We start from the raw sequence: 221,869 nt of genomic DNA on the forward strand, positions 1-221,869 counted from the left end.
TGAGCAGCCCGTCGAGACCGTCAGGGGCTGCGCCAGCGTCCACGCACCCTCCCCTGAAAAGACTGTTGCCCCGGGAGTCCGAGCCGTGAGGCTCGAATGGTCACCGGGGCGTTACGCGTTCAAGACTATCGGATAGTCAGTGGCGGATCAAGCTCCGTCGGAGCCGGACTCCCGCTTCATGCGCAGGGCCCGGTACTCCTCGACAGTCTCGGGCGGCCTACCGTGCCTGGGGGTATTCTCCTCGACGAAGTCGATGTCCGACCACGCGCGGCGCTGCCGCAGCCGCGAACGGGCGAGGACGACGAGGACCGCACCGCCGATGGCTATGCTGCTCGTGCTCCACAGGAACATGGTCGCTCCCACGATCCACAACGGGCCGGACGGCTGACCGAGCTGGACGATCAGCGCGACGAGCATCGACAGGTACGCCGCTCCCAGCAGTACCGCCATCATCCAACCCTCGACCCGACCGACGAGCCGAGCCACCTCCTGCGGATCATCCCGGTGGCGCACGATGCGCCGCGCCCGCCCCATGTACGCGGCGGTGAACATCGCGACCATGCAGCTGGCCATGACGTCGCGGAATCCCGCGAACCACCAGGCTGAAGACCGCCACCACCCCCGCGGAAAGTCGCGGCGCAGGATCGACGAGATCCTCATGACTCGATTCCTTCGCTCTCATGCGAAGGGCGGGACGCCCCGGCATGGACGATCGTCGTGACCGTCCTGCCGGCGCGCCCCGCCCTCATTGACGAACCCTGATCAGCTCTGAGGCTTCCGGGGCTTCCCGCCGCCGGTCGCCCGACGCCGACCCCGGCCCGTGTCGGGCTTCTTCGGCGAAGACGCCTGCCGCGGGGCCTCCGCGCCCTCCGGCGCGGGGGCCGGAGCCTGGGCCTGCGGAGCGGGCCGCGGAGCCTTCGGCGCAGGAGCCGGCTTCGGAGTCCGCGCCGCCGGAGGAGCAGACGCCGGGGCCGCAGGAGCCTGCGGAGCCGGAGCGCTCCTCTGGACCGGGGCCTTCGGAGCCGGTCCCTGCATCGGAGCGGGGACCGATCCCGACCGCTGCGCGGAAGCCTGCGGCGCGGGGCCGCCGGTCCGCTGGGCCGGGGCCTGCGGAGTCCGACCGGCCTGAGGAGCCGGAGCAGGTGCCACGGGGCGGGCCGGGGCCTGCGCCGCCGGGCGCTGACTCTGAACCGGAGCGGCCTGCGTCGGAGCCTGAGCCCGACCGGCGAAGCGCTGACCCTGCGCCGGGGCCGGGGTCGAGCTCGGAACCGACCTCGACGCCGATGCCGGCGGGAGCGGGATCGCAGTCTTCGCGCCCGCGCCGGGGGAGACCGACGGGGTAGACGGAGCCTGCTGACCCGAGCCGAACTGCGTCTGCGCCGGAGCCGGTCCGCGTCCCGCGCCGGAGGTCCGCTGACCCTGGGTCGGGGCCTGGCCGCCCTGCGCGCCGCTCGCCGGGGCCTGGGCACCGGTGCCGAACTGCGTCTTGGTCGCCTGCTGACCGCCGGGGGCCGGGCGCTGACCGGAGCGCTGTCCCGGCTGCCCCTGCTGGCCGGCCTGACCGTTGGCACCATGTCCCGGCTGACCGGCACCGAAGCGCGTCGGCGCGGGGGCCTGACCGACTCCCGGCTGGCCGTCCTTGCCGGCCGTCTGACCGAACGCCGTGGCCTGCGAGCCCGCCTGGTTCGCCGAGCCGCCGGAGCGGTTCTGCTGACCCTGCGGAACCTGCTCGCCGCTCTTGCCCTGAGACGCGGTCGCGCCCTTCTGCCCAGGCTTGGCCTCGCCGGAGGTGTAGCCCAGGTCGGACAGACCGCCATTGGCGTTGACGGCCTGCGCGGTGTCCTTGGCCGGGCGCGAGCCGCTGCCGCTCGACGAGGGCGCAGCGCCGTCGTCGGGATCGGACCCGCCTCCGGACCCGATCGCGAGGGGACCGCTGCCGCCGCCCGGACCGCCGTTGCCGCCGGTGGGAGGCGTCGTCGGTCCGTCAGGTCCGCCGTCGTCGCCGCCAGGACCGAGGGCACCGGCCACCTGCTTGCCGCCCTCGAGCATCTTCTCGGCGTTCATTCCGCCGGCGTTGGTCGCAGCGGCCTTGGACTGCGACGAGTTCGGGCTCGGCGAGCCGCCGAGCTTCCCGCCGCCCATCTTGTTACCGGCCATCCCGGCGAGCTTGTTGCCCGCGGCCATACCCGCGCCCGCGCCGAGTCCTCCGGCCATGGCCGGCAGCATGCCGCCCTTGTCCGGCTTCGGCGGCGAGTTGGTCTCGAGGAACTTGTCCACGAGCTTGGTGACCGCCTCGTCGAGAGCCTGAAGGACCGTCTTGCGCACGCGCAGCATGGCGAAGGTGACGCCGATGATGACGAAGGTCGACACGATCGTCATCGCCACGATCATCACGCCCGCCAGCGACGTCGCGCTGAACAGGTCGTTGTTGGCCATGAGGTCCGACATCGGCCCGGAGAGGATCTCCGGGACCGAGATCAGCAGCTCGGATACGAACTGGTAGACGAACAGGGTGACGATGACCTCGAGGATCAGCGCGGCGGTGTACGTGATCACCTTCGCGATCGACGGCAGCGCACCGAGCGTGGCGAACGGGATCGCCGCGATGAGGCCGACGGTGCGCTTGACCGCGCCGAAGATCATGCCGATCGCGTACCAGAAGCCGAGCAGCGAGATGCAGCTGAGCAGCGTCCCGGTGTTCGCCCAGTTCATGAACTTCGCCGGGCCGGTGCCGACCTGGCTCACCGCCAGGTGGTCGCTGCGCACGAGGTCGGAGCCCAGCTTGTTCGAGCTGAACATGTCGAGGGAGTTCTCGTTGAACCGCGTGTTGAGATAGTTGTAGGCGGCCAGCGGGGACATGTTGCAGTTGGCCGGGTCGGACCCGCCGTCGTCGCCCGTCTTGTAGCGGCACTGGGCGTCGGCCCCGTTGGACTGGAAACTCACGACCCCGGTGGGGTCGCCGTCGCCGTTCTCCGGGTAGCTCGCCGCCAGGCCCTCCTGGCCCTTCGTAGAGATCACCGGGTGGTCCTTCGGTTCGGGGCCGTCCTCGACTCCGAACTTCTCGACGTCGCCGTAGCTGCTCTTGTTGACGAACCAGTCCTTCTTGTCCTCGGCCGACGCGTCGAGGTTCGAGATGTCCGTCTTCACTCCGGACTCGAAGTCGCTGGCCGCGACGATGTCGCCGGACATGTACCGGCCGATGAGACCGAAGGTGTGGAAGACCGTGTTCGCGTCCGACTGCTCACCCGCGTTGAAGTTCCCCGTGCCGTCCTCCCACGCGTCCTCGGCACTGCCGCCGGCGGTCCCCGGCGCGAGGCCGGAGAAGGCAGGATTGGACGCCGCGTTGATCGCGCGGGCGGTCGTGCGCACCGAGGCCTGGGACGTCGACGACGGAGCGTTGCCGTCCCATTCGATGGTCGCTCCGTCCGGGATCGCCAGACGGCCGTTCATCATCCACGACTCGAAGTCGGTGTAGTTCGACAGCACGACGCGCGTCGGTCCGGCCTGCTGGCCCATGAGGCTGTCGTCGAAGTTGTTGAGCACCGCCGAGTACATCGAGCCCACCAGCGGCAGGCCCACGCCGATGAAGATCAGGCGGACGAAGAACTTCTTGACCGCAGAGCCCTTGTCCATCTTCTTGAACAGAAGCATCCCCATGATCATGACGCCGAGGAACAGCGGCACCATCACCTGCCAGGCGATGTTCTGCAGCAGGCCGTACCAGTCGCCGATGAAGGTCTGGACGCTCGACAGGAAGCCGCTGCTGCCCGTCTCCGCGGTCATGCCCTCGGCAAGCATCTGCTGGTACTGGCTGTCGGTGTTCCCGTTCGCGTCCTCCAGGCCGGCGACCGCGGAGTAGAACCACTGGAAGGGGTTGATGAGCTGCAGGAAGTTGATCGCCAGCCCGAAGACCGTGTTGACGATGATCGCCGTCAGGTAGCTCAGCCAGATGATCGCGCCGCCGATGACGCCGACGATCTGGCCGGGGATGCCGGCGGTCATCGTGTCGAGTCCGAGGTCGCGGTTGGCCGAGCCGAACTGGGCGTACTCGAGCATGCCCTTGTACTTGGCGTCGTCGTCCAGGGTGTCGTAGGCGATCGTCTGCTTCGAGCCCGTCGCCTCGGCGAACATCCAGCCCACGACGTTGAACAGCGAGAACTCCGGGTCGGCGTAGCCAAGCATGGAGCCGCCGGTGGCCGCCGACTCGACGATCGGCTCCCATTCGCCCGGCAGGCCGTCGCCGGACGGCGAGGTCTGCTCGCCGAAGTAGGTCGAGGCGTTCGACGACAGCTGGTAGAGGCTGTAGTTCTCCTTCTCCTCCTCGTCGTCGCCATCGGCCATCGCCGGGGAGGCGAACGCGGACATGAGGAGCGGCACGATGAGCGCTGCCAGGAGGATCCCGCACACCCATCGCGCCACCAGCCCGCGACCGGACACGCCCGCAGCCGCCTCTGCGTCGTCGGGGGACCGGCCGCGCAGGCGGTCCATCATCGTCGTCATCCTGCTCCTTCGTCCCGTCCCGCTCATCGCCGCTCCAACCGTCGGGCCGGACGCGCGGCGTCCTTCTTCTTCTTCGCGCCCGCCTGCTTGGCCAGCACCTTCTTCTTCGTCGCCTTGGTCTTCGGGGCCGGGGCCTCGTCGGGGTTCTCCGCCCCCGAGTCATGGCCGGTCAGGCTGGTGAGCTTCGCGCCGGCGGAGATGTCGCCGGTCATGAGCTTCTCCATCTGCGCGGCCTCCTCGGCCTTCTTCGCCTCGAACTCGACCTTGCGGCGCTGGGCCTCTCGGTACGGGTTGATCCCCATCGCCAGGTCGAGGTGGAAGATGACGTTGGAGACTCCCCGGCGCAGGTACGTGAGGTTCTCGCCCTTACGCGTGACCCAATAGGCGAGGTCCGGCGGGATCTGCTGGTGCAGCTGCTTCTGGTACTCCTCGACCGTCTTGTCGCGCATCGGCCCGAAGACCGTGTAGTCCGCGGCGTCGAACTTGTTGAACGTCGAGTCCTCGAGCATCTTGTCGACGTCGTTGTAGCTGTAGACCACCCGGCCGCCGCGCTCGTGCATGTGCTCGAACTGGCTCGTGAGGTAGGCCTTGACCCCGTCGTCGATCTGATCGGTGCCGTGGATGATCACTGTGTCGCCCAGGCCGAGCTTGCCGACGGCGAAGCCGACGATGTTGACCAGCTGTGCCATGGCCACGCCCTTGCCGCGACGCATCAGCCGCGAGAAGTCGTAGACGACCCGCCGCGAGTCGCGCACGCCGTCGACGGCCTCGACGGTGTGGTTGTTGAACAGGTCGCCGTTGGTCGACAGCATCGTGTTCGCGATGCCGCGCAGCACGTCGTAGGCCTTGATCTGCTCCTGGTAGTTCGAGGACGAGGCCTCGACCGTCTTGAACGCGGTGTCGAGATAGGCCACGAACATCTGCAGGCGCGGGACCTGGTCGTGGGGGATGTTGACCACGCGCAGGCGGTGGCGCTGCTCCTTGGCGTTGTGACGCCACATGCCCTGCTCGATGTAGAAGTCGGTCGCCGTCTTCTCCAGCGCGCTGCGGATGATCGACGAGATCGCCCCGTCGCTGCTCTCGAAGAGCTGCTCGAACATCAGCTTGAGCTTCTCCATGTGAGCGGAGAACACCGAGATCTCGTCATCCTCGTCGCCGAACATCTCGAACATGTTCACGTCGCCGCTGTTGAGGTCCACGCGAGAGGTCAGTCGCTCGAACTTCGGGCCCAGCTTGTCGAGATCGGCCCCGTCGAGGACGAGGTGGACGACCTGCCCGTTGGACAGCAGCGCCGACTGCGCGATCTTCGAGCACCACATGTTCGACACGCGCTGGCGGTCGAGCACCTCGCTGAAGTGCTCCTTGTCGGCGATCGTCGCGTCGGCCACGACGACGTGGTGGGTGTAGCCGTTGACGTCGAAGAGGGTCGCCGAGTTGTTGACGTCGCCGACCATGTGGCCGACGTACTCGCCGCCGGGGTCGTTGAGGCCGTTCGTCACGAGCGAGTACGAGCCTGCGAGCTCGGTGGAGGTGAAGTGGAAGCCCTTGCCGCGCTTCTTGTCGTTGCCCTTGAACAGCCCCGAGAGCTCCTGGCGCTGCTCGCCGGCGTACGGCGCGGCCTTGAGCGTGCCGAAGCGGTCGATGTAGAGGCGGGTGACCCGCTCGATCGAGTCCTCCAGCACGGCGAGGCTCGGTGCCTTGAGGAACAGCCGGTTGTGCACCGACAGGTAGCTCGCCCCGTCCTGGATCTCACCGATGGTCGACTCGAGGTCGGCCGAGATCTTCGCCGCCTTGCGCCGCGTGGACGTCGTGCCCGACTCGTCCTGCTCGCTCGCATCGAGGTTGTCGAGCTTCTCCGACTGCTTGGTGTAGCTGTCGACCCACTTGTCGTCCATGCGCTTGATCTGCTCGAGCACGACGGCCGTGACCTTCTCGTCGAGGCCGTCGGGGATCCGGTCGATTCCCCAGAAGAAGTTGAAGTTGTCGTGCGCAGCGTCGTCGTGGAAGTACGCGAGCACGCAGCCGACCGAGTCGTCGACCTCGAAGTAGTCGGAGCGGAAGAGGTAGCGCTCCTTCGGCTTGAGCGCGAGCAGGTGCGGGTAGGACTCGAACGAGCCCTGCAGCTCCTTGACCTCCCTGCGCCGCTGGAGCCAGCTCTTCTTCGGCTCCTGCGCATCCTCCTCGGTCTGCTCCGCGGCGGCCTCGGCCGCCTGGTCGTCGGCGACCGCCTCGGCTGTCTCGGGCTCGCTCTCCGGGACGCCCAGCGTGCCCCGGTTCCTCATCATCAGTGCCATGGTGTCTGTCTCCCTGTCCTCGTTCCCTCGTTCGTCCCCGTCAGCTCAGCGCCGACTTCAGCGTGATCAGCTCGTCGTCGACGCCCTGGTAGAAGACCTGGAGCATCGTGATCGCCTCGTCGCGGTCGAGCATCGTGGCCTCCTTGACCATGAGCCCGGACCCCTCGACCTCGGCCTGCAGCACCATGTGCCCGCGCTTGAGCGCGTCCTCGCTCTTGCCCTTGAGCAGCAGGTACTGGTGGATCGACTGGAACTTGCCGCCCACGTGCTGCGTGAGGATGTCGTACTGCTCGTTCTGCAGCTCGATGAGGTCGGGGTCACGGAGGTCCAGATTCTGATTGCGCTCCTCGAGGTGCGCCACCTGGTGGAAGATCCGCTGCGGCTCCTTCGTCGTGATGAAGGACCACTCGCACGTCGTATCGATCTTGCGCCAGAACCCGTCGATCCGATTGAGAATGTTCGTGCGGTCCTCGTCGAAGAGCATCGCGCTGGCAGACCCGACAACCAGGTAGACCTGGCCCTCCCCGCCGTCGGAGAAGTGAATCCGCCCGTCCTCGTCGACCCCGTCGACGCCGACGATGCCGGCGAAGTCGGTCGGGTTCGAGCTGCGCCGAGCGTAGACCTTCCGCGCCGAAGGCGGGGCGTAGGACAGCAGCGCCGGGACGTTCATCGCTCGCAGCTCCTTCGTCTTCGTCCGTCCCCCGAAGTACGCGACCGTGGCCAGGCCCCAGATCACGAACAGCGTGATGAAGAGCGGGCCCGAAGTCTTGATGAACGTCGACGAGGCCGCCCACAGCACGACGAAGCCGCCGCCACCGTAGAACAGCAGCTGCTTGATCGGCGTCGGCCCCGGCCAACCGCTTTTGGTCAGGCTGATTTCGTGATCGAGGAACGACCTATTCAGGCTCGCTGGAACCTTGTATGAGCTCTTCGCCATATCGTCTCTCCTACATCTCCCCGTCGTGGTGTCGACTCGTCTATCGAATTGGACTCGTACACGAGCCTGACAGGAACAACCTTACCGCAGACAGGCGACTCGAATCGAGTACGACAGAGGCGTGAGTGGCGACTCGGATTCGACTGTTGCTGCAGAAGTTGACCGCGCCGGCACGGCGCGGTCAGACGAGTCCGCAGTGCTCGACCCCAGCGAACGACGACGAAGGGGCCCCGTCCATCGACGAGACCCCTTCCATCGGCGGCTCAGACGGCCCGGAAAGCTGTCCCAGGCCAGCGCTACGCGCCCCTCAGCCGAAGGACGGCACGATCTTCTTCTTGCCGCCCTCCTCCTTCCAGGTGACCTGGGCGTCGAACGTCTTGCCCTTCTTCGAGGTGAATCCCTTGCCCTGGATCGTGTTGCCTGCGGCCAGGGCCGCCAGCTCGTCGTCGGTAAAGGTCACGCCGCACCACTTCTTCGGGGGCGAGTCGGTCCCGGCGTCGAAGTCGGGGACGATCTTCTTGCCCTCACCGGCCTTGTCCTCCTTGAAGTGGACCTTGCAGCCGAAGGTGTTGCCCTTCTTCGAGACGAAGTCGTCGGCCTCCACGGCCTCGCCCGACATCAGGGTCTTGATCTCCGCGTCGGTGAAGACGTGCTGGCACCACTCCTTCGGCGGCAGGGCGTTGCCGCTGGCGTCGCGGCGGCCGAAGCCGAGCTTCTGGAAGCCGACGAACTTCCGGCCCTTGAAGGTGCCCTCGCCCAGCTCGCCGTAGACGTCGTAGTGCTTGCCGCCACGCGAGGTCGCCGAGAACTCGATCGTCTCGCCGGCCAGCAGCTTCGCCACCTCGTCGTCGGAGAACCGGTGGCCGCCCCACTCGCGGGAGAACTTCACCGCAGCGCCGGTCTTCGACCACACGCCCTCGGCGCGCTCCTTCTGCTGGACCTGCTCCTCCTTGAGGCCCAGGTCCCCGCGCATCGTGACCGCGTTTCTCTTCATGGTCTCGATGTCCTCGCGGACCCAGTCGGCGACGACGGCGAGGCACTCCTCGGCCGTCTTCGTCCCGGCCGCGATGTCCTTCATGTCGGCGTAGACCTTCTCGGTCAGCGCCAGGTCGCCGATGTGCGTGCCCGGCAGCAGACGCCAGTTGAGCTCGCCCGCCTCGGCGAGAGTGACCTTGCGGCCCTTCTCGACGAGCAGCGGGTACTTCGCCGTGGTGGAGGTGACTTCGGAGTACGTGCTCGTGCGCGTCGCGCCGGTGCCCACGTCGCGCTTCTCGAGCTGCTTCATCAGCCACTTCATCGACGGGTGCTCGGGGCGCTTGTTCGCGCCCTCGAAAACGAACGGCTCCGCGTTCGACCCCAGGCCCTTGGCCGACTCGTTCTCGTCGCCCTCGGCGTCGTCGTCGCCGGCGTTGGGGTCGAAGACGGACTTCCAGCCGGCCGCCTTCGGCACATTCGCGATGCCGACGAAGTCGGGGTGCTTCTCGACGTGGCCCTTCTGCTGCTCGTAGAGGTAGTCCTCGGCGAGCATCGCCAGGTAGTTCTTCGCCAGCGTCTCGTAGATCAGCCGGCCGGCCTTGCCGTAGCGCGACTCGACGTCGTCGAGCGAGGACGGCACCTTCGGGCCCGGACGGTTCGCGCCGTGCGCGCCCTGCGGCTTCACGTGCGTCTTGCGGGCCTGGCGGTGCGTGAGGTGCTTGGTGTCGACGCCGACCACCCCGGCGATCTTGTCCACGTGCGGCAGCAGCTCGTCGAACTGCTCCGGCGTGATCGTCTTGTCCTCGGTGCGCGGGTACGAGACCACCTGGTCCTCGTACATCTTCTGGTACGTCGACAGCGTCAGCTTCGCCTTCACGCCCTTGCCGACGAGCATCGACGACAGCGCAGCGAGGTCGAGCAGCCTCGGCGGAGCGGTCTTCTTGGCCTCCTTGCCGTCGAGGACGACAGGGGAGGGGCCGTACTGGTTCGGCACCTGGTCCTTCTGGTCGAACCGCGGCTCGTCGGGATTCGTGTACACGACGTCGTTCTCGTCACGGAAGCGGTTCTGGAAGAACGGCTTCTTCACGTAGTCGTTGTAGGCCTTGAGCTGGTCGCCGACGAGCCCGACCATCGCGGACTTCAGGCGGCCGTTGCGCAGCACCGAGTCCTTGCCCGACTGCCGGGCCATGTTCGTGGCCACGCGCGTGAACTGGATCGAGGCGAAGTCGAACATCGTGCGGTACATCGCCTTGCGGTAGTCGCCCTCGTCCTCCATGGACGTGATCGAGCGGCGCTGCTCGAAGGCCTTCGTGATCGAAGCCGGCGACTCGTCGGTGAACTCCATGCGGGAGAAGCCCTTGCCGGTCACGCCGAGCTCGTCGATCGCCTCCCAGAAGAGCAGGTCGCCCTCGCCGGTGGGGTCGAGGTCGGTGGCGCAGACGATCTCGTCGCCGCGGCCCAGCGCCGCCCGCAGGCTCTTGACGACGTCGCCGACCTTGGCCTGCTGCTCTCGCTTCCAGGAGAAGTCCTCGAGGTTCCACGGCAGGTTGTCGAGGCTCCACGACCGGTACCTGTCGCTGAGGGCGGGTTCCACCATCTCGTGCGGCTGCGCGAACTCGTACAGATGGCCTCGCAGGTTCGTGATCTCGTAGGCCTGTCCCTTGTAGCTGCCCGACGTGCCGCCCAGCGCCTTGGCCATGTTCCGCGCCGCGCTCGGCTTCTCGGCAACGATGATCGCCGTCATCACGTGCCCCTCTCGATAGATGACTCAGATACCAGTCAAGTCTATCAGTCTCGACCTTTCGAGTCGCGACTCAAAAAGATCTTGGTTGAGGCGAAGTGCCGGTCGGCGCAGCCGCCCGCGGAGAAGTTCATGAAGGTCGAACGATCAGGCCTTCAAAGGAGATGACAGACATGTCACGCATGTCTGAGGAGACCTATGCCCTCATCGGCCGCTACGCCCTGACGAGCATCGCCGTTGCCGTCGTACTCACGCTGCGCTTCGATGACGTGCCGTTCTGGTGTGCCTTCCCGCTCACGACGATCGGGATGATTCTGCGCGGTGACTTCCGCGCGCCCAATGAGCGCGACAATCACCGATGAAACCACTCGGACCCGTGGACACATGTCCACGGGTCCTGCGTTTTGCGCTTTCAAGCTAGGACGAGGCGCGGCTGCAAGACGAACCACGCCCCGATCACGAAGGCGACGACGTCCTCGCCGGGAATCGCGAACCCATCATCGGGTTCTCTGCTTGATCGCGACGCCGAGCTCGAGGCCGAGGACCGGCGCGACCTTGAACAGCGTCACGAGGTTCTCCTCGTGCCCGGTGCCCTCCTCGAGTTCCTTGAGCCGGATCGGTCGGATGCCCGCGACTCTGGCCACGTCGGACCGGGTCGCCTTGCCGCGGCGCTTGACGAGGACGTCGCGGAGGTCGCTGCCGAGCTTCAGGCCGCGGTAGGACTCCGCGGTGCCCATGCGACTATGGCCGAGGTGCCAGTGCCCGCAGTGCTCCTCGCAGACGTACCAACTCGTCGATGGGTCCTCGCGCAGCTTCGCCGGGATCTCCTGCACGCTGCGGTAGCGCTTCTTCCACGCCCACCGGCCCTCGCGCTGGGTGCGGCATCCGCGCGGGGCGTCGTCCGGGAGGACGGCGGGCTCGGCCATACCCGCGCACTTCGCCGAGCAGTACAGTCCCAGCAGCACCGGGTCGTTCACGGTCCTGCCGAGCGAGCCTCGGCACGCCTTGCAGCGCTGCCGCTGCGGGAACAGGGTCTCAGCCAAGACGCACCGCCCTCTCCTGCTCCTCGCGCATGACGTAGTGCATCACCGCTGTCTGCATGGCCCTGCTCATCGAATCGGCCTCCCGTCTCGGTCCTTCTCCACCTGCTGCTGCTTCTTGGTCAGCTCCCGCATGCGGTCACGGACCCCCATCGCCGACTTGTGCGTCAGCGGCACGGTCGCGGCGTTGTGCTCACCGCGGGTGAGGTTCTCCTCGCGGTCGGCGATCGAGTAGGCCAGCGCCTGCTCGACGACTCCGGACGTCTCACGCACCTCGCGCAGCTCCGTCCGCATCTTCCGCATCAGCTCGTCCTGCGCCTGTGCTCCGGCCTCCAGCGCCTCCAGGCGCGCCACTGCCGCTCCCAGCAGCGGGTCGGCGGAGCGGAACAGCTCGGCCGAGCACTGGGTCGCGGGGTCGACGTCGAGACGGACGTCGAGCTGGGCGAGCAGGAACGCGGTGACGAGCGTCCCCTGGCTCACCCGCTCGCTGAAGTCACGCGCCGCGGCGTCGGCGACCCCGAGCTCGCGGACCGCCGCCGCCCGCAGCTTCTCGCGCAGCACGTCGACGACGCCGTCGGGCAGGGAGCGGATGTGCGGCTGCCGCCCGACCCCGCCGATGCGAAAGCCCGACGAGGGGAGCACGGCGGCGGCCTTGTCGGTGCCGCCCGAGCCGCCCTTCGTCGCCGCGGCCTGCACGGCATCCTGGTGGTCGGTCATCTGAAGCGCGACGGGAGGGTCCTCGTGCTCGACGGCGTCGTCGACAGTCGGCTCGTCCGGCTTCGCCACCGGCGACTCGTCCAGCTGCTCGTCGACCTCGACGGGATCGCTCATCTGCTCGGCCGCGTCAGCCGGTGCCTCCACGGCCTCGACGCCGGCCGGCTGGTCGCCGCCGGAGCCGCCGCGCTGGCCCTCGGGCCCCTCGCGGTCGTCGTCGTGCGCGTCGTCGTCTGCATCGGGCTCGACGTCGCTCTGCTCCTGCTCCAGGCGCTCGACGGCCTCGGTGCCGCCCTTCTTGTAGGCGTCGAGGAACGGCATCTCGGGGTCGAAGCCCCCGGCCGACTGCGCCTCCGCCTGCCCGAGCAGATCTGCGAAGTCCTGGCTCACGTCAGCTCACCGTCCTCGTCGTCGAGCAGGTAGTTCGAGCCGCGGGTCATGTTCAGCAGGCTGTCCAACCCGCTGGTGAGGACCCGCTCGAGGTTCGCGACGTTGCTCGAGAGCGCCTTCTGCTCGTCGACCAGCTGGTTGAGCCTGGCGATCTCGAGCGTCGGCAGCTCGTAGTCCTGGTTCTCCCGTCGGATCTTCTCGATCACGGCCTCCGCCACGTACTCGTTGACCGAGGGGAAGCCCCGTCGATCCGCCCAGTACTGCGCGTGCATCTTGTCGTCACCCGAGAGGCGCACGAACATCCCGGTGCGCTTGTCCGCGTTCGTCGACGCGGCCCGCTGCGGCGGATCCGCTACGACCTGCGATTCCTGCGCCATCGTCGTCATGGGTTCACCCGCTTTCGTCCCTTGTCATGATTCGACTCGTGTTCCAGGTCATTCTATCGTCTCTCGACTCTGCTTTGCGAGAGCCTGCGCGAATGGACCTTCGAGTCGGCATTGATGCGCTTGTCAAATGGCGCGTAGAGTCGTATCCACCCCGGGCTGGTGTCTGACTGGGGTGGCCCGTGGGGCCCCGGTGTCCCGATCTCCCCGGCCGGGGTCTCCACACGGTTCGCACGGTGATGCAGTGCAGAGGAACGGAGAAGGCCCCGGTGATCCCACCGGGGCCTTCTCTCGTGCGAGGATCACTCCTCCTCGTCGTCCTCCTCGTGGCCCGACTCGTCGACCGAGGTCGTGCAGTCGTTCATCTGACCGACGAACGACGGGGACTCCCAGATCTCGCGGTCGGCCTCGGGCAGGTGCTCGGCGATCGAGCCGGTGCCGATCTTCGGCCCTGAGGCAAGGAACTCCCGCGCCTCCTCGCTCATGTCCGCGTCGATGATCACGCCCGCCATGCAGCCGGCCGCCTCGGTGTAGACCTTCTCCTGCTTCTCGTCGATGGCGAAAGAAGTCAGGACCACCTTGAGTCCGGGTTCAAGCTGGCTGGCCAGGTCGACGCTCTGGTACTTCAGATCGATCGTCGGTTTGAGGCTCGGCTTGCCTTCCTCGTGCGCCGGCGGCTTCGCCGGGGCCTCATAGCTGGTCTTCTCGGCCTCGGCGTCCGCCCCCTTCGGCAGTACGGCGGCGTCGACGCAAGCGTCGAACTCGGTGCGAAGGCCAGGGGAGAGCAAGATCGCCGCGTCGTCGTCGAAGTCCTCTCGCAGCGAGTCGATAACCGCGCCCTGGTCGTCGCCGGACAGGTCGACGATCTCGGCCAGCGACTCCTCCGACATGCCCGCCTCGCGGACCGCGTCGACGAGGCACCCGCCTCCGTCGACGGCGTCGCCTTGCGCGCCCGGGAAGACCAGCGCGTCAAGTGCCTCGCCGAGCTCTGCGTCGGATACCTGGACCGACGTCGGGGTTGCATCGGCCTCGGGCTCGTCTCCGCCGGAACACGCGCTCAGTGCGAAGCCCAGGCCTACTGCCAGGAGCGCGGCCGGCAGGGCCGCCCTCCTTGTCGTCCGTGTCCTCATCGCCGCCATCTCTCCTCGTCGTGGCCTGACTCGTCCGACTCGTCTCGTCGAACGACTCGACTCGTCTTTCAGGATATCCTATCGAAGAAGATGCCGACTCGTCACTACATGGACGGGAGTGGTGGGTCCGGGAAGAGGTGCGGCGTGCTCGGGTGGTCGGTTGGCAGGGGATCGGCGGGGCCGACCCCGGGGGACTCCGTGGCACGAAGCCCCGTGTTGCCGTGCGCTGGGTGCGTGGGCGACGGGGGGGTCTGCCCTGCGGGGCTGGGTGACGCACAGGCGTCACCGGGATCCTCCGACAGATCAGAAGCTTCATCACTGAAAGGCCGACTCCCATGGCTACCACCTCCGCGCGCGCCGTCGCCGGCCTCGCCGCCTCGCTCATCGCCCTCGCCGGACTCACCGGCTGCTCGCAGCTGCAGAAGCTCGTCGACGAGAGCATTCCAGCAGGCAATCCGACGATCCAGGCTCCCGGTCCCGAGGACCCGGTCCCGGCCGATCAGCCCGAGGACGACTACTACACCATCGTCGGCACCGCCGAGCGCGAGCACGAGCCGGCTTCCGATGGCTCGGTGACCTACTGCGAGCTCGACGTGCTCGACCGGGCCACCTGCGCCTACGCCGAGCTGACCGGGCGCACCGCCGGCGACAGCGAGGGCATCGACTTCGACACCCCCGGCTGGACCGACAACACCGAGGTGACGATCCCGGCGCTGAAAGGAGTGGAGGGCTCGACGGACTACAACGGCTGGTTCTACAACCGCAGCCACCTCGTCGCCGACTCGCTCGGGGGCGCGGAGACGCCGGAGAACATGGTGACCGGCACTCGGACGCAGAACGTCGGATCCACCCAGGTCGACGGCCAGTACGCCGGCGGCATGGCCCACACCGAGCTGATCGCCCGCGACTACATCGACACGGGCGCTGCCGCGACGTGCCCGCTCTACTACGCAGCGACGCCGAACTACAGCGGCGACGACCTCGTGCCCCGCACGGTCACCGTCGACATCCAGAGCTGCGACAAGGCCGTCGACGAGCGCGTCGAGGTCTCCAACACCGCCAACGGCTTCGTCATCGACTACGCCACCGGCGCGTGGTCGACGATGAACTGACCCATCCCGAGGAGGGCCCGCCATGACCATCACCAGCGAGCCCGCCCCGACCAAGACGGGTGCCGTGGTGTTCACCAACCAGGACATGCTCGACGCCCTGCGCCGGCACGCCCGGGCTGACGGTGCTCTGCCGCGCAATCGCTACAGGGACCGACGCGCATCCGAGGAGCCGAGCGCGCACCTGTTCGAGCTGCGCTTCGGCACGTGGAACGCGGCCCTGGCCGCCGCCGGGCTGCGCTGCACCCCTCGCTCGCCCAGACGCGACGCCTGCGACCCGGCGTTCAGCCACGCCTCGATGCTCGACGCCATCCGCTCCGCGGCCGCCGACACGGGCTCGACGACCATCCGCGCCTACGAGGGCTGGCGAGAGGAGCTCGCCGATGCGCTGCTCGTCCCGAGCGCGCAGACCATCCGTGCCCGCTTCGGCGGATGGGCCTCCGCGGCCCATGCCGCATTCACCGACAGGGAGCCGCATTCTTGATCACAGGACAGGGACCTGAGCGGCCTCGAACCGAGTCTTCGGCCACGAGGTAGGCCTCACGACTGCTGGCACCGCGACTCGCGCAGTACTGCCGATCCGTTCGAAAGTCGATGCCCATTCCCGAAACGGGGTGTGCTTCGGCGCGATCCGTGAGCCCTTAACGGCATACAGGGACCGACGAAGCAACCTATCGGCGCGAGAGAGTCCGAGAGTGTCCCGCTCAGGGTGGCCCCAGGCCAAATCGCCTTTGCCATGCCTCTCCCATGACAACCAGGACTGCCCGCGCCTTGGATCGAACAGCAGCTTGTACTGCAGATGCTTGCCGTCTTCGTCCATCGGATGAAGGTGATTGCCGGCGCGGGGGTTCTGACCATGGGTCTCGGGCCCATCCACCGACCAAGTCGCCAACGCGGCGAAGACCCGCAGGCGATCCGACCCGTCGCGGTCGATTGGATCAAGCAGCGGCCGAGTGTGCATCACTGCGATGTTCTTCGTCGTCAACACCTCTTCGGCAACCGTGAACAGCGGACGAAGAACCTGCCTGTGCTCGATGATCCGCACCGCCGCCGCCATCCACACCTGGTCGAAGTGCCGGGCGAGCATCTCCTCCATCCAGGACACCACAGGCTCTTCGAACCTGTGCGAAATAGCGTCCCCGCATGGGCTGGCGAATTCGCTGCCCACCCAGGTGAACGCGCCGGGGCTCGCCTCGAGCAGCTCGGCAAAGGCATTCGCCGCCTGATGCAGCGGGGTCAATGTCTGGGGTCGGCCATCTTCATCCATCACTTAATTGTCCAGCACAACCGTCGTCGCTACCAGCAACCCCAAGGAGCTCGGCATGGCCGCCAGCCAGAACCTCACCGCCAACGGCAGGCCCGTGCCCAGCGGCTTCACCGGGACCCTGCGCGGGTTCCTCGACTTCCTCACCGAGCACGTCAGCGGCTACGGCGGCATGGCGGTCGGCGAGCCACAGCCCTGCGAGTGGAACCCGAACCGAGGCGACGTTGTGCGCATCGAGCTCGTCACCGGCGGCTACTCCGACGACGAGGCCCTGATGTCCCGCGTCAGGTCCTCGCTGTTCGGCTTCCGCTTCTGGGAGTCGACCCACCGGGGCGGCCTCTACGTCTACGAGGTGCCGCTCCGTGACCTGGAGTCGGATGTGGCCTTCGAATGGCTCGAGCCCGACAGCGACGCCTTCGAGACCCTCTACCGGGTCCGCTCGATCCGCCTCGACACGGGGCACGGCCGCACCGTGTTCTCGTCCCTCCACGGCGTCGAGCTCTCATTCTCCGAGCAGGACCGCGACATCCGCGATCCAGCAGCCGTCCTGTCGATCCGCCAGCTGCGCGACGACGAGGTCCCGGACATCCTGCGCCCGCGGGCCGCCGAGGCCCCGCCGCTGTGCGAGGGCGACATCGACGCCGAGCTCGACCGCCTCGGAATCGTGCTGCTCGGTCCCGAGGACCTCGCCCCGACCACCGCCACCGACGAGGAGACGCCATGACCATCGCCACCGCGCCCATCATCACCCCTGACGAGGCCCTCAACTGGACGTACGACGAGACCCTTGCCGGCGTCGTCGCCCTCCTCGCCGAGGAGACCGGCTGCCTGCCCGACGCCAACGCGACGCGCGGCGGGGACAGGGCCATCGGCTCCGACGGAGTCGGCAGCAACTGCGCCGAGGCCTTCGCCAACGACACCTTCGCCCTGCGCGACTACTGCTGGTGCGAAGGCGGCCTCCACCCGGAGGTCGTCGAGTGGGACACCGAGGACGACACGTACCTCGAGATGCCGCCCTCGGGCGGCACCAGCTCCGGCTGCCCGCTCAACTTCGAGCACTTCGCCTCCGGCGTCTCCGGCGAGTGGTACAAGACCCTCGGCCGCGACATGCGCTTCAACCGCATCGCCCGCCAGCACGAAGCCCTGGCGATCCTCAACGACTGCCTGCGGTCGCTGACCGTGCACCCAGGCAAGGAGCACTTCGCCCTGTTCCCGGCGGTCCGCCCCACCTTCCGCCTAGCCATGGGTTGGAGCGGAGAGAGCTCATGATCATCGAGACCAGCGTCGTCGCCTTCGTCGTCATCGACGCCTGGCGACGGCTCCGCCCGTCCCACGACACGAAGGATCGGTGATCGACGTGGTCGCACCAGACCTGTACTCCGGCTTCCTGCGCGCGTACCCGGGGTTCAAGCCCACCTGGAGCCGGACCTCGATAGAACGGGCCACGGACGACCTGCGCGCATGCGCCGAGGTCCTCGGTCCCAACGAACTGGGTCGGATCCTCGCCGATGTCGACCCCTCGGCCGACGTCGAGGACTTCTGGGAGGGCTGCGCCCGGATGGCTGCCTCGCAGCGGGCCGCGGCGAAGCGCGGAGGCCGGCTCAGGCTCGCCGAACGCGGCAGCTGGGACACCGAGAGCCTCGGCCGCCGGCTGGGACCCGTTCTCCGTCAGGAGACCGGTTTCCATGCCCGGGACGAGTTCATCGACCACCCTCTGCTGCAGCGCTTCGGCGGACGATCGATCGTCGCCGCAACCTCCTACGACCAGGACGTCGACGGCGACCTGGGACCCGAACTGATGGGCGAGCTCGTCGCGCTCCGCGACGCCGGGCACGCCGAGGCCGTCATCAAGCTCGCGGCGTCGAAGACCGGCATCGTGCGCGTCCGGCTTGCCGGGCGCTCCTCCGAGGAGATCCTCCACGACCTCCAGGACGACGAGTCCGGCCTCGGCTGGTCGCTCATCCATCTGGACGGCGTCCGCGACGCCTTTCGCATCCAGCCCGTCATCGACATGGCTCACGAGTACCGGTTCTTCGTCGTCGACGGCCTCGTCGTCGCCGGGGCCGGCTGCATCGAGGAGCACACGCCGTACGACCGGGACGAGGAGTTCACCATCACTCCCGACTCGTTCGTCACCGAGGCCCTCGTCTGCTGCCCGCGCAGCCTCTTCCCGCCCCGGCTCGACACCCGCACCCGCGAGGTGCGGGGGACCCTCGGGCGGGAGGGCACCCCGAGCGTGGTCCATCGCCCCGACGTCGTCGGTCGGCTGATGGCCGCCGCGACCGAGATGGTCGCCTCGTGCCCGGGCACGTACGCCCTGGACCTGGCGATCGACCGCGACCGCGACCAGGTCGTCGTCGTCGAGCTCAACGGCATCACCAACGCCGGGCTCTACGCCGCCGATGCGGACCGAGTCCAGCTGGCCCTGGCCATGGCCTCGGACAAGGGCTACGGGCACCTCGACCGACCGGCCGACTGAGCCCGACCCACCAACCATCGCGCCGCCGATCTCCTCGTCCCCGTGACGACGGGATCGGCGGCGTCCTGCTGCCCTCACCGAAGGAGATGACCACCATGGTCACCAACGGACAGCTGTCGGCCATGACGCCTGAGAGGCGCACGGCCACCATCGCAGACCTCCCATCGTCCACTCGCCGCCGGCTGGCGCACCTCGCGTCCCTGGGTAGCGCCCACCGGGCGGAGAAAGCAGTCCGGCATCTCAATGCCGGCCGCCCGGCCTTCGCCCGCCGCGTGCTCGAAGAAGACGTCGCCCGCCTCGCCGGGCTGAGCGCCGAACTCACCGGCGACGACCAGAGCACCACCGACCACCCGACCCCCGCCGAGACCGCGTCGACCATCGACGCCTTGCTGGCCACCGTCGCCGAGACCGGCTACGTGGTGCAGCTGCTCGAAGGCCTGAGCGCCTACTCGGCCCGCCTCAAGAAGGACTTCCCCTCATGACCATCCTTGACCTGCCCATGACCACCCCCGTCGACGACTCCCCGGAGAACGGCGACCTCAGTCCCGAAGCGCTTCACAACCAAGAGTGGTGCGACCAGTGCTCCCACGAAGAGGTCCCGGACGACGACGTCGAGGCGGGCATGCCCCGCGACGTCGTGGACGTCTCGCTCGAGATCGATCCCGGCTGGGACGAGGCCTGGGGCCAGGGTCCGCAGTACGAGGTCACGCACCTCGCCTGCGGGCACACGCTCGCTCGGCTCTGCTGAGAGCCGGTGGCGACCGTGGCCGCGCCCCTGGGCCTCGGCCGCCTGTGCCCGCGCTGCGAGCACCCGGCCCTGGCCCGCACCGACGACACCGAATGGTTCTGCTTCTCCTGCGGCTTCCGCGAGGAGAGGGGAGAGGGGCACTCACGCGGCGCAGCCGCGTCGGGAGACCCCTGACATCCACTCACGAAGGGACTCTTCCCCATGTTCCCCATGACACCCGTCCAGAGCTGGACGCTGATTGCACTCCTGTTCATCGCCGTGATGCTCGTCATCTACGTCGCCATCCGGCTCGACGCCGACGACCGACGCCCCGAGCGCACCGCGGACAGCGTCGAGCGCGACCCGCTGGCCGACATCCCGGTGTGGATCCTCGACTTCGACGCCGAGGACGACACCCCGGCCACCTTCAACGCACGAGGGGACGCTCTATGATCCTCGCCTTCCTCGTGTGCTTCGGCATCGCCTGCGCGGTGTCCTACCTCGTCGCCGTCTCGAAGGACCGGCGGCGCTGACGACGCAAGGGTCGTTCCTTCGACGAAGCACAGCTCCGTCCGGGGGATCCCCTGCAAGGGAAGGGCGCATCCGCGCCTGACCCACGATCCCGAGCTCTGAGGCAGAGCATCCGGCGTTCACCCTGCGGCCGTTCGAATCGGCGACACCTCCCGCCACCCACGGGGCGGAGATCGGAGTGCGCAGGCTCTGGCGAGACGAAGGCCTGGGAGGCCTGGCGCACGGACGGCGAGGGTTCGACTCCCTCCGGGACCACTGACGCGAACGGTTCGACTCCGTAACGCAGGAGGCATGCGCCTGCGTACCTCTCCCTCGCGAGATCGAGGTCCCACGGGTGGGCGCGTCGCACTTCATCCAGCAATACCGAACGAAGGGCTCAGCCATGTGCATCACCGTTCACGACACCATCGACGAGACCATCCGTGAGCGCTTCGAGACCGTGCTGCCCGACGGCAGCGTCTCGGCGGCGTTCATCGACGGCGGCGGCCGCTCGGCGTTCATGCCCGGCCACGTCGATCCCCAGGACTTCGCCCAGGAGGTGGACGCGCTCATAGCACTGTCGACCGCGGCGGGGCTCGTCGACGAGGACACCCGCGTCCACGGACGGACCGTCCAGCCGCGCGGCGTGGTTACCCGGCACGCCCTGCCCACGATCGGGGCCGACGGCACCTTCGGACTCGACTGGAACACCGGGGCGGACTGGCACCCGGTCCGTGCGGACGACGCCGGTGCCGTGCCGGTCACCGTCTACGAGTTCTGACCGAGGAGGGCCCGTGCTCACCCTGATCATCACCTCCGCGGCGCTCATCGTCATCGCTGTGGCTGCCACCAGCAGGACCGGCCCGCCCACCGACTCCGACCGACTGGCCGAGCGGCGCGCGATGCGACGCGCCCGTCGGAGCTGATCCTGCACCCCAGACCGCCTCCGGTCCTCCGCGCATGCTGCGCGGCCCGCACCCCACGTCACACCGTGCGCAGAGCCGCAAGAAGCCACGGGGGATCGGAGGCCACCAACCGCCGATCCGGCCATGTGCCGTGACGGCATCCGGGGCCGTCGCGGCATCGCCCGCGGCGGCCCCAGCACGAACCCGACCACCGACGCACGAGAGGCACGATCGTCATGCTCATCACCTCCGCCGAGAAGCCCGACGTCACCATCGACTTCGGCTTCGTCACGATCTTCGGCACGCTCATCCACGACGACGTGGAGCGGGCTCTCTTCCTCCTCACCGAGGAGGGCTACGAGCACATCTCGACGAACCTGTCCGCCTACGACCTCGAGCCGAGCCCCGGCAACGTCTTCATCAAGGGCTGGTCCGAGCACACTGGGCTGACCACGAACCTGGTCGAACAGGGCCTGGTCCGCATCGTCAGCTCACTCAGCGTCGGTCCGTTCTCGGCCACCGCCTACGAGGTCGAGGTGACCCTGTGACCGACGACGAGGCCGAGACCGCCCGCCTGCAGCGGCGGAGCGTCGACGAGCTCGAATCCATCGAGGAACGCCTGCGCCGGCTCGCCGTCCTCGCCGAGGAGGGTCTGGACCTGCAGCGGAAACAAGCGGAGGAACTGAAGACGCAGAACCTCATCGCCTGCCTGTCCCTGGAGTCGCTGGGAGCCGAAGGGCGCAGCGCTCTGGAGCACGACATCCGCCGCCGTCTCGGCCTCTGAGCCGGGCACGGCCACCCATCGACCCCGGGAGGGCGAGCATCATGACCGTCATCCTCACCATCGTCCTCATCGCCTGGGCCGGCTGGCTCATCGCGCGGCACGCTCTGGCCCCGAAGCAGGCACAGACCGACGCCGAGGAGGCCTTCGTCCAGCGGCTCGAAGTCCGCTATCAGCATGCGCGCCGGATCGGCGACGTCGCCGGTGCCGATCAGCTCGAAGCCCAGCTGCGCGACATCAGGGCCTCAGGCCACGACAGCCCGCGGGCGTAGGTGCGCTCGGACGGTCAGGTGCGTGGGTGCAGGTCACGTCGGCGCAGCCGACGCGGACACAGCAGTGCAAGAGCACTGGAGGTCGACGGAGCCGACCCCTGGAGAAGAGCAGGAGCACTCGAACAGCGCAGCTGACGAGGAGCTCGACGACCACGGTCGTCCTATCGGCGAAGCCGATTCGGGGCAGGCCATGACAGACAACCGAATATCTCAACCCATCATCGCGCGCGGAGCAGACGGGCCCGTGCGCATCGTGCACAACGAGGAGAATCTCTCATGTCGAACCCCAACAACAACGGCAACGTCATCGGTCGACTCGCCGCCGATCCCAAGGTCTTCCCGAACCAGGACGGTTCGAGCAAGGTGCTGATCAGCGTCTACGCCGACAACAACTTCAAGTCGCGCGACGGCAAGTGGAACTCGCAGGCGATCCCGCTGGAGACCTTCGTCAACGCCGGCACCGACGTGGCGCGCACCCCGTACGGCTCCGCGCACGAGGGCGACATCGTGGCCGTGACCACGCACCTGGAGAACCAGAAGTTCCAGCGCGGCGGCCAGACCGTCTACGAGCTCAAGGCCATCGCCGACGACATCTGGTTCGTCGAGCCCAAGCACGTGCGCGACGCCCGCCGGGCCGCCAAGCTCGAGGCCGAGAACCAGAAGCTGCAGGCCCAGGCTCCCGCCCAGGGTCAGCCGGCTCCCGCTGCGGCTCCTGCTCCGCAGACCCAGCCCGCCCAGCAGCCGGTCGCCGCCGGCGCTGTCGGCGACGACGAGCCCCCGTTCTGATCCGTCAGGACGGCTGACCACGGTCGAACCGATGCCCGCCTGGGGTGGACCGCCCGACGCGACGCAGGTCGCAGGGATGGAAGCGCCCCCGTGGGCACGACACGGCCGCGACAACTGAATACGCACCGCCTGGATCCCCGGTCCGAGACGCCGACGTCGGCTCTCGGCCGGGGATCCGTCTTATCAGCGACCGACCCAGAGAAAGACCGCATGAGCACCGACACTGCCCCCGCCGAGACTCCCGACCACGACGCGGCGCTGCGCGCCGAGATCGCCGCGATCGTCACGGAAGTCGACGACCGCTGCGACGCCGAGACCATCGCCTCGGCCCTCGCGCAGAAGCTGCACCTGCACGCCTCCGAGGAGTTCGCGGTTCCCGCCAGCGGGACGCTGCCGACGACTCGGTTCCGCTCGATCACCGGGCGGCTCGACGTCGAGTGAGGCGCACCAACAGGTGAGCCTCGGACCCTCCGACGGCCTCGCCTAACACACGCGAGCGTTCGTGCTTGCTCGCGCAGCGGCACCACCCCAGCAGAATCCAGACGACCCACCGGGCAGACACCCGGTGGGTCGCGAGGCCCCGATGCGTTGCACCGCAGCAGGGCCAAAAGCACGAGTCTCAAGTCAAGAAGGAACTCGTACCATGCCCAAGTCTACCGACAGCAACTCGATCAGCGACACCTTTCTCGGCCGCCCACCGCGACTAGACAACAACGGATTCCCCAGTCTTACCGACGACGAGATGATGTTCCTCGTCGACAACGGCCTGATCATCGGCTTGCCGCTCACCCTGTTGCATATGTCGCAGGTCGACGTCGCTCGCGACGTGTACCAGCGTGAGCTCCGAGAGGATCACGCCAAGAAGATCACGGACAACTTCGACCCCTGCCTGTACCGATACCCCATCATCTCTCGTCGGCCCGACGGGAAGATGTACATCATCGACGGACAGCACACCATCACGGCCGCTGCTCGAAAGGGGTACACGTACTTCCGTGCTGTCGTCATCGACGTCGCCGACGTCGAGCGCGAGGCGAAGCTCTTCGAGGCCTACAACACGATGGGCAAGCGCCTCGGACCGCAGGACCTCTACAAGGCCCGCATCGGCTGGAACGACCCGATCTCCACGCGCATCGAATCCGTCTACGCAGAGTTCGGGTTCACCGGGCTCGGCAATCGGTTGCACTCGATCCGCGCCATCACGGAGACGTACAAGATCTACCCGAAGAGCAACAAGCCCTATACCAAGCAGAACCTGGACGACAGCGACGACGTGCTTCGGTGGGTGCTCACCTCAGGGCTGTCTCTGAACCTCAAGACCACGCGAGCTAGCGAGGTCTATAACCGGGCGAAGCTCAGGGCCTTCAAGTGGATCCGGCAGCACGCCCTCGTGGTGCCGGACGCAGCAGTCGTCGGGGCCATCATGGGCGAGACCAGCACCGACTTCATCGATCGCGTGATCGCGAACAAGGGCGGTGAACAGGAGATCGTCCCGGCCATGCTGTTGATCGACTGGATCAACGGACAAGCGGGAGGTCGCTCGAAACTCATCGATGTCGATCCCCTGTACTGGGAAGAACTCGCCAAGTATCGGAACAAGGCACTCTATCTGCCCGGTGGGACCAGCAAGCTCATCCAAGCCGTCTGAACTACGAGTGACACCGACTCGCGACTGAAAGACGAGCGAAAGGCGCGCGAGTCGTGTAGAGTGGTTCGAGACAGAGCACTCCACAGGATGTCGGAAGGAGCACGGACATGAGCATCCGCATCGCATGCACGACCTCATCGCAGGTCCTCGATGCCGCCATGCCCGGGTTCCAGACGAGGAATCACGGCTGGTCCAAGCCGTACCCCGTCGATCCGATGCCCACGCTCCCCACGTAGAGAACACTTCCCCGTTCTCGCGCACAGAGGAGGAGCCGTCGCCATCGGATCGCACGATCCAAGGCGGCGGCTCCTTCGTCGTCTATGGGTGAGGCCGACTGGTCGAGGCAGCGGTCTCCAAAACCGCCGACAGGGAGTTCGATTCTCCCCACCCATGCGCAACGCCCCGGCGAGAGCCGAGTGGCGCAGATCCTTGACAACTCAACAGCGGATGTCATTCGCACCGGACTCCCACCAGCGGGACCCGGTGCCACTGGGCGGTCGCATAGCGGCTATTGCACCTGACTGTAAATCAGGCGTCTCCGGACTTCGCGGGTTCGAGTCCCGCCCGCCCAACCACGAGAGCCCTCGGCTCTCACGACCGGATGTAGCTCAGTAGGGAGAGCGCCCGCTTTGGGAGCGGGAAGTCGCAGGTTCGAGCCCTGCTATCCGGACGAGACCGCGCGAAGCGCAGCATCGGGTTACTTCTTCTGGTGAATCGACACCCGAAGCAATCTGATCTCGCGCGGTCCGCATGCGCCTCTAGCTCAGCCGGCAGAGCACTCGGCTCTTAACCGAGGGGTCCTGGGTTCGATCCCCAGGGGGCGCACTCGCTCGTCGAAGCGCAGCATCGAGTTACTTCACTTCCACTGAAACGATCACTCGACGCGACTCAATCTCGACGAGCCCTCCGCTTCTCGCCGTGGCGACCTACCCGCCGTGAGCGTCGGACAGGGCTTTGCCTGTGACGATCCTGCCCAGCTGACGCGACGCCTCCTCTGAGTCCCTGCAGCTGTTCGGGCACACCAGCGTCGCGAACAGCCTCAGGGCCATGACGACCTTGGCGAGGTCAGGTACGGCCAGACCGTCCGTCAACTTCGTGCTGAACTCGGCAATGGAGGTCACGATGATCGTCCTGCACGGCGAGGACGCCAGGAGGCCCCCAGCATTGTCCAGGGCCGACCCCACGATCGCCTTGACCGCCTGCTGAGCGAGGCTGTCCGGCGCATTCTGCTCCAGGAACTGTGCAGCACTGTTGAAGAGCTCGCACAGGAGGTGGGACGACCGCCGCTTGCCGTCGACAGCATCGATCACATCCCAAGCGGCTGTGTTGAGGATGTCGATGAGCTCATCGCTCCTGTCATCGCTCAAGCCCAGTCGGACCAGAATCTCGACCTGCTTGTCGCCATCGATCTGACGCGCCGCCTGCGACGGCGGCACCACCGCAGGAGTGGGCGATGGCGGGTGCGACCTGCTGACCGCCCCGACCGACGAGCCGGCGGAATACATTCCGATGCCGCCGTGATTCACTGGGCATTTGGCAGCTGCCGTCGGACTCCGATGTCCACGGATCGGTGCTGTACAACCTGCCATTCTGATCCCCCTTGATCGACTGCTTTCCGCGCATTCTACCGAAAGCGCGCCACAACAGACCTTCTCCCCATTCCTATCGACGCACCTATAACTCCTCGCTGAAGCGAAGCATCGGGCTACTTCTGGAACAAGCCTCCCGATGCACCTGGATCTCAGCGAGCACACTTCATCAGAGCCGACCAGGCGGCACTCACCCCCAACCATGACAAGGAGAACCGCCATGGCTCGATACAACCGCAACACCACCACGAACGCCCCACGCACCGCAGTGAGCACGGTCTCCCGCGACACGGCAGCGCCGGACGCTCTGACCTTCGAGGGCGGTGCAGGCTGGCTGCGTGAGGCCCAGGCCGAGCTGTTCCTCGCCGCAGTCACCGACCTCAACGAGGACCTCTTCTACGAGAGCGCCGGCGACCGCGCCGAGCGCATCGAGCGCCTCGTCGCCGGGGTGGCCGTGAGCGATCCGACCTGGGTGCTCGGCCTCGTCGGCTGGCTGCGCCGCACGGCGGGTCTGCGGTCTTCGGCGGTCAACGTCGCCGTCGCCGCGGCCCACGCACGCTTCGTCGCTCAGGCCGCCGGTCACACCCGAAAGATCGTCGACGCGGCGATCGCCCGGGCCGACGAGCCCGCCGAACTGCTGGCCTGCTGGATCGCCCGGTACGGCCGCTCGATCCCGATCGCCGTCAAGCGCGGCGTCGGCGACGGCGCGGTGCGCACCTGGAACGAGGCCAGCGTGCTGAAGTGGCGCGGCAAGGGTTCCCGCGGCGACGTGGGCATGCGCGACGTGCTCAACCTCGTCCACCCGAGCCCGAAGGACGCCCGGCAGGGCGCGCTGTTCGAGGCGATCCTCACCGAGGCCTACGGTCGAGAGGCGGTCCTCGACGACCTGCTCATCATGCGCGCCCGCAGGGACTTCCTGGCGCTCGGCCGCGGCGAGCAGCTCTCGACGCTGCTCGAGGACGGCTCGACGATCCGCCGCGACGCCGCTCTCACCCACGAGGTGATCGCCGGAGCGCTCGGCACCATCCCGGGCGAGGTCTGGGAGGAGCTGGTCGACTCGATGGGCTACACGGCCCTGATGATGAACCTGCGGCGCATCGTCGAGTCGGGCGTCAGCGCCGAGGTCGTCCGAGAGGTCTCCGACCGCCTGGCCGACCCGGACGAGGTCCGCCGCTCCGGCGTCATGCCGGTGCGACTGCTCTCGGCCTACCGGAACGCGCCGCTGGAGTTCGCTCCGGCGCTGCAGAAGGCCATGGAGGTCTCGACCGAGAACGTCCCGGCCCTGAAGGGCCGCACGCTCGTGCTGGTCGACTGCTCGGGATCGATGAGCTACCCGCTCTCCGAGCGAGGCACGCTCACCCGCATGGACGCGGCCTCCGTCTTCGGTGCGGCCCTGGCCCTGCGGGGTGAGGACGTCACGCTGGTGCGCTTCGGCTCGGATTCCGAGGAAGTCGCGCACCGCCGCGGCGACGGCGTGCTCCGCCTCGCCGACCGGATGCCGTCCGACATGGGCGGCACGAACACCCGCGGGGCCGTCGACCGGCACTACGCCGGCCACGACCGGGTCATCGTCCTCACCGACGAGCAGGCGGGCTTTTCGGGCTACTACGGCCGCGGCGACGTCTTCGCGTCCGTACCGGAGAAGGTGCACGCCTTCACCTGGAACCTCGCGGGCTACCGCGCCGGCCACGCCCCCTCGGGAGCGCACCGGCACGCGTTCGGCGGCCTGTCCGACGCCAGCTTCGACCTGGTCGAGCGCGTCGAGCACGGCTTCGCCGGGGCGTGGCCCTGGGAGTGATCATCTCCCGATCCGCCCGTCGGCGCTGCAGCGATCCTGCGGCGTCGACGGGCGCGAGCCGGACTAGCTCAGCGGTGAGAGCGCCGACCTGATACGTCGGAGGCCCCTGGTTCGATCCCAGGGTTCGGCACGACGGCGACGAGCCGTTTCGCGAGCATCGTACAGAGGCCCAGTACCTCTGCCTTCCAAGCAGATGACGCCGGTTCGAATCCGGCTGCTCGCTCGACGCCCGCCGGGAGCGCGATCCCGGCACCTGGTCCTGTGGAGGAGCGGAGTCCTCGTCTGCCCGTCACGCAGAAGATCGCCGGTTCGAACCCGGTCAGGACCGCGAGGACGCCCTGACGTCCTGCATGGAGAGTGACTCCCCAGCGGTGGGGAGCCGGCCTCGAAAACCGGGCGAGGGAGCGATCCCCAGCAGTTCGACTCTGTCTCTCTCCGCTCATTCCCCCGAAGCACACCAGGCGAGTGCGCCGCCCTGTTAAGGCGGAGACAGGTTGGTTCGAGTCCAGCCGGGGGAGCGAGACGGCGCGCGGCGCGATCGTCTTCGATCGGAGGTTGCACCTCTGATCGGTTCAAAGCTCGGACCCATGGGACGCCTTGGGCCCCGCAGCCACGCCGCATTCCGCTCCGATAGCTCAGTCGGCCAGAGCGCTCGTTTCGTAATCGAGAAGTCGCGGGTTCGAATCCCGCTCGGAGCTCGACGGCCCGCAGCGCGCCGCAAGCGCTGCATGGAGAGTTGGCAGAGCGGCAATGCAGCGCCTTGCTAAGGCGTCGTCCCTGACGGGGCGCGCGGGTTCGATCCCCGCACTCTCCGCTCGCGCTGGATAGCTCAGTCGGAAGAGCAGCGGCCTCATGAGCCGAGGGTCGGTGGTTCGAGCCCACCTCCAGCGACGGGTGCGGCACGGGGCTGAAAACCTCGGGTGCGCACCAAGAAGAGACCGAGCCGGATGGCCCCGGCGACGTCTCGACCTGCGGAGCGGCCATGCTCCGTTGATCCCCCGTCGTCCAACGGCAGGACGCCTGGCTCTGGACCAGGAGACCGAGGTTCGAATCCTTGCGGGGGAGCGGGATGCAGCGACTGCTGCATCACATGGTGGCTGTAGCTCAGCTGGCAGAGCGCCTGAATGTGGCTCAGGAGGTCGCCGGTTCAACCCCGGTCAGTCACCCGGGACGCCGCACGTCGTCACCCACGTGCACCCGCCCGCATGGCGCAACGGACAGCGCACCGGCTTGCGAAGCCGGAGGCTGCAGGTTCGAGTCCTGCTGCGGGCACGATTCGCGAGAAGCGAAGAGGACGGCTACTTCCACTGCTAATGGGGAGGCTGCGGGTTCGAGTCCCGTCTGGCCAGCGGCCAGTAGCTCAATCGGCAGAGCGCCTATGTTCCGTCCTCGACCAGATCTCTCGCGAGTCCTCGTCCTTGAAGCTCAGGTGGCAGAGCGCCCGGCTGAAGACCGGGAGGTGCAGGTTCGACGCCTGCCGAGGACACGGCTCCATCGTCTAGCCCGGTCCAGGACAGGAGATTCTCAATCTCCCGACACCGGTTCGAATCCGGTTGGAGTCACCAGGCCCGCATAGCTCAGTGGATCAGAGCGCCCGCCTCCGGAGCGGGAGGCCGCAGGTTCGAGTCCTGCTGCGGGCGCTCGTCCACCCGACCACCCATGACCGGCCCTCGAAGCTCAACGGACCGAGCAGCGGTCTCCTACACCGACGGATGCGGGTTCGAATCCCGCCGAGGGCGCACATCCACACCTGGCGAGCTGGCCGAGCGGCAGAGGCTGCGGGCCGCAACCCCGTGCAGACCGGTTCGACTCCGGTGCTCGCCTCCACCCATGACATCCGCTGCTGAGTCGTCGTCCACGACAGCCCTGCAGGCCACCCATCGAAGAGAAAGAGCGAGACCATGCGAATACGCAGCCGTGGCGCGTCCGTCGCCGTGCTCAACGCGTCCTTCGAGCCGCTGGGCATCGTGACCCTGCACCGGGCGATGGTCTTCCTCGCCCGTGAGCGCGCCACGGTCATCGAGGCGGTGCCGGACGCCTACGTCCAGACCGCCGGCGACCGAGTCTTCAACATGCCGCGGGTCATCGCCTTCCGCGACATGGTCAGGTCCGTCTCCGCGTACTCGCCTATGCCGTGGTCCCGCCGCGGTCTGCTGGTCCGCGACGAGCACCGCTGCGCCTACTGCGGCGCTGCGGGCGCTGCCACGGTCGACCACGTCCTGCCCCGTTCCCGCGGCGGCCGGAACGCCTGGCTGAACACCGTGGCCGCCTGCGGTCCGTGCAACGGACGAAAGGCCGACCGCACGCCTGAAGAGGCAGGCATGGAGCTGCTCTGGCAGCCCCGCGAGGTCACTCGCCGAGACACGCTCGTCGTCGGCATCGCCCAGCTCGGAGCCGACCTCGAGGCCATCGGCCTGGCAGTCTGACTCGGCTTCTCAGCGCCCCGTCGACTGCATCCGCAGATGCGACGGGGCGCTGTCGTCGTTCGGAGCCCTACGTCCTCCAGCGCAGGAGGCGGGTGCTGGGGGGGCGGGGAGGGCCCGGCGGAGCCGGTCCGGAAGCAGTGGTGACGAAGAACATCACCGCTCACACGGAGGTCGCCATGTCCTGCCCCAACTGCACCTGCACCCACGACGCCGACGTCGAGATGGAGTCCAGTGCCCGCAGCGTCCGTCAGCGGGGGAGCATCACCTACACCTGCTCGGTGTGCGGCTACGCCGAGACCCGGGCCTGAGCGACGGGAACGCCATGATCACCATCGCTCCCGTTCAGTCCGGTCGCCACCTGGAGATCACTCTCAACCGGGACGTGCTCGAGGACGAGCAGGCACTGGACGCCGTGCTGAAGAGCCTCGGCAAGAGCCGGTACGAGTCGCACCGCGCGATCGCGGCGCAGATCGAGGCTCAGCTCGCCTCTCCGTTGCCGCTGATCCGCTTCAGTCTCAACCCCTCCGCGGCCGCCCGCATCGAGAACTCGCTGCGGTTCCGCCTCGAGGCCCGCGGGAAGTACCGCGACTGGGGTCAGGTCGACCTCCACCAGAAGCTGTGCCGAGTCCTCGGCATGCACCGTCCGTCGGTCTTCGCCTGAGGCGCAGGACCGGCACCACAGACCGACTCCGACCGCCGTCACGACGACAGCCGCGCCAGTGCTGCGAGGCGTCCGAGCCGCGTTCGATCCGCGAGAAGCAGCTGCACGCGCAGCCACGCCGCAATGGACGAGCGCGCCGGCCTCCCGCCAGCGAGAGCACCGCGGCGGCGGTCGGGGTCACCCCCTTTTTTCACCAGCACCGAGGAGGCACCCATGACCATCGAGACGTACTTGCGCACCAACGACGAGACCGTCCTCTTCCTGGCCGAGTACGGCTCACGGGCGTACGGCACCGCAACCGATGCCAGCGACCACGACCTCATGGGTATCTACCTCGAGTCCGACGACCAGATCTACGGACTCGCCGAGGCAAAGACGAAGCAGACCGACCTCGGCCGACGCTCCACCTCCGCCGACACGGATGTCACGCTGCACCCGCTGCGCAAGTACGTCTCGCTGGCGGCGAAGGGCAACCCCACGGTGCTCTCGCTGCTGTGGAGCCCGGAGCACCTCGTCGAGACGACTTCAGCGGCCGCTCGGCTGCTCATCGAGAACCGCTCGCTGTTCGTCACCAAGCAGGCGATCGCCTCGCACATGGGCTATGCGCTCAGCCAGCGCAAGGCGCTGACCGGGGAGCGGTCCAAGCGCACGAACCGGCCCGAGCTGGTCGAGAAGCACGGCTACGACACGAAGTTCGCCGGGCACCTGCTCCGGCTGCTCATCCAAGGCGTCGCCCTCGTCGAGACCGGCGGCTACGAGCTGCCGATGCCGCGGGGCCAGCGCGCGCTGGTCACGGCCACGCGGGCCGGCGAACTGAGCCTGGAGGACGTCCTGGATCGGGCAGACGCCCTCACCGAGAAGCTGCGCAGCCTCGACGAGGAGTGCGGCCTGCCGAAGCGGCCCGACACGGACCGCGTCGACGCGCTGCTGAAGGACCTCCGGCAGACGGCGCTCGACGAGGGCCGACCCACCGACGACCGACCCCACCGAGAAGGACTGAGCCCTTGACCCAGACCCCCGTCCCCATCGACCTCGAGACCACCGGGCTGCACCCGGCCGACGACGCCATCCTCGAGTTCGCCATGCTGCTGGTCGACCGCGACCTCGACGTCGTGGCCGACTTCGGCAACCGCGTGGTCTTCCAGCCCGAGGACGTTCTCGAGGCCCGGATGAACGACTACGTGCGCCGGATGCACACCGACAACGGCCTGCTCGAGGCCGTGCGGGAGTCCGATCTTCGTCTCGACGCCGTCGATGAAGAGGCCGCCGACTGGCTTCACGAGCACGGCGTCGCCGGAGACGGCGCGGGCATCGTGCTCGGCTCCAGCTGTCGCCTCGACCTCTACATGATCGAGCTGCAGATGCCGCGCCTCGCCCGCCTGCTCACCCACCGGATGATCGACGTCTCCGGCGTCCGCGAGAGCCTGAACCTCTACCTCCCGGGCCTGGAACTCGCCGACGACGCGCGCATCCACGAGCACGTGCCCGCGGGCGAGGGAGCGACCAGCCACCGTGCGCACGACGACATCCGCTGGACGCTCGGCGAGGCACGATGCCAGCGCGAGACGCTCCGAGGCCTCATCCGGCCCTGATCCGCCGCGTCTCGGTGAACCCGGTCGACGCAGCAGACGCTGCTCGGCCGGGCGCTCCGCCGCGCGCACTTCCTTCCCCAATCAGCCCAGGAGGGCACTATGACCGACATCATCACCAACGCCCTGATCGACCTGGCCCTTGACGGCAAGGTCTCCGACCTTACTTTCGCAGAGAGCCATGGCCGTCATCTCGCGGTCGCCGGCAAGAGCGCGCGCCTGCTGCGCCCCGGCGATGTCGTCGCCGTCCGGGACCTCGCAGAGGACGGCATCGGCACTGCACGAGTGAAGACCGTCATGGACTCCCGCGCCCCGGAGCACGCCGGCGACGTCTGGGTGCTCACCGAAGACACCGCCCACCGGATCCCCGGATCGCGATTGCTCGTCGTCCAACCGCCGCGTGGGTAGAAACCCGCGCCGACACCGATCGAAGGAGATCGCCATGAACCGATGGGAGCTCGCCTGGTTCCGCATGTGCCGCAGGCATGGGGCCGACTCACGAGACACCAGCACCCCTCGTCCCAGAACGCCGATGAGCGAGATCGCGTTCTGGGCCGTCAAGGCACCGCTGCGGGTGCTGTGCGCAGTCAGCTCGCGACGCACCACGAAGACCTGACCCGCCGCACCGACGCCGCCGATTGCAGAAGGACCGCACATGACCAGCACCGCTTCAGCCGCACCACTGACCGACGTCGCCGTCGGGGACATCGTCTCCGTGGCCCGCGTGCTCGACCACCCAGCCTGGAAGAACCAGCGCGGCGTCGCCGAAGACCTCGGCGACTGCGCCGTCATCGACGTCAGGCACGTCCCGGCGATCCCGGGACCATGGGGCGCGCGCGAGGCCAAGACCCTCATCCGGGCCCACGGCGGGTTCTGGTACGACGCCGCGACGGGCCTGCAGGAGAACTCCGGGGCGACCAGGATCGAACCTGCCGACAGGAAGGTCGGCTGACCTCGCCTTCGCCCCAGGGCGATCGGCGCAGCCGATCCGGGGTGGTGGGGGACACCAGACCATCACCAGCAGAAGGAGGGCTCGTCATGGACGCTCTTCGCGAACGGATCCTCCGCGCGCTCCGGGGACTGCTCGTCCTCGCCGTCATCGGCGCGTTCACCATCAACGTCCTCGTCGTTGTGGCCATGATCGGATCGAGCGTGTGGACCGGCTACGCTCTGCCATCGATCGTCATCATCGGCTTCAGCGCCGCCGTCTGGGTGCCGGTCGCTCTCTACGTCCGCAAGCGTCGCAGTACCTCGCGCACGGCCCAGGAGGACGAAGAGCACGAGTCGGAAAAGGACCTCGGTCCCATCCGCATCTCGCGTTGAACCGGACTCGGTGGAGCGCCACCGTTCCCTCGTCTCCCCGCGGCTCAGCCCATGCTGACCGCGGGGATTCCTCATGCCTGCGTTCGCACACCCCGACGGTAGACTGAGGCCATGACAAAACCGCACGCCACGGCCGGCGTCTGACGTCTGTTCGTCATCGAGCTCGAGGCCGAGCGCCCTCCCCGCGCCGTGATGGGCAAGGCCTTCAGCGTGCTCGGCGCGCCGAGCACCGACCCGTTCGCCGAGCGACCGCGCTGCGATGCCCCGACCACGACCACCACGCACCGAGGAGCGCACACCATGCACGACGACGCGCTCTACTACGCCGACCAGTCCGACTGGTCGCCCCTGGACTACCAGGGTCTGTGGCGCTACCTCAACCGTCTGTTCCAGACACTGGGACCCGCGCCGAGCAAGACCAACGCCATCGACCCGGCCAGCCTGTCGGCACAGATCCAGGCCCGCCGCACCGGCAGGCGCGACGACGAGCTGGCAGCGATGGACCTGAACCGCATGAGCCACGAGACGACGTACCTGATGAAGCACATGCTCATCCGCACCGGACGCCTCGAGATGGCGACCCGGCGCTTCCCGAACCTCGCGGGCCTCCACGAGGTCGGCGAACTGGAGCGCCCGCTCTACCTCGACGACCAGCCGACGTTCGTCCACGACTACTACACGCGGGTCGGCATCTACCTGTAGACCGCTCGAGGGCGACGCTCTCGCACCGCGGCGCGTCGGGCTCCTCCTCCATCGATCACATGTTCGACAATGGAAGAAGTTCCTCGCACAACATCACGAAAAGGAGAGCCATGCCCGACGCCGCAGCACCGAAGTCCTCCGCAGGGGAGAGGCCGCTGATCTGGATCAGCTGGATCGGAGGCGCGCTCTGCCTCATCCTCGCTCTGCTCATCACCCACCTCGTCCTCAGGATCGTGCTCCTGGCCGTCGGCGTCGCCGTGCTCGTCGTGGCGATCGCCGTCACGACCAGGCGCGTCAGGAGGCGACGGGCCGACGAGCCCGGCGGCGCGACCGCGCCATGACCTGAGCACCAGACACCACCCCAGAGAGCAAAGCCCTCGGCCATTCGGCCGGGGGCTTTCTTCATGCCGTCGTCATTTACTCGCTCTCTCGACTGGGCGAGGATAGGGCGTGAGTGACCCACTCGCATATGAGTCGAAAGAGTATTAATCATGACCCACAGCGCTGACCGCAGACCCGTCGGGGACTTTGACCATGCCCTGTCCCTGCTCGACCACGAGCTGGAGGGACTGGAGCTCGACGAGCCCATCCAGATCCGAGCCATCGGCGGCTATGCCCTCCTCAAGCACGGCATCCGCGAGGACGAACGGGCACTGACCGTCGACATCGACACGATGACCCGGGACTACTCCGCCGCCGTGCAGGACGCCATCGCGACGGTCGCCGAGCGGACAGGACTGGCGAAGGACTGGCTGAACAACGACAACCTCGGAGGCAACGACCCCGACGAGGTCGCCGCGATCTACGACGCCGAGTGGGAGCCGCAGGACGACGGACTGAAGAACATCGACATGGCGATCGCCTCGGTGCCGACGCTCACGCGAGCGAAGATCATCGCCGCCGACACCGCTCAGTTCTCCGACCGTGACCAGGACGGACCGGACCTCGTGAGGCTCATTGAGCACCAGGGGATCGAGTCCCTGGCGGCCTATCGAGCGAAGTACCCGGACCCGTTCGAGGAGTACCCCGAAGCGGGCGAGCTCATGCAGGGGTACTACGCGCGCAAGAAAGGCGCAGCGGGCCCGAGCACCGCCGAGCGGATGCAGCGCCTGAGCGACGAGGTCGCCGGCCTTGACTGGGGCGACGAGTTCGAGACCGCCGGCTACGACGACTACTACTGAGGAGAACCGTCGAGACCGAGCCCGCAACGAGACCCCGTCGCCGCCGTGGCGTCGGGGTCTCGTCTTTTCCGCTCGTGCCAGGCGGAGCAGGAGGAGAGGGCTCGGCGCAGCCTCGCCGGGATCCGCAGCGACAGCAACGCCGGGCCGACGCCTGCGCCGCGTCCATCTACACAGGAGTCACCGATGAGCATCATCAGCGCACTGCGCTCGGCCCTCGCCGGCCGGCCCGACCAGCATCCAAGCCCGACCAATGAGCAGATCGCCGACTGGCTGCGCACCACGCCGGAGGCGCTGGTAGCGTTCGAGGCCGCCTACAGCGACTTCGAGGACCGGTCCCCGGTGTCCGAGAACTTCTTCGACGTGAACTCGCGGCAGGCCGCGGCCATGTCCCGCGCAGGGAACGGGGCTCGCGCCGAGGCCGACCAGGAGGCCGTGCAGAACATCGTCGACGGCATCGTCGACGCTCTGCGCCACGACCCCGCGGCGCTGGAAGCGGGCCCCGATGCCGAGCGCTCGGACGGGGTCTCCCTCGACGAGGTCATGGCCCTGCCCGAGCGCCTGCGCCCGCAGTTGACCGGCACGCGCGTAGTCCGCGACGCGGCAGAACCGGCCTATCCGGTCCTGGTCGCCGCCCTGGAGCGGGCCCGCCAGGAGCAGGATGATGACCAGCGCGAGCAGCTCCTGCTCGGCATCAACGCCATGCTCGACACCTTCGACCTCGACCCCGTCCTCTACGCGGCGCTGTCGCGCAATCCGACGTCGATGGGCCACTGGCTCGGAGCACTGGAGCGGGCGGTCGCCACGACCGGATTCCTCCGCGTCCCCGAGACGACAGTGCGGCGCGTGCCGCTGCCGATCCTGCAGATGACGAGGCTCGGCTACGGGGAGCTCACGCCCACGACGATGGAGATCATCGACGCCTGGACGCGCGAGGCCTTCGAGCTCGACGAATCGAAGTCCTACTTCATCAGGACCGGGACCTACTCGTCGAAGTTCGACTTCCGCAACGCCCACGTCCACGACCCAGCCGAGGTCCGCGAGATCGGCCGGTACCTGGCCTACATCCAGTTCCAGGCGAACCAGATGGCCTCGCCGCTCAATCAGCCCGGGCCCATCGTCGGCGTCTCGACGACGAATGAGTGGGTCGTGCGCGAGTGGATCGAGGACGAGTCGGGGTCGCCGACCATCTACCACGGCATGCCGCTGCGCACCGAGTTCCGCTGCTTCGTCGACTGCGACGCCGACGAGTTGCTCGCGGTGGCCCCGTACTGGGACCCCGAGGTCATGCTCGAGCGGTTCGAGCAGCGCGCCGATGCCGACGACCCCGACATGCGCCACGACGCGATCGTGTTCCGGGCGCACCTGCCGGTGCTCATGGAGCGCTTCGAGCGGCTCAGGAGCACAGTCGAGCAGGAGGTCGCCGCGATCCTGCCGGCCCTCGAGCTCGAGGGGCAGTGGTCGCTGGACATCATGCTCAACGACGACGCCGGCGAGCAGCTCTACGCCATCGACATGGCACCGGCGGCGTCGTCGGCGCTGTCGCACCACGTGCCCGCCGGGCGGCTGAAGAAGACCTCGGTCGACTGGATGCCGCGACTAACCGCGTAGGAGCGGAGAAGGAGAGACCCTCATGCCCACCATCACCATCGCCTGCGACGTCGACGGGGTGCTCGCCCCGGTCACGCTCGCCGATCCGGCCCCCGGCTGCATCGAGCTGCCGCGCGTCAACCACGGCACCCAGGTCCTCACCCGGGTCGTCGCCGCGCTCAAGGGCTGGCACGCCGCCGGCGCGGAGGTCCTCTGGCACACCACCTGGCGGTCGCCGTACACCGACGACCTGGAGAGGACGCTGTCGCTGCCGCGCTTCGGCCACCTCGCCAGCGAGGACGAGTTCCTCCGGCCCGACCCTCCCCGGTCGTGGTGGAAGCTCGCCGCCGTCGAGCGGTGGCTGCGCGACGCGCCCGACGACGCGCGTCTGGTCTGGATCGACGACGACATCGACGACGCGATCGTCGCCGGGGAAGTCGCCGGGCAGACCCTGCGGGACCCTCGCCTGCGGATCATCAGCCCCGACTCAGGCGCGGGCCTGACCGCCGTCGAGATCGACCTCGTCTCGTCGCTGGTGCGAGCTCGGACCGACGGCCTGGTCGTCGGTTGACTCGACGAGATGGCACCAGCCCCGCTCCGGAAGTCCCGGAGCGGGGCTGCGCTTTCTCATTCTGGGACGACGATCAGTGCGCGGAGTGGGCTCGGCGCAGCCTCGCCGGGGGATGCGCTGACAGAAGTGGATTCCCGAAGCGCAGTGCCAGTTGCAGAAGTGCACTGCATCGGAGACCCACGTCGATCACACGGCTCCCCTGGACAGGGCGATGCAGAACCCCGGGTCGGATCACCACCCGGGGACGTGCGGCAACAGCCGCACGAGCGGTTCGAATCCGCCTGGGGCCACCACGACAGGACCATCTCGCAAGGTCAGGAGAACGCCATGCTCTCGCTCATCATCCGCCGCATCACCCAGGACGCGCTCGAGACCCGGCAGGAACGGGTCATCATCGGCTTCTTCCTCGGTCTCATGGAGATCTTCGCCGTGCTCGCCGTCTTCTCGATCGCCGCCATGATCGGCGGCATCGTCGGCACACAGGAGCTCGCCGTGGCCATGGGCCAGATCGCCGGCTCGACCTACCTAACAGCCGTCGTCATCGGCTGGAGCGTCGTCGGCCTGCGCGGCCGGACCGCCTGAGCTCGGACGCTGTGCGCACTCATCATCACCATTCTCGATGACAACAGCCCCCGGGGGAGCGGACGCTCCTGCCGGGGGCTGTTTTTTGTCACCACGAGTCAGTCAGCTCGTCAATCGCTCGAGCCCGCCTCCGGCGAGGACCGCTTTGATCATGTCAGGCGGAACCGTGATCACCATCGCCCCGTCATGGCGGACGGCGACCTCCACGCCGTCCGAACCAGCAGGTGGCGACACCGACTCGACGCCGGAGGGGAGGGTCGTGCGCGCAGCGGAACGCACTGCGGCCAACCACTCGTCGTAGTCGGCGTGCGACCGCTCGGGAGGCGTGGCCACCTTCCGCGTGCCCCGGGCCTCACCTCGCTGCAACGGACCGCCGGGCTGGGGTTGGCCGATCAGCCAAGTCATTTCGAGCGCCGGCTCGACGTCGAAGCGTACCTTCGGCACAAGCGCGGTCGGATCCTTCGCCGATGGGCTCGAAGGCGGCACCATGACGCGGGTGTGAGTCAATGGGCGATACGTCGCGACGACGATGCCATCGTAAGTGCTCAGCAGGTAGTCGCCATGCTCGCGCAGATAGCGGTCGCTGAGATCCGGCCAGTCGCCGCCGGTGCACCTGCTCAGATCTTGCAGCGCTTTCGAAACGTCGGTTCCGGCGCGGAGGCTCGCAGCGATGCCTGGGTAGGTGTCCTTCATGTTCATCAAGATCATACGACCATCATAGATGATGATGCAGAATGATGCTACGACGGTCGCGTGCAGAGCCCGGCGCAGCCGGGACGGGAGCGTTCGTGGCGACGCACACGCTCGCCAGGAATGGAGGAGGAGACATGCCCGCATCCCACGAACGAGGAGCATTCGCGCTCCGACGCACCGACATCGGCGCGCACTTGACGATGGCAGGGCTCGTCACGCTGAGTCTGACCGAGGCTGATCTCGACGACCTGCGCGCTTTGCTGGACGAGGCCGCTCCGGCCATGGAGGCCGCCGGCGGTGCTGCGACTGCAAGCGCAGCTGCAGGGAAGAGCTCGGTTCAGACTGTTCGGTCCGTGCCCACCCCTGCGGAGCTCGCTCCGAAGTGCGGCTCGGCGCAGGTCCCGGTGTTCTCGACCGTCACCGGCGACGAGCCGCCGGAATCCGCCCCGCTGCTCAGCGCCGAAAGCATCAAGGTGCTGCCAGGCGTGCAGCCGTTCGTCGCCGAATTCGGCCTGGATCCCGCCGATCTCGCCGAGATCATCAACGACCCCGAGGACGAGTGGCTCGACGACGACGGCACCAAGAGCGTCCACCTGCGCGGTGACCACGCCGTGGTCCTCGGCCTGGCGGACGAGACCGTCGTCTCGGTCATCCCGCGATCGCGTGCGCTGCGGAACAAGCCGGTGTCACCGGGGATGCCCCGCGGCCGCGGCGGCCAAGGCACCCGCTACCCGACGTCGATGAACGAGCTGGAGGAGCTACTGCGTGCCCGCGGCGCAGAGATCACCTTTGTGAGCTCAGGCCACCGGCGCGTGGACTTCGACGGCCGGTCGTCGACGCTGGTGACCACGCCATCGGACCATCGGTCATTGCGCAATACGATCACCCAGCTCGAGAAGGGGCTCGGCCTCGACCTGCGCAGGGATTCCGTTCGCTAAGACCCGCCGACGATCTGTCATCGAGGACCCCGTCACCGATCCGGTGGCGGGGTTCGTCGTTTCTGCCGCAGGCCCCGTGGAGAGGGGCTGGCTCGGCGCAGCCTCGCCGGGGTCGGCTCTGACAGAGCACATCGCTCGTGCGCAGGCGCGGGCCGGATCGAGGAGCCCGCCATGTCCGCACTGCCCACCCTGTTCCCGCGCGTCCCGCTCAAGCGGATGGACGCGGCCATGCTCGTCGTCGAGCTCGACCGCGAGACCTCGCGCCTCATGCCCGGGGCGAGCGAGCTCATCACCTCGGCGCTGACCATGGCCAGCTTCCTGCACCGCAACCAGACGCGCTTCGTGCGCGGAGACATGGACCGCGTGCCCTACATCGAGCACCCGTTGCGGGTCGCCCTGCGGATGATCCGCTGGGGCAGCCGCGACGGCGAACTGATCGCCGCGGCGCTGCTGCACGACATCCTCGAGGACTGCGGCGCTGAACTGGTCGAGGTCTTCGGCGATCCCGAGCGGGACGACGAGGCCCCAGCGATGCTGCTGAAGCGCCTGTACGGCCACCGCGTGGCTCACCTCGTCACGACGGTGACGAACCCGAAGGCGCGCATGAGCCACGCCGAGTACCGCGAGCACATCGCGGCCCTGGCGAGCTCCGGGTCCGAGGCGCTGCTCATCAAGGCCAGCGACCTCAAGGACAACGCGGGCTCGATCCGGCACCAGCTCGGCCACGGCATGGACGAGAAGCTGCTGCGGATGCTGAAGAAGTACCTGCCGGCCGTCTCGGTCGTCGCCGACGAGATCGATCGGTCCGCGCACCGCGGCACCGCCGGGGACGACGTGCGACGGCTCGATGAAGAACTGCGCGAGCTGGCCCGCGAGCACGGCGTCGCCTGAAGCCGGAGCGGGCAGAGGCTCGGCGCAGCCTCGCCGGAAGAAGAGAAGAGAGCACCACGAGCAACGGGCGGCGAGCACCGCCCGGACGATCAAGGAGAGAACCATGACCGCATTCACCATCACCCGTGCCGACGCCTCGTCGAAGACCAGCACCGGCAAGACCGTCACACGCCCCCGGTTCGCGCTGACCTTCGACCTCACCGACGACGAGACCCGTCGTCTGCGCGACCGCATCGCCACTGTGCTGTCGGGCAGCGAGTACGAGTCCCACCGGACCATCGCCGCGTCGATGGTCGACGGCTCCGCCGCTGACTTCAACCCCTCGGCCCTGCGACTGGTCGTCGCGGCCATGGATCGAGCGGGCGTGGCCAGTGACGCCGCGGTCGCCGCCTACGAGGGCATGAAGTCGGCCCTGACCGGGCTCGACGCCGAGCGCGCCGTGAAGCGCGAGGCCAAGGAGAGCCACGAGCCCGCCGCGGCCTGACCGCACGCAGAGAGACCCCCGTGGGAGCAGATGCTCCTGCGGGGGTCTCTCTTTTTTCTGCGACGCTGCTCGATCACGGACCGGGAGCCAGCGTCATCGCGCTGATCTCGCCCGTCATCAGCCCGCCGACGAGCAGCAGGATCGCCGAGATCCCGATCACCCCGACGGCGAAGGGGACCGGGCGGTCCTCGTAGAGCTTCTTCAGCCGGGCCACTGGCCCGGCTCGCTTGGTCGTCTTCTCGTCGTTCTCGTTGTGGTCGTCGGTGCCGATCATGATCGATTCCTTCCGAGGTCGTGGTCGTGATGGACAGTGGGTGGGAGTCCTACAGGCCGGTGCGCAGCGGCACGACGAGGTCGCCGATCATGAGCACGAGGCCCATCGACACCAGCGCGAGGCCGATGCAGTACGCCAGCGGCAGCTGGGCGGCGACGTTGACGTAGCCGGGGTCGGCCTTCCTGCGCACCTTGGCGATGCCCTTGCGCAGCCCCTCCCAGGCCGCGCCGAGGATGTGGCCGCCGTCGAGCGGCAGCAGCGGGACGAGGTTGAACACGCCGATGAAGAGGTTGAACGAGCCGATGAACATCACCAGCAGCGCGGTCTTCCCGCCGATGTCGAGGCCCTCGGCATCGGACGAGGTGACTTCGCCGGCGAGCCGGGAGCCGCCGACGATCGACATCGGGCCGTCCTGGTCGCGCTCGTCGACTCCGACCACGGCCTGCGCGACGTTCCACACCTTCACCGGCAGCTGGGCGATCGAGGTGACCGCGTGCGCGGTCGTCTCACCCATCTGGATCATCGTGTAGATCGGGCCGTGGCGGGTGACGACCTCCTCGGAGACGGGGGAGACGCCGAGGTAGCCGACCGTGGTCGTCTCGCCGGTGCCGTCGAGGTCACGGGCCATCGTCACGGTCGACGTCTGCGAAAGCGAGACCTGCTCTCCGTCGCGGACGACGTCGAGCTGCAGGGGCCCGTCCTGGTTGGCGTGGACGAGCGCCGAGACCTCGTCCCAGGTCTCGACCGGCTCCCCGTTGAAGGCGACGATTTCGTCGCCGACCTCGAGGCCGGCCATGCGTGCCGGCGAGTACGGATCGTCGGCCGCACACGTGGTGCGGCCCTCCGACTCGTCGATGAGGCAGTCGGCGACCGTGGCGACCACCGGCTCGCCTGTCGGCTCCACGGTGTGGACCCCGTGGATCCCGTAGACGCCGAGGAAGCAGACGAAGGCGATGCAGATGTTCACACCCGGGCCGGCCAGCATGACGAGCATCTTCCGATGCCACGGCAGCTTGTAGAACAGCCGGTCCTCGTCGCCGGGCTCGACCAGCTCGAACTCCGCCGAGCGCGACCGCGAGACCATCTGCGCGAACAGTCCAGTGTTGGACTTGCGCAGCACGACCTCCGGCTCGCGCTCCGGCGACGGTGCGGCGTCCGCGCCGCCTCCGGGCTTCTCGGCCGCCGCCTCGCGCTGACGCTTGAGCTCCTTCGAGCGCTCAACCGCCTGCTCGATGGTCTCGCCCTTCTCGGGCGGGAACATGCCGATGATCTTCACGTATCCGCCGAGCGGCACGAGCTTGATGCCGTACTCGGTCTCGCCCAACTTCCGTGACCAGACCGTCGGGCCGAAGCCGACCATGTACTCGCTGACCCGGCACCCGAACTTCTTCGCGTAGTGGAGGTGGCCGAGTTCATGGAGAGCGATCGAGACGAAGATCGCGATCAGGAAGATCACGACCCCGAGCGCGTAGAGGAAGGCGGTCATCCGAGGATCGCCTCCTCGATCGACATGCGTTCGTCAGCCATCCTCGCCCCTCGTCTCGTTGCATTCGACTCGTCTCGTATACGTCTATTCTCTCATGCCTGCAACGCCTATCGACAGATCACCGATAGGGCAACCGTGCCGCTATCGGTGATCGAATGGGAATGGCGGCTCTGTTCAGCCGAGCTGGTCCTCCCGCACTGACTCGTTGGACGCGTCCTCGTACCCGGAGCTGAGACGGTCGACGGCCCGCGCCGACGACTCCGCGCTCATCGACTGCTTCTGCGCCTGGGCGACCGGATCGGCGATCCCGAACGACTCCAGGTCGTCGGCGATCTTCAGGCTCACCTCGGCGATGCGCTCACGGGTGTAGAGAGCGTCATAGGCGTCGAGCCCCGAGCGGCGCACCCGCGCAGCCAGCGCGGGAGTGTCGGGATGGTGTGGGTTGCGCTGGTCGATGTAGTCCTCGGCGGTCGCCTGACGGGCGGCGAGGCCGAAAATCTGCGCGCGGCGCGCATCGTCGCCGTCTCGGCTGGCAGCGTTGACCTCGAGGACGACGAGCTCATCGAAGCTCGGGTCCTCGCCAGGCGGATCCATCGCCGCGTCGCGGGCGGCGTCGAACGGGTCGTAAGGCACCTCAGCGGCGACGGCGTTCTCGCGGCGGGAGACCTGCCCCTCGAACTCGACCTGGGCCTGGATGGCGGCGTCGTCGGAGGCGATCCTCGCCGCCTCCACCGGACCTGCGGTCCTGTCGTCCATCCAATCGCGCACGGTGCCCGCGTGTAGATGACGCACGTCGCCGTCGACGTACCCGGTGCGGTCCAGGTCGATGCCGCCGGCGGCGTCGAACCAGACGTCGGCCGGGAGCCGGGTGCCCTCCTCCCGCGACAGCTGAGTGGTGGGGGAGGGATCGTTCAGGCGCACCGAGCCGCTCGCGTCGTCCCGCTCGAGGACGTCGCTCGGGATCCGTGGGCCGACGGCACCGTGCGAGATCGTCGGGCGCGAGCCCGGCCTCAGGGCGGCGACCGGCGCATCCAGCGTCGACAGCGCCGCGCCGAAGCGCCCAGGCGGGACCTCGAGGCGGTCGTTGCCGTCCGGGCCACCGGCGTCGAGCAGGAGCCCTCGCTGGGACATGCCCCGCAGATCGAGGTTCTCGTCGAGGAGGTACGTCCGATGCGTGAACTCCCGCGGATGCCCCCTGACCTCCGGGGCCACTTCGCCGAAGAGGGCGCGGCCGGCATCGTCGTGCCCGGTCCCGAGCGTGATGTCGACCTCCTCGGTGCTCCCATCCGAACGGGTGCGCTGCGCGGAAGTGGGAAATGTGTCGATGACGTGCTGGGCCATGGCTGACCTTCTTCCTGTATCCGAAGTCGTAGGGTCCGCCCTCTCGACTCCTCATCGAGTGACGTGTCCACAGATTATATAACAGGCATGTGAGAAACCCCCGGAACACGTCTCGACAGACGTGCCCGGGGGCATCATTCACGCACTCATGCCGCAACCGGATTCGCGGTGGGCGCGGGCTCCTTCTTCCCGCCCTTCTTCTGCGTGCGTTGCAGCTTCGCCCGCTCATCGCGAGTCAGCCCGCCCCAGATGCCGAATCGCTCGTCGTTCTTCAGCGCCAGCTCCAGGCACATCTCGCGCACCGGACAGTCGATGCAGACCTTCTTCGCCTTGTGGCTGGCACCGCCGCCGGAGAAGAAGAGATCGGGGTTCATCTGACGGCAGCTCGAGAGCTCGCGCCAGGACTGGTCAGTGTCGGTCTCGTCCGTGCCGGACGAGACGCCGGTGATGGTGGTCATGGTTCAGGCTCCCTCTCCCGTGGTGTTCTCCAAGCTCTGCAACTTCTGATCGAGCACACGTGTGATGTCGGTGCAGCGGCCCGCGAAGCACAGCGCGACGACCTCGGTCACCTGCGCTGCCGGCGTGCCTGCGAGCATCTCGTGGCCGTGGTCGCGGCCAGGGACCTTCCAGCTGACCGTGCCGTCGGAGGCGGTGATCGACAGCCGCGCGATCTCCGTGCCCTCGTGCTCGACGTGGATCAGCGCCGTGCTCGACGAACCGGCAGGATCGCCGGTGTATGCGCCGATCTCTGCGCGGATGCCGACGGCGTTGAACTCGTCGACGAGTGCCTGCGCCGTGGCCCGGTGGTCGTCGACGCCCTGCGTGAAAGCGCTCATGCCGCGCCTCCTTCCGTTCCGCCGGGAAGCGCGAGGGCCTCCCGCTCCTTGTAGACCTCGTAGAGGGTCTGCCCGGCGTCGCCGACGACGAGGAAGGCCATCAGGGCCTGGTCGACGTCGACCATCTCGGCGGCGACTAGCGCCAGCTGCGCCTCGAGCCAGGTCTTCATCACGCGCCAGGCGACGCGCTCGGCCTGGGCGCGGGACGTGCGCTCGGCCCTGCTGCCCGACTTCAGGCGGCCCGCCTTCTCCTCGGCGGCAAGCAACCGCTCCATCCGGTCGACGTTCGCCGGGAGACTGAACCCGCGCTGGCCGTGCGGGGTGTCGAGCATGAAGTCCAGCGAGCTGGGCACGCCGGAGCCGTCGTAGTCGACGGCGATCCGGCGTGCGCCGTGCTTGGCGAGCAGCGCCTGCATCTCGGCGACGGTCTGCGCCGCGTCGATGCGGGTCGTGTAGTTGACGGGGGCGGCCATGATCAGGGCTCCTCCAGAACGGGCACGAAGTACTTCGCACGCGGGAACGGGCCGCCGAGCCAAGCAGCGAACTCGGAGTCCGTCATCGTGCCTCGCGGGTGGATGTTTCCGCCCTCCTGGAAGGCGTCATTCACATCCGAAGTGCATGTCGGCTTGAGCGGATGCCCGCACTCGAGGCAGTAGAAGAGGTCGTCGCGGAGTCGGTACTCAGCACGCATCGCGCCCCAGGCCTCGATCGTCGAAGAAGGGCAGGCACAGCCCGAGCGATACCGGGTCTCAGGCAGATCCTCGTCGGCGGGCATCTGAGCGAGATCATGCCAACCCTTCACGAGCTGGCACTCCATCGAGCTCAGAACCCTCTTCATCTCGTGGATGCCTCGAAGCGTGCGCGCGATATGGTCTTCATCGGTGTGATCGATCAGGTCCTGCACTTCATCAGACCCGCACTGCTCAATCTTCGCGCTCGACCATTCCTCCGCGGCCGACAAGAGCTGCTTCGGGCCGAAGCCAGTAAACACATAGCCGTCGATCCAAGCCCGGCGCTCATGTCCGTCGACGTAAACAACCTCAGGGGCATACGGAAGATGGAACACATCATTCTGATCAGTCATCACACACCCCCTTCCTCGTCGGCCCGGTCGTCGACCGGGACCAGTTCGCCGATGCCACGGACCTGCCAGTCGCCGGTGGCGACGTCGACGAGCGTGCAGTTCATCTCCGCCGGGGCCTCCGAGTCGAACTGCTCGAAGAGGTAGACCCGCGCGGGAGAGTGCGCCGGCGGCGCGCTGTAGATGTCCTCGTCGAGGTGGACCCGTTCTCCGAGTTCGATGCCGCGGTGAGCGCCTTCGTCGTGCTCAGACTCAGCCTCGCCGCCCGCGGCGGCAGAGCCGGAGCCCTGCTCGCCGGGGAGGAGACCGGCGAGGGCGAGGAGCAGCTCGCCGGTCTCGTGGTGCTTGCGGTGCAGCTCGTCGATGATCTTCTGAGCCTCGCTCATTACGCGGCTCCCTTCTTCTCGCTCGCGCCCACGGCGGCCTCCTCGACGGACTTCACGGCCAGGTAGAGGCCCTCGCGGTTGAGATGGCGCGAGTACGCCGCGTCGAGGTAGAGGACCGGGATGTCGCCGGCGACCTTCTGGAGGATCGGGCGCAGGATCTGCTTGATCGGGCCCGAGCCGCCGCCGTAGACGTAGACGACCTCCGTGGTCCCGCCGACTTCGGCGAGCACGTCCTGGAAGCGGGACCCGATCTCCTCGCAGAGGTAGGTCGCCTCCTCCTCGACGAAGCCGCTGGCCTGGTCGAAGCGCGAGCGCGTGAACGGGCTCGGCGTCTGCTGGAGGAAGTCCGCCAGCTGCTTGCGGTTGGCGAACCCGAGGTTCGCGCTGCCGCTGGTCGACATCTGCTCCAGCGCGTTCGTCAGCGCCGTGCCGTAGCCCTGGTTGAGGGTGGCGGCCGCCTCGGAGTTGAAGCCTCCGTCCGAGAAGACCGGGAAGTTCACCGTGCCCTCGCCGACGTCGACGCCGATGGTGTTGCGCACGCCGACGAGGACCTCGGGCGTCACGCCCTGCAGCTTGGCGGCCTCGGCGGGATCGTCGGCGGCCAGGTCGTCGAGGAGAGCCTTGGCCAGGGGCGCACCCTTGTCGGTGATCGCGAACTGCGCGGACGCGCCCTCGGGCAGAACCTGCACGTCGGCGAAGTCAAGTCGCACGGTGACCGGGGTGTTGAAGTTCTTGATCGTCACCAGGTGCACTGCCGGGTCCTCCGCGCCCAGAGTTCCGATGAACTGCGCAGCGAACGCGCTGCGGCGCTGGACGTACTCGGCGATCGGCAGGGCCAGGCCCGCGCGAACCGTGGCGCGCAGCTCGGAGTCCGGCAGCGAGCCGTGGGCCCGCACGTGGTCCTTGAGGGCCTTGGCCGCGAAGACGCCGAGCACCAGCACGGCGCTGAGCTCCTGGTCGGCCTTCGATCGGTTGCCGATGACCTCGAACTGGGTGAACTTCGACCCGGGCATCGTCAGGGCCGCCCGGCCCATCGTTCGCAGATCGGAGTGCGAGACGAGGGGAGTGGTGAACGATGCCGAGACCCGGTTGAAGAAGTCCTCCTCGACGACGATGCTCGTCGCCTGCGAGTCAGCCTCGGGGACCTTCGGCGTCGCACGCGAGGTGCTCACGACGGCCGAAGGGAGGTCGACGCTGTCGAAGACGTCCTTTCCTCCGACGCGGCCGCGGACGACGCCCTTGACGTAGCCGTTGCCGACGTCGATGCCGCCGGTGATCTGCATGGGTGCTGCTGCGCTGCTGTTGCTCATGGGGTGCCTTTCGGTTCTGGTGGATGCGTGTGTCGGAACGGGTCGGTCACGAGCCGGTGAGGAAGTCGCTCATCCCGGACGGGATGCCCTTCGCGCTCGTCGGCTGCTCGGGTGCCGTGGGCTCGGCGGCCTCGGGCTCCTCGGCCGGTGCTGGCGTCTGCTCTTCGACGCCGGGATCTCCCTCCGGCGCTTCTGCCCAGTCGGCGGGAGCGGGCAGCTTCGGTGCCTTCGGCCCGGGACGACGCCCAGCATCGCGATCGTCCTCATCGTCCTGGCCCGCGTCCTTGGGCGGGCGACCGCGCCGCGGCAGCTGCTCGACCGGCTTGTACGCCATGTCCGCGTAGCCGCTTCGCTGGATCTCCTCGCGGATAAGGAGCCTCAGCGACTCCGAGACGCTGTGCTGGGAGTCGAGCCACTCGGCCACCGAGGTGTCGGCCGCGGGCAGGGTCCATCGGACCTTCCGCGGCTCCGCCGATGCCTTCTGCACCATCAGCGCTCACCTCCCGGGTTAGTGGCGATCACGAATCCTCTCGTCGATGCCATATGAATCACCGTCCTGTCTGTGATCGATTCGAGACCAGTCTATGCCCTATCGAGTGACGATGCAATACGCGACTCGGACACGATTCGATACCGAGTCGGACACCAGTGGAGCACCGCAATGCTCGCCAGGCTCGACGCAGAGAACCGCCACCGGCACTCGGCCCGAAGGTGACGCCTATCGACCACAGTCGTGTCCAGATCGGGCACCAATCGGACACTTTCGCGCCCACGCCTGTCAGGCGGTGCCTGGTTCGGGCCCCACTCGTGCTCGGACCGAGTCACATCCGTGCTCCCACAGGGCATAGATTCCCGGTGACACGACAATGACTCGTTTCGCGTCCGTCTCGTGCCCTCATAGAGACACCATGGAGACGCTTTGCGAGTCACCCGAGCGACTCGACAAGGCCCCGATCCGGTCACTGCGGCACCGGCGGATCACTTGAGTGCTCTCTCGGATCATCTTCGTGTCCCACTCGGTCACCATCGATACACGAATGCGACGGGTGAATCGGGGCCGCCGAAGAAGTCGGGACGGGTGCTGGCGCACCCCGCGGCGGCGTCGTATCGACACGGCGGCGACAGGTCGGAGCAGGGGTCGCAGCGAGGTCCGGCATCGGGCCGCCGAGTGCGCGCAGGAAGTGTGGATGGATGGGAATGAGGAAGGGTACATAGCCCCACGCATGGAGCGAGGGTCCGAAGAACTTCGATGCAGCTGGCGCTGCATCGAGCCCTAGTGGAACGCCCTCGACGCCCCGATGCCTCGCGGTCGGCGAAGCACGGGCAGCAGAGCTCGAAGCAGGAGGCGCGCCGACGATCGGGTCGTTCTTCTTCCCATGCGCCCACGTACGGCGGCGGACGTCGCGCCGGCGCGACAGAAGTAATGCATCGCCGGTGGATCGGGTGCCCTGCGAGAGGTCGTGGAGGCACCCGCCCTCGGGCGGATCCGAGGAGCGTGGGCAAGGTGGCGGAGCACTGCGCGACGACTGCCGATGAGAAGGTCGGAACTCGTCATCGCGTCCCACGCGACGAGAGGGGATCAGGAACCGGCACGGCTGGCCGGAACAGGGACGAAGCGGAGAGTTGTCCACAGCCTGACGCGGCAGTCGCCGCGGATGAGGATCGCCTGCGGCGACGACGGCCGTGACGCCTGCGGCAGCCGGTGCGACGCCTGCGGCTCGAGGGTGTCATGACGAGGGTTACAGCCCGGGACTCCGCCCCGCCGCCGACGGCGCGCACGCGCTATGAGCATGGACCCGTACCCCCTCCTCGCTCGTGCCTCACGAGGACAGATCAAGGTGGGGGTACGGCCGTATCACGGACGGCAATCGGAGTGAACCCCATAAGAGTGTGATGACCAGGCAAAACGACGTGACCCGTACCCCCGCTTCGCGGGAAAGGGGGAGGGGTACGGGTCAAGGAGGTACGGCCCGTTTCGCCTGATGTTCCAGGCTTCCGCTAACGCTCCAGCCGTGGAACGGTGTGGATGACGGCAATGAAGGAAAAAGGGCATAAGGAAAGCTGCAACACGTGTCCTCCGGACCCTCGCTCCGCTCGGCCTCTCCGCTGCGCTCCGAGGACGTGTTGGTCGGCATAGCCGACCGCTTTCTTCTGTCCGGTCGCTGCGCTCCCTACCCCCTTCGCCGAGCCCCACTGGGGCTCGTCTGCGGGCATGCCCCCAGCATCCTGCTGGACCCGGCCCGTCGCTGCGCGCTCGTCGTCCCTCCTCCCGCGCCGCTCGGGTTGACCACCCCTGCTTCGCCGCGCGTTATCCACAGGTGGACCACGGCGGCATTAGAGATATCGCAGGGGTGGATCGCCCGGCGCTGCGCGCCCGGCTCAGGTGTGGAGGCGGCGACCGATCGCGTCAGCGCGCAGGCGCGCCAGAGGCGATGGACCGGATGGTTCGGCACCGGTCGCCGGGCCAGCGGAGCTGGCACGGGTGCGCGCTCGATCACCGCGGTGAAGCGGACCCCGTCGGGTCCGCCCGCGATGCCCGAGGACGACACCCATCACGACGAGGAGAAGACGATGGCCCAGCAGACGCTGACCCCCTACGACACCGGCGAGCGGTGCGAGCCGAAGCCCTGGCTGCCCTACGGCACCGAGGTGACCGAGGCGACGCCGGCGGAGAACTTCGGCAAGGTCGACTTCGATGACGACTCCGGCGAGACCGACTGCACCATCTACGTCGAGCGCGACGAGGACGGCACGAAAACCGTGCACGTGGTCTCCCACATCGAGGACGAGTCGATCAGGGTCCGGCTCCACGGCGAGCGGCACTCCGTCGTCGCCCGCCTCGAGCCGACCCTGTTCTGACCGAGGCGCACAGGCCAGAGGTGCCGGAAAACATTCGCAGAATAGTTTCGAGAAAGGATCACGGATCATGCCCATCGATCAGGTCTCTCACGTCTCTCACGCCCTGCTGATCACCGGTTCGCGCACCTGGGACGACGAGCCGACCATGCGTCGGGCGTTCAACGACATCTGGTCGGCCTGGCGGAGGACACCCATCACGAATCCCGTGCTCATCTCAGGCCATGCCCGCGACGGGGCGGACGCCATGGCCGAGCGGCTGTGGCGCGCCGCGGGGTTCGACGTGATCGAGGTCCCGGCCGACTGGTCAGCCCGCGGCAGAAAGGCCGGTCTCGAGCGCAACCTCGCGATGGTCGACCTGGCTTCGCGGATGCGCGACCGAGGAACTGCGGTCGCCTGCGCCGCCTTCCTCGATCCGTGCGCGAAGCCCGGCTGCTCCCGGCGACGCCACGAGCAGCTCGCTCCCGCCGTTGCCGGTCACTTCTCGCACGGAACCGTCCACTGCAGGGATAGTGCTCTGTCCGCGGGCCTCTCGGTGGTCGACGTTCTCCGCTGAACCCCGGACTGCACCAGGAAACAACTGAGCCCCGGCATCGCGTCTCGATGCCGGGGCTCGGATCTGGTCAGTGAAGTGGCGACAGGTGCGCACCTCCTTCGGTCTACTTCTTCGAGTGCGCCTCCTGGTAGGCCTTGTAGATCTTGTTCGGGATCTTGCCGTAATCGGCCAGTTCGTAGCCGTTCTCCTTCGCCCAGGCGCGAATCTCCTCGCGCTCTTCGGGCGTCGTGTCGGGGACGAACCGGTTCGACGGCTTCGCCTGCGCCTTGCGCCCCGCCTTGAGGTAGTCAGTGAACCGCTTCTGCAGCTCCTTCTGCTCCTCGTCGGTGAGGTCGATCTCGTACCAAGTGCCGCCCAGTCCAAAGGTGACTGTCGCTGCATCCATCTCGCCACTGATGTCCGATTTAATGATCTTCTCGATAGCCATACTCCTGAGAGTAGCCCACCTCTCCGGCGTTAATCCAGTGATTCACCCGGATCGTCACGCAACTCATGCGCACAGACGCCGACAAGGCCGAAAACACTGCTATACGAGCACTTCCGAACATTCATGACTGCTAAAATAGCACCATGAACACGTGTGTTCCGGGCAGCCCCGGAACACCGATGATCCCGACCCTGATCGAGAGGCCCCCGATGACCATCACCCAGACCTCCGAGGACAACCTCCTCGCCGACGAGACCGACCTCTTCGACCTGCTCTGCCAGCGCCGTGGATGGACCGACGAGTACCTCGCCGCCATCGAGTCGGCCGAGCACGACGAGCTGCTCTCGTTGCAGGACATGGTCGAGGCGCTCGAGGACGCCCGCGCGGCCGGCCGCAAGGTCGTCATCGCGCCCGACTTCGACATGGACGGCATCTCCTCGGGTGTCCTCGGTTATGCCGGGCTGGCCGAGCTCGGCTTCGACGTCGAGCTGCACGTCCCCGACTACCGACGCGGCCACGACCTCACCCCCGAGGACATCGCCGAGGTCGCTCAGAAGTGGCCGGACACCAAGGTCCTGCTCACCTGCGACGGGGGAGTGAACTCCCACCGGGGCGTCGCCGCCGCCCGCGCTCGGGGCTGGACCACGCTCGTGACCGACCACCACGAAGAGCTTGACCCCGGATCCACGGCCGACGTCACCGTAGACCCCTGCCGCATCGACGAGACCTACGCCCACCCGGGCATCTGCGGAGCGCACGTGCTCTACCAGGTGCTCGAGGCGTTCGCGGCGACCCACCGACCGGACAAGGAGTGGGAGATCCGCCTACTCCGGCTGTTCGCCGGTCTCGGCACCGTCTCCGACGTGATGCCGCTGCTGTTCGAGAACAGGCAGCTCGTCCGGGACTCCGTGTCCATCGCCCGACTGCTGCGCATGCCCGCGCCGAGAACGGTGCCGAACCCCTGGGGCGGCCTCGACCCGGACCCCGACGCCATCGACGTCGATCAGGCCGTGCTACTGCAGCTGCTGCGCACGGGTGACCACCACCCGGCGTTCCTGCGCGCCTTCACCGGCTTCGCCCTCGTGCTCAAGGCCTTCGCGCAGGCGGGCAAGCTCCGCGACGTCGGTGACCTCGACGAGGGGTTCTACGGCTTCTACCTCGCCCCTGCGATGAACCATCCCCGCCGCATCGGCGGACCCCTCGACGACTGCTTCGAGGTGTTCACTGCCGCCGACCCGGACGACGCGCTGGCCGCGATGCACCGGGTGATCCAGGGCAACGAGAGGCGAAAGGAGCTCACGGAGGTCCATCTCGAGGAGCTCGTGGCCGGCCACCAGCCGCTGGCCCCCTGGGTGTACTTCTCCGACGCCTATCCGGGCATGTACGGCCTCCTGGCCAGTCAGATGATGCAGCGCGAGGGGCACCCGGTCGTCGTCATGAACCGCCCGAGCCGTCCCGACGAGTTCGTCTCGGGCTCGGGACGGGCACCGGGCTGGTTCGACATCATCTCCAGCCTCGACCCGCACGACGGCCTGTCCGCCATCGGTCACCAGCAGGCCTGCGGCGTCAAGGTCGAGCGCGCCGAGATGCTCGACGACCTCGTCGCCGTGCTGCGCGACGCGACGTCCGCAGCCCTCCTCGCCGTCGACACGGACGAGCGCAGGGGCGACCTCGTCCTGGGGCCGGACGACGACTGCGACGCCGGCCTCGAGGATCTGCAGCCGCTGTTCGACGTCGTCCGTCGGGTCGAGTCGATGAAGCCCTTCGGGCACGACTTCACCGAGCCGGTGTTCGAGATCGCGCTGGAGCCCCTGGGGCTGCGCGTCGACCGCATCGGTTCGGACGCCGACTGCGATCACGAGCGCGTCGAGGAGAACCTCGTCCTCAACGCGCGCGGCTTCAAAGTCTGCCGCCTGTGCAAGCGCCACCTGCGGCTGATCACCCGGTCGGGTCTGTCCTGCCTGTGGTGGAACGCCGCCGAGAAGCACTTCGACGAGGTCGCCGAGGCCGTTCGTCGGGCGAGCAGGACCCAGGTGGGGACGCTGCGCTTCGTCGCGAAGCTCCAGCTCAACGCATTCCGCGGCGACACCCGTGTCCAGGCCGTCATCGACCAGCGGATCGAGGAGGTCGCATGAGCCGGTCGCAGACCGCTCCGCCCAGCACGAGCGGGTGGAGCGGTCTGCTCTCCGTCCTGATCCCGGTGGGCTGGGCAGTGCTCGTCCCGATCGGTGCTGTCGCGGCCTATGTCGGCATCGCCCTCGCCGTGGGGCCGTTCACGGAGAACCCGTTGCTCGGCACGCTCGTCGCCGCCGCGGCGACCACGGCCGCCGTCGTCGTGCTGCGCCGCTGGCGGCCGTCGTGGTTCGCCTTCGCGCCGTCCCGACCCCGGCCGTCGACGACGCCGCATCTGTGGCTCGCGCTGGCGGGCCTTGCGGTGCTGGCCTTCCTCGCCGGGCAGGCTGCGTCCAAGTGGGCCTACCTCGCGCAGGGCTCTCCGGGCTTCGAGGACTCAGCGGAGGTGCGCCAGGCCGCCGGCGTCGCGGTCACCGCGCTGCTCACGCTCGTGCTCGCCCCCGTGGGGGAGGAGGCGCTGTTCCGCGGCCTCGTCTACCCCCTGCTGCGGCGCAGGATCGGCATCGTCGTCTCGACGACGATCACCGCCGCCGTGTTCGGCCTGGTGCACGCCAACGTCGTCCAGTTCGTCGCAATCCTGCCCCTGGCCGTCCTCGTGGCCCTGGCCTACGAACGGACGAGGACGCTGCTGCCGTGCGTGCTCATGCACGTCGGCTTCAACCTCGCCGCTGTCCTCGTTCCTGCGGGCTTCCTCGCCCTGCTGGCCGAACCTCTGGCAGCGGGCTCCCTGCTGGTCGCCTTCGCCGCGTCCGTCGCGCTGTTCACGATCAGGGTCGTCGTGCCGGCGGCGGAGGAGCGGACGGGAGCGTGAGGCCCGCTCCCACACTCCGTGGTGGTCGGTGGCGGTCCGCGAGGGCCTGACCCTGCGGGTCACCCTCGCTCGGACCGGGTGTGGCTGGGTGACCGGGCACCGGTCACCGGGTGGCTGGCTGACAGAGGTCAGTCCCGCAGACCGTAAGAGAGGAGGGAGGCCGACATGTCCAAGATCGCACCGTGCGTCTACGACGCCCGAGGACGCATCGTCGCACCGGACCCCTTCGAGGTCCGCGGCGCGAAGATCGGCCTCGCCTTCGACACCGGTCGCACCCCGACCTTCGATCAGGGCCACACTCACGTGTTCACCCTGTCCGAGACCGGAATGAGCCGGGACCAGGCCCGCAGCAGGATGAAGAGGCTCATGGCCCGCTTCTACGCTGATGCCGACATGGTCCCGGGGTTCCGCAAGCTCGCGATGAGCCGGACCGAGGGCATCATCCCCTGCAACCGGAACATCCAGATCACCTGCGAGATCGTCTACGCCGTGGAAGACACGGCCCGGTCTCGCAGCACTAGGCCCGGACCCCCCGATGCGGGGTCCTCGCGAGGACTCGGCCACGAAGCATTCGCCACGAGGTGAGCGCTGCGGCCGAGCACCATCCTCGCCACGCGTGTACGCATGAGAAAGGCCGGAGAGGCTCCCTTCCCACGGGGATCCCTCTCCGGCCTTTCTTTTTCACGTTCCGGTGTGACAACACATCTTGGATCGGACGACAGCCCGCCTGTGCACCTGCAGCCCAGTCTACCAGGGTCGACTGATGACGCACAATGATCACCGACTCGCAGATCCGCGTCATTCCGGGGATGCAACCGATGGGGGAGGCGCTGCCTGTCGACACTGGATCCGAAAGATCTTCGCATCGTACGCGAGTGGTCGTCGACAGGATCTCAGTGGCCCTCGAGCCCACAGCCTACCGCGCCCTGTACCACGTGTACCGGAGGGCGTACCACGTGAAATGCGCCTCGTGGTACCCCGTTCTCCCTGGTCACGCCCCATTTTCTGACGATGTACCACGTGTACCAGCAGAATCTGAGCTTTTCATATGCGTGAGCGTGCGCGCGTAATACCTCATCGTGACCCTCGGCGCAAGAGAGATTCTGAAGGGTCGTCCGGGGGTTCTGCCCGGCTGCCCGCAACCTCTATAGATACATCCCCCACGCGTATATAAAGGTTCCTATTTCCTGGTACAAGTGGTACATGGGGTATATAAAGCCCGTCTGACCAGGCCGAATGCATGTACCACGTCTGAATTCTTCGTGGTACATCTCCCGCTGCCCGTCCCTCGTTTACCTGGCCTGACCAGGGCAAACGTGTGTACCACGTTCGTGGTACGTCTCGCCTATACCTCGACGGGGTACGCATCCGCCGACTCCTCTTTCTGCGCGACCTCCTTCCGGCCTGTCCTGGGGCTCTTCTCCTGGACTCCGGCCCATCTTTCGGCGTTCGCATCCTGAGGGGTCGGGCGGCTGACGCCGCCCGCGGGAGCGCGGGGGAGCGCGAGAGCGCCGTGGTCCCGCGGGGCATGCGCCCCGGCCGGACCACGTGCGTCTCATGCGTATCGGATCTGCTCCCGTGGCAGCGGGAGGGTCCTCCTGGAGCATCGGCGCGACCCGACCGAGTCATTGACAAGACACGTGTCGGCCTCCGGCGATACCATCACTCGACTCACGGGCGAGACGTTGCGAAAGGCGACTCGAATGACATAGAGTCAAGACCACGTTCCTATTCGATTACGAGCCCAATCGACTTCCCACTCACATGTCGGTCGGTGTCTCGACAGGTCGAGAAAGACAGCATCATGACGACACCTGACGCACCCACGTCCGACGCCGGCACAGGCCAGACGAGAGCCTCCAACCCCGTCGCCGACGCGGCGACCGCGACCAAGAACCGCTTCGCCTCCTTCGACGGCGTCCCACCGCAGAACGAGATCGTCACCGTCGCCACGGCCGCGTACCTCGACGCCGTCGACCCCGACGACCCGCCCGAGCCCCGTCTGCTCGAGAAGCAGCTGCTCAGCGTCGTCAACGGCGTGTTGAAGATGGTCAACCCGAAGGCCTCCACGTCCCAGGAGAAGCTGCCGCTGCAGCGCACGCTGACCTACTGGCAGGTCGCGCAGGTGCTCCTGCGCCTGCACCACGTGATCCGCATCGCTCCCAACGCGAAGGACACCGACCGCGAATACGACCTGCTGGCCATGTACCAGGCCACCGGCCCCGCCCGCGGGACGTACACCACCAGCGAGGACGACGTCCGAACCACGGCGCGCCAGTACAACACGCAGCTGAGCCTCAACGAGTTCAAGGAGGTCCTGGCGGTTCTGCGCGAAGACAGCCCGCGCCGGCACCAGAGCACGCACCCTGACTTCATCGCCGCCCGCAACGGCATCGTCTTCTACGGCAACGATCCGCTGGACACGACGATCCACGGGGTCGACTTCCACTTCGAGCCGAAGCAGGTCCACCCCTTCGACCCGGCGATCATCCTGCTGACCAAGAACGACATCGAGTACGTCGACGACCCGGACCTGCCCGTCATCGCGCACGCGGTCGACGGCGACTGGGACGTCGTGTCCTGGATCGAGGAGTTCTTCGATCAGCCGGGCCAGGAGGGCATGGCCGAGCTGATCTGGGAGATCATCGGCGCGATCATCCGCCCGCACGTGCGCTGGGGCAAGAGCGCCTGGTTCTACTCCGAGCAGGGCAACAATGGCAAGGGCACCCTGTGCGCGCTCATGCGCAACCTTCTCGGAGCCCGGGCCCACACGTCGATCCCACTCAGCGACTTCGGCAAGGACTTCGCCCTCGAGCCCCTGGTGCGCGCGAACGCGATCATCGTCGACGAGAACGACGTCGGCACCTTCATCGACAAGGCCGCCAACCTCAAGGCGATCGTCACCAACGACGTCATCCAGATCAACCGCAAGTACCGGATGCCGGTGGCCTACCAGTTCTGGGGCTTCATGATCCAGTGCCTCAACGAGTTCCCTCGGGTCAAGGACAAGAGCGAGTCGTTCTACCGCAGGCAGCTGTTCGTGCCGTTCACGAAGTCCTTCACCGGGCGCGAGAAGAAGTACATCAAGGACGACTACCTGCAGCGCAGGGAAGTCCTCGAGTACGTCTTCTGGTACGCGATCAACCGCGCCGGCGCTGCCGACCCCGGGAACTACTACCAGCTCTCCGAGCCGGTGGCCACCAAGGAGGTCCTCGCCGAATACAAGGACTTCAACGACCCGGTGCGCGCCTTCTGGGAGGAGTTCCGTCTCCGGCTGGTGTGGGACCTCGCGCCCTTCACGTTCCTGTACGACCTGTACAAGGCGTGGTTCTCCGACGTCTCGCCCTCGGGCTCGCCGGTGTCGAACAAGCAGTTCATCACCGACCTCGTCGCGATCGTCCGGGCCGACCCGCTGTGGCACTGCGCGGACAAGAACAAGAAGCACCGCCCCGGCCAGATGATGAGCGCCCCTGAGCCCCTCATTGCCGAGTACGAGCTGAAGAAGTGGGCGAACCCGTCCTACAAGGGCTCGGACCCGCAGAAGATCGGCCAGCCCGTTCTCCAGGCCAACTACCGCGGCCTGCTGCGGCACCTCGGCCCTGCCGCCGCCTCCTCATCCGACGAAGAACAGGACTGACGCATGCCCAAGAAGATCGAGATCGCCGACAACGAGCAGCTGCGCGGCCTCGTCGACGCGATGCACTCCGTCGCCGAGCAGCAGGCCCGCGTGGCCACCGCGCTCACCGACGTCGCGCGCGAGCAGCGGATCACCAGCCTCATCGTCCGCTCGCAGATCTCGACCGACGCCGAAGAGAAGAAGCGACTGATGGACGAGGCCGTCGAGCGCATGGAGATGCCTCGGCGACGCTCGCCCCACGACCCCATCGGACGCCACGAGCGCCGCTAGAGACCGCGGCCCACCCCTCGTCCCGATGAACACGCACCGGCCGAGGGGCCGACGCCCAAGGAGACCCACCATGACGACATCCCGTTCCCCCGTCACCGCCGAGACGTCGCTGTTCACGTTCTACGACATCGAGTCGCTGTCGAACGTGTTCTCGCTCTGCGCCTACACGCCCCGGCCCGTCGGCACCCTGGACGAGCTCGAGGTGTTCTTCCTCGCCGATGATGACGCGATCGACGTCTCCGTCGATCCGCAGGCGCTCTACGAGGCGATCCTCGCGTCGAACCCGGGGCTGCCCGCCGTGCGCGTGAAACTGTTTAACCTGCGCAGCGAGAAGGGAAACCTCCGTCTCGCCGAGCTCATCGGCCTCTCGGACGCCGACCAGGTCTGCCACCGCGGCGAGGAGTCGAAGTACCCTGACGCGCTGCGGCCCGTGTGCGACACCGACCCCGAGTACGACCCGGCCGAGCACCCTTTCCTCGCCGGCTACAACTCGATGAACTACGACACGACCATGATCGCGCTCTACCTCAGCGAGGCCTTCCCGGCTCCGCACGGGCAGTCGCTGTTCCAGCAGGTCACGGCGGACAAGATGCGCGAGCACAACGACAAGCTGTTCAGCGCCGACTACATCGACTACATGCCGAAGGCGCTCGGCTGGGACGACCCCGCCGCGAAGATCCGCATGTCGATGCTCCGCTCGGGCCGCCACCTCGACGTCGCCCGGCTCAACGAGCTGCAGCAGAAGGTCGGCCTCAAGCGCCTGCTCGGCATGCTCGGCCACCAGATCAAGGAGTCCGAGAAGCTCAGCCACGACACCTCGATCGCCACGGTCGAGGAGCTCTACGAGCTGCTGGCCTACAACGTCTCGGACTGCCTCGGGCTGTCCCAGCTCTTCGAGCACCCGACGTACTCCAGCGCCTTCGACCTCAAGGCCGGCCTGCTCTACCAGTACGACGAGACCCGCTACTCCAAGAGCGGCTCCGTGCGCCGGGACCGCCTGGCCATCGACTCGTCGTCGGCGAAGTTCGTGGGCCGGATCCTCGCGCCGTATGCGAGCCTGTGCGACATCGAATCGGTGTCGTTCATGTACCCGCACCCCGAGGTCGCCGCGGAGCGCGGCGTCGAACCGGTCAACGTCCTCGACGAGTGCATCCGCTTCTTCGAGGACGAGGTCGTGCCCGACCGCGCGAGCGATCCAGCCCAGGCCAAGGCTCACGCGCAGTTCATGAAAGTAGCCGGCTACTACCGGGTCATCGAGGGTCAGAACTTCAACGACTCCGAGGAGTACCGGGAGGCCTTCCCCGCCGGCCCCGCGGCGTGGTCGCTGCGCGACGTGCCCAAGACTGCGAACAACCTCCCGTACTTCCTGCCCGGGGCCCAGCCTTCGGCGTGCTTCGCGACCTTCTCCACCGGAGGGATCCACGGGGCCGAGGCCGACATGACCACGTACCGCATCGACGCCTTCGAGCGGGAAGCGCAGGAAATGATGATCGACAGGGCCAGGCGCGTCTTCCCCGACGCGAAGGACTTCGTCGCCGCCGCCAAGGACCAGCACAGCATGCTGCCGCTGCCCGACGGCTCGGTCGTCGACAAGCGCCTGGTGCTGCTGGGCTCCGACCCGGAGAAGGTGAAGTACCGCAAGCCGAAGAAGGACGAGCCGATCCAGGCCGAGCAGCTCGCTCGCGCCCAGGAGCTCGTGCCCGACCCGGCCGACCTCCTGGCCGCCCAGCGTCCGGAGGAGCACAAGCTCGACGTCGCCCTGACCGACGGCACCGTGCTCGTCGGCAAGACCGTCCTGGCCACCACCACGGCCACGGGCGCGACCTATCGGGAGGAGCCGGCGAAGAAGGCCCCGGAGCTGTTCGTCGCCAAGCAGGACGGATCGACGAAGCTGCACCCGAAGTACGCGCGCACCTCCGCCGGGCACGTGATCCACGAGGACTTCACGAGCTACTACCCGAACCTGCTGCGCAACATGCGGGCGTTCTACAACCCCGAGCTGGGCGAGGACCGCTACGCGAAGATCTTCTTCGACAAGGAGCGCTATGGAGAAATGCTGAAGAATCCCGAGATCACCGAGGAGGAGCAATCGCGGCTGACCACGCTGCGCAACGGGACGAAGCTGATCCTCAACTCGGCCTCGGGCGCGGGCGACGCGGCGCACAGGACGCCCATCAGGATGAACAACCAGATCATCTCGATGCGCATCCTCGGTCAGCTCTTCAGCTGGCGGATCGGCCAGGCCCAGACCCTCGCCGGTGCGCGGATCATCTCGACCAACACCGACGGCCTCTACTCGGTCCTGGACTGGGAAACCAACAACCGGGTGCTCGACGAGCAATCGGCGCAGATCGGCGTCGACATCGAGCCCGAGCCGATGTTCCTCATCTCCAAGGACTCGAACAACCGGCTGGAGCTCATGCGCCCCAAACGGCACAAGGTTCCGCAGCTCAGCGATGCCGAGTACGAGGCGCTGACCGTGCCCGAGTGGAAGATCACCGCTGCCGGCGGTGGCACCCTCGCGTGCCACGGCGGGCCCCGGCCCGACAAGGCGCTGGCGCACCCGGCGGTGATCGACTTCGCCCTGGCTCGGTACCTGCAGACGGTCTCGAGCCGCGGCGAGGAGTCGCTGGCCGAGCCCTTCGATCCTGAGCTCGGTCGCAAGCTCATCCACGAGGCCGTCAAGCCCGACGACCCGGTGAAGACGCTGCGCCTGTTCCAGAACGTCATCGCCGCCTCGCGCGGCTCGATCACCTACCCGTTCGCCGTCGCCCCCATCGACCCCGCAGTGGGCGTGGAGACCGACGACAACGGGAACGTGGCCGGGCTCGGCGAGCACCGGGCCCTGCAGATGATCAACCGCGTGTTCATCGTGCGACCCGGCACCGCTCGGGCCACGAGCCTGCTCAACGCCGGCGCGTGGAAGGTCAATCCCGCCAGCCAGGCCAAGCGCCGGGAGACGGGCAACCAGGGCGTTCGGCGCGACCCCGTCGCCGTGGACGTGCTCAGGCACCACGGTTGGGCGATCTCACGGGCCGAGGCGAGCTCCGGCGACGGACTCGTCAGGGTCCCCGACGATCAGGACGTCGTGGTGCGCAGGATCAACAGCATCGACCCGGCGTGGCCGATGCTCATCGTCAACGACGACCTGCACACGCTCGGCGAGGAGCGGGTCCGAGGGCTCATCGAGTCGCTCGACCTGGACGTCTACACGGGGATGCTCCGCGAGACGTTCGAGAAGAACTGGCGCAACGCCGCCTGAGCGCCCGCCCGCCGCAGCGCATCCGAGAACGGGGTGCCGCGCACGTCACCAGGATCCCTGGAGCGACGGCGCGGCACCCCGTTGGCCTTTCCGATACAGCAGTGACAGCGACTCCACAAATGAGTCGAGTAACGGCATAATTGAACTGAGAGACGAGTCGAAACGATCTCTCGATAACAAGACAGGAGACCACCATGGCCACCGACAACCTTCCTTCGAGGGGCAGCGACCCGGACACCTCCGTCGCCGCCGCGCAGACCGCCTCGCACCACGCTCCGATCGTCCGCGACGTCGTCCTGCGCATCATGCAGGAGGACGGCCCGCTCACCCATGACGAGCTCATCGGCAAGTACCACCGGCTCGTCGTCATCGAGCCGGAGACTCCCCGGGCTTCGGACTCCGGCATCCGCACGCGCCTGAGCGAGCTGCGCCGGGCCGGACTGATCGCCAAGGACACCGAAGAGGGCGTGTCTACCTTCGGCAACCGCGCCAAGCGCTGGATCGCGGTGGACCCGGACGCCCCGGCCCCGCAGCCTGCAGCCGCCCCCGACGACGACCCGGTCTCGGCCGCCCTCGGCGAGGACGACATCGTCCGCTCCGACCCGCAGGGGAACGGAGACGCCGGCGGCGACGACGAGGCGTGATCTCTCATGGCACCGCAGTCACGCTCCCTCGAGCGCGCGGTCGAGCGCTACCTGCTCCTGCAGTGCCGGGCGCACGGCTTCCTCTGCATGAAGTTCGTGTCCCCGGCCCGCGGGGGAGTGCCCGACAGGATCGTCGTGTCCCCTGCCGGGACCGTCTTCGTCGAGGTGAAGCGTCCTGGCGGCTCGTTGCGCAAGCTCCAGCTGACCATGCACGCGAAGCTGCGTCGGCACGGAGGGCAGGTCCACGTCGTCGACGACCAGGAGAGCGTCGACGCCCTGATCGCGCATCTCGTCGATGCCGCCGGACACAGCGGCGCTGCCGCGTCGTGAAGGACTGCGGCGCACCTGCACAGATTTCACCACCATCACCAGGAGGCCCACCATGTCCGACACCCTCGCGGCACCGGCCCCGATCACCCTGAAGCCCCACCAGCAGCAAGTGCACGACTTCCTCGTCGGTCGCCCGTTCGCGGGGGCCTGGCTCGGGATCGGCTCCGGCAAGACTCTGACCTCGCTCTCCGTCCTGCAGACCGTGCGGCCGATGGGCCACATCCTCGTGATCGCCCCCGTGCCGATCGCTCGGTCCACCTGGCTCGACGAGATCGACAAGTGGGGCTTCCCGATCACCACGAAGTCGCTCATCGTCGACGAGCGGGACCGCAAGCTGAGCAAGGACAAGCGCCTCGCCCGGTTCCAGGAGGTCTTCACCGACCCACCGACGATGTACTTCATCAACCAGGAGCTGCTCACGCAGCCGCCCCACTCCACGAACCTCATCGTGCCGCTGCCGGGCGTCCCGGCTCCGGCGGACCTGCCGAAGCGCGCTCGGCTCGTGCTCGACTACCTGATCACCCACGGCGAGATGACCAAGGACGAGCTCGTCGACGGCTTCCGCCAGCACGACCTCGCCCGCTCCGGCGACGCCAGGCCCGTTGCCAAGGCCAAGGTCGCCGCCTCGATCAGGCAGCTGATCGACGCCGGCCTCGCGGCCCGCGAGGTCCGGGCCTGCCGCTCCTGCGGCGGCGTCGGGTGCCCCGCCTGCCGCTCAGGGCTCATTGACCAGATGCCGATCCAGCGGATCGCCGGTCCCGACGGGCGCAAGCACGACACGATCATCTGGCCGTTCTCGACGGTCATCATCGACGAGTCGCAGGGCTTCAAGTCCCACTCCTCGGAGCGCTTCAAGGCCCTGAAGGTGGTCCGCCCGGCGATCACCCGGCTCATCGAGCTCACAGGCACGCCGACCCCTAACGGCCTGCACGACCTGTGGAGCCAGATCTACCTGCTCGACCAGGGTGAAGCACTCGGGCGGACGATCACCGAGTTCCGCGACAAGTGGTTCACGCCGAAGATGATCCCCGGACAGACGATCCCCGTCGACTGGATCCCCACGGCCGGTGCCGAGAAGGAGATCTACGACGCGATCCGACACCTGGTGATGAGCGCGCAGAACACCGACCTGAAGCTGCCCCCGCTGACCATCGAGGACGTCAACGTCACCCTCCCGGCGGACCTGCTGCAGTCCTACAAGGAGTTCCGCAACGAGCTCGTCATCGACGTGGTCAAGCCCTACGTCGACGAGCACGGCGCTCTGAAGCAGTCCATCGCCTCGATCGTCGCCGAGAACCAGGCGGTGCTCACGAGCAAGCTCATGCAGTTCGCCTCCGGCACGCTCTACACCGGAGATCCCGACGACCCCCCGACCAAGGGCCAGTACGAGGTCATCCACACCGAGAAGCTGGAGATGGCCGAGTACATCGTGCGCAACAACGGCGGCGAACCAGTGCTCATCCCGTACCACTTCCGATCCGACCTCGAGCAGCTGCTCGAGCGCTTCGCCACGGCGGGCATCGGCGCGCAGGCCTTCGACGGCTCTCGCGACATGGTCCGACGATGGAACGCCGGTCAGATCCCGGTGATGCTGCTGCACCCGGCGTCAGCCGGCCACGGCCTCAACCTGCAGCACGGCGGCGCGACGATGATCTGGTACACCCTGCCGTTCTCGCTCGAGCACTACCTGCAGACCAACGGTCGGCTCTTCCGCACCGGCCAGACGAAGCCGGTGACCATCCATCGGCTGATCACCAAGGGTACGCAGGACGAGCGCATGCCGAACCTGCTCGCCGGCAAGGCGCAGGTCCAGGACGACCTCATCGAGGCCGTCTCCGGCGACGCCGCGTTCGAGGCCGCGAAGCTCGCCGCCCTGGAGGAGGAGATCCGCGAGGACCTCAACGACTTCTGGGTGGCCGAGCGCGTCTGAGCCGGTCATAGGTCGGCGATGCCGACCCGGGGGTGCTGACGGGGTACTGCACCCGCTGCACCCCCGCCGCACCGCATTCCAACCGCGCCCATCGCGTGACGACGAGGAGAGGAACACCCATGTCCACCAAAGTCCACGACGCCTTCCGGCTACCCGCCGACGTCGATGTCCTCGCGCTGCCCGCGCAGTTGAGCGCCGCGATCCTGCCCGCCAGGCTCCGCGCCGACGCGCAGGAGATCTACGACGCCGCGATCCACAACGCCGATCGATTCAGCGCTCATCGCGACATCACCCGGATGCCGCGGAGCCGCAAGCGCCCGACCTCCGATCTCACGCCGCTCTACAGTCCCGAGTGGCCCTGGATCAGCGCGATCCAGATCCTCGCCCAGCACGAGCGGGACGAGTCGCCGAGCTCGACGTTCCACGACCGTCACCGATTCGGCGTGCGCCTGGTGCGCGACCCCGAGGACCATCGCGTCCTCGCGCTCGTAGACGCTCCCCATTCGTCGATTCGCGAGGCCTTCGAGGCCTTCGCGGTCGAGCACGGCTGGGCCGATTGGCACTACCAGAACCAGACCGACCAGCCCGAGGACGTCCCCGACGACGAGTGGGACGAGCGCCGGAGGTCCTGGGACCGCGCGCTCTTCGACGCCGAGGGCACCGAGGACGCGGAGATCCGCATCCGGGTCGCACCGATGCTCAGCCACACCACCTCGCCGACCGTCATGGGCGGGGTCTTCGGAGACGAGCAGGCGGCCATCGACCGGATCGAGGTGCGCACCCCGGCCCAGCGCCTGTCCCGGCTGCTCCTCGACGCCGCGGTGAACGACGCCGGGCCCGAGAACGGCCAGGACGCGATCAGACTCGCCATCGACGCCCGCGACGCCCTGCGCCGAGCGATCAGCGACGACCATCGTGCTTGGCTCGAGGCACTCGCGCAGATGCCCGATGTCGGCGTCGATCAGCTGCGTCTACCCAGAGAGGGCGACGAGCCCGTCATCACCCACCCCTTCGACGAAGAGGCGCTGCATAGCACCGCGTCGCGGATCATCGCCTCCGCCGCCTCCGAGGCGGGAGGTCCGTCATGACGTTCCCGCGCCCGCTGCCGCACACGATGAAACCGAAGAGCGTGCTGGCCGAGATGACCGTCGAGGACACCGAGAACACCTCCATGTGGGAAGTCCTGGTGCCGACCGTCTCCAACTCGGGCAGACCGTTCACGGTCCGCCACCACCGCCAGTGGGACGCCCACGTCAAGGCTATCGCCGGCGGCATGACCCTCGTCCAGCCGGTCCGCGGCTCCTGGGTCGAGCCGGACACCGGCGAGGAGTTCACCGAGCGCGTGATCCCCGTCCGGATCATGTGCACCCGCGAGCAGATCGTCGAGATCTGCAAGGAGACCGCTCGCTTCTACGACCAACTCGCCGTGCTCGCCACCCTCGTGGCGACCGAGACGGTGCTCGTCACCAACCCCACGGCCACCCGTCCCGAGGAGGACTGACGCATGAACAGGACCGAATACCAGCGATTCCCCGACGGCGCGCGCGTCCGGTTCACCGACGAGGCCCGCGAGGCCATGCGGAAGCGCCCCGGCACCACGAGGCCCCTTCGGACGCCCGCAGACGGGCCCGTCGCCGTCTACACGGTCGACAACACCGACGACAACCTCCACGACGTCGTCCTGCGCGAGACGGGGGAGCGCTACGGCACCTACTGGCTCGAGCCGGCGGCGACCCCGGGGCGCGAGGCCGCCGACCATTACCTGGCCACCGGTCACCTCGATCCAATCCTCGACTTCGACGCGACCGCCTACGCCGCTCCCACGGCGGCGTCCGTCACCGAGACGGCGGAGACACTCCCCGAAGGCACATTCGATCCGTTCCGCGCCATCGTCGAGTCCGACCCGGACATCGCGCTGCTCGATGAGTTCTTCGACCGCGAGCTGCCGATCAGCCTCGACCCCAATCGAACCGGAAGGACCGAGCTCGACGAGAGACGAGATCTTCGCCGGAACAAGCCGATCCTGCAGTCGTTCGATCAGCTGAGCGACGCGTTCCCCGGCCTCGACGATCTACGCAGCAGCACTGAGAAGTTCGTCTTCCGCCTGCGCGGGGTCGAGCGCCTGCTGGCGATGCGCCGCCTCGGCTGGGCCGACGCCCACCCGCCGATCGTGACGATCTGCGGCTCGACACGCTTCCGGGCGGAAATGGCCGAGACGAACCGCGAGCTCACGCTCGCCGGCTGCATGGTGCTCGCCCCGGGCGTCTTCGCCCACGACGGCGACGAGATCACCGAGGAGCAGAAGGCGGCGCTCGACGAGCTGCACCTGCGCAAGATCGACCTCGCTGACCAGGTGTTCGTCGTCGACTCCGACGGCTACATCGGCGAGTCGACGAGGCGCGAGATCGCCTATGCAGAGAAGACCGGCACGCCCGTCGCGTATCTCAGCGAAGGCGGGCAGCTCGACGAAGAGGAGCCGCATTGACCACCCTCATCACGCTCATCACCGTCTTCCTCATCGCCTTACTGGGCCTGATCGTCGTCCTCGCGGCGTTGGCGATGCCCGTCGGCATGCTCGTCGGCTCAATCAGTGGCGTCGACGCCGTCATGAAGCGGGGAGAGCGACGCAGCAGCCGTCCGGAGATGCGACGACAACTGGTGAAGAGCCTGATGTGCGCCGTCGGACCGCCGGCCGTGCTGATCACCTGCGTCGCGCTCATGAAGGGCCTCGCCCACCTCGCACTGTGGCTGACCGCCTGAGAAACACAGAGAAGGAGAAGACCACCATGACAGACGACAGCTCGATCGCACAGACCGCGACCAGCGCCCCTCATCCGGAATTCGAGCGCGGGGCACGAGCCGCCGCCGAGGCGATGAGGTTCTACTTCCTCGACGAGAACGAGGGCCCCATCCACGCAGATCTCAGCACCGAGATCCTCGAGCAGCACGAGTCCGGGGCCGTCGCCGATGCGCTGAGCGACGAGCGCCGGCGCATCGAGTGCCGCAAGGAGCATCCCGCGTCCGCGTCCTGATCGAAGGGAGCGGTGGTCGGCGGAGCCGACCCGGGGAGAAGGCGGATGTCGGAACGGGCCGGGGGAGACACCCTCGGCCCGTTCCCATCCGCATCGTCTCTACCCCTACAGGAGGAGCTCCCATGCTCATCGAGAAGAGCGACGTCGTCGCTGAAGGAACGATCTCGGGCTTCACCGCCAGCCGTATCGGCACCGCCGACATGGGCCTGGCCATGGAGTTCTTCGCCTCGATCTACTCACGCCCGCGCGACGCGGTGCTGCGCGAGCTCGCGGCCAATGGCGTCGACGCCCAGCGCGACGCCGGCTACGACGGCCCGGTCGAGATCACGCTGCCGGACCTCGACCACCCGCAGATCAGCATCGCCGACCACGGGGTCGGCATGGACGAGCGGACGCTGACCGAGGTCTTCGGCAACTACGTCGCCTCGACCAAGCGCGACTCGGCCACGCAGATCGGCGGCTTCGGCGTGGGGTCCAAGACCCCGTTCGCCGTCGCCGACCAGTTCACCGTCTTCTCGACCACGGACGGCGTCACGCGCCTCATGCTCTTCGCCAAGCTGCCTGACGGCGGCACCGGCCACAAGATCCTGTCGGCCAAGGAGACGGGCCGGCCCTCCGGCACGACCGTCTCCGTGCCCGTCGGCCTCGAGGACCTCGACGAGTGGGCCGTCGCCGCCCAGCGCGTCTTCCGCTGGTGGGACGAGGGAGCTGTCCTCGTCGACGGCGAGGCTCCCCAGACCTTCCACGGCGCTGTCTCGGAGCTCGGCAGCACCGAGGCCTGGCACCACGTCCCGGAGGAGGGGAGCGACACCGCCTTCGTGCGGATCAACGGCGTCGGCTACGAGGTCCCCTCGGTCATGGCCCACGAGTGCGGCGTCCGCGCCGCCGTCATCGACGTGCCGCTCGACTCCCAGCTGACGATCTCCCGCTCGCGCGAGACGATCGACGACACCGACGCCGGCCGCGCATGGCTGAAGGAGGCCAAGAAGGACTGGCGAGCAGTCATCGAAGACCGCGCCGCGCGCCTGTTCGACGGCGTGAGCACCTCGGTCGAGGCGCAGCGGATCTTCGACGACGCGCCGTCGGTGTTCCATGCCCTCATGCCCGGCGACCAGGGGCACTACACCAACGTCCTCACGGTGGTCCAGACGCTGGGCCTGCCGGACCACGTCCGGTCCACGGTGATCACCTACTACACCGCCGCGGAGTCGACGCGGGACGCCGGCGACACGCTCTCCGTCCACCGGGCGTCCCAGCGGCTCCACGGGATGTTCATGGCCCCGGACGAGTTCACCCCGAGGATCCAGAGGTCGGTCTCGCGCTGGGCGAAGAGCCGTGATCAGGAGCATCCGATCGCCCTCACGGTGATCTCTCCGGACGCCCCGGGCTTCGACCGGTTCTTCCCCGTCGACGAGGTCCGCTGGATCACCGGCGAGGAGCTGCTCGCGCAGACCCCGAAGCGGCAGAAGCCCCAGGCGAAGCCCCTGCAGCTCGAGCGCGTCACGAGCGTCTACTCGGGCAGCGTCTACTGCTCCGAGGCGCTCGACGTCGATCAGCTGCGCGAGATCTCCGATGACGGGACGCCCCTCGTCCTCGCCTCCAAGGCCGAGATCGAGGACTCCGAGCACGGAATCGGACGGCTCCGCTTCTCGCGGATCGCCCTGCTGCTCAGGGGCAACCGCTCCATCGAACGGGTGAGGGAGGCCCTCGACCGCCCCGTGCTCACCCTCGAGCAGGCGATCGCCGGCCAGGTCGATGAGTGCCTGCGCCGGATGACGCCGAAGCAGCGTCGTGAGGCCGCCGCCAGTCTGGCGGCCGGTCTGCGCAGCCACGACCAGCGCTCGATCGGGAGGCTCCTCGACAAGGGGGGCCTGTCCGCCCGGGCGACGAAGCTGCTGAGGCGACTGGCCACCCCCATCGATCCCGTCCTGCAGGCCAATGCGTCCCTCGCGCTCGGCCACGACCTCGTCCCCGAGCCGAGGATCCGGCAGGACTTCTCGATGACCCTCCGGCTCATCGAAGCGCTCAGCAGCACCCACTCCGCACCCATCGACGCGTCGCTCATCAGCGCCGTCGTCGACGCCGACGTCGAGGCGTCGCGGCGGACCGAGAAGAAGGAAGCAGCATGACCTCCATCCCGTACACCTCCATCAGCACGAACGGTCGCGGCTCCCTCACCGTCGTCCTCGGCGACGAGCTGACCACGATAACCGACGACAACCCCGTCTTCGACGACGTGCTCGCCGAGCTGCAGGGACCGAGCCCCAATCCCGACACCGTCCGCGATCTGCTCGCGCAGTCCACGACCGGAGCTGTCGCCTCGCGGCTCGAGGAGCTCACCGACCGGGTCTCCTACGACGGCACCGACGTGCTCTTCGACGGCGAGCCGGTCCACGGCACGGTTGTCGAGCACATCCGGGCCAGCCTCGTGGCGAGGACCCGCGACTGGGCCCCGCTCGCGGCGTTCCTCGAGCGTCAGGCCGAGAACCCGTCGATGGCCTCGCGCCGCGAGATGTACGACTGGATCAGTGCCGAGGGCCTCACCATCGCGCCCGACGGCCGCATCGTCGGCTACAAGGGACTCGACCACGACGGCAGGTCCGTGCGCTCCGGCGGGGCCTACGTCGACGGCGCATGGGTCGACGGCCAGGTGCCCAACCCGCTGGGCGCTGTGGTCTCGATGGACCGTCCCCAGGTTGACGACGACCGCAGCCGCACGTGCTCCTTCGGCCTGCACGTCGGCAGCTACGCCTACGCCCAGAGCTGGAGCCGGGGGATCGTCGCCACCGTGCTCGTCGACCCGGCCGACGTCGTCTCCATCCCCTCGGACTCCGGTGGGCAGAAGATGCGGACCTGTCGCTACGAGGTCGTGCGGGTCGAGAAGGACTCCGCGACCTACCTCGGCCGCGTCGGCACCGTCGCGCCCGACGAGTTCGTCGATCTCGACGACGACGAGGGGTTCGAAGACGACGACTTCGACGAGGACGACGAGCCACGCATCCACGACTTCACCGTGTGATGCCCCATGGATGCCCGAGCGGGGCAATGGCAAGACACGCCGCTGCCCCGCTCGGGCATCGATCACGCCGATGACCCCGACGAGGCATCGACGTGGCCCAGAACGATCACTTCGAGGGACCGGCAGCGCTCCGAGCGTGTCGGCCCCTCCTTCATGAAGGAACCCCACGATGACCCCCACGCCCCGAGCCCTCGACGACTTCGACCAGATCGTGCGCAGTGCACTGCGCGACGACGCCGTCTGGGAGCTGCTCACCAGCACGCCCCAGGGCATCGCCGACGTCGACAAATGGCTGAAGACCACCGCCGGCAGCATCGACCAGCAGCTGTCCTTCCGCAAGGACGAGATCGAGTCCGCACGGCTCGAGCGTCGCGCGCTGAGCCCGACCGACCTCAGCGAGTACCACGCCTGGCGCAAGAAGGCCGTGTTCCTCAAGGCCCTGTGCGAGAAGCGCCTCGTCGACATCCGCCCGCTGCGGATCGAGGCCTTCGGCGAGGACCGCGCCCGGCGGATGAAGGCACTGCTCGTCCGCCTCGCCGAGGTAGTCCTCGACCACGAGGCCGAGCAGATCGACGACGACCTCTACGACGCGCTCGACGAGATCGTCCTCCCCGGCGACGACGCACCGACCCTCCGCGAGTACCTCGAGCGGCGCGCCGAGCGGGCCGCCGCCTGACCACCACGACCCGCCCCGCCGGCGGGACGCTCAGAAAGACACGCATGACCACTGATACCCGTCCACCCCTCACCGCCGAGGACCTCGTCGACGAGATCCGCGAGACCCTGCTCGACCACCGACGCGTGCGAACGGCCGAGGAGTGCGCGACCGACCACGCGCCGACGCGCGAGGAGGTCGTCTCCCACGAGCGCTCCGCGGTGCTCGACGTCACCCTCGCCCTCGTCATCCGGCACCGGCTGCCCATCGACGCCGACGCCGCCACGCGCGCCGTCCGTCGCTCCGAGAGCGCCGACCCGGACGCCTGGGCCCGCGGATGCGCCGACTACGTCGCGGGGCTCGTCCCGCTGAAGGAGTGATCCGACATGGCCACCTTCGCCCGCATCGTCCGCCTCTTCTTCTGGATCGGCGTGCTCGCGTTCATCCTCTGGGTCGCGCAGCCGCTCATCGCTGCCGTCCCGGACACGACCCCCACCTGGTCCGATCTGACGACGGCCGTCGTCGTGGTCCTGATCGCGATCGCCCTCGGCCGCCTCACCATCGCCGTCGTCCGGCTCGTGTTCCCGCCTCGGGAGAAGGGCCTGACCGCCACAGCCCTCGACGCGGCCGTCGCCATCGGGCCGGGCGGCCTGGGCTCGGCCACGCAGCTGGTGCTGGAGAGGCTGAGGACCACGGCCCGGCATGAGGCCGCCCACGCCGTCGTCGTCCGAGCTCTCGGCCATCGGCTCATGCGGGTGACGACGGTCCCGACGGACGCGAACGCCGGGCACACCGCCTGGCAGCACCGCGAGGACGCCCCTGCCTCCATCGACCACGTCGTCGTCGCCCTGGCCGGACCCATCAGCGAGTCCTCCGCGACGGCCACGATTCCAGGGTCCCTTCAGGACCACCACGACGACCACGCCTTCGCCCTGCGCCAGGCGCTGTCGGTGAGCCTCGCCGACGGCGAGGCCCGGACCTCGGCGCAGGTGCTAGACGAGGCCACGGCCTCGGCGCGGCGGATCCTCTCCGAGCACGCCGAGGACGTCGACCGCCTCGCCGAGGCCCTGCGGGGCCGCCCCGGCGGCACGACCCTCTCCGGCTGTGAGGTGGAGCAGCTGCTGACCGGCGAGCCCTGCCGCACACGAAGCACCGACGAGAACGAGAAAGAAGGCACAGCATGAGCCCGACCACCATGGCCGACGTCCCCAAGACCGCCCACGAGATGCCCGAGATCACGATCTACGGGCCCGAGTTCTGCCCGAACTGCACGCAGGCGACCAACCTGTTCGACCGCCAGAGTCCGCCGGTGCCCTACACCAAGGTCGACATCGAGCCCGGTGATGTCAACCACCGGTTCATCACCGAAAAGCTCGGTTACTCGCAGGCTCCGGTGATCGTCGTCGCCTTCGACGGCGCGCACCGCGACGTGCACTGGGGAGGCCACCGCATGGACATGCTCATGGCCCTCACCCGCCTGTGCACGAAGGGGATCGTCGCGGAGGTCGATCAGCAGAGCTGATCCGGGAGGAGTGAAGCAGCAGGCGGCGCGGCGTGGTTCGCGCCGCCTGTCGCGTCCTGCCCGGAAATCACCGCGGGCACGACTGCGTCCGCGCCCTATCGATCATCACGACCCAGGAGAACCCCATGTGGCCCTTCACCCGCAAGCACCGCCGTCCCACCGCCAGCAACGACTCCCCGCACACCATCCTCGGCAGGGTGAAGACCCTGCTCAAGGCGAACATCCACGCGATGCTCGACGAGGCCGAGGACCCTGAGAAGATGCTCGACCAACTGGTGCGCAACTACACCGCCGGCATCGCCGACGCCCGCAACGCCGTCCAGGAGACCATCTCCGGCGTCCGCCTTATCGAGGCCCAGCAGGACAAGGACGAGAAGGCCGTCGAGGAGTGGTCGGCCAAGGCCGAGCTCGCCGCGAAGCGCGCGAAGCAGGCCCAGAAGCACGGCGACGAGGCGGGATCCGCGAAGGCCGAGAAACTCGCCATGACCGCGCTGAAGAAGCAGATGGCTGCGCAGCAGCGCGTCGAGTCACGCGTGGAGAGCCTCGTCGCCCAGAACGACATGATCGAGGGCCTCAAGGACGGCCTCGTCGCCATGGACGACCGCCTCGACGAGCTGAAGAACAACCGCGCCGAGCTCCTGGCCCGCGTCCGCCTGGCCGAGACCCAGGAGACCGTCGCCGACGCCGTCGGGCAGATCAACGCCGGTGACCCCACCAGTGCCATGGCGCAGCTGGAGGACAAGGTCATGCGCACCGAGGCCCGCGCCCAGGGCAAGCTCGAGGTCGCCGGCTCCTCGATGGAGTCCCGCTTCGACGCTCTCGAGTCCGACATCGCCCACGCCGAGGCCACCGAGCGGCTCGACGCCCTCATGGGGCGTGACGCTCCGAAGGAGGTGGAGGGTTGATGTTCAGAACTCTCACAGAATCCTCGCCGGATGATGCTTGGGACCTCGAGACCTTCGTCGGCAGCGCCAGCGGCTCGATCGGCAGCTGGATGAGCTACCTCATGATGTTCATGGGCGTGATCGGCATCGTATGGGCCACCGTGCTGCTGATGAAGAAGCTGACGGCACCACCGGGCTACGACCAGGGCAGCTGGGGATCGATCGTGCTCATGATCATTATCGGCGGCGCGATGACCGTCGGCGGCACAAGTATGCCTGGTCTCTTCGCGCCCTCATCGAAAGAAGGGGAAGGAAACGAGCCCTCTCCGACCCCGTCGTCATCGACGTCGGAAAGCCCGACCCCTGCACCGGAGCCTACGCAGCAGCCGGCTCCACCGTCTGCCGAGCCCGCGGACCTCACCTGGTTGTGGATCACGCTCGGAATCGTCGCCGCCGTGGCGATCCTCGTCGTCGGTGTTCTGCTCACAGTGATGCTCGTCAAACGACTGCGAAAGGCCTCGCGTGCCGAGGCCGAGCGCAAGCGCCTCGAGGAGGCTCGACAAGAGCGAATTCGCGAGATCTGGCAGAGCTGGATCGACCGGCACAAGGCGGTCAAAGAGAAGGTCCTGTCGGCCGAGACCGACTGGGACATGATCTTCTCCTACCCCTGCCTCTCGGATGCGACGGTCCCACAGACGCGTGACCTCCATCGAGCGATAAGTGCCGCAGATCATGCGAGCGACTCGATGCCGCCGGGCCTCGACGAGACCACGGACATCAGTTCGCTGCCGTACCCGAAGATGGTGCTCACCGCCGAGGAGACCTGGCAGACGGCGTTCTCCTTCGCCAAGCGCACAGGGCAGAAGCTCCTGCCCAAGGAGGAGCGCAAGACGATCGAGCAGATCATCAAGCTCCTGCGCATGGCACAGGACGCAGGCGGGTCGCCCAGTGAGCGCGACGTCGCCTACTCCCGCGCGCAGAAGCTCATCGCCGACCTCCGGGTCGTCAAGGTGCCCGAACGCGCCATGGTGATGATCGAGCAGGAGCAGCGGCTCATGCTCGAGGCTCCGGCATCGTCCCCGTCACCTCAGACAGGGTCGGTGCCCACCGAGGGCGAGAAGAAGTCGCCGATCATCCTGTAACCGCGACTACGCACCGACCGGCTCCACCATGGGGCCGGTCGGTGCTACCACTTCCGCGACCTGCACGAACAGGACCAACTACGTCGTGGCAACGTCCTCGTCCTCGACCCGCTCGTACTCCATCACGACCAGGCATGAACCCACCACACTCGTCACTGACAAGGAGCCGCCATCGCGACGAACCCCGCCCTCGCCTCCAGCCAGATCATCAGCACGGACGGAATAGCCCCGTACTTCTGGATCATCGCCCTCGTCATCGGAGCCATCATGGCCGCTGGATGCCTGCAGATCCATGGATGGACCACCGGCATCGGTTGGCGATGTGCCGCGATGGCGATGACCGTGTTCGGGGTTGGAGCGATCATCTTGAGCCCTACCGCGGGCTTTCCTACCAAAGACGTCAGCGTCACGGCACTCACCGACGAAATAGCCTCCGACTACGATCTCGTCGATCTCCGGCCCGAGGTGAAACCACGCGGACTCTTTCGTATGTCACGAGAAATCCCCGCGAACGACCTCTGCGGGCCGATCGACGACGATTCACCCATCCTCTACGCGCGAGTCCCAAACGATCACCCGAGCCATGCCGGAGTCGCCGTCATGGTCAGTGCCGCGATCCCGGACTGCGAAGCCGAAGAGCCGACTGTGAACCTGCACGTCATCGATGCGCACGGCACTGGGATCACAGCCGACGATCTGAAGAAGGATATGAACCCATCATGATCAATCTCACTGTTAATATCGACATCGACGACCCCGTCACTCCCGAGCGCGAAGCCGAGATGGCCCAGCTCGTCGCCGAATACCTCACCAATCCGGAAGGCTCATTCGTCAGCGATTACGGTCCCGAGGCGTGGGGTGGCTACGAAGGCCCGAAGGTGAGCCGTGTCCGCGTCTCGAGCGACCACCTGGAGCAGAGCACGGACTACGCCGCCCCGACTCCGAAAAGCGACGAAGATGACGACCTCGTCTGCGTTGTGCACGTCACCGACGAGGACTACGAGTCCGCCGTCGACGCGGCGAACGAGCGGGGCGGCTCGACCAAGACTGTCGTCGCCCACCTCGCCCGGTGGGACTACGGGGACGAGACCGACGGCGCTTCCGAGGTCAACGGCCGCGACGCCCTCGCCGAGCTCGAGGCCCTGCCGCACCAGCTGCACGAGGTCGATCACGGCGGCCTGCACTACTGGCTGCAGATCGACCACGGCCTGCGCTTCTATGCGCTCTACCGCCGTCCGCTGGGGCAGACCGCATGATCTCCCGCGAAGACAGGGCCATGCGCCGCCTCGTCGAGAAGATCCTCGACGTCCTGCCGCTCGGCGTACCCGTCGAACTCGTCTCGGCCGACTCGATTTCTATCGGACCGTCGCGCAGGGACGGACTGGCACCGCTGGCGGTCTTCGACCTCGGCTTCGAGGGATTCGAGGTCCTCTGGCCCGACCCCGACGAGTCGCGACCCCACCGCAACACCACCGACGCCGCCGTGCGCACCCGCCGCATCCGCCAGGTACCCGGCATCGTCTGCAGCGCCTGGCGGCGCATCCAAGAGGAGAGGAAACCATGACCTCCGACGCACCGGTCATCGACCGGCCCGACGCCGACACCAGCGTCGACGACGCCTTCCGCGAACTCACCGGCTTCGAGGAGCAGCTCGACGACGGCTCCGACAAGGAGCGCTTCAGCCACTACGCGAGCAAGGACGACATCGTCCGCGCTGCGGTCGAGGGTGTCGCCATCGTGGCCCTATGCGGCAAAAAGTGGCGTCCCCAGCGCGACCCGAGCCGGTTCCCCGTCTGCCCGACGTGCCGTGAGGTCTTCGAGCAGATGAAGCCCGGCGACGAGGGATGACCCGACCCTGACGGAACGGGGTCCCGCGGCGCAGCCGCGGCGGGGGAGCGGATGACAGCGTAGCCCGGTGCTGCTCCTCGGTGACCGAGCACCGGGCTACACCCTTCGTATTCGAACCCAGCACCGAGAGGAGGCTCGCCATGGGCAAGCGACAGAAGAAGCTGCGCGACTCCCAACCGGGCTTCCGCGGCGTCCCGAACCCCGACCTGGCCCGAGCCATGGTCGAGCTGCGCAAATCATCAGCCGCGCAGCGGCACACCCCGAAGCCCAGGAAGGGCACCCGCCGGCAGCGTGAGCAGCAGGCGATCCGCGATCAGCGGAGAAACGGGTCTTCCAGCAATTAAGATCTGCAGTACGTATGTCGATAACAACAACATCTGGGGAGAGACCTGAGCATGACGCCGCGTAAGCATGGCCAAGATGATGAAATGGGCCGGTTGCTCGACGCCGCCTGGGACGAGGCCGATTCTGAATCGCAGCTCTTCGAGAAGCTGTCTCCGTGCCCGTTCGACGACCCGAACAAGCGGGCGGAGATTCCCGATTCCGTCGCGTCACTCGCGCACCAGGCCCACCGCATTGGCGGTGTCGTCGACGCCAAGAAGGTCATCGTCGTCTACCGGAACCGCAGCAACGAACTGAGGCTTCAGGCCGGGCACCAGCGCATCACACTCGACGAGATCGTTGCGCAATCGGCAGGCTCGTTCTCCGTCGTCCCCACCAACGTGGCGCACGAGATCCGTTCCGCCCTCATCGACGAAGACGTCCAGGGCTGAGCCGCCAAAACCACACCGCCTGACAGCGGCCGTCGCGATCATCGCGGCGGCCGTTCTTAGTACCCGCAGGCCATTGATCCCCAGTCACGGTGGGCGCATGCGCAGACCACGAGGAGGAACCATGCCGGACGGCATCCACAACTGGTCGATGACCATCGGCGAGATGCGGGCGGCGATCACCGATCTGCCCGACGACTACGAGATCGTCCTCGACGGTGCCGACGTCTCCGACTGCGACATCGCCGAGATGCACATCGACTCGGTCTACGACCCGGCCCTCGACGCACCAGGGCTCCTGGTCCTCACCGCGGGCCAGACCATCAGCGAGGACTACCACTACCACCCGCGCCTCGACGTCGAACTCGAGATAGGCACAGCGCCGCGCTGGGACGAGACGGACCGAACCTGGAGCAGATCATGACCTCAGAGCACGACCCCGGCGTGAAGATCGCCGCGACGACCCTCGAGGTCCTCATCGGGGCCGCCGACAAGTGGTCGACCGAGCTCGACGACTACGTCATCCCATCCGCTGCGGAAGCCAGCGACGAGGACGCCCAGGGGTACCGCGACGAGATGGCCCGCATCGACGACGCCGTCGCCGCTGCCCGCAGCGGGCTCCGGCAAGAGGCCGCAGACGACCACGGGATCGCGCCCGAGACGGCCGATCCCCGACCCGACTACGCCGTCGGCCGGGGCCAGCTGCGCATCAAGCGCTGGACCACGCCCGACGGCACCGTCGTCGCCGATCTGTCTTCGGGCGCTGGACGCGGCGTCCACCTCTACCGGCGGTGCAGCGACGACCAGCCCGATCACGCCAGAGTCGAAGACTCGCTGGCGCTTTCGAAGGCCCTGCAGGCCGCGCAGGAGGCGCTGCGTCGCGACGACGCCGAGGAGACGTCCACGGCCGTTGACATCGACAGTGCCGAAGGCGACGGCTTCGTCGTCGTCCGCGGGGGCCTCGTGACCAACGACCCCGCGCTGCCGGTCTTCGACCTCGACGCGCTCGAGTCGACCGACCACGACAAGCAGAGCGTCGTCGAGCTCTGCGAGCTGTACGACCGCATCTGCCGCCACTCCCGTGCCCGCGACAGCCTGCGCGCCGACCTCGTCGAGATCGAGGCCGTCGTCCGCGCTCACGGGACCAAGAAGGACATCGAGGACCTCGAGCGCATCAAGGTCGAGATCGGCACGAGCCAGGAGGACCGAGCATGAGCGTCTTGCCGTCGAAGAGCCCCGAGAAGGATCTGCCCGTCACCCGCGACGGACGATTCCGCGTCACCGAGTCCCGGTGGGACTGCAACGGGTCGTTCCACGTCGTCGTCCAGGACACCCGCGCGGCCAGCCCCGGCGAGACCGTCCCGCCCGACGTGATCGAGCGCGAGCGGCGCGCGGTCCGAGACCTCGCCCGCCGCGTCGACCGCATGGGCAGGGTCCAGTGGGTCCGCACCGACGATGTCTCCGTCGTCAGGACCGACGACGGGCCCCGCCTGGAGTACCGGCTCACCGCTTCGCGACTCGACCCCTCCTACCGCTGACCACGACGAGAAGGAACGGACCATGACCGAATCAGACACCCGATCCCATTCCACGCCGGAGATCCCGGAAGGCTTCTGGGGCCAGATCGACCACCAGCTCGACCGGATCGAGCACGAGCGCCCGACGACCTTCGACGAGGTCCGAACCCTCCTCCTCGACCTCGAGTACGAGCAGATCGTCCTCGACGTGCACCGGAACTTCCCACGAGCCTTCGACCTGGACTCGGCGTTCTTCGCCGGATCGGGCGGCGACCGCCAGCTCCGGCAGGCGCTGCACGCCGCCGGCTGGCGCACGACCGAGTCGAGGGCTTCGTACTACTACACGATGCGACACCGCGACACCGGCGAGGAGCTCACCTACATCGAGGGCGACGTCGTCCGCGGCGACCAGTTCTCACCCGGCACGTGAAGCCAGCGGGCGAGGGCGGCGTGGCCGCCCCGGGTGCATCGCAGGACGCGGGATCTCGCGCAGCCGAGCTGCCTGGACCCCGTGGCCGGATTCCGACATGAGAGAAGGAGCCCCGGAGGACATCGCGTTCTTCGGGGCTCCTCCGTTCGTGGCCGGTGCGTCCCGATGCACTGAAGCGGAATCAGTGGACCAATCCACGCCCTGAGGCTGTCCGGCCCCGCTCGCGGCGACGAACGACTGTTCGACGCTGGACACCCGCAGCCGACGCTGCCTCGTCGTCCGACAGGTTCAATTCCTCGTCTGCGCGGTCGAGCTCGCGATCGCGAATGCTGCGCAGGTCTCGGATCAGGTCGGTGAGCTCCGACAGGGCCTCGATCTCCTGCTCCCGGCTGAGCCACGGCTGGTCCGGCAGGCCGTCCACGCGGTCCTGAAGACCTTCGATCATGAGCTGCATGTGCTTCTTCATCAGGTTCATGAGTCCACTGTGCCGCCGACGAACAGAATCGCATCGCCTCGGAAAGGGGCTCATCACCATGTCCGCAGACCAGCCCCTCGCCGCCCGGATGCGGCCCGCCTCGCTCGACGAGGTCGTCGGCCAGGACCACCTGATCTTCCCCGGCTCGCCCCTTCAGCTGCTCGTCGACGGCAAGACCCGCACGTCGGTGCTCCTGTGGGCACCGCCCGGCACCGGCAAGACGAGCATCGCCGACGTCATCGCCCGCACCACCAGCCAGCACTTCGTCGAGCTCTCGGCCACCAGCGCGGGCGTCAAGGAGGTCCGAGCCGAGATCGCCGCGGCCGAGAAGCGTCGCGAGGCCGACGGCACGGGCACTGTGCTGTTCCTCGACGAGATCCACCGCTTCACCAAGGCCCAGCAGGACATCCTGCTGCCGGTGGTCGAGTCCGGCACGCTCTCGCTCATCGGCGCGACGACGGAGAACCCGAGCTTCTCGGTCAACTCCGCGCTCGTGTCCCGCTCGGTCCTCATGGTCCTGCGGCCCCTCGACGTCGACGACATCGCCGGGCTCCTCGCCCGGGCGATCGAAGACCCCAGGGGCCTCGACGGATCCGTCGAGGCCGAGGACGACGTCCTGGCCACGATCGCCGAGCTCGCCTCCGGCGACGCCCGCCAGGCGCTCAACCGCTTGGAGATATGTGCCGAGACCGTGATCGCCCGCGACGAGAACGAGATCACCGCCGAGATCGTCGGGCTCGTCACCGGTGCCGCGCTGCAGCGCTTCGACCGCGACGGCGACCAGCACTACGACATCATCTCCGCCTTCATCAAGTCGATGCGCGGTTCAGACCCCGACGCAACGATCTACTGGCTGGCCCGGATGATCGAAGCGGGGGAGGACCCCAGGTACATCGCGCGGCGCATCGTCGTGCACGCCTCCGAGGACGTCGGCATGGCCGACCCCAATGTGCTGCCGATCGCAGTCGCCGCGGCCCAGGCCGTCCAGCTGATCGGTATGCCCGAGGCTCGGCTCAACCTCGCCCAGGCCGCGATCGCCGTGGCGACTGCGCCGAAGTCGAACCAGTCCCACGACGCGATCAACGCCGCCCTCGAGGCCGTTCGCAGAGGCGCGACCGACTCCGTGCCGATGCACCTGCGCGATTCCCACTACCCGGGTGCGAAGACGTACGGGCATGGCGATGGATACCTCTATCCCCACTCCTACCCGGGCCACGTGGTGTCTCAGGAATACATGCCTCCGCGCCTGGCCGGCACCCGATTCTACGAGCCGACCGTCAACGGCTTCGAGCAGACCGTTGGTCAGCGCATGGCCGCAATCGACCAGTTCCTCAAGGAGAACTCCTCATGACCCACGAACACGACATCGATCAGCGCATCGTCGCATTCCTCGGGGCCATCGGGCACCAGGTCACGGTCGACGACGCAGTCCGGCGCATGTACGGGCCCGTCGTCCGGGCCGCAGGCATCCCCGGCCTGATCCGCTGGCGCGCCGCAGTCGGGCTCGTCGCCAACACCCCCGGCAAGACCCCGCCGAAGAATCCTCGGAAGGCCGTGGCGGCCCGCGTCGCGCAGATGAAGCGCCGCACTGCGGAGAAGAGCGCGGCTCCCGCGCTCAGCCGCAGGCAGAAGGTCCTCATCGAGGCGGCCGCCGACCGTCACGCCGAAGCCGCCCGCGCGATCATCTGCCGCGCACGGGAGGACACGGGCTCCGGTCCCACCTGGGCTGAACTCGTCGACGCTCTCGGTCTGCCCGACGACCCCGTCTTCCGCCGTCACTTCGTCGCGGCTCTCGTCGAGGCCGGCCAGGTCGTGTGCACGAACGCGCCAAGGTCCCTCGACGTCGGCCCTCAGTCCTGACCTTCACGACCACTGCAAGGAGTCCTCAGCATGACCACCTGGTTCGATCAACTACTCGATGAGTTCAAGGCCCGCGGCGAGGCGATGTTCGCCTTCTCCCGCTCCCAGGTCGAGGACCAAGGCGTGTCCTGGGCCGAGCTGCAGTCCGAGTGGTCGTCCGTCGGCGGCTCCGGGTTGCTCGTCAAGAAGTCGGCGCGGGGCGAGTTCCTGCGTCGCATGAACGCCGACCACGACGCCTGGCGCGCCGAGCTGCCCGAGCTGCGCGTGAAGTACGTCGGCGAATCGACGCTCGACTACCCGGCCTACCGGGCGCTCCACGCCGTCGAATCGCTCGGCGTGAAAGAGCACCAACTGCTCGTCGACATCGAGTACGCCGCGCCTGGAGAGGTCGAGTACCTGCACACAGCAGCCTCGGAGGACTTCCCCGAGCCCGGCCACCAGCTCGAGGCCCGGATCGTCTGTGCCGAGATCGAGGCCCACGACGACTGATTCATTCCGCACGACGAAGAAGGATTTGAGATGACCGATTCTCTGATCGAGGCAGTCGTCGTCGACGTCGACGGCACACTGTGCGACGTCTCCGGCATCCGCCACTACGTCGTCGACCCCGACCGCCGGAACTTCGACAAGTTCCACCGCGCCTCTGCGCTGTGCCCGCCGATCTCGGAGACCATCGAGTGGGTCGAGGACCACCGCAGGCGCGGCCGAGCGATCATCGTCGTGACCGCCCGTCAGCGGACGTACGAGTCCATCACTCGCACCTGGCTGCGCAAGTGGGAGGTCCCGTTCGACGCGCTCCTCATGCGGGCGACCCGCGACCAGCGCCCCGACAGGGACGTCAAGCGGGACATCCTCGCGAGCATCCGAGCGGAGGGCTTCGACGTCGTCGCCGCCATCGACGACAACCCCGGCGTGATCGCGCTGTGGGAGTCGGAGTCGATCCCCGTCACCGTCGTCCCCGGCTGGGACGACCCCATCGCCATCCCGTGAAGGAACAACCTCATGACCTCACGCATCATCCTCGGCATGACCGGCGTCGCCGGCTCAGGCAAGGACACCGCTGCCGCCGGCCTCGTCGCCGACCACGGGTTCGTCCGCCTCGCGATCGGCGACGAGCTGAAGCAGGCGCTCTGCCTCGTCGACCCGCCGGTGCCGTTCCGAGAGCCCGACGGTTCCATCAGCTACATCATGCTCGCCGAGCTCGTCGACAAGGCGGGCTGGGACCAGGCCAAGCAGCACCCCCTCGTCCGTTCGATGCTCCAGAAGATGGGCTCGGACGCCGGCTGGCAGCTGCACGGCGAGGCCCTGTGGACCTCGCGCCTCGATGCCCGGATCGCCGAGCTCGACCCCGACCAGGACGTCGTCGTCACCGACATCCGCATGCCGCACGAGGCCCGCTGGCTGCGCGGCATCGACGGCTCGGTCATCCGCGTCACCCGTCAGGCGGCGCTGGAGGGGCTCATGCCTGAGCAGCGAGAGCACATCAGCGAGCAGGGCATCGCGGACCCCGACTACGAGATCGCCAACGACGGGTCCGTCGATGACCTGCACGAGGCCGTCCTCCAGGTCGTCATGGAGATCGCCGACCACTGGAACCGCTCCGCGTGACCGCACCCCAACCGAATCCTGAAGGAGGAGACCCATGAAGAACCGTGCTCGCACAATCGCTGCTGCTGTCCTTGGTATGACCCTCGTGCTCACGGGCTGCGGGAGCACTCTGTCGCCCGAGGACGTCGCATGGGACAAGATCGGCGAAGGCCCCATCGTCGCGATGGACAGCTCCGCCGGCGTCTATGTCTCCGGATACATGAGCTCCGGCATGTTCGGCGGGCACGGCGAGATCGAGTCCGAGGGCGTCATCGACTACAAGTACGCCCGCGAGCTCGACGACGGCGGGGTCCGAGAAGACCTCGTAAGCACGACCTATCAGCGCTTCTCGCCCTCGCTCGGGCCGAACGACGGCAAGTACCCCGGGAGCCGCGTCGTGACGATCTACCAGGACGCAGAGCCGGACGGCTCCGACGCCCGGATCGAGATCTTCGAGTGCGCCCTGCCCGAGAACGTCAAGGCCGAGAACGAGAAGCGCGCCCCTGTCGACAGCACCTATCTACCCGACACCTGCCGCACGCCCAGCGGAACCGCACTCGACCGATATGAGCTGCGTGTGGACGTCCACGTGCCGCCGGGATCCGTCGTCGAGAAGTACGACGACCAGGACGAGGAAGACGGTTCGTGACCGTCGACACCATCTGCTCAGCCCGCCATCAGGAAGTGAGGCACCGCGTGCCCGAGAATGACCACCGATCCGCCGACGGGCCGCGCCTCTTCGGCGTCATCCGCGCGCTCGATCGTCTCGCCGTCGCCGCCCGCGCCGGAGACGCCCAGGGGTACCGCGCCGCACTGGCCGAGGCTCGTGTTCAGGAGGCCACCGAGGAGCAGATCCTCGACTCCTACCGCTGGGGCCGTCGCGGCATGGGCGCGCATCCCGACTTCGACCACCACGGCGAGCCGCACCGCCGTCCCTGAAGGAGCACACTGATGACCACCGGAATCTTCACCCAACCCGCAGCGTCCGTCCTCGAGGACGTCGACGAGTTCTACTTCGGCGGGGTCTTCCCATGGTTCCACGGGACCCGCCTCAGCGACGACGGGCGCTTCGTCGTCGTGACCCTCACCGATCCCGACGAGGACGACGGCGCGAACGAGACCACGAAGGAGTACACGCTCAGCGCCGGTCGCGTCAAAGACGCATTCCTCGAAGCCAAGCGCCTGGGCTACCACCTCTGCTGCGAGAACGAGATCGCCGACGAGCAGCTCGGGTACGGCTGTGCCCAGGACCTCGGCATCGTCCTGCAGACCGCCTGCTACGGCCGACTCGTCTTCGCCTGACCCGATATGGAGCAACGCCATGCCCAACTCCGACCCGTACCCCGAGCACGCCAAGCTCTCCGCGATCAGCGACGAGTCGCAGGCCATCGGCCAGTTCCTCGAGGACGGCCCGTACCTCCTCGCCGAGTACTGCGAGATCGAGGGCTTCCGCGACCCCCAGCTCGTCCCCGCCCAGAAGCCGATCCAGCAGGTCCTGGCCGAATACTTCGACATCGACCTGGCGAAGATCGAGGCCGAGAAGCGGCGGATGCTCGAGCAGATCCGAGAGGAGACCTCACGATGACCGACCTCACCGCCCATATGCGCGCAATCACCGACGAGCTCGAGCGCACGACCGAGGTCGACACCCTCGATCGCGCCCAGATGCGCGTGCGCCTCGTCTTCGACATGTTCTACGACGCACGGGATCCAGAGCCGGGCGAGCCCGACCAGGCGATCCGCGACTGCCTCACCGATCTCATGCGCCTGGCCGCGGAGCGCGGAGTCGACTTCGAGGACGCCGTCCGTCGGGCCACAGGCATGTGGTCCGAGGAGCGCGAGGACTGGGGGCTCGACGATGTCTGACGCACCGATCGACCCCGCAGAGCGCGACCGCGCCGTCGAGGAGAGGCTCAACGCCGACCTCGGCATGGACGTCGCCCACGTCGAGCAGCAGCTGCGCTTCCGACTCGACCTCGTGCGCATGAAGCGCGGGGAGTCCGGTCAGCTCGGCTACGTCTTCATCGACCGCGACCACCACCCGGACGCCGCCGTCGTCTTCGACGATCCCGCTGCCGCGGGGTCCGCGCTCGAGGACCACCCGCTCATCGACGCCCTGTGCGAGGAGGACTGCCTCGACGCCCGGGTCGGTGGCGACGTCCGCCTTGCCGACCTCGTCGGCAAAGAGATCATCCTGCCCTGAGGCGCTGAACGCGCCGTGGCCGAACCGAAAGGCACACCATGCCGGAAGAAGTCCTCGTGCGACTGCGCACCCATCCGAAGATCCTGGTCGGCCCCGTGGTCGTCCAGATCGTACTGATCGCCTGCCACGTCGGCCTCGTCGCCGTCTGGCCCACGGGCAGGTTCGGCGTCACGTGGATCGACGACTGGGGGCCGCTCGCGCTGCACGCTGTCGTCGTCGTGTTGGAGATCGCGTACGCCATCATCCCCGTGCTGCGCTGGTGGATGTCCATCTGCACCGTCACCACCCGGCGCGTGGTGCGACAGTGGGGGATCGCCGTGCGCCGGACTTACGAGATCCCCATCGACCGCATCGTCTCGGTCACCACCGAACGCGGGATCCTCGATCGGATCTTCGGGTGCGGCACCCTGGTCCTCCACGACGCCGGCTACGCGCCGAACAGCACTGCAGGCGTGCGCTTCCACGACGTGCCCCGCGTCAAAAACGTGCAGGACATCATCGACGATCTGAGGCGTGAGACGAGCTGAAAGGCACGCCTGACCAGACGACGACTCGAATTCGTACTACAGTGGAATATGTTCCACTGGCCTGCTTCCCGTTCGATCCATGAAGGACCTCACTCCATGACCCATAACGACGCCCGTCGCGGCTCGCGCATCTACAGCAAGCCCGTCCTCGCGACCTACGACACTCTCGTCGTTCGGCTGTCCAACTCCCTCGCCTGGCGCTGCCCGAGCCGCCTCATGCTTGCTCAGTACAACCGTCTGGTCGGCGACCGCCATCTGGACGTGGGGCCAGGGACCGGCTGGTACCTTGCGCACGCCGACATCCCTCGAGGCACGGACCTGCGGCTGATGGACCTCAACGCCAACAGCATGGAGATGACCGCCGCAAGGCTGTCGGCGCGCGGCTCAATCGCCGCTTACGAATTGAACGTGCTCGATCCGCTGCCCCCGGCCGTGGGCAAGTTCGACTCCATCGGCGTGAATTACCTCTTCCATTGCGTGCCCGGCACCTGGGCCGAGAAGGGCATCGCGTTTACGAACCTGGCCGAGCACCTCGCCGACGGCGGCGTGCTCTTCGGCGCGACGATCCTGGGCCACGGCGTGCGGCACAACCTCGGCGGCAGGGGCCTGATGGCGCTGTACAACCGCCTAGGCATCTTCCACAACTGGCGCGACGACGCTGAGGGCCTTCGCACAGCGCTCGAGCTCAACTTCGACGACGTCGACATCGAAGTGGTCGGCACGGTCGCCGTCTTCAGCGCCCGTCGACGCAGCCGTTGAATCACAGATCCAGCCGCACCACCGCGTCGTGACCCTGGACGCCCGACCTGACCCCAACGACGGTCATCGCCACCTCGCGAACCGAACCGTCGACCCGGCGCAGCGCGACCGGCATCGTCGTGCTGTTCTCGGTGTTCTCAGCCGCAGAGCGGATGAACTTGTGAACCCGGCAGTCATCCTCGACGATGAACTCTCCGAGTCCACCGACCTGGCCGAAGTCCTCGTTGCGCCACGAGGTCGAGGTCATCAGGACGTCGAGAGTCTCGACGTCGACAACCGCCATCGGATTCTTGACCAGCGACATCACACCTCGGAGCACGTCGTCGACGCGGCCCGCGTTGACGTCTTGGACGAAGGCCATGTCGTGGAAGGTCTCCGGCACCTCGTAGCTGAATCCGAAGATCCTGATCGTCGTCGCCGTTCGTTCGATCGGCACGATCTGTCCGACGAGTCGCAGGTGCTTCCGGCCCCTGTGCTCGGCCCCGTAGCCGGTGACCACGTTGTACGTCAGGCAGCGAAGAACGCCTGTCATCTTCATCGCACCCTCGCCGGCAAGCCCTTCCTGGATGCCGTCACGGACGAGGCTCGCCACCCTCATCTGGTCGGAGCGGTCGATGAGCTCGTTCGACCACTCACCCGTCTCCCAGAATCCCTGCGTCTGCTGATCGACCGCAGGGTCGACCTCGTAGATCTCGTAGAGGTTGCGGTCCCAATAGGTGCGGCGCTGCATGGTCGGCTGCTGCTGGTCGTCCAGCTCGATCTCCCACTCCCAGCTGCCGACCAGAGGGCGCGGCGGCAGAGCTTCTTCGACAGGGGCGACCGCTGCCAGCACCCCCATGGGGCTGTTAGAGCGCGGAGAGGCCGTCGGCTCGACGACCACCCGCCATCGCCTGTCCACATGCTCGACGACTTCGTCGATGGCCTCGCCCGTCTCGTAGGCCTTGGCGATTCTGTTGCTGTCGAGCAGCAGCTCGCGGGGGATGCGCTTGGTGAACTTGCGGGCCGAGCTCGGACCGCACGGCTCATCGTCGACCAGTACGATCTGGCGTGCGCCGGGGCCGCCGAAGAGGCCCCAAGAGCCGGAGTCGAGTTGCACTGTCATTGACTAGATACCTCCTGCCACCGGGATCGTCGCTCCCGACATGTACGTGTTCTCAGCGGTGTGGACCACCGCCGACGCGACCTCCTCGGGCGTGCCGAGCCGCCCCAGCGGGATGCCCTCCAGCATCGCCGTCCGCGCCTGCTCTGAGACGTCGGCCATCATGTCAGTATCGGTCGCGCCCGGGGCGACGACGTTGACCCTGACGCCGCGACCCGCGTACTCCCGCGCCATCGAGCGGGCGAAAGCCTCCACAGCCCCTTTCGAAGCGGTGTAGTTGCACTGCCCGGCGACTCCATACTTGGCCGACATCGACGACACCAACACGATCGATCCGCCGCGCTGCCTCATCATCGGCCCGAGCGCCGCCTTGGAGGCAAGCATCGGACCGATCGCATTGACCTGCATGACCTCGGAGATGTCCTCTTCGCTCATCCGCAGCAGGAGCTTGTCCCGCGTGATGCCCGCGGCCACGACCATCACGTCGAGGCGTCCGAGGGCCTCCGTGGCGGCCTCGACTCCTATGGCGATCGATTCGCCGTCACGGACATCCATCTCAACAGGGACGACGCCCTCGGGCACCGACCCTCCCGCACGATGCGTCCCGGCCGTAACATAACCGGCGTCGCGCAGCTGGCGGACGGTCGCAGCCCCGATGCCTCGAGTAGCGCCGATCACGAGCGCGGTAGGCGCAGGATCCCTTGTTTCGTTCTTCACTTCCATTCAGCCTCTCTGTGCGGTATCGTCCGTTACAAACACGTTACGGGACTTGTACCCCTTCGTTGGCAAACGGCAGGCGGTGTCTCCGATCTTCTCAACACAGAGGACCGCCGATGCCTGCTTTCAGCACCAACCTTCTCCTGCTCCTTCGCCGTCCTGCGCTCCTTCGGGGGCGAGGGAAGCGAGACATCTATACGCGCGTTCACAGCTCTCCCGACATGCTCGATGCCTTCGAGTGGCCCGAGGACGCCTCGTACGAGGCCCTGGGAGAAGCCATCGCATCCGCTCGCGGCTTGAAACTCCGCCTCAGGCCCATCCCCGAAGGTATGGGTCACAGTGAGCTGAGCGGACTCACCACAGTCGTCGGCAACACCGCTCACGTCTTCTTCGACCCGGCGCTGTCTCCCGTCAATCGGGAGCAGACGATCCTGCACGAATATGCTCATATCCTGCACGGAGACGTCCGAGCCGATTCCGAGTGTACGCACGCGCGCACCATGTTCGACGATCCGATGGAGACGCGCGCTGAAGCTACCGGCATGCGGTTGTTCGAAGCGCTTCGCCGCCGACATTCAACCTCCGATACCAGCTATTGCGGCGATCTCGTCAGCTTCTTCGCAGGTGCGGAGGACGTGGTCGTTCACTGATGACCGAACTCGTCATCGTCAGCATCACCCTCATGGTGACCCTGATCGTCTCGACCGCCTACCACGGACGTCGCCGCACGAACCTGCTGCGATACGGCTGCTTCGCTCTGTTCACTGCGACGCTGTGCCACAGTCTGGAGCCGTTCATCGATGGCCCCTGGCTCAGCATCGGGCTGCGACTGTCGATCCTCGCTGCCCAGGTCTCCGCAGTCCTTCTCATTCTCACGTTCAGACGGAAGCGGCTCTCTCCTCGCGTCAACACCGCGATCATCGCCACAGGTGTCGCCATAGCCATCGCCGAGATCATCTCCCTCCCATATCTCCCTCGCTATTCCGATGGAACCATCTATCCGCAATCCGAGTTCGAAGCCGCCGTCGAAGTCGGCGGAGCGACTCCCATGCTGGTCTACCACGGCCTCTACCTCGCGGCGTTCGCTGCTACGACCTGCGTCGTGCTCGTGGGATCCTGCGCGGCGGTGACCAGAAGCGGTCTGCCATGGAGCGTGAGAGCGTCGCTGGCGTTCACCATCGCTGCTGCCTGCGCCACCGTTCTGTTCATCCTCTCCTCATTCATGGATCTCCTGGAAAGGCCGATCCTCGGCGGTGCTGCTCACCGGAAGGACATACTGGTGATCGTCGTCACATTCCTCTTCCTGGCTCTGGCGACAGGAGTCGTCCATAAGATCATCAGGAGAAGCGCCTCCCGTCTCGAGGTCCTCGTCGCCAGCGACCTTGTGGAGCCACTCTGGAGGGCCACCACGTCGTTACATCCCGAAGTTCGCTTGCCTGCCGGCGAGCTGCGTCAGATGGACCCTCAGACGAATCTGTCCCGCTTGACCATTGAGACGCACGATGCCCTCAAACTCATTCGCGAAAGCGACGACCCGGCTCTGGAGCCCGTGCGTCGTGCCCACCCTCATGACCCGCATCTGACAGCAGGACTCGTGCGCCACCTGATCGGCGAGACCACAGTGCCACCCGTCAGCGGCCCCACCCGCGCGATGAGCAGAATCGGTGACCTCTCGAAGTCCGGAGACGAGTCCTTGGCTGCTTCGGTCGGAGCGCTCCGAGACATCCGCTTCGCCATCGACGAGCAGAATAGCTGAGAGCCGATGCCGCGCTCGAAAGCCACGGCGCAAGTCCTCAGCAGCGTCTTCGCTCCTGCTGCCTCTGTGGCAGCGATCTGCATGCTCACTGCCCTCGTGGGTGCAAGGACCGTGTTGGAAGGAGTCACCTGGGGGCTCATTGGCGCACTGTTCTGTTCCGCCATACCCATGACAATCATCCATGTCGCTGTCCGCAGAGATCGTCTGACAGACCACCACGTCACTCGTCGCGGTCAGCGATGGTGGGTTTTTCTCTGCTGCGTGGTCTCTGTGCTGGGCAGCCTCGGCCTTGCTCTCCTGTTCAGTGCGCCGGCAACGCTGGTTTGGGCGTTGATCACCATGATCGTCGGCCTCGCCGTCGTCGGCATCGTCACTGTGGTTTGGACCAAGGCCTCGATGCACATGTTCTGCCTGGTCGTCCTGATCCTCTTGGCCGCTGCGATGATCTCGCCGTGGTGGATCGCCGCGCTGGTTGTCGGGGTCCCGATGATCGGCTATGCGCGACTCGCGCTCGACCACCACTCTCTTGCTGAACTCGCAACAGGGGCAGCGCTGGCCGTCGGCGTAACGGCTGCGGCGCTGCCTACGATGCCCACGTCATTTGTTCAATGATCAACTTTTCTTCGTGTCGAGTGGCCCCGATTGGAAAACGTTCCACTAGGATGGTGGTCAACACCCGGATGTTGCAGAACTGCGACAATCGGCTTCAATCCTCGGATCGCGATGAAAGGCAGCGCCGTGACCATTGCCCAACGGCTCGAACAGCTGTTCTCAGAGACTGCTGGCCCCCACGGCCGCCCCGTCACCATGAAGGAGATCATCCAAAGGATGGATCAGCGCGGCATCTCGTCCATGTCGCTGAGCTATCTCCAGCAGCTGCGCAAGGGGGAGGCCGAGAACCCTCGACTGCAGCACCTCAGAGCCCTGGCAGACGCCTTCGGCGTCCCTCTGACCTACTTCCTCGAGGATGATCCGGACGACGCTGACAACCGGGAACTGACGCAGCAGGAGCGCACCCTCGCGCTGCGCGTCCATGGGCTCAGCGACGGTGCACTCTCCAGCATTCGCGCTGTCGTGGAGCTGGCCCGCAAGAGCGAGCAACTCGACGAGCAGGGAGACCCCGAAGGAGACTGAACGAGGAGCTCAATGGCAACGCCGGTGCCGACGACGAGTATTTGAGTGGAAACTTTTCCACTGATGTGGCATACTCGGTAACACGTCCGGCAGTGATGCCGCTTTCCGCACACCGCGGGAGCCGGCGACCCGCCCATGAAGGAGCATCCGATGGTCAACCTGCACCCCACGTCCGACGAGTTCCGCGGCTTCGACGAGGCCCGTTCGATCATGTGGTGCCATGAGGCGCGCGCCAGAGTCCATCGCCAGCTGAACTTCACGCCCTTTGTCTCGAACCCCGCCGTGCGCTCCGTCCACGTCGACAACGTCACCCGCGCCGACCGCGCCTTCCTCACGGCCTTTGACGACCAGGGCAAGCGGGTCGACGCCGACACGGTCTTCACCGACGACGCCTCCCAGCGCATCGACGTCACGCCCGAGTTCGACCACGACTTCACGAGCATGCCGGTCGCCCCCGGTTCGCAGCTCGCCGACCTCCTCGCCGAGGAGAAGGGGTGGGCTATCGACATGCGCGCCCTGCGCAGCTACGACCTCGATGCCGATCGCCGAGCCACGCAGCGCGCGGTCTTCCTTGCGCACCTCGGCGACATGATGGCAACCGGGCAGATCCAGGGGTTCCTCCTCGACGGGATGTCCGGCCCCGACGAGCCGGACGCGGCGTGACGCCGCGCCGCCGGACTCGACACGACAGGCCCCGTCCATTCGGACGGGGCCTTCTCGTATCCGGAGTCGACGGTGGAGATCCCAGCGGGTGGACCGACTGACGTCGGTCCCGGGAGAGAGGTGGCGGTGGACGCCGATGGCGTCACCGTCACCGCACATCATTCGCGACCACAGGAGCGACATGTCCCGATTCGCCTACATCGTCGAGGTCGACGCCCCCACAAAGGAGCAGGCCGACCAGGTCATGGCCGAACGCGTCCTGCCCGAAGAGGAGTACGACTTCGTCGGCGACTACAGCATCGCTTACCGCGATGTGGAGGAGGAGGGCTGATGTCCACGGAGTTCGATCCCTCGCTCGTCGAGCACACCGTCGTACTCAAGGGCCGCCTCGTCCACGTCTACAAGGTCGGGGGAGGCACGCCCGGACGGCGCTACGACGGCCTCTGGGGATACCGCGTCCGCTGCCAGGGGAGACTCGTCGCCTCCGGCGAGGACCTGAGGACCGGCATGCCTAAGACCCATGACGAGGCTGCTCTGATCGCTCTGGAGCTGGTCACCTGAAGAGGGACCGGCAGACGAGACGAAACGAGGCCCGGACGCCGCGTCAGCAGCATCCGGGCCTCGTTCATCATCCCGCGGGAGCGGGACCGTCACACCGGCGGGATCAGCAACGACGCGCCAGCGTAGATGAGGTTCGGGTTCTGGATCCTGTTCTCCTCGACCAGCACCCCGACCGGGACGCCGGTCTCGCCGGAGATCTCGGTGAGCGTGTCGCCCGGCTGGATGACGTACGTCTGAGTCTTCGACTCCGACCCGGGCTCCGCCTCGTCGGCTCCGCGCGAGCCGTCCGGGTCATCTTCGTCGCCGCGCCCGGTCTCCCGGTCGTCTGACGAGGAACCCGCGTCGTCCCCCTCGGCCCCTCCCTTTTCGAAGGCGTCGGGGATGCCGTTGCGGTCTCGGTCCGGCAGCGTCACCGTCACGGTGCCGTCCTCGTCCCCGCCGGCGGGCGACTCGCTCGCCGGCGCGGGTGCGTGGACAGTCGGCTTGTCGTCGCCTGCGAGTGCAGCTGCGATCCCGCCGTCTTCTGAGGCCATGTGCACGAAGCCCCAGCCGGCGAACAGCAGCGCGCCGCCAACGACGATCCCCGAAGCGAGAATCGGCCCGTTGCCGAAGCCCGTGGGCCCCAGTCGGGACCGCGGGGTCGCCCTCTGGGCCGGAGGCTCGGAGGGCTCACCCCCGGGTGGCGTCCGGTTCTCATCCGTCATCTCTCTTGCCCCTCTCTGCGGCCGCACTCGAATGATGTTGTGAGTCTACGAGTCCATTCTACTCATAAGCGAGTCGAACTTGATAGAATCAAGGAGGCGAATGGCTCCCGACTGACCACTCGGCGTCCACCGACAGATCATCCACAACGACCACCACGTCACAACACGAAGGAAGTACCCACCATGGCCAACTACTCCGTCCAGGCCGAACAGCTCACCGAGGGCACCACCGTCTCCATCCGCGGCAAGCTCGCGTTCGCGCGGCTGACCCGCCGGATCGAGGGCGACGAGCTCGCCAAGGTCAACCAGCGCAAGATCCAGAACGGCATGAGCCCGGTGAACCAGCCGCACACCACGGCCACGATCACCGAGGCCGACGTCGTGTACGTCGATCCGGCGAATCCGACCGCCGAGGAGCGCTTCGTCGCCGAGCGCCGATACGCCTCGAAGAAGAACCCGGACACCGGTGCCAACTACTCGATCGACTCGAAGGGCAACAACCTGCCGATCATCGGGATCCCCTCGCCGAAGGGCGACGGCACCTTCGACCAGGACACCAGCGGGCGCGAGCTCGACCGCGGCCTGGATGTGGAGCTCGTGCTCCGCGTGTACAAGCCGAAGAACTACGCCAAGCGCGGCCTCGCCCTCGAGCAGGTCATCGTCCACGAGACGCCGCGCTACTACGGCGGGTCGGGAGTCGACACCGCGGATCTCAAGGCCCGCGGCATCGTGTTCAACTCCCAGCCGCAGGCGGTCGCCGCCTCGGAGGCCAACCCCGTCGGGTCGGCTCCTGAGCCCGAGGACGACGGCGGCGAGGCCGCCAGCCTGCCCGCGCCCGCTCCGCAGGCCGCACCGCAGGTCCAGGCGCAGCCCGCTGCGGCTGCGCAGGAAGCTCCCGCCGCCGCTGCGACGGCGACCGCCGAGGAGTCCCCGGCGGAGAAGCTCGCCCGCCTCGAGGCGGAAAACGCGGCGCTGAAGAACGCCGGATCCGCCGTCGGCGAGCCGGCCTCGGCCACCCCGTGGAACGCCCAGGGCGCTCCGCAGGGCGGGATCACCTACCAGAGCTGACCCGCACCCATGGATACGAGACCCCCGTCGTCGACCGTCACTCACGGCCGCGGCGGGGGTCTCGTCTTCGTCTCCCGTCCACCCACGACCCGAAGGCACTGATGTGAGCGTCGTCGACCCCCGCACGATCTTCCCGAACTTCTACGACAACCCGTCCATCCGCGCGATCGCGGACGCTCAGAGGTGGACGGTCTCCGGCCGCCTGGGGGACGCCGACGACGGCAACAAGGCCCCGATCGACATCCGTCACCTCATCGACGGCTGCGGCCCTTCATGCCGCCACGAGGGCCCGCTCCGCGGCGCGTTCGACATATCGCCAGTCTGCCTGGTCGATCTCGACGAGCTCGTCCGTGAGCTGCCCGACGCAGCCAACAACGCGTTCCACCTGCAGTCGAGCACCGACGGCTTCATGGTCGTCGACATCGAGCCCGACTGCCCCGAGGAGATCGCGCGGGACCTGCTCCGCATGCCGGGCATCCTCTACTCCGAGGTCTCGATGTCCGGCCGGGGGTACCACCTGCTCGTCCCGGTGCCGAGCAACCTCCACGACTTTCCGCTCGCGGTCGGCAAGCGCAAGATCCGCGAGTCGCACGGCTGGTACGAGCTGCTGCTCGATCACTGGGCCACCTTCACGCGCCGCCCCATCCCATCCGAGGCCCTCGCACGCGCACGAGCCGCCGCGAACCCTCCGGCCTTCGCCACCGTCGAAGACCTCTACGCCGACCTGGCGGCGGGCGTGCGCGAGTCGGCCGCGGCATCCGGCTCGGTCATCGCGACCGCCGAGGACGCGCCCGACATCCCCTACGGCATCGACATCGTCTCCCAGACCCGGCAGGCCGCCGAGGGCCACCTCAAGACGCCCGACGACTTCGACCGGGACATGTCCCGCTATGAGTTCAGCGTCCTGGGGTCGCTCTACGGGTGGCTGCGCACGCAGGTCTCCGAGTACAGCGCATACGGCGTCGAGTACTCCGCCAGCGATGTGACCTGGCTGCTCTACCTCGCCGCGGTCGAGGTCCTCGAGCCGCGGCCGAAGCACCACCAGACGCGCAACGGCAGGCCCTACCTGCTCGACCGAGCGGCGTCCCTCGTCGCCGACCGGCGGGCACGGGAGGAGCGGGTCCCGGCCTGAGCGGGGCTGTTCCGGCTGAGCGAGCTCACCCGGTGATCGCGCGGAGCGCGATCCGGGATGGCGGTGGGCAGCGGGAGCGCCACCGCCATCGACACGGCTCCTGTCGCATCACGGGTCGCCCTGCGCGGGCGGCCGAGGCCACCTCCCTCTCACTCATCACAGAAGGATTCATCAACCATGCGTTTCACCGACACCCTGACCACTCTGATCCGCCAGTCCCTCGAGGTCGGCGCGACGCCGGCGCTCATGGGCGAGCCCGGCATCGGCAAGTCCTCGTTCGTCGAGGGCCTCGCCTACGAGATGAACACCAAGGCCTTCGTGCTGCCGGTGAACCAGCTCGCGGCCAAGGAGGACCTCACCGGCGCGCGCCTCGTTCCGTACACCAAGGACGACGGCACCGACAGCCACAAGCAGGTCTTCTACCCGCACCACGTCATCCAGGAGGCCATCGACTACGCCGAGGCCAATCCGCGGGAGTGGCCGATCCTGTTCCTCGACGAGATCAACCGCTCGACCGCCGACGTCACCTCCGGCGTCCTGACGCTGGTCACCCTGCGCAAGATGGGCCACGTCGTGCTGCCGAAGAACCTGCGCATCATGGTCGCCGGCAACGACAAGGGCAACATCACCGCGCTCGACGAGGCGAGCCTGTCGCGCTTCGCCGTCTTCCACGTCGAGCCCGACGCCTCCACGCTGATGTCGATCCTCGGCGACGGCATGAACTCCTGGGTCAAGACGGTGCTCACGCAGAACCCGACCCTGGTCTTCCAGAAGTCGACGCCCGGCGCGATCGTCGCCGACGGGAGCGATGAGGACGAGGACGGCAACGTCACCATGGCCGACCTGTTCGACGGCGGCGAGGAGATGAACCAGCTCACCACGCCGCGCACCATCGACAACCTGTCGAAGTGGCTCAACGTCGCCGAGCGCGACGAGCTGGCCGCCTACCTCGCCGCGCCCGCCGCGGTCGAGGGCCGCGAGACGACCCAGCTCAACGAGGTCGTCGAGGCCTACGTCGGCGACACTATGTTCGCCACGCAGCTGGTGGCTACGATCGCCGCGGACCTCGCCTCGGGCTCCGGTGCGCAGACGAACCGCGTCTCCGTGCCGCGCCCGAACTGCTACGCCGATCTGAAGTCCGCGACCTCGGTCACGGAGCTCAGCGACCGCATCGACCAGCTGACCGCCAATGAGCTGTCCGGGTCGCTGGTGTACGCGCTCAAGGAGAACGAGGACAACTCGCGCCTCATCGCCCAGCTCGCTCAGACCATGAACCAGATCGAGCCGGACCACACGCGCACTCTCATGGAGATGATCAGCGCCAACCAGGTCGACCGGCAGAACCTCGAGGCCTTTCTCGACGTCAACGCCCCGATCGTCGACCAGGCCCGGCCGATCATCTCGGCGTACCTCTGATCGCTTCGTCGCCGGTGGCCGGGGCGGGGGAGACTCCTCCGTCCCGGCCCCGCATCGCAAGGAGACACCGATGACGATCACCGTCACCAACCAGAAGCCGGCCGCGCTCGACCCGGTGCACACCATCTCGTGCGCCGGCGACTACGACCCGCTGCCCGCACTGCAGCGCACGATGGTCGACCCGCTGCTCGAGCCGCTCAATCCGGCTACGCCTGCAGTCGTCACGGACGACAAGGGCACCGACATCACCGCGGACATCCCGCAGCTCATGCTCGACGCCTTCGGGGCCGACACCGCCCAGCCGGGCCTCGATCAATCTGTGAAGGACCTGCTCGGCCAGACCCTGGTCCACTTCGACCAGTCCACGGCGCTGCCGGTGGGAGAGGCGTTCGCGGTCCAGGCCGGACGGCGGAACAAGCTGCCCGACCCCGGTCCTCGCGTCATCTACACCGCGCAGGACGACGTGATCCCCGCCGCGAAGGGTCTGCTCGCCGGCTCGACCGACGAGAGCCTCTTCTTCGCGTCGCTCGCCTATGCCTACCACCCGAACACCCTCGGGTTCTGGTTCCAGTCCGATGCGGAGTTCTCCGGTTTCACCTCGTGGCTCGCCGGTCAGGTGCAGGCCATGTCCACCACGCTGCCGCCGGACACGGCGAAGCTCATGAACGACGCCGTCCAGCTGAGCCTGTCCGGGCTCACCGAGTCGCTGGTCATCCGCAAGGACGACGGCGATGGCAACGACGAGATGTCGTTCGCCCGGCTCATGGTCAACATGCTGATGAGCTACATCGGACAGCAGTCAGCCCAGGCACAGGCGACCGCACAGGGCCAGGTGCCCGCCACGCTCAGCGTCGGCGTCCTCCCGTTCACGGTCGGCGAGCTGTTCTGCCCGCGCTCCCTGGTCTTCGTCAACGTCGAGGCGCATGCGCGCGCGACGGCGAAGAAGGTCACCCGCGAGTGGAACCTCATCAACCAGTCCCTGTCCTCGCCGGTCAAGGTCGTGTCGAACAAGGCCCTGTCCAAGCTCACCAGCCTGCCGCGCGCCGCCGCGCGCGCCCAGGCGATGGGGGCGCAGAAGATGGCCGGCCAGCCGGGCAGCCGCTCGGCGCAGGTGAAGTTCCGCAAGGCTCCGCCATCGCGGATCGACCTGTTCAAGGACATCTCCCGCGTGCTGAACCGCATGGGCAAGGTGAACAAGTCGCAGAACGTGTTCCGCACCACGCGGTCCACCTTCCTCAAGGCCAATCGCCGCGACCCGAACGACATCAACAAGGCCGGTCGGATCACCTCGGTGCAGTACATGCCCGACATCCACGTCTACATCGACACCTCCGGGTCGATCTCCGAGGAGAACTACCAGGAGGCGGTGATGATGCTCATCCGGATCGCCAAGAAGCTCGGCGTGAACATGTACTTCAACTCCTTCAGCCACATCCTCTCCCAGGAGGTGATGCTGCGGGTTGAGAACAAGTCCGTCGCGCAGATCTGGAAGGAGTTCCGCCGGATCCCCAAGGTCACCGGCGGCACCGAGTTCAAGCAGGTGTGGGACTACGTCAACGCCTCGCCGAGGCGCAGGCGCAGGCTCAGCCTGATGATCACCGACTTCGAGTGGCCCGTGCCGCCCACTCGCGAGAACCATCCGAAGAACCTCTACTACGCGCCGTGCTCGGCCATGGACTGGGACTACATGGTCGCCAACGCCGAGCACTACGCCGACGCGATGAAGCACATCGATCCCACCCTGCGGCAGAAGCTGCTCGGCATGGTCGTCTGACATCTCGCGCCATCGAGAGCGGTGCCGGTCCACCCGTGAATCGGCACCGCTCTCGACGTCACACCTCTCACCTCTCCACCCGCCCATCCGACACCTGAAGGAGGACACCGTGGGTCTGCACAACTTCACCTCCGGCTCCGACGACGACAACAGCGGTGGCAACGGCCCCGGCGGCCCGCCGTCGTCCCCTTCCGGGATGCCGCCCGCGGCCAGCCCCGGCGACGAGATCGAGGACCTGCTCGTCGACTACAACGCGCGTTTCCAGAACGCGGACCCCGCGCCGTTCCGCGACGCGCTGATCAGCCAGACGCTGTCCGTCCTCATCAGCAAGAACAAGCCGAACCCGCTGCTCGTCGGCTCCGCCGGCGTGGGCAAGACGAGGATCGTCGAGGACATCGCCCGCCGCATCGCCGTGGACGACCCGCTGATCCCTGACCAGCTCAAGGGGCACACGGTCTACGAGCTGTCGATCTCGTCGATCGTCGCCGGGACCGGCATCGTCGGCTCCCTCGAGCAGAAGATGCAGGAGATCATCGCCTTCTTCACCACCAAGAAGAACAAGGCGGTCCTCTTCCTCGACGAGATCCATCAGATCACCGGTGGGTCGAGCACGCACAGCGACTCGACCATGCGGAAGATCTCGCAGATCCTCAAGCCCGAGCTCGCCCGCGGCGACATGTCCGTCATCGGTGCGACGACGAGCACCGAGTCCCGCGCCTTCGACGCCGACCCTGCGTTCTCCCGACGCTTCACCCGGCTCATCGTCGACGAGCTCACCGTCGATCAGACCCATGAGGTCATGCACTCGGTACGCGCCGGGCTGATGGCCCACTACCGTCACCAGATCACCGTCTCCGACGACGTTCTCGCTGAGGCGGTGACGATTTCCGAGGCTCACTCCCGCGCCGACCAGCACCGCCCGGACAAGGCGATCACGCTGCTCGACCGGGCGATGGCTGACCGCGTGATCGAGCAGAAGAGGCTCATCGCCCAGGCCGAGGCCGACGGCAACGCCTCTCTTGTGCAGACGCTGCGAGCCATGCCGCAGATGCCTCTGACGACCAATCGAGTCCTCGACGTCGCCAAGCGGCTGATGACCGGAAACGCGCAGCAGCACGACTTCGACGTCGACGCCCTGCGCGCCGAGCTCACCGCGCGGCTGCAGGGCCAAGACGAGGTCCTGGCCGAGCTCGTCGACCGCCTCGCCCGCGAGAGCCTCGACGTGTTCCCGACGAAGACGCCCACGACGTGGATGTTTGCCGGGGCCTCCGGCGTCGGCAAGACCGAGGCCGCGAAGGTCATCGCCGAGGCCGTGACCGGCACGGAGCCGATCATTCTCAACATGACCGAGTTCCACACGCCCCAGGACACGGCGAAGATCGTCGGTGCACCTCCGGGGTACATCGGCTCGGACTCCAACAGGGAGCTGCCGTTCGACTCTCTGGAGTCGAACCCGCACCGGGTGATCCTCCTCGACGAGTTCGAAAAGGCGGACAAGTCCGTGCAGCGGCTGTTCCTCTCGGCCTTCGACGAGGGCTACATCCGCAACGCCCACGGGAAGACGCTCGACTTCTCCAAGGCGCTGGTCATCTGCACGACCAACGCCGCGAGGGAGTCGCTGTCGAAGCAGACCATCGGGTTCGGACCGTCCACGCCGCAGAAGATCTCGCACAAGAGCCTGAACAGGGCACTGGCGGACTTCTTCGACACCGAGCTGCTCGGCCGGTTCTCGATGATCGTGGGTTTCAATCCGATCGACGAGCCCGTGTACCGACAGATCGTGGCCGCCGACTACGCCCGCCAACGCGAGCGGATCGTCGACGCCAAGCCGCGGCTCGCCCAGGCTCTGCCGGCGACCATGCCGGACGACCAGCTCCGGGCGCTGTCCGAGACGACGTTCGTCGATGCGCAGGGCGCGCGCCCGGCCCGCAGGGCCGTGCGGACCTGGATCGAGGACAGGCTCCTGGCCGCCCGGTCCCAGTCCGCGCCGACGCAGGCAGTCACGTCCGCGCCCGCGGACGACGAGTCGGTCGAGGACTGACCCGACACTCGAAGCGCCTCGTCTCCTCCGTCGTATCGGGGGAGACGAGGCGCTTCGCCGTTCCATCGCAGAAGGAGAAGACCATGGCACTCGATGCTCCCCTGATCTCACCGATCGACACCACACCGGACGCCGCCGAGCGCATCGCCGACGACGCCCGTCGCGTCCTGGCCGTCAACGCCGACGACGCCGAAGACCTCCGCGAGCTCGGGCTCATGCTCGGCCTGTTCGAGGCCTCGGGCGCAGATTCCGTCGTCGCGACCACCCCCTGGGCGCTCGACGACGCCGCACTGCCTAGCTGACGCCGGCAGGAGCACAGACCACCGCATGCCTCGAGCATGCGGCTCCCGCGCCTGCAGCGCGCGGGATCAGGGGCCTCACGGCCCCTGACGGGTGGGTGAGAGGTGCACTGTGCGCAGGCTCTCGGACTGGTCCGAGCCTGCGCACAGTGCTGTCGCCACAGCGACCCTTCCCACTCAGACCTGCTCGAATACGAGCACTCGACTCATCAGTCGACTCCTGTCAGAATGGTTTCACGACACCACTCACATCACCTCTCGAATCACTCTCACGAAAGATGCTGCCATGCCACTCCTGCTCGACGACATCGACATCTCGGTCCCCGCCCAGAAGAAGGCCGACCCCAAGTTCTTCTCCTCCAAGCTCACGGGCTCGGGCAAGAAGATCGGCCTGCTCAGCGAGGACCTGCTCCCGGTCAATTCCGTGACCAACACCGCGTACGCGGCTCTCAACGACATCGAGGTCAAGCAGTCCTCGACCCAGCACGACATCACGACCACGTCGGTCCCGCTCGCGCCGGTCATCCGCCGAGCGCTGCTCTCGGGCGGATCGTTCACCATCCCTGTGCCGGACCCCGCCGAGCGCTTCGACCTGTCCATCGCCACGCCCTCCAACTTCTGGGACATGTCCTTCGACATGACGCCCCAGGCCCTTGCCCTCTACGAGGACAAGGCCGGTGATAAGACCCGCCGCGACCTCGTCATCCAGTACCGGATGGAGCTCTACTTCCACAAGCAGGGCCAGCCCGTGCCCGACCGCGCGGTGTCGTGCTCGACGGCCTCCGGCTACGGCAACAACGACCACGCGGTCTTCCTCGACTGGGACACCAGCCCGCTGGAGAACGCGCGCCACTGGATCGAGGACACCCTCGCTAGGGCCGGGGTCACCGCGGACAACCTCGACGACCTCGAGCAGTGGATGAAGGACTACAAGATCCACGACCGCATCGTCCGCCTCGCCCAGGTCTGGGACTCCGAGGCCATCGCCGACGAGGTCTGCCAGTACGTCCGCGACATGCCCGCCAGCCCGACCGACGAGCAGCTGAACATGCTCGCCTACCAGCTGCGCTACCTCGAGAACTACAAGGTGCCCCTGGAGGCCTACCGCCAGGTCCACAAGCAGCTGGAAGCCACATTCGTCGAGCGGGTCGCCACACGGCTGGCCAAGCAGAACCTCAGCCTGCTGATGAACCACACGCTCGATCACCTCGAGCGGATGAAGTCGCAGCTGGTCACGCCTGCGCAGCCGGCCCAGCCGGTGGTGCCGTCGTACTTCTCGAACCAGCAGAAGGCGGCCGTGACGACCCACGAGCCTCTGGCCATGACCGTGGCCGGCGCGGGCACCGGCAAGAGTTCGACGATCCTCGCGCGGATCGAGTACCTGAAGTCCTGCGGCGTGCCCGCCGGCGACATCACGGTGCTGAGCTTCACCAACGCCGCCGCGGACAACATCACGGAGAAGAACCCGGACGTCGGCTCGATGACGATCGCCCGCATGGTCATCGACATCTACGCGATGAACCACCCGACCCACAAGGTCTCGGCGATCGACACGATCATCAACTCGATCGACATCTTCTACCCGAACAACCGGTTCGCGGCGCAGCTGCGCCACCGCCTGCTGGAGGTCGACCAGAACAAGGTCGGCGCGTTCGTCGCGCTCAACACCTACGTCGAGAACCACTACGACGAGGTGATCGAGCTGCTCGACCGCATCCAGCAGACCTCGCTGGAGCTGCAGATCATCCTCTGCTACCAGCGGATCGACACCATGGTCGAGCCGGCGCACGTGCAGTCGAAGTACCTCATCATCGACGAGGTGCAGGACAACTCGATCTTCGAGTTCGTCTACGTGCTGAAGTACATCACCAAGCACGCGCAGTCGCTGTTCATCGTCGGCGACGCCAGCCAGACGCTGTACGAGTTCCGCTCGGCCAACCCGAGGGCGCTCAACACACTGGAGGGCTCGGGGGTCTTCGCGACCTACCAGCTGACGACGAACTACCGGAGCAACCAGGAGATCCTGGACTTCGCGAACGTGCTGCTCGGCGGGCTGGAGACCAACCAGATCGCGGGCATCCAGCTCGAGGCCAACTCCCTGGACGTGCCCACCGCGGCCTCGTTCCAGGACAAGGTCACGGTGGACTACCGCGAGATGGGCCGCATCGGTGAGTTCATTGGGCAGGACCTCCAGCCGCTCGTGCGCAACGTCGTGGTCCCGGAGTACGTCGACGCCTGCCTCGCCCGCGGCGAGCAGGTCGCGTTCCTGGCGCACTCGCGGCACCAGGTCTCGCTCATCCAGGACGTCCTTGAGAAGAAGTACCCCGACCGTCACGTCGCCTCGCTCGTGAGCGATCGCGTGTACGCCACGGACATCTTCAGCAAGTACATCAAGAACTACTGGAACGACGTGCTGCAGGCACCTCCACACAACGCGGCGTTCGTGGTCGACCAGGGGATCAAGAACAACCTGGACAAGCTGACCAAGAACGCGGGGAACCCGAAGGTGTCCAAGGCGATCCTCACGACCGTCTCCGACTGGTGGCTGGAGAACCAGGCGGCCATCGACGGCTGGGTGAAGCTGGTGGCGATGGGCTCTCTGCCCGCCGCCGAGTTCTTCGAGCGGCTGAGGGACAACATCCTCGGCTACGAGATCCGGCGCAACCAGGAGAAGCTCAACGTCAACAAGCAGCGCAACCAGGAGCGCAAGAAGAAGAACCTCGAGTCCAAGGCTGACCTCGTCGTCTCGACGATCCACGGTGCCAAGGGTCTCGAGTTCGACAACGTCGTCGTCCTCTACAAGGAGGACTCGAAGATGGACGAGAGCACCAAGCGGATGTTCTACGTCGCCTTCACGCGCGCCATGAAGAGCGAGTACGTGCTCGCCTACGGCACGCTGAAGAATCCGCCCATCGTCAGCAGCCACGAGCGCATCGTGGCAGCGCTGACCGCGCGCGAGGAGAAGGCCGCTCAGGCCGCGTCCGGCATCGACCCGGACTTCTTCGACGACGAATCCGACGACGCCGATGACAGTCGGCCCGTCGCCCAGGCCGTCTGAGACGCGGCCTCCTCCGAACCCCGGGCCGGGTACCTCGCATCGAGCGCGCCCGGCCCGGGGCTCACCACTCTCCTCAGGAGCACCTATGACCACCATCGACGCGCATCGCACGACCGACGCCCTCGACGACGAAGCCGATGCCACCTATGACCTCATCATCCTGCGTCGTGGCCGGATCGTCTTCCACGACCACTACGAGAGCCCGGCGCACAGGCTCCGCATGGCCGTAGGTCTGCTGACGGCCTCCGACCTCGTCGCCGACGCGATCGACGCTGACGCCTGCGCGATCATCCGCGCCGAGGCCGCCGTCGGAGATCCCGACGGAGCGCTCAACAGGGTCGCCAAGATCTGCCGCGACCGAGGCGTGGACGTCTACATGTCCACGACCCGCAAGCGGATCGCCGTCGACGCACCGACGCCCCGGGCTGCATCCCGCCTGTACTCGGTGATCACCGACTACGGCCAGGGCCAGATGATCGCCGAGCACTTCGCCACCCGTGAGCAGCGCAGGCAGGAGCTCGTCGCCCGCGCCGAGCAGTTCTTCGACGCACCCGGGAACCTGCCCGAACAGGTACTCACCGACGACCAGCGACTGGCGGCGCTCGTAGCGACGTTCCTCATGCCGGCGACCGTGTCGCTGACTGAAGCCGCCTTCGATCCCGCTGAGGGCTCGTTCCGGCCCGCCGGGCACCCGCTGCCGATCCACTGACCAAGGAGTCAACCCATGTACCTCGGACGCTACCGACGCACCACCATCCACGCCGACGACGGGCAGACGCTGGCTGCGGAGCCCGTCGTGACCACGGCCCCGTCTGCCGCCGAGCGCACCGTGCCGGCCGTGAAGGCCGCTACACGCGGCCTCGGCCGACTCGCACGCGCTGCTGGATCGCTGGTCAAGCCGAGGACCGTCACAGTCGAGAAGGTCGTCGAGGTGCCCGTCGAACGGGTCGTCGTCGAACGCGTCGAAGTACCGGTGCCCGCTGACAGCGTGTTCTTCGACGACACGACCATCGTCGACTTCCTCGCCGAGGAGCAGGAGACCGCCGGGCAGACAGCGGGGACACCGTCATGATCGACGTCGTCGCTCTGCTCACGGACGAGAACGCGCCGCTGTACTTGTTCATCGGTGTTGCATTCCTGTTTATGATCGGCTTCGCCGGCACCGCTTTCGGCGACGAACTCATCGACGCATCCGTGCGGCTCTTCCGGAGGGTACGTACTCGTATCCACGGCACAGGACCCGGGGTGGTCGCCTACAAGAAGGCTGACATCCGCCAGCTGCGGATCATCTATGGGGAGCAGGAGAGGATCCACCTCGAGCTCCGCGGCGTCACGGGAACTCCGTACATCGCCGACGACGAGGCGACGAGCCGCCAGGGCTTCCACGCCTACCGCGAGCTCTCCGAGGCCCGGTCGCACGCGCAGGACGGAGACGTCCTGCTCGAAGTGCTGATCAGCGGCGAGGTCGACGACCTCGACAAAGGATTCGTGGCCACGCACCAGCGAGTCCTCCAGGTCCTCGTCGACACAGACAGAGCCGACGTCGCGCGTCGGCACCCGGCGCTGCGCCGGCTCCTCGGCCACGGCTGGATCGACCAGCACGGCACGAGGATCGTCGTCGCGCCGCTGCGGAGCACGAAGGCGGGCCGAACGACGTGCGAGGCCTTCGTCCCGACCTCGATGCCGGGACCGACGGCAACGGAGGCCTGAGCCATGGGCCTCGACCCCGATCTGTCCTTCATTCTCGCCACGACCATGGTCGCCGTGCTCGGCACCGCCGGATTGGTCGTGCTCCACGCGTACAGACGCAGTCGGCGCGACAGGCAACGGCTGTTCACCTGGAGGCAGAAGCAGGCCCTGCTCATCCGCGCCGGGCACCGCTGCGAGCACAAGCCCCTGCTCGGACGCAGATGCCGGGCGACCTCCCGTCTCCAGGCAGACCACATCGTGCCCTGGAGCAGGGGAGGGCCCACCGAGACATGGAACGGGCAGGTGCTCTGCCGCCGGCACAACCGCAGCAAGTCGAACCTCGTCCCCGGACCCCTCTACCGCTGGAGGCTCGAGCGCCAGCGCCGACGGTACCGACCCCGACCTCTGCGACCCACGACCAAGGAGATCCCGACATGACCAGCACCGATGAGAAGAGCCCGTTCGATCCGCAGAGCACGATCGACGCCCTCCGCGGACTCTGCCGAACCGCCGAGTTCAGAGTGCCGGGAAAGCACGAGACCTGGGACTCCTACCACGAGGGCCGGTCCTCCTTCGCCAACGAGGTCGAGCAGATCCTCGACCGCCGCAAGACGCAGGCGGCGGCCATCGCTGACGTCAGTGCCGCCCTCAACCGAGCCGCCGACGAAGTGCTCGAAATTGCGCACGATGGCGACGACGAGCGACTGCGCGACGCGGTGAACCTCGTCGTCAACGCAGGGCTCCACTTCGTGGAGCACCCCGAGTCCTCGCTGATCGACGCCGTGACAGCCAACTATGGCGATCCTGTCGACGACGTCCTGGAGAACCTGCGATGACCCACCCCCGATGGGTGACCTGCCCGAACTGCGGAGAGAAGCACGACGCCTCCGGCCGCTACACCTCGCCGGCGAACCAGGAGCGCGACCGCCGATGGTGGAAGAACGAGCACCTGTCCGGTGCCTGCATGAAGAAACCGCCCGAGGCCGGGGATCGGGTGCGCATCACCAGCACCATGCCCGAGGACCCCGATCCCATTCGCGTGGGCACCGAAGGCACCGTCCGCGAGGTCCACGTCGACGTCGGCCAGATCCGCGTCGACTGGGACGGCGGCCGGACCCTGATCCTGCTCACCAGCGACCCCTTCGAGATCGTCCGCGACCCGGACGGAGAGGACTGACCCATGTCCGACCGCACCCATGTCCAGCTGATCGTTCACGACTGCCCTCCCGATCAGGCCGCCGCCGTGCTCAGCATCATCGATCAGCACGACCTCCACCTCGAATACGTCGAGGACGGCCAGCCGGCTGACGGCCAGCTCGGCCTCGGCCTGACCTACATGGACCCCGAGGTCGTCTGCGGCTCCGCTCAGCTCATCGCCCAGGAGCTCGAGCAGAGCGCCCCCGGTGCGTCCTGGGAGGTCTGGGAGGACCCGAAGTACGAGTGGCTCGGCGACCTCTACCGGTTCACGCCCACTTTCGGCCCGTGGACCGCGAACTGCGACGCCGAGGGCACGCCCGTGTTCACGCCGGACGAGGTCCACCGCCTCGCCGTCCTCCCCAACACCGTCGACGAGCCCGCCCGGGCCCGCGCGCTCGGAGAGGCCCACGCCGACGCGCTCCGCGCTCTCGCTGCGCGCAACGAAGGCATCGTGCTGGACCCGAACGACTGACGAACAGGGCGGCCAGCCCTCGCATCACCCGCCCAGGGGGCGTGCGCGCCTGTGCGACGCGCGCCCCTCGGGATCATCTCTCGACCAGGAGCCCCGCCATGCCCAAGCCCGCGAATCCCTACGCGCAGACGTACGCGAACTTCCTCAAGAACACCGAGGAGCACGTCCTGAACGTCATCCACAACGACGGCCTCTACCGGCACCTTCGGTTCCAGGAGCCCGGCACCCGGATGTGGTCGATGGACCTCGTCACGTGGCCCGGCCATCTCGCCACCAGCGGCGACATCGGCGAGGGCCTGGTCTTCTCGCGCGAGGAGGACATGATCGGCTTCTTCGCCTCCGCGGGGAAGGTCGACGGACACTACTCCGACGGCGCGCCATCGATCGACTTCCGCTACTGGGCCGAGAAGATCCAGGGCCGCGGCCTCGTCGACGTCAGGAAGTACGACGCCGAGTTCTTTCTCCAGCTGGTGCGCGAGCACCTTGAAGAGAGCGAGGAGCTCGGCACCGAGGCGCAGGAGTTCCGCGACCGCCAGCTCGCGTTGCTGAAGAAGATCGACGACCTGCGCCGGCGCTACTCCTGCAACCAGAACCTGCCGTCGCTCGACGAGCGGCTCGAGCAGCATTTCACCGCCCAAGACGACGTTCACGGCTTCGAGAACTCCATAGCCACGCTCTACACCGGTCAAGGCACCATGCGGCGCAGACAGCACGACGTCGCCCGCAAGGCTCTCCGCGAGCTCTGGAGCACCGACGGACTGAGCCAGGCCGAGATGGACGGGTTGGACGACTGGTTCGAGCTCGCCGACATCGAGATCCCGCGTCAGTCGCCCGTCGAGCGCCGCGAGGAGATCCTCGACGACGCCCGCTGGCACGCCGAGTCCGAGCACCAAGCCCACACCTGGCTGCGCGACAACGAGGAGCACGTCGGCTCCGACACCTGGGAGTGGGACCTGCGCAGCTTCGACGCCCACTTCCTCTTCGCCTGCTACTGCATCGACGCCGCCGTGCGCCTCTACCGCGAGCACCTCGCCGCTCAGCAGGCCGCGGAGGGCACGGATGCCCAGCCGAGCGTCGTCACGGGCCTGCGGGTCGAGGCGGGGCCCGAGCAGCTCGCCGCCGTCCTGGACTTCGCCGAGCGCGGCATCGGCCGCGAGCTCGGCGCGATCGACCCGCGCATGACCTACACCGACGACGAGGCCGCTGCCATGAAGCGGCACTTCGAGCACGCCCGCCAGGGCATCGACGCGCTGCGGTCCGCGGCCCGGAAGGAGCACTGACCCATGCCCGAGTACAGGATCGTCTCCGAGGCCGACCCCGGGCCCGACCACCGCGAGCCCCGCGGGGCCCGGCTGCGCCTCGACGAGGCGCGCGAGGTCACCGTCACCGAGGCCCGCAACGTCTCCGACCTGATCGAGGACATCGAGCGCGGCCTCCCCGCCGCCGGGGACGCGCGGGCGCACCAGACCCGCCGGATCGTCGCCATCGAGGAGGTCCACCCCGGCTTCTCCTACGCCGACGACGAAATCGGCCGGGCGCTCGGCACCGCCGAGACGTCTCCGACAGGCGAGCAGCTGGTGGACCCGATGGGATCGACCGGCGAGCCCCATGACCCGGACCTCGTCGCCCAGGTCGTCAACGGTCTGCGCGAGTCGGGCCTCGTGCCGGGGCTGAACATATCGGTGCTCGCCAACGAGCCGGACGAGCCCTATGCGATGGTCGAGGTCTTCGACGACGCGCTGGGAGCCTACCGGTCCATCGGCACCGAGGTCCGCAAGATCGCCGATGACCGCGACGCCGAGCCCGGATGGGACGCGGTCCTCTCCATCGCGCGCGGACTCATCTCACTGAGCAACGACCTGCACTGAAGAAGGAGGAGCCGCCATGGACGAGCTCGTCGAACTCATCCGCCAAACCGAGACGACCGTCGTCGGGAACCACCCCGCGTGGTGGCTCACCGTCGGAACAGTGCTGCTCTTCCTCGGCGCGATGCTCGCGCGGGCCTTCGGGTTCTCGTTGCGCATCGACGAGGACCTGAACACGAGGGATCAGGCGCACCTTGGAGATTCCGAGGAACGGGCTCTGATCCGGAGCGCGCGCACCGGCCTGTACTCCCTCCTCGTCCTCGCCGTCGGCGTCGGGGGCTGGATCCTCTCGGACCTCTTCGCCGACGCGATCGACGCCCGGTGGCGCGCCCCGATGCTCGCGCTGCTGCCGCTCGCCGTGCTCAGCGCCGTCTTCCTGGTGCTCTCCGTCCGATGGGGACTGGCGCTGTCCGCACGGATCGAAGACTGCCTCCCCGGGACGGTCACGGACTTCGGCCACTCATCGGCGATGGATCGGCGCAGAGCCCTGAGGGCCAAGCGCGACGACGTCGCCGAGCTCACCGGCATCACGATCGTGGTCGGAGTCGTCTCCCTGGGGTGGGCGGGGCTGTGGCTGTCGACGCCCCTCGTCGACGAGACGCAGACGCACCCGACGGCCGAGGCCCAGCAGGCGGCCGCCGTCGGGATGGAGGACATCGCCCAGGCCGTGGAGGGCGGCTACGACGTCGAGGTCCTCGACGGCAATCCCTGCTGGGACCCGTCGACCCTCTTGAACGACGAGCTCGACAGCAGCGCCGGCGAGGACGTCCTGGAGATGCAGAAGACGGCGCTGTTCGTCGAACGGGCCGCGAGCGGGGACCCCGACGCCGCCCCCGGCATCCGCGTGCTCACGCCGCAGGGCGTCGTCGGCTGCTACGGAGTGCTCTACGACTCCGAGCGGGAAGGCGGCACCGCACAGCTCGTCGTCGACGCCGAGGACACCGACCTTCCGCTGCCCGGCGACATGCGCGACTGAGGACAGTCAGGAAGCCCCACAACTGAACAGAGAGACCATCATGCGCCCACGCATCATCGCTCCGCTCGTCGGGCTCGCGGTCCTGTCCGCCTGCACGCCGACCCTCGAGGCCGGAACCGTCACCGGACGCGACCACCATAAGGCCTACACCTGGGTCCAGCAGGTCTGCTCCGCCTACAACTCGAAGGGCATCTGCACGGTCTACACCCCGATGGTCCACCAGGAGCCCGAGAGATGGACTCTCCGTCTGACCGAGGGCGGCACCGACGGCCGCGTCGACGTCGACGAACACGCCTACGAGCACTGCGCCGACGGGGATCGATACCCGGACTGCGCGACGCGCTGAGCGACGGCCCCGCGGACCCGCTGCCGGAGGACTTCCCGACCGGCCGAACGAGAAAGGGACGACATGGACGATGCTCTGCGCCGCCATCGCTTCCTCTGCCCGCGATGCGGCTTCGAGGCTCCTCAGCGCCCGGTGATGTCGATGATCGCCATCGACGCCGAGCGGCACGCCTTAATCTGCCCGGCAGGGGAGTCCGACTGATCGACGAAGACCCGTGCTCTATCGAGCACGGGTCTTCGTCTTCGCTCTCGTCGATCACTCGATTCGCCTCGTAAATCAGGCACTGACAGATCTTTCCCTCACGACTAGAATGGAATCATGACTCACGACGACGACACCACTCGCGACGCACCCGACACCGACCTGCCCCCGTTCTCCGTCAACGTCGCCCAGACCCGCGACATCACGAACGAGCACCTCCGTGCGCTGCTCGACGCCTTCCGCCGGGGCGGGGTCGAGCCCCTCGTCTTCGGCGACGGCAACAAGCCGGAGGCCGCGGTCATCCCCTTCGCCGCCTTCGTGCGGCTGATGAAGCACGACCACGCCGACCACGTCCGCGACGAGAGCGCCTTCCAGGCCGAGCTCTCGCGCCGCATCGCCGACAGCGACGACGCACGCGCGCGCGGCGAGGACTCGAGCACGCTGATCACCTCCGACGAGGACCTCCTCGCCTGGGCCGAGACCGTCGGCGAGCCGTTCGCCAGCATGATCGAAGACGGACTGCGCGCGCCCGACGAGAAGGCCGAGCGTGACGATGGCTAACGGCTACCCGCGGCGGCCGGACATTGACTTCGAGATCCCGAAGGCCGTCCACGAGGACCTCGTCACGCTCGCCGAGCGCGCCCGCCGCAACCCCGAGGACGTGCAGGCCCGCAATCTCCTGCAGGTGGCCTCGAACGCGCTGGTCGCCCTGAAGAAGGGGCACCCCGGGACGCACGCCCTGGAGTACATGCCCTCCTACCCCGACCTCTCCGACTGCCGGACGATGTACGTCGGCGCGGACCCCAACCGCAAGCCGTCGCACCGGATCGTCTTCCGCGACGTGCCTCCCGAAGCGCCCGGCCAGAGGACGCGCCGGGAGGTCGTCGCGCTGGGGGAGAGGGACAGGGGCCGGGCCTACCACGTCGCCGGTCAGCGCCTCGGCCGACCGACGGGCGTCAGGCTCGCCGATCTCGCCGCCGCACCCGAGCCCATCGCCGAGCGCCCCTTCTCGCCGACCTACTCCAGCCGTCTGCCCGAGGCCTCGGGCCACGACGACCGCCAGCCTGTCGACTGATCATTCGGAACGCGATTGTGTTCATTATCGAGCATCTCTCGTAGACTGGACTCGATAGGGAATCGACAAGGCAGGGGAAGACGATGCAGCACGAGACCGAATACGAGTACCAGTCCCCACCGGAGGACGGGCAGCAGATGATATCCACTCCGGCCGACGGCTCGACGCAGTCCCAGGCTCCGGGCGTCGACCGTCGAGGAGCGCACAGGTCGGGGACCTTCGTCCGCCGCCTCATCGCCTTCGGGATCATGCTCGCCTTCGCCTACGGCGTCTTCCACGTCGTCTTCCTCACCGACCTGCTCGATCCGCTGTTGGCCTACGCCGAGCCGGTCAAGGACGGCGTCGCCTGGGTCGCTGAGGACCCGAAGCGGGCGTGGGTCGCCCTCGCGGCGATCATCGTCCCCCACATCGGGCTCTACTACATGATCTTCGAGGACCGGAAGTAAGGAGCTGGCCATGTTCCGCACCGCTCGCTCCATCGTCGGCCTCAGCCTTCTCGGCGCGGCCGGCATCGGGGTCGTCGTCGGCTGGCTCACGGGTTTCTTCGAGCGACTCGTGTCCACGGTCGTCGCCTTCTGGGAGAGCTTCACGGCCTGGCTGAGCCAGCCCTTCGACTTCAGCCATCTCGCCGCCGGCGGCGGCGTCATCATCGGTGCCGTCGTCCTTCTCGCGGTACTGTTCGCACTCACCGACAGGTGAGCCCCGCAGCACAGAACCCCGCCTGAACGCTCTGCGCGTTCGGCGGGGTTCTCTTTTTTTCGCTCCCTCTGCTCTCCTCGCAGCTGATCACCCGACCAGCAGCGCCTCCTCGCGGTCGTCTTCGTCGTTGTAGTCCTCGTCCGCCTCGTCGTCGAGCCTGCGATTGAGGCTGCGCGATGCAGAGAACTTCAGCACCGAGTAGTCGTCGACGTCCTCCTTGCCGAAGCGAACCTTGTGGCCCTTGTGGTCCTGGCGATAGAACCTGCCGAAGCCAGTGAGCACCACCGTCTCGCCACCGGCCACCGCCTCCGTCAGTTCGCCGAAGAGCGCCTCGTACACATCGCTCACCGACCGGACCGTCGCGCCGCTCCTGCTCGCGACCCGCGAGATGAACTCGCGCTTGCTGATGCGCGGCTGCGCCCTCGATTCTATGGTCACACCGTGCCTCCTTGGGTCATTTCCTCTTGGAAACCAGTCTATCTGAGTCCGCCTCCACTCGAAAAGGAGCACGACTGGCCATTACGTATCCAGTCGTGCTCCTCTCGATGTGCGACTCGACTAGTAGCCGAAGTCGGCCTCGAGCTCGGCAGAGTCCTCCTTGTCCGTGTATGCGACCGATTCGACGACCCGTCCGTCCTGGCCGACCGTGCGCTGGGTCTCCTTGTTGTGGCTGGTCTCGAACACCTCCTGCTCGGCCATCCGGTGCGCCGCGTTGAGCTTGGCCCCCATGTTCTTGTCGCCGAACTCCATCATCGAGCCCACGCCGGACTTCATCACCGACTTGGTCGAGCTGACGTGCTTCTTGTTCTGTGCGCGGGCCTGCTGCCACCTCTGCCGGTCCTCGGGCGTGACGAAGCCGAACATCTGCGCGAACCGGGAGCCGTAGCGCTCCTCCTCGGCCTCAGCCGCCGCCTTTTCCTGGTGATCTGCCATGTCTCCTCCTCAGTCGTTGCCTGCTGTTGTCCTCCGGCTCATGCCGGCTGGTACTCGTCGGTCGGGTACGACGTCTCCGCCGGACCCGCGCTCGGGCCCTGCTGGTAGACCTTGCTGCCCTCGCGGTAGGCGTTGTACGCCGTGCGCAGGCCCTCCTCCCGCTGCACCTGGTCGGCGAGGAACGCGCGGGGGTCCTCGACGGCCGCCTGCATCCGGTCCTTCCAGTCCGGGCCGAGGCGGACGGCGAGATCGCGGTCGAGTTCCGGGTTCTTCTCCCGTACCGCCTGCATCGCGTCGACGAAGGCGTTGGAGTACACCCGACGCTGCTCGTCGTCGTCCAGGCCGTCCATCTCCATCGACGCGAGCATCACGTGTGACTGGTCGATCCGGGCGCGCAGGCCGTCCGGGAGGTTCCTGGTGTCCCAGCCCTCCTTGCGCGACGCGAAGCCGACCAAGTAGCCCTGGACGCTGGAGCCGAGGCTCTCGGGGCCCGACTGCGAGCAGCCGTGCATGAGCGAGGACTCCATGGTCTCGGCGATCGCGACCTGGTGGGCGTCGGCGCTCATCGGCTCGCGGAGCGTGAACATCCCGCTGTCGGGCAGCTTGCGCCCGAGCTGGTCTTCGACCTCGCCGCGCCAGACGCGCCGGACCTCGTCGGTCCCGGTGATCTGCTCCTCATGCGGCTCCGACAGGACGATGCGGCCGTGCGCCACTCCGTTGATCATCGTGCGCACCTCCGGCTCCTGGGCCATCCGCTCGCCGAAGATCATCCGGGCCCTCGTGACCACGTCCTGGCGCTCCAGCCCGTCCTCGGACATCTGGTTGTGCAGGTGCGCGCGCATCGCCCGGTAGCCCCGGCGCACCTCCGCATTGTCAGTGCTCGGGTCCCGCATCGACCAGTAGGCGTCCTCGAGGAGGGCGACCTCGGTCATCGCGGCCGACTCCGGCGTGAACGGCGCACGGTGGCCCCGCTCGCGGTGCTGGAGGTCGTCGAAACGTTTGCGCTGCTTCTTCGTGAGGTAGTCGCGCGGATCGGTGCTGCCGACGAGCTTTGCCCTCTTCTCAGGGTCGGGCTCGTTGGAGAACAGCGACTCCTTGTCCTCGATACCGCGCTCGATCCGGTTCACCCGTGCGGTGATCCGCTTGTCGGAGTGCTTCTGGATGGCGTCCTTGAGCTGGCCGGTGTAGCCGCCCACCTGGTCGCGGAAGTCCTTCGACAGCATCTGCATCGCCACGAACATCCCGGCCGCCTGGACGATGGTCGTCGGGCGCACGCCGCGGGCGAGCGGGGTGACGCACGACTGCATCATCATCTGCAGGTAGACCTGGTTCTTCCGGCTCAGCTGCTTCGACTTCTGCTCGGTGCCCTCGTAGCCGGGCACTGACAGCCCGGAGTCCCGGATCGACTGCATGTAGGTCTCGCCGGCCGTGCGAATCTTCGAGCGCAGCTTGAGCACGTGCTCGCGCTCGTCGAGCTCGTCGTCGTCCCACTCCAGGCGCTGGGCGTCGGTCTCGTGCTGTCGCTCGCGCTCGGCCCGCTTCTCGTCCGCCTCGGGGCCGAAGTGGGCGCGCACCTTCTCTCGGATGCCCTCGCGCCACGCCCGCGACCTGCTCCGCGGCCTCGGGTCGGCATCAGCCTCCGGCTCCTCCTCGACCACCTCGGCGTCGATCGGCTCGTCGATGCGCTCGTCCGCGGTCGGGTACGTCCGCGGCGTCGTCTCCGGCGTCTCGGGCTCGACGTCGATCGCGCCCTGTGAGTCCACCGGGAGCACCTTGCGCGACCTGCTCCTGCTCTCGTCGTTGCTTGCCATGTCAGCCTCCCAGTCCGTAGTCGCCGTCGCCGGCGGTGGTCTCTTCCACGTTCGCCCGGTACTCCGTCGACCGGGGCGCTGGCCGCGTCGGTGCCGTGACGCCGACGGCGGCGGCAGAGCGCCTGTTCGCGCCCCGCAGCCGCGCCTTGTCCGCGTCGTCGGCGAGCACGTCGCGCTTGACGGCCTCGTCGAGGACCGCCGGGCTGTCGGGGACCTCGATGCCCGCCACCTCGGCGGCCAGCTCGGCCTCCCTGCGCTGCAGGATGCGCCGCGTCGGAGCGGAGACGAACTGCGCGCTCTTCTCGCCGCCCCAGACGTTCTCGCGGCTCTTCGCCATCTGCACGAGATCGGAGAAGTCCCCGCCGTAGGCCATCCGGTCCATCGGGCAGCCCGCCAGCGACGGATCCTCCTCAAGGTTGCGGATCAGGCCGGTGCTCGGGTCCTCGAGCGCTCGGGCCACCCGCGCGACGTGGTCGGGGTTGACGCTGACGCCGAAGCCCTCCTTGGACTCGTAGAACTCGACGAACTGCGCCTCCCACTCCGCAGCCGTGGCCTGGATCGGCTCGCCGTCGACGAACTCGGGACGCCACTGGCCGGGGCCGACGTGCTCGAGCCTGCGACCGCGCCACAAATCGCGCCCGGGGCCCTGGAGCATCTCGTACTTGTGGCGAGCCTCTGCCGCGTCGTGCTTGGCCTGCAGGATGGACTGCGTGACCGGGTAGGTCACTTCGAGCACTGCCTTGAGGTCGTCCCCGCGCAGGGCTCGCACCGCGCGCTGGCTGAACGATCCGCCGAGGCCGGTGCCATGAGCCTTGATCGCCGTGGCGAACATCGAGGCCTCCTGGTCGGCCGCGGTGATGCCGGGCTCGCCGTGGTCCACGTCGTGCCAGCCGCCGGCGTCATCGACCTGCAGGCCGAGCTTGTCGGCGTAGGACGACAGCTTGCCGAGGCTGCCCTTGGCTCCCGTGTCGACGCACACCGCCTGCACGGACTGCACGTGCTCGTAGGCGCTCGTGAAGGACAGGGCGGAACCGAATTCGCCGCTCTGGGCCTGGCGATAGAGGTCGCTGAGCTCCTCGGTCAGCGCCTCGCGTCCGACCGTGGCCTCGACTGCGTCGATCTCGCCGGAGCGCATGCCGCGGTGCAGGCGATTGGCCTCCCTCTCGGCGCTGGTGAACTCTTCCGCCAGCTCCGGGTCCTTCGACAGTGCGACCTGCGTGTCGAGGGAGACCTGCATCGCCAGCGGATGCGAGCCGTCACCCTTGACCACGCCGGTGTCGAGCAGGTTCGCGGGCACCGAGAGCTTCAGCAGGGCCTCCTCCTTGGCGGCCTCGCTGTGGAGCTTGACCACCGCGACCGCGTCGCCGTCGAAGTCGCCGTCGAAGCACTGGTCCATGACGGGGTTGATCGCGGCACCGGTGAGCCGATCGTCGATCGCCACCCGCATGTAGCGCACGCCGGCGTCGCGCAGGACCGGGTCGCGCCAGACGAGGGCATGATCGCCCTCCGCCAGCCCCAGCTGCTCGGCCTTGGCCGAACCCAGCGCGATCTGGTCGATGTCCAGGCGCGGGTCGCCCGTCCAGACCATGGTCGCCGAGTCAGACAGCCGCGAAGACATCAGACCGGTCTTGAAGGCGTTGTTCTTGCCCGACAGCACCCGACCCTTCACGTCAGTGGTGATCGCCTCGAACGAGCGCTGGGCCCGGGAGACCGACGCGCTCATCTCCTGACGCAGGGAGGTGCGCTCCTCCGCAGTGAGCTCGGTGCCCGGCAGCTCGCCGTTCAGCTGCGCGGTCATGAATCGGTAGCGGCACGCCTCGATGAAGACGTCCTGGTAGTTGCGGGTGTAGTCGTGCGTAACCGAGGTCCCGTCATCGAACTCCTGCCCGCTGCGCAGGTGCGAGGAGAGCACGGGCAGCTTCCACGAGGTCGCGGAGACCTGCTCCGTCTGCCGCTCGGTCGGGAACGTCAGCGGGAAGGGCAGCTCCATGTCCCCGCCCCGGTCGCCGATGATCCGGCCGAAGGCCTTGCGCATCGAGGTCGTGTTCAGCGCCGGACGGCCGGTGTGCCGGATCGGCTTGGTCAGCTGCAGCTCGGGCATCGGGATGAGGCGGCGCTCGACGTCGGGCTGCTCGCCCTCGCCGATCTCGTAGAGCTCCCCGGTCGCGGTCAGGCCCACACCGGTGACGAGCAGGTGCTCGCGCAGGTTCGACTCGGCCCCGGAGTTGTGGCCGTAGAACTCGCGCATGATCGCCGGGCAGTCCTGGCTCTGCAGCGCCCAGGCCAGCTGCGAGGACGCCTTGCGCCCCTTGCCTGCGCGCACCTGCTCGTCGTCGTAGATCTTCGTCTTCTCGTCGACCGCCATGTGGGTGACGACGAATCGCATCCGACCCAGGCCGCCCGGCGTCGGCTGAGCGAGGGCCTCGGGGCCCTCCCCGGCGATCGCGGCCTGCAGACGGTCCTGCGCCGACGGCTCGGGAGCGCGCAGCTCTCCGAGGTCGCTGTCCATGAGCTCACGGGCCGATCCGGCGTTGCGGCGCGAGATGAGCGAGAACGGGCTCATGACCACGTCCATGTCGGGATTCGCCTGGAAGAAGGCGACCTCCTGCTCGATGCCCTGCTCGCGAGCTTCTTCCAGCGGCATGGTCCGGTCGACGATGAGCGAGAGCACGCCCTTGTTGCCGTGCAGGTCGCTGAGCTTGTCACCGACCACGAGCGCCCGCTCCTGACCGCCCGCGCCGCGAATGCGGTGCGCCTCGGCGAACCCCTTGGACACGACGATCGGGTCATCCGCCGTCCAGCCGCCGAAGGTCATCAGCGCCGTGCCCGTCGGCTCGGTGACCTCGGAGGACTGCATGATGGTCGAGGCGGTCATCTGCTGGCGGTCCCAGGCGTCGTAGCGCAGGGTCTCCAGCTCCGGCCGGGTCATGAGCGGGGTCCGGGAGCCCGAGAGCGTCTCGGGGTCGCCGGGGACGATGCGCCCGTCGGGGGAGACCTCGGCGTCGGCGGTGAGGTACCGCACGATGCCCTGGTTGATCGCGCCGCCGGTCATGACCGGGTCGAAGTAGCCTCCGGGGGCGGCCACGCGATTGGCGTCGGTGCCGGTGAGCACGGCCATGTTCCGGCCGCCGGTCAGACGCCAGGCGTCGAATCGGTTGTCGTCGGCGGGATCGGTCCGGTCGCGCTGGGCGCGGTACTCGGCGTAGATCGTCGAGGACTGCTTGACCTCGTTGGAGTAGCGCACGCGGCGCGCCTCGGTCTCAAGGATCGAGGCCGTCCATTCGTCGAGCCTCTCGGTGATCTCGCCGGTGGCCTCGTCCAGCTCGAGGCTGGTGGCCTTCTCGATGAAGTCCGCCGGGTGCTTCGTGCCGTACAGCTGCGAGTAGACGCCGTTGAGCGAGGCCGGCTCGCCGACGCGGGAGCGCCCGGACATGAGGTCGCCGGCGACCTGCTGCCGGATCCGCTCGGTCATCAGCTGCTCGTAGCCGCGCAGGATCGTCCGCTCCTCGACCGAGCTCGGAGCCTGGCCGGGGACCGGTGCGGCGATGCGGGCCTCATAGCCCGGCACGATGAGCGCGTTCTCGCCGGAAGCGAAGCCAGTGACGATCTCACCGTGCTCGCCGACGTCGAAGATCTGCCCGATCTCGCCGGAGACGGGCTCGGTGCGCCCGTTGCGGCGCTGCCGGGCCCCGGACCAGCTGACGACGCCCTGGTCGTCGACGCGCACCGACTCGATCGTCGCGGCGTTGCGAGCCAGGCTGTCGGCCACGACCTCACCCATCCGGCGCACGAACGGCGACGGGTGCTCGGCCATCGGCACCGAGGTCTCGAGGTCGAAGCGCACGATGCGGTCCTTGAACCGCATGGCCTGGAAGCCGGTGCCCATCATCTCGTCAGGGGAGACCTCGGCGGCGCGCAGAGCGGCGGCGAGGCTGTCGAGGTTCGACCACTGCCCGGTCGGGCTGGTCATGTACTTGGCGACCCGGGCCGGGTCGAAGCGCTGGTCGACCCAGTCGCCGTCGATGAAGTGCGTCTCGGCCTCCCACGTGCCGATCAGCTCGAAGGGGACGTCATCGGCGTGCGCGCGGATCTTCTCGGCCGCGGAGCCGCCGTAGACGAGGTTGCCCATGTCCGGGGCCTCGTCAGGGCCCAGCTCGCCGATCTCCTCGAGCCTCTCGGCGTACATCTCCGCCGTCGCGCCCGGACGCAGCAGGTCGGTGTGCTCGCCGGTGAGCACGCCCCAGTACGTCCTCTGGATCGCGGCGATCTCCGGGTCGGCCGAGTACTCCGGGGGCTCGAACTCAACGAGGTTGAGCCCCTCGGCGCGCTGGGTCTCGAAGTGGGTGATGATCTGCTCAGCGTCGAGTGCCTCCTGGAGGTTCTCCCGCGCGCTGGCCACGGCCGCCGCCGCGTACTCCTCAGCCGGCTCCGCGCCGACGAAGAAGGTCGGAAGGGTGCGCTCCTTGGCCTCACGGCGGATCATAAGCTTCGCGCCCTGCTGACGACCGCGCCCCGGGGCGGAGAAGTCGTCGACGACGAACATGGACTCGCGGCTCTTCGCGTCGTAGTAGCCATCGGGGACGTCGACCGTGCGGCCGCCGTCGCGCTCGGTGTGGGTGGTGCCCAGCTGGCCGACGAGGCGGCCCGGCGCGTCGGCGCGCTCGACGGACTGGCCCTGCGCGAAGCGCAGCAGCTGCACGGCCTCCTCGGGCGTGGGGGAGTGCACGGCGTTGCCTCCGGGGACCCGGTAATTGGTCGAGTAGCGCGTCACCATGCCGTTGTCGTAGATCCGCGCACCGGCGTAGGCCTCGTCGACCGTGTCGGTCAGGCGGACCTCCATCGTTGTCCCCGCGATCCTGGCCTTGATCTGCCCCGGCTCACGGTCGCGCACGACCTCGTAGTCGATGCCCTGGCTCTTGAGCTCCTCGAGGATGGCGGCCGAGCGTGCGACGGCCTGCGCGGACATGAAGCGGTTGCGGTCGATCCGGCCGGTCCGCGGGTCGCGGCCGCCGTCGATGACCCAGCCGCGCACCTGCTCGTACTCGCGCTGGCTCATCTTGTCCATGAGGGTCGTCAGCCCGGAGGCGTCCTCGTTCGTCATCGCGCGGCCTGCCTCGTACGCCTTGCCGTCGTCGTCGAGGCCCCACAGCACGATCGAGCCCATCTGCGGCTCGGCCAGCAGGTCGACCCGACCCTCTGTCGTCCGTCCGATCGTCTCGTCGGGGACGAACAGGAGCGCGGTGCCCGCTCGCTTCACGCTCGCGCGCTCGGACCACGACGGGTCGTAGGGGCTGATCGGCAGGCGCGCCGACTTCGACGGGGAGTCCTTTCCGACCTCCGTCATCCGCATGAACGCGCTCTGCAGTTCCTGGTAGCGAGGATCCTCGCCGGTGTGGATGCCGAACTGCGGCTCGTAGTCGGGCACGGCCTCAGTGAGTGCCTGATCGATGGCGGAGAGGCAGTCGGGGATGGACAGGCGCGGATGCGCCATGCTCTGAGAGATCGGGTTCCCGTCCGGGACGACTGGGGCCGCCGGGCGCTGAGAGAGGATCTCGTCGACTCGTGCGCGAATGGACTTCGCCTGGGAGATCGGGACGATCTCGCTCGTCTGATCTCGGGCCTGTTCGACTGCCTGGTGGAAGATGTACTCGTACAGGTACTTCCTCAGTCCATTCGCCTTCTGCATCTCTCTCAGCCTCCTATGGATGACTCGGGGTTCATAACTCTCTATAGATCATACCCCGCCATTCAGTGACGAGTCGATAGCGAGTCGAAAAGAGCAGTGCCGGGCCACTCGACGCCTCGCGAATGAGGCAGAGCGGCCCGGCACCGGCACCGAGGAGGACCGCCGTGCAACGGCCCCGCCTGATCACTCCTTGCTCTTCATCTCCACCGCCATCGCACGGTCGAACTCGCCGTCGGCGAGAACGCCCCAGCTGGGCAGCGAGGCCAAGTACTGGTAGAACGCCGCGTGCACCTTGACCGAGGAGAGGACCTGCAGGTCCTCGGCCGAGAGGTCGCCCTCGGCGAACACGCGGGAATCCTTCCTCTCGGCCTCGCCGTTCAGTCGCCGCGCCGCATCGGCGTACTCGTCGGAGTGCGTCTCGCTGATGTAGGTCTTCGACCCGTCGGCGCTGCGCAGCTCGCCGTCGCCGCCGACCCTGAAGTGGGCATGGTCGGCCTCGATCGCCGTCCGCGCCGACCGGTAGGCCTCGCCGATCTCGAAGTCGAGGCTGCGCAGCTTCGCCGACCCATCCTTGTTGACGAGCATCTCCTGGCTGACTCGACCCTCGGCGTAGCGCAGGACTCGGCGCTCGGCGTCGCTGGCCTCGCGATCGGCGATCTCGGCTGCGACCTCGGTGTTCGCGATGAAGTCCTCGTCGCTGAAACCCGCCATCGCCTCGTACTCCTCGGGGTCGACCATGACCGGTGCGTTCGGATCGTGCCCGGCGTCGATCGCCGTCATCACCGTCACGACCTCCATGACCTCATCGGCGTACACGTCCGGATCGAGCCGCTCGATGTCGACCTCCTTGTAGTCGTGCAGCTCCCGGTACATCTCCTTCGCATCCTTGGCCCTCTCGGCCTGCGCCATGCGCTTGTCGAGCATCGCCCGGAAGTCAGGCTGGTTGCGGCGCACGTCGAAGTCGATCGCGCTCGACAGGGTCGGGATCGTCTGCAGCGTGTACTCGTGGCCGGGGTGGATCATCTTCGAGCCCGAGCGCAGGAGCTTGAACGACATGGGCAGGATCGTCTCATTGCGGTTCCACACCGGCGCGTCGCCGGCGCGGAAGACGATCGAGTTCCTCGGGGAGAGGAATGCCATGTCGTTGTACTTGATCAGCGGCTCCTCCTCGGTCTGCGTCGTGCGCGAGATCGAGCCATCGGTCCGCCCGCCGGCGATCTTGTCAAGGTTCTCAGTGATCTGCTTCGAACCGGTCCGCGACACGTGCCGCGTGCCCGACATCTTCTCCAGCGTCTCGATCATCGCGTCGTCAGTGGACTTGAGGAACACGATGTTGCCGACGTTGCCCTGGATCACCTTGTCGGAGGTCTCGCCGTACACGTTCCGCAGCTGCTGCAGCGTCTGGAGGATGAGTGTGAACTGCTGCTCTTGGCCCAGTCCAATACTCAGCATCGTCTCGAATCCGTCGATGCCGTGCCCCTCCGACTGCAGGTTGCCGAGCTCATCGAGCATGAACCGCGTGCGGTAGAGCGGCTTCTGGTTCGCCTTCGTCATGTACGCCTGGTCCGCGGAGACGTCGAAGAGCTGCTTGACCAGGATGAGGATCAGCTTGGCGTACTTCATCAGGTGCGGCGGCGTCACGAGGAACACGGCCTTGGGCTGCTCCGAGTAGCGGACCATCGACTGCGTGATCGCCCGCGTCTCACCTTCGATCAGCTCCGGATTGCCTCCGCTGGCGAAGTCCAGCCGCGAGTGCGGGTACATCGTGTCGCCCGGCTTGAACGACTCGATCGCCCCGTCCCTGGTGCCGCCAGCACGCACGGGCTTGAGCTCGCGCAGCACGCCATTCTTCACGATCTTCCGGCCGGTCACCGGCTCCACGACGAAGTGCCGCCCGTTGAGCGAGAGCTGGTACCCCTTCTTGAAGTGGAAGTAGAACGTGCGCACGAGCATCCCGCTCTGCGGGTTCTTCAGCTCCAGCTTCAGCCAGGCCTCGTCCTTCGGGAAGATCCCCTTGAAGTTGTAGCGGGCCCAGCCCTCCATCGACACGATGTCCTCGTGACCGAAGTCCTTGCCGAGGTCCTCGCTGAACTGCGGGTCGGCGTAGGCCGACCACACCACCTGCAGGCCCTTGAGGTGGTCACGCTTGATGTAGTCCGGCGCGAAGCGCACCCCCATCCGTCGCGGAAAGCTCAGTCCGGCGAGGTCGGTGTTCTGCGAGGGCTTGCCGCTGGTCAGCGCGGAGATCGTCGGATCGGTGAAGAAGGACATGGCCGTGATCGCGATGCCGTAGACCGAGGCGAGCATCTTCTCCGCGCCGGCCATCGCGCGCAGCGCGTTGTTGGCGTTGCCGATGAGCTGGCGCATCGTGTTCGTCGGCAGCGCCTCGGTGGCGTTGAAGAACAGCGTGAGCATGTCCTGCTCGCCCTTGTCCTCCCAGAGGAAGGCCTTCTTCTCCACCTCGGCCTCGGCGGCCCTGAACGCGTCCTCGTCGTCCTCGAACTCCTTGTTCTTCACCCGCTGCTCGAGCTCGGCCTTCGGGTTCTTGATCTTCTTCGAGGTCAGCTGCACGAACAGCTGGTAGCAGTTGTAGAGCGTGACCTTGCCCCACATGTCGTCGAGCTGCTGTTCGAGCGTGGCCGGATCGAGCTTCGTCGCCGCGGCGTGCTCGCGCATCTCCCGCTCTTCCTCGAGGTAGTAGTCGATGAGGCCGTAGGCCGCACGCTTGAAGGCGTTGTTGGCCGCGTTCGGCCACACCGGATCCTCGGAGCCGTCGGTGGGGAAGAAGACGTCGGCGATGTTCTCCACGTACATCGCGGTCTTCGTCGAGTTCCCCTCGCGGGCCGCCTCGGCGGCCATGCCCAGCGGGTTGTAGATGTTCGTCTTCATCGGGTTGATGAGGTTGAACTGGACCGGCTCGAAGCCGCGCATGACGAAGGGTACGTAGTTGTTGACGAGCAGCTCGCCTTTGGGATCGTTGACGACCATGTTCGAAGGGTTCTTCTCCCGCGACCACATGTCGATGATCGGCTCGATGTACGTCTGGCCCTTGCCGGCTCGGGTGATGGCCAGCACCATCGTGTTCGTGGGAGAGGTGTCGACCAGGTAGGCCCCGCCCGGGCGCTGGACCTCGTAGTCCGGGAACTCCCAGTCGTCCTTGATGAGGTCGGCGACGACCTCGTACTGCCCCTTCTTCCCCTTCGGCAGCTTCGGGTCGTGGCCGAGCTTGTCACGATCGCGGCCACCGGGATTGTAGGGAATCGTCGTCGCGTCGAAGGTCTTCTGCAGCGCCTTCTCGGTCAGCCCCGAGGCCTCGAATAGCGCAGTGCCGAACTCCTCGTCGATCATCGGACGCGTCTTCGTGATCGTGCGACCCTCGTCGTCGACCTTCGCCTCGCCCTTGTAGTAGGCGACCGCTCCATCCTCGTCGAGCTCGTCCTCCTCAGCCCGCTGGGCGACCTCAACGGTGCCCAGTCCCTTCTTCTTGAGCATCACGTGGCTGATCATCGTGCTGACCTGCGACGAGAAGTGGGCTCCGGAGTCCGGGGCCCAGTCGAACTTGCGCATGACCTCCTCGGGCAGAGAGAGGTGCTGGTCGTTGCGGTGCTCGTTGATGTCAGAGTGATCGACGCGCACGTTGTGCTTCTTGACCTGCCGGCTCGTCCACGACCCGATGATGATCGCGATGAGACCTCCGCCGGCCAGCGAGAAGAACAGCTTCATGCCCGAGATCGTGCCCAGCTCTGATCCGAGCGTCGGGCCCTGCGCCGGCGTCGCGTCATCGGCCGACTCAGCCGGCTCGTACCAGTCCGGCACAGGGACGTCCTCGGCCTGGTCGTAGCACTCGGCGTCCAGGATGAGGTCGCCGTCCCGGTCGACCGGGTTGAAGCAGTCGACGGGGGAGCCGTCGACCATCTTGGAGTCCTCGACGTAGTAGTACGAGCCCGGCTCGGCCCCGCCTCCGGTCATCCCCGAGGCCATGCCGCCGAGCGAGGCGACCATCACCGCGACCATCGAGCAGAGCACCCAGATCAGGATGGCGACCGCTGCGCCGACTGTTAGTGCCAGGACCGTTCCGAGCGTGTTGGACCGCTTCGTCTGCTTGACGCTGCGATCGAGCTGCTGGTCGTCGAAGACGTCCCTGTTATCCAGCGTCTCGGCGGACGTCCGCGCCGCCAGCTTGTCCCAGCTCGACGCCTTCGGCCGTCCTGCCCGTCGCTTCCCCTGTGCCATCCTGGCTCCTCGTTCTCGTTGTGCTTCCCGCTGTGCTTCTGATCAGCGCCGCAGACGAGGACGGCGCACAAAGCCGATTCGCTCTGTGCGCCGTCCGGCCCGTCCCGCGCTGTGGGGTGGGAACCGCTCAGCCCCCGAAGGCCGCTCCGCCGATGAACCCGGCCAGGCCGCCCAGGATGGGCAGGCCGATGATCATCGCGACGATCATCTTGTTGTAGCGGCTCTGGAGCGCCGAGGCCCGTTCGAGCTCCGTCGCGTAGCTCTCCTTGTCCGCAAGCACCTCGCCCAGCCGGGCAGCATGGCGCTTCTCGGCCGCAGTGTCGGCCATCTCCAGCTGCGTGATGAGGTCGGAGTTGCGGCGGTTGACCGAGTCGACCTTCTCCTTCTCCAGGTCGACTGCGTGCTTCCACTCGGCCTCGCGGGCCTTGAGGTTGGTCACCGCGTCCTGGCGGGTCCGGTCGAGCTCATCCTCCATCCGGCGGACGCGGTCGGCGTGCTCGGTGCGCATCGACGCCAGCAGATCCTCCTGCTCGCGGCGCAGGACGCCGATCTCGTCGGTGGTGCGCTGCTGCTCGCTCAGGGCGTTGCTCCGAGCGATGTCGGCCTCGCGGTTGTCGGCGACGATCCGCTGGATCTCGTCCTTCCACTGGGCCAGCCGCTCCTCCTCGGTCGAGAAGTACTCGTTCTGCTTCTCGCGCAGCACGTCGAGGATGCGGGTCTCGCCCGTGGCCATCTTCAGCTCTGCGTGCTGGCGGCGCACCCGCAGGATCTCCTGCCGGCTGAACGCGTAGTCGTTCTCGATGAGCCGCTCGATCTCGGCCACGGCGTCGGCCTGCTCGCGCTCCATCTTGGAGCGGTTGCGCTCCTTGTACTGGATCTCGGCCTGGATGGCCGCCTGCTCGGCCATCTTCTTCGCCTGGGCCTCGTAGTCCCGGCCGATCTCGGTGCGGCGCTCCCGCACCCGCTGCTCCTTGCCCGAGAGCTGCTCGGACCGCTGGACCTCGGCAGCCTCGGTGAGCTGCTTGTACACCCCACCCTCGCGGTCGACGGCGACGTCGCGGATGACCTCCTCGGCGTGCTTCGACATGAGGGTGATGTAGAGCGACCGCAGTTCGTCCTCGTGCTGGTAGCGCAGCTGGGCGAGGTCCGCGTTGGCCTGCCGATTGAGCTGGGCGATCTGATCGCCGAGCCACTCCGTCGCGCCCTCGGGGACGTCGATCTGGACGACCGGTGCGCCGATGGAAAAGGTCGCATTGAAGGTGTCGAGCCCGATCTGCAGGTCGAGGTCCTCGGTGAGGAATCGTCGAGCGAGCACGCTGCGCACCTCGTCCTGATCGGCCAGGGGGGTGGCCTCCGGAGCAGCCTGCGCCTCCTCGGCGACATAGCCGCCCTCGTCCTCGTCGTACTCATCGAAGACCGGAGCGTCATCGATCGCGCTCGGCAGATCGCCCTCGTCGATCGGACCATCGTCGAAGGCCGCCTCGTCGTCGAACACGACGTCGTCGAACACCGGCTCGTCTCCGTCCGACGTCGCGTCGGCGTCCTCCGGGACGGAGTCGAAGATCTCGTCGTTGTCGGGATCGTCGACCGCATCGAACTGCTGGGTCTCCACGCTGGCCGAGGCGTCGACAGTCTCGTCGCTGACCTGTCCGCCGGGCTCCTCGTCCACGGCTCCGCTGTGCTCGTCCCAGACGTTCTTGCCCACGGCCTCCTTGAGATCCAGGCTTCCCGCGGCGACCGCCTTCGCCTGGGCGAAGCCCGACACGACGACATTGCCGTCGTCGTCGCGCTGGCCGGCGTCGCCGACCGCGTCGACGACGAGCTCGCCGCTGGGCTGCCTCTGCCACACCACGGCCCAGCCGTACTCAGCGCCGGTGAGCAGCGAGTACTCCTCCATCCGCAGCAGGGTCTCCTCGTCGGGGATGATCCCGAAGACCTCTTCGCCGAGCATCTCCGACGTCGCCACGGTGTGGATCTGGTCGGAGTCGATCAGCTCGATGATCGACCCCTTGGCCTCGTCGCGACCATGGCGCTTGCTCAGCCCACCGATCGCCTCGGCCGAGAGGATGAGCATCACCCAGGTCGTGCCCGAGGGGAAGGCGAACCTCTCGTTCGCCTTCAGCAGTTCGATCGCTGCGGGGATCGCCGTCTCCCGCACCACGGAGCCCAGGAGCTCGTCAGGCTTCTTCCTGCGCTCCTTCGTCACCTTCTTGCGGCTGTCGGTAGCCGTCGCCAGAATGCCCATCGCTGGTCCCTTCGCTCATTCGAATCACGGTTCGCCTGGTTTATGAGTATCCTATCGCGCTTCTATCGAGTGGATCAACAGACACGTCTCGACTCGTTTCGAAACAGGTCAGTCGAATCGCCACCAAGTTCGCCCGGGGTCATCGCGCTGCCGTGACCTCGATGTGGGCGTCGGACCTGAGCAGGTTCTTGTTCGAGCTCGTGAGCTCGCCGACGACGTCGATGCGGATCCGCCGCTCCGCAGGGTGCTCGTTGATGAACTTGGCCACCGCTGTGGTGACCTCGTCGGTCATCTTTCCCACGGCCTTTCGGGCACCGCCGGCGTTGGAGTCGGTGTCGCCCTTGTCCTCGATGAGGTAGGTGAGCACGTCCTGGTCGACGGTCACGCGCACGTTGTGCTTGACGAATACTTCCTGGACCATCTGCCGCAGCTTGTTCTCGACGATCTTCTCCTGCGTCGACAGCGTCAGCGGCTGGAACGGCACGATCGCGTCCAGGCGTCCGAGCAGTTCGACGGGGAACTTGTTGCCCTCCTGCGTCTTGGAGATCGACCGACGGATGAGCTTCTCGTACTCCTCCATCTGCTTGCCCGAGCCCGTGTCGTCGGCGGCGTACTGCGCGATCGTCTCGTAGATCTCGGACCCGGCGTTCGTGGTGAGCACGATGTAGGTGTTGAGGAAGCTCACCTCGCGCTGGTTGTCGTCCGACAGCCGCCCGTCGTCGAGGACCTGGAGCAGCACGCGCGTGACCACCGCAGAGGCCTTCTCGATCTCGTCGAAGAGGAGCACTGCGTGCGAGAGGTCCCAGACCTTCTTCGTCAGCTCCGACCGGAACGTCTGCAGCGAGGAGTCCTCGGCGAACTCCGTCATGTCGAAGCGGATCAGGTGCCTCTGGTCGTCGCCGAAGAGCAGCTGCGCCAGCGACTTGGTGAGCTCGGTCTTGCCAACGCCGGTAGAGCCCGTGAACAGGAACGACGCCTCGGGCTTGCCCTTGTCATTGAGGTCGGCGACCGACAGCTGGAGGCGGCGCGCCAGGGCGCTCGTGGCGGCGTCCTGGCTATAGACCCGCGCGTCGAGCTGCTTCTTGATCTTCGCGCCGTCGACCCGGAACGAGATGTTCACGCCGAGCTGCTGCATGAGCACGTCGGCCAGCAGGTCGCGGTCCATCGCCGCGCCGGTCAGCCGGTGCCAGCCGGTCATGTTGTCGAGCACGAGGATCGACTTGCGCGGCTGCGCGCTGGCTGGCATGTAGCGCTCGGTGTACTCGTAGATCTGCCGGAAGATGTGGTCGTCGTAGAACTGGTCGTCGATCTCGTAGCGCTTGGCCATGCCCTGCAGGATCTTGACCGTCGTCTCCTCGTCGGGCGGCGAGAGGTTGATGCGCTGCAGACGCTCGACCAGCGGCAGGTTCTTCGCGATATGCAGGTGGAACTCGTCGTACGTCGTCGCCGCAATAATCCGGATGCCGCGCGTGCCCGAGGCCGCGAGCACGGGCTTGATCGCCTCGGTCGCGGCCTCAGAGAGCTGGATGATCTGATGGAACTCGTCGATGAAGAGCACCAATTCGGTGCCCTCGTCCTTGACGAAGGTCTCGGCCTCGTCGAAGAATCGCTTGAGCGTCGAGGCCATCTGGTCGCCGTCGCCGGCCTCGGCGATCATCTTCGCCGGGTCGGCCTCGAGGTAGTCGCGCTCGGTGTCCTCGACCATGACCCCCTGCACCAGCGAGGTCTTTCCGCCGCCCGCAGGCCCCAGGAGGATGGCGTTCGACAGCTCCGGGCGGTGCATCGTGGCCAGGACCTGCAGCTTCTCCTTCTCGCGGCCGACGAGGTCGCGCTCCATCTTCTTCAGGGGGTTCGACAGCTTCGCCAGCATCGGGTACCTGTCGTTGAGTTCGGTGTCCTTGAACATGCAGTGAGCCCTCTCGTGCGACTCGTCGCGACGACTCGCCATTGGTCTGAAAGATCAATCAAAAGTCTATCAAGAGAGTCATTCGAGAAACGACACCGAAAGGCCCCCGGTTCGCCGCCGGGGGCCAGTCGAGTGGAGCGGACTCTAGAGTTCGGGGCCGGCCTGCCGCTCCTGAGCCGCCTCGGCGTCCTGCGGCTCCCGGTGGGACCGGGCCGCCTGCGCTTCGCGCTGCGATCTGAGCCGAGCGTCCAGCACCTCCTGCAGGCGGCGCTCCTCGGCCTCCCACGGATCCTCGGCCTCGGCGGGTGCCGTGGCCGCATCCAAGCCGACGTCGAGCAGGCTCGTGCCCGTCAGAGCGTTCTGATCGGTCATGGTCGTCCTCCTGCCTCAGTCCCCGGGCTGGGGCTCGGTGCCCGAGGAGCTTTCCGGGTCGTCGAACCTGTAAGCGAAGCGCTCGCTGAGCGGTCGTGCCTCCTGCCCCGTCGGCTGCTCGGGTGCAGGGGCCTTCCCATCGAGAACCTTGCCGGTGCGACCAAGGACGTCGGCGGCGAACGCCGACCTGTCCGAAGCAGGGGTGCGGCTCGGCTGAGCCGGCCCCGCGCCGGTGCCGGCACGCCCGGCGTCCCGCTGGACCGGGCTGTCACGTACGTCCTCGCGGTGCAGCCGGTACTCCTCGGCCGACATCCGGCGCGACCCCTCGGGCTGACCCTTCTTCGCCAGGCGTCCCGACCCCATGGAGATCACCTGTCCGGTCCGGTCGTCGCGGAAGTGGTGCATATCGTTCGCCCGCTGTACGTCCGGAGCGCTCGACCGTCGCGCCTCGCCGCGTTCCCTCACGATCGGATTGAACCGCGAACCAGGCTGTCCGGGCGGGGGAGCGGAGCCGAACTGTGCCCCCGCTCGGATGCCCGACAGCCCTGCCTGCGAACTCGCAGGGGCTCTCGTAGCGGTCTGGGGCCGAGGCCGCGGTCCGTCGGAGGGGCGGGCGGATCCCCCATGATCGAGGTCCGGCATGAGTCGCTTCTGCTCCGCTGTACGGGCCCCGCGCAGCTCCACGGTGTCCAGGCGCACCGGACGCACGCCCTGCGCGCGCTCGTCGGCCGTCAGCGTCGTCTGATGCTGCATGATCTCGTCCTCGGTCGAGATCCCGTCCGCCCCGTCGCCGTCGCGGAACGCCTGAGACTGCCGCTCGCGCAGATAGGTGTCGTGCCCCCTGACCGCGACCGCTTCGTCCATTCCCTCGCCGCGCATGCGCAGCATGTTCTGGAACTGCGCCTCACGAGTGCCGAGGTCGACGTCGAAGTCCGACGGCCGCAGGCTGTCGATGTCCGGTCTCGAGCGGCCTGGGCCCCCATGAGCGTCGAGCGGCACGACGTCCGCCTTCACCGCGTACAGCATGCCGATGCGCTGGCCGTTCGTCCCGCGCAGTTCGAACGATCCGTCCTCGCCCGCGGCGGAGGCGATCGCATCCACATCCTCGGCCGCATAGAGCTCCGTCGTGCTCGGCATGCTCGGGCCGTGCGGTGTGTCCTGCCTCCGAGTCGCGAGATGGGGATTCGTCTGGGTTCGACCCTGACGGTCGCGGTGATCGACCTGCGCGTCGATCTCCTGGTACCGACGCCCCTGCGGATCCGCTCCGCTGAGGTGGCGGTCCAGCGCCGTCACGAGAAGATTCACGCCGAAGCGACTCCTCCTGAGATCAGCCATGTCCTTGGTCCTCTCTGTGTATGCAGAAGGCCCCCGAACCGCTGAGGGATTCGGGGGCCTTCGTGTGCGTCCGAGTCGCTGCGCCCGTCAGCCGACGGCCGGCTCGTCCTGCTCGACGGCGGGGGCCTCAGCCGCAGCCTCCTGGGTCTGCTCCGGCTCGTTCTGCTTGGCGGCCTTCGCGGCGTCGCGCGCCTCGCGCATCGCGTCGAACTGGTTCGCGATCGTGTCCTTGTCGACCTTGAACTCGCCGGGCTCGACCTTCTTGGTGTTGACCACCAGACCGGAGCCGTTGGTCGACGGCATCACGCTGCCCTTGAGGCCGTAGACGGTGCCGACCTCCTTGCCGTCCTTGGTCACCAGGGGCTCCTTGTTGGGTCCGGCGGCCTTGACGATCTCCTCCAGCTGACCCTTGGAGTAGGGAGCGCCGTTGCTGAAGCGCTGGCGTCCGTTGGCGTCGAGGACGGGCTTGCCCTCCGCGTCCTTGCGCGCCTCCGACTTGAGGTTGAGGTTCGTCTGACCCTTCGCTCGGGGGTCGCGGGCGTCGACCTGGATGTCGGCGTAGTGCGACTTCCCATCCTTGGTCTCGCCGTTGTTGTAGACCTTCGCCACGAGGTTGACTCCGGTCATCGCACCCTTGCCCTGCAGCATCACCATGATCTCATCCTTTCGTTCAATCCGACCACTCGATTCGTGAGTCGGCCTTGATCACTGGTCTGTCCGAACAGCGCCTGAGTGCCTGTCGAACGCTCTCCACATTAATACTCTATAGACGCTATCGCAAGACCCATGAGAGACGAATCGAAAGATCTCTCTCACTCGCGCTGCGGATCATGCGACTCGTCGATCGGGTCGACGCCGGTGTCCACCGAGGTCACCGCTTCGTCCACCCGCTCCTGGACGCGGACGACGAGGCCCGCGTCGAGCGACGAGGCCCGTGAGCGGCGGGCGTGCTCCCGCTTGGCCTCCTCGGCGCGCAGCTCGGCGATCCTGGACCGCAGCGTCGCCTGCCCGTCGCCGGGCATCTCCTCGGCGGTGCGCACCATCGAGGCCACGTCGTCGACCGGGAGGTCGGAGATCGCCTCCGCCTGCCCGGAGGAGTCGAGGTAGTCCATGGCCGCCAGCAGACGCCGACGCCTCTCGTGGGCCGCGGACACGAACTCCTGCCGCACGGCCTCGCCGACCTCCACGTCGGCGACGAAATCGTAGCCGAGGTGGTGCAGGTCGAGGCCCTTGACCTCGTCGAAGGGATGCTCCGCCCCCGGCACGACGGCGATCCCGTCTCCGGGCTTCGGCTCGTCGTCGCCCGTCCCGTCCCCTCGGTCGGCACGCAGGACCAGTCCCGCGGAGGACAGCTCTGCCCGGAGGTCGTCGAGGCGTTCGTCGTAGACGGCGGTCATGGAGCGGATCCGGTCGTCGAGCACCGCACGCCCTGCACGACCCTCGGTGAGGTGCCGTCCGCCGGGCTGGTCGTAGATCTCGCGCCCCATCGCTTCGGCGGCCTCGGCGTCCTTCATCCGCTGCAGCGAGGCGTCACCTCGCAGAGCGATCAGCGAGAGCAGGCGCTGTCCGTAGTCGGCCACGGCCTGCTGCTGCTCGGCCCACTGGCTCGCGTCGGCGAGGAAAGGGAGGAAGTGCTGGTACTTCGCCACCAGTCTGCGGTGGAAGTCCGCCTCGAACCGGTAGAAGTCGTAGAGGGGGCGGGAGTCCTCCGCCTCGACGTCGGCCCGCTGGGCCTTCTCCCACTGCCGGGCGAGGTCGCGGTAGGACTTCGCGCGGTCGCTGTGGTGGCGCAGGCGCGACCCGTACGAGCGCAGGCGGAAGCCGAAGGAGATCAGGTCGTCCTCCGCCTCGCGGCCCGCTGCCTGCTCGTCGGCGGCCATGACGGCCAGCTGGTCGTCGTCCATGCTCATGACCTCGAGCATCGGTGTGCGCACCCGCAGCTCGGACTCGGGCAGGGCGCGCAGCATCTGGTAGACGCCGTTGACGGCCCGCTCGGTGATCTGGCCCCGGCCGCGCTCGACGAGGGCGCGCCACTCCTGCGCCGACAGGCCCTCGTTCTCGCGTCGCCTGTCGGCGTAGCCTACGATCCTCTCCATGGCCGCCGGCAGCGGGGACCCCGCGCGCTCCAGCTGCTCGTCGACGAGCTCGGCGACCACGCGGTTCGCCTTGCGCATGCTCGGATGGTTCGACCCAGCGCGCCACAGGCTCCGGTCGGCGGGCAGGCACGCCAGGAGGAACTGGGGGAGCGAGTCCTGTCGGATCCGGTCGTGGGCCCAGCGCTTGATGAAGGTCGTGACGTTGCGCCGCTCGTAGCCCACGGCGCTGGAGAGGTGCGCGACGGCCTGCTTCTCGTCGAGGTAGGCGTCGATCCCTCGGCGCAGTCGCGAGCGGTGCTTGTCGAGCAGCTTGCCGCGCTGCGTGCCGTCCCTGGTGACCTGCCCCGTCCCGGCATCATAGGCGGCGAGGTGGCAGTGGACATGCTCGGTGTCGACCTGGATGACGCCGACGTAGCGGAGGTCGTCGAAGCCGCCCGAGCCGGACGCCATGCGGTCAAGACCGTGCATGATCGCCATCCGCAGCTTCATCTGGTCGATGTGGCCGCGGTAGCCCCCGCGGCCGGAGAGCACGAAGTCCTCGTCGACGATCCCGTGCCGCTTCAGGTAGGCCTCGTCGAAGGACAGCACTGTCTTGAGCACCGTCTTGCCGGACTCGAAGCCCCGCTGGATGTCCGCCGACGCCGCCTTCAGCTGGTCGTCCGACAGCGATGCCGAGCCGTAGCCGAACGCCACGCCTCCGTCGCCCTGCGCCTGGCGCATCTCCGTCTTGGCCGCCGACCTGGACAGGCCGGCGTGCTCGACGGCTGACTCTCGCGCCATGTAGCGCATGATGAAGTCGTCGGTGCGCAAGCGCTGGATCGGAGCCAGCGACTCCGTCGCCTGCTCCCGGGCCATGTACCGGGTCACGTACGCCCCCGGCGTCCCGCCGCGAGAACCCTTGCCGCCCGGCAACGGCAGGCTGTACTCGTTGACCACGATGATGTCGGTCTTCAGCGGCATGCCGCCTCTCCTTCCTCTGGGTGCGCGCAGGCCCCGGCGAGACATCGCCCGCCGGGGCCCGTGAGCGCGATCGGATCAGTCCCCGTAGCTCTTCGCAGACGCGTCCTCGCCGTGATCGAGGTCCGCCGCCCGCTCGACGGCCCGGCGCTTGCGCTCCTCGAAGCTCGGTCCGGCGTCGGGGAGGTCGGCGACGTCATCACCGAGGCTCAGGTCCAGATCGAGGTCGCGGCGAGTCGGAGCGGGATCCGTGCTGCGCTCCTCGACCGCCTCGGCCTCGTCGTGCACAGCCACCCGATCGCGGTAGAGGTTCTCCGGGGTACCGTCCTGGCTCTCCAGCTCGGCGCGGTACTGCTCGGCCTCGGCCTCGATGGCCTCACGGGCCCGAACGAGCCCCGTCGACACGCTGTCGGCCGCCGGCTGCGCCGCAGCCTCGACCCGGCCCTCCGGGATCCGCTGGCCGACCGAGTCCACCTCGAACTCATCCTCGGAGAACAGCGAGTTGATCGCGTCCGAACGAGCCTTCAGACCCCGCTCGTCGACGGCCGCCTGCTCCTCGCGGTGCACGCCTGCTGTGTGGTCGGCGAAGTATTCGGTGACGTCGTAGCCGCTCGACTCCAGGTCGACCTCGAGGCCGCCGGTGCCGTGGACCCGGGTGAAGACCACCGGTGCACCGTTGTCGGCCTCCGTGCCCGTCGGGGCGAGCACGAGCATGTCGATCTTCGCGGGCAGCTCCCACGGGATGTCGGTGATCGACTCGGGCACGACGAAGGCATTGGTGAAGTAGCCCTTGCGGGCCAGGGCGACCAGCTGCTCGTCGTCGAACTCGTAGTAGGCGTCGACACGCTCACCCTGCCCGGGGGAGTAGTCGACCTCCGAGATGCCGTAGAGGATCCCGCTGGGCGGGGTCACCGTCCTCAGCTCTCCGGACAGGTGGAGGTAGGGCCGGTGGTTCTCGTCCTTGCCCCGATGCTTGAGCTCTGCGGATTCGACGAGGACCGTGATCTCCGCGTCGAGGTCCTCGTAGCCGAACGCGTCGACTCCGTGCTCGCGCAGGACACGGTCGGCCCACACGTCGTTCATCATCAGTCCTGCGGTGCGCATTACTTGCTCCTCTTCCGATTGTTCTTCTTGCTCGTTCGGTTCGTGGTCTGAGCCGAGGTCGGCTCGGTCTCGGCGTCGACACCCTTGATCTTGTCCAGTCGCTCCGTCGCCCAGCGCCACATCCGACGCATGAGGACGACCTCGCCGACGACGACCAGGGCGACGATCGAGGCCAGCGGCAGCAGCCACATCGCGATGGAGGCGTCGCTGAGGAGGCCGGGGTCGCCCAGCCCCGACTGCTGGTGCAGCCACAGAGCCAGCTGGGGAATGACCACCGTCGCCGTGAGCATGGCCAGCAGGTAGTCGGCGGTGATCACCAGCAGGCGCAACACCACCGTCCACGACAGGACGGAGAGCCATCCGCGCTCGGACGCTCTCTCCGCGCGCTTCTGCGCCGCCCGTTCCCGCCAGAGGCCGAAACGAGTGATCTTCGCCGCCTGCTTCGCTGGCTTCTTCGCTTTCGTCGGAGCCTTCTCGGCGTCCTTCTTCGTCTTCTCGACGTCCAGTGTCGTCGTGCTCATGCCTGCCTGTCCTTCGTCTCGTGTCGTCGTTCGGTGATGCGTCTCGGATCGACGGGTCATCCGCCGGTCCCCTTCTTGTCGGAGCCCTCGTCGAGGAGGGCGTCGCGGGACTTGGTCTCGGTGCGGTAAACGTCCAAGCGGGTCACGGTCCCGTCCTGCGCGGTGGAGAAGCTGAGCAGGACGAACTCGCTCGGTCCCGCCTCGTCCTCGTCGAGCACGACCGGGTCGAGACGAGCCACGCCGACGTAGGAGTAGTCGAGGCCGCTGATCCCGCCGACGTCGATGCTCAGATCGCTGATCCGGTAGACCGTCCCGGATCCCTGCGCCGCGCCGGTGGCCGACATCCACTCCGGGACGAATTCCGTCAGCGCGCGCGAGTCCGGGCCGAGCACTTTGTACCGGGCGTCGAGCAGAGCCTGCGTCTCGGCGACCGACCTCGTCGACGACGAGGTCCCAGTCAGCGTCAGCAGCAGGCCTCGTCCCGTCGCCCTGTCCCGGGCCACCCGCTCCACGTCAGCCCCCGGCAGCTTCGCGAGCAGCTGCTCGTGCTTGGTCGCCAGCTCGTCCTCGGCCTCATCAGCCTGGGTTCGCAGCTCAGCGATGGCCTCTTGTGCGTCAGCCTCGGCTGCCGCCGAGTCGCCGCCGAGCATCGGCAGCGCCAGAGTGCCCACAGAAGCCGTGAGCAGCAGCCCTGCGCCGCCGACCATGATCGTTCCGGCCCTGCGGCGCAGCCTGGTCCTGAGGTCGCTCACAGTCCCTTCACCTCCAGCTTGAGGGCCTCGCCCGTCGTCGTCGTGCCCTGCTTCACGTTCGAGAACGTGCCGCGGGTCATGTCATAGGTCGCGGTCGCCCAGGCGAGCACGGCGGGCTCCTCTCCCTCTGCTGTGCGCGTCTGCACGGCGAGCCAGGTCACCTCGATCGTGCTGTCGGGCTCGATGCCGTAGGGGACCTGGGCCTCCCACCGGAACCCGGAGTCGAACCCCATCGGAAGCCCGGTTCCGGCCGGGACGTCCGCGTCGGCAGCCAGGAGGTACCAGGGGCGCAGCTCGGCCTGGTCCGTGCCAGGGGCGAACAGGGGGATGAGGGTGCGCAGGCTCGACTGCACGGCATCCTCGTCCAGCGACCCAGATGCGGCCGAGGCTGGTGTGAGGAGGCGGTAGTCGTTCTGCAGGTCGGCCACCTGGTTCGCCGCGACCTGCACGCGGCTCAGCGAGGCCTCCGCGTCGTCGACCTCGGGTAGCGAGTCCGCCTTGACCTCCGCCTCGGTGACGCGTGTCTTGAGCTCGAAGGCCGTCCGCTCGGTCTCCTCGCTCACGGAGACGTCCCCGCCGCCGAGGACAGAGGAGACGACGAAGCAGATCGCCGCAAGGGCGATCATGCCGACGCCGGAGATCGCTGCCCTCGGACTCATCAGGGGCCCGTCGGCGACCTCAGGCGCATCGCTCGTCGCGGTCTCGGGGTCGTCGGCGGGGCGTCCCGCGTCGTCCTTCGCGGCGGCGACGAAGCGCTTCTGGTACCGCGACCCCGGGGCCTGAGCCCCCGACTCGTCACTCTCTGTCGATGCCATTCGCCCTCAACTCGCTTTTCACTCGGATACCAGCACAACTCTATCAAGAGATCGAGTCGAAAGGGAGTACGAGAGGACTGTTGAGTCAGTCCGAGTGGCGGATTGATCCGCTCGCCGGCACACCGGAGAGCTCAGTGATCTTTCCATCGCCGTCGATGCTGACGAACAGCAACATCTTCCGATCGGCCTGGACCTCGGCCGGGATCGAGTCGTTCTTCTCCACCGCGTCGGTGCTCATCGACGCCGTCGCGATCACCGCGTACCGGTAGACGTCGGCCCGGACGCTGACCACCTCAACCTGGGGTTCGCCGCCGAGCTTGGAGTTCAGGCCTTCGCTGTCGATGTAGTAGTACCGGGTCCCTTCGGAGTCCTCGTTGAATCGGCTCGGCGGCATGAAGTCGGTGAGGAACGGTCCGTCCTCGCTGAGGCCGTAGGTCTCCTTGACGTCGGCGCGCGCGGTCTCGTAGCCCTTGCCCGAGTCCCAGGTGAACGCCGCATCGAGCAGCGCTGTGATCGTCTGTGCGTCCTGGGTCGCCCGTCCCGAGTCCACGCCGAGCGCGGCGAAGGCGTCGTCGTCGATCTTCTCCTCGTTCGCCTGCTGGATCGATGCCAGCTCGTCGTCGAGGTCCTCGATCCTCTGCTCCTGGGCCTCCAAGTCGCTGCTCTGGGAGGCGGCGTTCCAGATCGTCGCCGTGAGCGCCACGGCGAGCACGCCGGCCAGTGCCACGATCCAGCCGTTGCGCCGCCAGAAGCCCTGCCTCTCCGGCCGCTCCGTGGTCTGCTGAGTGCTCATCGGTCCTCGTCCTCTCCGTCCAGCTCCGGCACCGTCGTCTCCGTCTTCTCCTGCGGGCGCTGCTGCGTCGCCCCCTGGGCCGTCACGGCCACCTCGAGGTCTTGGAAGGCCCCGCTGTCCTCGCTGCCTTCGTCGAGGACGTACGTCGCACTGGCCCATGCGAGGACCTCGTCGGTGTCGGTGTCGCGGCACAGCCACACCACTGAGGCGCGCGTCGGCGCGCCCTCCTCGTCATCGAGGATCGGCATCACGGTCGAGACCGACCAGGCGTAGGCGTCCGGATCCGCCGCGACGCCGCCGTCGTAGCGCACATACCAGGCGTAGCGAGGGTCGATCTCGATGGTCGGGTCGAACTGCGGAGCAGTCGTCCACTGATAAGCCTCATCGTCCTCGGCCACGAAGGATTCCTCGGCGAAGTAGTCCGCGAGTTCCTTGCGGTGCTCGACGACGTCGAGCATCTCGTGGCTCGGCGTGCCGTCGTCGGGCATCTTGGCCGTCGTCGCCTTCCGGTTCAGCCCTGCGAAGGCCTGCTGGGCCACGGCCACCTCCTCGGCGTCTGTGCTCGCCGCCTTCGTCAAGGACGTGATCAGCCCGGCGAGGTCCGCGTCGGCCGGGATCGCGTCGGCCTCCGCGCCGACCACCTGCTGCTCGAGCTGGGAGATCCGGCTCTCGTTGGACGCGTGCTCGGCGTCGAAGTCGCCGAGCAGGACGGAGGAGACCGCCACCGTCGCGACCACTCCCGCCCCGAGGGCCGCGGCGATCCATCGTCGGATCGACCTTGCGCTGTCCTCGGGCGTGCGCTCGGCGCGGCGCTCCCGCCTGGCCGCGTCCCAGGCTTCGAACTTCTCCTGGAGGTCCTCGGCGTCGACTCGGCGGCGCTTGACCTCGAACTTCGGCAGCGACGGCCGCTCCACGCCCCAGATCGTCCGCGTGGTCCGCTTCTCGGCGTCCTTGTCCTGGTCCTGACTCACCCCTGTGCTCCTCGCTCGCTGATCGCCTCGTATACGAATCGAGTCTATCGCGAAAGACTATTCGATAGCCATGTGCACGCCTGTCGAAAGGTCGATGCACCACCTCTCGAACGCGACGATGCCGGTGCCCGAATCGTCGAGCACCGGCATCAGGGGAGTCGAGTCAGACCTTGACCTCGTCGCCGTCCTTGAGGATGTCGGAGACGTCGGTGAAGGTCCATCCGGCGTTCTTCCACTCCGACGCCTCGACCCAGCGGGCCCGCCCCGGCCAGGCGCAGTAGGCTGCCTCGCCGATGAGGATGCGGTCGCCCTCCACGCCCAGCACGATGCCGGTGTGACCGGCGGCCGAGGAGTTGGCGTGGCTGAACACCGAGTACGGCGTCGGCGTGTCCGAAGTCTTCTTGCCCATCGCGCTGGCCATCGACGCCGCCACATCCTTGCCGTTGCCCGGCGCGTAGCCCCCGGTGTAGGACGTGTACTTCGTGACGAAGTACCAGCTGAACGAGACGCAGTTCTCGATGTAGCTGCCGTTGCACTTGCCGGGGCCGCCACCGTTGAACTTCGACTGCAGGACCTCGTCGCCCTCCTTGTTGTAGAGCTCCATGAGGGCCTCGGCGTCCTCGAGCGACATGCCGCCCTCGGTCAGCGTGGCCGAGCCACCACCTTCCTCCTCCTCGCAGTTGCCGAGGACCGTGTTGACGCCGCCCTCGATGCCGTCGAGGAGTCCGCCGATGATGTCGTTGATCTTTCCGGCGATCGAGTCGTCGACCTCCCAGCCGCTCATCTTCCCGTACCACATCTCGGCCTTGCTGGCTCGGCGCTCGGCCATCTCTGCGGTGTCCGCGGAGCGCTCCCACTTGTCGTGGAAGTAGAGCGCGGCCTCGCCGGGCGTGCCCTGCGAGGTCTCGACCATGCCAAGGAAGATGTCGCGATCAGAGGCGTTGTCCCCCTCAGCCATGAACGCGAGCTGGGCCTCGAGGGTCCACCAGTCCATGCCCTTGTCGGAGGCGTAGTCGCGCAGCATCGAGTTGCGGTCAAAGGTCCACTGGCCCAGACCGATGCCGTTGTTCGTGTTCTGCGCCGCCGACTTCTTCTCCGCCGTCATCGTGTAGGTCCGGACGGGGAAGTTCTGCACGCTCGCCGGGTCGATGCCCGACTCCGCGTCCCAGTTGCCCAGGATCCCGGCGATATTCTCGTCCGGCATGCCCCAGTCCTTGAGCACCGAGTACACGAGCCTCGCCTGCTCCTCGGCGTTCGCGTCGACCGGGCCGGTCTCGCCCGAGCCCCCGCCGCCGGAGACTGTGCAGATCTGCGATCCGCTGTCGGCCGTGCCACCGGTGTACGCGGCCGAGTTGATGACGCCGGCGAAGAGCGTACCGACCATCGCGACCGCGCTGATACCGGCGACAACACCCGAGGTCACCGCGGCTGCCGGAGCGACCGTCGCCCCGACCGTGATACCGAGCACTGCCCCGGCCCCCTTTGCGATGATCCCGCCCATGAACACGAAGGGCGCGGCGATGGTCTTACCCAGCCACGCAAAGGCTGCGCCGATGAGCCCCCAGACGCCCATCGCAGCATTGATCGCGAGCGTCGCCAGCTGCAGCATGAGCAGCTGCAGCATCTTGAGCAGCTTCATGAGCATCATCAGGCCGGTGACCGGGGGAGCGGCGGCAGCGCCGCCTCCGAGGGCGGCCCCCTTCGCCACCTTCGTGCCCATGCCTTCGTCGTTCTTGCTCGTCCCGCCTGCGCCGAGGCGCTTGTCGGCGGGCTCGGCCGTCGGCGAGGCCTTGCCCAGGCCCTTGACCGCGTCCTTGCCGCCCTCCACCGCGACGTTCTTCGCCGCGCCGATGGCAGCACCCGGCAGCGCTCCGACGCCGCCGACGGCCGCGCCCTTCTCCGCCCCCGAGACGCCGCCTGCCACCGCGGCACCCGCGTAGCGCCCGACGTTCTGGCGGCCCTTGGACGAACCGTCGCCCTCGATCGCCTTCTTCGTCGCGCCGCCGGCGAGATTCGCCTTCGCACCGTCGAAGCCCTTGTTGGCCTTCTCCAGCGCACCGGCAGCCTTCCCGGCCGCCTCTGCGCCCTCCGCCGCCTTGCCGACCTTGTCAGCGGCGTCCCCGGCCTTGCCTGCGGTGTCAGCGGCACCCGCAGCCCCTGCGGCACCGGCGGCCTTGCCCGCCTTGTCTCCCGCGCCGCCGCCGGAGGTCGGTAGCTTCTTCGAGCTGCGTTCCCCGCCGGTCGACGTCGGGGCCGGCTGCTTCTGGCTGACGGGCCCCTTCTGGCCGGACGAGGCGGCCGGGCCGGCGCTCTTCTGACCCGCGCCCTTGGCCATGCGCTTACCGGCCGGCTGAGCCGCCGGCGAACCGCCGGCGGCTTTCTTCGCGCCCTTGCCCGCGTCCTTCACGCCTTCAGCTGCCACATTCTTGGCTGCGCCGACGGCAGCGCCCGGAGCGCTGCCCTTCTGCGCGCCGCCGACCGCGCCGGAAGTCGCCGCCCCCGTGTAGCGTCCAGCCGTCTGACGACCCTTACCGGGGCCGTCGCCGGACACGCTCTTCTCGACGGCCTTGCCCGCAGCGTTGCCCGCGGCTCCGTCAGTGCCCTTGCCGACCTTGTCGACGGCCTTCTCGGCCGCCTCGCCCGTGGCCGACTCGTTGGGCTCGTCAGGCTTCTTCGAGTCGCCAGTGGTCATCGCGTCTGCCTCCTTTCGTCAGTAAAGGGTCGTGAGGACGCCCTCGTCGTCGCGGACGGAGCTGTTGGACTGCACATCGCGCAGGTCGACGTCGAGGGTGAGGAGGTTGAGCATGAGGGTCGACTGGTACGCGGTCTTGTCCCGCGAGTAGTCCGAGTAGGCCTGCGAGAGGTTGTTCATCACATTGATGAGGGGCCGCATCGTCACGTCGGAGTCCTGGTAGTCCTCGGTCAGGCTCGACCCGTCCGACAGCGTCCACTCGATGCCCGAGACGTCGCTCCTCTCGTCGTCCGAAAGCGTCTCGTCGCGCTTTCCCGCGAGGTACTCGGAGGTCGTCTGGCCGTTCGGGACGAGGACGTCGAGGTAGCCCTCGTAGACGTCGCCGGCCCGCCAGTTCACGTCGAAGCCGCCCGGCACGACGTGCTCGGTCTTCAGCTCCAGGGTCGACACGCCGTCCTCGGCCTCACCGGCCGAGTCGCCGACCACCTCGTCGCCCGCGATCGAGGCGGGAACCTCCGGCGGCCGCAGATACAGCCCGTCGGCCTTCGTGGTGTTGAGGTCCTCGGTGTAGGACTCGATCCGGGCGAGGTCGGAGCGCATCGCCTGCAGGCCGTTGTCGAGGTCCGCGCGCGCCTCCTCCTCCGCGTCCTTGAGGACGGTGTCGTAGTAGGCCCGGGCCGGGTCGAAGCTGAGCTCGTCGAGAGCGTTGACCTCCTTGACCCCGCTCGCCCCGGGATTGAAGAAGACCTGCCACTGGTCGTACTGCTGGAACGACGGGTCGCCTGCCGTCGCCTCCGCGGTCTCGTCCGATCCCGTCGCCTCGTCGTCGGCGTCGAAGGCCAGCTCCGAATTCGACCGGAGGGTGAGGTTGAGCACCTGCTGGTCGAACGGCTCCTCGGCCTCGAGGACCATCCCGATGTACCCGGTCGAGCCGAACACGTGGAACTGCCCGGTGATGCCGGCGGTCTCCAGCGGCGCGGAGGACAGGTCGTCGTTCGAGCCGAGCAGGAACGCCTGGTAGTCGTCGGCCTGGTACGAAATCGGCGCGTCGTTGTCGAAGTGCATGAGCACGAGCGCCTTGTTCCGGTTCTCGTTGACGTAGATCCCGTCGACGTCGCCGCCGAGTCCCGTCTTCGAGGTCTCGAACTGAGTCGTGTACATCGCCCGTTCGCTCATCGCGTCCCGCCCCGCGGTGAACGCAGCTGCGCCCGACCCGGCGAGGACGACGGCCCCGACGACGGTGAAGAGGCTGAAGAAGACGCCGAAGCGCTCGATGGCGTGGTGGGAGTCGAGCTTCAGCTTCCTGCTGAAGGCGACCGCCTTGTCCTTGAATCCCATGTCTGTGATCTCCCTGTTCGGTGATGCCGCGTCATGTCGTCACGACGCCGAGAAGACGAGAACCGGGCCGGTGAGAGGCATCTCGCCTCCGACCGACCCGGTTCTCGTCGACGGCGTGCGCCCGGTCGTGACTCGTGCCCCTGCGTGTCAGAACGGCAGGACCGACACGACGTCGACGAGATGCTGCGCGATCACCGTCCCGGTGCCGTTGCCCAGGTCCTCGATGGTCGTCTTGCCGCCCTCGCCGATGCTGGAGATGAGGCTGAAGCCAGTCGCCGACAGCGCGCCGCCGACGATGATGAGCAGGGCGATGGTTCCCCAGCCCGACTGCTGCCCCGCCGTCTGCGGATTGGCCATCAGCTTCTTGATCAGGAGCACGCCGCCCCAGATCAGGCCGACGATGCCGAGCAGGGTGAGCAGACCGCCACCCCAGCCCTTGATCGTCGACTGCGCGTTCTCCAGGAACGTGCCGATGTCCCAGGCCGCCACCGGGTTCTGCTGAGCGAGGCTGATCGCCTCCAGAATGCTCGTGTCCATGGATCTTTCCTCTCGCCTTGTGTCGATTCGCTCGTGTGAGACTCCGTGAGTGATGCACGACAGACCACTCGCACCCTCTCTAAGAGATCATACAGGGCCATGTCCCCGATGTCTCGCGTCAGCACTACGAGACGAGTCGATGAAGAGGGTGCCGCCTGCGTGTCGCATGCAGTGCTTCCTCTCGCCGGCTCGTATACGTGCACTTCTGCATTGACCAATCTATCCCATTCGACAGGCCAGTCATAGAACCACTCGGACGGCGAATCAGACGCAATGCGGAGTCAGCTGTCGAGTTGTCCTCGTATACGAGCCAAAACGTCGCCAAGTGCGACGCATCCGACTCATGTAGAATCCGCAGTGAGGCGGTTGTCATCATGCGAAAACTGCACGACGAGCCTGGTTCTGGTCGAACGAGCCGGACCCCGCCCACCTCGGTCCAAGCCGATTCTGATGCGACAGGAGCCCCGCGAATCCATGAACCCTCTGCCCTCGGATGTCTTCGCCCGCCGCCTACGTCAAGAGCGAGAGCGCCTGAGCATCAGCCAGGCCGAGTTGGCGAGGAGGATGGCGTCCCTGCTCGGCCAGAACGTCGAGTCGACGGCCATCACGAGGATCGAGCAGCAGACCCGGGCGGTGCGCCTCGACGAGGCCGTCACCGCGGCCATGGCGCTGGGCGTACCGCTCATCGCCCTTCTCAGCCGCGACGCCGCTCGTGACAACGAGGAGACGATCCAGACGACCCTCGCTGAGCTTGCTCTGGCGAAGCAGCAGTGGGAGGACCAGCGCACGGAGGTGGAGCGCCTGACCCGCCTCGTCCAGCGCCTGACTGGCCAAGGGGACGAGCTCCGTTCAGGCCCTACGGACCTCGACCCCGATCTCGCCCAGGCGATTGACGACCGGGTCCCCGACGAGGACGGGCAGCAGCCCCCTACAGTCCCAGGCGCATGACACTGTTGCGCGCCGCCGGGTTGAACTCCCGGTCGTAGACGTCCACTGTTTCGGCACGGCTCCATCGGCCAGCGCGCATGATCTCCTCGGTGGTGGCTCCGTTGCGTCGCGCCTGCGTGACGTGGCCTGCCCTCAGCGAATGGAACCCGTAGGCCGAGGGGTCCATGCCCGCCTCGGACATGCGCCGGGCCAGCATCGTGTGCAGCGCGTCGCCGCTGATGCCGTCCCCGTGGATCCGCGCGTCCTTCCGATTGCGGTAGGTCGCCCGCAGCAGCGGGGCCCCGGAGGCAAGGTCAGCGCTGCTGATCAGGCCGGCCGCACCCTCGACTCCGCAGACGTGCACATCGAGGTCGTAGGCGTACAACTGCCGCATCGTCTCCCGCCGGCGAGCCCGTGCGTCGTCGATCCCGGCGACGCCGACCAGACGGATCCAGCGGTGCACCGCGCACGGAGCGCAGGTGCTCGGCGTCGACCCGAAGGGCAGGACCACCACGTCCGGCAGCTCCCCGGCCTGATCAGCTTTCGACGCGCCCACTCGGACATGGATGCCGTCCTGCGGATGCAGCTCCAGGGACTTCAGTCGCAGAGACGCCGCCTCGGAGCGCCGCATCGCGCCGGCGAACCCGAGCCAGAGGGCGGCCGCGTCCCGAGCCGCGGACACGCCGTCCGGGTAGGCGTCGTGATCCATCGCCGCGATGATCCGCACGACGTCGTCGCGCAGCAGCGGCCTCTTCCGCTTCGGTCGAACGGCACGGAGCTTCGCCAGGCCCCGGACGAGGTCGGCCACCGCACGGTGCCCGGTCGGATCGAGGTAGCCGTCCCTCACGTGACGACTCGCCACCCCTGCCAAGTACTGCCGGATGGTCGCTGTCGCGAAGCGGGGAGACCCCCACTCGTCGACCTGTGTCGACATCCACGCGACGTACCAGCGCACCGACTCCGGGTGAGCGGGGAGAGGCTCGAGTGAGTGCGTCTCGCAGAAGGACTCGAATGAGCGCCACGCCTTGTCGTAGGCCTTTCGGGTGTTGCCCGAGAGCGTGTGCGCCTCCAGTCCGCGCGAGACCTCCTCCAGCTCCTCGAGCTCGTCATCGATCTGAGGGTCCAGGATCCTCGGCGGCGCGCCGACCGCCGCCAGGTGCGTCCGCCGCCCGATTCCGCTTACCACGCTCATGACTCCAGTGTCTCCCACCGACCACCGATCAGTCATGGGGCAACCGGTCGGGTGTCTGGTAAGTGCGCTTATCGGGGCATGGACGCGACGAAGTGTCGCGTGAGCCGGAGGCGGCATGAAATAGCTCTCGTCACATCGGGGCATCAGTGTGGTGGCGCGGCTATCCTGAACATATGTTCTCGACGATGAGTTCACCGTGAGCGTCTGCGCGGTCGTGTGGTGCGATCGAGACGCCGTGGCGCGGGGCCTGTGCGAAAGGTGCTACGCCAGGTACAAGCGCGGGCTCGGCCCGAACAGTACCCGGCGATATACGACTCGGGAAACGAAGGAGCTAGTGCGTACGGAAGCGACGCAACGCCGTGAGGCCGGTGAAAGCATCGCTGACATCGCGGCCTCGTTGGGTGTGAACGAATCAACGATGGGCAAATGGTTCCGGGCCTGGGGCGTACGACCATCGGTTGGAGAATACGGTCGGTCGTTTGCACAGAATCAATGGAAAAGGTGGACCCGCGACGACGCGGAGATCGCTTTCACGCGTACTGATCTATCGATTGCCGAACGCGCTGTGCTCTTGAAGCGCTCGTACACAGCTGTGTCTGGATTCATCCACGAATATCGACAGCGACCGGGCGATCCGTACGGTATCAAGTAGCATGCACCGGATGCATACGGTTGTCGATGACGAAACCTGCGTGGGCCCTCGTGCATGCTTCTCGTGGAAACTAGTTGCCGGACTTGCCCTCCCACCACACGTCATCAGGATGTAGCCACTTGCCGAGCGTATTCACCCGTCGATCGCGCGTCCGAACGAAAATTGCGGCACCGGCGTCAAGACGCAGCGCCTCGCCGTCAAGCCATTGTTCGCCATCATCAGCAAACACGAACCGAGCCCGGATGGAGATGGGTCGTCGATCCGGGAGATCTCGCGCCGGGAGCGCATTAAGAACTTTCTGCCAGTATCTCCATGTCGCTGTCCCATGTCGATTAGATTCGATCACGCGTTCTATTATGCGCCCAAGCTGCCCAGTTTTCTACTCATGAGCACGTTTACGGGATCCCATGGCAATCTGGTGACATGACGGCCATCGACGCACTGCCCGAACTCTGGACCGACTGGTGCTACGCCGCCGGCGTAGCCGAAGACAAGATCAACGAGACTTCGCTCATGCAGTTCTCTCGACAGGCGCGACCTTCGAAAATGACCCTGTCGAAGCTGCGCAGAGCAATTGCGCCGGTCGGTACCGAAGCGCCGGCGTGGCCGCGCGAGCACCGGGCCGACTCGTCTTCGTTGCACCGCCTGATCTCCCGGACCGACGTGATGATCCAGGACTGGACGACCAGCTGGCCACTTCGCCTGAGGCTTCGTCGGATGCTCTTCGCTGCGGTGCTCGTCGCACCGTCCGCCCACGGAGGCCTCGGCTTGAATCGAGCAGAGGTCAGAAGTCTCCGGCCAGCAGATCTCGAGCATCTGCGTGATCGCATCGGCGTCGCCGACGACACCAGTTCGTGCCCCGCGTGCGCCGTCTGGTCGTGGCTGGAGATCATCGGCACGAACAACGGGTGGTCGCAGGCCGCCGTCCGGTCGCTGGCGCACCGACGGGACGGGAACACGCAGGGTCACCGGCACGAACTACCTGACACGAGCCCGGACTGGCGAATGTGCATCGGCATGCTGCCGTCGATCGATCGCTGGGGGTGGATCGACGGCTACTCCTCGGTGCACCCGTCGTCGCTCTCGATGATCATCAACGCGATGTCCGTCGTGCTCGAGGGCTCAGAGCCGGTGCCCGCCCCGGAGCCGAAGCCGCGGGCTCCCGTCCGCGAGCTTAGCTACGCAGATATGGAGGCGATCTTCGCCCGCGCCGACGAGGTCACGGCCCGCGCTCAGGACCTCTTGCGGGAGTACGGGTGAGACCATGCTATCTCTGCATGCCAGGTTTCCTCTCTCAACATCGGAGTCAGCGATCGCCCGTGGTCACCCTCTGGCACCCTGACGCGCCCAAATCGTCTCTGTTTCCCAACACTGTGCGGGATTTTGTGCGGATTTATAGACAATACTGCTGCATGAGTCCGTCGAAACACCAGGTCAGAGGGCACGATGACCGATGCACAGGGGCAGAGTAACTGGGTCTGGATGCCGCCATGGGGCCCCGAGAAGATCACCGAGGACGGCCGCGAACAGATGCGTGCCCTCGGCTTCAACATCTGAGTCCGTCCATTCGACCGGACTGAACGTCCCCGCGGGGACATCACCGATCCCATCGCCGAGGTGGGGCCACCCTGATCAGGAGGCCCCACCTCGGCGCTTGTCATCGTTGGGCGTCCATGAGGTGACGGTCATGCAGATCACCGCCCCTGAATGCGGGCTCCCGGCTCCGACGTGAAAGAATGGGAGCCGACTTTCCAAGGAGACCAATTGACGATCATCGCTGCCGCAGACGGGTCCGCCCTCGGCAACCCCGGACCCGCCGGGTGGGCCTGGTACGTCGACGACGGCTGCTGGCACGCCGGCGGATGGAAGAATGCGACGAACAACCGCGGTGAGCTCATGGCCGTGCTCGATCTCCTCGACTCCACGGCCGAGGCGGATGAGGACCTCAAGATCTTCTGCGACTCGCAGTACGTCATCAACGCCCTGACCAAATGGATGCCGGGCTGGAAGCGCAAGGGCTGGAAGAAGGCCGACGGCAAAGAGGTCCTCAACCGGGACCTGCTCGAGCTCCTCGACTCTGCGCTCAAGGGCCGCGACGTCGAATTCGAATGGGTCAAGGGACACAACAACCACGCGATGAACGAAGCCGCCGACGATCGTGCCAGGGCCGCAGCCACGGCCTATCAGAAGGGCACGGAAGTCCCCGAGGGTCCGGGCTACGTCCCCGCGGGGACGCCGTCGTCAAGCAACGCCTCCACGACGGACACGGCCCCCACGACCGTCGTGTCCTGCCGAGTGCCCGCTTCTGTTGCCGACGAACTCGTCGCCCGGGCGCAGGCCCGCGACATCCACCCGCAGGAATTTCTGGCCGAACTCATCGGCCGCAGTTTGGAGAACGAATGATTCAGGCCTCAGGCCTCGAGGTCGCCGTCGGTGCCCGCACGCTCATGTCCGAAGTCTCGTTCCGCGTCGACAAGGGCGACCGGGTCGGTCTCGTCGGCCGCAACGGTGCCGGGAAGACCACGCTGACGAAGGTGATCATGGGAGGACATCCCGCCACCAGCGGAGATGTCTCGATCTCCGGAACTGTGGGCTATCTGCCCCAGGACCCGCGCAGCGGCGACCTGCAGGCCACCGGCCTCGAGCGGATCCTGTCGGCACGCGAGCTCGACGTCCTCGTCAAGCGACTGCGCAAGGCCGAGCGGCAGATGGCCTCCCCGGATGAGAAGATCGCGACGAAGGCGATCGACCGGTACCCGCGCATCGAGGCCGAGTTCATCGCTGCGGGCGGCTATGCGGCCGAATCCGAGGCCTTCGCAATCGCGGCGAATCTCGGCCTCGACGAGGACCTCATCAGTCAGGAGATCGGCACACTCTCCGGCGGCCAGCGCCGCCGCGTCGAACTCGCCAGGATCCTCTTCTCCGCCCCCGACACGATGATCCTCGACGAGCCGACGAACCACCTCGACGCCGAATCCGTGCTGTGGCTGCGTGACTATCTCAAGGCGTATTCGGGCGGACTCATCGTCATCAGCCACGACCTCGATCTCATCGACGAGGTCGTCAACAAGGTGTTCTTCCTCGACGCCACCCGCCAGACCATCGATATCTACTCGATGGGCTACCGCCTCTACCTCAAGCAGCGCGAGGACGATGAGCGTCGACGCCGCCGCGAACGTGCGAACGCGGAGAAGAAGGCCTCGGCACTCACCGCGCAGGCGAACAAGATGATGGCGAAGGCGACGAAGACCGTGGCGGCCCAGCAGATGGCCAAACGTGCGGAACGTCTGCTCGCCGGACTCGACGACGAACGCGCCACCGAGAAGGTCGCGAACCTCCGCTTCCCGGCACCGGCCGACTGCGGACGAGTGCCGCTGACTGCCGAGGGACTCTCGCGCAGCTTCGGCTCCACCGAGGTCTTCACCGGTGTCGATCTCGCGATCGACAAAGGCTCACGGGTCGTCATCCTCGGCTACAACGGTGCGGGCAAGACGACGCTGCTGCGTCTGCTCGCCGGTCTCGACGAACCCGATTCGGGCCAGGTCGTGCCCGGCCACGGGCTCAAACTCGGCTACTACGCGCAGGAGCACGAGACGCTCGACCTCGACCGCAGCGTGCTGGAGAACATGAGCCGGAACTCACCGCACCTCGATGACACGGCGGTGCGCAACGTGCTCGGTTCGTTCCTGTTCTCCGGTGACGACGTGCACAAACCCGCCAAGGTGCTCTCCGGCGGTGAGAAGACGAGGCTGGCTCTGGCCACGCTCGTCGTCTCGAGTGCGAACGTCCTCCTCCTCGACGAGCCGACGAACAACCTCGATCCGGCCTCGCGTGAGGAGATCCTCTCGGCCATCCGCCGCTATGAGGGCGCGATCATCCTCGTCACCCACGATGAGGGAGCGGTGTCCGCACTCGATCCCGACCGGGTGCTGCTCCTGCCCGACGGTGACGAGGACCTGTGGAACGACACCTACCTCGACCTCGTCAGCCTCGCCTGAAGCGCTCCTCGAGCATCGCGTCCTCCTCGGCCTCGGCCTGACCGTGGACCGTGGGGGAGGCGAAGCGGTTGTGACCGTAGCGGCTGCCCGGCTGTCCGATCTTCGCTCCCGCGTCGAGGGCGGCCTTATCGATGACGACGAGTTCGTTGTCGTTGCCGCCGCGTTCGGCAGCCTCGGCGGTGGCCTTGCGCTCCCGGCGAGCCGAGATCGCGACAGCGATGATGATCATGATCCCGAACGCGAACCACTGGAGCATATACGACAGGTGGTTGCCGGGATCGAGGTCGGGCATCGGCAGCGGAGTCAGACCGGAGTCGGTCTCATCACTGCCGGTCGATGACTGACTGCCCGTCGGTGACGCTTCGGCGTAGACGTGGGTATAGGAGTCGTCCATCCCGGGGATGCGGGCAGGGTCGATGGCCTTGATCATTCCCGGGGGATTGTCGTCATCGGACCCGTCCTGGGCCGCCTGCAGATGAGCGATGACGGTCTGCCGACCCTTCGGTGCCGCGGGCACGGAATCCGCTTCGGTGGTGAAGCCTCTGACCACAGCGATCGTCGGGCCCTGGGCGATGTGGAAGGGGGTGACGACGTAGAAGCCGGGCTGGTCCTCGACGGTGCGGTTGCGCGCGAGGACCGTGTCGGCATCCGCGTACTCACCGGTCAGTCGGACCTGGGTCCATTCCTCGGTCGTGGCCAGGGTCGAATCCGTGTTCGGCAGCACCGAGTCCACGGCAACGGGATCGGCGGAATAGTTCGCGGTGATCGTGGCGATCTCCTGCTCACGCTGTTCACGACGGTCCTTCTGCCACAGGGCGAGGAAGACACAGGCGATGACGACGATGATCGCCATGGCGATGTACTTGAGCCAGCGTGCGGTGAAGAGGAAGGAATAGCGGCTCAACCTGCGCCCTCCGGAATGTCGTCGATGGATACGTCAGTGAGATAGAAGTCCCGAAGCGTGAGGAAGTCGCGCAGGTGGTCGAGATGGTCGTCGCAGGCCAACCAGGTCTTCTTGCGCTCGGGAGTGTGCAGGCGCGGGTTGTTCCACAGAATCGCCCGGGTCGCTGAGGCCCGGCAGTCCTTGGCCGAGCACTGGAGCTCGACGCTCATGCGTGGTCGCCCCTGTCATCGCTGTCATCGATCGTCTCTCCGGCGATGGTTTCACCGGCAACGGTCTCGTGGTCGTCATCGCCCGACTCTGCGTCGCGGGCTGTCTCATCCGACTCGGCTTCGCCGACGGTCTCACCGTCTATCGTGTCGGAGACAGCGCCGTCCTCACCGATCGTCTCACCCCTGGCGGGAGGCAGCTCGGCACGCGGCGCTTCGTCGAGCAGCGCCACGGCGTCGTCGCGGGTCCGCTCCCGACCGGCATTGGCGAAGATCACAGCGGGATACGGCAACACGACCGCGCCGGCGACGCAGATCCACATGATCACGTGCTGGTCGGCGACGAAAGCGAAATAGGCTCCCACGAAGCAGGCCGTCCTGATGCCCATCGTGATGGAGTACTTGATGATCCGAGATCTCATGTCATCATCAAGGGCGGTGTCTGCCGTGGTGATCTGTTGCGAGTGCCTGACCATATCCTTCTTCGATCGATGACTGCCAAACATGATACTCGTCCTTTGTGAGAGACGTATCCACGGACCAGGGGACAGGATAGGTTGGTCCACGATAGATTTGCCTACACAGTCGATCAACAGGAGTCATCCGTGTCAGAACCACGCACAATCCTCGTCACCGGCGGCAACCGCGGCATCGGCCGCACCATCGCCGAGGAGTTCATCGCCAATGGCGACAAGGTGGCCGTCACCTCCCGCAACGGAGACGCTCCCGAAGGGGCGCTGGCCGTGTCCGCCGATGTCACCGATTCGGCATCCGTCGATGCCGCCTTCGACGAGATCGAAGAGAAGCTCGGCCCCGTCGAGGTGGTCGTGGCCAATGCCGGCATCACGCGGGACAACCTGCTCATGCGGATGAGCGACGACGACTTCGAAGCGGTCGTCGATACGAACCTCACCGGTGTCTTCCGCACCGTCAAGCGCGGGATCACTAACATGATCCGGGGGAAGAAGGGCCGCATCGTGCTCATCTCCTCGGTCTCCGGTCTCTACGGCGTTCCGGGCCAGGCGAACTATTCCTCGGCCAAGGCCGGTCTCGTCGGCCTCGCCCGTTCGATCACCCGCGAACTCGGTTCCCGCGGCATCACTGCCAACGTCGTCGCCCCGGGCTTCATCCGCACCGACATGACCGACGAGCTCAGCGAGAAGCAGCAGAAGGAGTACCTGGCGACGATCCCGGCCAAGCGCTTCGCCGAACCGTCCGAAGTCGCCAAGGTCGTGCGCTGGGTGGCTTCCGACGAGGCCGCCTACATCTCCGGTGCCGTCATCCCCGTCGACGGCGGCCTCGGCATGGGGCACTGAGCCTCGACCCTCACGCATGTCGCGTCAGATGCGGTCTCGCCCGTGCTCAGCCCGTAGACTGCACACCAGAGATGCCGCGTGAAGCGGCGTCAGCCACACGATCAGCAAACCCTTGTAGAAAGGACCACCATGGGAATTCTTGACGGAAAGCGCATTCTCGTCACCGGCGTGCTCACCGAGGCCTCGATCGCCTTCGCCGCCGCCCGCATCGCACAGGAGCAGGGTGCCGAAGTCATCCTCTCCAGCTTCGGTCGGCAGATGAAGATCACCCAGGTCATCGCCGAACGCCTGCCGCAGACCCCGAACGTCATCGAACTCGACGCCACGAACGACGAGGATCTCGCGGCTCTGCCCGAGCGTCTCGGCGGCAACATCGACGGCATCGTCCACGCGATCGCCTTCGCGCCGAAGAATGCCCTCGGCGGCGTCTTCCTCGACACCCCGTGGGAGTCGGTCTCCGGCGCCATCCACGTCTCCGCGTACTCGCTCAAGGCCATCGCCGTGGCCGCCAAGCCCGTGCTCAACAAGGGTGCCGGCATCGTCGGACTCACGTTCGACGCGACGATCTCCTGGCCGGTCTACGACTGGATGGGCGTGGCCAAGGCCGCGTTCGAGTCCACCGCCCGCTACCTCGCGAAGTACGTCGGCGAGGACGGCGTGCGCGTCAACCTCGTCTCGGCCGGTCCGCTCAAGACCACCGCTGCGACCTCGATCCCCGGCTTCGAGACCCTCGAGGACATGTGGGGCGACCGTGCACCGCTGGGTTGGGACCAGAAGGACACCACCCCGGCGGGCAAGGCGATCGTCGCACTGCTCTCGGACTGGTTCCCCGCCACCACCGGCGAGATGGTCCACGTCGACGGCGGCTTCCACTCCACTGGCGCCTGAGACGCGACGCGAGAGGCCCGACACATGCCCGTGCTCATCCTCGCCCGCCACGCCAAGGCGGAGCCTGACGGTCCGACCGACTTCGAACGGTCTCTCAGTGCCAAGGGCCTGGCTCAGGCCGTCGAGGCCGGAGCCGAGATCGCCGAACGCTGGTCACCCGATGTGGCCATCGCCTCGGAGGCCCGTCGCACCGTGCAGACCGGTCAGGCCGTCGTCGAAGCGGTGAACCGGGCCGCCGGCGGCAGCGTTGAGAAACCCGGCAGCCTCGAGCTGCGTGAGGATCGCTCGCTCTACGCCTGCGAGGTCGAGGACTGGCTCGATGCCATCAACTCGATCCCCGCGGACAGCGAATGCGCCTATATCGTCGGCCACCAGCCCACCGTCGCCGAGGTGATCGGACGCCTCAGCCCCGAACATGGAGTTCCGGACGGGTTCCGTCCCTCCTCGATCGCGGTCTTCGACCTCGAGAGCTGGGACGTGGAGCCGGGGTCGTACCCGGCGCCGCAGATCCGCGTCTTCCATGGTGTGTGAGCCACGGAGTCCGAACCGACGCATCTGATGAACTGAGGCCCTCCGACCGACGTCGGAGGGCCTCTGTGCTTGTCCCGGAGCAGAGCGCCACGCTGGCGCTGCTTGATGTTCGTTTGCTTGCCCTCAGGCTTCGGTTCGAGCCTCGATGATCGTGAGCACCTCACGCAGGTCTCGTGTCGTCACGGAGGCATCGGCAGCCTCGACGAGGGCGGGCTTGGCGCAGAATGCAATGCCGAGACCGGCGGCGCGAATCATTCCGATGTCATTGGCCCCATCGCCGATCGCCACCGAGGCCGCTCGGTCGAAGCCTCCTGCCGAGAGCAGGTCCTCGAAGATCGCCGCCTTCGCACTCGGGTCGATGACTCGCCCGCTCGTGCGTCCGGTGAGGCGGCTGTGCTCGATCCCGAGACCATTGGCGAAGACGTCGGTGATGCCGAGCTCCGCGGCCACCGGGGCGATGATCGCGGTGAATCCTCCGGACACCAGAGCCACTTGACCGCCGGTCGAGTGCACGGCGGCTACGAGGTCGGCGGCACCGGGGGTGAGGGTGATCTGTTCGCGGACTTCGTCGAGGACGGTCTCCGGCAGCCCCTCGAGCAGCGCCACACGTTCGGCCAAGGAGGCGGAGAAGTCGAGTTCGCCGGCCATGGCGCGGTCGGTGATGTCGGCGACCTCATCACCGACTCCCGCGTGGGCGGCGATGAGATCGATGACCTCCTCGTTGATGAACGTCGAATCGACGTCCATGACGAGCAGCTGGACGGGTCGGGCGCTGCGCGCGGTCTGTTGGGTTTCACTCACCCGTTCATCGTAGCCACTGCCATGATGTAGTTCGCCGCAGCGGGGTGCAGCTGAGACAGCAGGGTTCCGAACTCCGGCGGGGAGACCGTGGCCGGGGCGAGGACCGAACGCATCCGGTGGTGGATGTCCAGGGCCGCGTAGATCGCCCTGGAATCGGCCTCGGTGGGAATGAGGCGGGAGATCGGATGCGTCGTCGACAGCTCTTCCTGCCAGTCCCGCCACGGGCCCTGCCGCCAGTCCTGGGGAACGTCGAGGGTCTCAACGAGGGTCAGCCCTTCCATCACGAGCAGGCGCAGGCGGCGCAGCGCCTCGGCGGAGGTGCCGACGGTGACGGGGCGGAAGAGCGTGGGACGGCACGCGATGATCTCGACGTTCGCCTCGGCGCCGATGAGCGCCACCGCCGCCTGCTCGGAACCGCGGTGAAGGACGACGGGGGCGCTGTGCCGACCCACCTTCGTCCGTGATTCCTTCTCGACCGGGGGAGTCGTGTGCGGCAGGGACGGGTGGTGCAGGGCCAAGCGCGCATGCGTGATCCCGGCGGCAGCCGCCTCGGCGATGAACAGCAGCAGTCCGGTGGGAACGGAAGTGTCGAAGACCTCATCGGCGACGATGAGAGGAACATCACGATCATCGTCGAGGAACGCGGCGCTGACCTCGTCAGGGGGCAGGGTCGAGCGCAGACGATGATTCATCGCCAGGGTCAGCAGGAGTGAGTCGGTCGTGAGGTCCATGTCGAACCAGAATAGACGGCGCGCCTGCGATAGAGTCTGAGGATATGAGTGATGTCCTGAATTTGGATTCCGTGTCCGTGCGTCGGGGGAAGAACTTCCTTCTCGACGATTTCTCGCTGACCGTCGCCGAGGGCGAACATTGGGCCGTGCTCGGACCCAACGGGGCGGGCAAGACGACGCTGCTCGAACTCGCGGCCGGTCGCATGCACCCGACGAAGGGTGCTGTGAGCATTCTCGAGGAGCAGCTCGGGCGTGTCGACGTCTTCGAACTGCGCCCGCGCATCGGCTACGCGTCGACGGTGCTGGCCAACCGGATCCCCAGCTCCGAGGCGGTGCTCGACACCGTGCTCACCGCCGCATACGGCGTCACGGGACGCTGGGTCGAGGAGTACGAACAGGCCGATATCGACCGGGCCCGTGATCTGCTCGCCGCCTTCAACATCACCCATCTGACCGACCGCACCTTCGGGACCCTGTCCGAAGGCGAGCGCAAACGCGTCCAGATCGCCCGGGCGCTCATGACCGACCCGGAGCTGCTGCTCCTCGACGAACCGGCCTCGGGTCTCGACCTCGGCGGTCGTGAGGAGCTGCTCGGCGCGCTCACGGAGATCCTGTCGTCGAAGTGGGCACCGGCGACGATCATGGTCACTCATCATGTCGAGGAGATCCCCGCCGGCGTCACACATGTCCTGCTGCTGGCCGACGGCACCGATCTGGCCGCCGGACCCATCGAGGACACGCTCACGGCGGACAACCTCGCCGCGACGTTCGGCATCGACGTCAAGCTCACCCGCGACGGTCAGCGCTACCACGCACACTCGACTCTCTGAGCATGGAGCTGTGGCAGAGCATCGGTCTCGAACCGTGGCAGATCGGTCTGATCGTTCTCGCCGGCATCGCGGCAGGCGGCATCAATGCCGTCGTCGGCTCCGGCACCCTCATCACCTTCCCTGCGCTCGTGGCCTTCGGGGTCCCGCCCGTGGTGTCGACGATGAGCAACGCGGTGGGCCTCATTCCCGGCAACATCGCTTCCTCGTTCGGATACCGTGAGGAGCTGCGCGGGCAGTGGAGACGAATCCTCGGCTTCGTGCCGGCGTCCCTGCTGGGGTCGCTGACCGGGGCGTATCTGCTCCTGCATCTGCCCGAGGACGCGTTCGAGACGATCGTGCCCGTCCTCCTCGTCGTCGCCCTGATCATGGTCGTCGGCCAACCGTATCTCTCCCGGTATCTGAAGAACCGGTCCCTGCGTCGGGCCCAGGAAGCCGGCGTCGAGCACACCGCCGCCGAGGTGGGGGATGCGCTGTCGACCGGCCGTTACCTGGCCGTGCTCCTCGTCGTCTTCCTCACCGCCATCTACGGCGGGTATTTCGCTGCCGCTCAGGGCATCATCCTTATCGCCCTCCTCGGGCTGCTGCTGCCCGATGATCTGCAGCGGCTCAACGGGCTGAAGAACGTTCTCGTCCTCTTCGTCAACACGGTCTCGGCGAGCACGTACATCATCGTCGGCCACGACCGGATCAACTGGATCGCAGTCATCTGCATCGCGATCGGCTCGCTCATCGGCGGGTACTTCGGGGCGCGGATCGGCCGGCGGTTCTCACCGGTGCTGCTGCGCACAGTCATCGTCATCCTCGGACTCGTCGCGATCTGGCGGATCGTCACACTGTGAGTGAAACAGCGAGCGGGACAGTGAATGTGACTGCAGACGGGGGAGTGCTGTGAACACGCCGGCCAAGGCACCGCTGACCCCGCAGCAGGTCATCGACCGGGCGGACGAACTCGGGATCGCCGCAGATCGTCTGCGGTTCTTCGATGAGGCGGACCTCGCCGCCGGCGGCCTGGACGATATGCACGACTACACGCAGCTGACCGATGTCGCGCTGCGCAGCGTCCGCGAACCTGCCGAGGGTCTGTTCATCGCCGAATCGTCGAAGATCATCCGCCGCGCCCACGCCACAGGCATAGTGCCCAGGTCCTATCTGACGAGCCCGAAATGGCTGTTCGACCTCGCCGACATCATCTCGACCACTGATGTGCCGATCTTCATCGGCACCGACGCTGCAGTCGAAGCGCTCACCGGCTTCCACCTCCACCGAGGCGCCTTGGCCGCGATGGCCCGACCGGTCCTTCCCGATCCTGCTGACTTGGTCGCCGATGCCACACGCATCGTCGTCATCGAGGACATCGTCGACCACACGAACGTCGGCGCGATCTTCCGTTCGGCGGCGGCCTTCGGCGTCGACGCGGTGCTCGTGACTCCACGCTGTGCCGACCCGCTCTATCGGCGATCGATCCGAGTATCCATGGGCACGGTGTTCCAAGTGCCGTGGACACGCATCGACTCGTGGCCAGGAGGCATCGGCACCCTGCAGGATGCCGGCTTCCATGTCGCGGCCCTCGCGCTCGAGGAGGACTCAGTGGCCCTGCGCGATTTCGCCGCGTCGGCCCCGGGACGGACCGCGGTCGTCTTCGGCACCGAGGGCGACGGCCTGCACCGATCGACGATCGCCGCGTGCGATTCGACCGTGATGATCCCCATGAGCGGGGGAGTCGACTCCCTCAACGTCGCAGCCGCCTCGGCGGTGACCTGCTTCGCCCTGCAGGAGGGTTAAGGCACCATGACTGTGAGGCCGACGATCGGTTCGGCAGAGATCGTGGTCCAGTGCCAGACCGGGCGTATGCCGCGGAACTGCCGCTCACCGTCACCGATATGGTTTCCCCATCGAGGTAGCGGACGGGCTACGTCAGTGCCGCCCTTTAGTGTTGTGCCATGGACAGAATTGAGCTCTTCAGTTCGAACGACGGAACGACATCGATTGAAGTTCGTCTCACCGGCGAGACAGTTTGGCTGACCCAACACCAGATAGCTGAGCTTTTCGAGACTTCTCGAGAGAACATCACGATGCATCTGAGGAAGGCGTTCTCGGAAGGGGAGCTGACGAGAAGGCAACATGTAAGGATTTCTTATAGGTTCGCCAAGAAGGTTTCCGTAATCGACAGCAGCGCTCTTTCCGCACTGACGCTTCTGGTCGCCATGAGTGATCTTTCAATGACCTCCCTGATCGTTCGAATGCTCACGACCGCCTCGGAGTGAGTTGCAGTGAAGCTCGCTGACTGTTCGACGGCCCTCGGTGTATAGAGTTGAGTTGAGCCGACTGGGCTCGAAGTGTTCCGAATAAGGAGATCAGTGGACCGCAGCACCTTAGCCCATGCCCTTGAAGCCGGACGCATCACCGGTGAGGTAGCCACCCCACGGGAGAACAACCTCTCCCACATCCACCGGTTCCTCGACCAGGAACGGCAGTTCGACTTCGGTGTCGAACTGACCCGCGACTGGGACTATGATTCCGTGTTCGCGCTCATGGTCGAACGCTGCGGTCTGCGGCCCGACCCCGAATTCGTCGAAGGCGTAGACACGATCTCCACCGACCGGTGCATCGCGGCCCTGGAGAGGCTCGCCGAGGCGGTCGGCGACGTCAGCCGCGCCCGTGGCCGGATCCTCTTCGCGACCGGCCACCCGGCGGGCCTGCTTCCCGTGCACATGGCCATCGCGGCGGCCGCGAAGGCTGCCGGCGCGGTCATCGACACCGGCGATCATCTCATTCCCGTGCCCGAGATCGGCGGCGACGTCCGGCAGATCAACAATGTCTGGACCTGGCACCTGCACGGCGGCAGCCCGCACACCCACCTGGCAGAACCTATGCATGCACTTCTCGACGATTTCGCTGCCCGCGGAGGCAGCACTCCGGATCTCGTCGTCGCCGACCACGGGTGGGCCGGAGCGGCCTCGAGCCGTGGACTGCGCACGATCGGCTACGCCGACTGCAACGATCCGGCGCTCTTCGTCGCCGAGGCGCAGGGACAGATCGAAGCCACCATCCCTTTGGACGATGACGTCGTTCCCAACCTCTACGCCCCGCTCATCGACTTCGTCATCGAACGGGCCGGGCTGAACTGAGCGCGGGAATCCTCAACTGCGCGAAGGATTGGATTCCTCAACCGCGCGCTGGGGTCAGTCGATGTCGTTCGCGAGACCCTCGACCACCTCGGCGCCGGGAAGGGACGCGAGAGCGGAACCGGAGAGCAGCAGCTTCGAACCGCGGATGCCGGAGCCGATGATGAGCTCCGTGGCTTCGGCCACGCGGGAATCGATGAGCACCCGGTAGTTCTCGGGAAGCCCGATCGGCCCGATTCCGCCGTACTCCATTCCGGATTCGGTGACCGCGCGTTCGAGCGGCAGGAAGGACGCCTTGCGGACGTCGAGGAGCTTCTTCACTCGTTTGTTGACATCGGCTCGGGCGTTCGCGAGCACCATGCACGCCGCGATCCGCTCCTCACCGGACCGCGAACCGGCGACGAGCACGCAGTTCGCCGAGGTGGCCGGCGGCAGATCGGCCGCGTCGAGCAGGGCAGCGGTGTCCGCGATCTCCGGGTCGATCGCGAAGACCTCGACATCGCCGGTGACCGTCGACAGTGCGTTTGCAGTGGCTTCGGCGAGGAGTTCGGGAGCACCCGCGGCCGGCTGAAGGGTGAACTGAGTGGAGATGCGTTCCTTTGTGGTCATGGCCACAGTCTAGGAGATCGGTGTCGAATCGCTTTGCCTGCGCCCATCGGTTAGACTGGACTGTCGCTTCGTGTCCGGTTCCTACGGTTCGGAGCGTGTCCAGCAGGCGAATTCGGGCACTGGCAGATGGGCCGACCCATACCAGGCGCCTGAAAGAATTCAGCAGAGGTAAGAATATGAAGAAGGACATCCACCCGGAATACGCGCCGATCGTGTTCAACGATCTGGCCTCCGGCACCAAGTTCCTCACCCGCTCCACCGCTCAGAGCGACAAGACCATCGAGTGGGAAGACGGCAACACCTACCCCGTGATCGACGTCGAGATCTCGTCCGCTTCGCATCCGTTCTACACGGGCAAGCAGCGCATCCTCGACTCCGCCGGCCGCGTGGAGAAGTTCAAGGACCGCTACAAGGGCTTCGGCAAGCGCTGATCCTCAGCGAGTTCGACAGCATCATACGAACTGCCCCGCACGCCATGTGGTGTGCGGGGCAGTTCGCTGTCTGAGTCGCCTCGCTGTCTGCGTCCCCGCGGGGACGCAGACGAACTCGACGGATCTCAGTCCACGGTGACCTTGACCTCGGGGGACGGCTGAGTCCGGGCCGCCGGGTGCAGCAGCGAGGCGACACCGGTGGCATTGTCGAGGCAGTTCGCGATTCCGTGGGCGACCTTCTCCTTCGCGGCGATGACCGCGTCGCGGATGTCGAGGCCGGTGGCGATGCCGGCTGCGATCGAGGAGGCGAACGAACATCCCGCTCCGTTGACGAGTTTGTCGTTGACCTTGCGCGAGCGCAGCGTCGTCACAGTCTGACCGTCGAAGAGGATGTCGACGGCATCGTCGCCGGCCAGTCGGGCGCCGCCCTTGACGACGACGTTCTGTGCTTCCTGGGAATGGATGATCTTCGCCGCCTCGATCATGCCCTCGACGGAATCGATGGGGTCGAGATCGGCCAGTGTCGCGGCCTCTTCGAGATTCGGGGTGATCACGGTCGCCAGTGGCACGAGGTTCTCGACGAAGAGATCCTTGAGATCGACCATGGTGCCGACTCCCTTGCACACGAGCACCGGATCGAAGACATAGGGCAGCTCGTTGGACTTGAGCTCCTCGGCCAGGACCAGCGCCGAGTCGACGGATCCGAGCATGCCGGATTTGATGGTGTCGAACCTGTGCACGGCCAGCGTGGACTCGAGCTGGCGATTGACGACCTCGGGGTCGATGAATTCGACGACATGGGTGAAGCGGTCGTTCGGGTCGAACGTGACGATGCAGGTGACGACGGCGGTGCCGAAGGCACCGTACTCCTCGAACATCTTCAGATCGGCTTCCAACCCCGCGCCTCCGGAGACATCGGAGCCGGCGACGGTGAGCACTTTGGCGGTCATGGTGGTCCTTTCGGGTAAAGCTGACGCGAAGAAGTCTACGCGGGTTCAGGCCCCTGCGTATCCGTGCTGCCGCCAGGCTTCGTAGATGGCGATCGATGCCGAATTCGCGAGGTTGAGCGAGCGACGGGCCGGCAGCATGGGGATGCGCACCGTCATGTCCACGTGCTCATCGTTGACAACCTCCTCGGGCAGCCCTGTCGATTCCCGCCCGAACAGGAGGACGTCCCCATCTTGGTAGTCCACCTCAGCAAAGGAATCGGTCGTATGCGTGCTGAACGCGATCACCCGACGATCACCGAGGTGGTCCCACAGTTCGGCGATCGAGGGATGGACGGTGACGTGGGCGAGGTCGTGATAGTCGAGACCGGCCCGGCGCAGCTTCGCATCGGTGAGATCGAAGCCGAGCGGTTCGACGAGGTGGAGGTGGGCACCAGTGACCGCTGCGAGCCGGATCGCATTGCCGGTGTTGCCGGGGATCTCGGGAGTGTGGAAGACGATGTCGATGTTCATATCCCCCTCATCTTCTCACCTCATGGCGCACCGGTCAGACAGTGCGGTCATACTTTCGCTGCGGCGGGTCGTCTGGTGCAGTCGACTTCTTCATCGCTCTGTCCTGCGGACGAGGAGGTATCCCTGGCGGGTCGCCTCGGGGTAGCGCCCGGCTCGGTCGGGTTCGCGTTCGAGACGGGTGACAGGGGCGAACCCGTGGGGCTCGAGAGCGGTGAGCACCTCGTCGATCGAACGTCGGTGGAAGTCGAGGTCGACGTCGAAGCCGGCCAGGTCGGAGAAGTGATCGACCCGGTCGCCGAGCTGGAACGCCAACTGGAACCAGCCGCCCGGGCGGAGGACACGAGCCGCCTCGGCGAAGGCGGTCGAGAGCTCCTCATCGGGGATGTGGATGATCGAGTACCAGGCGACGAGCCCGGAGAACGCATCATCGGCATGGGGTAGGGCGGTCATCGTCCCGACGGTGAAGTCGAGGCTCGGATAGAGGCCGCGGGCGAGTTCGACCATGGCAGGGGAGAGGTCGAGGCCACTCGGGGTGAGTCCGAGGGCCGCGAGGAACGAGGTGATGCGTCCGGGCCCGCAGCCGATGTCGAGGACGTCGGCGGAACCGGTGGCGAGCACGAGCTCGGAGAAGGCCCCGAGCACTGCACGATCGTGCGGCTTGGCGGTGAGCTCATCGGCAAACCAGTCGGTGTACATCGCCGCGATCGCATCATAGGACCCCCGCGTCGGGGTCTCGCGGGCTGAACCGCCGGAGGTGCCAGTGCTGGAGGTGGCGTTTGTGCCGTCAGTCATGACGTCACCCTACCCGGGCGCACTGACTCGAGCGCACCTGACTGGAGCGCATCTGCGGGAGCCGGCGACGGTGGCCTTGCAGGGCAGTGCGGGTGTCTCCAATGAAAACGAAAGAGAATCGAATCCAGGGGATGTTCAATGACATAGATCTGCCATCAATGGAATTCTCGTGTCAGTGCCGAGTTCTAAGGTGAAGGCATGGTCGGTGGTCATGGGGGCTGCGGGACCGGGAGGCCGAAAGGCCATGGGAAGGGGAATCATGCGAAACGGTGAACAGGTCAACGAGGATCTCAGCACCCTCACCTGTGAGCAGATCGTGACCGATATCCGTCGAAACATCTCGTGCATCTCCTTCTGCCACGCTCGCGTCATCGCACTCATCGACGAGGTTGAGCGTCGGGGGCTGTGGGCGGAATGGGTCGGCGTGAAGACCCTGACCGAATGGGTGATGCATGTGGCCTCGGTGAGCATGCACACGGCGCGCGAATACGTCCGCGTGACGGCAGCTCTGCGTGAGATGCCGAAGGTGAGGAAAGGTCTCGCAGACGGTGACATCAGCTTCTCCAAGGTGCGAGAGGTGACCCGGCTCGGGGAACGGATCGGCGACGATGAGGCGCTGCGCCTGGCGACTCTGGCCACGGGCAGCCAGATCAGCCGGATCTCGCGGGACTACCAGCAGCTGGCCGACAAGATCGACAACGGGCCGTTCCCGCTGTCCCTGGCCGAGGACAGCGTGAACATGCGTCAGGTGGGGCCCGGCCGGACCCGCATCACGATCGAGCTCGAGGAAGATGACGCGGCGGAGATCGCCACGATGCTCGACGCCGCCCGTCAGGTCCTCGAGCGTCCTGCGGCCGAGTCGGCAGAACCCGGAGCAGTTGATGGAACCGAGAACGCTGCTGAGAGTGGAGTCGAGGGAGCGCTCGATGGCGCTGAGGAGATGCCGTATGAGCCGGTCTCCCAGGTCATGTGCCTGATGGAGATCATCCATGCCTTCCCTCGAGCCGAGCCTGCCGGTGCGGTCGATGCTGACCGTGCCCGCCTGCTCGTTCACGCCTCCGCCGAGGTGGTCACTCGCAGCGGCGCTACCGTGGAGGCCGCCCCTGCCTTTGTTCCTCCGCGCGTGAGCATCCCGGCAAGGGCGGCGACTGCAGGGCCGGGGACCACGGCAGACGTCCCCGCGGGGACGCTGGCTGAGGAGGACGTCCCCGCGGGGACGGAATCCGGGTCGGGCATGTCAGCAGAGGCGACGGCTGAAGATGGCGTCCCCGCAGGGGCGGAGGAAGGACGAGCGGACACAACCTGCCGGGTCGAGGGATTCGGCGGCATCACCGCGGCGACGGCAGAGCGCCTGAGCTGTGAGGCGCTCATCAGCGGCGTGATCAAGAGCGCCGGAGGTGACGCCCTCATGCTCGGGCGGTCGAAGCGTCTGATGAGCAGGCGGCGGCGACTGGCGCTGAGCGTGCGCGACGTCTGCTGCCAGTTCCCCGGCTGCCGGAACCGCCGACGCTGCGACGCTCACCACATCCGGCCCTGGTCGCAGGGAGGGGCGACGGACATGGACAATCTCATCCTGCTGTGCCGTCGCCACCACACCGTGGTGCACAAGTACCAGCTGCGCATCGAACGCACCGGAGCCGCCTTCGCCGGAGCCATGCGCGGGCCTGCCGCCTTCACGTTCCACCTGCCCGACGGCTCTCAGCTGCTGCCGCTGGAGAGTCGGGTGGTTGGGCGCAGGATGTTCAACACCGCGGTCCAGGTTGCAGAGGTCGAGAAGGCCACATCCGCTGCCGATCCGAGCACCGTCGGCGGTGGCTATGGCTTTGACCTGGGGCTCTGCATCGCCTGGATGTTCGAGGCCGAATGGCGACACGCCCGGGCGAGCAATGCAGCTGCTTGAATCTTGCCAATTTAGAACACCAGTTCGATAATGGATGTCATGTCAGCCGCACCAGTCGTTCAGCAGCTCAGCCGGGAGATGGGAATCTCCACGGCCACGGCGCTGTTGGACAGGATCCCACCTCACCCGGTGGATCCTGTGCTCTCTCCGCTGTTCCGTCGCGGTGGCCTGCCTCGAGGCGAACTCGTCACCGTCACCGGAGAACTGTCTCTCAGCTGTGCACTGGCGACGATCGCCGCAGCGACTCGGGAGCAGAAATGGTGCGCGGGCATCGGCCTCGGCGAACCTGCGGTGTCCTCGATCGCCGACCTCGGCGTCGACCTCGACCACTTCGTCAATCTCGCCACCCCCGGGGAGGACTGGCTGCGCGTGGCCTCGATCCTCATCGAGTCCTTCGACATCATCCTCGTCGACCCCGGCTTCGCTCCGAGCGCAAAGGAACGTGCGCGGCTGCTGGCGAAGATCCGCGAACGGCGCATGAGCCTCATCAGCCTCCGGCCCCTGTCCGGCAGCACCGAGCAGATCGAGATCACGGACGCCCACTGGTCGGGCGCCGAACGCGGCCGCGGACGTCTGCGGTCCTGCCTCGTCCGCGCCCGGTCGCAGACGGGAACCCACCGCTTCCTGCTGCCCGGCCCGACCGGAACCCCCGCCGAGGTCCCCTCCGAGGTCCCCGCGGGGACACTGGAGGTGCTGACCGGCGGCGGTCGGTCCGGAGTGCCGGATATCCCTGCGGACGACACCACTGCGGAGGGGATCGCTGCGTCGAACACCCCTGCAAGGGAGGCCGCCGGGCAGACTGAGCCGACACCCGAGCCGTCGACCTCCACACCTGCGGCGTCCGACGAGGACGCGGTTGCGGAATCGCAGGACCCACAGGACCCGCGGTGGGCGACGATCACGCATCTGCGGCAGGTGATCGGCCATGTCGGATGAACCGCAGCGCATCCTCGTGCTCACGGTGCCCGACTGGCCGGCCGTGGCCGCCGCGGCCGAACACGAGATCGGCCCCGGCCATCCGGTCGCGGTCCTCCACGGCGGCAAGGTCATCGCCGCCAACGCACCCGCCCGCACTGCCGGCGTCGCCCTCGGCAACAACAAGCGAGCCGTGGGATACCGGTGCCCGGAAGCCCACGTCGCGGCCTGGGACGAAGACGTGGACAACCGCCGCTTCAGCGCCGGAGTCGGAGCACTCGAAGACCTCGTTGCGCGATTCACCCTGCTGAGCCCGGGAACCCTGGCGATCCCGCTCGATTCCCTCCGGCACGGCTACCCCGATGAACCCAGCGCCGTCGAGGCCCTGGTCTCCGCGCTGGTGGCCGAGACCGGATGGGAGTTCTTCCCCGGCATCGCCGACACCGTCTTCGCCGCGGTCCTCGCCTCCGGTCAGGCCCGCCGGGTCGAACCCGGGCAGACTGTGGACTTCCTGGCCGCCCAGCCGATCACAACGTTGGAATACGCCGGCTCCGAGGCGACCGCGCTCATCGAGGTCTTCCTGCAGCTGGGTCTGCGTACTCTCGGCGACCTCGCCGGGCTCGAAGCCAGGGACGTGAACTCACGGTTCGGTGCCTTCGGCCGGCATGTCCACGACCTGGCCCGCGGGCGAGAGGGGGCACCACCGACCGACCACATCCGCGCAGAGCGGCTCGACGCCGAACTCGGTCTCGAGGCTCCCACGACCCGCAGCGACACCCTCGGATTCCTCGCCCGACAGCTCGGGAGCGAACTGCTGGCCAAGGTGCGCAGGCAGGGACTCGTCTGCACCCAGATCACGATCGAACTCGACGCCGTGGGCGGACAGTCCTCCTCCCGGACCTGGCGGATCGAGGACATGCAGGAGAACGCGATCGCCGACCGGCTGCGGTGGCAGGCCGAGGGTTGGCTGGCAGGAGCGAGCACCGGGCAGGGATCTCCGCGCGGCGCCGGGGCGAGCCCCGGGCAGAGATCCCGGACGGGATCCTCGACATCCGCGACACAGGCGGGCCCGCAGGCTCTCGACATCGTCGACGAACCGGCACCCGACGCCGAGGACTTCTCCGAGGACGGCATCATCGCGCTGCGACTCATCGCAGCGGAGCTGACCACCCCGATCGGTGCCACGCGGAGTCTGTTCGACGAGAACACCGGGCAGATCACCCACACCCTCGAACGGCTGCAAGGACTCTTCGGCCCCGACGCGGTCCTGGTTCCCGGCATCCAAGGTGGATGGGATCCGGCCGAGACGAACCTGTGGACCCCGTGGCAGCAGACCGCCGCACCGGCCCGCAGCCCCCAGGCACCCTGGCCCGGCGCCCTGCACGCGCCGAGGCCGACCACCGTCGAGCATTCGGCCGTCGACGTGCTCGCCGCCGACGGCTCTCCTGTGGAGGCCAGGCCTTCAGGGTTGGACACCGCGCCGGCGACGATCAGATTCCCCACAGGACAGACCGAAGCCATCACCGACTATTCCGGATCCTGGCCCATCGAATCCGGATGGTGGGACCCCAAGCGGACCGTCTACCGAACCCGCCTGCAGGTCGTGACCGAGCAGGGCAGAGCCCTCCTGCTGAGCAAGGAGCACGGCCAGTGGTACCTCACCGGCCGCTACCGCTGACCCCGAACACACAGCTGACGACACACCACCGCGGCGACGACCACCGCCGCCACAGCAGAGATCGATCCGCACCGTTGGGAGGAGGACACGCCGATGGGATTCTCGAATCCGCGCACACCCTGGTCGAAGCTGGCCCGTCGGCTCGAAGGAAAGGGTGTCCCAGGGCAACCAGGGACAGACCGTCCCGTCGACAAGCACGCCGACGGTTCCGATGCCCCGGCGTTCTCCCGCCCGGACCGCTACCAGGTCTCGGTCGGCCCGCGCGGTCCCGACAGCCGCGACCGCTACCACGGCACATCCGCCGACGACGCGGGCGCGAAGCGGGGACCGCTGCTGCAGACTGCGAGCGTGGAATGGGCGGAGCTGCACGTGCACTCCCAGTTCAGCTTCCTCGACGGCGCTTCCGATCCTGAGGAGCTCGTGGCCGCCGGTGCGGCCGCCGGACTGACCTCCCTGGCGCTGACCGATCACAACGGCCTCTACGGTGCGGTCCGCTTCGCCCATGCCGCCGCCGAGGTGGGCCTGCCCACCGTGTTCGGATCCGAACTGTCCGTGGGGCTGGCCGAGAAGATCCCCGGCCAGACCGACCCCGAGGCCACCCACCTTCTCGTCCTCGCCCGCAGCGTCGACGGCTATCACCAACTCTCCCGTGCCATCACCGAGGCGAACCTGCGCGGAGAGAAGAACCGCCCGGTCTTCGACCTCGAGGAGCTGGCAGCCATGGACGGGGACTGGACGATCCTCACCGGCTGCCGCAAAGGACCGCTGCGGCGCGCCCTGACCGATGCCGACGGCGGTCTGGGTGCTCTGCGCGACCTCATCGCCCTGTTCGGGCGCGACCGGATCGCCGTCGAACTCAGCCGGGACGGAACCCCGGACGACGACGAGCGGCTGCGCCACCTCGGCGATCTGGCCAAGCGGACCCGTCTGCCGATCATGGCCAGCAACACCGTCCACTTCGCCACCCGCGCCCGTTGGAAGTCTGCGCAGGTGCGGGCCTCGGTGCGATCCCGGCTGTCGCTGGACGAACTGGCCGGATGGCTGCCGGCGACGGCGAACGCACGGATCCACACCGGCGAGGAGATGCTCGCACGGTTCCCCCGTCAGGCGCTGGAGAACGCTGTGCGGATCGGACGGGAATGCTCCTTCGTCCTCGGCTCGGCCCGCCCCGATCTGCCGAAGGCACCGATGCCCGATGACGGCGACGGGGAGGCCTATCTGCGCGGTCTCATCGCCGAACGCGGACGGCAGCGCTACGGATCCCGCGCCGAGCATCCCAGGGCGTGGGAGCAGCTGGACCGGGAGATGGACATGATCGCCCAGCTGGGCTTCTGCGGCTACTTCCTCATCGTCTTCGACATCACCGAGTTCTGCCGCAATATGGGAATCTTCTGCCAGGGTCGGGGTTCGGCGGCGAACTCCGCGGTCTGCTTCGTCCTCGGCATCACCGCCGTCGACGCGGTCAAACACGGGCTGCTCTTCGATCGGTTCCTGTCCCCGGACCGCAAGGGGTACCCGGACATCGACATCGACATCGAATCGGGTCGCCGCGAAGAGGTCATCCAGTACGTCTACGACCACTTCGGCCGCGACCGGGCGGCCCAGGTGGCCAATGTCATCACCTACCGTGCGAAGTCGGCGATCCGCGACGCCGCGTTCAGCCTCGGCTACGCTCCCGGGCAGCAGGACGCATTCTCGAAGTCGAGCAACCGATGGGCGAGCCTGCCCGACGCCGAGGACTCCCCGGTGCCCGCCCCCGTGCTCACCGTCGCCGGTGACCTGCTCGGCTCACCCCGGCATCTGGGCATCCACTCCGGCGGAATGATCCTGGCCGACCGGCCCATCGGCGAGGTGGTGCCGATCGAGAAGGCGACGATGGGTCACCGCACCGTGGTGCAGTGGGACAAGGACGACTGTGCGGCCATGGAACTGGTGAAGTTCGACCTGCTCGGCTTGGGCATGCTCACCGCTCTGCATGAGATGGTCGGACTCGTCCATCGCCACACCGGGGTCCTCATCGACCGGGCGGAGATCGACGATGAGGACGAGGACGTGTACGACATGCTCTGCCGTGCCGATGCCGTCGGAGTCTTCCAGGTCGAATCCCGCGCCCAGCTCGCGACCCTGCCCAGGCTGCGTCCGCGGATCTTCTACGATCTCGCCGTGCAGGTCGCGCTCATCCGCCCCGGCCCCATCCAGGGCGGCTCCGTCCACCCCTACATCCGCCGGCGGCAGGGCCTCGATACGGTCGAATACCTCCATCCGCTGTTGGAGAAGTCCCTGGCCAAGACCTACGGGGTGCCGCTGTTCCAGGAGCAGCTGATGCAGATGGCCATCGACGTCGGCGGCTTCACCGGGGCCGATGCCGACCGTCTGCGGCAGGCCATGGGCTCACGTCGGTCGGAGAGGCGGATGGCCGAACTCGCGGAGAAGTTCCGCACGGGCGCCCTGGCTCGCGGGGTCGACGCGGACACGGCCGAGGCGATCTTCGCGACCATCGCGGCCTTCGCGAACTACGGGTTCCCCGAATCGCACGCGATCAGCTTCGCGAACCTCGTCTACCAGTCCGCCTGGTTCAAACTCCACCACCATGCGGCGTTCACCGCCGGTCTGCTGCGCAGCCAGCCGATGGGCTTCTACTCCCCGCAGTCGCTCATCGCCGACGCCCGCCGCCACGGGGTGCCGATCCTGCCGGTCGACATCCGCTGGTCGCAGGCGGAGACGGACCTCGAGAAGGTCGGTCCCGGCGAACAGTGCCACAGCACCGCCTCGGCGGGGGATGATACGGCTTCGGCGGGGGATCGCAACGGCACGGCCGCCTCGGCGGGGGAACTGGGGATCCGCCTGGGACTCGAATCGGTCGCCCACGTCGGCACCTTCGCCGAGGTGATCGTCCGTGAGCGCACGATCGCTCCCTTCACCTCGGTGGCGGATCTGGCCGAACGCACAGGCATCGGCAAGCAGGCTCTGGAGTCCCTGGCCACGGCCGGGGCGCTGTCCGGATTCGACCTCGACCGCCGGCAGGCGCTGTGGCTGGCCGGGGGAGTCGCCGGTGCCCACCCGGGACTGCTGCCGGGCACCGCCTCGGTGGACTCGGCACCGAGCCTGCCGAGCATGGACGCCTTCGACACGACCCTGGCCGAACTCTTCTCCACCGGGATCACCGTCGACGGCTACCCCACGGAGATCCTGCGCGATCAGCTCATCGCCCGCGGATACTCCTCGACCGCGGATGCGGCAGCCGCCGCAGACGGAACCCGGATGACGGTGGCCGCGATCGTCACCCACCGGCAGCGCCCGGCGACCGCCTCGGGGATCACCTTCATCAACTTGGAGGACGAGTTCGGAATGCTCAACGTCGTCGCCACGGCCGGGCTGATGAAACGCTTCCGCACGGTCGCGACCTCGCGGAACTTCCTCGTCGTCACCGGGCTCATCCAGCGCGGGGGAGAGGTCGTGAGCCTCTATGCGCACAAACTCATCCCGCTCGAGGTGCAGCTGCCGACGAAGGCACGGAACTTCCGCTGACCTCGGGGTGCACATAGGGCGCAGATGACGACTGCGCGACGAGGTATGACGAAACATGACGGACGATGACATCCACATGACACATCCGCCCTCACCGGGAAGCGAAGTCGATGACAGTAGACACATCACCATCACCGATCCGCACCGCCTCCGCGAAGGCACCCACGAAGGAGAGACCATGACCCAGGCATTCGAAACCCGCCAGATCCATGCCGGACAGGTTCCCGATCCGACCACCGGATCGCGCGCCCTGCCCATCCACCAGACCACCTCGTTCGTGTTCAACGACGCTGCGCATGCGGCCAGCCGCTTTGCGCTGACCGACGTCGGCCCCGTCTACAGCCGTCTGACGAACCCGACGAACGAGGTCGTCGAGAACCGCATCGCCGACCTGGAAGGCGGAGTCCACGCAGTCCTCACCGCCTCGGGCCAGTCCGCTGCCTTCCTGGCGATCACGAACATCGCCGGAGCCGGCGACCACATCGTGGCCAGCTCCAGCCTCTACGGCGGAACCGTCAACCTCCTCGACGTCACCTTGCGCAAGCTCGGCATCGACACCACGTTCGTCGACGTCGACGACCACGACGAGTGGAAGAACGCGATCCAGGACAACACCAAGCTCCTCTTCGGCGAGGTCGTGTCGAACCCGCGTTCGGACATCCTCGACATCGAAGCGATCGCCGCGATCGCCCATGAGGCCGGCGTCCCGCTGATCGTCGACAACACCCTGGCCAGCCCCTACCTCGTGCGCCCCATCGAACACGGCGCCGACGTCGTCCTGCACTCGGCGACGAAGTACCTCGGCGGCCACGGCAACTCCGTCGCTGGCGTCCTCGTCGACAGCGGCAACTTCGACTACGGCGCACAGCCGGAGAAGTTCCCCGGCTTCAACGAACCCGATGTCACCTACAACGGACTCGTCTTCGCCCGTGACCTCGGTGCCGATGGACCCTTCGGTGCGAACGTGTCGTACGGACTCAAGGCACGCGTGCAGGGTCTGCGCGACCTCGGACCTTCGCTCAGCCCGACGAATGCGTTCCTGCTCGCCCAGGGCATCGAGACCCTGAGCCTGCGCATCGAACGCCACGTCGAGAACGCCAACAAGGTCGCCGCCTACCTCGAAGGCCACGACCAGGTCGACCGCGTCGCCTATGCCGGGCTCGAATCCAGCCCCTGGAACGGCCTGGCCAAGAAGTACCTGCCGAACGGTGTGGGCTCGGTGCTCGCCTTCGACATCGCCGGCGGCTACGACGCGGCCGTGGCCTTCGTCGACGCCCTCGAGCTGCACTCGCTCGTGGCGAACATCGGCGACGTCCGCTCACTCGTCATCCACCCTGCCTCGACCACGCACGCCCAGCTCGACGAGGAGGCTCAGAAGGCTGCGGGCGTCAACCCGGCGCTGGTGCGCCTGTCCGTGGGCATCGAAGGCATCGACGACATCATCGCCGACCTCGACAAGGGCTTCGCAGCGGCTGCCGCGAAGGCAGCGACCGCGGCCTGAGATGACCACCCAGAGTACCTCCGTCGAGCGGATTCTGGGCTTCGGCACGGACTCCGGGCATACGTTCGGCACGGTTGAGATCGCCTACGAGACCTTCGGCACTCTCAACGCGGATCGTTCCAATGCGATCCTCATCGAACATGCCCTCACCGGCGACACCCACGTCACCGAATGGTGGTCGGGCGTCGTCGGTCCCGGCGAAGCCGTGGACACGAGCGAGTATTACGTGGTGTGCGCGAATTCGCTCGGCGGATGCTCGGGCACGACCGGGCCGCAGTCGACCTTCGACGACGGACTGGCCTACGGCTCCCGCTTCCCGGCGGTCTCGATCCGGGACATGGCGAGGTTAGAGCACAACCTCGCCCAGATCCTCGGCATCGAGTCCTGGGCGGCGGTGATCGGCGGATCCATGGGTGGCGCACGGGCGCTCGAATTCGCTCTGCTCGATCGGCGGAAGGTGCGCAAATGCGCCGTCATCGCCGCACCGGCCTTCTGTGAGGCCGACCAGATCGCATGGGCGATGATGCAGGAACGGGCGATCGAACTCGACCCCGACTACTATGCCGGGGACTATTCCGCAGTCGGGCGCTTCCCGTCCCAAGGACTCGGTCTGGCGCGTCAGATCGCCCATCTGACCTACCGCAATGACGCCGAACTCAATGAGCGCTTCTCGCGACGGATGCGTTCGGAGAACTACTACGAGGTCAGTTCCTACCTCGATCACCAGGCGAAGAAGCTCACCGCTCGATTCGACCCGCACAGCTACCTCGTGCTCACCCGCGCCCTGCGCGATCACGATGTGCGCCGCGGGCGTTCGAGCGACCTGCGCACCGCCTTGGCCGATGCCTGCACGGACAACCTCGTGATCTCGGTGTCCTCGGATCGCCTGTTCCCGCCCGAACAGGTGGAGATCCTCGCCGAGGCGCTGCCGGGCAAAGTCCGCCACGACGTCATCGACTCTCCCGTCGGCCACGACGGATTCCTCACCGAGTCGGCCAAGATCTCTGCCGTGCTCGAAGACTTCCTCGCCGCCTGAGCGTTCCGGACGAGATCCGGCCGCTCCCGACAAGAAGAATCCCCGCAGACCGTTCGCTGCGGGGATTCTTCGTAATCCCGCTCCCGGCACTCGGAAGGTCGAGCGCCGGGGCGGAGGGGGAGGTTTTACTTCACGCCGGCCTTGCTGCCGGACCTGTTGCCGGACTTGGCCGCAGCTTTCGCCGCTGCCTTGGCGGCCGCCTTCTCGGCCTTGCGCAGGTGCTTCTCATCGACGGGGAAGTCCTCCTGGGCGCGGGCCCGGCGGAAATAGTCCGCGGCCTCGGCCTGTCGCTGCGCCTCCACACCGGTGGCGATGGTGGCCCGACGGTGCTCGTCGCCGTAGCCGAACGACTCGACGAGATCGAGGGCGTTCGCGGCCAGCTTCGCGCACAGACGGTTGAGCGTGTCGTTGATCTGACGGGCCCGGAACATCGGCAGACGCCCGTACATGAGATGCCAGCCCAGATGACGCTCGATGAGCGTGAGACCGTAGGTATCGCGCAGACGGCGGAACACCTTGGCCTGATCGGCGTCGGTCTGCTCCTTCATCTTCTCGTCGAGCGCCTTCCACTTCTCCAGCTCGACATAGGCGCGAGCCATCTCGATGAGTTCGTGCTGGGTGGAGTTGAACAGCTCACCGGCAGCGGCCTGAGACATCTTCATCGCCGGACGCAGGTTCTGCGCTACCGAGGCGACCATGGACTCGACGCGGTTCTCCAGCAGGGTCCGCTGCAGACGACCCGAACGGATCCGCTTCTCGCTGAGGTTGCCGCTGAAGACATCGGAGATCGCCGTGCCGGCATTGGCCAGTCCGGTCCGGTAGAGGCTGTGCTCAGCCGCTCGGGTGCCGATGAAGCGGGCGACACCGCCGATGTCGAGGTTGGAGAACTCCTTCGCGTAGTCGCCGAGCAGGCGCTTGGCAGCCAGCTGGAGGAGCACCGTGTTGTCGCCCTCGAACGTGGCGTAGACATCCATGTCGGCGCGCAGACCGACGAGTCGGTTCTCGGCCATGAAGCCGGCACCGCCGCAGGCCTCGCGGCATTCCTGGATGACGTCGAGTGCCATCCAGGTCGTATCCGCCTTGAACGCCGCCGCGCGGGTCTCGAGCACGGCCCGGTTCTCCTCGGAGTCATCGGCACCGGAGAAGACCTCTTCGAACGAGGCGAGCAGCTTGTCGTGAGCGAAGTTCGAGGCGTAGACCGCGGCGAGAGCGGGCATGAGGCGACGCTGGTGCTGCTGGTAGCTGAGCAGAGTGGTCTCTTCGATCTCGTCGACGGAGTTGAACTGCTTGCGCTCGAGTCCGTAGCGCACGGCGATGTCGAGAGCGATCTTCGACGCCACGATCGCGGCACCGTCGAGCGAGACACGACCCTGGACCAGGGTGCCGAGCATGGTGAAGAAGCGGCGCCCCGGTGAGTCGATGGGGGAGGAGTAGGTGCCGTCGGCGCTGACATCCCCGTACCGGTTGAGCAGATTGGTCCGTGGGATGCGCACTTCGGTGAAGGCGATGCGTCCGTTGTCGACGCCCTTGAGGCCGCCCTTGTAGCCGTCGTCCTCGATCGAGATTCCCGGCATCGGGTCTCCGGACTCATCACGGACGGGAACGAAGAAGGCATGCACCCCGTGGTTGACCCCGGCGGTGACGAGCTGTGCGAAGACGACGGCCGCGCGGGCGTCCCGAGCGGCGTTGCCGATGTATTCCTTGGTTGCGGCACGGAAAGGAGTGGTGACGACGAACTCTTCCGCGTCGACATCGTAGGTCGCCGTCGTCGCCACGGAGGCGACATCCGAACCGTGTCCGATCTCCGTCATCGCGAACGAGCCCAGCAGCTTGCCGGTCTGAACATCGATCAGCCACTTCTTGTGCTGTTCGGCATCGCCGAGGTGGAGGATCGCTCCGCCGAAGAGGCCGAACTGGACTCCGGCCTTGATCTGCAGGCTGGGAGCGGCGGTGACCGTCTCCTCGAAGCCCGCCACGTTGGTGGCGTGCTGGTTCTTCCCACCCAGCTCGGGCGGAAGGCTGACGAGCGGCAGACCGGAGTCGGCCATGAGACCGACGCCGACGAGGGTCTTTGCTCGAGTGGTCTCGAGATCATCGGCAGGATCCTCGTGGCTCCGGGGGTCCAGGGCCAGTTCGCGGCCCCGACGTCGGCCTTCGGCCCAGCGGCCGTCGAGCACATCGTTGATGGCCTGAGGGTTGAGAGACAGCTTCATCGTTCTACTCCTAGATTGGCGGGCAATGATGCCCACAGCCAGTTGCTGATGTCAGTGGCGAACTCCTCGGCACGGCTGGGGTTCGAGAGCCAGGCCTCGGTCGCGGCGCGGACGAAGCCGATGGCTCCGGCCGACCACAGACGGTCCCGATCGTCGGCGAGGTCCAGGCGGTCGGCCAGGAGCTCTGCGATCGAGTTGAAGAAACCGCCGGTCTGTTGGGGCGCGAATCGGTTCACAGCCGTGTCGCAGAACCGGTAGACGTGCGGCGACGTTGCGGCCAGGGTGACGAAGGCTCGGACCATCGATGTCAGCGATTCCCGTGCTCTGGCCGTTCCCCCGTCGACGGCTGCCGCCTGCTGCCTGATGCCTGCTGTGCACATCTTCGCCGCTGCCGAGGTGGCCTCGTCGAGTGAGCGGACGATGACGCCCATGGCCCATTCGCCCATGGCCGCCTGCAGTCCCGCACGGTCGGTGAAATAGCGGTAGAGCACGGACTTCGAGGTTCCCGACAGCTCCGAGATCTGGTCCATCGACAGGTCGTCTCCGTGTTCGGCGACGACATGGCGGACCGTGCGCAGCAGTTCGCGACGACGCTCATCACGGTGCTTCTGCCACCGAGTCGAGCGTCCGTCTGTGAGCGATTTCATAAGACCGACAGTATCAGGTACTGTCGGTAACAGTTAAATCCAACTCTCGGAGGTGCACATGTCCGCTCCCAGTCAACGAGCCGTCATCCTCGGCGGCAACCGCATTCCGTTTGCGCGCTCGAACAAGCAGTACTCGAAGGCGACGAATCTCGATATGCTCACCTCGGCCATCGACGGGCTCACCGCTCGCTTCGGGCTGGCCGGGGAGCGCATCGGCGAAGTCTCCGGAGGTGCGGTCCTCAAGCACTCGAAGGACTTCAACCTCACCCGTGAAGCCGTGCTCGGCTCCGCGCTGGCCCCGACGACTCCGGCCTTCGACCTCGGCCAGGCCTGTGCCACCGGACTCGAGGCGGTCGTGAGCTTGAACAACAAGATCAACGCCGGTCAGATCGAATCCGGCATCGCTTCGGGCGTCGACTCGACCTCCGATGCTCCCATCGTCATCGACGATTCGATGCGCGAGATCCTCCTCGAGCTCAACCGTGCGAAGACGATGGTCCAGCGGGCGAAGATCGCCGCGCAGATCCGGCCTGCCTATCTCGCCCCGCAGGCACCGAGCACGGGGGAGCCGCGCACCGGCCTGAGCATGGGCGAGCACCAAGCGATCACCACCGCCGAATGGGGAATCACTCGGCGGGCACAGGACGAACTCGCCGTGGCCAGCCATCAGAACCTCGCGGCGGCCTGGGACTCCGGGTTCTTCGACGATCTCACCACGTCCTACCTCGGCGTCAGCCGGGACACGAACCTGCGTGGCGACTCGAACATGGAGTCCATGGCCAAGCTCTCACCGGTGTTCGGCAAGCGACTGGCCGCCGAAGCGACCATGACCGCCGGCAACTCGACACCGCTGACCGACGGTGCCTCCTCGGTGCTGCTCGGCAGTGAGGACTGGGCGGCCGAACACGGGTTCACGCCGTTGGCCCGCCTCGTCGATGCCGAAGCTGCCGCCGTGGACTTCGTCGACGGAGCTGAGGGCCTGCTCATGGCTCCTGCCTACGCTGTGCCGCGTCTGCTCGCCCGCAACGGCCTGACCTTCGATGACTTCGATGTCTTCGAAATCCATGAGGCCTTCGCATCCACCGTGCTCTCGCACCTGGCGGCATGGGAGTCCGAAGAGTTCTGCCGCGAGAAGGCCGGACTCGATCAGGCCCTGGGCAGCATCGACCGCGACAAGCTCAACCCGCTGGGCTCGAGCCTCGCCGCCGGCCACCCCTTCGCAGCCACCGGTGGACGCATCATCGCCACCACCGCCAAATACCTCAAGACAACCGGCAAGAAGAGGTCGCTGGTCTCGATCTGCGCAGCAGGCGGCCAGGGACTCACCGCGATCGTGGAGGCAGCATGAAAGACACCTATCTCTCCCTCGTCAACGGACCGCTGAAGCAGGTGGCGAAGACCCTCGGACTGCCGCAGCCGGTCGAACTCAACCGCTTCGGCTCCACACCGGCCAGCTACACGAACAGGCCGGTCCTCGTCCTCGGCTCCGGCCCCGGCGCTCAGAACCTCGCCGACCTGCTGCTGGAGAACGGGCTCGAGGTGCGACGCAACGCCCAATCCGGTGAGAAGCTGCGGGCGATCATCGCCGTCCTCGACGATGCGAAGTCCCCGGCCGACCTCTCACCCATCGTCCTCGAGGCCGGTGCGGCGCTGCGCTCACTGGCACCCTGCGGTCGCGTGATCACCGTCTCCACCGCACCGGATGCGAAGAACCAGACCCCCGAGCTCGCCGCCGCCGTGCAGGGAATCACGGGCTTCACCCGTTCGGTCGCCCACGAGATGCGTGCCGGCGCCACTGCCAACGGCATCCTGCTGGACGGCGCCGACCTCACCGCGCCCTCGGTGGCGGCCGCGCTGTGGTTCCTTCTGTCGGGCAAGTCGGCATATGTGTCCGGCCAGTTCCTCACCGTCTCCTCCGACGCGGGAGAGCGGCTCGGCCTCGACGCCTTCATGTCCACCGGTGCGAACGGTCCCCTGGCCGGCCGACGCGCCGTGGTCACGGGTGCCGCGCGCGGAATCGGCGCGGCGATCGCCCGCAACCTCGCCCGCGACGGCGCCTACGTCATCGGCGTCGACATGCCCCAGGCCGGTCAGGCTCTGGCGCAGGTGACGAATGAGATCGGCGGCAAGTCCGTCCAACTCGACATCACCGCCGCCGATGCCGCCGAGAAGATCGCCGAGGCGGTCGGGGGACCCGTCGACATCCTCGTCCACAACGCCGGCATCACCCGCGACAAGATGCTCGCGAACATGGACGCCGGGCGCTGGGACTCGGTCATCGCAGTCAACATCGCCGCGCAGACGATGATCAACGCCCACCTGGCGGAGAAGGGCCTCTTCGCCGACGGCGCTCAGGTCGTGTCGCTGGCCTCGACCTCGGGCATCGCCGGCAACCGCGGACAGACGAACTACGCGACCTCCAAGGCCGGCGTCATCGGACTCACGGCCGCCTCGGCGGAGGAATTCGCCGGACGTCACGGATCGATCAACGCCGTGGCACCCGGATTCATCGAAACCGACATGACCGCGAAGATGCCGACGCTGACCCGCCAGGTCGCACGTCGGCTCTCGAGCCTGCAGCAGGGCGGTCAGCCCGTCGACGTGGCCGAGGCCATCGGGTTCCTCGCCTCGAGCGGAGCCCGCGGCATCAACGGTGAGACCCTGCGCGTGTGCGGGCAGAACATGGTGGGTGCCTGATGGCCGAATCGATGTTCCCGGTCTACGGTCGTGCCCTGCTCAAAACCCTGCCCATCGGTGCGCGGACGAGCCCCGAGCTGCCGGAGCGGTCCATCGACCGCAGCGTTCCGCTCGAACCTGTCGCCTATGCCGGATTCGCCCATGTGATCCGGCAGACCCTCGGTGACACCGTCCATCCCGGATACCTGCACATCCTCGCGTTCCCGCTGAGCATGCAGCTGCTCGCCGATCCCGAGGTGCCGCTGCCGATGCTGGGTATGGTCCACATCCACAACCGGGTCGACATGCTCGCTCCGGTGCACCTCGGCGACGTCGTGGACTACCACCTCGAACTCGCCGGTCCCTTCGAACACACGAAGGGCACGACGATCGAGGTCCGCGTCGACGCGAAGGTCGACGGCCGCCCGGTGATGAGCGAGGTCTCCACGTACCTGGCCAAGGGCAGGAAGCTGCCCGGCGCGGAGTCGAAGGCGCAGGTCCCTCATGCGCAGTTCGATGCTCCGCAGCAGACTGCTCTGTGGCGCCTCGATCCGATCATCGGGCAGCGGTATGCGCAGGTCTCCGGGGACTACAATCCGATCCATCTCAACGGCCTCGCAGCCAAGGGATTCGGCTTCCCGAGGCAGATCGCCCACGGCATGTACACCGCCTCCCGCGCGCTGTCGGCGATGGATCCCCGCCTGGATGCCTACCGCTGGGATGTGTCGTTCGCGAAGCCGATCCTGCTGCCGGGCACGGTCGGATACGCTTTGACCGAGGGGCAGCGCCACGAGGCATCTCGGTCGGCGGTCTTCGACCTCAAGTCGGGGAAGCCGCACGTGCTCTCGCAGGTCGCGTACCTGGAGAAATAGTCTTGTCAGTGCAGTGCGTCACAATTGCCGATTTCGATTTTGCGCGACGGGAACTCGCATGTAGAGTTATCTCTGTTGCCAGCGCGGGTGGCGGAATTGGTAGACGCGCTAGCTTGAGGTGCTAGTGCCCAACTTATCGGGCGTGGGGGTTCAAGTCCCCCTCCGCGCACAACGAGGATGGCCTCCGGATCTCGATCCGGGGGCCATCTTCCATTCCCGCCGAGGTTGTCCGAGTGCGGTTCACGTAAGACGCGAACGCGACTGTAGGCCAGATGTGCACACGCAGTGCATAAGAACAGTACGTATGCACGTTTGATGTACAGTCACGCAGTGGGATGCTGCTCGGGCCGATGCGGACACTGCCCGCATCGGCGACGACTGTGGGATACGGTGGAGGCAAACAGCCGGATCACGGAGCCGGACCACCGCGTCGAGGCATGGTCCGCTCACACCGAAGGGAGCCACCGTGGTTGATTTCAGCGCCGCCGAAGCCGAGGTCACCGCCCTCTGCCAGCAGCTCATCCGCATCGACACGCAGAACTGGGGCGGCAACAAGGCCAACCCCGAACTGCCGGCCGCCGAGCTCATCGCCTCCTGGTTCGCCGAGGTGGATCTTCCTTCCGAGATCGTCGAATCCTCGCCCGGTCGAGCCAATATCGTCGCCCGGGTCAAGGGCAGCGATCCGAACGCCCCGGCACTCGTCGTGCACGGCCACACCGACGTCGTCCCCGCCGCGGCCGAGGACTGGAGCGTCGATCCCTTCGAGGGCGTCATCAAGGACGGCCTGCTCTGGGGCCGCGGCGCGGTGGACATGAAGGACATGGACGCGATGATCATCGCCTCGGTGCGGGCAATGCAGCGTCAGGGCCTGCAGCCTCGGCGCGACCTCATCATCGCCTTCTTCGCCGATGAGGAGGCCGGAGGCAACTACGGCGCCCGGCATATGGTCCGCAATCGCCCCGAACTCTTCTCCGGCGCCACCGAAGCGATCTCCGAGGTCGGCGGATACTCCGTCGACATCCGCGGCCAACGGGTCTACCTCATCCAGACCGCAGAGAAGGGGCTGGCCTGGCTCAACCTCATCGCCCACGGCACCGCCGGTCACGGTTCGCAGCGCAACGACGACAACCCGGTCACCCGCTTGGCCTCAGCGATCTCGCGCATCGGCAGCCATCCGTGGCCCCAGGACATCCCGCTGGCGACCCGCCAGCTGCTCGAAGGCGTCTCCGAGCTGACCGGCATCGAGTTCCGGTCCGAGACGATCCCGCAGCTGCTGGCCGAGCTCGGCTCCGTTGAGAAGTTCGTGGCCCCGACCCTGCAGAACACCTCTAATCCGTCGTTCCTCGACGCCGGCTACAAGCACAACGTCATCCCCGGCACGGCCACCGGCTACGTCGACTGCCGCACCCTGCCGGGCCAGCACGAAGACGTCATGTTGACAATCAAGGAGCTCGCGGGGGAAGGCGTCGACATCAGCCCAGAGGACGAGGGCGAGGCCCTCGAAGCCCCGTACGACACTCCTCTGGTCGAGCAGATGAAGGCGAGCCTGCTCGCCGACGATCCTTCCGCGAAGGTGCTTCCCTACACGCTCTCCGGCGGCACGGACAACAAGTCGATGGCTGAGCTCGGCATCACCGGCTACGGCTTCGCACCCCTGCAGCTGACCGGTGATCTCGACTTCCCCGCCATGTTCCACGGCGTGGACGAACGAGTGCCGATCTCTGCGCTCAAGTTCGGGACGAGGGTCCTCGGGGACTTCCTGCTGAAGGCGTGATCGTCACCGCGATCCCGACGAGCACACCGAGCGCGCTGATGACCGTCGTCGTGCTCACCAGGGATCCGTCGACAGGTGTGAGCAGGTCCAGCAGCAGAGCACCCAGGAGGTTGCCGAACAGTGAGAACAGGCTGAGCAGGAGCACGCCGAGGCGGGCGACCGTGAGCGAGGTGAGTCCGATGAAGATGACGCCCAAGGCTCCGCCGAGGAGGAACCACCACTGCGTGGGTTGAACCGGAAAGCCCGTCCACCGCACTCCGGCAGCCAGGATGATCGCGGAGACGAGAACCGTGGCTGCCAGGCCGACCGCGAAATTCACCGTCGTGGCCACGACCGCCGAGTTCGTCGCCGCCTTGATTCGACCGTTGCAGGCCTGCTGGACGGATGTCAGGGCGCCTGAGGCGAAGGGCAGCAGGGGAGCCCAGAGCGGAACTCCGAGGAGAAGTCGTTCTCTGGCGCCGTACACAAGGGCGGCGAGGACGATGAGGACGCCGAGGATGCGCAGGAGGCTCAGCGACTGCCTGCCTCCCGGCGGCAGACGGGTGGAATCGACGATGAGACCGCCGGTGACCTGACCCGAGACGAAGGCCATCGTTAACATCGCCACGCCCATGATCGGCACCGTCGTCGCCTGCGCGACGACGACCAGGGCTCCGCTGAGCCCGCCGAGGAGCGTCCACCAGGGCATCGTGCCGGTGCGCACGAGTCTGCTGAGCACGATCGCCGCCCCGCGGGAACGTCGTGAGCTCACCAGCACCGTGCCGACGATGAGCAGGCCGGTGACGAATGAGACGAGCGCGGCGAAGACCGCGTGTCCGAGGACGGGACCGAGGAAGGAATTGGCGCGTCCCTGCAGGGACATCGCGGCCCCGGCGATGATCGTGACGACACCGGCGACGAGGACGGGAAGGAGCGAAGAGGGCGACCTCACCGGGTGGGGATCAGGCGCTCTGCGTCAGCGGCATGATCTTGCGGCGCAGCCACACCGTGCGCACTCCGCCGACGGAGATGCGGGCGCGGGCGAGCTCCCATTTGTCGTATTCCGCTTCGTCATTGAGCTCCTGCAGGCTGACCGAACGCGGGACATCCCGGGAGAACGAGACCTTCCGGAACTCGTAGGTCATACGTGGTCGCTGACGTTTCATAGGCCCACCCTAGACGATCTGGGCTAGTCTTGATGGCATGCCCGTCATCGTACTTCTGCGGCACGGCATCTCCAGTGCCAACACGGCAGGAATCCTGGCCGGACGTGCCCCCGGCGTGTCGCTGACCGACGAGGGAGTCAGTGCGCTCGAAGCAAATCTCGCGCTGCTGCCGCACCGCCGATTCTCCCGACTCCTCCATTCGCCGCTGACCCGATGCGTCGAGACCGCCGCGATCGCCCAGAAGACCGTCGAGAGCGATGTCGTCGGCATCGACGAGGCCTTCGTCGAACTCGACTACGGGGACTGGACGGGACGCGAACTCAAGGTGCTGGGACGGGAACCGATGTGGGAGACCGTGCTCAGGACTCCCTCGAAGGCGCGGTTCCCCGGAGGGGAATCCATCGCCGAGGCTGCTGGGCGATCCGCGTCCCGCATCGCTGAGATCGTCGCCGAGCTCAAGGCAGAAGAGGATCGCGAGCGCGCAGAGGCGGGGGAGACGGAAACGAAGGCGCCGCCTCGGTGGGCGATGATCGTCTCCCACGGCGACATCATCAAGGCGATCGTCGCCGACGCCCTGGGCATGCCTCTCGATGACTTCCAGCGGCTGAGTGTGGCCCCTGGTTCGTTCACCGTCATCGACCATTCGGGCGAGCGGCCGGTGCTCGCCGCGATGTCGGTCACCGCCGCCGGTCTCGCCCAATCGAACACTGTCGGCGGCGGCGGAATGCGCTGATCCCTCAGACGGCGGCGAGGACTCCGGTGCCGAGCAGGATGTAGAGCACGATGCCCAAGGCCACGCGGTACCAGACGAAGATGCCGAAGGACCTCGTCTGCACATACTTCAGGAACCAGTGGATGACGACGAGGCCGAGCCCGAAGGAGATGAGTGTGGCGAGTGCCGTCGGACCCCAGCCGAGCACCATGTCCGTGCTGCCGAGGCTCTTGTAGACGCTGAAGAAGCCGGACCCCACGACGGCGGGGATGGCGAGCAGGAACGAGTACCGCGCCGCCTCGGGGCGGGAGAAGCCCATGAATCGTCCGGCCATGATCGTGCCGCCGGACCGGGAGACGCCGGGAACGAGGGCGAGCGACTGAGCGAGCCCGAAGAGCAGGCCCTGCCCCCAGGTCATGCCGTCCAAGGTCCGCTCCTTCTTCCCCACCCAGTCAGCGAGACCGATGACGAGGCCGAAGACGATGAGCATCGTCGCGGTGATCCACAGGCTGCGCAGCGCTCCCTCGATGGCGTCCTGGAAGAGGAGGCCCAGCACGACGATGGGAATCGAACCGATGATGATCAGCCAGCCCAGCCGCACCTCGGGGTCTCTGCGGTCGTGCCGACCGACCAGGGCCTTGCACCACTTGGAGATGATCGAGACGATATCGCGCCAGAAATAGACGACCACGGCCGCCTCGGTGCCGATCTGGATGATCGCAGTGAAGAACGCACCAGGGTCGGACCCGGGGAGCATGAGCTCACCGACGATCCGCACATGCGCCGAGGATGAGATCGGGAGGAACTCGGTGAGTGCCTGCACGATTCCGAGCACGGCAGCGACCAGCCAGTCGTACATACGACTCCTTGTGAAAGTGGGTGGGAACGCAACCACGGTAGTCGGCAGATCGGGTAACCTCAAGAAGCATGAAGCACCAAAGCATCGGCCAGACCGGACTCGACGTCAGCGACGTGGGTCTCGGGACCTTCGAATGGGGTCACCGGATCGACGCCCAGGCCGCCCAACGACTCGTCGAGGAGTACAACGATGCAGGTGGGAACCTCATCGAGCTGCCCAGTGCGCATCATTTCGCCGCCGAGGTGATCGCCCAGCTGAGACTTCCCGAAGAGATGCTGATGATGGCCCGTGTGGGCGTGTCCATGAGTGAGACGGACCACATCGAGGTCGGTCTCGGACGGGCACGGATCCTGTCCCAGGTCGACTCTCTGCTGCGCAGCATCGGTCGGGGCCACCTCGACGTGCTCGTCCTCGACGTCTTCGATGCGGACGTCGACAGGGCGGAGACCGCCTCGGCGATCGACACGCTGCTCACGCTCGGAAAGATCCGCTACGTCGGCGTCTCCCACCACACCGGCTGGCAGCTCGCGGAGATGCGCGGAGCCGGGATCCCGATCTCGTGCGCTGTGGCCGAGTACTCACTGCTCAACCGGGCGGCCGAGGACGATCTCGTCCCCGCCGCCGACTACGCAGGGGTGGGACTCATCGCCGGTGCCGGCCTCGGCCGCGGCGTGCTCACGGACAAATACCGGAATGCGACCCCGCAGGACTCCCGGCTGGCCGGGGAACTCGCGGACTATGTCACGGAGTATCTCGACGATGGGACGAACCGGGTGCTCGCCGGGGTGCGTCGGGCCGCCTCGGCGCTCGGCGTGTCGACGACGGACATCGCGTTGGCCTTCAACCGCCATCGCGGTGTTGCGTGCACCCTGGTCTCTCCGCGCACATCGTCCCAGCTCGCCGAGATCACCGGCAGCGACGTCGATCTGGCCGACGAGATCGCCGAGGTGCTCGAGCAGATCTCCTGACTCCCGGGCGGATCTGTGATCCCGGGGCGGATCCGCTCAAGCGGAATCGAGCTCAGTCGTCCTCGTCGTCCTCGGGCCCGAACACGTCGTCATCGTCCTTCGCGTCCTCGACGTCGTCGAAGAGCTCGAAGGGAGTCACCTCGTCGAATGCGGTGTAGATCGCATCTTCGTAGATTTCGAAGGCGTCGGCCAATGCCATATAAGCCGCTTCGACTCTGGGGTCTTGGTCTCCGGTGCGGTGTGCGGATGCAGCGTAGTGCTCTCTCACTGCTTCGAGGAATGCGTCCAGGGCCTCACGAGGATCAGTGCTCATGACTCAAATGTATCCCAGGCCGGAGTCACATGTAAGGGTTTCGACTAGGCTGAAGACATGGCAGCTCTGTACGACCACCCCACACCGGATCGTTTCGTCGTCGGCACGATCGGACTCCCGGGGGAGAGGACCTTCCTCCTCCAGGCGAAGTCGGGAAACTCACTGACGACCGTGGTCGTGGAGAAGGAGCAGGTTGAGATCCTCGCCGACCGAGTCACCGAACTGCTCGACATGGTGATGATCAAGGACCCCACCGCCCGGGTGCCGCAGACGGCACTTGATGATCGCATCGACAATGCCGGGCTGAATGTGCCGATCGAACCGGAGTTCCGCGTGGGCACCATGAGCCTGGGCTGGGACACCGTCAAACACGAACTCGTCATCGAATGCTTCGAACTCACCGAGGCCGACGCTCAGGCGGGCACCTCCGCGGACCCGGACGACGACGAGGTCGAACGCGAAGTGCTGCGCGTGGTCCTCGACGCGGCCGCCGCCCGCGAGTTCTCCCGCCGCGGAGAGCAGGTCGTCAGCGCCGGACGCGGCGACTGCCCGTTCTGCTCGCTCCCGCTCGAACCCGACGGTCACCTCTGCCCGCGGGCCAACGGGATCCCGCGCGCCTGACCAGTGATGGACCACAGCCTCCTCATCGACGCGCTCACGACCGGCGACTGGACCGAGATGGGATCGATCCCGCGGGCCAGCAACGACACCCGACTGCTCGTGATCGAACACGCCGGCCGCGCGTTCAAGGCCGTGTACAAGCCCATCTCCGGTGAACGACCGCTCCACGACTTCCCACCGGCGAGCCTCGCCCTGCGGGAGGTCGCAGCCTACCGACTCAGCGCGACTCTCGGCCTCGACGTGGTGCCGCCGACCGTGCTTCGCGATGATCTGCCCGCCGGCCGGGGTTCCCTGCAGGCCTATGTCGAATCCTCCGAGGACGAGGAGGCCGTGACCCTGAGCGCGGTGACCGCGATCTCGCCCGATCACGTCCCGATCTTCGCTCTGCGCACCGAGGACGGTCGCGACCTCGTGCTCTCACACAGTGTGTCCGAGGGGCTGCGGGCCGTCGCCTTCTTCGATCTGCTGGCCAACAACGCCGACCGGAAGGCCGGACACGTCATCACCGGCAGCTGTCTGCCGAGCATCGCCTCGTCCGACATCGGCATCTTCGGCATCGACAACGGTCTGACCTTCCACACCGAGGAGAAGCTGCGCACCGTGCTCTGGGGCTTCTCCCGAGCCTCTTTCCACGCCGACGAGATCGATGCCCTCGAATCAGTCGCTGCAATGGACGAGCCGCTGCGCTCCGCCCTGGCCGACTGCCTGTCGGAGGCCGAACTGGAAGCCCTGTCCGACCGCGCTGCGGCCCTTCTGGCAGGGGAGTTCTTCCTCGAAGCGCCCGAAGACCGCACCGTCATCCCCTGGCCCCCGATCTGAGCGGCGGGAAGGGGTCAGAAGAGTCACGTCGGACCCGAAGTGCCGAACGCCGGTGACTCGGTTAGGCTGGGTGCCGTGAAGTCATGGCCCGAACCTCAACTGCCCCGTCTGACCAGCACCGGCAAGGTGCCCACAGTGTTCGACACGAGCTCCCGCAGCCCGCGCCGTCTGCGTGGCAAGGATCAGACGGCTCGCCTGTACGTCTGCGGCATCACCCCCTACGACGCGACGCATCTCGGGCATGCCGCCACCTATGTGGCCTTCGACCTGCTCAACCGCGTCTGGCGCGATGCCGGACTCGACGTCGTCTACGTACAGAACACCACCGATGTCGATGATCCGCTGCTCGAACGCGCCGACGCCACCGGTGTCGACTGGCGCGAACTCGCCTCCTCACAGATCCAGCTCTTCCGCGACGATATGGAAGCCCTGCGGGTGATCCCGCCGCGCGACTTCATCGGCGTCGTCGAATCCGTCGTCGAGATCGCCGCCGCCGTGCGCGACCTTGTCGCGAAGGGTGCGGCCTACACTCTCGAGAACGGCGATGTCTACTACCGCGTCTCGACCCCGATCACCCCGCCCTTCGGCACCGTCAGCCATGACGATGCGAAGACCATGGCGGAGCTGTCGGCAGAACGCGGCGGCGACCCGGACACCCCGGGCAAGGACAACCCGATCGACCCGCTTCTGTGGAGGGCCGAACGTGAGGGCGAACCCTCCTGGGACGGCGGAACGCTGGGACGCGGCCGCCCCGGCTGGCATGTCGAATGCACCGTCATCGTCGATGAGTACGCGGCTCTTCCCCTCGATGTGCAGGGCGGCGGCAACGACCTCATCTTCCCGCACCACGAGATGAGCGCGGCCCATGCCGCGGCCTGGCGAGAGACGCCGATGGCGAAGACGTACATGCACACCGGCATGGTCGGCCTCGACGGCGAGAAGATGAGCAAGTCCAAGGGCAACCTCGTGCTCGTCTCCGAGCTGCGCGAACGCGGAGTCGACCCCATGGTCATCCGGACTGTGATCCTGGCCAATCACTACCGCACCGACTGGAGCTTCTCCGAGGACCAGCTCGAGGTCGCCGAGGCTCGCCTGCAGGCATGGCGACACGCCGCGAAATGCGAATCCGAATGCCGCGAGGGTCTGCGCGGACACATCATCGGCCTGCTCCGCGAAGCGCTGACAGATGATCTCGACAGCCCACGGGCCCTGGGCATCCTCGATGAGTGGGCCGACCACTATGCCGATTCCGAAGGTGCTGAGTCCGATGCCGTCAGCGGCGACCGGGTCGCCGACGCGGTGGACGCGCTGCTCGGCATCCGTCTGTTCGACTGAGGGCACCGGCACTGAGGGCGACGGCGGGGGAGGCCCGCCCTATTTCTCGCGGCCGCGTTTGCGCAGATAGCGTTCGAACTCGGCCGCGATCGCATCCCCGCTGGCCTCGGGCAGGTCAGCGGAGTCATTGAGCTCTTCGAGACCCTTGACGAGCTCTGCCAGATTCGGGTTGAGGGACACGAGCTCATCGGCGCCGAGCTCCCACGCCCGGCTCTCCTCCTCGAGCACGTGGATGTCGACCTCCACTCCGGCGTATCGCTCGACGGCCTTGGCCAGGGCCAGTTCGGCCTTCGGCGACGGTGAGTCGGCCAGATAGTCCGGCACTCCCACCCACAGGTTGATCGCCCGGACACCTCGCCACTGACAGGCCACACCGAGGAGTCCGAGGATCCCGATCGGCCCTTCGTAGCCGTTGGCATCGATGTCGAGATCCGCGGCCAGACCGGGGTCCTCGGTGTTGGCCACGACCGGCAGGGGGCGGGTATGCGGGACCTCGGCATGCAGCCCGCCGAGGAGGACGACGGAATCCTCATCACCGACCTCGGCGAGGACGAGGGACAGGAACTCCCGCCACTTCAGCCCCGGTTCGTGACCGTGGATGACAGTGACCGGCAGTTCGCCGAGGTGGCCGCGATGCACGGCGACACCGGGCCATGCGATCGTGGCCGTCCCGTCCTCGTCGCGGATGATCTCGGGCTCGGAGAAGCGGAACTCGTAGAAGCCGTCGGTGTCGAGGATCTCGGAGTCGCTGAGATCCCAGACCTCGATGAGATCCTTGGCCAGCGAACTCGCCGCTTCCGAAGCGTCGGCATCCTGACCTTCGAAGGCGATGAAGACGAGTGCCCCGGACCCGGATGGAAGAAAGCTCATGGTTCAAGACTACGCTGGCACCATGACGAATTCTGCCGAAGCCTTCCCTGCCGCGGTCCTCTGGGACATGGACGGAACCCTGGTCGATACGGAGCCGTACTGGATCAGGGCCGAGACCGAACTGATGAACGCCCACGGCATTCCCTGGTCGGACGAGCAGGGGCTCGAATTCGTCGGCAACGAGCTCATCACCTCGGCGAGGATGATGCAGGACGCCGGCCTCGAACTTCCCGCCGAAGAGATCGTGACGACGCTGATGGATGCGGTGATCGATCAGATCCGCATCTCGGTGCCGTTCCGGCCCGGCGCCCTCGAACTCCTCGCCGAACTCGGGGCCGAGGGAATCCCCTGTGTGATGGTGACGATGTCGTACCGGCCGCTGGCCGAAGCGGTCATCGCCAGCTGTCCCGACGGCAGCTTTGCCGGGCTCATCGCCGGCGACGAGGTCTCCGCCGGCAAGCCCGACCCCGAGCCCTATCTCAAGGGTGCGGCCCTGCTCGGGTTCGACCCCGCCGAGTGTGTGGCCCTCGAGGATTCGAGGCCGGGTCTGGCCAGCGCCGAGGCGGCCGGGACGATCGCCGTGGGAGTGCCCCATCTCGTCGACCTCGAACCCGAGCCGGGTCGGATCCTGTGGGACGGCCTCGACGGCAGAGGCATCGAGGACCTGCGCGCCCTGCGGAAGCAGTCGGCCTAGCTTACGGAAGCCGTCGGCCAGGCCGGTCGCTTCAGACCCCGACGATCTTCGTGATCTCAGGAGTCGGCGGGGCCGTGTTGCCCCACGCCGGGCACAGCGGTTTGAAGGTGCACCAATTGCACAGCGGAGACTTCTTCGGCCGCCACCGATCGGCTTCGGCCGAGGCGGTGATGTCCTTCCAGATCGCGTCGATCTCGAACTCGGTCTGCTCGATCTCGGTCATCGTCGGATGCGATTTGAGCACGCTGCGCGATCCCAGGTACATCAGCTGCAGCGTGTGGACGAGCTCGCCGGAGAGCCGGTAGACGACGAGGGCGTAGAACCCCATCTGGAACTTCGCCTCCCGTCCGTACTGGGGCTTCGGCTGTTTGCCCGTCTTGTAGTCAACGAGGCGCTTCTGCCCACCGGGAGCGACATCGACGCGGTCGATGAAGCCGCGCAGCTCGAGTCCGCTGTCCAATGTGGTGCGGACGAACTTCTCCGTCTCGTCCGGTTCGAGGTGCTCGGGGTACTCGAGAACGAAATAGGAGTCGATGAGGCGACGCGCTGATGTGAAGAACGTCTCCTTCTCCGACTCGTGCGCAAAGATCTCGAGCACCTCGGGATCCTTCTCCACGAGTCCGTCCCAGGCCGGCATCAGCATCGACTGAGCGAGTTCGGCGGTGCGCTCCGCAGCGGGGGCCGTGAACAGCTTCTCGAGCACCGCATGGACCACGGTGCCCCGGAAGGCGGCCTGCGACGGCGGCTCCGGCAGCCTGTCGACGCTGCGGAAGCGGAACTTCAGGGGGCATTGGATGAAGTCGTTGGCCCGGGAGGGCGAGAGACTGGTGAGCTCGGCCATATCACCACTGTAACGACCTGCACCGACACGACGTGGCGACCAGCGGCGACGGTGCCGTCGCTGTTAGGCTGAGTACTCGACACTCTGTGGACCTGCTGACCACGACTTCGACCGGAGGATTCCCTTCAATGGCCGCGAAAAACCACCAGCCCGGTGCGTCCTCGGGCCTGCGCCTGGGCACCGTCCTCGGCGCGCCGGTGATCCTGGCATGGTCGTGGTTCCTCGCCGCCATCGTCATCACGATCCTCTTCACCCCCTGGCTCAACCAGGTCCGCCCCGATCTGGGCGTCGGAGCCTGGTTCGTCGCCTTCGCCTACGCTGTCCTCCTCTTCGCCTCGGTGTTCCTCCACGAACTCGCGCACGGAGTGGCAGGACAGTTCTACGGACAGAAGGTCGCAGCCATCGAGCTCAACATCTGGGGCGGCTTCACCCGCTTCGAACCGCAGGTCGACAATCCGCGCGACAAGGCCGCGACGACGAGCTTCGTCATCTCCATCGTCGGCCCCATCGTCAACATCGTCCTCGCCCTGCTCGGATGGTGGGCGCTGAGCGCGGCCAGCCCGACCTCGGTGCCGTGGCTGCTGCTCATCGCGGTGACGTTTGCCAATGTCGCACTCGGGGCGATCAACCTGCTGCCGGGCATCCCGCTCGACGGAGGCTGGGCGCTGCAGGCGATCATGTGGCGCATCACCGGTTCCCAATACCTCGGCACGATCGTCGCGAGCTGGGTCGGACGCATCATCGCGATCGGATTCATCGGCTGGTCGGTCATCACCCCGCTGCTGGCCGGTCAGCGCCCGGCACCGCTGACGGTGGCCTGGATGTCGCTCATCGCGATCATGCTGTGGTTCTCCGCCGGAGACGCCGCCACCCACGCCAAACGGGCACGGAAGATGGAGACCTACGACCTCTCGCAGGTCATCCAGCCGGCAATCGCAGCGACCTGGGACGCCGACCTCGCCGACACCCTCGACTATGCGAACACTCTCGGCAATGCGAAGGAACGCACCCTCATCGTCGTCCTCGACCAGAAGGGCCTGCCCTATGGGCTCGTCGACCGGCATGCCGCCGCCGGCCGACTCGCCGAGACGCTCGAGGCCGTTCCCGCCGGCGAGGTGGCCCGCCCGCTGGCCGGCTGGATCGGCGTGCCCAAGGACATCACTGCACCGCATCTGCTCGAATCGCTGACACATCGGCCCAAGGCACAGTTCAGCCTGGTCATGGACGGCAACACCCTTGTCGGGGTCATCGACCTCCAGGAGTTCTTCGACGAGCTGCTCGCCGCCTGAGCCGGTTGTGTGAGGCAATCCTCACCAGCGTAGAGTGGTGTCATCATGACTCAGGCACTCCATACCCGGCCTCCGCGCGTTCTGTCTCCGAGCGAGAAGGTCCAGCTCACCGATCCGAAGGGGCGCATGCACACCATCGTGCTCGCCGAGGGTGAGACGTTCCACACGAACAAGGGGCTCATCAGCCACGACGACATCATCGGTCGGACCGAGGGAATCATCGTCTCGAACACCGGAGGAGTGGACTTCCAGGTCTTCCGGCCCAGGTACGAAGACTTCGTGCTCTCGATGCCCCGCGGTGCAGCGGTCGTCTACCCCAAGGACTCCGGACTCATCGTCACCCTCGGCGACATCTTCCCCGGTGCCGTCGTCGTCGAGGCCGGAGTCGGATCCGGCGCGCTGTCGATGGCGCTGCTGCGGGCCGTCGGCCCCGCAGGCTCCGTCCACTCGTTCGAGCTCCGCGAGGAGTTCGCCACGATCGCGAAGGGCAACATCGCCGACTTCTTCGACGGCGAACCGGACAACTGGTCGGTGACGGTCGGCGACCTCGCCGACACGCTGCCGCAGACCTTCGGGCCCGGCTCGGTCGATCGCGTCGTGCTCGACATGCTCACTCCCTGGAACACCCTCGACGCGGTCAGCGATGCCCTGGCCCCGGGCGGAATCGTCATCGCCTATGTCGCCACCGTTCCGCAGCTCTCCCGCTTCGTCGAGGCCCTGCGCGCCTCACAGAAGTTCGCCGAACCAGAATCCATGGAGGCCATGATCCGCGGCTGGCACGCCGATGGCCTCGCCGTGCGCCCCGATCACCGAATGATCGCGCACACCGGGTTCCTCATCATCGCCCGCCGCATGGCCGACGGCGTCGCCCCGCTGGAGAAGAAGAAGCGTCCCGCGGCCGCAACCGCCGCACCGGAGGACGTCAGCGCCTGGACCGACTCCGAGGTCACCGAGGCGGCGATCGGCACGCGCACCGCCCACGGCAAGAAGCTGCGACGAGTGATGCGCGATGCCGGCAGACGACTGCGCGACGACGACGACCGACCCGACGGCGCCCCACCGGGATCCGGGACAGGAATCGAGGACACAGACACACCGGACCCGACCGACACAGCAGCCCGCGGTGGGGCCGCAGCCTCCATCGGATCAGCGACCACGACCAGCACCACATCCACGACCAGCACCGCATCCACGACCAACACAGAGTCGGAGGAGGAACGATGACAGAGACACCGACCGAGATGAAGCGCCTGCGTGAGGACACCGCCTCGCTGCGCCAGCAGCTCTACAGCGCCGGGAAGCGCAACGAGGCCCTGTCGAAGACCCTCCGCACAGCCCGTGACGAGCTGAATCGGATCAAGGAGGAGGCCCGTCGTCTGACCGAGCCGCCGAACAACTGGGGCACCCTCATCGCACTCGACGAGTCCGGTGTCGCCGCCGACGTCATCGTCGGCGGACGCCGGATGCGCGTGGCCGTGGCCCCCGAGGTCGAACCCACCCAGCTGCGGGCCGGAGCCGATGTGCTCCTGTCCGAAGGGCTCGTCATCATCGGCACCGGCACCTTCGCCTCGGTCGGCTCGGTCGTCAACGTCCGTGAGTTCGTCGATGAGACGCGCATCCTCGTCGGAGCTCCCGGTGATGACGAGCAGGTCTTCGTCCTCGCCGCCGACCTCATCGACTCGGGTCTGCGCGTCGGCGATGCCGTCGTCGTCGACACCCGCACCCACTACGCGCTGCAGGTCGTCGAGAAGCCGGAGGTCTCCTCGCTGCTGCTCGAAGAGGTCCCGGACATCACCTATTCGGACATCGGCGGCCTCGCTGACCAGATCGGTCTGATCAAAGACGCCGTCGAACTGCCCTTCGAACACCCTGAGCTCTACACCGAGCACGGGCTCAAACCACCCAAGGGCATCCTGCTCTACGGTCCGCCCGGATGCGGCAAGACCCTCATCGCGAAGGCCGTGGCGAACTCGTTGGCCGACCGCACCGGTGAGGTACGTGCCCGCAAGACGTACTTCCTCAACATCAAGGGCCCCGAGCTGCTGGACAAGTACGTCGGTGAGACCGAACGTCAGCTGCGTCTGATCTTCGCCCGCGCCCGGGAGAAGGCCTCGGCCGGGTTCCCCGTCGTCGTCTTCTTCGACGAGATGGAATCACTGTTCCGCACGCGCGGCACCGGCAAGTCCTCGGACGTGGAGACGACGATCGTCCCGCAGCTGCTCACCGAGATCGACGGCGTCGAACAGCTCGACAACGTCATCGTCATCGGCGCGTCGAACCGTGAGGACCTCATCGATCCCGCGATCCTGCGGCCCGGCCGCCTCGATGTGAAGATCCGCATCGAACGCCCCGATGCCGATGCCGCCCGCGACATCTTCGAGAAGTACCTGACCGCGGACCTGCCGCTGCACACCAGCGTCCACGACGGGCATTCGACCCCCGCCGAGGCGGTGTCCACCCTCATCGACTTCTGTGTCGATCGGATGTACTCCCAGTCACCGGAGAACGAATTCGTCGAGGTCAGCTACGCCGACGGCTCGAAGGAAGTCCTTCACTTCTCCGACTTCGCCTCGGGTGCGATGATCCACAACATCGTCGACCGGGCGAAGAAGTCGGCGATCAAGTCGTTGCTCGACACCGGTGAGCGGGGACTGCGCCGCGACCACTTCGAGGCCGCCATCGCCGAGGAGTTCAGCGAGCACGAGGACCTGCCGAATACGACGAACCCGGATGAATGGGCACGGATCTCCGGTCGCAAGGGCGAACGCGTCACCCATCTGCGGATGATGCACCTCGACACCACCCGCGGCGCCCCGACGGTGCCCTATGAGGTCGACGTCGCCGAGGTGCGGCCGAACTCCGACCTCGTCTGAGCACGGAGGATCGGGTCAGCGGCTGCGCTTGCGGCCCGATCCTCCGGCGACGGCGGTGGCGATGATGCGCCACCCGACGAGGGTGATGAGATTGAGCGTGGTCGCCACGATCATGAAGCTCACGGGCACCGTGCCCGGTTCGCCGCCGGCGCCGGTGATCCCGCGGATGACGAGTCCGATGAGCACGGTGATCGCCCACACCCCGGTGCCGGTGGCCAGGGGAGCGATCGGTCGATCCCAGACCGCGGTGAGCAGCCAGGCGATGACGAGAGCGGCGCAGAACGGCCACGCCGTGGTCAGCAGCCCCTGCAGCTCGAAATTGTGAGAATGTGTGTAATGACCGACGATCGTGAACAGAACCACGAGGATGAGGTCGACGAGCAGTGCGATCGGGAGATGGGATTTCTTGACAGCCACGTCCCCGAGTTTAGACCTTGGAGGAAGAACAGATGCTCAGAGTCCAGCGTGTCATGGGATCCGAGACCGAGTTCGGTCTCAGCCAGCCGGGCAACCCGCATGCGAATCCGATGCGCGATTCGGCGCGTGTCGTCGACGCCTACGCCGGACCGCGCGGCCTGAAGTCATCGCAGAACTTCTGGGACTTCGCCGCCGAATCGCCGCTGGCCGATGCGCGCGGGTTCTTCATGAACATCGCCGATGCGGACTCCTCGCAGCTCACACACATTCCGACCGATGAGGTCGAAGCCCAGTACCTGGCCAATGTGGTCACGGAGAACGGCGCGCGCTACTACGTCGACCATGCGCATCCCGAATACTCCTCCCCGGAGGTGCTCACACCGCGTGACATCGTCACCTTCGACCGAGCGGGCGACCTCGTGGCACTGGCCTCGGTGCGGGCCCTGGAATCCTCGGCCGAACCGGTCAACCTGTACAAGAACAACACCGACTCCAAGGGCTCGTCCTACGGCACCCACGAGAACTACCTCGTCGACCGCAGCGTCGACTTCGACGACATCGTCGCCGGCCTCATCCCGTTCTTCGTCTCCCGACAGGTGCTCTGCGGCTCCGGACGGGTGGGCATCGGACGCGAAGGTGAGGGCAAGGGGTTCCAGATCTCGTCTCGCGCGGACTTCTTCGAAGCCGAGGTCGGCCTCGAGACGACTCTGCGACGTCCCATCGTCAACACCCGCGACGAACCCCACGCGGACCCGGCGAAGTACCGTCGCCTGCACATCATCATCGGCGACGCCACCCTGGCCGAACCCGCGACCTTCGTGCGCTTCGGCACCACCTCCCTCGTCCTCGCCCTCATCGAGGCGGGTCAGGCCCCGCGCATCGCACTCGCCGATCCGGTGCAGTCGTTGGCCGACGTCAGCCACGACCTCACCCTGAGCGCCCGACTGCCGCTGGCCGACGGCAGCACGACCAGCGCCCTGGAGATCCAGGAGGCCTTCTACGCCGCGTGTGCCGAACACGCCGACCACGACGATCCGGCCACCGCCGAGGTGCTTGCCGAGTGGAGGCGGTTCCTCGATGGTCTCGCGGATGATCCGCGCAGCCTCGCCGATTCCATCGACTGGGTCGCCAAATGGGTCCTGCTTGAGAGCTACCGGTCCCGCGAGAGCCTCGACTGGGATCACCCGAAGCTCGCCCTCATCGACGTCCAGTACCACGACGTGAGGCCGGAGAAGGGACTGTTCTACAAGCTCGAACGCGCCGGTCGGATCCGACGGATGACCACCGATGCCGAGGTCGAAGCGGCGGTGGCCAACGCCCCCGACGGGACGCGGGCCTTCCTCCGCTCGGTCGCGGTCGGCCGCCTCGGAGAGGAGCTCGTGGCCGCCAGCTGGGACTCCCTGGTCCTCAACGCCGGCGACTTCGGCGTCGTGCGCCTGCCCATGCAGGAACCGCTCAAGGGCACCCGTGCGCTGCTGGCCGAACGGCTCGAGGGGATCGAGACCGCCGAGGGCCTGCTGGAGGCACTCGGAGTGGATAGACTGAGGACGAAGAACGACTGAAGGGGTGTGAGATGAGCTCGCAGGAACAGTTCCAACACGATAAGTCGACCGGTGGGGGAGACGCGCCCGTCGACCCGCCGGAGGCAGTCCAGGGTCAGATCAACACCCAGAACGTCGATTCCATCCTCGACGAGATCGACGGTGTGCTGGAGTCGAACGCGGAGGAGTTCGTCAAGAACTTCGTCCAGAAGGGCGGCCAATGATATGGCAGGGTTCCCTCCTGCATTCTTGAGTTCGACGAGCAATTCGTTCGTCGAACTCGCCCGCTCCCTGGCACCCGAGGCCCTGCCCCGGGATGGGGCAAGGGATCTGTCGGAGCAGTCACCGGAGGGCACGACGATCATCTGCTTCCGGACCGCCTCGGGCATCCTCATGGCCGGGGATCGGCGCGCCACGATCGGCAACCTCATCGCCTCCCATTCGATGGAGAAGGTCAAGCCCGCCGACGACTACTCCGTCATCGGCATCGCCGGCACGGCCGGCGTCGCCCTCGACCTCATCCGGCTCTTCCAGCTCGAACTCGAGCACTACGAGAAGATCGAAGGGGCCCGTCTCTCGCTCAACGGCAAGGCCAACCGCCTGGCCGCGATGCTGCGGGGCAACCTCGGCCTGGCCATGCAGGGCCTGAGCGTGGTTCCCCTGTTCGCCGGGGTCGACGAGGTGACCCCGCACGGGCAGATCTTCAGCTTCGACGTCACCGGCGGCAAATACGAAGAGCACCGCTTCCACGCGATCGGCTCGGGATCCGGTTTCGCCCGCGGGGCACTGAAGAAGCTGTGGCGGCCCGAACTCGACCAGGACCAGGCGATCACCGTGGCCGTCGAGGCACTCTTCGACGCCTCCGATGACGATTCGGCCACCGGGGGACCGGACTTCGTCCGACAGATCGCCCCGACGATCTTCACCGTCGACCTCGCCGAGGGAGTCACCGAGATCGACTCAGCAGCCGTTCTCACCACCGCCGCCGAGGTCGTCGATCGTCGCACCCGGACCGCCGGGGCATGAGCGGCGTGACGACAGCGCCGACGACAGTGCGCCCGGCACAGCGAAAGGACCGGTCATGAGCCAGGCCCCGTTCTACGTCTCACCCGAACAGCTGATGAAGGACCGCGCCGACTTCGCGCGCAAGGGCATCGCCCGCGGCCGCTCGGTCGTCGTCCTCCGCTACGACGCCGGCATCCTGCTGCTCGCGGAGAACCCCTCGCCGACCCTGCACAAGATCGCGGAGATCTACGACCGGATCGGCTTCGCAGCCGTCGGCAAGTACAACGAATTCGAGACCCTGCGACAGGCCGGGGTGCGCTACGCCGACCTGCGCGGATACTCCTACGATCGCATCGATGTCACCGCCAGGGGCCTGACGAACGCCTATGCGCAGACCCTCGCCGGCGTCTTCACCACCGAATCGAAGCCCTTCGAAGTCGAACTCGTCGTGGCCGAACTCGGCGTCACTGCGGACGCTGATCAGCTCTACCGGCTCAGCTACGACGGATCCGTCATCGACGAGACCGAGCACGTGGCCATCGGCGGTCAGGCCGATGCGATCACCGCATCCCTGTCCGGGCTGCACACCTCATCACTCGACCTGGCCGCCGTGTTCAACCACGGCGTCGCTGCCCTGGCCGCCGCCACCCGGTCGAGCCTGCCCACCGAGGACCTCGAGGCCGCCGTCCTCGATCGCACGACGCACCGGCAGCGGACGTTCCGCCGTCTCGACGAGACGACGATGGCCGGGCTGAGGGAGGACTGAATGGCACGCATCTACGGAGTCGAGACCGAATACGGACTCGCGCACACCGCCGCTGAGGACGGGCGACGCATCGGGCCGGAGGAGATCGCCCGCTACCTCTTCCGTCCTGTCGTCGAATGGGGGCGGTCGTCGAACGTGTTCCTGCCCAACGGGTCTCGTCTCTACCTCGACGTCGGTTCGCATCCCGAATATGCGACCGCAGAATGCGACGACCTCTCCGACCTGCTCGCCCAGGAACGGGCGGGCGAGGGACTGATGATCGACCTGCTGAACAAGGCGCAGAGCGCACTCGAAGCCGACGGCATCGGCGGTCGGGTGCACATGGTCAAGAACAACACCGACGCGGCCGGGAACTCCTACGGCTCGCACGAGAACTTCCTCATCCGCCGCACCCTCGACTTCAACCGGCTGACGACCGTACTTCTGCCCTTCCTCGTCTCACGCCAGCTGCTCGTCGGCGCCGGTGCTGTCATTCCCCACCGCTCGGCCTTCGCCCCCGACGAGGTGGCCGATCGTTCGGAGATGATGTTCGGCCTCTCCGCCCGCTCCGATGTGATGTGGGAGGGCCTGTCCTCGGCGACGACCCGGTCACGGCCGATCATCAACGCCCGCGACGAACCGCACGCAGATGCCGAGAAGTACCGGCGTCTGCACGTCATCGTCGGTGACTCCTCGATGTCGACGACCACCTCGGCGCTGAAGATCGGGTCTGCCGTCCTTATGCTCGACCTCATCGAACAGGGGGCACGGATCCCCGAAAACGGGCTGCGCCATCCGGTGCGCGACATCCGGCTCGTCGCCCGGGACCTCACCGGGTCCGTTGTGCTCGAACGCACCGACGGGACGACCACGACCCCGCTCAGTCTGCTTGCCGACTATCGGGACCGGGCGCAGCGGCTCGTCGAGACCGGCGATCACAGCCTCGGCGACGAAGGGCTCGCCCGCTACGTCATCGACCTGTGGACGCGGATGCTCACCGCCGTCGAATCCCAGGACTTCGGCGCCGTCGACACCGAGATCGACTGGGTGATGAAGCGCACCCTCATCGAACGCTCAATGGTCCGAGGGAACGAGGACATCACGGATCCGCGCATCCACCGACTCGACATCGCCTACCACGACATCACACCGGCCACCGGACTGTTCCCGAAGCTGGAGGCGGCGGGAATGGCAAAGAGCCTCGTGCCCGCCGCGGCGGCTGAGAAGGCCAAGGTCGACCCGCCCACAGGCACCCGCGCGGCCATCCGCGGCGAGTTCGTGCGGGCAGCGCATGAGGCCCGACGGGACTACACGGTCGACTGGGTGCACCTGCGGCTCAACGACGAATCCGGCCGCGCCGTGGCGCTGAAAGACCCGTTCGCCACGACCCACCCGCAGGCGGAGACACTCATCGCGGGCCTGTAAGATCGCCCTGTGATCCGGTCGGGTCCGCCGATGCGCGGCGACGGCCACGTGTGACGAAAGGAAACCAGTGCGCACCAAAGTGCTCAGCGCCATCGCGGCGGGTCTGCTGCTGCTCTCGGCCTGTGGGCAGGGCGAGGAGTCCGATGACTCGACCACGCCGCCGCCGTCCGTGGCCGCCCAGGATGCGAAGTCGACGAGTCTCGACGACATCACCGTCGACGGGAAGACGGGGGAGAAGCCGAAGGTCAGCTTCGAGTCTCCTCTGGTCGTGAAGAAGACCGAGAAGAAGGTCCTCGACCAGGGCAAGGGCGACAAGGTCGCCGACGGCGAACAGGTCACCGCGCAGATGACGTTGGTCTCCGGCACGACCGGCAAGGTCGTCGAATCAAGCTACGACTCGAAGTCGCCGGCAGGATTCCCCATGGACAAGTCGCAGATCTCAGGCGACCTCTACGACGCGCTCATCGGCGTCAAGACAGGTTCCCGCGTCATGCTCACGCTCAACGGCAGCGCCGAACAGGGCCAGGCCTCGCAGACGCTGGTCTACGTCATCGACGTCGAGAAGGCCGAGAAGCCGCTGACTCGCGCCGAAGGCGAGAAAGCCGACCAGTCGGAGAACCCCGTGACCGTGGACTGGGCCGATGACGGTGCCCCGTCGATCTCGAAGCCGAAGGGGGATAAGCCGAAGAAGCTCGAGACCTTCGCGACGATCGAAGGTGAGGGGCCCGAGATCAAGAAGGGCCAGAGCGTATCCGTGAAGTACTCCGGCTGGCTCTGGGACGACACGTCGAAGGCCTTCGACTCGAACTGGAAGAAGGGCGGACAGCCCTTCCCCGTCTCTCCCGTCGGCGACGCTCAGGTCATCGACGGATGGAACGAGGGCCTCATCGGCCAGAAGGTCGGCAGCCAGATCGTCCTCATCGTGCCGCCCGACAAGGGCTACGGCGAACAGGGCAATGAGTCGATCCCGGGCAATTCGACCCTGATCTTCGTCATCGACATCCTCTCGGCCCAGTAGACAGACAACCACCCACACCGACCGTGACGAACGGTCAGCACAGGAGGAGACACCATGAAGCAGAAACCAGAAGTCGTTTTCCCCGGCGGCGACGCTCCCACCGAACTCGTCATCGTCGATGACGTCATCGGTGACGGCGCCGAGGCGGGTCCCGGTGACACCGTGAGCGTGCACTACGTCGGCGTCGCCCATTCGACAGGTGAGGAGTTCGACGCATCGTACAACCGCGGCACCCCGCTCGAGTTCCGTCTCGGGTCGGGCATGGTCATCTCCGGCTGGGACCAGGGAATCCAGGGCATGAAGGTCGGCGGCCGTCGCACCCTGCAGATCCCTCCGCACCTGGCCTACGGAGACCAGGGCGCCGGCGGAGTCATCCAGCCCGGTGAGAGCCTCATCTTCGTCTGCGATCTCGAGAACGTGCGCTGATCACAGATCCTCGTCGTCGGGGCCGGACTCTGTTGAGTCCGGCCCCGACTCATTGACGGACAGAATATTTCGGTGCAGCACATTGCAGACCCGGTGTGGCCCGGTGCCGTTCGCCCCGGATCACCGCGGTGCATCCGGCGTGAATCAGATGAGCTCGGCGGCACACCGTCCCGCCGCGGCTGCGGCGAGGAACGACGCCGCATCGGCCGGCAGCCTGCGACCCATGGTCGACAGCCCCACAGGGGAGGCGCCCAGTCCGGCCCACAGTCCGGTGAGGTCGACGTCGAGCAGCGCATGCATGCTCAGCCGACTCAGCTGTTCGGACACGATGTCGTCCACCACGCGCGGATCGGGCTCCATCTCATGAAGTTCCGCCTCGGTGAGGGTGGAGAAGACCGGCACTGGGACCTGCACTCCCGGACGGGCGATCTCGGTCAGGGCAGTGAGCGTATGGTGCGAGATGCCGAAATGACGGCCGCGGGCATCGGCGTTCGACATCCGCAGCACGCCGAGGGGAATGCCGTCGAGGAGTGCCGCGGCATTGAGATGATCGCCGGTGACCAGCCCGGAGAAGCCGTACTTCGTGCCTGTGCCCAGATTGCCGGGTCCCTGCGCCACGACGGCGATGTCGGCCTCCATGACGTGGCGGGCGGCGAGCAGGCCGGTGTGGATCGTCACGGCTTCGAGGTCCCCGCCCCAGGCTTGGCCCGTGCTGATCGACCCGGTCAGCCAGCCGGCGTCCTTGAGTCCGGCCACGGCCTTCGAGAACGGGGCCGGCAGCGCCGCACCGTCGCTGAGGACGTAGGCGATGCGCAGCGACGGATCGACCGTTCGGATCCCGGAGATGACGGCCGGCAGCGCCGAATGCAGATCGGCGACGATCACGGGCATGCTCTCCAGATGCTCCGCCTCGGCAAGCACGGCATGGTGGTCGGATTCCTGATCGTCGACGCCGAGGACCATCGTCTGCAGCGGCGAATACCGGTCCTTGACGAGATGTCCCGGGCCGTTCGGCGGATCGGACGGCAGCGCATCGGGCAGAGCCACGATGAGACCGAAGCCTCCGGTGCCGAGTCGTTTGGCCAGCGCCGAGACGTTGACGATGACTGTGTCGTCGAGGCGCGGGTGGCCGATCGCGTCGGTGTAGGCGATCGCTCGGATCGCGGTCACCTCCGAACCCGGCAGCGCCTCGTCCAGTTCGACCTCGACCTCTGTGTATCCTGGCCGGGTGGAGCGTATCGCTGAGACGATTCCTCTGCGCCAATGAATCATGGTCCCAAGACTATCGCCCGGCTTGAGTTACGGTGGAATCGTGAACACACCCCGCCCCAGCAGACAGAGGCAGCAGACCGAGCGTCTGATGAACCTGCTGATCGCCCTCCGCACCTCCCGCGGATGGGTCTCGCGTCAGACGCTGATGAACGCCATCGACGGCTATCGCGGCCTCGACGACATCGCCTTCGACCGCAAGTTCTCCCGCGACAAGGAGCTGCTGCGACACATGGGCATCACCATCGCCACCCGTGCCGAGCACGACGCCTACGGGGACGCGGGGGAGACCGGCTACCGGATCTCGGCGGCCGACTATGCGATGGACGACGTCGATCTCACCCCGGCAGAGGTGGCGGCGGTGACCGTGGCGGCGGCCTTCTGGTCGGAGACGGAGCTCGGCGATTCGAGCGCCCAGGCGCTGACGAAGCTGCGGGCGCTGGGACTCGACCTCGACGAGGCCGGCCCCGGACGCGGCGCGTTCGAACCCGGAACCGCGGCCAGGCGCCTGGCGAGTGCGAACTTCGCCGACGCCCTTCACCACATCAACGCCCGCGAGGCGATCGGATTCACCTATCACAAGCCGGGGCAGACTGCGCGCAAGGTGCGCCTTGAACCCTATGCCCTGCTCAGCCGCGGCGACCGGGTCTACCTCTTCGGCTTCGACCTCGACCGGCAGGCCCGCCGCACGTTCCGCCTCTCCCGCGTCGACGGCAGAATCGGCAAGCTCGGCGGGCGCGAACCCGGCGACTACGCCATTCCCGACGACTTCTCCCCTGAACTCGCCCTGCAGTCGAGTTCGGAGATGGCCGTGGTCGCCGAGGCAACGCTGACCATCCGTGCCCAACGCGCGGATCCCCTGCGGCGTCGGCAGATCCGTGAGGAGGACGGGGCCGTGATCATCGAGTACTCCGACGAGCATGCGCTGGCCGCCGAGATCGTCGGCTTCGGAGACGCTGTCGAGGCTCTCGCGCCGGCAGAGCTCGTCCGCGCCGTCGCTGCCCGACGCGACACGATCCGCGCCTCGCTCAACCGGTTGGGAGGCGCGAATGTCCTCAGCGCGTGAGAGACTCACCAGGCTGCTCAGCCTCGTGCCCTACCTCGACGCCCATCCCGGGGCCGATCTCGAGGAGACCGCCGACTACTTCGGCATCGACTCGGACACCCTCATCGACGACCTCGAGCTCCTCTTCGTCACCGGCCGCCCCGGTCACATGCCCGATGACCTCATCGACGCCTCGTGGGAAGGCGGGCAGATCTTCATCTCCAACGCCGAGGAGGTCTCCGTCCCAGTGCGGCTGAGCGCGGAGGAGGCCGGCGTCCTCGTCCTCGCTCTTGATATGCTCTCCTCCCTGCCCGGCCTCGATTCCGAGGCCGTGTCCACCGCCGCGGACAAGCTGCGAGTAGCGGCGGGGGAGAACCTGCGCACTGCGGTCGACGTCAGCCCCATCGATGCCGATCCGAAGCTGCTCGCGGCGCTCAAGGAGGCCATCGAGACCGAGTCGGCACTGCGCATCAATTACTATGTGGCCTCGCGAGACGAGCTGACCACCCGCACGATCGCACCGACGAACCTCGTGCCCGGAGCCGACTGGTATGTCGACGCCTGGTGCTATTCCGCGGGAGCACCGCGACGCTTCGCGCTCGGGGCCATCCGCTCATGGGAGAGAACCGAGCATCCGCCGCTGGCGGTGAACGAATCGACGCCGGAGACTCGTGAGGTCACTCTCGGATTCTCGGCGCGGGGCGCGTGGCTGGCCGATGAACTCGATGTTTCCACTCGCGAGTACGCCGAGACCGGGGACACGAGCGTGCGGATCCGGATGGTCGTCCACTCGGTGGATTGGCTGAGCCGGTTCCTGCTCTGCCATGCCGATGCCATCACGGAGATCGACGACGCCGAGGCGGTCAGGGTCGCGCTCGACCGGCTCGGCTGAGGTGCCGATCGCCCTGGCGCGAACCGCCCGGCTGCGTGGATGAAAGGCTCAGCCGCACAGCGTAGAATCATCCTCAGCATCAACAATCCAAGGAGCTCCCAATGAGACCAAGTTTCGTGCAGATCGCGATCGTGATCCTCATCATCGTGATCATCTTCGGCGCGCCCAAACTGCCGCAGCTGGCCCGGAGCCTGGGACAGTCGATGAAGATCTTCAAATCCGAGGTCAAGGACCTCCGCGGTGACGACGACGATGCGCAGAAGTCCACCGAACCGGGAACACTGGACCGCAGCTCCTCGAGCGAATCCGCGCCGTCGACCGGAACCTCCGGCGCCACCGGCGGCACCGGCGGCACCGGTGACCGTACCGGCACCGATGAGGCGAGTCGTGAGAAGCAGGACCCACAGTCTCACGAGAAGTGAAAGAGAACAGCCAGCGGAAGCCGTCTTGGTCACGGAAGAAGAACCCTGAGAAGAAGATGCCCGTCGTCGGGCACCTCGTCGAGTTGCGCAACCGCGTCATCATCGCCGCCATCGCCATCGCACTCGGTGCCGTCGCGGGCTGGTTCCTCTACGACCGTGTCCTCGACATCCTCCAGGAGCCGATCCGCACGATCCGCGATGACGGTGGGCGGATGGCCGAGATCAACTTCGCGGGAGTGGCCTCCCCGTTCGACCTGAAGATCAAACTCTCGTTCTTCATCGGACTCTTCCTCTCCTGCCCGATCTGGCTCTACGAGATCTGGGCGTTCATCGTCCCGGGTCTCAAGCGCAAGGAGAAGCTGTACTCCCTGGGCTTCCTCGGGGCGGCGATTCCGCTGTTCCTGGCCGGCTCGACGATGGCGTTCTTCGCCCTTCCGAACGCCGTCAAGGCCCTGACCTCGTTCACCCCGGCAGGCGGGACGAACATCATCCCGGCTCAGGACTATCTGAGCTTCGTGATGGTCATCATCGTCGTCTTCGGCCTCGCCTTCGTCCTGCCCGTTCTCATGGTGGGCCTGAACATGCTGGGCATCCTGTCGGCGGAGAGGATCAAGAAGTCGTGGCGCATCATCGTCATGCTCGTGTTCCTGTTCGCAGCGATCGCCACTCCCACTCCCGATGCGATGTCGATGTTCTTCCTCGTCATCCCCATGATGACGTTGTTCTGTCTGGCCTGGGTGATCTGTCTGTTCAACGATCGGCGGAAGAAGAAGCGGCTGATCGAGCAGGGCCTGTGGGTCGACCCGGACGACACTATCGACGAAGAGAAGAATGAATGATATGCCAGAGAACCCGAACTCGGCGGAGGCGACCCTTTCTCCCTCCGCCGCCTACGCCGACTTCAAGGCACGCGCCGAATTCGCGCGCACCCCGCTGGGCCGATTCATGGACCGCACTGAGTTCGAGCTCGACGACTTCCAGGTCGAGGCGTGCAGCCACCTGCAGGACGGTGAGGACGTGCTCGTCACGGCACCGACCGGGGCCGGGAAGACCCTCATCGCCGAATTCGCGGTGGAACTGGCCCGCGACGAGGGCAAGCGGGTCTTCTACACCACACCCATCAAGGCGCTGAGCAACCAGAAGTTCAACGACCTCGCCGAGGTCCACGGGTCGGAGAACGTCGGCCTGCTCACCGGTGACACCTCGATCCGGCGGGACGCGCCGATCATCGTGATGACCACCGAGGTCCTGCGCAACATGCTCTACAACGACGTGGAGGGCCTGTCCGACCTCGGCTTCGTCGTCCTCGACGAGGTCCACTACCTCGCCGACCGCTTCCGCGGACCGGTGTGGGAAGAGGTCATCATCCACCTGCCCGATCGGGTGCAGATGGTGTCGCTGTCGGCCACGGTGTCCAATGTCGAGGAGTTCGGGGCCTGGCTGCGCGAGGTGCGGGGCCCGACGACGATCGTGTCGACGAGCCACCGGCCGGTGCCGCTGGTCAACCATGTGCTCGTCGGCCACCGGATGTACGATCTGTTCACCCACACGGACTCGGAACGGATCGATCCGGCCCTCAACCATGCCACGCGTACCCACGGAGGACCGCGGTCGCGGCGGGCCCGTGCCACGCGTGCCCGATTCCGCCGTCCCAGCCGCACTCAGGTCGTGTCCTCCCTCGCCGAGGCGGCCATGCTGCCCGCGATCATGTTCATCTTCTCCCGCAACGGCTGCGATGAGGCCGTCGAGCAGTACCTGTCGACCGGCGTCGATCTCAATTCGCGGGAGGAGAAGACGATCGTCAACGCGGCGTTGGAATCGCTGCGGGAGGAACTCGCCGACGAGGATCTCGGCATCCTCGGCTACCACACGTTCCGCGAGGGCCTGCTGCTCGGCGTGGCAGCCCACCATGCGGGGATGATCCCGCAGTTCAAACAGCTCGTCGAAGATCTGTTCTCGCAGGGGATCATCAAAGTCGTCTTCGCCACTGAGACCCTGGCCCTGGGCATCAACATGCCCGCCCGCACGGTCGTGCTCGAGAAGCTCGTGAAGTTCAACGGTGAGGCCCATGTGACGATCACCCCGGGGGAGTACACCCAGCTGACCGGACGGGCCGGACGCCGCGGCATCGACCGCATCGGCCACGCCGTCGTCGTCTGGCACCCCACTGTGGAGGTCAGCGAGCTGGCCGCTCTGGCCTCGAACCGGTCGTATGCGCTCAACTCCGCGTTCGGGCCGACCTACAACATGACGGCGAATCTGCTGTCTCGGATGAGCTCCGCCGAAGCGGCGAAGGTGCTCGAGACCTCGTTCGCCCAGTTCCAGGCCGACAAGGCCGTCGTCGGCCTCGCCCGGAAGGTGCGCAAGAACGAGGCGACCATCGAGGCCTATGAGAAGTCGATGCACTGCGAACTCGGCGACTTCGCCGAATACGCCGGACTGCGCAGAGCGATCTCGGACACGCAGAAGCAGGAGACGCGCACGAAGTCGCGCAACCGGCAGCGCGACATCGTCGAATCGCTCACCGCGCTCAAGGTCGGCGATGTGGTGACGATGCCGGCCAAACGCGTCGGCGGTCGTGCTGTCATCATCGCCCCGATGAGCAGCCGGGACGGAACCTCGCGGCTGCCCACCGTGCTGACCGAACAGGGCAAGGTGTGGCACCTGAGGCCGCACGAGGTGAGCGAGCCCGTCGCCTCCCAGGGGCGTGTCCGTGTGCCGAAGAAGTTCAACCACCGGCAGGCCGGTGACCGACGGCAGCTGCTGTCGATCCTCGAATCGGCCGTCCACGACGGGCGGGTCGACCCGGATGCGCACTGGGAGTCGACCAGGGAGGCTCAGACGGCGTCGACGACGGTGGCCGAGCTGCAGGCGCAGATGCGCGCCCACCCGTGCCATGACTGCCCGGATCGGGAGATGCACGCACGGTGGGCGAATCGCGCCGACAAGCTCATTCGGGAGAACGAGGGGCTCATCGGACGCATCGAAGGGCGCACCACCTCGATCGCACTCGTCTTCGACCGCGTCCAGGAAGTGCTGCGCGGACTCGGTTTCGATCCGGCCCATTCGGAGATGCTTCGTCGCATCTACGGCGAACGTGATCTGCTCGTGGCGCTGACGATCCGCGCGGGGCTGTGGGATGGACTCACCGAACCGGAACTCGCGTCCTTCGCCTCGATCTTCGTGTTCCAGTCGCGACGGGACACCCTGCACGCGCATCGGGCGCCGAGCGCGGACCTCGAATCCGTCTGTGACGAAGCGGAGACCATCTGGCGTCGCCTCTTCCATCTCGAGGAGCAGCATGCCCTGACGACGACCGATGAACCCGACCGGGGCCTGGTTAAGCCGATGTTCCGGTGGACGGAGGGCAAAGCACTGTCGGAGTCACTGCGCGGCAGCGACATCGCCGCCGGCGACTTCGTGCGCTGGGCCAAGCAGAGTCTCGATCTGCTCGGTCAGATCTCCGAGGTCGTCGACGCCGACACGGCTGTGCGGATCCGTCGCACGATCAATGCGATCCGCCGCGGAGTCGTCGCCGACTCCTGATCAGCGCCTGACCTTCTTGACGATGTTCTCGATGTCCGAACCGAAGGCGTTCTCCGTGGTCAGATAGGTCCATGTCGAGGACGGACGTTTGAGCCCATGGGACTCGAGGTCGATGCCGTCGGCGGTGATCTCGGCCGTTTCGAGGGTCTCCTTCGCATCCTCGATGACATCTGACCAGAACGAGGAGAAGACGCGGATGGACTCCGCGTTGAAGGCCTCGTGCGGCTTCTCCCGTGCGAAGGTCCGCAGGTGGATGCCCTCGCGCAGATCATTGAGGAACGCGAGGTGATCGACCCACCGCGCGTCGAGGTGGAAGAGCATGACCTCGCGCAGCACCGTGTCGAGGACCTCCTCCGACTGCTCGGCGACGATCTCATCGGCCCGGTCGCCGATCTCCTTGCGCAGCTGCGCAACCGGTTCATCGTCCTTGCGGATCTCGGTGCGGCGTTCGAGGACGAGTTCGCGCTGCTTGGCCATGAGTTCGTTGAAGCGCCACGTGTCGCGGTGGAGAGCGGTGTTCTGCCCTTCGGCGATGCGCTGGGCGTGTTCGACGAGACCGAGGGCGCGTTTGGAGTCGATGAGCCCGGTCTCGTCGCCTTCGGTGACGAAGCGTTGGATCTCCGGCGCACGCGTGAGCAGCTCGTCCTCGAGGCTGGTGAAGAACACAGAGGTGCCGGGATCGCCCTGACGGCCGGCACGGCCGCGCAGCTGGTCATCGAGACGCGACGAAGGGTAACGCCCGGCACCGATGACGAGCAGACCGCCGGCCTCGGCGACGTCGTCGTCGGCCAGACGGATATCGGTGCCGCGTCCGGCCATCTGCGTCGAGACGGTCACCGCCGCGGGGGCGCCCGCCGCGGCGATGATCTCGGCCTCGCGGGAATCGTCCTTCGCGTTGAGCACTGCGACTTCGATGCCGCGTTCGGTCAGACGCTCGGCCAGTGATTCGCTCTCGGCCACCGACGACGTGCCGATGAGCACGGGGCGCCGGCGGGAGTGGTTCTCCGCGACCTCCTCGACGATCGCCCGCTCCTTCGACTCCTGGTAGGTGTAGAGGCGGTCGGGTTCGTCGACGCGGATGACGGGCAGGTGAGTGTCGATCGGGACGATCTCGAGTGAGTAGAACTCGCGCAGGTCATCGCCGACGGCCAGCGCGGTGCCGGTCATGCCGCATACCGTCGCATAGCCGTGGATGAGCTCTTCGACGGTCATCTGGTCGAGGATCTCACCGCTGTCCGTCGTGCCGAGGCTCTCCTTCGCCTCGACAGCGGCCTGCAGCCCGTCGGGCCAGCGTTGGAGTTCGGCCACGCGTCCGCGGGAGGATGAGATGAGTTTGATCCGACCGTCGACGACGAGGTAGTCGACATCGCGCTTGACCAGTGCTCTGGCGTGGAGAGCGATATTCACCGCGGCGAGGGTCTCGGAGTCCTCGCCGAAGAGTTCGACGCCCAGCTCTTCTTCGACTCTGTCGACTCCGGCATCGGTCAGGGCCACGGCGTTGCGATCGGAGCTGACTTCGAAGTCGGTGCCGGGGGTCAGGCGCGAGACGAGCGCCGCGATGGACTCATCGGCATCCTGCACGCTCGACGACCCTGCCAGGACGAGGGGCACACGGGCTTCGTCGATGAGCACGGAATCCGCTTCGTCGACGATGACGACATCGCCTTCGGGGACCCGCAGGTCCGCGTCGTCGGTGATGAAGCGATCCCTGAGCACGTCGAAGCCGACCTCCGTCACCGAGGCGTAGAGGACCTCCGCCTGGTACGCCTGGCGACGTTCGTCGTCCTTCTGTGTGCCCGAGATCGCGGCGGAGCGGACGCCGAGGAGGTCGAACAGCGGCTTCATCCAGTTGCGGTCGCGCACGGCGAGGTAGTCATTGACGCTGACGACGTGGACGCGCCGACCCTGCAGGGCGTAGCCGGCCGCGGCCAGCGCTCCGACGAGCGTCTTGCCTTCACCGGTGGCCATCTGCACGACACTGCCCTGGAGCAGACCGATGAGGCCGCGCAGCTGCGTGTCGTAGGCGCTCTCGTCGAGTGCGCGCTCACCGGCTTCACGGGCCAGTGCGCAGTAGCGGGTGAGAGTCTCCTGCTGCGAACCCGAAGCGAAGACCTCTCCGGCGGCCTCGGTGAGTTCGGCGTCGCTGAGTTCGGCGAACTCGCGTCCGGCCGTCGCGATGTCGTCGGCCGAGCGATCGAACCAGCCCGTCGTCTTCTCCGCATGAGAGCCGGGTCGATTGAGCAGGCGAGAAAAGAATCCCATTGTCGTCCTTCGTCGTGTGTTCGTCGGTGTCGAGTCTATCGCTCAGGACATCGGCCACGAACCGTCGACGACCGCGTCGGCGTTGCCCTTCTTCCGCAGCCAGGACTGCAGTCCTGCGGCCTGTGAGCGTCTCCAGTCGCCCTGTGCGGCCATGATCTCGGCGTTGCTGAGTGCAGCGATTTCCGTGGACTTTTCTGCCAATGCTCGGGAAATGTCCAGCGCCGCCAGCGCGTCGGCCGAGGCGTCGTGCGCATCGAGGAGCTCGACCCGATAGGTCTTCGCGGTCTCGATCAGCGTCCTCTTGCCGCGGCGGTAGGGATCGATCTGCTTGTCGACGACGAAGGTGTCGATGATCGTGGGGATGATGGACGGGAAGTCGATATCGGGGCGGTGGCGAGCCACCTCGGCGGCCATGACGGACAGATCGTAGACGACATTGTGGCCGACGACGACGGCATCCTCGTCGCGGAGGGCGGCGAAGGTCGCACACAGCTCAGTGACGACATCAACCGCGCGTGCGCCGTTGGCCTGGGCATATTCGGTGGTGATTCCGTGCACGGCGCGGGCGGCCTCGGGGATCTCGATGCCGGGATCGGCCAGCCAGGTTCGCACCTCACTGGCCGAATCGACGAACGCGGCGGTGACGATGCGCGCCGTCTCCGGTTCGACGCCGGTCGTCTCGAGGTCGAAGCCGACGAGGCGCGAACGGATCCACGGCGCCGCGACGGACGAATCGGCTGTGCTGGTCGAACCGTTGGCGTCGGTGACGCCTGACGACCGCGAGCCCGCCGCGCCGGTCCGCGTCGATGCCGACACGCCTGAGGGCCCCGGCGCAGCCGCAGCGGCCGGGGCGGGCCGGGAGCGGGCGACGGATTCGAGCGCTGAGATGAGATTGTCGACGGAGCGGCGGATGTTCTGTCCTGATGCTGCCGCGTCGAGCGCTGCGAGGTCGGCGGTATACGGGATCGAGTTGAGGTCGATTCCGTGATCGACATCGGTCAGGCACCGCATGACCTCGAGGGTCTTGTGCAGCGTGTCCTCGACCTCGATGATGGTGGCCGCACGCTTCGGGCTCAGGCCGCCGGTCTTGACCCCGGACTTCGCGGCTCTGATGATCGAGTCGAGGGAGCCGAAGTTCTCCAGCAGCGTTGCGGCCGTCTTCTCGCCGATTCCCGGAGCCCCGGGCAGACCGTCCGAGGGATCGCCGCGCAGTGCCGCCAGCTCGCGGTAGCGGGTGCCGTCGGGCACGCCGTAGGCCGCCGGCAGGTCGGCTTCGGACAGGGCCTCCCATTCTCCTCCCTTGCGCGGGCGCAGAACGCTGACATCACTGTCGGAGTCCAGCAGCGCGAGAAGATCACGGTCGGGGGAGACGATGACGACGGGGGAGCGGGACTCGGCGGCCATCGTGGCGATGACGTCATCGGCCTCCGTCCCGGCCACCTCGGCGATGGGAATCCCTGCGGCGGTGAGGACGCGGTATAAGATCGGCAGCTGGCCGGCGAGCTCGGGCGGGATCTCCGTGCCGGCGTCTTCGTCCTTGACGCGGGCGGCCTTGTATTCAGGCATGATCGCGGTGCGGAAGGCCGGGCGCCAGTCCGCATCCATCGTCGCCACCACCCGTGCGGAATCGAAGCGGCGGATCATCTGCGCCACCGTGTCGACGACCCCGCGGACGGCGTTGACGGGCTGACCGTCGTCGTTGACGATCGAATCCGGAACCGAATAGAAGGCGCGGTAGTACAGGGCGGGCGTATCGAGCAGAACCAAAGGCTTCACAATCGATGACGATACCCGACGGATCTGACACAGGGGGAGCGGTGTAGCCTGTCGGCTGTGACTATGTACTTTGGTGGAGACGTATACAGCAGTGCCGACCCTTTCGCGACGGCGCTCGGACACACGGACGGAAAGGTCTCGTTCATCGGGTCCGACGAAGCGGCGAAGGCCCTCGACCCCGAGGCGATCAACCTCGCCGAGGACTTCCTCACGCCGGGAATCGTCCTCGCCGGACTCGTCCTCGATGCGGATACGGCATCGGCGCAGCGACTGCACGATCAGGGATACACGCACGTCCATGCGCTCGGCACCGCCGAGGCGATCGCCCGGTTCGCTGCGGACGCTCCGCAGGGATTGTTGATCGTCGACTACCCCGAGCTGAGTTCCGACTCCTCGGTGCGGGCCTCGACGACGGCGGCGGACTTCCTCGCGCTCGAGACCCTGCCGGAGACGCAGCTGTTCGTCCTCGTCGACTCGAACGAACGCCTCGGCGCGGTGCTGGAGCGCCTGCGCACCGACGCCGCCCACGCGCAGCGACACGGCTACCGGCTGCTGCTGGGCTTCTCCATCGACGAGGGACACGTCGAAGCACTCGGCCGCAGCGGGGTCGCGATCACGCTCGACCCCGCACTGCCGCAACCGCTCTCCCAGCTGCTGGTCGCGGGTGCCCAGGTCTCGTTCAGCCATTCGCAGTCTTCGCCGTGGGCGACGGTGCGCTCGGCCGTCGTCGGTGAGAACGGCATCGGCGCGCGTGCCGCTTTCAATGCGACCACCCGCTTCGCTCATCGCGCTGCCGGCAACCCGGACGGCGGAGTGCTCGTCCCGGGAGCTGATGCGGACATCGTCCGCTGGAGGGTTGAGAGGCTCGTCGTCCAGGTCGCCGATCCTCGCGTCGCAGCGTGGAGCACAGACCCTCGGTCGGGCACCCCGGGCCTGCCGGAACTGGCTCCGGATGTGCCGTTGCCCACCCGCATCGCACTCTGAGCATCCGCGGTCTCCGCCTGAGTCCAGGCGACACGCCGAGCGGCGGAAGAAACTTTCTGCCGAACACGCGCCGCTGACCTGCAGATTCAGGTATCGTTGCTGGTCACAGCGATTTTGCAAAGTCGCCGTGGCCCACTAGATTCGTGGTGAACATTCCGCACAGGTGGGATGGAGTCGGCACTCCCGTCATTAGATAACTCGCTGCTTCGGCGGCGTGGTCCGAAGGCGGGGGTGTCGACTCATTGTTTCCCAAGCGAACGCGTATCGTGGAGTCCGTGCTTTCCAAGATCCTCGTCGTCATCCCCACATTCAACGAACGTCTCGCCTTGCCCGTGACCTTGTCCGGGCTGTTCGAAGCGCAGCCGGAGGTCGACGTCCTCATCGTCGATGACGGCTCACCCGACGGTACGGGGGAGTGGGCCGAAGAACAGGCCCGGTCCGATTCACGCATCCACGTCCTCCACCGGAGTGAGAAGTCCGGTCTCGGCATGGCCTACATCGCCGGCTTCGATTGGGCGCTCGAGCGCGACTACGAGATCATCTGCGAATTCGACGCCGACGGATCCCACCGTGCGCTCGATCTCGGGCAGCTGCTCGATGTCGCCCGGTCGGGGCGGGCCGACCTCGTCATCGGCTCGAGGTGGGTACCCGGAGGTGAGATCGTCGACTGGCCGAAGTCGCGGTTCTTCCTCTCCCGTGGCGCGAACGTCTATGTCAACGCGGTCATGGGTCTCGGCGTCCGGGACGCGACCGCAGGATTCCGCGCCTATACTCGTCCCGTCCTGGAAACGCTCGACCTCTCCGGCGTGCAATCGCAGGGCTACTGCTTCCAGATCGATATGACCTACCGCACCGTCGAGGCCGGTTTCCGCATCGCCGAGGTGCCCATCGTCTTCGTCGAGCGTGAGCTCGGTGAGTCGAAGATGAGCGGATCGATCATCTCCGAGGCGTTCACGAAGGTCGCCGGCTGGGGGCTGACGCGGCGGCGCGATCAGCTGCGACGACTCTTCGGCCGCTCGAAGCTCGCTTGAGCAGTGCTGTGACAGTGCTGTGACGCACCGGACCTTCGGGCCGACACTCACCTCAATCAAGGCGGCGCGCAGGTATCGATTGGCCCTCGGGTCGACAGACGCGCTCCGGCTTGAACGACGGGAGGACGCTCCTCGATCAAGGCCGCGCGCGGATGTCGAATGGCGCACCGATCGATAGACGCGCTACCGCTTGAACGGCGCTCACGCGCCTTCCGAAGAGTCGGCGCGAGCGTTCCGCACGGGTCGTGTGGGCGCCGGACAAGCATGGGAAAAGGGGAGCAGGTCAACGACCTGCACCCCCATCGTCTCTCCGGCGCGAGAGTTTCGCCGCCGGTCGGCTCAGCTCTGGGCCGGGACCTCACCGCGACGGATCGCGAGGCGCTCATCGAGGAGCACCTGGAGTTCGTCGAAGGACCGACGCTCAAGGAGCATGTCCCAGTGCGAGCGCACATGCTTGACGGGATCCCCGTCCGGTTCGTTGACACCGACGCGGACGCCGATGCCGTGAAGACCGGAGTCCCAGGTCGAGGGCACCTCGGCCTCGATCGAGAACGGCACCTTGAACCGGGTTCCGTCCTCGCACTCGAATTCGACCATCTGACGCGGTGCCGGCTCGACGCCCTCTTCGGTTTCGAGGCTGCGCGAGCCCAACTGTGTTCCGCGGAGACTGCGTTCGCTCATATCTAAGACCTTCCGACTCGACTGCACACCTTAGACGCAGTGCAACAGTCTACCGTGTCCGTCTATTCCCCGGTTCGAGGCGTCCGTGCCAGAACCTCGAGACCGATCGTCACATCGTCGGTGACGACGGCATCGACCCCGAGGGCGAACAGCGCCGCCATGTCTTCCGCATCGTTGATCGTCCACACATGCGCGAGCAGTCCGCTGGCATGGGCGCGGTCGACGAAGTCCCCGGTGACCACCGGAATCCCATTGAACCTCCGTGGCACCTGCAGGGCGTCGACGTCCGGCGGCAGCGGCACCGGCCCGTGGTCGGGCATCAGAGGCAGCCCGCCGAGGGCGAACAGAGCCGTCTCCGTCGTCCCCGTCGAGGTGCGCACTCCCGGCAGAGCCGTGCGCAGGCGGCGCAGGGTCGCGGAGTCGAACGAGGCGAGTCGGATCCGCTGACCGACCGAGAAGTTGTGGACGAAGCGGATCATCGGTCCGATGCTGTGCTCGGCCTTGACATCGATGTTCCACTCCACGGCGGGCAGCTCCTCGACGAGTTCCTCGAGGCGGGGGAGACGACCCCCGGCGATGAGCTCGACGTCGTCGAGTTCGGCGGCGGGCAGCTCCCGGATGCTGTGCGGTCGTCCCGCGATGCGCGCGAGATCCGCATCGTGCGCAGCGAAGAGGACGCCGTCGGCCGATGCGTGGACGTCGGTCTCCATCCAGTGCACTCCGGCATCGGCGGCGGCGCGGAAGGCCTCGAGGGTGTTCTCGCTCATTCCCGCCCACAGTCCGCCACGGTGTGCGATGATGTCTGGGCCGGAAGTGACCTTCGGCTGGGAATTCATAGTCCGATCCTAGCCGGGTGTTGACCTGGCAGGCCGGGTCGTCAAGGATGGAGACATGAGTCCACACCGCGAACCCATCGAACCCGACGACGTCATCGACGCGACCGCGAAGACACCGACAGAGCGAGTCCGTCGCGCAGCCGGTCGTGCCTATGGTGCGGCGAGCAGCGGGGTGAAGAACGTGCGCGAGGCGACCTCATCGCAGCGTCTCATCGAGAGCGCGGAGTCCACCGTGAACAAGGCGCTCGGTTCCGTATCCCATGCGATCGACGATGCCGTGCGCAGCGGGAAGGTCGAAAGGGCCTTCGACAAGGCGCAGGAGACCGTGACCTCCGGAGCCGATAACGTGCGCAGGCTCATCACCCGGAAGGAACGCTGAACCGAAGCACGGTGAGCAGCCTCTCATCTCTGCGGCACGCCGAAACGGTGTGCCGCATTGCATTTGTAACAGTTCCTTAATTAGAATGCTTTGAGATAACGATCCGATAACTTGATCCGTCAACTCGGTGTCCCTGCTCGCCAGCAGTGCTGCGACGAGGCTTCCCCGCAATTCCGAGTTCGCGAGACACTCTCAGACGACGAGGAACATCACCAGTGGGCAGACACTCAGCACCGAGCACCAAGCGGAGCGGTTCGATCTTCTCGGCACTGACCGCGAAGAAGAAGTCCGGTCGGCATTCGCCGCAGACCGGTCAGAACACCGCCGGGGGAGTGCTCGCAGCTGTGCGCACCCGTCCCGTGCTCTCAGCCTTCATCGTCCCGACCGCCGCCACCGCGGCCGTCGTCGCCTCGAGCCTGGCCATGGTGCCCAACGATTCCACGTCGAACGGCGAAGTCGTCGCCGAGTCGCCAGCAGTCTCCGCCGTCACACCGACCACGGCCACCGACGATGCTCTGGCCAAGGCGAAGAAGCAGGCCAAGGAGAAGCCGGAAGAACTCTCGATCGAAGCGAAGACGGAGACTCCGAGCCCTAAGCCGACGTCGGAGAAGACCCCTGAGGAGTCATCCGGCGGAGAATCCGGAGGCTCGTCCTCGGGCGAATCCGGCAGCTGCCCGATGTCCTACTACGGCGGCGGGGACGGATTCGACGGGAAGAAGACTGCCAACGGCGAGAGCTTCGATACGAACAAGCTCACCGCCGCGAACAAAACTCTGCCCTTCGGGTCGAAGGTGAAGATCACGAACACCGCGAACGGCAAGTCGGTGACCGTGCGCGTCAATGATCGCGGCCCCTACCACGGCAACCGCTGCTTCGACCTGTCCAAGGCCGCCATGGAGGCCGTCGGCGGAGTCGGCGCCGGACAGATCAACGGCAAGTACGAAGTCCAGTGATCTCAGCAGCCCGATGATCGCAGGTCTCTGACCGGCCACCGATTGCTCTCCGCCGCGGCCACCGCACGATCGTGCAGGTCGCGACGGATGTGCATCGGGGAGACGACGGTGAGGTCGGGAACGGTGATGAGCTGGCTCACGGCCACCTCGGCGGGTTCCATCGGCAGGTCCACCTCAACGATGCCGACGCTCACCGAGGCGTGCGCCAGCGCCGCCTCGGTGACTCTGCCGGGCACGGCCCGCAGCAGATCATCGGTGCGGGCCAGAGGCAGCCGTAACCGGACGTCGAGCGTGCGCATCGAACGGTCGAACTCCTCCTGGGAGGTCTCCCAGTACTCACCGAGGCGGAACCGAACCGGGGCACCGACCCGCAGATACCGCGGTACTGCCGACAGGATGCGCGCGACTCGGTAGGTCCGGGGTCGGCCTCCCGGCGGCTGCGCCGCGAGATACCAGCGACCGGCCTTGATGACGAGACCGAGCGGAATGAGCGTCCGCGGACGAGTCTCTCCTTTCCGTTCATAGACGATGCGCAGACCCCGGGCGGTGCGCAGGGCCGTGACGATCGTGCTCAGAGCGTGCGGGTCCTCCCGCGCCATGAACCAGTCGGGTCCATCGACGAGGATGTGCCGGGAGAACGCCGAGGCTGTCTCGGCGACGATCTTCTCCCGTGCCGATGCGAGTTCGGCGGAGAGCCCGAGATCCCCTGCCGCGGGGGATCCGACGAGCACCGAATCCACCTCATCCCGGGTCAGCCCCGTCAAAGGTGAGGTCCAATCGCCGATCAGGCGGATTCCGCCGCCCGGACCCGACTGGGTGAGAACCCGCACGCCCATGAGCGACAGATCGGTCAGGTCTCGGTACACGGTGCGCTCGGTGACCTCGAGACGCCGGGCGAGATCCGCGGCGGTGATCGGACGCGTGCGCGCTGCCAGCAGGACGATCTCCGAAACGAGCCGCGCTGACTTCATGGTGCCAAGACTAATCCCCATCACTGACACTGGCTGTCAGCGATCGCCACCGAGACTGAAGCCATGACCCATCACGACACAGAGATCACCGATCACAGCACAGAGACCACACCTACCGATCGCTTCGCCCCCTTCGCCGAACAGGCCCTGGCTGGACGCATCGCCCTCGTCGCCGGGGCCACCCGAGGCGCCGGGCGTGCCATCGCCCGCGACCTCGCACGCGCCGGCGCCTACGTCCACTGCACCGGACGATCGACAGCAGGGCAGCCCTCCGACTACGGGCGAGATGAGACCATCGAAGGCACCGTCTCGCTCATCACCGCCGAGGGCGGTCAGGCCGTATCCCATATCTGCGACCACCTCGACCCAGTACAGATCGCCGAGGTGGTTCGTCGCATCGAGGATGCACATGGTCGCCTCGACATCCTCGTCAATGACATCGGGGGAGAGGCCTACGTCGATTGGGGCACTCCGTTCTGGCAGACCGATCGTGAGACCGAGATGCGCATCGTGCGCGCCGGTCTGCTCACCCACCTGTACACCGCTCATGCCGCACTGCCGCTGCTCAGCCGCACCAAAGGCGGGCTCCATGTCGAGATCACCGATGGCACAGCGGCCTACAACGCCATCCACTACCGAGAGAACATCTTCCTCGACCTCACGAAGACCGCGGTCAGCCGCCTGGCATTCGGCCTCGGCCACGAACTCGACACGGTCGGGGCCACAGCGGTCGCCCTCACGCCCGGATGGCTGCGCTCGGAGATGATGCTCGACCTCTTCGACACAGACGAAGACAACTGGATGCGCGACTCGCTCGACGAGAATCGAAGCGAACCGCCGCGTGACTTCGCGATCTCCGAGACTCCCCATCTGCTCGGTCGTTCCGTCGTGGCGCTGGCCGCCGACCCCGACCGACATCGGTTCAACACCACCACGCAGGACACCCACAGTCTGGCCACCCACTACGGATTCAACGATCTCGACGGGTCGCGCCCGAATTCGTGGAGCTTCATCGCCGCCCTGGAGGATGACCCTGCGGCGGATGCGCGCGCGTTCCGCTGACCGACCCTTCCGATGCGGAATCCGCATTCGACGAATCCGCCTTGGCAGGCGCCCGTCACGTGGCTAGTCTGAAGCCACCGCTGTCGCTTCAGAAGGAGATCGCCATGTCCGCAGAAACCTGTGACGTCGTCGTCATCGGAGCCGGCCCCTCCGGCCTGAGCGCGGCCCGCCGGCTGCGAGCCGAGGGCAGGGAGGTCATCGTTCTCGAAGCCCGCGACCGTGTCGGCGGCCGCACCTGGACGGAACACATCGACGGTCAGATGTACGAACTCGGCGGTCAGTGGATCTCTCCGGACCAAACGGCTCTGCTCGGCCTCGTCGACGAACTCGGCAAGGAGACCTACCCGCGGTATCGGGAGGGCAAGAGTGTCTACATCGCCCCGGACGGAACCCGTACGGTCTATGACGGCGACATGTTCCCCGTGGGGGAGTCGACCCAGGCGGAGATGGAGCGACTCATCGGCCTCCTCGATGAGCTCGCCGCACGCATCGGCGCGGCAGCGCCCTGGGATGCCGCCGATGCCGCCGAACTCGATTCGGTGTCCTTCCACCACTGGCTGAGGCAGCAGTCCGCTGACGAACTCGCCTGCGAGAACATCGGCCTGTTCATCGCCGGCGGGATGCTCACCAAGCCCGCCACGACGTTCTCCGCACTGCAGGCGATCCTCATGGCCGCCTCGGCGGGATCGTTCACCCACCTCGTCGATGATCACTTCATCCTCGACCGCCGCGTCGTCGGCGGGATGCAGTCGGTGTCCGTGCAGATGGCCGAGGAGCTCGGAGACGATGTCGTCCGCCTCGGACAGCCGGTGCGCAGCATCGCGTGGTCCGACGAGGGCGTGCAGGTGAGCACCGATGCCCTCAGCGTCCGTGCCGACCGAGCGATCCTCGCGGTGCCGCCGAACCTCTACTCGCGCATCAGCTACGATCCGCCGCTGCCCCGTCTGCAGCAGATCTTCCACCAGCACCAGTCGATGGGTCTGGTCATCAAGGTCCATGCCACCTACGACACGCCGTTCTGGCGCGAGGACGGACTCTGCGGCACGGGGTTCGGAGCCTCACGCCTCGTCCAGGAGGTCTACGACAACACGAACCACGGGGAAGAGCAGGGCACCCTCGTCGGGTTCATCTCCGACGTCAACGCCGATGCGATGTGGGCACTCGACGAAGAGACCCGACGGAGGCGCATCCTCGAGGCCCTCGCCGAATTCCTCGGCCCCAAGGCACTCGACCCGCGCGTCTTCTACCTCTCCGACTTCGGTGCCGAGGAAT

Annotated in this window: 238 protein-coding genes, 20 tRNA genes and 1 pseudogene (2 of these 259 only partly in view); 185 read left to right on the forward strand and 74 right to left on the reverse strand. The window is 67.1% G+C overall.

The annotated features are described in order from the left end of the window. From HK401_RS04785 to HK401_RS04810, 6 genes are all read right to left on the reverse strand, one after another. Positions 1-43, reverse strand: the 5' portion of a protein-coding gene (locus HK401_RS04785; protein ID WP_181273530.1) for a hypothetical protein. It extends 653 nt beyond the left edge of the window; 43 of the gene's 696 nt are visible here — the first part of the coding sequence; the start codon lies at positions 41-43; the stop codon falls past the left edge of the window. Between the two features lie 104 nt (positions 44-147). Then, a complete protein-coding gene (locus tag HK401_RS04790) occupies positions 148-660 on the reverse strand; it encodes a hypothetical protein (protein WP_181273531.1) in 513 nt (170 codons plus the stop codon). Positions 661-762: 102 nt separating this feature from the next. Then, positions 763-4,500, reverse strand: a complete 3,738-nt coding sequence (locus tag HK401_RS04795) for a hypothetical protein (protein ID WP_181273532.1) — start codon at positions 4,498-4,500, stop codon at positions 763-765. 23 nt (positions 4,501-4,523) lie between these two features. Beyond that, positions 4,524-6,785 (reverse strand): hypothetical protein, encoded by a 2,262-nt coding sequence (locus HK401_RS04800; protein ID WP_219921718.1) that lies wholly within the window; start codon positions 6,783-6,785, stop codon positions 4,524-4,526. 49 nt (positions 6,786-6,834) lie between these two features. After that, positions 6,835-7,731, reverse strand: a complete 897-nt coding sequence (locus HK401_RS04805) for a hypothetical protein (protein WP_181273533.1) — start codon at positions 7,729-7,731, stop codon at positions 6,835-6,837. Positions 7,732-8,038: 307 nt separating this feature from the next. Continuing rightward, positions 8,039-10,450: a DNA topoisomerase gene (locus tag HK401_RS04810; protein WP_181273534.1), complete on the reverse strand. Its 2,412-nt coding sequence runs from the start codon at positions 10,448-10,450 to the stop codon at positions 8,039-8,041. Positions 10,451-10,620: 170 nt separating this feature from the next. Here HK401_RS04810 and HK401_RS04815 point away from each other — a divergent pair, with 170 nt between their 5' ends. Further along, positions 10,621-10,809 carry a hypothetical protein gene (locus HK401_RS04815; RefSeq protein ID WP_181273535.1) on the forward strand — a complete coding sequence of 63 codons (189 nt, stop codon included), beginning with the start codon at positions 10,621-10,623 and terminating at the stop codon, positions 10,807-10,809. A gap of 135 nt (positions 10,810-10,944) precedes the next feature. On the opposite strand, the gene HK401_RS04820 is transcribed toward HK401_RS04815, so the two are convergent. From HK401_RS04820 to HK401_RS04835, 4 genes are all read right to left on the reverse strand, one after another. Further along, positions 10,945-11,490: a hypothetical protein gene (locus HK401_RS04820; protein ID WP_181273536.1), complete on the reverse strand. Its 546-nt coding sequence runs from the start codon at positions 11,488-11,490 to the stop codon at positions 10,945-10,947. 66 nt (positions 11,491-11,556) lie between these two features. Then, entirely contained in the window at positions 11,557-12,591 is a 1,035-nt protein-coding gene (locus HK401_RS04825; RefSeq protein WP_181273537.1) for a replication-relaxation family protein, read from the reverse strand. Continuing rightward, on the reverse strand, positions 12,588-12,977 hold the full coding sequence (locus tag HK401_RS04830; protein WP_219921719.1) for a hypothetical protein: 390 nt from the start codon (positions 12,975-12,977) through the stop codon (positions 12,588-12,590). The genes HK401_RS04825 and HK401_RS04830 overlap by 4 nt, the downstream gene beginning before the upstream one ends. 299 nt (positions 12,978-13,276) lie before the next feature. Further along, positions 13,277-14,104, reverse strand: coding sequence for a hypothetical protein (locus HK401_RS04835; protein ID WP_181273538.1), 828 nt, complete (start codon positions 14,102-14,104; stop codon positions 13,277-13,279). A 335-nt stretch (positions 14,105-14,439) separates the two neighbouring features. On the opposite strand from HK401_RS04835, the gene HK401_RS04840 reads away from it, so the two are divergent. After that, complete coding sequence (locus HK401_RS04840) at positions 14,440-15,216, forward strand: DNA/RNA non-specific endonuclease (RefSeq protein WP_181273539.1); 777 nt, start codon at positions 14,440-14,442, stop codon at positions 15,214-15,216. A 22-nt stretch (positions 15,217-15,238) separates the two neighbouring features. After that, positions 15,239-15,697, forward strand: a complete 459-nt coding sequence (locus tag HK401_RS04845) for a homing endonuclease associated repeat-containing protein (protein WP_181273540.1) — start codon at positions 15,239-15,241, stop codon at positions 15,695-15,697. On the opposite strand, the gene HK401_RS04850 is transcribed toward HK401_RS04845, so the two are convergent. Beyond that, positions 15,698-16,480, reverse strand: coding sequence for a hypothetical protein (locus HK401_RS04850; RefSeq protein ID WP_181273541.1), 783 nt, complete (start codon positions 16,478-16,480; stop codon positions 15,698-15,700). Positions 16,481-16,535: 55 nt separating this feature from the next. Between HK401_RS04850 and HK401_RS04855 the strand changes: the two genes are divergently transcribed. The 20 genes from HK401_RS04855 (at position 16,536) to HK401_RS04940 (ending at position 25,410) form a co-directional block, all read left to right on the forward strand. Next, positions 16,536-17,201: a hypothetical protein gene (locus tag HK401_RS04855; protein WP_181273542.1), complete on the forward strand. Its 666-nt coding sequence runs from the start codon at positions 16,536-16,538 to the stop codon at positions 17,199-17,201. After that, positions 17,198-17,746 carry a hypothetical protein gene (locus HK401_RS04860; RefSeq protein WP_181273543.1) on the forward strand — a complete coding sequence of 183 codons (549 nt, stop codon included), beginning with the start codon at positions 17,198-17,200 and terminating at the stop codon, positions 17,744-17,746. Before HK401_RS04855 ends, HK401_RS04860 begins: the two co-directional genes overlap by 4 nt. 88 nt (positions 17,747-17,834) lie before the next feature. Then, positions 17,835-18,956 carry an ATP-grasp domain-containing protein gene (locus HK401_RS20990; RefSeq protein ID WP_181273544.1) on the forward strand — a complete coding sequence of 374 codons (1,122 nt, stop codon included), beginning with the start codon at positions 17,835-17,837 and terminating at the stop codon, positions 18,954-18,956. 86 nt (positions 18,957-19,042) lie between these two features. Beyond that, a complete protein-coding gene (locus HK401_RS04870) occupies positions 19,043-19,438 on the forward strand; it encodes a hypothetical protein (protein WP_181273545.1) in 396 nt (131 codons plus the stop codon). Continuing rightward, positions 19,435-19,704: a hypothetical protein gene (locus HK401_RS04875; RefSeq protein WP_181273546.1), complete on the forward strand. Its 270-nt coding sequence runs from the start codon at positions 19,435-19,437 to the stop codon at positions 19,702-19,704. Before HK401_RS04870 ends, HK401_RS04875 begins: the two co-directional genes overlap by 4 nt. 6 nt (positions 19,705-19,710) lie before the next feature. Next, on the forward strand, positions 19,711-19,878 hold the full coding sequence (locus HK401_RS04880; RefSeq protein ID WP_181273547.1) for a hypothetical protein: 168 nt from the start codon (positions 19,711-19,713) through the stop codon (positions 19,876-19,878). A 27-nt stretch (positions 19,879-19,905) separates the two neighbouring features. Next, complete coding sequence (locus HK401_RS04885) at positions 19,906-20,136, forward strand: hypothetical protein (RefSeq protein WP_181273548.1); 231 nt, start codon at positions 19,906-19,908, stop codon at positions 20,134-20,136. Positions 20,137-20,596: 460 nt separating this feature from the next. Then, positions 20,597-20,974, forward strand: coding sequence for a hypothetical protein (locus HK401_RS04890; RefSeq protein WP_181273549.1), 378 nt, complete (start codon positions 20,597-20,599; stop codon positions 20,972-20,974). Between the two features lie 13 nt (positions 20,975-20,987). Then, complete coding sequence (locus HK401_RS20610; RefSeq protein WP_258234006.1) at positions 20,988-21,119, forward strand: hypothetical protein; 132 nt, start codon at positions 20,988-20,990, stop codon at positions 21,117-21,119. Positions 21,120-21,334: 215 nt separating this feature from the next. Further along, positions 21,335-21,646, forward strand: coding sequence for a beta/alpha barrel domain-containing protein (locus tag HK401_RS04895; protein WP_181273550.1), 312 nt, complete (start codon positions 21,335-21,337; stop codon positions 21,644-21,646). Further along, a complete protein-coding gene (locus HK401_RS04900; RefSeq protein ID WP_181273551.1) occupies positions 21,643-21,882 on the forward strand; it encodes a hypothetical protein in 240 nt (79 codons plus the stop codon). The genes HK401_RS04895 and HK401_RS04900 overlap by 4 nt, the downstream gene beginning before the upstream one ends. A gap of 41 nt (positions 21,883-21,923) precedes the next feature. Beyond that, on the forward strand, positions 21,924-22,151 hold the full coding sequence (locus HK401_RS04905) for a hypothetical protein (RefSeq protein ID WP_181273552.1): 228 nt from the start codon (positions 21,924-21,926) through the stop codon (positions 22,149-22,151). A gap of 276 nt (positions 22,152-22,427) precedes the next feature. Continuing rightward, positions 22,428-22,937: a single-stranded DNA-binding protein gene (locus HK401_RS04910; protein WP_181273553.1), complete on the forward strand. Its 510-nt coding sequence runs from the start codon at positions 22,428-22,430 to the stop codon at positions 22,935-22,937. 210 nt (positions 22,938-23,147) lie between these two features. After that, complete coding sequence (locus HK401_RS04915; protein ID WP_181273554.1) at positions 23,148-23,378, forward strand: hypothetical protein; 231 nt, start codon at positions 23,148-23,150, stop codon at positions 23,376-23,378. Positions 23,379-23,580: 202 nt separating this feature from the next. Continuing rightward, positions 23,581-24,585: a ParB/RepB/Spo0J family partition protein gene (locus tag HK401_RS04920; protein ID WP_181273555.1), complete on the forward strand. Its 1,005-nt coding sequence runs from the start codon at positions 23,581-23,583 to the stop codon at positions 24,583-24,585. A gap of 107 nt (positions 24,586-24,692) precedes the next feature. After that, complete coding sequence (locus HK401_RS20615; protein WP_258234007.1) at positions 24,693-24,821, forward strand: hypothetical protein; 129 nt, start codon at positions 24,693-24,695, stop codon at positions 24,819-24,821. A gap of 84 nt (positions 24,822-24,905) precedes the next feature. Then, a tRNA-Trp gene (locus HK401_RS04925) sits at positions 24,906-24,978 on the forward strand. Positions 24,979-25,075: 97 nt separating this feature from the next. Beyond that, a tRNA-Tyr gene (locus HK401_RS04930) sits at positions 25,076-25,160 on the forward strand. 22 nt (positions 25,161-25,182) lie between these two features. Next, a tRNA-Pro gene (locus tag HK401_RS04935) sits at positions 25,183-25,255 on the forward strand. 82 nt (positions 25,256-25,337) lie between these two features. Beyond that, positions 25,338-25,410, forward strand: a tRNA-Lys gene (locus HK401_RS04940). Positions 25,411-25,511: 101 nt separating this feature from the next. On the opposite strand, the gene HK401_RS04945 is transcribed toward HK401_RS04940, so the two are convergent. After that, entirely contained in the window at positions 25,512-26,090 is a 579-nt protein-coding gene (locus HK401_RS04945) for a hypothetical protein (protein WP_181273556.1), read from the reverse strand. Positions 26,091-26,394: 304 nt separating this feature from the next. Here HK401_RS04945 and HK401_RS04950 point away from each other — a divergent pair, with 304 nt between their 5' ends. The 31 genes from HK401_RS04950 to HK401_RS05100 all read left to right on the forward strand — a co-directional run bounded on the left by HK401_RS04950 (position 26,395) and on the right by HK401_RS05100 (position 38,594). Continuing rightward, positions 26,395-27,972: a TROVE domain-containing protein gene (locus tag HK401_RS04950; protein ID WP_181273557.1), complete on the forward strand. Its 1,578-nt coding sequence runs from the start codon at positions 26,395-26,397 to the stop codon at positions 27,970-27,972. Between the two features lie 57 nt (positions 27,973-28,029). Then, positions 28,030-28,102, forward strand: a tRNA-Ile gene (locus HK401_RS04955). Positions 28,103-28,122: 20 nt separating this feature from the next. Beyond that, a tRNA-Gly gene (locus HK401_RS04960) sits at positions 28,123-28,195 on the forward strand. A 32-nt stretch (positions 28,196-28,227) separates the two neighbouring features. Then, a tRNA-Asp gene (locus HK401_RS04965) sits at positions 28,228-28,300 on the forward strand. A gap of 115 nt (positions 28,301-28,415) precedes the next feature. Beyond that, positions 28,416-28,490 (forward strand) — tRNA-Asn (locus HK401_RS04970). A 106-nt stretch (positions 28,491-28,596) separates the two neighbouring features. Continuing rightward, positions 28,597-28,670: transfer RNA gene (locus HK401_RS04975), tRNA-Thr, on the forward strand. 32 nt (positions 28,671-28,702) lie between these two features. Then, positions 28,703-28,786 (forward strand) — tRNA-Ser (locus HK401_RS04980). 4 nt (positions 28,787-28,790) lie between these two features. Next, positions 28,791-28,863, forward strand: a tRNA-Met gene (locus HK401_RS04985). Positions 28,864-28,966: 103 nt separating this feature from the next. Further along, positions 28,967-29,037, forward strand: a tRNA-Gln gene (locus tag HK401_RS04990). 28 nt (positions 29,038-29,065) lie between these two features. Then, positions 29,066-29,138, forward strand: a tRNA-His gene (locus HK401_RS04995). Positions 29,139-29,171: 33 nt separating this feature from the next. Then, a tRNA-Arg gene (locus HK401_RS05000) sits at positions 29,172-29,244 on the forward strand. 142 nt (positions 29,245-29,386) lie between these two features. Next, a tRNA-Phe gene (locus HK401_RS05005) sits at positions 29,387-29,458 on the forward strand. Between the two features lies 1 nt (position 29,459). Then, a tRNA-Glu gene (locus HK401_RS05010) sits at positions 29,460-29,537 on the forward strand. A 1-nt stretch (position 29,538) separates the two neighbouring features. Continuing rightward, a tRNA-Arg gene (locus HK401_RS05015) sits at positions 29,539-29,612 on the forward strand. A gap of 26 nt (positions 29,613-29,638) precedes the next feature. Continuing rightward, positions 29,639-29,711: transfer RNA gene (locus HK401_RS05020), tRNA-Arg, on the forward strand. Between the two features lie 13 nt (positions 29,712-29,724). Then, positions 29,725-29,799 (forward strand) — tRNA-Cys (locus tag HK401_RS05025). 74 nt (positions 29,800-29,873) lie between these two features. Further along, positions 29,874-30,398: an HNH endonuclease gene (locus HK401_RS05030; RefSeq protein WP_181273558.1), complete on the forward strand. Its 525-nt coding sequence runs from the start codon at positions 29,874-29,876 to the stop codon at positions 30,396-30,398. Positions 30,399-30,538: 140 nt separating this feature from the next. Continuing rightward, positions 30,539-30,706 carry a hypothetical protein gene (locus HK401_RS05035; protein WP_181273559.1) on the forward strand — a complete coding sequence of 56 codons (168 nt, stop codon included), beginning with the start codon at positions 30,539-30,541 and terminating at the stop codon, positions 30,704-30,706. A 14-nt stretch (positions 30,707-30,720) separates the two neighbouring features. Next, positions 30,721-31,059: a hypothetical protein gene (locus tag HK401_RS05040; protein ID WP_181273560.1), complete on the forward strand. Its 339-nt coding sequence runs from the start codon at positions 30,721-30,723 to the stop codon at positions 31,057-31,059. 213 nt (positions 31,060-31,272) lie between these two features. Continuing rightward, positions 31,273-32,067 (forward strand): nucleotidyltransferase domain-containing protein, encoded by a 795-nt coding sequence (locus HK401_RS05045; RefSeq protein WP_181273561.1) that lies wholly within the window; start codon positions 31,273-31,275, stop codon positions 32,065-32,067. Further along, positions 32,064-32,651, forward strand: coding sequence for an exonuclease domain-containing protein (locus tag HK401_RS05050; RefSeq protein ID WP_181273562.1), 588 nt, complete (start codon positions 32,064-32,066; stop codon positions 32,649-32,651). The genes HK401_RS05045 and HK401_RS05050 overlap by 4 nt, the downstream gene beginning before the upstream one ends. A 99-nt stretch (positions 32,652-32,750) precedes the next feature. Next, positions 32,751-33,056: a hypothetical protein gene (locus tag HK401_RS05055; protein ID WP_181273563.1), complete on the forward strand. Its 306-nt coding sequence runs from the start codon at positions 32,751-32,753 to the stop codon at positions 33,054-33,056. A 34-nt stretch (positions 33,057-33,090) separates the two neighbouring features. Then, positions 33,091-33,264 carry a hypothetical protein gene (locus HK401_RS05060; RefSeq protein ID WP_181273564.1) on the forward strand — a complete coding sequence of 58 codons (174 nt, stop codon included), beginning with the start codon at positions 33,091-33,093 and terminating at the stop codon, positions 33,262-33,264. A 39-nt stretch (positions 33,265-33,303) separates the two neighbouring features. Then, a complete protein-coding gene (locus HK401_RS05065) occupies positions 33,304-33,600 on the forward strand; it encodes a hypothetical protein (RefSeq protein WP_181273565.1) in 297 nt (98 codons plus the stop codon). Between the two features lie 86 nt (positions 33,601-33,686). After that, the gene (locus HK401_RS05070; protein WP_181273566.1) at positions 33,687-33,971 is read left to right on the forward strand and encodes a hypothetical protein; all 285 of its coding nucleotides are present in this window, start codon (positions 33,687-33,689) and stop codon (positions 33,969-33,971) included. 192 nt (positions 33,972-34,163) lie between these two features. Further along, entirely contained in the window at positions 34,164-34,673 is a 510-nt protein-coding gene (locus tag HK401_RS05075; protein ID WP_181273567.1) for a hypothetical protein, read from the forward strand. A 110-nt stretch (positions 34,674-34,783) separates the two neighbouring features. Further along, positions 34,784-35,014, forward strand: a complete 231-nt coding sequence (locus HK401_RS05080) for a hypothetical protein (RefSeq protein WP_181273568.1) — start codon at positions 34,784-34,786, stop codon at positions 35,012-35,014. Positions 35,015-35,164: 150 nt separating this feature from the next. Then, positions 35,165-35,854, forward strand: coding sequence for a hypothetical protein (locus tag HK401_RS05085; protein WP_181273569.1), 690 nt, complete (start codon positions 35,165-35,167; stop codon positions 35,852-35,854). 183 nt (positions 35,855-36,037) lie between these two features. Beyond that, positions 36,038-37,462 (forward strand): hypothetical protein, encoded by a 1,425-nt coding sequence (locus HK401_RS05090; RefSeq protein ID WP_181273570.1) that lies wholly within the window; start codon positions 36,038-36,040, stop codon positions 37,460-37,462. A 22-nt stretch (positions 37,463-37,484) separates the two neighbouring features. After that, on the forward strand, positions 37,485-38,012 hold the full coding sequence (locus HK401_RS05095; protein WP_181273571.1) for an HAD domain-containing protein: 528 nt from the start codon (positions 37,485-37,487) through the stop codon (positions 38,010-38,012). Between the two features lie 327 nt (positions 38,013-38,339). Then, entirely contained in the window at positions 38,340-38,594 is a 255-nt protein-coding gene (locus HK401_RS05100) for a hypothetical protein (protein WP_181273572.1), read from the forward strand. Between the two features lie 102 nt (positions 38,595-38,696). Here the strand turns inward: HK401_RS05100 and HK401_RS05105 are convergent, their stop codons facing one another. Then, positions 38,697-39,293 (reverse strand): hypothetical protein, encoded by a 597-nt coding sequence (locus tag HK401_RS05105; protein ID WP_181273573.1) that lies wholly within the window; start codon positions 39,291-39,293, stop codon positions 38,697-38,699. A gap of 128 nt (positions 39,294-39,421) precedes the next feature. Between HK401_RS05105 and HK401_RS05110 the strand changes: the two genes are divergently transcribed. The 3 genes from HK401_RS05110 to HK401_RS05120 all read left to right on the forward strand — a co-directional run bounded on the left by HK401_RS05110 (position 39,422) and on the right by HK401_RS05120 (position 41,600). Then, entirely contained in the window at positions 39,422-40,225 is an 804-nt protein-coding gene (locus HK401_RS05110; protein WP_181273574.1) for a hypothetical protein, read from the forward strand. 171 nt (positions 40,226-40,396) lie between these two features. Continuing rightward, positions 40,397-41,116: an HD domain-containing protein gene (locus tag HK401_RS05115; RefSeq protein ID WP_181273575.1), complete on the forward strand. Its 720-nt coding sequence runs from the start codon at positions 40,397-40,399 to the stop codon at positions 41,114-41,116. 103 nt (positions 41,117-41,219) lie between these two features. Beyond that, the gene (locus HK401_RS05120; protein ID WP_181273576.1) at positions 41,220-41,600 is read left to right on the forward strand and encodes a hypothetical protein; all 381 of its coding nucleotides are present in this window, start codon (positions 41,220-41,222) and stop codon (positions 41,598-41,600) included. Positions 41,601-41,673: 73 nt separating this feature from the next. Here the strand turns inward: HK401_RS05120 and HK401_RS05125 are convergent, their stop codons facing one another. The 10 genes from HK401_RS05125 to HK401_RS05170 all read right to left on the reverse strand — a co-directional run bounded on the left by HK401_RS05125 (position 41,674) and on the right by HK401_RS05170 (position 48,804). Next, positions 41,674-41,874, reverse strand: a complete 201-nt coding sequence (locus HK401_RS05125; RefSeq protein WP_181273577.1) for a hypothetical protein — start codon at positions 41,872-41,874, stop codon at positions 41,674-41,676. A gap of 49 nt (positions 41,875-41,923) precedes the next feature. Continuing rightward, the gene (locus HK401_RS05130) at positions 41,924-43,360 is read right to left on the reverse strand and encodes a M50 family metallopeptidase (RefSeq protein WP_181273578.1); all 1,437 of its coding nucleotides are present in this window, start codon (positions 43,358-43,360) and stop codon (positions 41,924-41,926) included. A 174-nt stretch (positions 43,361-43,534) separates the two neighbouring features. Beyond that, positions 43,535-44,701 carry a hypothetical protein gene (locus HK401_RS05135; RefSeq protein ID WP_181273579.1) on the reverse strand — a complete coding sequence of 389 codons (1,167 nt, stop codon included), beginning with the start codon at positions 44,699-44,701 and terminating at the stop codon, positions 43,535-43,537. 146 nt (positions 44,702-44,847) lie between these two features. After that, a complete protein-coding gene (locus tag HK401_RS05140) occupies positions 44,848-45,159 on the reverse strand; it encodes a WhiB family transcriptional regulator (protein WP_181273580.1) in 312 nt (103 codons plus the stop codon). A 3-nt stretch (positions 45,160-45,162) separates the two neighbouring features. Further along, a complete protein-coding gene (locus HK401_RS05145; protein ID WP_181273581.1) occupies positions 45,163-45,537 on the reverse strand; it encodes a hypothetical protein in 375 nt (124 codons plus the stop codon). Continuing rightward, the gene (locus HK401_RS05150) at positions 45,534-46,010 is read right to left on the reverse strand and encodes a hypothetical protein (RefSeq protein WP_181273582.1); all 477 of its coding nucleotides are present in this window, start codon (positions 46,008-46,010) and stop codon (positions 45,534-45,536) included. Before HK401_RS05150 ends, HK401_RS05145 begins: the two co-directional genes overlap by 4 nt. A gap of 2 nt (positions 46,011-46,012) precedes the next feature. Beyond that, a complete protein-coding gene (locus tag HK401_RS05155; RefSeq protein ID WP_181273583.1) occupies positions 46,013-46,621 on the reverse strand; it encodes a hypothetical protein in 609 nt (202 codons plus the stop codon). Continuing rightward, a complete protein-coding gene (locus HK401_RS05160; protein ID WP_181273584.1) occupies positions 46,621-47,004 on the reverse strand; it encodes a hypothetical protein in 384 nt (127 codons plus the stop codon). Before HK401_RS05160 ends, HK401_RS05155 begins: the two co-directional genes overlap by 1 nt. Then, positions 47,004-48,314, reverse strand: a complete 1,311-nt coding sequence (locus HK401_RS05165; protein WP_181273585.1) for an acetate and sugar kinases/Hsc70/actin family protein — start codon at positions 48,312-48,314, stop codon at positions 47,004-47,006. The genes HK401_RS05160 and HK401_RS05165 overlap by 1 nt, the downstream gene beginning before the upstream one ends. 46 nt (positions 48,315-48,360) lie before the next feature. Then, a complete protein-coding gene (locus tag HK401_RS05170) occupies positions 48,361-48,804 on the reverse strand; it encodes a hypothetical protein (RefSeq protein ID WP_181273586.1) in 444 nt (147 codons plus the stop codon). A 2,042-nt stretch (positions 48,805-50,846) separates the two neighbouring features. On the opposite strand from HK401_RS05170, the gene HK401_RS05175 reads away from it, so the two are divergent. Together HK401_RS05175 and HK401_RS05180 are read left to right on the forward strand one after the other, a co-directional pair. Continuing rightward, positions 50,847-51,173 carry a hypothetical protein gene (locus HK401_RS05175; protein WP_181273587.1) on the forward strand — a complete coding sequence of 109 codons (327 nt, stop codon included), beginning with the start codon at positions 50,847-50,849 and terminating at the stop codon, positions 51,171-51,173. 67 nt (positions 51,174-51,240) lie between these two features. Further along, positions 51,241-51,726, forward strand: coding sequence for an SLOG family protein (locus HK401_RS05180; protein ID WP_181273588.1), 486 nt, complete (start codon positions 51,241-51,243; stop codon positions 51,724-51,726). A 103-nt stretch (positions 51,727-51,829) separates the two neighbouring features. On the opposite strand, the gene HK401_RS05185 is transcribed toward HK401_RS05180, so the two are convergent. Continuing rightward, positions 51,830-52,153 (reverse strand): histone-like nucleoid-structuring protein Lsr2, encoded by a 324-nt coding sequence (locus HK401_RS05185; RefSeq protein WP_258234008.1) that lies wholly within the window; start codon positions 52,151-52,153, stop codon positions 51,830-51,832. 143 nt (positions 52,154-52,296) lie between these two features. Between HK401_RS05185 and HK401_RS05190 the strand changes: the two genes are divergently transcribed. The 22 genes from HK401_RS05190 (at position 52,297) to HK401_RS05295 (ending at position 75,424) form a co-directional block, all read left to right on the forward strand. Next, complete coding sequence (locus HK401_RS05190) at positions 52,297-54,288, forward strand: DHH family phosphoesterase (RefSeq protein WP_219921720.1); 1,992 nt, start codon at positions 52,297-52,299, stop codon at positions 54,286-54,288. Beyond that, complete coding sequence (locus tag HK401_RS05195; protein ID WP_181273590.1) at positions 54,285-55,097, forward strand: CPBP family intramembrane glutamic endopeptidase; 813 nt, start codon at positions 54,285-54,287, stop codon at positions 55,095-55,097. The genes HK401_RS05190 and HK401_RS05195 overlap by 4 nt, the downstream gene beginning before the upstream one ends. Before the next feature lie 165 nt (positions 55,098-55,262). Further along, positions 55,263-55,682: a hypothetical protein gene (locus tag HK401_RS05200; protein ID WP_181273591.1), complete on the forward strand. Its 420-nt coding sequence runs from the start codon at positions 55,263-55,265 to the stop codon at positions 55,680-55,682. Between the two features lie 1,219 nt (positions 55,683-56,901). Continuing rightward, positions 56,902-58,734, forward strand: coding sequence for a DNA primase family protein (locus HK401_RS05205; protein ID WP_181273592.1), 1,833 nt, complete (start codon positions 56,902-56,904; stop codon positions 58,732-58,734). A gap of 3 nt (positions 58,735-58,737) precedes the next feature. Then, positions 58,738-59,004 carry a hypothetical protein gene (locus tag HK401_RS05210; RefSeq protein ID WP_181273593.1) on the forward strand — a complete coding sequence of 89 codons (267 nt, stop codon included), beginning with the start codon at positions 58,738-58,740 and terminating at the stop codon, positions 59,002-59,004. A gap of 70 nt (positions 59,005-59,074) precedes the next feature. After that, a complete protein-coding gene (locus HK401_RS05215) occupies positions 59,075-62,266 on the forward strand; it encodes a hypothetical protein (RefSeq protein ID WP_181273594.1) in 3,192 nt (1,063 codons plus the stop codon). A gap of 194 nt (positions 62,267-62,460) precedes the next feature. Next, positions 62,461-62,910: a hypothetical protein gene (locus HK401_RS05220; protein WP_181273595.1), complete on the forward strand. Its 450-nt coding sequence runs from the start codon at positions 62,461-62,463 to the stop codon at positions 62,908-62,910. A 6-nt stretch (positions 62,911-62,916) separates the two neighbouring features. Continuing rightward, a complete protein-coding gene (locus HK401_RS05225) occupies positions 62,917-63,240 on the forward strand; it encodes a VRR-NUC domain-containing protein (RefSeq protein WP_181273596.1) in 324 nt (107 codons plus the stop codon). Between the two features lie 52 nt (positions 63,241-63,292). Beyond that, positions 63,293-65,170 carry an SNF2-related protein gene (locus tag HK401_RS05230; protein ID WP_181273597.1) on the forward strand — a complete coding sequence of 626 codons (1,878 nt, stop codon included), beginning with the start codon at positions 63,293-63,295 and terminating at the stop codon, positions 65,168-65,170. A gap of 119 nt (positions 65,171-65,289) precedes the next feature. Next, entirely contained in the window at positions 65,290-66,258 is a 969-nt protein-coding gene (locus tag HK401_RS05235; RefSeq protein ID WP_181273598.1) for a hypothetical protein, read from the forward strand. Continuing rightward, positions 66,255-66,671, forward strand: a complete 417-nt coding sequence (locus HK401_RS05240; protein WP_181273599.1) for a hypothetical protein — start codon at positions 66,255-66,257, stop codon at positions 66,669-66,671. The genes HK401_RS05235 and HK401_RS05240 overlap by 4 nt, the downstream gene beginning before the upstream one ends. Before the next feature lie 3 nt (positions 66,672-66,674). Then, positions 66,675-67,655 carry a hypothetical protein gene (locus HK401_RS20995; protein ID WP_309135912.1) on the forward strand — a complete coding sequence of 327 codons (981 nt, stop codon included), beginning with the start codon at positions 66,675-66,677 and terminating at the stop codon, positions 67,653-67,655. Continuing rightward, positions 67,652-67,930: a hypothetical protein gene (locus HK401_RS05250; RefSeq protein WP_181273600.1), complete on the forward strand. Its 279-nt coding sequence runs from the start codon at positions 67,652-67,654 to the stop codon at positions 67,928-67,930. The genes HK401_RS20995 and HK401_RS05250 overlap by 4 nt, the downstream gene beginning before the upstream one ends. Before the next feature lie 26 nt (positions 67,931-67,956). Then, a complete protein-coding gene (locus HK401_RS05255; protein ID WP_181273601.1) occupies positions 67,957-68,202 on the forward strand; it encodes a hypothetical protein in 246 nt (81 codons plus the stop codon). Positions 68,203-68,324: 122 nt separating this feature from the next. Beyond that, entirely contained in the window at positions 68,325-70,331 is a 2,007-nt protein-coding gene (locus HK401_RS05260; RefSeq protein ID WP_181273602.1) for an ATP-binding protein, read from the forward strand. Continuing rightward, positions 70,328-71,221 carry a hypothetical protein gene (locus tag HK401_RS05265; protein ID WP_181273603.1) on the forward strand — a complete coding sequence of 298 codons (894 nt, stop codon included), beginning with the start codon at positions 70,328-70,330 and terminating at the stop codon, positions 71,219-71,221. Before HK401_RS05260 ends, HK401_RS05265 begins: the two co-directional genes overlap by 4 nt. 169 nt (positions 71,222-71,390) lie before the next feature. Beyond that, on the forward strand, positions 71,391-71,897 hold the full coding sequence (locus HK401_RS05270; RefSeq protein ID WP_181273604.1) for a hypothetical protein: 507 nt from the start codon (positions 71,391-71,393) through the stop codon (positions 71,895-71,897). 44 nt (positions 71,898-71,941) lie between these two features. After that, positions 71,942-72,256: a hypothetical protein gene (locus tag HK401_RS05275; protein WP_181273605.1), complete on the forward strand. Its 315-nt coding sequence runs from the start codon at positions 71,942-71,944 to the stop codon at positions 72,254-72,256. A 6-nt stretch (positions 72,257-72,262) separates the two neighbouring features. Continuing rightward, entirely contained in the window at positions 72,263-73,060 is a 798-nt protein-coding gene (locus HK401_RS05280; RefSeq protein WP_181273606.1) for a hypothetical protein, read from the forward strand. Next, the gene (locus HK401_RS05285) at positions 73,057-73,398 is read left to right on the forward strand and encodes a glutaredoxin family protein (RefSeq protein ID WP_181273607.1); all 342 of its coding nucleotides are present in this window, start codon (positions 73,057-73,059) and stop codon (positions 73,396-73,398) included. The genes HK401_RS05280 and HK401_RS05285 overlap by 4 nt, the downstream gene beginning before the upstream one ends. A gap of 125 nt (positions 73,399-73,523) precedes the next feature. Then, a complete protein-coding gene (locus tag HK401_RS05290) occupies positions 73,524-74,303 on the forward strand; it encodes a PspA/IM30 family protein (RefSeq protein ID WP_181273608.1) in 780 nt (259 codons plus the stop codon). Next, positions 74,303-75,424: a DUF2786 domain-containing protein gene (locus tag HK401_RS05295; protein WP_181273609.1), complete on the forward strand. Its 1,122-nt coding sequence runs from the start codon at positions 74,303-74,305 to the stop codon at positions 75,422-75,424. Before HK401_RS05290 ends, HK401_RS05295 begins: the two co-directional genes overlap by 1 nt. Before the next feature lie 78 nt (positions 75,425-75,502). Here HK401_RS05295 and HK401_RS05300 read toward each other — a convergent pair whose 3' ends face one another. Then, the gene (locus HK401_RS05300) at positions 75,503-75,718 is read right to left on the reverse strand and encodes a hypothetical protein (protein WP_181273610.1); all 216 of its coding nucleotides are present in this window, start codon (positions 75,716-75,718) and stop codon (positions 75,503-75,505) included. A gap of 36 nt (positions 75,719-75,754) precedes the next feature. Here HK401_RS05300 and HK401_RS05305 point away from each other — a divergent pair, with 36 nt between their 5' ends. From HK401_RS05305 to HK401_RS05350, 10 genes are all read left to right on the forward strand, one after another. Beyond that, entirely contained in the window at positions 75,755-76,147 is a 393-nt protein-coding gene (locus HK401_RS05305; RefSeq protein WP_181273611.1) for a hypothetical protein, read from the forward strand. Beyond that, entirely contained in the window at positions 76,144-76,680 is a 537-nt protein-coding gene (locus HK401_RS05310; RefSeq protein ID WP_181273612.1) for a hypothetical protein, read from the forward strand. Before HK401_RS05305 ends, HK401_RS05310 begins: the two co-directional genes overlap by 4 nt. Next, positions 76,677-76,988 carry a hypothetical protein gene (locus HK401_RS05315; protein ID WP_181273613.1) on the forward strand — a complete coding sequence of 104 codons (312 nt, stop codon included), beginning with the start codon at positions 76,677-76,679 and terminating at the stop codon, positions 76,986-76,988. Before HK401_RS05310 ends, HK401_RS05315 begins: the two co-directional genes overlap by 4 nt. Further along, positions 76,985-77,272, forward strand: a complete 288-nt coding sequence (locus HK401_RS05320) for a DUF3039 domain-containing protein (protein ID WP_181273614.1) — start codon at positions 76,985-76,987, stop codon at positions 77,270-77,272. The genes HK401_RS05315 and HK401_RS05320 overlap by 4 nt, the downstream gene beginning before the upstream one ends. Before the next feature lie 140 nt (positions 77,273-77,412). Further along, positions 77,413-77,616 carry a hypothetical protein gene (locus HK401_RS05325; RefSeq protein WP_181273615.1) on the forward strand — a complete coding sequence of 68 codons (204 nt, stop codon included), beginning with the start codon at positions 77,413-77,415 and terminating at the stop codon, positions 77,614-77,616. An 84-nt stretch (positions 77,617-77,700) separates the two neighbouring features. Further along, on the forward strand, positions 77,701-78,045 hold the full coding sequence (locus HK401_RS05330) for a hypothetical protein (RefSeq protein ID WP_181273616.1): 345 nt from the start codon (positions 77,701-77,703) through the stop codon (positions 78,043-78,045). Positions 78,046-78,166: 121 nt separating this feature from the next. Further along, on the forward strand, positions 78,167-78,466 hold the full coding sequence (locus HK401_RS05335; RefSeq protein WP_181273617.1) for a hypothetical protein: 300 nt from the start codon (positions 78,167-78,169) through the stop codon (positions 78,464-78,466). Continuing rightward, positions 78,463-79,257: a hypothetical protein gene (locus HK401_RS05340; RefSeq protein WP_181273618.1), complete on the forward strand. Its 795-nt coding sequence runs from the start codon at positions 78,463-78,465 to the stop codon at positions 79,255-79,257. Before HK401_RS05335 ends, HK401_RS05340 begins: the two co-directional genes overlap by 4 nt. Continuing rightward, positions 79,254-79,580 (forward strand): hypothetical protein, encoded by a 327-nt coding sequence (locus tag HK401_RS05345; protein ID WP_181273619.1) that lies wholly within the window; start codon positions 79,254-79,256, stop codon positions 79,578-79,580. Before HK401_RS05340 ends, HK401_RS05345 begins: the two co-directional genes overlap by 4 nt. A gap of 22 nt (positions 79,581-79,602) precedes the next feature. Further along, positions 79,603-79,989, forward strand: a complete 387-nt coding sequence (locus HK401_RS05350) for a hypothetical protein (RefSeq protein WP_181273620.1) — start codon at positions 79,603-79,605, stop codon at positions 79,987-79,989. Positions 79,990-80,170: 181 nt separating this feature from the next. On the opposite strand, the gene HK401_RS05355 is transcribed toward HK401_RS05350, so the two are convergent. Beyond that, on the reverse strand, positions 80,171-80,464 hold the full coding sequence (locus HK401_RS05355; protein ID WP_181273621.1) for a hypothetical protein: 294 nt from the start codon (positions 80,462-80,464) through the stop codon (positions 80,171-80,173). 58 nt (positions 80,465-80,522) lie between these two features. Here HK401_RS05355 and HK401_RS05360 point away from each other — a divergent pair, with 58 nt between their 5' ends. From HK401_RS05360 to HK401_RS05420, 13 genes are all read left to right on the forward strand, one after another. Further along, a complete protein-coding gene (locus tag HK401_RS05360; RefSeq protein ID WP_181273622.1) occupies positions 80,523-81,815 on the forward strand; it encodes a replication-associated recombination protein A in 1,293 nt (430 codons plus the stop codon). Next, complete coding sequence (locus HK401_RS05365) at positions 81,812-82,324, forward strand: hypothetical protein (protein ID WP_181273623.1); 513 nt, start codon at positions 81,812-81,814, stop codon at positions 82,322-82,324. The genes HK401_RS05360 and HK401_RS05365 overlap by 4 nt, the downstream gene beginning before the upstream one ends. Positions 82,325-82,354: 30 nt before the next feature. Further along, on the forward strand, positions 82,355-82,813 hold the full coding sequence (locus tag HK401_RS05370) for a hypothetical protein (protein ID WP_181273624.1): 459 nt from the start codon (positions 82,355-82,357) through the stop codon (positions 82,811-82,813). Between the two features lie 30 nt (positions 82,814-82,843). After that, entirely contained in the window at positions 82,844-83,314 is a 471-nt protein-coding gene (locus HK401_RS05375; RefSeq protein WP_181273625.1) for a phosphatase domain-containing protein, read from the forward strand. Positions 83,315-83,326: 12 nt separating this feature from the next. Next, positions 83,327-83,932, forward strand: coding sequence for a deoxynucleotide monophosphate kinase family protein (locus HK401_RS05380; protein WP_181273626.1), 606 nt, complete (start codon positions 83,327-83,329; stop codon positions 83,930-83,932). A gap of 34 nt (positions 83,933-83,966) precedes the next feature. Then, positions 83,967-84,560, forward strand: coding sequence for a hypothetical protein (locus tag HK401_RS05385; RefSeq protein ID WP_181273627.1), 594 nt, complete (start codon positions 83,967-83,969; stop codon positions 84,558-84,560). Between the two features lie 47 nt (positions 84,561-84,607). Next, the gene (locus HK401_RS05390) at positions 84,608-84,850 is read left to right on the forward strand and encodes a hypothetical protein (protein WP_181273628.1); all 243 of its coding nucleotides are present in this window, start codon (positions 84,608-84,610) and stop codon (positions 84,848-84,850) included. A gap of 12 nt (positions 84,851-84,862) precedes the next feature. Continuing rightward, positions 84,863-85,213 (forward strand): hypothetical protein, encoded by a 351-nt coding sequence (locus HK401_RS05395; protein WP_181273629.1) that lies wholly within the window; start codon positions 84,863-84,865, stop codon positions 85,211-85,213. 19 nt (positions 85,214-85,232) lie between these two features. Next, positions 85,233-85,496: a hypothetical protein gene (locus HK401_RS05400; RefSeq protein ID WP_181273630.1), complete on the forward strand. Its 264-nt coding sequence runs from the start codon at positions 85,233-85,235 to the stop codon at positions 85,494-85,496. Then, entirely contained in the window at positions 85,493-85,777 is a 285-nt protein-coding gene (locus HK401_RS05405) for a hypothetical protein (RefSeq protein ID WP_181273631.1), read from the forward strand. The genes HK401_RS05400 and HK401_RS05405 overlap by 4 nt, the downstream gene beginning before the upstream one ends. Further along, the gene (locus HK401_RS05410; protein ID WP_181273632.1) at positions 85,770-86,114 is read left to right on the forward strand and encodes a hypothetical protein; all 345 of its coding nucleotides are present in this window, start codon (positions 85,770-85,772) and stop codon (positions 86,112-86,114) included. The genes HK401_RS05405 and HK401_RS05410 overlap by 8 nt, the downstream gene beginning before the upstream one ends. A gap of 38 nt (positions 86,115-86,152) precedes the next feature. Then, on the forward strand, positions 86,153-86,641 hold the full coding sequence (locus HK401_RS05415; RefSeq protein WP_181273633.1) for a PH domain-containing protein: 489 nt from the start codon (positions 86,153-86,155) through the stop codon (positions 86,639-86,641). Positions 86,642-86,737: 96 nt separating this feature from the next. Further along, positions 86,738-87,400 carry a class I SAM-dependent methyltransferase gene (locus tag HK401_RS05420; protein ID WP_181273634.1) on the forward strand — a complete coding sequence of 221 codons (663 nt, stop codon included), beginning with the start codon at positions 86,738-86,740 and terminating at the stop codon, positions 87,398-87,400. Between the two features lies 1 nt (position 87,401). On the opposite strand, the gene HK401_RS05425 is transcribed toward HK401_RS05420, so the two are convergent. Both HK401_RS05425 and HK401_RS05430 read right to left on the reverse strand, forming a co-directional pair. Beyond that, positions 87,402-88,502, reverse strand: coding sequence for a hypothetical protein (locus HK401_RS05425; protein ID WP_181273635.1), 1,101 nt, complete (start codon positions 88,500-88,502; stop codon positions 87,402-87,404). A gap of 3 nt (positions 88,503-88,505) precedes the next feature. After that, the gene (locus tag HK401_RS05430; protein ID WP_181273636.1) at positions 88,506-89,222 is read right to left on the reverse strand and encodes an SDR family oxidoreductase; all 717 of its coding nucleotides are present in this window, start codon (positions 89,220-89,222) and stop codon (positions 88,506-88,508) included. A gap of 215 nt (positions 89,223-89,437) precedes the next feature. On the opposite strand from HK401_RS05430, the gene HK401_RS05435 reads away from it, so the two are divergent. The 7 genes from HK401_RS05435 (at position 89,438) to HK401_RS05465 (ending at position 93,330) form a co-directional block, all read left to right on the forward strand. Continuing rightward, positions 89,438-89,866: a hypothetical protein gene (locus HK401_RS05435; RefSeq protein ID WP_181273637.1), complete on the forward strand. Its 429-nt coding sequence runs from the start codon at positions 89,438-89,440 to the stop codon at positions 89,864-89,866. Then, entirely contained in the window at positions 89,866-90,972 is a 1,107-nt protein-coding gene (locus HK401_RS05440) for a DUF6545 domain-containing protein (protein WP_181273638.1), read from the forward strand. Before HK401_RS05435 ends, HK401_RS05440 begins: the two co-directional genes overlap by 1 nt. Positions 90,973-91,086: 114 nt before the next feature. After that, positions 91,087-91,584, forward strand: a complete 498-nt coding sequence (locus HK401_RS05445; protein ID WP_181273639.1) for a hypothetical protein — start codon at positions 91,087-91,089, stop codon at positions 91,582-91,584. A 126-nt stretch (positions 91,585-91,710) separates the two neighbouring features. Continuing rightward, positions 91,711-92,106, forward strand: coding sequence for a helix-turn-helix domain-containing protein (locus tag HK401_RS05450; RefSeq protein WP_181273640.1), 396 nt, complete (start codon positions 91,711-91,713; stop codon positions 92,104-92,106). A 150-nt stretch (positions 92,107-92,256) separates the two neighbouring features. Then, complete coding sequence (locus HK401_RS05455) at positions 92,257-92,769, forward strand: hypothetical protein (RefSeq protein WP_181273641.1); 513 nt, start codon at positions 92,257-92,259, stop codon at positions 92,767-92,769. 181 nt (positions 92,770-92,950) lie between these two features. Next, positions 92,951-93,100: a hypothetical protein gene (locus HK401_RS05460; RefSeq protein ID WP_181273642.1), complete on the forward strand. Its 150-nt coding sequence runs from the start codon at positions 92,951-92,953 to the stop codon at positions 93,098-93,100. Then, a complete protein-coding gene (locus tag HK401_RS05465) occupies positions 93,100-93,330 on the forward strand; it encodes a hypothetical protein (protein ID WP_181273643.1) in 231 nt (76 codons plus the stop codon). The genes HK401_RS05460 and HK401_RS05465 overlap by 1 nt, the downstream gene beginning before the upstream one ends. A gap of 89 nt (positions 93,331-93,419) precedes the next feature. Here the strand turns inward: HK401_RS05465 and HK401_RS05470 are convergent, their stop codons facing one another. Beyond that, positions 93,420-94,034: a LysM peptidoglycan-binding domain-containing protein gene (locus tag HK401_RS05470; RefSeq protein ID WP_181273644.1), complete on the reverse strand. Its 615-nt coding sequence runs from the start codon at positions 94,032-94,034 to the stop codon at positions 93,420-93,422. 183 nt (positions 94,035-94,217) lie between these two features. Here HK401_RS05470 and HK401_RS05475 point away from each other — a divergent pair, with 183 nt between their 5' ends. The 22 genes from HK401_RS05475 to HK401_RS05580 all read left to right on the forward strand — a co-directional run bounded on the left by HK401_RS05475 (position 94,218) and on the right by HK401_RS05580 (position 113,342). Then, positions 94,218-95,102, forward strand: a complete 885-nt coding sequence (locus tag HK401_RS05475) for a hypothetical protein (protein WP_181273645.1) — start codon at positions 94,218-94,220, stop codon at positions 95,100-95,102. Between the two features lie 103 nt (positions 95,103-95,205). Continuing rightward, the gene (locus HK401_RS05480; protein WP_181273646.1) at positions 95,206-96,234 is read left to right on the forward strand and encodes a hypothetical protein; all 1,029 of its coding nucleotides are present in this window, start codon (positions 95,206-95,208) and stop codon (positions 96,232-96,234) included. A gap of 177 nt (positions 96,235-96,411) precedes the next feature. Then, positions 96,412-97,650 (forward strand): AAA family ATPase, encoded by a 1,239-nt coding sequence (locus HK401_RS05485; RefSeq protein ID WP_181273647.1) that lies wholly within the window; start codon positions 96,412-96,414, stop codon positions 97,648-97,650. A 70-nt stretch (positions 97,651-97,720) separates the two neighbouring features. After that, positions 97,721-99,424 carry a hypothetical protein gene (locus tag HK401_RS05490; protein ID WP_181273648.1) on the forward strand — a complete coding sequence of 568 codons (1,704 nt, stop codon included), beginning with the start codon at positions 97,721-97,723 and terminating at the stop codon, positions 99,422-99,424. A gap of 109 nt (positions 99,425-99,533) precedes the next feature. After that, positions 99,534-101,465 carry an AAA family ATPase gene (locus HK401_RS05495; RefSeq protein ID WP_181273649.1) on the forward strand — a complete coding sequence of 644 codons (1,932 nt, stop codon included), beginning with the start codon at positions 99,534-99,536 and terminating at the stop codon, positions 101,463-101,465. Between the two features lie 83 nt (positions 101,466-101,548). Further along, positions 101,549-101,767 (forward strand): hypothetical protein, encoded by a 219-nt coding sequence (locus HK401_RS05500; protein ID WP_181273650.1) that lies wholly within the window; start codon positions 101,549-101,551, stop codon positions 101,765-101,767. A 283-nt stretch (positions 101,768-102,050) separates the two neighbouring features. Next, entirely contained in the window at positions 102,051-104,822 is a 2,772-nt protein-coding gene (locus HK401_RS05505; protein ID WP_181273651.1) for an AAA family ATPase, read from the forward strand. Between the two features lie 85 nt (positions 104,823-104,907). Beyond that, complete coding sequence (locus HK401_RS05510) at positions 104,908-105,531, forward strand: hypothetical protein (RefSeq protein ID WP_181273652.1); 624 nt, start codon at positions 104,908-104,910, stop codon at positions 105,529-105,531. 15 nt (positions 105,532-105,546) lie between these two features. After that, on the forward strand, positions 105,547-105,894 hold the full coding sequence (locus HK401_RS05515; protein WP_181273653.1) for a hypothetical protein: 348 nt from the start codon (positions 105,547-105,549) through the stop codon (positions 105,892-105,894). Continuing rightward, on the forward strand, positions 105,891-106,532 hold the full coding sequence (locus tag HK401_RS05520; protein ID WP_181273654.1) for a hypothetical protein: 642 nt from the start codon (positions 105,891-105,893) through the stop codon (positions 106,530-106,532). The genes HK401_RS05515 and HK401_RS05520 overlap by 4 nt, the downstream gene beginning before the upstream one ends. A 3-nt stretch (positions 106,533-106,535) precedes the next feature. Then, positions 106,536-106,949, forward strand: a complete 414-nt coding sequence (locus HK401_RS05525) for an HNH endonuclease (RefSeq protein ID WP_181273655.1) — start codon at positions 106,536-106,538, stop codon at positions 106,947-106,949. Then, entirely contained in the window at positions 106,946-107,347 is a 402-nt protein-coding gene (locus tag HK401_RS05530) for a hypothetical protein (RefSeq protein WP_181273656.1), read from the forward strand. The genes HK401_RS05525 and HK401_RS05530 overlap by 4 nt, the downstream gene beginning before the upstream one ends. Continuing rightward, entirely contained in the window at positions 107,344-107,688 is a 345-nt protein-coding gene (locus tag HK401_RS05535) for a DUF4314 domain-containing protein (protein ID WP_181273657.1), read from the forward strand. Before HK401_RS05530 ends, HK401_RS05535 begins: the two co-directional genes overlap by 4 nt. 3 nt (positions 107,689-107,691) lie before the next feature. Further along, complete coding sequence (locus HK401_RS05540; RefSeq protein WP_181273658.1) at positions 107,692-108,180, forward strand: hypothetical protein; 489 nt, start codon at positions 107,692-107,694, stop codon at positions 108,178-108,180. Between the two features lie 98 nt (positions 108,181-108,278). Further along, entirely contained in the window at positions 108,279-109,460 is a 1,182-nt protein-coding gene (locus HK401_RS05545; protein WP_181273659.1) for a hypothetical protein, read from the forward strand. A 3-nt stretch (positions 109,461-109,463) separates the two neighbouring features. Beyond that, complete coding sequence (locus tag HK401_RS05550; RefSeq protein WP_181273660.1) at positions 109,464-110,048, forward strand: hypothetical protein; 585 nt, start codon at positions 109,464-109,466, stop codon at positions 110,046-110,048. 16 nt (positions 110,049-110,064) lie between these two features. Further along, entirely contained in the window at positions 110,065-111,021 is a 957-nt protein-coding gene (locus HK401_RS05555; RefSeq protein ID WP_181273661.1) for a hypothetical protein, read from the forward strand. 40 nt (positions 111,022-111,061) lie between these two features. Further along, positions 111,062-111,367 (forward strand): hypothetical protein, encoded by a 306-nt coding sequence (locus HK401_RS05560; RefSeq protein WP_181273662.1) that lies wholly within the window; start codon positions 111,062-111,064, stop codon positions 111,365-111,367. Positions 111,368-111,685: 318 nt separating this feature from the next. Then, positions 111,686-112,129 (forward strand): hypothetical protein, encoded by a 444-nt coding sequence (locus HK401_RS05565; protein WP_181273663.1) that lies wholly within the window; start codon positions 111,686-111,688, stop codon positions 112,127-112,129. Then, positions 112,116-112,643 (forward strand): hypothetical protein, encoded by a 528-nt coding sequence (locus HK401_RS05570; RefSeq protein ID WP_181273664.1) that lies wholly within the window; start codon positions 112,116-112,118, stop codon positions 112,641-112,643. The genes HK401_RS05565 and HK401_RS05570 overlap by 14 nt, the downstream gene beginning before the upstream one ends. An 83-nt stretch (positions 112,644-112,726) precedes the next feature. Next, positions 112,727-113,089, forward strand: coding sequence for a hypothetical protein (locus HK401_RS05575; RefSeq protein ID WP_181273665.1), 363 nt, complete (start codon positions 112,727-112,729; stop codon positions 113,087-113,089). Between the two features lie 10 nt (positions 113,090-113,099). Further along, entirely contained in the window at positions 113,100-113,342 is a 243-nt protein-coding gene (locus tag HK401_RS05580; protein ID WP_181273666.1) for a hypothetical protein, read from the forward strand. Between the two features lie 87 nt (positions 113,343-113,429). On the opposite strand, the gene HK401_RS05585 is transcribed toward HK401_RS05580, so the two are convergent. The 20 genes from HK401_RS05585 to HK401_RS05680 all read right to left on the reverse strand — a co-directional run bounded on the left by HK401_RS05585 (position 113,430) and on the right by HK401_RS05680 (position 144,439). After that, a complete protein-coding gene (locus HK401_RS05585; RefSeq protein ID WP_219921721.1) occupies positions 113,430-113,780 on the reverse strand; it encodes an HU family DNA-binding protein in 351 nt (116 codons plus the stop codon). 120 nt (positions 113,781-113,900) lie between these two features. Beyond that, complete coding sequence (locus HK401_RS05590; RefSeq protein ID WP_181273667.1) at positions 113,901-114,275, reverse strand: hypothetical protein; 375 nt, start codon at positions 114,273-114,275, stop codon at positions 113,901-113,903. 38 nt (positions 114,276-114,313) lie between these two features. Then, on the reverse strand, positions 114,314-116,086 hold the full coding sequence (locus HK401_RS05595) for a hypothetical protein (protein ID WP_181273668.1): 1,773 nt from the start codon (positions 116,084-116,086) through the stop codon (positions 114,314-114,316). A 1-nt stretch (position 116,087) separates the two neighbouring features. Next, a complete protein-coding gene (locus tag HK401_RS05600; protein ID WP_181273669.1) occupies positions 116,088-121,772 on the reverse strand; it encodes a hypothetical protein in 5,685 nt (1,894 codons plus the stop codon). Between the two features lie 183 nt (positions 121,773-121,955). Beyond that, positions 121,956-126,005 carry a type IV secretory system conjugative DNA transfer family protein gene (locus HK401_RS05605; protein ID WP_181273670.1) on the reverse strand — a complete coding sequence of 1,350 codons (4,050 nt, stop codon included), beginning with the start codon at positions 126,003-126,005 and terminating at the stop codon, positions 121,956-121,958. A 127-nt stretch (positions 126,006-126,132) separates the two neighbouring features. Further along, positions 126,133-128,250: a hypothetical protein gene (locus HK401_RS05610; RefSeq protein WP_181273671.1), complete on the reverse strand. Its 2,118-nt coding sequence runs from the start codon at positions 128,248-128,250 to the stop codon at positions 126,133-126,135. A 139-nt stretch (positions 128,251-128,389) separates the two neighbouring features. Continuing rightward, complete coding sequence (locus HK401_RS05615; protein ID WP_181273672.1) at positions 128,390-130,156, reverse strand: AAA family ATPase; 1,767 nt, start codon at positions 130,154-130,156, stop codon at positions 128,390-128,392. Positions 130,157-130,300: 144 nt separating this feature from the next. Continuing rightward, positions 130,301-130,528 carry a hypothetical protein gene (locus HK401_RS05620; protein ID WP_181273673.1) on the reverse strand — a complete coding sequence of 76 codons (228 nt, stop codon included), beginning with the start codon at positions 130,526-130,528 and terminating at the stop codon, positions 130,301-130,303. A gap of 15 nt (positions 130,529-130,543) precedes the next feature. Continuing rightward, complete coding sequence (locus HK401_RS05625) at positions 130,544-131,863, reverse strand: hypothetical protein (protein WP_181273674.1); 1,320 nt, start codon at positions 131,861-131,863, stop codon at positions 130,544-130,546. Positions 131,864-131,950: 87 nt separating this feature from the next. Next, positions 131,951-132,517, reverse strand: a complete 567-nt coding sequence (locus tag HK401_RS05630) for a hypothetical protein (protein WP_181273675.1) — start codon at positions 132,515-132,517, stop codon at positions 131,951-131,953. A 158-nt stretch (positions 132,518-132,675) separates the two neighbouring features. Next, the gene (gene mobL, locus HK401_RS05635) at positions 132,676-134,919 is read right to left on the reverse strand and encodes a relaxase MobL (protein ID WP_181273676.1); all 2,244 of its coding nucleotides are present in this window, start codon (positions 134,917-134,919) and stop codon (positions 132,676-132,678) included. 75 nt (positions 134,920-134,994) lie between these two features. Further along, positions 134,995-136,020 carry a hypothetical protein gene (locus HK401_RS05640; RefSeq protein WP_181273677.1) on the reverse strand — a complete coding sequence of 342 codons (1,026 nt, stop codon included), beginning with the start codon at positions 136,018-136,020 and terminating at the stop codon, positions 134,995-134,997. Further along, on the reverse strand, positions 136,020-136,541 hold the full coding sequence (locus tag HK401_RS05645) for a hypothetical protein (RefSeq protein WP_181273678.1): 522 nt from the start codon (positions 136,539-136,541) through the stop codon (positions 136,020-136,022). The genes HK401_RS05640 and HK401_RS05645 overlap by 1 nt, the downstream gene beginning before the upstream one ends. Before the next feature lie 56 nt (positions 136,542-136,597). Beyond that, positions 136,598-137,293 carry a hypothetical protein gene (locus HK401_RS05650; RefSeq protein ID WP_181273679.1) on the reverse strand — a complete coding sequence of 232 codons (696 nt, stop codon included), beginning with the start codon at positions 137,291-137,293 and terminating at the stop codon, positions 136,598-136,600. After that, a complete protein-coding gene (locus HK401_RS05655) occupies positions 137,290-138,108 on the reverse strand; it encodes a hypothetical protein (RefSeq protein WP_181273680.1) in 819 nt (272 codons plus the stop codon). The genes HK401_RS05650 and HK401_RS05655 overlap by 4 nt, the downstream gene beginning before the upstream one ends. 85 nt (positions 138,109-138,193) lie before the next feature. Then, positions 138,194-138,901 (reverse strand): hypothetical protein, encoded by a 708-nt coding sequence (locus HK401_RS05660; RefSeq protein ID WP_181273681.1) that lies wholly within the window; start codon positions 138,899-138,901, stop codon positions 138,194-138,196. Next, positions 138,898-139,872: a hypothetical protein gene (locus HK401_RS05665; RefSeq protein ID WP_181273682.1), complete on the reverse strand. Its 975-nt coding sequence runs from the start codon at positions 139,870-139,872 to the stop codon at positions 138,898-138,900. Before HK401_RS05665 ends, HK401_RS05660 begins: the two co-directional genes overlap by 4 nt. A gap of 163 nt (positions 139,873-140,035) precedes the next feature. Continuing rightward, a complete protein-coding gene (locus HK401_RS05670) occupies positions 140,036-142,564 on the reverse strand; it encodes a phage tail tip lysozyme (RefSeq protein ID WP_181273683.1) in 2,529 nt (842 codons plus the stop codon). 18 nt (positions 142,565-142,582) lie between these two features. Further along, positions 142,583-143,902 carry a hypothetical protein gene (locus tag HK401_RS05675; protein WP_181273684.1) on the reverse strand — a complete coding sequence of 440 codons (1,320 nt, stop codon included), beginning with the start codon at positions 143,900-143,902 and terminating at the stop codon, positions 142,583-142,585. Positions 143,903-144,049: 147 nt separating this feature from the next. Further along, positions 144,050-144,439 carry a hypothetical protein gene (locus HK401_RS05680; protein WP_181273685.1) on the reverse strand — a complete coding sequence of 130 codons (390 nt, stop codon included), beginning with the start codon at positions 144,437-144,439 and terminating at the stop codon, positions 144,050-144,052. A gap of 474 nt (positions 144,440-144,913) precedes the next feature. Here HK401_RS05680 and HK401_RS05685 point away from each other — a divergent pair, with 474 nt between their 5' ends. Next, positions 144,914-145,387, forward strand: a complete 474-nt coding sequence (locus HK401_RS05685) for a helix-turn-helix domain-containing protein (protein ID WP_181273686.1) — start codon at positions 144,914-144,916, stop codon at positions 145,385-145,387. Here the strand turns inward: HK401_RS05685 and HK401_RS05690 are convergent. Continuing rightward, positions 145,368-146,558, reverse strand: coding sequence for a site-specific integrase (locus tag HK401_RS05690; RefSeq protein WP_181273687.1), 1,191 nt, complete (start codon positions 146,556-146,558; stop codon positions 145,368-145,370). The two genes, HK401_RS05685 and HK401_RS05690, sit on opposite strands and share 20 nt — an antisense overlap. A 1,075-nt stretch (positions 146,559-147,633) precedes the next feature. Between HK401_RS05690 and HK401_RS05695 the strand changes: the two genes are divergently transcribed. The 4 genes and pseudogenes from HK401_RS05695 (at position 147,634) to HK401_RS05710 (ending at position 151,208) form a co-directional block, all read left to right on the forward strand. Continuing rightward, the gene (locus tag HK401_RS05695; protein WP_181273688.1) at positions 147,634-148,470 is read left to right on the forward strand and encodes a hypothetical protein; all 837 of its coding nucleotides are present in this window, start codon (positions 147,634-147,636) and stop codon (positions 148,468-148,470) included. Between the two features lie 210 nt (positions 148,471-148,680). After that, positions 148,681-148,767: pseudogene (locus HK401_RS05700) on the forward strand (metal-sulfur cluster biosynthetic enzyme); the annotation flags it as partial. Between the two features lie 207 nt (positions 148,768-148,974). Continuing rightward, positions 148,975-149,613 (forward strand): ribonuclease H family protein, encoded by a 639-nt coding sequence (locus HK401_RS05705; protein WP_181273689.1) that lies wholly within the window; start codon positions 148,975-148,977, stop codon positions 149,611-149,613. After that, positions 149,610-151,208, forward strand: a complete 1,599-nt coding sequence (locus tag HK401_RS05710; RefSeq protein ID WP_181273690.1) for an ABC-F family ATP-binding cassette domain-containing protein — start codon at positions 149,610-149,612, stop codon at positions 151,206-151,208. Before HK401_RS05705 ends, HK401_RS05710 begins: the two co-directional genes overlap by 4 nt. Here HK401_RS05710 and HK401_RS05715 read toward each other — a convergent pair. From HK401_RS05715 to HK401_RS05725, 3 genes are read right to left on the reverse strand one after another with little or no spacing between them, the layout of a single operon-like run. Further along, positions 151,195-152,112: an SURF1 family cytochrome oxidase biogenesis protein gene (locus HK401_RS05715; protein WP_181273691.1), complete on the reverse strand. Its 918-nt coding sequence runs from the start codon at positions 152,110-152,112 to the stop codon at positions 151,195-151,197. The genes HK401_RS05710 and HK401_RS05715 overlap by 14 nt on opposite strands. Next, positions 152,109-152,321 carry a hypothetical protein gene (locus HK401_RS05720; RefSeq protein ID WP_181273692.1) on the reverse strand — a complete coding sequence of 71 codons (213 nt, stop codon included), beginning with the start codon at positions 152,319-152,321 and terminating at the stop codon, positions 152,109-152,111. The genes HK401_RS05715 and HK401_RS05720 overlap by 4 nt, the downstream gene beginning before the upstream one ends. Continuing rightward, entirely contained in the window at positions 152,318-152,824 is a 507-nt protein-coding gene (locus HK401_RS05725) for a DUF3099 domain-containing protein (protein WP_309135913.1), read from the reverse strand. Before HK401_RS05725 ends, HK401_RS05720 begins: the two co-directional genes overlap by 4 nt. Positions 152,825-152,923: 99 nt before the next feature. On the opposite strand from HK401_RS05725, the gene HK401_RS05730 reads away from it, so the two are divergent. The 3 genes from HK401_RS05730 to HK401_RS05740 all read left to right on the forward strand — a co-directional run bounded on the left by HK401_RS05730 (position 152,924) and on the right by HK401_RS05740 (position 155,053). Continuing rightward, complete coding sequence (locus HK401_RS05730; protein ID WP_181273694.1) at positions 152,924-153,634, forward strand: beta-ketoacyl-ACP reductase; 711 nt, start codon at positions 152,924-152,926, stop codon at positions 153,632-153,634. A gap of 129 nt (positions 153,635-153,763) precedes the next feature. Next, positions 153,764-154,522 (forward strand): enoyl-ACP reductase FabI, encoded by a 759-nt coding sequence (gene fabI, locus HK401_RS05735; RefSeq protein WP_181273695.1) that lies wholly within the window; start codon positions 153,764-153,766, stop codon positions 154,520-154,522. A 24-nt stretch (positions 154,523-154,546) separates the two neighbouring features. Beyond that, the gene (locus HK401_RS05740; RefSeq protein WP_181273696.1) at positions 154,547-155,053 is read left to right on the forward strand and encodes a SixA phosphatase family protein; all 507 of its coding nucleotides are present in this window, start codon (positions 154,547-154,549) and stop codon (positions 155,051-155,053) included. 123 nt (positions 155,054-155,176) lie between these two features. Here HK401_RS05740 and serB read toward each other — a convergent pair whose 3' ends face one another. Together serB and HK401_RS05750 are read right to left on the reverse strand one after the other, a co-directional pair. Continuing rightward, a complete protein-coding gene (gene serB, locus HK401_RS05745; RefSeq protein WP_309135914.1) occupies positions 155,177-155,854 on the reverse strand; it encodes a phosphoserine phosphatase SerB in 678 nt (225 codons plus the stop codon). Beyond that, the gene (locus tag HK401_RS05750) at positions 155,851-156,585 is read right to left on the reverse strand and encodes a hypothetical protein (RefSeq protein WP_181273697.1); all 735 of its coding nucleotides are present in this window, start codon (positions 156,583-156,585) and stop codon (positions 155,851-155,853) included. The genes serB and HK401_RS05750 overlap by 4 nt, the downstream gene beginning before the upstream one ends. Before the next feature lie 44 nt (positions 156,586-156,629). On the opposite strand from HK401_RS05750, the gene HK401_RS05755 reads away from it, so the two are divergent. The 5 genes from HK401_RS05755 to HK401_RS05775 all read left to right on the forward strand — a co-directional run bounded on the left by HK401_RS05755 (position 156,630) and on the right by HK401_RS05775 (position 160,543). Then, the gene (locus HK401_RS05755) at positions 156,630-157,415 is read left to right on the forward strand and encodes an ABC transporter ATP-binding protein (protein ID WP_181273698.1); all 786 of its coding nucleotides are present in this window, start codon (positions 156,630-156,632) and stop codon (positions 157,413-157,415) included. A 2-nt stretch (positions 157,416-157,417) separates the two neighbouring features. Continuing rightward, positions 157,418-158,254 carry a sulfite exporter TauE/SafE family protein gene (locus HK401_RS05760; protein ID WP_181273699.1) on the forward strand — a complete coding sequence of 279 codons (837 nt, stop codon included), beginning with the start codon at positions 157,418-157,420 and terminating at the stop codon, positions 158,252-158,254. 49 nt (positions 158,255-158,303) lie between these two features. Beyond that, on the forward strand, positions 158,304-159,197 hold the full coding sequence (locus HK401_RS05765) for a TrmH family RNA methyltransferase (protein ID WP_181273700.1): 894 nt from the start codon (positions 158,304-158,306) through the stop codon (positions 159,195-159,197). 158 nt (positions 159,198-159,355) lie between these two features. Beyond that, positions 159,356-159,679, forward strand: coding sequence for a virulence RhuM family protein (locus HK401_RS05770; RefSeq protein ID WP_181273701.1), 324 nt, complete (start codon positions 159,356-159,358; stop codon positions 159,677-159,679). Between the two features lie 93 nt (positions 159,680-159,772). Next, entirely contained in the window at positions 159,773-160,543 is a 771-nt protein-coding gene (locus HK401_RS05775; protein ID WP_181273702.1) for a phosphatase, read from the forward strand. Between the two features lie 54 nt (positions 160,544-160,597). Here HK401_RS05775 and HK401_RS05780 read toward each other — a convergent pair whose 3' ends face one another. Then, positions 160,598-161,149: a YbaK/EbsC family protein gene (locus tag HK401_RS05780; protein ID WP_181273703.1), complete on the reverse strand. Its 552-nt coding sequence runs from the start codon at positions 161,147-161,149 to the stop codon at positions 160,598-160,600. 176 nt (positions 161,150-161,325) lie between these two features. On the opposite strand from HK401_RS05780, the gene HK401_RS05785 reads away from it, so the two are divergent. After that, positions 161,326-161,580: a type B 50S ribosomal protein L31 gene (locus HK401_RS05785; RefSeq protein ID WP_181273704.1), complete on the forward strand. Its 255-nt coding sequence runs from the start codon at positions 161,326-161,328 to the stop codon at positions 161,578-161,580. A gap of 125 nt (positions 161,581-161,705) precedes the next feature. On the opposite strand, the gene HK401_RS05790 is transcribed toward HK401_RS05785, so the two are convergent. The 3 genes from HK401_RS05790 to HK401_RS05800 all read right to left on the reverse strand — a co-directional run bounded on the left by HK401_RS05790 (position 161,706) and on the right by HK401_RS05800 (position 163,832). Continuing rightward, entirely contained in the window at positions 161,706-162,530 is an 825-nt protein-coding gene (locus HK401_RS05790) for a PfkB family carbohydrate kinase (protein ID WP_181273705.1), read from the reverse strand. Between the two features lie 45 nt (positions 162,531-162,575). Then, a complete protein-coding gene (locus tag HK401_RS05795; RefSeq protein WP_181273706.1) occupies positions 162,576-163,040 on the reverse strand; it encodes a tRNA (cytidine(34)-2'-O)-methyltransferase in 465 nt (154 codons plus the stop codon). Positions 163,041-163,130: 90 nt separating this feature from the next. Further along, positions 163,131-163,832: a class I SAM-dependent methyltransferase gene (locus HK401_RS05800; RefSeq protein WP_181273707.1), complete on the reverse strand. Its 702-nt coding sequence runs from the start codon at positions 163,830-163,832 to the stop codon at positions 163,131-163,133. A gap of 259 nt (positions 163,833-164,091) precedes the next feature. On the opposite strand from HK401_RS05800, the gene HK401_RS05805 reads away from it, so the two are divergent. The 6 genes from HK401_RS05805 to metX all read left to right on the forward strand — a co-directional run bounded on the left by HK401_RS05805 (position 164,092) and on the right by metX (position 174,390). Continuing rightward, positions 164,092-165,732: an HNH endonuclease signature motif containing protein gene (locus HK401_RS05805; protein ID WP_181273708.1), complete on the forward strand. Its 1,641-nt coding sequence runs from the start codon at positions 164,092-164,094 to the stop codon at positions 165,730-165,732. 39 nt (positions 165,733-165,771) lie between these two features. Further along, positions 165,772-166,668 (forward strand): DnaE2-dependent mutagenesis accessory factor ImuA', encoded by an 897-nt coding sequence (imuA', locus tag HK401_RS05810; RefSeq protein WP_258234010.1) that lies wholly within the window; start codon positions 165,772-165,774, stop codon positions 166,666-166,668. After that, positions 166,658-168,325 carry a DNA polymerase Y family protein gene (locus HK401_RS05815; protein WP_181273709.1) on the forward strand — a complete coding sequence of 556 codons (1,668 nt, stop codon included), beginning with the start codon at positions 166,658-166,660 and terminating at the stop codon, positions 168,323-168,325. The genes imuA' and HK401_RS05815 overlap by 11 nt, the downstream gene beginning before the upstream one ends. 93 nt (positions 168,326-168,418) lie before the next feature. Beyond that, positions 168,419-171,853 (forward strand): error-prone DNA polymerase, encoded by a 3,435-nt coding sequence (locus HK401_RS05820; RefSeq protein ID WP_181273710.1) that lies wholly within the window; start codon positions 168,419-168,421, stop codon positions 171,851-171,853. Positions 171,854-172,031: 178 nt separating this feature from the next. After that, a complete protein-coding gene (locus HK401_RS05825; RefSeq protein ID WP_181273711.1) occupies positions 172,032-173,354 on the forward strand; it encodes an O-acetylhomoserine aminocarboxypropyltransferase/cysteine synthase family protein in 1,323 nt (440 codons plus the stop codon). A 1-nt stretch (position 173,355) separates the two neighbouring features. After that, positions 173,356-174,390, forward strand: a complete 1,035-nt coding sequence (gene metX, locus HK401_RS05830; protein WP_181273712.1) for a homoserine O-acetyltransferase MetX — start codon at positions 173,356-173,358, stop codon at positions 174,388-174,390. Between the two features lie 125 nt (positions 174,391-174,515). Here metX and HK401_RS05835 read toward each other — a convergent pair whose 3' ends face one another. Next, entirely contained in the window at positions 174,516-176,603 is a 2,088-nt protein-coding gene (locus tag HK401_RS05835; RefSeq protein ID WP_181273713.1) for an acyl-CoA dehydrogenase family protein, read from the reverse strand. Then, complete coding sequence (locus tag HK401_RS05840; protein ID WP_181273714.1) at positions 176,600-177,250, reverse strand: TetR/AcrR family transcriptional regulator; 651 nt, start codon at positions 177,248-177,250, stop codon at positions 176,600-176,602. The genes HK401_RS05835 and HK401_RS05840 overlap by 4 nt, the downstream gene beginning before the upstream one ends. A 58-nt stretch (positions 177,251-177,308) precedes the next feature. Between HK401_RS05840 and HK401_RS05845 the strand changes: the two genes are divergently transcribed. The 5 genes from HK401_RS05845 (at position 177,309) to HK401_RS05865 (ending at position 182,572) form a co-directional block, all read left to right on the forward strand. Then, positions 177,309-178,598: an acetyl-CoA C-acetyltransferase gene (locus tag HK401_RS05845; RefSeq protein WP_181273715.1), complete on the forward strand. Its 1,290-nt coding sequence runs from the start codon at positions 177,309-177,311 to the stop codon at positions 178,596-178,598. Beyond that, positions 178,595-179,947 (forward strand): 3-oxoacyl-ACP reductase, encoded by a 1,353-nt coding sequence (locus HK401_RS05850; protein WP_181273716.1) that lies wholly within the window; start codon positions 178,595-178,597, stop codon positions 179,945-179,947. The genes HK401_RS05845 and HK401_RS05850 overlap by 4 nt, the downstream gene beginning before the upstream one ends. Next, positions 179,947-180,798, forward strand: a complete 852-nt coding sequence (locus tag HK401_RS05855) for a MaoC/PaaZ C-terminal domain-containing protein (RefSeq protein ID WP_258234011.1) — start codon at positions 179,947-179,949, stop codon at positions 180,796-180,798. The genes HK401_RS05850 and HK401_RS05855 overlap by 1 nt, the downstream gene beginning before the upstream one ends. A gap of 81 nt (positions 180,799-180,879) precedes the next feature. Then, positions 180,880-180,967, forward strand: a tRNA-Leu gene (locus HK401_RS05860). Between the two features lie 297 nt (positions 180,968-181,264). Further along, a complete protein-coding gene (locus HK401_RS05865) occupies positions 181,265-182,572 on the forward strand; it encodes a M20/M25/M40 family metallo-hydrolase (RefSeq protein ID WP_181273717.1) in 1,308 nt (435 codons plus the stop codon). Here the strand turns inward: HK401_RS05865 and HK401_RS21000 are convergent. Continuing rightward, positions 182,526-183,503 carry a DMT family transporter gene (locus HK401_RS21000; RefSeq protein WP_181273718.1) on the reverse strand — a complete coding sequence of 326 codons (978 nt, stop codon included), beginning with the start codon at positions 183,501-183,503 and terminating at the stop codon, positions 182,526-182,528. The genes HK401_RS05865 and HK401_RS21000 overlap by 47 nt on opposite strands. A 10-nt stretch (positions 183,504-183,513) precedes the next feature. Further along, a complete protein-coding gene (locus HK401_RS05875; protein ID WP_258234012.1) occupies positions 183,514-183,717 on the reverse strand; it encodes a DUF5703 family protein in 204 nt (67 codons plus the stop codon). Positions 183,718-183,754: 37 nt separating this feature from the next. Between HK401_RS05875 and HK401_RS05880 the strand changes: the two genes are divergently transcribed. Continuing rightward, positions 183,755-184,450 (forward strand): histidine phosphatase family protein, encoded by a 696-nt coding sequence (locus HK401_RS05880; protein WP_181273719.1) that lies wholly within the window; start codon positions 183,755-183,757, stop codon positions 184,448-184,450. 4 nt (positions 184,451-184,454) lie between these two features. On the opposite strand, the gene HK401_RS05885 is transcribed toward HK401_RS05880, so the two are convergent. Next, positions 184,455-185,288 (reverse strand): undecaprenyl-diphosphate phosphatase, encoded by an 834-nt coding sequence (locus tag HK401_RS05885; protein WP_181273720.1) that lies wholly within the window; start codon positions 185,286-185,288, stop codon positions 184,455-184,457. Between the two features lie 68 nt (positions 185,289-185,356). Here HK401_RS05885 and HK401_RS05890 point away from each other — a divergent pair, with 68 nt between their 5' ends. Next, a complete protein-coding gene (locus HK401_RS05890) occupies positions 185,357-186,256 on the forward strand; it encodes an aldo/keto reductase (RefSeq protein WP_181273721.1) in 900 nt (299 codons plus the stop codon). A gap of 52 nt (positions 186,257-186,308) precedes the next feature. Here HK401_RS05890 and HK401_RS05895 read toward each other — a convergent pair whose 3' ends face one another. After that, positions 186,309-186,569 (reverse strand): hypothetical protein, encoded by a 261-nt coding sequence (locus HK401_RS05895; RefSeq protein ID WP_181273722.1) that lies wholly within the window; start codon positions 186,567-186,569, stop codon positions 186,309-186,311. 57 nt (positions 186,570-186,626) lie between these two features. Here HK401_RS05895 and HK401_RS05900 point away from each other — a divergent pair, with 57 nt between their 5' ends. The 3 genes from HK401_RS05900 (at position 186,627) to mshC (ending at position 189,344) form a co-directional block, all read left to right on the forward strand. Continuing rightward, positions 186,627-187,190, forward strand: coding sequence for a DUF3090 domain-containing protein (locus HK401_RS05900; protein WP_181273723.1), 564 nt, complete (start codon positions 186,627-186,629; stop codon positions 187,188-187,190). A 6-nt stretch (positions 187,191-187,196) separates the two neighbouring features. Then, a complete protein-coding gene (locus HK401_RS05905; RefSeq protein WP_181273724.1) occupies positions 187,197-188,009 on the forward strand; it encodes an SCO1664 family protein in 813 nt (270 codons plus the stop codon). A 75-nt stretch (positions 188,010-188,084) separates the two neighbouring features. Continuing rightward, positions 188,085-189,344, forward strand: a complete 1,260-nt coding sequence (mshC, locus tag HK401_RS05910) for a cysteine--1-D-myo-inosityl 2-amino-2-deoxy-alpha-D-glucopyranoside ligase (protein WP_181273725.1) — start codon at positions 188,085-188,087, stop codon at positions 189,342-189,344. Between the two features lie 39 nt (positions 189,345-189,383). Here mshC and HK401_RS05915 read toward each other — a convergent pair whose 3' ends face one another. Beyond that, positions 189,384-190,214: a proteasome assembly chaperone family protein gene (locus HK401_RS05915; protein ID WP_181273726.1), complete on the reverse strand. Its 831-nt coding sequence runs from the start codon at positions 190,212-190,214 to the stop codon at positions 189,384-189,386. A 22-nt stretch (positions 190,215-190,236) separates the two neighbouring features. Here HK401_RS05915 and HK401_RS05920 point away from each other — a divergent pair, with 22 nt between their 5' ends. Further along, positions 190,237-190,908, forward strand: coding sequence for an HAD family hydrolase (locus HK401_RS05920; RefSeq protein ID WP_181273727.1), 672 nt, complete (start codon positions 190,237-190,239; stop codon positions 190,906-190,908). Between the two features lie 31 nt (positions 190,909-190,939). On the opposite strand, the gene HK401_RS05925 is transcribed toward HK401_RS05920, so the two are convergent. Continuing rightward, positions 190,940-191,749 (reverse strand): RecB family exonuclease, encoded by an 810-nt coding sequence (locus HK401_RS05925; RefSeq protein WP_181273728.1) that lies wholly within the window; start codon positions 191,747-191,749, stop codon positions 190,940-190,942. A 128-nt stretch (positions 191,750-191,877) separates the two neighbouring features. On the opposite strand from HK401_RS05925, the gene HK401_RS05930 reads away from it, so the two are divergent. Genes HK401_RS05930 through arc form a run of 3 tightly spaced genes read left to right on the forward strand, consistent with a single transcriptional unit; the run spans position 191,878 to position 195,911 of the window. Then, positions 191,878-193,038 (forward strand): site-2 protease family protein, encoded by a 1,161-nt coding sequence (locus HK401_RS05930; protein WP_181273729.1) that lies wholly within the window; start codon positions 191,878-191,880, stop codon positions 193,036-193,038. 45 nt (positions 193,039-193,083) lie between these two features. Continuing rightward, entirely contained in the window at positions 193,084-194,262 is a 1,179-nt protein-coding gene (locus HK401_RS05935; RefSeq protein ID WP_258234013.1) for a tRNA (adenine-N1)-methyltransferase, read from the forward strand. Beyond that, positions 194,259-195,911, forward strand: a complete 1,653-nt coding sequence (gene arc / locus HK401_RS05940) for a proteasome ATPase (protein ID WP_181273730.1) — start codon at positions 194,259-194,261, stop codon at positions 195,909-195,911. The genes HK401_RS05935 and arc overlap by 4 nt, the downstream gene beginning before the upstream one ends. A 15-nt stretch (positions 195,912-195,926) precedes the next feature. Here the strand turns inward: arc and HK401_RS05945 are convergent, their stop codons facing one another. Beyond that, a complete protein-coding gene (locus tag HK401_RS05945) occupies positions 195,927-196,328 on the reverse strand; it encodes a DUF3054 domain-containing protein (RefSeq protein WP_181273731.1) in 402 nt (133 codons plus the stop codon). Between the two features lie 32 nt (positions 196,329-196,360). On the opposite strand from HK401_RS05945, the gene dop reads away from it, so the two are divergent. The 7 genes from dop (at position 196,361) to HK401_RS05980 (ending at position 202,488) form a co-directional block, all read left to right on the forward strand. Next, complete coding sequence (dop, locus tag HK401_RS05950; RefSeq protein WP_181273732.1) at positions 196,361-197,890, forward strand: depupylase/deamidase Dop; 1,530 nt, start codon at positions 196,361-196,363, stop codon at positions 197,888-197,890. An 11-nt stretch (positions 197,891-197,901) separates the two neighbouring features. After that, a complete protein-coding gene (locus HK401_RS05955) occupies positions 197,902-198,093 on the forward strand; it encodes a ubiquitin-like protein Pup (RefSeq protein WP_166971760.1) in 192 nt (63 codons plus the stop codon). Position 198,094: 1 nt separating this feature from the next. Next, positions 198,095-198,895, forward strand: a complete 801-nt coding sequence (gene prcB / locus HK401_RS05960; protein WP_181273733.1) for a proteasome subunit beta — start codon at positions 198,095-198,097, stop codon at positions 198,893-198,895. Positions 198,896-198,950: 55 nt separating this feature from the next. Next, positions 198,951-199,640 (forward strand): proteasome subunit alpha, encoded by a 690-nt coding sequence (gene prcA, locus HK401_RS05965; protein WP_181273734.1) that lies wholly within the window; start codon positions 198,951-198,953, stop codon positions 199,638-199,640. Beyond that, positions 199,641-201,044, forward strand: a complete 1,404-nt coding sequence (gene pafA, locus HK401_RS05970) for a Pup--protein ligase (protein ID WP_181273735.1) — start codon at positions 199,641-199,643, stop codon at positions 201,042-201,044. It abuts the gene before it with no gap. Positions 201,045-201,111: 67 nt separating this feature from the next. Next, the gene (locus HK401_RS05975) at positions 201,112-202,062 is read left to right on the forward strand and encodes an FKBP-type peptidyl-prolyl cis-trans isomerase (protein ID WP_309135915.1); all 951 of its coding nucleotides are present in this window, start codon (positions 201,112-201,114) and stop codon (positions 202,060-202,062) included. Between the two features lie 54 nt (positions 202,063-202,116). Next, positions 202,117-202,488: an FKBP-type peptidyl-prolyl cis-trans isomerase gene (locus HK401_RS05980; RefSeq protein ID WP_181273736.1), complete on the forward strand. Its 372-nt coding sequence runs from the start codon at positions 202,117-202,119 to the stop codon at positions 202,486-202,488. Positions 202,489-202,632: 144 nt separating this feature from the next. Here the strand turns inward: HK401_RS05980 and HK401_RS05985 are convergent, their stop codons facing one another. Beyond that, the gene (locus HK401_RS05985) at positions 202,633-203,760 is read right to left on the reverse strand and encodes a DUF3866 family protein (RefSeq protein ID WP_181273737.1); all 1,128 of its coding nucleotides are present in this window, start codon (positions 203,758-203,760) and stop codon (positions 202,633-202,635) included. Between the two features lie 40 nt (positions 203,761-203,800). Between HK401_RS05985 and HK401_RS05990 the strand changes: the two genes are divergently transcribed. From HK401_RS05990 to HK401_RS06010, 5 genes are all read left to right on the forward strand, one after another. Continuing rightward, a complete protein-coding gene (locus tag HK401_RS05990; protein ID WP_309135916.1) occupies positions 203,801-204,823 on the forward strand; it encodes a helix-turn-helix transcriptional regulator in 1,023 nt (340 codons plus the stop codon). Continuing rightward, positions 204,807-205,694: a WYL domain-containing transcriptional regulator gene (locus HK401_RS05995; protein ID WP_181273738.1), complete on the forward strand. Its 888-nt coding sequence runs from the start codon at positions 204,807-204,809 to the stop codon at positions 205,692-205,694. The genes HK401_RS05990 and HK401_RS05995 overlap by 17 nt, the downstream gene beginning before the upstream one ends. A gap of 101 nt (positions 205,695-205,795) precedes the next feature. Further along, entirely contained in the window at positions 205,796-206,116 is a 321-nt protein-coding gene (tatA, locus tag HK401_RS06000; RefSeq protein ID WP_181273739.1) for a twin-arginine translocase TatA/TatE family subunit, read from the forward strand. After that, positions 206,113-206,955 carry a twin-arginine translocase subunit TatC gene (tatC, locus tag HK401_RS06005; RefSeq protein ID WP_309135917.1) on the forward strand — a complete coding sequence of 281 codons (843 nt, stop codon included), beginning with the start codon at positions 206,113-206,115 and terminating at the stop codon, positions 206,953-206,955. Before tatA ends, tatC begins: the two co-directional genes overlap by 4 nt. Before the next feature lies 1 nt (position 206,956). Then, entirely contained in the window at positions 206,957-209,662 is a 2,706-nt protein-coding gene (locus HK401_RS06010; protein ID WP_181273740.1) for a DEAD/DEAH box helicase, read from the forward strand. On the opposite strand, the gene secA2 is transcribed toward HK401_RS06010, so the two are convergent. After that, positions 209,663-211,924 (reverse strand): accessory Sec system translocase SecA2, encoded by a 2,262-nt coding sequence (gene secA2 / locus HK401_RS06015; RefSeq protein WP_181273741.1) that lies wholly within the window; start codon positions 211,922-211,924, stop codon positions 209,663-209,665. 42 nt (positions 211,925-211,966) lie between these two features. Further along, on the reverse strand, positions 211,967-213,700 hold the full coding sequence (locus tag HK401_RS06020; protein WP_309135918.1) for a 5'-3' exonuclease H3TH domain-containing protein: 1,734 nt from the start codon (positions 213,698-213,700) through the stop codon (positions 211,967-211,969). A 63-nt stretch (positions 213,701-213,763) separates the two neighbouring features. Here HK401_RS06020 and HK401_RS06025 point away from each other — a divergent pair, with 63 nt between their 5' ends. Together HK401_RS06025 and HK401_RS06030 are read left to right on the forward strand one after the other, a co-directional pair. Next, on the forward strand, positions 213,764-214,684 hold the full coding sequence (locus HK401_RS06025; protein ID WP_181273864.1) for an amidohydrolase family protein: 921 nt from the start codon (positions 213,764-213,766) through the stop codon (positions 214,682-214,684). Between the two features lie 275 nt (positions 214,685-214,959). Further along, complete coding sequence (locus tag HK401_RS06030; protein WP_181273742.1) at positions 214,960-215,715, forward strand: polyprenol monophosphomannose synthase; 756 nt, start codon at positions 214,960-214,962, stop codon at positions 215,713-215,715. Positions 215,716-216,054: 339 nt separating this feature from the next. Here HK401_RS06030 and HK401_RS06035 read toward each other — a convergent pair whose 3' ends face one another. Together HK401_RS06035 and HK401_RS06040 are read right to left on the reverse strand one after the other, a co-directional pair. Next, the gene (locus HK401_RS06035; protein WP_181273743.1) at positions 216,055-216,396 is read right to left on the reverse strand and encodes an RNA polymerase-binding protein RbpA; all 342 of its coding nucleotides are present in this window, start codon (positions 216,394-216,396) and stop codon (positions 216,055-216,057) included. A 62-nt stretch (positions 216,397-216,458) separates the two neighbouring features. Further along, positions 216,459-217,232 carry a glycerophosphodiester phosphodiesterase family protein gene (locus tag HK401_RS06040; protein ID WP_181273744.1) on the reverse strand — a complete coding sequence of 258 codons (774 nt, stop codon included), beginning with the start codon at positions 217,230-217,232 and terminating at the stop codon, positions 216,459-216,461. Positions 217,233-217,287: 55 nt separating this feature from the next. On the opposite strand from HK401_RS06040, the gene HK401_RS06045 reads away from it, so the two are divergent. After that, complete coding sequence (locus HK401_RS06045) at positions 217,288-217,611, forward strand: hypothetical protein (protein WP_181273745.1); 324 nt, start codon at positions 217,288-217,290, stop codon at positions 217,609-217,611. 215 nt (positions 217,612-217,826) lie between these two features. Beyond that, complete coding sequence (locus HK401_RS06050) at positions 217,827-218,564, forward strand: septal ring lytic transglycosylase RlpA family protein (RefSeq protein ID WP_309135919.1); 738 nt, start codon at positions 217,827-217,829, stop codon at positions 218,562-218,564. A gap of 2 nt (positions 218,565-218,566) precedes the next feature. Here HK401_RS06050 and HK401_RS06055 read toward each other — a convergent pair whose 3' ends face one another. Then, the gene (locus tag HK401_RS06055; protein ID WP_181273746.1) at positions 218,567-219,535 is read right to left on the reverse strand and encodes a helix-turn-helix transcriptional regulator; all 969 of its coding nucleotides are present in this window, start codon (positions 219,533-219,535) and stop codon (positions 218,567-218,569) included. 63 nt (positions 219,536-219,598) lie between these two features. Here HK401_RS06055 and HK401_RS06060 point away from each other — a divergent pair, with 63 nt between their 5' ends. Further along, positions 219,599-220,597 (forward strand): SDR family oxidoreductase, encoded by a 999-nt coding sequence (locus HK401_RS06060; RefSeq protein ID WP_181273747.1) that lies wholly within the window; start codon positions 219,599-219,601, stop codon positions 220,595-220,597. Between the two features lie 104 nt (positions 220,598-220,701). Then, positions 220,702-221,869, forward strand: partial view of a flavin monoamine oxidase family protein gene (locus HK401_RS06065; protein ID WP_181273748.1) — the 5' portion only. It continues 191 nt past the right edge of the window; the window shows 1,168 of its 1,359 coding nt (coding positions 1-1,168); the start codon lies at positions 220,702-220,704; the stop codon falls past the right edge of the window.

The organism is Brevibacterium oceani, from assembly GCF_013623835.1.
Lineage (GTDB): Bacteria > Actinomycetota > Actinomycetes > Actinomycetales > Brevibacteriaceae > Brevibacterium > Brevibacterium oceani.

Excerpts from the sequence above, each read along its gene's own strand:
- dop (WP_181273732.1), top strand. The coding sequence starts at position 196,361 with ATGCTCAGAGTCCAGCGTGTCATGGGATCCGAGACCGAGTTCGGTCTC.
- HK401_RS05760 (WP_181273699.1), top strand. The coding sequence starts at position 157,418 with ATGGAGCTGTGGCAGAGCATCGGTCTCGAACCGTGGCAGATCGGTCTG.
- HK401_RS05305 (WP_181273611.1), top strand. The coding sequence starts at position 75,755 with ATGGCGATGACCGTGTTCGGGGTTGGAGCGATCATCTTGAGCCCTACC.
- HK401_RS05875 (WP_258234012.1), bottom strand. The coding sequence starts at position 183,717 with ATGAAACGTCAGCGACCACGTATGACCTACGAGTTCCGGAAGGTCTCG.
- HK401_RS05395 (WP_181273629.1), top strand. The coding sequence starts at position 84,863 with ATGACCACCGGAATCTTCACCCAACCCGCAGCGTCCGTCCTCGAGGAC.
- HK401_RS06040 (WP_181273744.1), bottom strand. The coding sequence starts at position 217,232 with ATGAATTCCCAGCCGAAGGTCACTTCCGGCCCAGACATCATCGCACAC.
- HK401_RS05370 (WP_181273624.1), top strand. The coding sequence starts at position 82,355 with ATGACCACCTGGTTCGATCAACTACTCGATGAGTTCAAGGCCCGCGGC.
- HK401_RS05685 (WP_181273686.1), top strand. The coding sequence starts at position 144,914 with ATGAACCCTCTGCCCTCGGATGTCTTCGCCCGCCGCCTACGTCAAGAG.
- HK401_RS05925 (WP_181273728.1), bottom strand. The coding sequence starts at position 191,749 with ATGGCCGAGCTCACCAGTCTCTCGCCCTCCCGGGCCAACGACTTCATC.
- metX (WP_181273712.1), top strand. The coding sequence starts at position 173,356 with ATGACCACCCAGAGTACCTCCGTCGAGCGGATTCTGGGCTTCGGCACG.
- arc (WP_181273730.1), top strand. The coding sequence starts at position 194,259 with ATGACAGAGACACCGACCGAGATGAAGCGCCTGCGTGAGGACACCGCC.
- HK401_RS05055 (WP_181273563.1), top strand. The coding sequence starts at position 32,751 with ATGACCGACATCATCACCAACGCCCTGATCGACCTGGCCCTTGACGGC.
- HK401_RS05785 (WP_181273704.1), top strand. The coding sequence starts at position 161,326 with ATGAAGAAGGACATCCACCCGGAATACGCGCCGATCGTGTTCAACGAT.
- HK401_RS05800 (WP_181273707.1), bottom strand. The coding sequence starts at position 163,832 with ATGACTGACGGCACAAACGCCACCTCCAGCACTGGCACCTCCGGCGGT.
- HK401_RS05580 (WP_181273666.1), top strand. The coding sequence starts at position 113,100 with ATGTTCCGCACCGCTCGCTCCATCGTCGGCCTCAGCCTTCTCGGCGCG.
- HK401_RS05430 (WP_181273636.1), bottom strand. The coding sequence starts at position 89,222 with ATGGAAGTGAAGAACGAAACAAGGGATCCTGCGCCTACCGCGCTCGTG.
- HK401_RS04810 (WP_181273534.1), bottom strand. The coding sequence starts at position 10,450 with ATGACGGCGATCATCGTTGCCGAGAAGCCGAGCGCGGCGCGGAACATG.
- HK401_RS04890 (WP_181273549.1), top strand. The coding sequence starts at position 20,597 with ATGTGCATCACCGTTCACGACACCATCGACGAGACCATCCGTGAGCGC.
- HK401_RS05410 (WP_181273632.1), top strand. The coding sequence starts at position 85,770 with ATGTCTGACGCACCGATCGACCCCGCAGAGCGCGACCGCGCCGTCGAG.
- HK401_RS05185 (WP_258234008.1), bottom strand. The coding sequence starts at position 52,153 with ATGGCTATCGAGAAGATCATTAAATCGGACATCAGTGGCGAGATGGAT.
- HK401_RS05530 (WP_181273656.1), top strand. The coding sequence starts at position 106,946 with ATGACCAGCACCGATGAGAAGAGCCCGTTCGATCCGCAGAGCACGATC.
- HK401_RS04835 (WP_181273538.1), bottom strand. The coding sequence starts at position 14,104 with ATGAGGACACGGACGACAAGGAGGGCGGCCCTGCCGGCCGCGCTCCTG.
- HK401_RS05415 (WP_181273633.1), top strand. The coding sequence starts at position 86,153 with ATGCCGGAAGAAGTCCTCGTGCGACTGCGCACCCATCCGAAGATCCTG.
- HK401_RS05640 (WP_181273677.1), bottom strand. The coding sequence starts at position 136,020 with ATGCGCACCGCAGGACTGATGATGAACGACGTGTGGGCCGACCGTGTC.
- HK401_RS05215 (WP_181273594.1), top strand. The coding sequence starts at position 59,075 with ATGACGACATCCCGTTCCCCCGTCACCGCCGAGACGTCGCTGTTCACG.
- HK401_RS05500 (WP_181273650.1), top strand. The coding sequence starts at position 101,549 with ATGGCACTCGATGCTCCCCTGATCTCACCGATCGACACCACACCGGAC.
- HK401_RS05515 (WP_181273653.1), top strand. The coding sequence starts at position 105,547 with ATGTACCTCGGACGCTACCGACGCACCACCATCCACGCCGACGACGGG.
- HK401_RS05470 (WP_181273644.1), bottom strand. The coding sequence starts at position 94,034 with ATGACGGATGAGAACCGGACGCCACCCGGGGGTGAGCCCTCCGAGCCT.
- HK401_RS05365 (WP_181273623.1), top strand. The coding sequence starts at position 81,812 with ATGACCCACGAACACGACATCGATCAGCGCATCGTCGCATTCCTCGGG.
- HK401_RS05680 (WP_181273685.1), bottom strand. The coding sequence starts at position 144,439 with ATGGACACGAGCATTCTGGAGGCGATCAGCCTCGCTCAGCAGAACCCG.
- HK401_RS05400 (WP_181273630.1), top strand. The coding sequence starts at position 85,233 with ATGCCCAACTCCGACCCGTACCCCGAGCACGCCAAGCTCTCCGCGATC.
- HK401_RS05740 (WP_181273696.1), top strand. The coding sequence starts at position 154,547 with ATGCCCGTGCTCATCCTCGCCCGCCACGCCAAGGCGGAGCCTGACGGT.
- HK401_RS04845 (WP_181273540.1), top strand. The coding sequence starts at position 15,239 with ATGACCATCACCAGCGAGCCCGCCCCGACCAAGACGGGTGCCGTGGTG.
- HK401_RS04915 (WP_181273554.1), top strand. The coding sequence starts at position 23,148 with ATGAGCACCGACACTGCCCCCGCCGAGACTCCCGACCACGACGCGGCG.
- HK401_RS04795 (WP_181273532.1), bottom strand. The coding sequence starts at position 4,500 with ATGACGACGATGATGGACCGCCTGCGCGGCCGGTCCCCCGACGACGCA.
- HK401_RS05980 (WP_181273736.1), top strand. The coding sequence starts at position 202,117 with ATGAAGCAGAAACCAGAAGTCGTTTTCCCCGGCGGCGACGCTCCCACC.
- HK401_RS05265 (WP_181273603.1), top strand. The coding sequence starts at position 70,328 with ATGACCTCCATCCCGTACACCTCCATCAGCACGAACGGTCGCGGCTCC.
- HK401_RS05380 (WP_181273626.1), top strand. The coding sequence starts at position 83,327 with ATGACCTCACGCATCATCCTCGGCATGACCGGCGTCGCCGGCTCAGGC.
- HK401_RS05275 (WP_181273605.1), top strand. The coding sequence starts at position 71,942 with ATGACCACTGATACCCGTCCACCCCTCACCGCCGAGGACCTCGTCGAC.
- HK401_RS05075 (WP_181273567.1), top strand. The coding sequence starts at position 34,164 with ATGGGCAAGGCCTTCAGCGTGCTCGGCGCGCCGAGCACCGACCCGTTC.
- HK401_RS05490 (WP_181273648.1), top strand. The coding sequence starts at position 97,721 with ATGACGATCACCGTCACCAACCAGAAGCCGGCCGCGCTCGACCCGGTG.
- HK401_RS05615 (WP_181273672.1), bottom strand. The coding sequence starts at position 130,156 with ATGTTCAAGGACACCGAACTCAACGACAGGTACCCGATGCTGGCGAAG.
- HK401_RS05335 (WP_181273617.1), top strand. The coding sequence starts at position 78,167 with ATGCCGGACGGCATCCACAACTGGTCGATGACCATCGGCGAGATGCGG.
- HK401_RS05255 (WP_181273601.1), top strand. The coding sequence starts at position 67,957 with ATGACAGACGACAGCTCGATCGCACAGACCGCGACCAGCGCCCCTCAT.
- HK401_RS05840 (WP_181273714.1), bottom strand. The coding sequence starts at position 177,250 with ATGAAATCGCTCACAGACGGACGCTCGACTCGGTGGCAGAAGCACCGT.
- HK401_RS06055 (WP_181273746.1), bottom strand. The coding sequence starts at position 219,535 with ATGAAGTCAGCGCGGCTCGTTTCGGAGATCGTCCTGCTGGCAGCGCGC.
- HK401_RS05930 (WP_181273729.1), top strand. The coding sequence starts at position 191,878 with ATGGCCGCGAAAAACCACCAGCCCGGTGCGTCCTCGGGCCTGCGCCTG.
- HK401_RS05150 (WP_181273582.1), bottom strand. The coding sequence starts at position 46,010 with ATGGCCGCCCCCGTCAACTACACGACCCGCATCGACGCGGCGCAGACC.
- HK401_RS05355 (WP_181273621.1), bottom strand. The coding sequence starts at position 80,464 with ATGAACCTGATGAAGAAGCACATGCAGCTCATGATCGAAGGTCTTCAG.
- HK401_RS05135 (WP_181273579.1), bottom strand. The coding sequence starts at position 44,701 with ATGGCCCAGCACGTCATCGACACATTTCCCACTTCCGCGCAGCGCACC.
- HK401_RS05125 (WP_181273577.1), bottom strand. The coding sequence starts at position 41,874 with ATGATCGGCACCGACGACCACAACGAGAACGACGAGAAGACGACCAAG.
- HK401_RS05115 (WP_181273575.1), top strand. The coding sequence starts at position 40,397 with ATGTCCGCACTGCCCACCCTGTTCCCGCGCGTCCCGCTCAAGCGGATG.
- HK401_RS05985 (WP_181273737.1), bottom strand. The coding sequence starts at position 203,760 with ATGATTCATTGGCGCAGAGGAATCGTCTCAGCGATACGCTCCACCCGG.
- HK401_RS04910 (WP_181273553.1), top strand. The coding sequence starts at position 22,428 with ATGTCGAACCCCAACAACAACGGCAACGTCATCGGTCGACTCGCCGCC.
- HK401_RS04885 (WP_181273548.1), top strand. The coding sequence starts at position 19,906 with ATGTTCCCCATGACACCCGTCCAGAGCTGGACGCTGATTGCACTCCTG.
- HK401_RS05690 (WP_181273687.1), bottom strand. The coding sequence starts at position 146,558 with ATGAGCGTGGTAAGCGGAATCGGGCGGCGGACGCACCTGGCGGCGGTC.
- HK401_RS05605 (WP_181273670.1), bottom strand. The coding sequence starts at position 126,005 with ATGGCACAGGGGAAGCGACGGGCAGGACGGCCGAAGGCGTCGAGCTGG.
- HK401_RS04860 (WP_181273543.1), top strand. The coding sequence starts at position 17,198 with ATGACCATCGCCACCGCGCCCATCATCACCCCTGACGAGGCCCTCAAC.
- HK401_RS05625 (WP_181273674.1), bottom strand. The coding sequence starts at position 131,863 with ATGGCTGATCTCAGGAGGAGTCGCTTCGGCGTGAATCTTCTCGTGACG.
- HK401_RS05645 (WP_181273678.1), bottom strand. The coding sequence starts at position 136,541 with ATGAGCACGACGACACTGGACGTCGAGAAGACGAAGAAGGACGCCGAG.
- HK401_RS05140 (WP_181273580.1), bottom strand. The coding sequence starts at position 45,159 with ATGACCACCATCACCGGCGTCTCGTCCGGCACGGACGAGACCGACACT.
- HK401_RS05210 (WP_181273593.1), top strand. The coding sequence starts at position 58,738 with ATGCCCAAGAAGATCGAGATCGCCGACAACGAGCAGCTGCGCGGCCTC.
- HK401_RS05695 (WP_181273688.1), top strand. The coding sequence starts at position 147,634 with ATGACGGCCATCGACGCACTGCCCGAACTCTGGACCGACTGGTGCTAC.
- HK401_RS05155 (WP_181273583.1), bottom strand. The coding sequence starts at position 46,621 with ATGACTGATCAGAATGATGTGTTCCATCTTCCGTATGCCCCTGAGGTT.
- HK401_RS05195 (WP_181273590.1), top strand. The coding sequence starts at position 54,285 with ATGAGCCGGTCGCAGACCGCTCCGCCCAGCACGAGCGGGTGGAGCGGT.
- HK401_RS05795 (WP_181273706.1), bottom strand. The coding sequence starts at position 163,040 with ATGAACATCGACATCGTCTTCCACACTCCCGAGATCCCCGGCAACACC.
- HK401_RS05160 (WP_181273584.1), bottom strand. The coding sequence starts at position 47,004 with ATGAGCGAGGCTCAGAAGATCATCGACGAGCTGCACCGCAAGCACCAC.
- HK401_RS05285 (WP_181273607.1), top strand. The coding sequence starts at position 73,057 with ATGAGCCCGACCACCATGGCCGACGTCCCCAAGACCGCCCACGAGATG.
- HK401_RS20995 (WP_309135912.1), top strand. The coding sequence starts at position 66,675 with ATGAACAGGACCGAATACCAGCGATTCCCCGACGGCGCGCGCGTCCGG.
- HK401_RS05590 (WP_181273667.1), bottom strand. The coding sequence starts at position 114,275 with ATGGCAGATCACCAGGAAAAGGCGGCGGCTGAGGCCGAGGAGGAGCGC.
- HK401_RS05610 (WP_181273671.1), bottom strand. The coding sequence starts at position 128,250 with ATGGGCATTCTGGCGACGGCTACCGACAGCCGCAAGAAGGTGACGAAG.
- HK401_RS05310 (WP_181273612.1), top strand. The coding sequence starts at position 76,144 with ATGATCAATCTCACTGTTAATATCGACATCGACGACCCCGTCACTCCC.
- HK401_RS04895 (WP_181273550.1), top strand. The coding sequence starts at position 21,335 with ATGCTCATCACCTCCGCCGAGAAGCCCGACGTCACCATCGACTTCGGC.
- HK401_RS05200 (WP_181273591.1), top strand. The coding sequence starts at position 55,263 with ATGTCCAAGATCGCACCGTGCGTCTACGACGCCCGAGGACGCATCGTC.
- HK401_RS04850 (WP_181273541.1), bottom strand. The coding sequence starts at position 16,480 with ATGGATGAAGATGGCCGACCCCAGACATTGACCCCGCTGCATCAGGCG.
- HK401_RS05935 (WP_258234013.1), top strand. The coding sequence starts at position 193,084 with ATGACTCAGGCACTCCATACCCGGCCTCCGCGCGTTCTGTCTCCGAGC.
- HK401_RS05595 (WP_181273668.1), bottom strand. The coding sequence starts at position 116,086 with ATGGCAAGCAACGACGAGAGCAGGAGCAGGTCGCGCAAGGTGCTCCCG.
- HK401_RS05385 (WP_181273627.1), top strand. The coding sequence starts at position 83,967 with ATGAAGAACCGTGCTCGCACAATCGCTGCTGCTGTCCTTGGTATGACC.
- HK401_RS05655 (WP_181273680.1), bottom strand. The coding sequence starts at position 138,108 with ATGGCATCGACAGAGAGTGACGAGTCGGGGGCTCAGGCCCCGGGGTCG.
- HK401_RS05725 (WP_309135913.1), bottom strand. The coding sequence starts at position 152,824 with ATGTTTGGCAGTCATCGATCGAAGAAGGATATGGTCAGGCACTCGCAA.
- HK401_RS05600 (WP_181273669.1), bottom strand. The coding sequence starts at position 121,772 with ATGCAGAAGGCGAATGGACTGAGGAAGTACCTGTACGAGTACATCTTC.
- HK401_RS05095 (WP_181273571.1), top strand. The coding sequence starts at position 37,485 with ATGCCCACCATCACCATCGCCTGCGACGTCGACGGGGTGCTCGCCCCG.
- HK401_RS05180 (WP_181273588.1), top strand. The coding sequence starts at position 51,241 with ATGCCCATCGATCAGGTCTCTCACGTCTCTCACGCCCTGCTGATCACC.
- HK401_RS05820 (WP_181273710.1), top strand. The coding sequence starts at position 168,419 with ATGGGATTCTCGAATCCGCGCACACCCTGGTCGAAGCTGGCCCGTCGG.
- HK401_RS05890 (WP_181273721.1), top strand. The coding sequence starts at position 185,357 with ATGAAGCACCAAAGCATCGGCCAGACCGGACTCGACGTCAGCGACGTG.
- HK401_RS05070 (WP_181273566.1), top strand. The coding sequence starts at position 33,687 with ATGGACGCTCTTCGCGAACGGATCCTCCGCGCGCTCCGGGGACTGCTC.
- HK401_RS06060 (WP_181273747.1), top strand. The coding sequence starts at position 219,599 with ATGACCCATCACGACACAGAGATCACCGATCACAGCACAGAGACCACA.
- HK401_RS05120 (WP_181273576.1), top strand. The coding sequence starts at position 41,220 with ATGACCGCATTCACCATCACCCGTGCCGACGCCTCGTCGAAGACCAGC.
- HK401_RS05505 (WP_181273651.1), top strand. The coding sequence starts at position 102,051 with ATGCCACTCCTGCTCGACGACATCGACATCTCGGTCCCCGCCCAGAAG.
- HK401_RS05320 (WP_181273614.1), top strand. The coding sequence starts at position 76,985 with ATGACCTCCGACGCACCGGTCATCGACCGGCCCGACGCCGACACCAGC.
- HK401_RS05350 (WP_181273620.1), top strand. The coding sequence starts at position 79,603 with ATGACCGAATCAGACACCCGATCCCATTCCACGCCGGAGATCCCGGAA.
- HK401_RS05170 (WP_181273586.1), bottom strand. The coding sequence starts at position 48,804 with ATGGTGCAGAAGGCATCGGCGGAGCCGCGGAAGGTCCGATGGACCCTG.
- HK401_RS04840 (WP_181273539.1), top strand. The coding sequence starts at position 14,440 with ATGGCTACCACCTCCGCGCGCGCCGTCGCCGGCCTCGCCGCCTCGCTC.
- HK401_RS05850 (WP_181273716.1), top strand. The coding sequence starts at position 178,595 with ATGAAAGACACCTATCTCTCCCTCGTCAACGGACCGCTGAAGCAGGTG.
- HK401_RS05300 (WP_181273610.1), bottom strand. The coding sequence starts at position 75,718 with ATGGATCTGCAGGCATCCAGCGGCCATGATGGCTCCGATGACGAGGGC.
- HK401_RS05620 (WP_181273673.1), bottom strand. The coding sequence starts at position 130,528 with ATGACCGATCAGAACGCTCTGACGGGCACGAGCCTGCTCGACGTCGGC.
- HK401_RS06025 (WP_181273864.1), top strand. The coding sequence starts at position 213,764 with ATGTACTTTGGTGGAGACGTATACAGCAGTGCCGACCCTTTCGCGACG.
- HK401_RS05545 (WP_181273659.1), top strand. The coding sequence starts at position 108,279 with ATGCCCAAGCCCGCGAATCCCTACGCGCAGACGTACGCGAACTTCCTC.
- HK401_RS05110 (WP_181273574.1), top strand. The coding sequence starts at position 39,422 with ATGCCCGCATCCCACGAACGAGGAGCATTCGCGCTCCGACGCACCGAC.
- prcA (WP_181273734.1), top strand. The coding sequence starts at position 198,951 with ATGAGCCAGGCCCCGTTCTACGTCTCACCCGAACAGCTGATGAAGGAC.
- mobL (WP_181273676.1), bottom strand. The coding sequence starts at position 134,919 with ATGCCGCTGAAGACCGACATCATCGTGGTCAACGAGTACAGCCTGCCG.
- HK401_RS05575 (WP_181273665.1), top strand. The coding sequence starts at position 112,727 with ATGCAGCACGAGACCGAATACGAGTACCAGTCCCCACCGGAGGACGGG.
- HK401_RS05360 (WP_181273622.1), top strand. The coding sequence starts at position 80,523 with ATGTCCGCAGACCAGCCCCTCGCCGCCCGGATGCGGCCCGCCTCGCTC.
- HK401_RS20615 (WP_258234007.1), top strand. The coding sequence starts at position 24,693 with ATGAGCATCCGCATCGCATGCACGACCTCATCGCAGGTCCTCGATGCC.
- HK401_RS05880 (WP_181273719.1), top strand. The coding sequence starts at position 183,755 with ATGCCCGTCATCGTACTTCTGCGGCACGGCATCTCCAGTGCCAACACG.
- HK401_RS05670 (WP_181273683.1), bottom strand. The coding sequence starts at position 142,564 with ATGACCACTGGCGACTCGAAGAAGCCTGACGAGCCCAACGAGTCGGCC.
- HK401_RS05770 (WP_181273701.1), top strand. The coding sequence starts at position 159,356 with ATGGACAGAATTGAGCTCTTCAGTTCGAACGACGGAACGACATCGATT.
- HK401_RS04875 (WP_181273546.1), top strand. The coding sequence starts at position 19,435 with ATGACCATCCTTGACCTGCCCATGACCACCCCCGTCGACGACTCCCCG.
- HK401_RS05270 (WP_181273604.1), top strand. The coding sequence starts at position 71,391 with ATGACCCCCACGCCCCGAGCCCTCGACGACTTCGACCAGATCGTGCGC.
- HK401_RS05375 (WP_181273625.1), top strand. The coding sequence starts at position 82,844 with ATGACCGATTCTCTGATCGAGGCAGTCGTCGTCGACGTCGACGGCACA.
- HK401_RS05895 (WP_181273722.1), bottom strand. The coding sequence starts at position 186,569 with ATGAGCACTGATCCTCGTGAGGCCCTGGACGCATTCCTCGAAGCAGTG.
- HK401_RS05485 (WP_181273647.1), top strand. The coding sequence starts at position 96,412 with ATGCGTTTCACCGACACCCTGACCACTCTGATCCGCCAGTCCCTCGAG.
- HK401_RS04920 (WP_181273555.1), top strand. The coding sequence starts at position 23,581 with ATGCCCAAGTCTACCGACAGCAACTCGATCAGCGACACCTTTCTCGGC.
- HK401_RS05720 (WP_181273692.1), bottom strand. The coding sequence starts at position 152,321 with ATGAGCGTCGAGCTCCAGTGCTCGGCCAAGGACTGCCGGGCCTCAGCG.
- HK401_RS05920 (WP_181273727.1), top strand. The coding sequence starts at position 190,237 with ATGACGAATTCTGCCGAAGCCTTCCCTGCCGCGGTCCTCTGGGACATG.
- HK401_RS05105 (WP_181273573.1), bottom strand. The coding sequence starts at position 39,293 with ATGAACATGAAGGACACCTACCCAGGCATCGCTGCGAGCCTCCGCGCC.
- HK401_RS05290 (WP_181273608.1), top strand. The coding sequence starts at position 73,524 with ATGTGGCCCTTCACCCGCAAGCACCGCCGTCCCACCGCCAGCAACGAC.
- HK401_RS04950 (WP_181273557.1), top strand. The coding sequence starts at position 26,395 with ATGGCTCGATACAACCGCAACACCACCACGAACGCCCCACGCACCGCA.
- HK401_RS05475 (WP_181273645.1), top strand. The coding sequence starts at position 94,218 with ATGGCCAACTACTCCGTCCAGGCCGAACAGCTCACCGAGGGCACCACC.
- HK401_RS05825 (WP_181273711.1), top strand. The coding sequence starts at position 172,032 with ATGACCCAGGCATTCGAAACCCGCCAGATCCATGCCGGACAGGTTCCC.
- HK401_RS05550 (WP_181273660.1), top strand. The coding sequence starts at position 109,464 with ATGCCCGAGTACAGGATCGTCTCCGAGGCCGACCCCGGGCCCGACCAC.
- HK401_RS05560 (WP_181273662.1), top strand. The coding sequence starts at position 111,062 with ATGCGCCCACGCATCATCGCTCCGCTCGTCGGGCTCGCGGTCCTGTCC.
- HK401_RS05565 (WP_181273663.1), top strand. The coding sequence starts at position 111,686 with ATGACTCACGACGACGACACCACTCGCGACGCACCCGACACCGACCTG.
- fabI (WP_181273695.1), top strand. The coding sequence starts at position 153,764 with ATGGGAATTCTTGACGGAAAGCGCATTCTCGTCACCGGCGTGCTCACC.
- HK401_RS05425 (WP_181273635.1), bottom strand. The coding sequence starts at position 88,502 with ATGACAGTGCAACTCGACTCCGGCTCTTGGGGCCTCTTCGGCGGCCCC.
- HK401_RS05510 (WP_181273652.1), top strand. The coding sequence starts at position 104,908 with ATGACCACCATCGACGCGCATCGCACGACCGACGCCCTCGACGACGAA.
- HK401_RS05750 (WP_181273697.1), bottom strand. The coding sequence starts at position 156,585 with ATGGACCTCACGACCGACTCACTCCTGCTGACCCTGGCGATGAATCAT.
- HK401_RS04830 (WP_219921719.1), bottom strand. The coding sequence starts at position 12,977 with ATGACGACGATGGCGCAGGAATCGCAGGTCGTAGCGGATCCGCCGCAG.
- HK401_RS05460 (WP_181273642.1), top strand. The coding sequence starts at position 92,951 with ATGTCCCGATTCGCCTACATCGTCGAGGTCGACGCCCCCACAAAGGAG.
- HK401_RS04805 (WP_181273533.1), bottom strand. The coding sequence starts at position 7,731 with ATGGCGAAGAGCTCATACAAGGTTCCAGCGAGCCTGAATAGGTCGTTC.
- HK401_RS05630 (WP_181273675.1), bottom strand. The coding sequence starts at position 132,517 with ATGGTGATGCTGCAGGGCAAGGGTGCGATGACCGGAGTCAACCTCGTG.
- HK401_RS06045 (WP_181273745.1), top strand. The coding sequence starts at position 217,288 with ATGAGTCCACACCGCGAACCCATCGAACCCGACGACGTCATCGACGCG.
- prcB (WP_181273733.1), top strand. The coding sequence starts at position 198,095 with ATGGCAGGGTTCCCTCCTGCATTCTTGAGTTCGACGAGCAATTCGTTC.
- HK401_RS05045 (WP_181273561.1), top strand. The coding sequence starts at position 31,273 with ATGACCATCGAGACGTACTTGCGCACCAACGACGAGACCGTCCTCTTC.
- tatA (WP_181273739.1), top strand. The coding sequence starts at position 205,796 with ATGAGACCAAGTTTCGTGCAGATCGCGATCGTGATCCTCATCATCGTG.
- HK401_RS05345 (WP_181273619.1), top strand. The coding sequence starts at position 79,254 with ATGAGCGTCTTGCCGTCGAAGAGCCCCGAGAAGGATCTGCCCGTCACC.
- HK401_RS05455 (WP_181273641.1), top strand. The coding sequence starts at position 92,257 with ATGGTCAACCTGCACCCCACGTCCGACGAGTTCCGCGGCTTCGACGAG.
- HK401_RS05165 (WP_181273585.1), bottom strand. The coding sequence starts at position 48,314 with ATGAGCAACAGCAGCGCAGCAGCACCCATGCAGATCACCGGCGGCATC.
- HK401_RS05100 (WP_181273572.1), top strand. The coding sequence starts at position 38,340 with ATGCTCTCGCTCATCATCCGCCGCATCACCCAGGACGCGCTCGAGACC.
- HK401_RS05080 (WP_181273568.1), top strand. The coding sequence starts at position 34,784 with ATGCCCGACGCCGCAGCACCGAAGTCCTCCGCAGGGGAGAGGCCGCTG.
- HK401_RS04945 (WP_181273556.1), bottom strand. The coding sequence starts at position 26,090 with ATGTATTCCGCCGGCTCGTCGGTCGGGGCGGTCAGCAGGTCGCACCCG.
- HK401_RS05280 (WP_181273606.1), top strand. The coding sequence starts at position 72,263 with ATGGCCACCTTCGCCCGCATCGTCCGCCTCTTCTTCTGGATCGGCGTG.
- imuA' (WP_258234010.1), top strand. The coding sequence starts at position 165,772 with ATGTCAGCCGCACCAGTCGTTCAGCAGCTCAGCCGGGAGATGGGAATC.
- HK401_RS05835 (WP_181273713.1), bottom strand. The coding sequence starts at position 176,603 with ATGAAGCTGTCTCTCAACCCTCAGGCCATCAACGATGTGCTCGACGGC.
- HK401_RS04815 (WP_181273535.1), top strand. The coding sequence starts at position 10,621 with ATGTCACGCATGTCTGAGGAGACCTATGCCCTCATCGGCCGCTACGCC.
- HK401_RS05995 (WP_181273738.1), top strand. The coding sequence starts at position 204,807 with ATGTCCTCAGCGCGTGAGAGACTCACCAGGCTGCTCAGCCTCGTGCCC.
- HK401_RS05225 (WP_181273596.1), top strand. The coding sequence starts at position 62,917 with ATGGCACCGCAGTCACGCTCCCTCGAGCGCGCGGTCGAGCGCTACCTG.
- secA2 (WP_181273741.1), bottom strand. The coding sequence starts at position 211,924 with ATGGGATTCTTTTCTCGCCTGCTCAATCGACCCGGCTCTCATGCGGAG.
- HK401_RS05710 (WP_181273690.1), top strand. The coding sequence starts at position 149,610 with ATGATTCAGGCCTCAGGCCTCGAGGTCGCCGTCGGTGCCCGCACGCTC.
- HK401_RS05815 (WP_181273709.1), top strand. The coding sequence starts at position 166,658 with ATGTCGGATGAACCGCAGCGCATCCTCGTGCTCACGGTGCCCGACTGG.
- HK401_RS05555 (WP_181273661.1), top strand. The coding sequence starts at position 110,065 with ATGGACGAGCTCGTCGAACTCATCCGCCAAACCGAGACGACCGTCGTC.
- HK401_RS05260 (WP_181273602.1), top strand. The coding sequence starts at position 68,325 with ATGCTCATCGAGAAGAGCGACGTCGTCGCTGAAGGAACGATCTCGGGC.
- HK401_RS05330 (WP_181273616.1), top strand. The coding sequence starts at position 77,701 with ATGGGCCGGTTGCTCGACGCCGCCTGGGACGAGGCCGATTCTGAATCG.
- HK401_RS05420 (WP_181273634.1), top strand. The coding sequence starts at position 86,738 with ATGACCCATAACGACGCCCGTCGCGGCTCGCGCATCTACAGCAAGCCC.
- HK401_RS05085 (WP_181273569.1), top strand. The coding sequence starts at position 35,165 with ATGACCCACAGCGCTGACCGCAGACCCGTCGGGGACTTTGACCATGCC.
- HK401_RS05065 (WP_181273565.1), top strand. The coding sequence starts at position 33,304 with ATGACCAGCACCGCTTCAGCCGCACCACTGACCGACGTCGCCGTCGGG.
- HK401_RS04855 (WP_181273542.1), top strand. The coding sequence starts at position 16,536 with ATGGCCGCCAGCCAGAACCTCACCGCCAACGGCAGGCCCGTGCCCAGC.
- HK401_RS05525 (WP_181273655.1), top strand. The coding sequence starts at position 106,536 with ATGGGCCTCGACCCCGATCTGTCCTTCATTCTCGCCACGACCATGGTC.
- HK401_RS05235 (WP_181273598.1), top strand. The coding sequence starts at position 65,290 with ATGTCCACCAAAGTCCACGACGCCTTCCGGCTACCCGCCGACGTCGAT.
- HK401_RS06010 (WP_181273740.1), top strand. The coding sequence starts at position 206,957 with ATGCCAGAGAACCCGAACTCGGCGGAGGCGACCCTTTCTCCCTCCGCC.
- HK401_RS05205 (WP_181273592.1), top strand. The coding sequence starts at position 56,902 with ATGACGACACCTGACGCACCCACGTCCGACGCCGGCACAGGCCAGACG.
- HK401_RS05915 (WP_181273726.1), bottom strand. The coding sequence starts at position 190,214 with ATGAGCTTTCTTCCATCCGGGTCCGGGGCACTCGTCTTCATCGCCTTC.
- HK401_RS04800 (WP_219921718.1), bottom strand. The coding sequence starts at position 6,785 with ATGATGAGGAACCGGGGCACGCTGGGCGTCCCGGAGAGCGAGCCCGAG.
- HK401_RS05790 (WP_181273705.1), bottom strand. The coding sequence starts at position 162,530 with ATGACCGCCAAAGTGCTCACCGTCGCCGGCTCCGATGTCTCCGGAGGC.
- HK401_RS05405 (WP_181273631.1), top strand. The coding sequence starts at position 85,493 with ATGACCGACCTCACCGCCCATATGCGCGCAATCACCGACGAGCTCGAG.
- HK401_RS05040 (WP_181273560.1), top strand. The coding sequence starts at position 30,721 with ATGATCACCATCGCTCCCGTTCAGTCCGGTCGCCACCTGGAGATCACT.
- HK401_RS05520 (WP_181273654.1), top strand. The coding sequence starts at position 105,891 with ATGATCGACGTCGTCGCTCTGCTCACGGACGAGAACGCGCCGCTGTAC.
- HK401_RS05440 (WP_181273638.1), top strand. The coding sequence starts at position 89,866 with ATGACCGAACTCGTCATCGTCAGCATCACCCTCATGGTGACCCTGATC.
- HK401_RS05465 (WP_181273643.1), top strand. The coding sequence starts at position 93,100 with ATGTCCACGGAGTTCGATCCCTCGCTCGTCGAGCACACCGTCGTACTC.
- HK401_RS05885 (WP_181273720.1), bottom strand. The coding sequence starts at position 185,288 with ATGTACGACTGGCTGGTCGCTGCCGTGCTCGGAATCGTGCAGGCACTC.
- HK401_RS05090 (WP_181273570.1), top strand. The coding sequence starts at position 36,038 with ATGAGCATCATCAGCGCACTGCGCTCGGCCCTCGCCGGCCGGCCCGAC.
- HK401_RS05130 (WP_181273578.1), bottom strand. The coding sequence starts at position 43,360 with ATGACCGCCTTCCTCTACGCGCTCGGGGTCGTGATCTTCCTGATCGCG.
- HK401_RS05675 (WP_181273684.1), bottom strand. The coding sequence starts at position 143,902 with ATGGGATTCAAGGACAAGGCGGTCGCCTTCAGCAGGAAGCTGAAGCTC.
- HK401_RS05340 (WP_181273618.1), top strand. The coding sequence starts at position 78,463 with ATGACCTCAGAGCACGACCCCGGCGTGAAGATCGCCGCGACGACCCTC.
- HK401_RS05145 (WP_181273581.1), bottom strand. The coding sequence starts at position 45,537 with ATGAGCGCTTTCACGCAGGGCGTCGACGACCACCGGGCCACGGCGCAG.
- HK401_RS05220 (WP_181273595.1), top strand. The coding sequence starts at position 62,461 with ATGGCCACCGACAACCTTCCTTCGAGGGGCAGCGACCCGGACACCTCC.
- pafA (WP_181273735.1), top strand. The coding sequence starts at position 199,641 with ATGGCACGCATCTACGGAGTCGAGACCGAATACGGACTCGCGCACACC.
- HK401_RS05780 (WP_181273703.1), bottom strand. The coding sequence starts at position 161,149 with ATGACCACAAAGGAACGCATCTCCACTCAGTTCACCCTTCAGCCGGCC.
- HK401_RS05240 (WP_181273599.1), top strand. The coding sequence starts at position 66,255 with ATGACGTTCCCGCGCCCGCTGCCGCACACGATGAAACCGAAGAGCGTG.
- HK401_RS06035 (WP_181273743.1), bottom strand. The coding sequence starts at position 216,396 with ATGAGCGAACGCAGTCTCCGCGGAACACAGTTGGGCTCGCGCAGCCTC.
- HK401_RS05435 (WP_181273637.1), top strand. The coding sequence starts at position 89,438 with ATGCTCGATGCCTTCGAGTGGCCCGAGGACGCCTCGTACGAGGCCCTG.
- HK401_RS04905 (WP_181273552.1), top strand. The coding sequence starts at position 21,924 with ATGACCGTCATCCTCACCATCGTCCTCATCGCCTGGGCCGGCTGGCTC.
- HK401_RS05755 (WP_181273698.1), top strand. The coding sequence starts at position 156,630 with ATGAGTGATGTCCTGAATTTGGATTCCGTGTCCGTGCGTCGGGGGAAG.
- HK401_RS05900 (WP_181273723.1), top strand. The coding sequence starts at position 186,627 with ATGGCAGCTCTGTACGACCACCCCACACCGGATCGTTTCGTCGTCGGC.
- HK401_RS05540 (WP_181273658.1), top strand. The coding sequence starts at position 107,692 with ATGTCCGACCGCACCCATGTCCAGCTGATCGTTCACGACTGCCCTCCC.
- HK401_RS05030 (WP_181273558.1), top strand. The coding sequence starts at position 29,874 with ATGCGAATACGCAGCCGTGGCGCGTCCGTCGCCGTGCTCAACGCGTCC.
- HK401_RS05230 (WP_181273597.1), top strand. The coding sequence starts at position 63,293 with ATGTCCGACACCCTCGCGGCACCGGCCCCGATCACCCTGAAGCCCCAC.
- HK401_RS05955 (WP_166971760.1), top strand. The coding sequence starts at position 197,902 with ATGAGCTCGCAGGAACAGTTCCAACACGATAAGTCGACCGGTGGGGGA.
- HK401_RS05905 (WP_181273724.1), top strand. The coding sequence starts at position 187,197 with ATGGACCACAGCCTCCTCATCGACGCGCTCACGACCGGCGACTGGACC.
- HK401_RS05175 (WP_181273587.1), top strand. The coding sequence starts at position 50,847 with ATGCCCGAGGACGACACCCATCACGACGAGGAGAAGACGATGGCCCAG.
- HK401_RS04790 (WP_181273531.1), bottom strand. The coding sequence starts at position 660 with ATGAGGATCTCGTCGATCCTGCGCCGCGACTTTCCGCGGGGGTGGTGG.
- HK401_RS04870 (WP_181273545.1), top strand. The coding sequence starts at position 19,043 with ATGACCACCATGGTCACCAACGGACAGCTGTCGGCCATGACGCCTGAG.
- HK401_RS05535 (WP_181273657.1), top strand. The coding sequence starts at position 107,344 with ATGACCCACCCCCGATGGGTGACCTGCCCGAACTGCGGAGAGAAGCAC.
- HK401_RS05190 (WP_219921720.1), top strand. The coding sequence starts at position 52,297 with ATGAACACGTGTGTTCCGGGCAGCCCCGGAACACCGATGATCCCGACC.
- HK401_RS05805 (WP_181273708.1), top strand. The coding sequence starts at position 164,092 with ATGCGAAACGGTGAACAGGTCAACGAGGATCTCAGCACCCTCACCTGT.
- HK401_RS05845 (WP_181273715.1), top strand. The coding sequence starts at position 177,309 with ATGTCCGCTCCCAGTCAACGAGCCGTCATCCTCGGCGGCAACCGCATT.
- HK401_RS05315 (WP_181273613.1), top strand. The coding sequence starts at position 76,677 with ATGATCTCCCGCGAAGACAGGGCCATGCGCCGCCTCGTCGAGAAGATC.
- HK401_RS05855 (WP_258234011.1), top strand. The coding sequence starts at position 179,947 with ATGGCCGAATCGATGTTCCCGGTCTACGGTCGTGCCCTGCTCAAAACC.
- HK401_RS05295 (WP_181273609.1), top strand. The coding sequence starts at position 74,303 with ATGTTCAGAACTCTCACAGAATCCTCGCCGGATGATGCTTGGGACCTC.
- HK401_RS05660 (WP_181273681.1), bottom strand. The coding sequence starts at position 138,901 with ATGAGCACTCAGCAGACCACGGAGCGGCCGGAGAGGCAGGGCTTCTGG.
- HK401_RS05325 (WP_181273615.1), top strand. The coding sequence starts at position 77,413 with ATGGGCAAGCGACAGAAGAAGCTGCGCGACTCCCAACCGGGCTTCCGC.
- HK401_RS05060 (WP_181273564.1), top strand. The coding sequence starts at position 33,091 with ATGAACCGATGGGAGCTCGCCTGGTTCCGCATGTGCCGCAGGCATGGG.